The sequence below is a fragment of the Pseudomonas sp. MONT-RG-20F-20-E-7-02 genome, assembly GCF_022662395.1.
Classification (GTDB): domain Bacteria; phylum Pseudomonadota; class Gammaproteobacteria; order Pseudomonadales; family Pseudomonadaceae; genus Aquipseudomonas.
Genome location: NZ_JAKNQN010000002.1, coordinates 516,234 through 745,027 on the forward strand (window position 1 = coordinate 516,234; position 228,794 = coordinate 745,027).

Below are 228,794 nucleotides of genomic sequence, written 5' to 3' on the forward strand. Positions count from 1 at the left end.
TTTCACTGGCCGGTATACTTGCTCACTGCGCTTGAATCCGTGCTGAACGCATCACAAAAGGACAGGGAATGAAGGTCATCAGGTTCTTACTGATTGTACTGCTGGTGCCCTTTGGCAGCGACTTGGGCTTCACGTATGAAAAGCCACGTAGGGTATTCACACGCGGTTTTTTAGGGCTCTGTGTGATGGTGGCGACGCTTGAATGTCTGATCCTGCACGATATCTACAACAAATAACCCCGCCTAACCGGTTTAAAACAGTTCCCGATAACGCGCCGGGAACCGTTTATCTTGGCTGGCAAAGTACGTCACTCAGTTTTGCGGGCGTTGCTTGGTCGAGTCCAGTTCGGCTTTTTTGGCCGTTGAAATTTCAGTGATCTGCGCAGACTTGGCGATGGCCAGGTCGAACGTGTCCTGCATTTTTGCGATGGCGTCGGTCGCCGTGCCCTTGAGCCCACCGTTGGCCGCCCAATCGAAGTTCCACACGCCGGACAAGTTGTCGGCACCGGCGACATCGTGGGTTTCGATGGCAGTGAACACATCCGGGTGTTTTTCCATGTACTTGGCCGCATCGGAAACGTCGGTGGGCACCTTGCCTGAAGCATTGTTGGCCAACTGCGTCAGCTCCTGCTTGGTAATGGCCGACTTGCCGGTCTGGCGCATGTAATCGGCAATTACCTTACTGGACTTGGCAATGTTCAATTTGTCGTCGAACGTGGACGGCGAGGACTTTGGCGTGTTCGACCCGCCAGACGCGGGCGTTACGGTAGTAGACATCGGCGCTGCTCCCTCAATGGAACGAATGAAATCGTCGTGCTGACGATACCCCGACGCGGACGTTAGCATGGGCAAAGGGCCATTCCCCATGCTTCACAACATTTCACAACGGCAGGCTGATTTTCGCCGCATTTTCCGCTGCCTTCCCGGCCGGCATCAGTCGTACTTCGGCGGCGGCGGTGGTGTCGGCGCCCTGGTCGGTCGCACGTTTCGGCGCTTGCCTGAATTGATGTTTACCGCATCACGCAGATATTTGCGGTCTATGACTGTCGTCTGAGGTAGCGCGCCTATCTCGCAGGCTCACCAGCCCTTCAAGCGTAAAGCGTGCCTGTGTCAGCACCACCTCCTGCACGATTTCCATCTCCTTCTGGCTCACCTCTGTCCACTTCAGCGCTTCGAGCAGTTTGGGTTTCTGCACCCGGAACGCCAGACCTTGGGTGAATAGCGCCATTGAGTGAATCACCGTGCGCTCGTCCTCTACGGCAAAACCCGACAAATGCGCGATCAGTTGGCGGATGACCCGGCCGATGCGCGCCTTGAAGCGGTCTTCAAATGCGCTAGTGGCGCTTTCCGGGCACAGGCCCGCTTGGTGGCGATCAAGAAATGCACGCCAGGCCGTGGTCTGCGGGCTGTCCTGGATAGTCGACACGACCGTGCCGAGGATACCCAACGACACGTCGATCAAGGTTTTATCCTCGGCCTCAAGGTCGGCCAGCGCGTTCTCTGCAGCTTCCACGCAAGGGCCCATCTTGCGCCAAAGCAACGTGATCAAATGCTCGACACACGCCAGGTACACGCCTTCCTTGCCATCAAAGTAGTACTGAATCGCCGGTGCGTTGACCCCGGCTGCCGTGGCGATGTCGCGCGTGGACGCGCGGTCGTAGCCGCGCTCGCCGAACACCACGACCGCCGCCTCGACAATACGCGCACGGGTTTCTTCGCCACGCTGATAACCACCTTCGGCGGCAGGTTTATGTCGTGCCATGTGCAGCTCCTTTCGAATACCGGACCAAAATATACCAGTTGACAAAAATTCGCGAAAAATGGAATTTATTCCAACTGCTATAAATCCGGAGTGACCCGATGTCCGCTGCACCTCCCTCCCCTCAGGTCATTCCTGAAGACACCGTCAACGGCCAACGCGGCAAGGCTCGACGCATACTGCTCACGATTGCCACCGTCGCGCTGCTGGTCGGCCTGGGCTGGGCCGCCTGGTGGTGGCTCACCGGGCGGTTTATCGAGACCACCGACGATGCCTATCTGCAAGCCGACAGCATCAGCGTGGCGCCAAAGATCAACGGCTATGTCGCCGACGTGCTGGTGGGCGATAACCAGAACGTCAAACGCGGTGACGTGCTGGTACGCCTGGATGCACGCAAATACCAGGCCGTGAGCGACGAAGCCTCGGCGACGATTGCCGCGCGCAACGCCGACTACGCCAAGGCCCAGGCCGACCTGGTGCAACAGGACTCGACCATTGCCGAAGCCCGCGCCCAGCTGCAAGGCGCCGAAGCCGATGCGAAACACGCGCAAACCGAGGTCGCCCGCTACGCCCCGTTGGCACGCTCCGGCGCCGAACCGGAAGAACGCCTGGCGCAACTGAACAACCAACTGGCCCAAGCGCGCAGCACCGTGGCGGCCAAGCAGGCGGCCTTGCGCTCCAGCCAGACCCGCTACGGCACGCTTGAAGCGCAACTCAAACAGGCCCAGGCGCAACTCGGCGTGGCCAAGGCCAGCGAAGCGCAGAGCCAATTGGACGTGGATGACGCCGTGATCCGCAGCCCGCTCGACGGTCGCGTGGCCGATCGTGGCGTGCGTGTCGGCCAGTACGTACAGCCCGGCACGCGCTTGCTGACGGTGGTGCCGATCAGCGCGATTTATCTCACCGCCAACTACAAGGAAACCCAGATCGGTGCGATGCGCCCCGGCCAATCCGTCACCGTGCACGTGGACGCCCTGCCCGGTCGCGACCTGCAGGGCCATATCGATAGCCTCTCGCCCGGCACCGGCGCGCAATTTGCGCTGCTGCCGCCGTCGAATGCCACCGGCAACTTCACCAAAATCGTGCAGCGCGTGCCGGTGCGTATTGCCCTGGATGTGCCGGATGACGTACGAGCGGCGTTGATGCCGGGCTTGTCGGCGACCGTTGAAGTCGACACCCGCACCCACGCCGCGGACGCCAATCATGGCTGAGGCACTCACGGCCGAGGTGGTCGCAGAAAAACCGCGCAACGCCTCGCTGACCGACTGGATCGCCGTCGCTGCCGGCGCACTCGGCGCCTTGCTGGCGACGCTGGACGTGTCGATCACCAACTCGGCACTCCCGCAGATCCAGGGGCAAATCGGCGCCACCGGCACTGAAGGCACGTGGATCGCCACCGGCTATTTGATGTCGGAGATCGTCATGATCCCCCTCGCCGCCTGGCTGACGCGTGTGTTCGGGTTGCGCCGATTCCTGATCGGCACCGCCTTGATGTTCACCGCCTTTTCGATGTTCTGCGGCCTCTCCACCAGCCTCGGTGCGATGATCGCCGGGCGTATAGGCCAGGGCTTTGCCGGCGGCGCGATGATCCCCACCGCGCAAACCATCGTGCGCACGCGCCTGCCGCCACACCAGTTGGCGATCGGCACGACACTGTTCGGCATGACGGTGATCCTCGGCCCCTTGCTCGGCCCGGTCATCGGCGGTTGGCTCACGGAAAACATCAACTGGCGCTGGTGCTTCTTTCTCAACCTGCCCATCAGCATCGCCCTGATCACCTTGCTGATCACTGGCCTGCCCACTGAACGCATGAACCTGCAACGTTTTATCAGCGCCGACTGGCTGGGCATCCTCGGCCTGGCCATGGGCCTGAGTTCGCTCACGGTGGTGCTTGAAGAAGGCCAGCGCGAGCACTGGTTCGATTCCCTGCTGATCTGCTGGCTGAGCATCGCCACGGTGACCGGTTTCTTCCTGATTGCGGTTGGGCAATTCAGGTCGAGCACGCCGATCCTGCGCCTGCAATTGGTGCTCAACAAAAGTTTTGGCAGCGTGCTGTTGATCGGCACCGCCGTCGGCGCCGGGATTTACGGTACGGCGTATCTGGTGCCGCAGTTCCTGGGCATCCTTTCCGGCTATAACGCCCAGCAGTCGGGCTCGATCATGTTGCTGTCGGGGATTCCAGCCTTCCTGCTGATGCCGATTCTGCCGCGCATGCTCGGCCGCTACGACCTGCGCTGGATGGTCGGTGCCGGGCTGTTGCTGTATTGGGCCAGCTGCTTTGTCGACACCCAATTGACGGCCGACAGTGTCGGGCATGATTTTGTCTGGTCGCAGTTGCTGCGCGGTTTCGGGCAGATACTGGTGATGATGCCCCTGAGCCAATTGTCCATGCGTTCGGTCGACACCCGCGACGCAGGGGACGCCGCCGGGCTCTACAACATGTCGCGCAACCTCGGCGGCACTATCGGCCTGGCGTTGCTTGGCGTGCTGATGGACCGGCGCAGCCACTTTCATGACGACACGCTGCGCGAAGGTATCCAGGCCAACAGCCAATTGGCCCAGGATCACATGGCCAGCAGCGCTGCCAGTTACCTCGCGCAAACCGGCGATGCGTCCACATCGCAGTTGCAGGCGTTTGCCCAACTCGCCAACGACATAGCGCGGCAGGCCTCGGTAATGGCCTACAACGACTCGTTTTATGTACTGGGACTCGCGATGCTGGCGTGCCTGCCCCTGATCTTCATCCTGAAAAAGCGCACGGTACAACGATGACTCCTCGCACCCTTCCCCTGCTCTTGACCGTCGGCCTGCTGTCCGCCTGCACCGTCGGCCCGGACTATCACGGTGCGCCCGATGTCGCGCCAAAAACCCTCGCAGCCGGGCGTTTGCCGCATGCCCAAAGCTCCGCGCCAAACGCGCCGGCTGTCGCGCAGTGGTGGCGAACCTTGGGCGACACGCAACTCAACACGCTGGTCGAACAAGCCCTGCAGAACAGCCCGGACATCGCCACGACACAGGCGCGCTTGCGGCAGTCCCGCGCCAGCCTCGGCGGCGCGCAAGCCAACGCGCTGCCCAAGGTTACCGGCGACGCGGCGATGCTTAAATTGCGCTCACCGGACACCTCCGCGCTGGGCGGCAACAGTGGCGGCGGCCGTGGCCCGTTAAACCTCTACCTCGCAGGCTTCGATGCCAGCTGGGAAGCCGACCTGTTCGGCGGCACCCGCCGCGCAGTCGAAGCCGCACAGGCAGAAGCCGACGCCTCACAAGCCCAACTGGCGGATGCCCAGGTGCAACTGGCGGCCGAAATCGTCCAGGCCTACACCGACCTGCGCGACCAGCAAGCGCGCCTGGCGCTGGTAGACGCCAGCGTCGAGATTGAAAACCAGGCCCTGGACCTGACCCAGCAACGCCGCGAGCGTGGCGTGGCCTCACAGCTGCAACTGGAACAAGTGCTCACCCAGGCCGAAAACACCCAGGCCCAACGCCTGCCACTGCAAGCCGCCATCGTCGAATCCCTCGACCAACTCGGGTTGCTCTGTGGCCTGGAACCTGGCGAACTGGATGGCCAACTCGCCACCGTGCGTGCCCTGCCCGCCATTCCCGCCGCCGTGCCGGTTGCCGACCCAGCCGCGCTGTTGAAGGCCAGGCCCGACATCCGCAGGGCCGAGCGTCAATTAGCCTCGAGCAATGCGCAGATCGGCGAAAAAACCGCTGATTGGTTTCCCAAACTAAGCCTCATGGGTGACCTGTCGTTCTCGGCCGGCGACCCTGGGCACCTGGCGCGCAAGGACAACGGCACGTGGCTGATCCTGCCGCGAATCACCTGGAACGCACTGGATTTCGGCCGCGTTGCCGCCAGCGTCAAAGGTGCCGAGGCCGGGCGTGATGAGGCGCTTGCGCAGTACAAGAGCGTGGTATTGAGTGCGTTGCGGGATGCGGACGTGGCGTTGGCGCGATACGGCCATCAGCGCCAGAACGTGGTGCTGCTGCGCAATGTTGAATCTTCCGCCGTGCGTGCGGCGGACCTGACGCGCCAGCGCTATCGCGCAGGCACCGCAAGTACGCTGGATTGGCTGGATGCTGAACGCACGCGCTATCAGGCGCAGGAGAGTCGGATATCCGGCGACGCAGAGCTGCTCAAGGATTTTGCCTCGCTGCATAAGGCGTTGGGGCTTGGGTGGACACTGTGAGCAGGCGATCGCGTGCAAATCAACTACCATGAACCTTCATTCATGGCCACCGACTTCCCTGCGATGAGAGACTTACCGCCCACTGCGACCTTGCGTGCCTTTGAAGTGGCTACCCGGCATGCCACCTTCACCGCGGCTTCCGAAGAGCTGCACGTGACCCAAAGTGCCGTCAGCCATCAGCTCAAACACCTCGAAGACATCTGGGGCTTGCAGCTATTCCAGCGCGGCAAGTCGTTAACACTGACGCCGGCCGGTGCCGCGCTTGCGCCCATCGTGCGTGAGTTTTTCATGAACCTGCAAGCCACCCTGTCCGATCTGAGAGAACAAAAAGGCAGGGTGCGGCTCAAGGTCAGTACCACCTACTCCTTCGCGCTCAAATGGCTGCTGCCGAGGTTGCCCAGCCTGTCACAGCTGCACCCGGAAATTTTGATCACGCTGGAGACCAGCGACACCGCCATCAAGTTTTCCACGGCGGAATCAGACGTCGCAATCCGCCTGGGCAATGGCAACTATCCCGGCCTGCACTCGGAATTCATGCTCAGGGAACAGATTTTCCCCGTGGCCAGCCCCGACCTCCTGCACCGCTTTGGCACCCCACAAGAGCCTGCCGAACTGTTGCGCTATCCATTGCTGACCCGCGACGGCGCAGACCTGGTGCCGAAGTGGGAGGCATGGTTTCAACAGGTCGGTATCGGCATTGGCGCCCTCAAGGAAAGCGTGCGGTTTGCCGACACCAACATGACCATCGAAGCGGCACTATTGGGCCAGGGCATTGCACTGGCGCGCAGCGGGCACGTCGAAGCGCAAATCCGCGACGGCCGTTTGGTCAGGTTGTTTGAGGTGCCATTCGCCTCGCCGGTCGCCTACTATTTTGTCTGCCCCAAGGGGATCGAATCCCAGCCTCACGTCGTGAGTTTTCGCGAGTGGCTGCTGAAAGAGTCGAGCGAGGCGCAACAAAGCTACGGGTAAGGCATGAGGTTTTGTTCATGGCAGGATGAAGGGACTTCGCTTTAATGCCGGCGCGCCATTGCCTAGGATGGCGCATGCCTTTTCATATCGTGTTACTCATCCTGTTCGCCGCCCTCTTGCACGCCAGTTGGAACGCACTGCTGTGTGGCGGCGCCGACAGGCTGTGGTCGATGACCCTCATGTGCGTGGCGGTGGCCATCGCCAGCGCACTCATTGCTGTGTTCCTGGCCCCGCCTGCCGCAGCCAGCTGGGTCTACGCCGTGCTGTCGGCGGTGCTGCATGTGGGCTATAACCTGTTCCTGGTGCGCAGCTACAAGGTGGGCGACCTGGGGCAAACCTATCCGATTTCCCGGGGTTCCTCGCCCATCCTGATTACCCTGGCGGCGTCGGTGTTCGCCGGGGAAACCGTCAGTGTCAACGCGATGCTGGGCATTGCGTTAGTGTCTGGCGGCATCATTTCATTGGCGTTTCACAAGCGCAGGTTTGCGGTTCCCAGCCTGCCCTACGCGCTGGGTACCGGGGTTTTCATCGCTGCCTACAGCGTGACCGACGGCATTGGCGCACGCCTGTCTGGCGCGCCATTGGCCTATACCGTGTGGATGTGCGCACTATGGGGCGTATTGATGCCCATGGTGTACATCGGCCTTCGCGGGGCGCGCAGCTTATTCAGCGTGCGACCGGGTTTCATCACGGCCTTAAGCGGCGGGCTGGTCTCGCTGTTGGCGTACGCGATCATCATCTACGCCATGTCCTATGCGCCCATGGGCGCGGTGTCGGCATTGCGCGAGACCAGCGTGTTGTTTGCGGCGCTGATCGGTTATTGGTTTCTCGGCGAGGCACTCACACTGCGCAAGTTTCTAGCCTGTGCGGTGATTGCCCTCGGCACTGTACTCATCGGCTGAGGCCGCCCATTCCTGTCCAAAAATAGAGGTCCACCCTATGAGTTCCCCCGTCATCCTGATCACTGGTGGTAGCCGTGGCGTCGGCGCCGCCACTGCGCGATTGGCCGCCGCACGCGGCTACGATGTAGCAATCAGCTACGTGTCGGACGAAGCCGCCGCCCACGCCGTGGCCGAAGACGTTAAAGCAGCCGGGCGTCGCGCGCTGGCAATACGCGCCGACAGCGCTGAGCCGGAGCAAGTCGCCGCACTCTTCGCCGCCATCGACCGAGAATTTGGCCGCATTGATGTGCTGGTCAACAACGCGGCGATACTGGGGCTGCAATCGCGCCTGGAAGACCTCGACTTCGCACGGATGCAACGTGTCTTTGCGGTGAATGCCATTGGCCCAATGCTGTGCTCACAGCACGCCATCAAACGCATGTCCCATCGCTACAACGGCGCCGGTGGCGTGGTGATCAACATCTCATCCGGCGCGGCCCGCCTTGGCAGCCCGAACGAGTACGTCGACTACGCCGCCTCAAAAGGCGCTTTGGAATCCTTTACCATCGGCTTCGCTAAAGAAGTCGCACGGGACGGCATCCGCGTAAACTGCGTCCGCCCGGGGCACATCTACACCGACATGCACGCCAGCGGCGGCGAGCCTGGCCGAGTGGATCGGGTGCGGGACTCGATCCCCATGGGCCGCGGCGGACAACCTGAAGAAGTGGCGCGGGCCATATTGTGGCTGGCCAGTGATGAAGCTTCGTTTATTACTGGGACGTTTCTTGACGTGACCGGGGGCAAGTAAGCGCAAAGGTTGCCGATGTGGCTGATAGCCGCAACGGCATGATTGTGCGGGGAATGTTGCTGAGGAAACCTCAGGCGGGGAACGCGATGGAAGACCTGATACAAGGCCTCGATGGGCCGAGGACGGCCCAGCAAGAGCTGTTTTATGACCTTGAGGATGCGGCGGCGGTTATCGGGTGGTCGGTGGTTGAGCTGACAGCCATGGCGGCCAACGCTAAAACCCCTGCCGAGGCGGTAGCGCTGATGAGGATAGGCGCTTTGCTGACCGCTCAGCAGGCAAAGCTCGGAGGGTATGCCGAAGAAGTTAAGGAACAACGCATTAACAGGGCCGAGTACGACCTGGGCTGATAACAGCGTCTGCTCTTCGGTCAGTCGATGATGACATCGCGACCTTGCGCTTTTAAACGGGCGAGGTTGTCTTTCATCTGCTGCAACCGTTCAGGCGGATGCCCTTGCCATTTCGTCACCTCAGCCACCACTCGCAGAGGCTCTGAGGAACGATAGGACAGCGTGGGGTTACCGGGGAATTTCTTATCCGTCACATTCGGGTCATCCATTATTGACCCCGTTGGTTCTACGACATAAATCCGCTCGCGCCCATCGCCGAGCGCCAGCTCCGCGCCCCAGATGGCGGCATCCAGGGTGCCCGCAAAGTAAACCCAGGACAGCGGTTTACCTTGCGTGAAGTTCGACGGGTAGCCGACACGGATCATATCGCCTGGCTCTAGATCAGCGCGGGTGCCGTGGAAGAACTGTCGTGTGAACATGCCGGCGGTGTTTGACATGGGCTCGTGCTCATTGGAGGAATGGGTTCGTGGCAATAGGGACCCAGAGTTTTCAGGGCCTGGCCTCATCTTGTCCGGTACAGCAGAGATTTTGAATGTTGTGGCGCCGCCCAGTCTAGCTTCGGACATTTCCCACAGCCTGACGAGGTTGAGCCATAGGAAGCTATTTGGCTAGGATTCGCCGTCGCAGTAAATCCTGTGGCCGGGTGTCGCAACCTGAAGTAATCTGAGGCGCGGTAGCGCCATAGCTCTGTAGCAGGCGCTTTTTTTGTGCCTGCTCACTGCATCTATGGTGGACCGTGTGAGGCGGGCTTTTGCCCGGCCGGTTTCCTCAGAGACTGGTTTGCGACCCTCGCACGGTCCACCACCCACCCGTGTCGCAACGGCGGTGGTGGCCTCTTAATTTTCTGAGGATAAAGAGGATGTTTTCTACACATCGAAACTACCGAGTTATTGAAGCAAAAATCAGTGCTGCGCAGTGGCATTCGGCTGTGAATGCACACTCAATTAATCGCACATTGGAGTCTCATTCATGAAAACACGCACAGTTGATGAAGACCTTCCCACCAGTGTATTCAAAGTGAGGCCAGACTTGAGTTCAGAAGAAGCATTAGTGAATGCTTGTGAGCTTCTGATATCGGCGTCGGTAATGGCTAATGAACAAGCAATCACCGCGAGTGGTTCGCAGCGTTTCCAAACATTCGGATTGGCCCACTTGATTGAAAGTGCGCAGCTTCTAGTGAATGACGCGCTGGAGAAAACGAGCCCGATAAATCCCTGATTATCGGCTCAAATGTCGAGCAATACATCCCAAGTGCTGGGAATACGTATTAAATTCCAACCAATAAAAAACCCCGTAGACGTTAATCTACGGGGTTTTCAAGAGTGGAGGCCGAGGTCGGAATCGAACCGGCGTAGGCGGATTTGCAATCCGCTGCATAACCATTTTGCTACTCGGCCTCAAACGATCAATGCCCTTACTACCGACATTCACCGCATAAAAACTTGAGTGGGCTATAAAACCCTGCCTCTACTCTAACTCATTGAATACATTGAAGTTTTTAATGCTTCGTTGCGTTCGATGGGCGCCATTATGTACTCATTTGCTTTTGCCTGCAACCCCTTGATTTCAAAAATATTTCGTATTGGCATCAAGGGGTTGCACGCCTGCCCTACTCCTTGATGAGCAGTTGTTGATACTGCGGGTCGGCCTTGATCTGGGCGTCGGTGAAGGGCAGCGGGCGCAGTTTTTTCTCTGAAAACGCTTGGGTCTGGTCCTTTGAGTATTTCGATTCAGGGTTACTGGATTCGGAGAATGCCAGCACGCCAAGGGCGTGAGGGCCGTTGTCGTCGAAGGTGACGATTTGCAGGTAGCTGCTGCCGCTGACCACTTCGCGTTTGCCGTCGGCGCGGGGCATGGTTTGCATGGCGTTGTAGACGCCCAGTTCTTGCGGGCCGCCGTGGATGGGAATGTGGCCCGAGACTTGAATATCGCCCCAGCGGGTCAGGCCGAGTTTGCTGACGTCTGCGGTAGAAGCCAGCATGGCTTCGCGCAGGGCCTTGGCGACCGGCTCGCGCTCGATGGCCAGGCCACGCGGCGTGGTCAGGGGTTGGGCCGGGTCGAAGGCGACGCGCCAGGCGTCGGGGAGTTGCTGCAGGTGCTCAAACAGGTTGATGAAATGCACCAGGCCTAGGCCACTGTCGAGGTTGGCGCGCTGGTCCCAGGCTTTCAGGCTGGCACACAGTGGCTGCAAGGCCACAGCGTCAGCGCCCAGATGTTTGGCGCAGAACGCCAGCAAATCGGGCATGACTTGGCCGGCGAGGTAAACCTCGTTGTCCATGACCATATTTTTCAGGTCGGCCACGCTGATCGGTTGCTTCTTCAGGGATTGCAGGCGTTGCACGGCGAAACGGGCACGTGGGCCAAGCGCGATATGGTCCTGGCTGATCACCGGCGAGAAACCGGTGAGCGGCGCCTTGGGGTTGGCCAGCCACGCCGAGTCGTTGGAGTGCTGCACGTAGTCGGTGCGCTGCAGTTGCGGCAGTTGGTCGGCGGCGAAGATGCCGGGCTGCGCGGCACGCGGGTCGATATCCCAGGCGCAGGCACTGTGGGCGCCGTCAAGCATGATCAGCTGCAGCCCGGCCCGTGGGTCGCTGCATTGCGCGAGTTTGGCGGCGCTGACGTTGGGCACCACCGACAGGTTCATGTACAGGCTCTGGCCCTGGTCGTCGGCGGCCACCGTGTTGACCCACGGGATACCTTGCAACGTATGCACCGAGGTTTGCAGTGCTTTGAGGCTAGTGGCTTGGTTCATGGCGTACCACTGCTGCAGCACGCGGTCATTGCCCAGGTTGGCGTCGCGCAGGCTAAAGGCGTAGTGGCTGTCCCAATCGAGCTTGCCGGGCCATTGCACCACCGGGCCGAACTGTGAGCTGTACACGGTATGCGGCTGGGCCTTGAGGCTGCCGTCGGCTTGCTTGACCTGCACCGTCAGCGTGGTTTTCTCCAGGGGAATGGATTTGCCGTCGAGCAGGTAGCGCGTCGAATCCTTGGGATCCAGGGTCAAGCGGTACAGGGTGAAATGCTTGGAGGTGTCGACCGTGTGGGTCCAGGCCACATGCCTGTTGAAGCCGATATTGATCACCGGCAAGCCTGGCAAGGCTGCGCCCATCACGTCGAGTTGGCCGGGAATGGTCAGGTGCATTTGGTAAAAACGCATGCCGCCCATCCACGGGAAATGCGGGTTGGCCAGCAACATGCCACGACCATTAAACGAACGATCACGACCTACGGCGACGGCGTTGCTGCCACGGTCGAAGCTGAAGCGCTGCTGATTGGCCGCGGCCAACTCAAAGGCTTTTACACCGGGCTGCGCACTGGCCGTGGCTTGAGGCGGTGTGGCGCCCACCAGCGCTTCGGCGAATTGGCCGACCCCGCCTTCCACCAGCAATCTGCGAGTCAGCTTGACCAGGTCTTGCGCCACGAGCGGGCGCACCCACGCCGCCTGGCACTGTGCGGGAGCGCCCTGCTCTTTCAGATAACGGTTGTAGCCCGCGACGTAGCCCTCAATGCGCTGCTGGATCTGCGGTGTCTGGGCGTTCCAGAACGCAGCGACTGCATCCGGTGTATTTAACCAGGTGAAAAACACATCGCTGGCGAGGTTGTTGCGCTCTTCCAGGGTGGCCTGCTCCGGGCCAAAAAACCTGGCGCGCTCGCCATTCACGGTGACCACTTCATTGGCCAGCAGGCACAGGTTGTCCTGGGCATACGCGTAGCCGATGCCGTAGCCCAGGCTACGTTCGTCATGGGCGCGAATATGCGGTACGCCGTAGGTGGTGCGACGGATATCCGCCGAGGTCTGTGACACAGGCTGACCCACACAGGCTGCCAGGCTCAGGCCCAGCAATACCCCCGTAACACACGCCCTGGTTACCCTGTTGAAAATAATCACATCGACTCCACAGTCATATTGAACACCCTCACTGGGGGCAACTACCCCACCGTAAGGACGCAAAATATCGGGAGTGATTTAGTCGCGAGCGGTATCTATTTTTGTCATCGGCGCTGTGACAAATCGGATACCGACAAAATTTCTACATCCGGCACTTCATGATTTTGCTCGCTCGTTCGTCTTATTAGATAAGAGCGCCATCATTTTCCTGATCAGGCTCTGATAAGGAGTTTTTTGCATGTACAACTCGCAACTGCCCACGGACGGACACACACCTGCCGCCGATGCCAATTTCGGCGGCGGCGCACAAGCGTTCGGCAAAGCGCCCGAACAGCAAGGCAACCAGCGTATTCGCCATTTGCTCAAGTGTTTCGGTTTGCGCACCAGCCTGATTCGGCTGAAGGTCATCGACGCCCTGCTCACCGCTGCCGACAACCAGCGCACCCTGGGCGTACGCGGCGTGCACAGCCATTTGCTGGAGCTGGGCATTCCTTTGTCGTTTCTCAGCGTGCGTGAGGTGCTCAAGCGCCTGTGCAGCGAGGGCGTGATCACCCTCAATGCGGATAAAAGCTACAGCCTCCACGAAGAGGCTGCCAAAGTGCTCGACAGCCGCGCCTGAGTCAGCCTCAGAAGTTAGGCTTGACCTTGCGGCGCATGATGCCGTTGATCACCACCACGGTCACCGCCACGGCAATGGCGATGTACTGGAACGTCTTCTCGCTGATAACCCCGGTGTTCTGCAGGTAGGACAGGCCAAACATCGTCCCCAGCACCACAAGGGAAATCAGAATCGAATATTTCAAACGTTGCTTTTGGGTCATGACGGGGTTCCTGAACCTGATAAATGTATCCACTTTGTATCGTCGAGCATGCCAAGCACATACCCGGTTACGGGGATGGATGCGGGTCGACAGGGTCACATGTTACAGGCGATGAAAAGCTTTGGCTCGTCCCACGCCTGATTGACCCTGTCAGTACCCTAGAGGATGTTGAAATGCTTCGTCGAATCACACTGCTGATTCCATTGCTGATCATGCTGAGCATGAGCGGCTGCTTCTTTTTCCCACACGGCGGCGGTGGCGGCTGGCACGACCACCGCTATGACGGCGGCCGAGGCTACGAGCACCGCTGATCGTGCCTGCGTCTCGCTTTCCGGGCTGGAAAGCGAGACGCTCAGCCCGCGTGCACCCAGCGCTGGTGCAACCACCGTGCAAATGCGTCAAGGGCAAAGCCCAGCAGCCCGATCAGCAGCACCATCGCCATCAACTCTGAATACGCCAGACGGTCACGCGTGTCGAGAATGTAGTACCCCAGCCCCGCACTGACCCCGAGCATTTCGCACGGCACCAGCACAATCCACAAAATGCCGATGGCCAGGCGCACGCCGGTCAGCACATGCCCCACGACGCCGGGAATAATTACCCGACGCAGGGTTTCCCAGCGTGTTGCACTCAAGCTCTTGCTCAATTGCAACCAGCGCGGGTCCAGCTGACGCACGCCCGCAGCGGTGTTGAGCATGATCGGCCACACCGCAGCAAAGGCCAGCAGAAAGTAGATAGGCTGGTCGCCGACGCCCATCAACATCACCACGATGGGCATCCACGACAGCGGTGAAATCATCCGCAGAAACTGGAAAGCCGGCGTGGTTGCCGCCTCCAGGTTGCGCGAACTGCCCACCAGCAACCCCAGCGGCACGCCCACCAGCAACGCCAGGAATAACCCGACGAAGATGCGTTTCAGGCTCACCGCGATATGCACATACAGCTCGCCGCGCCCGAGCAGTTCCCACAGGCTGCTGAAGGTCGCCGTCAGTGAGAAGCGCGCCGACAAGCCGTCGGCATCGCCAAACACCTTCACACCCAGCCACCATAAAAACAGCAAGCCTGCCAAGCCACTCAGCCCCAGCAACCAGCCCGGGATTCTGCCGTTGTTCAAACGCCAATCTCCTCGTGTCGTTCATAGCCATCCGGCAAGCCGAAGGTCTGCATGCCGCCCACCGACTCAATGGCACTGCGCACAAAGCGGTCATCCACCAGGTCTTTGGCGACGAAAGCCGGGTCGAGGTCGGCAAGGAATTTCTTGTCGCCTTCGATCAACGTGTCTTTCAAGCGCCGCACCAATTCCTCGGTGTAGCTGGGGAATGGGTAAGGCTGGAAGTCGATGCGGTGCTCGTCCCAGTTGGCGTGCTGAATCGCGCCATCGGCCAGGTAAGCGGCGCGGTCGCCGGCAGCCGGGGCCAATACTTTGCTCAACACCGGTTCAGCATGTGGCGTGTAGCGGTTCGGGCCGTCCTTGGACAGCAGCTTCACTGCCTCTTCGCGGTTGTCGCGTGTCCATACCTGCGCCTTGACGATGGCATTCACCACCTTCTGCGACCATTCCGGGCGATTGGTCAGGTCGTGCTCGTGCATGAACACAACGCAGCACGCGTGGTTGCGCCACACGTCGCCGGTAAAGCGTTGCACGCGACCTACCTTGAGGTTTTCCGCCAGGGCGTTGAAGGGCTCGGCAACGATGTAGCCGTCGATGCGCTTGCTGGCCAGGGCCGGAGGCATGTCGGAGGGCGGCAACACGATCAGGTTGACTTCATTGGCGGCAATCGCCGTACCTGCTGCACGGGCCACCGGCGTCAGGCCGTTATCACGGAACAGTTGCTGCACCACCACGTTATGGATCGAGTACCAGAACGGAATCGCCACTGACTTGCCGCCCAGTTGTTTCACCTCGGTAATGCCGGGCGACACCGTCAGGCCCGAACCGCCGACGTGGTTCCAGGCCACCACTTTAGCCGGCACCTTGCTGGCGTAGCGCGCCCACACCGTCATCGGCGACAACAGGTGAATCACGTTGACCTGCCCGGAAATAAACGCCTCAATCACCTGCGCCCAACTGCGCAACAGCACTGGGCGCTCGGCCTTGATACCTTCGGCTTCGAACAGGCCGTTGTTGTGCGCAACCAATAGCGGCGTGGCGTCGGTGATCGGCAAGTAGCCGATGCGCACCGGCGCGTCCGGCTCATTGGCGGCGCGGGCCTGCAAGCTGCTCAGCAGCGGTAAGGCACCGGCGGCGCTGAGCACTGCCGAGAGTTTGAGAAAATCACGGCGCGAGTGGGTCAGGTCATCCAGACACATAGTTGGGCTCCAGTTGTTCAAGAGGGTTGGGTTGAGGGCGGCTCGCCTGCCGTAAGGTTTTCAGAATCTCGATACGCAGCGCGCCGATGGCCTCCACTTGCTCTTCGCGCGGTTGCGGCAGGTCGATATGCCATTCGCCCAACGTGCGCGCCGGGCGGTTGCCCAGCAGCAGGATACGGTCGGACAGCAACAGCGCCTCATCAATATCGTGAGTAATCAATACCGCCGCCGAGCCTTGCTCGCGGTTGACCTTGAGCAGCAGGTGCTGCATGTCGGCGCGGGTGACTTCATCCAGCGCGCCGAACGGCTCATCCAGCAGCAACACTTGCGGTTGCCGCGCCAGGCAGCGGGCCAACGCCGTGCGCTGCGCCATCCCGCCGGACAACTGCGCCGGGAACTGCTGGCGCGCATGTTCCAGCCCGACCGCCGCAATGGCGCGATCAACGCGCAGGCGGCGTTCTTCAGGGCTCAAGTGCGGTTGGCGAGCGAAATCCAGGCCGAAAGCGACGTTCTTTTCCAGGTTCAGCCATGGCAACAGGCCAGGGTCTTGAAAGGCCACCGCCACGCGCGGATGCGGGCCGTCCAGCGGCTCGCCGAGCACCTGCACGCCACCGCCCTGTGGCGCCTGCAAACCGGCGAGCACCCGCAACAGGCTGGATTTGCCGACGCCGCTGGGGCCAAGGATCGACACCACTTCGCCCGGCTGCAAGTGCAAGTCGAACCCTTGCAACACCGGGCCACTGGCATACCCCAGGCAAATCCCCTGGGCGCTTAATACCGCCTGGCTCACAGCGCGGCCTGGCGTTGCAACTCGGTGCGCAATTGCACCAGGCTCGGTGTGACAATCGGCACGAAGGCCGACTCGCGCCAACGCCGGGCAAAACCGCTGCCGTGAGCGGTGAGGTAAGCCTTGCCGCCGCTGGCTTGCAGCTCAAGCTGCACGGCACTGGCGGCGGTTTCGGCGAGGGCGATACGCAGCTTGAACAAGGGCACCGGCTCGGCAGCAAAACGCCCGGCCAGCAGGCCTTTTTTCAGGTCATTGACCAAGTGGTCGAGGGTCACGCGCAGCGCTTCCAATTCATCGCGCAACACGGTGCGGCTCGACCCCAGATGGTTGGCCACTTCCGCCAGCGAGCGCCGCGCCAGACCAATCGACATGCCGCACTGCAAGCCCAGAAACGCCGGGCGTACGGCCGGTAGAAATTTGCGCGCATCCTCATGCAACAACCACTCACGGCTCAGCTCAACGCCTTCCAGGCCCAGGGCTGCGGTGTTGCTCGACTGCAACCCCAACAGTTCCAGGTCGCGCGAGCGTTGCAAGCCTGCCACCGAATCCGGAATCGCCAGGATAAACGGCGCGCCACCCCCGGCATGCTCGATAGCCGCCGCGGCTACAAAGCCGTTCTTGCGCAGGTTGGTCACCCAATGCAGGCGACCGTTGAGGGTCCAGCCGTCGTCCGTCGGCTCGGCGCTGATCTGCAGCGTCTCGATGCCCGACAAAAACTTCATCGCATTCGACAGCCCCGTGGCCCCGGCCAACTTGCCACTGAGCAAGTCCGGCAACAGTTGCTCACGCAGCCGCTCATTCGGGCTCTGCAACAAATATTCGATAAAGGAGCGCTGGCCCCAGCACACAAACGCCGCCGCCAGGGAATGGCTGGCAACATTGGCGATGGCGTCCACCGCAGCGGTTACATCGCCGCCCGAGCCACCGAGGTTTTTTGGCACGCCGATACGCAATACATTGGCTTCTGCCAGCCGTGGCAGCACTTCCTGTGGATCGCAACTGCCCACATCCAGGGCCTGCGCTTGAACATCGAGCCAACGGCTCAAGATTGGGTCAAGCATTCGTTTCTCCTTATTACAGCAGGTAGACCATCGCCTAATCAGCTTGCCGGTTTTTCCCAACGGTATTGCGCCAGCTCCGGGTTCAGCGGGGTACGGGCAAACACGTTAGCGAAGTTGCACAGGGTTGCCAGGCTCACGCCCAAAATAACTTCCAGGGCCTGGCCTTCGGAGTAACCGGCAGCACGAAACGCCTCGAAACCTGCGTCGCTGACATCACCTCGCGTGGCGATCACTTCACGGGTGAAGGCGGCGAGTGTCTCATAGCGGGCATTGGGCAATTCACCGCGCTGGCGCAGTGCATCAATCACCTCCTCCGGCAGCTTGGCTTTGTTGCGCGCCACGGCGGTGTGCCCGGCGACGCAGAAATCACAACCGTGGGTGGTGGCCGCCACCAGTTGCACCACCTCGCGGTCGGCCAGGCTCAGTTCGGCCTTGGCGTTGAGGCCGGAGACGGTGATGTAGGTTTCCAGGGCGGCCGGTGCGTTAGCCAGTACGGCGAGCAGGTTCGGAATGAAACCCGAAGCTTTCAGGGCGTTTTCCAGCAAGGGTTTGGCGGCTTCCGGTGCGGTTTGCGGGGTCAACAACGGTACACGGGACATGGAGTGGTCTCCTGATGGGTTCGTGTACCCAGTCTGTTGGTTATAAAAAATCACCTCAATAGGCTAAAGTAGCGATTACTTGCTCTAGAGTCTTTCCGTTAGATGAATTCGTCCAGTGCACTTGTCGATTGGTTATTAGACAGCCTTGAACTCAACACCAGCTTGTTCCATGTGGGCCGCTACTGCGGCGATTGGCATGCGAGTACCCATGGGCTGGCCAGCGCGAGTTTCCACCTGATCGTGCAAGGCCAGTGCTGGCTGCATATCGACGGTGAACCGAGCCCGCAACACCTGAACAATGGTGACGCGGTGTTTCTACTGCGCGACTTGGTTTATCAGTTGTCTGGCGAAGCGACGGCGGCGGCCGCGCAGGAATGCCCGCGCCGCCCGATGCTGCCGCTGGACAGCACCGCCAACGATGGCGTAGGCCTGGTCTGCGGTTTCTTCCACTTCCATTCCGGCTTGTCGGCGCTGATCGTCGACACCCTGCCCTCTTGGATCATCCTGCGCGCTGGCGACCCTTCACTGACCGCCGCGCGCAACCTGTTCGAACTGATCCTGCAGGAATGCGAACGCACCCCGGCGCCCTCTTCCGCGCTGCTCGAACGCCTTTGCCACTTGCTGTTTCTGTACGTGCTGCGCCAGCAAGTCCTCGACAACACCGAACTTGGCGGCCTGGCCGCACTGGGTCGGCAACCGGCGTTCGCCAACCTGTTGGAACAACTGATCGCCCACCCTGCCGATGCCTGGACGCTGGAAAGCATGGCGGCCTGCACCGGGCTGTCGCGCTCGGCGTTTTTCAAACGGTTTAACGAACTGTGCGGCCAATCGCCAGGGCAAGTGCTGCTGCTGATGCGCATGCGCCACGCGTGCCAGTTGTTCAAGGAAGACCAGACGGTGGCGGAGGTAGCGCTGGCGGTGGGTTATCAATCGGTGGCGGCGTTTACCCGGGCGTTCCACAAGGTCACCGGGCAGCAGCCCGGCGCCTACCGCAAGGCTCAGGCCTGACGCTGCAGCCCGGTGCCGGGTCGGGCACACAGCTCAACCAACCAATCCACAAACACCCGTACCCGCTGCGACAACTGACGGTGCGGCGGGTACAGCGCGGTCAGCGCCATCGTAGGCACCGGCAGCTGTGGCAGCACGTGCACCAACGTGCCCTTGGCCAGCTGTTGCATGGCGTGATAGTGCGGCGCCTGGATCAGCCCATAACCGGCCTCGCATGCGGCGAAATACGCATCGGAGCTGTTCACCGAGACAACCTTCGGCAAGTTGACCGGGCGTAGTTCGGTGCCAATCTGGAACTCCAAACCAAACCGTTTGCCGCTGGCACTGGAGAGGTACTCGACCATCTGGTGCCCGGCCAGATCGTCCAGGCTCGCCGGCACGCCCATGCGCTCAAGGTACGCGGGGCTGGCCAACGTCAGTTGATCCATCACGGCCAGCGGCCGCGCCACCAGCGATTCGTCCAGTGCCAGGCCACCGCGCAGGACACAGTCGACGCCCTCGCGGATCAAGTCCACGGGGCGGTCGTTGAGGCCGATCTCCAGTTCGATCAGTGGGTAGCGTGCGGTAAAATCTGGCAACGCGGGAATCACGATCAACCGACCAATGCCTGAGGGCATGTCGATGCTCAGGGTGCCGCGTGGGTTTTGGCGACTCACCGAAAACACCGCCTCGGTTTCTTCCAGGTCCATCAATAACTGCACACAACGCTGGTAATACGCGGCGCCGTCCAGGGTCGGGCTGACCTGGCGCGTTGTACGCTGCAACAGCTGCACGCCCAGGTGTGCTTCCAACTGCTTGATCAGGATGGTCACCGATGCTCGGGGCAGTTGCAGGCTGTCCGCCGCCTTGGCGAAACCGCCCAATTCCACGATTCGAGTGAACACGCGCATGGCGTTAAATCGATCCAAAGCCGGGCTACCTTGTTGGATTGTTTAGAAAATCATAATAGTGATAGCGGTTTTAGCCGCTTTATCCACGGTTTGTCGAGGAGAACAATAAGGCCTTTCCCACCACAGGAGCTGCTCCGATGCACACTCGTCAACTCGGCAAAAACGGCCCTAAGGTCTCCGCCATCGGCCTCGGCTGCATGGGCATGACCGACTTCTACACCACCGGCACCGATACACAGGAAGCCATCGCGACCCTGCACCGCGCGCTGGAGCTGGGCGTGACCCTGCTCGACACTGCCGATATGTACGGCCCTCACACCAATGAAACACTGATCGGCAAGGCCATCGCCGGCAAGCGTGACCAGGTGTTCCTGGCCAGTAAGTTCGGCTTTGTACGCGACCCATCGAACCCGGCTGCACGCGGCGTAAATGGCCGCCCTGAATACATTCGCCAGGCCATAGACGGCACCTTGAAACGCCTGGGCGTCGAAACCCTGGACCTCTACTACCAGCACCGGGTCGACCCCGAAGTGGCCATCGAAGAAAGCGTCGGTGCGATGGCCGAGCTGGTCAAGCAAGGCAAGGTGCGTTACCTGGGCTTGAGCGAAGCGTCCGCCGCCAGCCTGGAGCGCGCGCACAAGGTGCATCCGATCAGTGCCCTGCAAAGCGAATACTCGCTGTGGAGTCGCGACCAGGAAGACAACGGCTGTCTGGCTGCCTGCCAGCGTCTTGGCATCGCCTTTGTGCCTTACAGCCCCCTGGGGCGTGGTTTCCTCACCGGCGCGCTGAAGAGCCCGAATGACTTCGCCGCCGACGACTACCGCCGCTCCAGCCCGCGCTTCCAGGGTGAGAACTTTGCAAAAAACCTGCTGCTGGTGGAGCAGGTGCAAGGGCTGGCGGCTGAAAAAGGCATTAGCGCCGGGCAACTGGCACTGGCCTGGGTGCTCGCACAAGGCGATTACCTGATCCCGATTCCGGGGACCAAACAGCGCAAGTACCTGGAAGAAAACGTGGCGGCTGTGGATGTCACGCTGAGCCCTGCCGAATTGACGGCGCTGGCGTCGATCTTCCCGGCGGGTGCTACGGCCGGTTCGCGCTACCCCGAATTTGCCATGCAACTGGTGAATCAATAGCCTTTTCAGACCAGAGCGCACCGGTTCACGGGGCGCTCTGATTATCTTGCACCATCGTACCTAAAGCTCTTCCTTGCCAAGCCGATAGCCCGACGAAGCTCTAACAAAGCCGCGTCGATAATAAACGCTTCGTAAGGACGACCCCCATGCCCCCATTGCGCTCCATTCAAACCCGCTACACCGTGTTTCTGGTGCTGTTCGTCCTGGTGCTATTTGTGTTGACCGTCGTGGGCATTGGCCAGTTGGTCGCCCCCACGCTCAAACACACCGAAGAACAGGTGGTGCTCAACCGCATCGCCGAAGTGGCCCAACAGATCCAGGGCGAACTCAACAAGGTTCAAGCCCAGCAACGCAGCATCACCCAGACCATCCCGCTGCTCGACAGCGATGCCATCGACAAGGTGCTGCCCGGCCTGGTGGACCAGTATGGCGAACTGAAAGTCTTCGGCGGCGGGATCTGGCCGCTGCCCAACCAGCGCACGCCAGGACGCAACAAGCACAGCACCTTCTGGCACCGCGATGCCTCGGGCAAGCTGGCGGTCAACACCTTCTGGAACAGTGACGCCGCGCCCAATTATTACGACCAGAGCTGGTACAAAGGCGGCCTCGCCTCGCCACGCGGCCAGTGCGCCTGGGCAGCCGCCTACAAGGACGACGCCAGCCAGGAGCCGCGCACCAACTGCGCCATGGCCATCCAGCGTGACGGTGCGGCCTACGGCGTCGCCACCATCGACGTGACCCTGGGGTTTTTCAATGACCTGGTCGCCAGCAAGGAAAAAGACATCGGCGGGCAGATGCTGATCGTGGAAGGCGACGGCAAGATCATCAGCAACAGCACGCGCATCAGCGGCCCGGTGGTGTTGAAGAACATCAGCGAACTGGCCGGCACCTCGGCCTTCGCCGCCCAGGTCAGCAAAGCCCTCGCCCATCGCGACCAGGCGCTGCAGCGCAGTGAGTTCGACAACCAGGGCGTGGCCAGCACCTTCTACATGCGCCCGATCGAGGGTACGCCGTGGTTCCTCGCCACCGCCCTGCCCACCTCGCTGATCACCGCCCAGCGCGATGACGTACTCGGCACCCTGGCCATGCTGCAAATTCCCATGGTGTTGCTGCTGGTGCTGTTGGCGTTCTACGCGATTCGCCAGTTGGTGCAGCGCATGAAGTCGCTGAGAACCAACATCGACGCATTGTCGGCCGGCGATGCCGACCTGACACGGCGTATCACCATCCGTGCCGAAGACGAAATGGGCGCCATCGGCCATTCGGTCAACCGCTTTATCATCTCCCTGCAAAACATGATCGGTGAAGTGACCCAGGCCACCGGCGCCATGTCGTCGGGGCTTGAGCAGTTGCAGCAGACCTCGGCGCAGACCAACCGGATTCTGGTGCGGCACGCCTCGGAGACGGACCAGACGGTCACCGCCATCACCGAAATGAGCTCGACCGCCGACACCGTTGCGCAAAACGCGGCTGAAACCGCCTCGTTTACCCAGCGCGCCAACGAACACGCCGATCGCTCCCGCGTCGTCGTCGGTGAAGCCTCCAACAGCGTCAGCGCGTTGATCGGCGAAGTGGCCAGCGCCACACACACCGTGGAAAACATGCGCCAGGACGCTGCGCGCATCACCGAAACCCTCGGCGTGATCGGCGCCATTGCCGGCCAGACCAACCTGCTGGCACTCAACGCCGCGATTGAAGCGGCACGGGCCGGCGAGCAAGGTCGTGGTTTTGCGGTGGTGGCCGATGAAGTCCGGGCGCTGGCGGCACGCACCCAGGCCAGTACCTCGCAGATCAATGAGATGCTCGCACGCCTGACCACGGGGGTGAGTTCGTCGGTGGCGGCCATGGAAAACACCCAGGCCAGTTGCCAGTCGGCAGCGGATGCCACGGCACGGGTCAACACCGGCCTGGACGAAATGGCCGGGTCGGTCAGCCATATCAACAACCTCAGCACCCAGATCGCCACGGCCGCCGAACAGCAGAGCGCGGTGACCGAGGAAATCAACCGCAGCATGGTGCATATCCGACATATGGTCGAAGAACTGGTGGAAAGTGGGCATGCCACTGAAACCAATACGCAAAGCCTGTTGGATGCCAATGGCCGGGTGATTGCGTTGATGAGCCGCTTCAAGGTGCGCTGATAAATGCGTGAAACACTCCCGTGCAAAACGCGGGAGTGGGACTATTCTGACAGCTCCTAGTGCAAAGTCTCGCCACACAGGAGGTGTGTCATGCACGCTGTCGAGCATTCGAGCCGCTTGGAGCGGATCAGCCACGAACGCTTTATCAACGCCCCTATCGAGGTCGTCTACGACTACGTGACCCAGCCCGACCGCTGGCACGAGTGGCACCCCACCTCCCTCAGCGCCGACACCGGCACCACCGGCTCACTCCCGGCCGGCACCCGGTTTACCGAAGTCATCGACCTGCTGGGCGTGCGCGTGCCGATGAGTTATCGCGTACAGATTGCCCGGCCCGCGACTGAATTCAAAACCGTGTTCACCTCCCTGGCCGTGGACGGCTCCATCCACTACTTCTTGCAGGCCCATCGCGGCGGCACGCTGTTCAAACGCGTATTGACCTACGAAACCGAACTGCAACTCGCCACCTTGCATGGGCGTATGGTCGAGCTGTCGGCCATCGCGCTGGACCAGCTCAAGCACCGCCTGGAAAACACGGCCTTCGTATAATTTAGAAACATTACCGAAACTGTGACTCACCTGTGGGAGCTGGCTTGCCTGCGATGACATCGTCATGATCGCCGCCATCTATCGGCTACCTCCTACACGCGAGCCCCCCTATGAAAAACACCGTGCGACTGGCCCTGCTCTCAGCCCTGCTTACCTCCAGCCTGGCCCAGGCTGCCGACCTGATCCCTATCGACGTGCACCGCGACGCCAACTGCGGCTGCTGCAAAAAGTGGATCAGCCATTTGCAAAGCAACGGCTTCAAGGTCAACGACCATGTGGAAGCCGACATGAGCGCCTTCAAGCAGCGCCTGGGCGTGGCACCGCGCCTGGCCTCGTGCCACACCGGCGTGATCGACGGCAAGTTCGTCGAAGGCCACGTACCCGCCGAACAGGTGATGGCCCTGCGCAAACGCGACGACTTGCTCGGCATCGCGGCGCCGGGCATGCCAGTGGGTTCGCCGGGCATGGAAATGGACGGAAAAAGCGATGCCTATCAGGTCATCGGCCTGACCCGTGAAGGTAACGACGTGGTGGTGGCCGACTACCCGGCACGTTGATTAATGCTCGCCGGTTACCTGGGTTTATTTTTCGCCGCCTTCGGGGCCGCCACGCTGTTGCCGATGCAATCGGAGGCGGTGCTGGTGGGCTTGCTGATCAGCGGGCATTACAGCCTGTGGGGGCTGCTGACGATTGCCACCGTGGGCAATGTGCTGGGCTCGGTGGGCAATTGGTGGCTGGGGCGCTCGGTTGAGCGCTTCAAGGACCGGCGCTGGTTTCCGGTCAGCCCCCGACACCTGGAAAAAGCCCGCACGCACTACCAGCGCTGGGGGCATTGGTCGTTGTGGCTCAGTTGGGTGCCGATTATCGGCGACCCACTGACATTGGTGGCGGGCGTCATGCGCGAGCCGTTCTGGCGCTTCCTGCTGATCGTCACCTTGGCCAAAGGGGCTCGATATGCCGTGTTGACGATGGTGACGGTGAGCCAGTTCGCAGGCGCATAAGTCAGTACCGTTGGTCGCCACTGTCAGTTTTGACAGCTATACGCGCCAACCGTCTGCGGCTTAATTTCCTACTCGTATGCCGGGCGACATGGAAGTTTTCGAGTAGGAACTTTCCGTTTTGATACGTCTTTGAGCTGTGCCTATCGGCCGCCCCCAATGGTTAATCCTCGATTAATCGTTCGCCAACAGCATCCGATGTTTCACTGCGGAGACACTTCATGCAACCCAAGCGCGCGCTCTATCTCACTCTCTTGTTACTTGCGGCCACCCTCACCGGCTGTGCCAACCAACAAAAAGACACCTACGGCCCCGAGCTGCAGGGTTTCAAATACCCCTACCCGGTCGAGCGGTTCAAATTCTCGTCCCAGGGCCAATCGTTGCAAATGGGTTACATGGACGTGAAACCCAAGGGCACGCCGAATGGCCGCAGCATTGTGCTGATGCACGGCAAGAACTTCTGTGCTGCCACCTGGGAAGGCTCGATCAAGGCGCTGAGCAACGCCGGTTACCGCGTGGTAGTGCCAGACCAGATCGGCTTCTGCACCTCCAGCAAGCCGGACCACTACCAGTACAGTTTCCAGCAACTGGCACTCAACACCCACCAACTGCTGGAAAAACTCGGGATTAAAAAGGCCACGCTCCTGGGGCATTCCACCGGCGGCATGCTCGCCACCCGCTACGCGTTGATGTACCCAACCCAAACCGAACAGCTGGCGATGGTCAACCCCATCGGCCTGGAAGACTGGAAAGCCATCGGCGTGCCCTACCGCACGATCGACCAATGGGCGCAAGCCGACAGTCAATTGACCTACGAAAGCGTGCGTCGCTATCAACAGGCCAACTACTACCTGGGACGCTGGGAACCTGCGTACGACCGTTGGGTGGACATGGTGGTGGGCCTGCACAACGGGTCCGGCAAGCGGGAAGTGGTGTGGAACTCCGCATTGATCTGGGACATGATCTTCACCCAGCCGGTGTACTACGAGTTCAAGGACCTGAAGATGCCGACCCTGCTGATCATCGGCACCTCCGACACCACAGCCCTCAACCGCGACCTGGCGTCAGCGGAAGTCGGGGCGAAAATCGGCAACTATCATCTACTGGGCAAGCAGGTCGCCAAGTTGATTCCGCGCGCAACCCTGGTGGAATTCGCCGACCGGGGCCATTCGCCGCAGATCGAAGACCCTGACCAGTTTCACGCGGCGTTGCTGCAAGGTTTGAAAGCCCTGTAACCCAGCGGGGCGCCAGCGATCTCGCGGCGCCCCGTTAATCCCCGCTTAATCCTTGCGCCACAGCATCCGGGCACTGTTTGCGGAGACTGCCCATGCCCCTGATCCGATCACTGTGCGCCGCCAGCCTGCTGGCCAGCTGTGCCCTTCCCGCCTTCGCCGCCCCTGAAGGCCCCGCCTACGGCCCCGAGCTGCAAGGCTTCCAGTACCCCTACCCGGTCGAACATTTCAACTTTCAGTCCCAGGGCAAAACCCTGCAAATGGGCTATATGGACGTGCCCGCCCAGGGCAAGGCCAACGGGCGCAGCGTGGTGCTGATGCACGGCAAGAACTTCTGCGGCGCCACCTGGGATGACTCGATCAAAGCCCTGAGCAGTGCCGGCTACCGCGTGATCGCGCCGGACCAGATCGGCTTCTGCACCTCCAGCAAGCCGGACCACTACCAGTACAGCTTCCAGCAGCTGGCACTCAACACCCACCAACTGCTGGATAAACTCGGCATTCAAAAAGCCACGATTGTCGGCCACTCCACCGGCGGTATGCTCGCCACCCGTTATGCCCTGCTTTACCCGGCACAGACCGAACAACTGGCACTGGTCAACCCGATTGGCCTGGAAGATTGGAAGGCGCTGGGCGTGCCGTATCGCAGCGTCGACCAATGGTATGAGCGCGAGTTGAAACTCAGCGCCGAAGGCATTCGCCAATACGAACTCAACACGTATTACGTCGGGCGCTGGAAGCCTGAGTACGACCGTTGGGTCGACATGCTCGCGGGCTTGAATAAAGGCCCGGGGCATACCCAGGTCGCATGGAACTCGGCGTTGATTTACGACATGATCTTCACCCAGCCGGTGTACTACGAGTTCAAGGATTTGCAGATGTCCACCTTGCTGCTGATCGGCACGTCCGACACCACCGCCATCGGCAGCGATATTGCGCCGCCAGCGGTCAAGGCCAAACTTGGCCATTACGATGTGCTGGGCAAGCAAGCGGCCAAGTTGATTCCCCACGTAACCCTGGTGGAATTCCCCGGCCTTGGGCATGCGCCGCAAATGGAAGAACCGGCCCGGTTCAATAAAACGCTGTTGCAGGGTTTGAATGCCCTTTAATCCAAAATTTTTCGAGGCACTCGTGAATGTCGGTACAGATTGCGGTCATTGATGATTGGCAGAATGTGGCCAGTGGCGTAGTGGATTGGTCGGTGTTGAACGCGGTGGGCCAGGTGCACTTCCTGCACGATTACCCGGCGGACACCGCGACGATGATCGAGCGTTTGCGCGGCTTCGAGGTGATTTGCGTGATGCGCGAGCGCTCCACCTTCGACAAAGCCCTGCTTCAGGGCCTGCCCAACCTCAAGCTGCTGGTAACCGGCGGCATGCGCAATGCGGCCATCGACATTCCTGCCGCCAAGGCCCTGGGCATCCAGGTGTGCGGCACCGACAGCTATAAACAGGCGGCGCCGGAGCTGACTTGGGCGTTGATCATGGCCTCCACCCGCAACCTGTTGGTCGAAGCCAACTCCCTGCGGGACGGCGGATGGCAGGTCGGGCTGGGCGGCGATCTGTATGGCAAGACCCTGGGCATTCTCGGGCTGGGCAGCATTGGCCAGAAAGTCGCGCAGTTTGCCCAGGTGTTCGGCATGCGCGTGATTGCCTGGAGTGAAAACCTCACGCCGCAACGCGCAGCCGAAGCGGGCGTAACCTGGGTCAGCAAGCGTGAGCTGTTCGAACAGGCCGATATTCTCACCGTGCACCTGGTACTCAGCGACCGCAGCCGCGGCCTGGTGGATGCCGAGGCGTTGGGCTGGATGAAGCCGACTGCACGTTTAGTGAACACGGCACGCGGGCCGATTGTGGATGAACAGGCGCTGGTCGCGGCACTGTCCGAAGGGCGACTGGCGGGGGCGGCGCTGGACGTTTATAGCGAAGAGCCACTGCCGGTTGATCACCCGTTCCGGCGGTTGCCCAATGTGTTGGCCACCCCGCATGTGGGGTACGTGAGCGAGCAGAATTACCGGCAGTTTTATCAGCAGATGATTGAAGATGTTCAGGCCTGGGCCAGCGGCGCGCCCGTTCGCGTGCTGGGCTGATCCTGCGCCGCACCATTTTGTGGCGAGCAGGCTTGTTGTGGGAAGCAGGCTTGGTGTGGCGAGCAGGCTTGTTGTGGCGAGCAGGCTTGTTGTGGCGAGCAGGCTTGCCCTGCGTTGGAGTGCGAAGCGCTCCCAATAAGGCACCCTCGGTACACCTGCCATACCGAGGCTGCCGATTTTAGGGCCGCTTCGCGCCCCAACGCGGGGCAAGCCCGCTCGCCACAACAAGCCTGCTTGCCACAGTAAGCCTCATTGCCACAACAGGCCTTTTGCCCACCGAAACACCGCCAATCCCCGCCAGTATTCAACCTTGCATATCGTTACAAGTTTTTTGTCCTACAAAAATGCCTTGTAAACCCTACAGGCTCTGGAATCTGTCCTAGACTCATGACCGATGGGTCCGTTCCAAAACAAAAACCCCGCAAAAAATCTAAACTTTCCAACTCTGCCATAGGTCCAGTTTTTAAGGGAGGCGAGCGCACGCGGTTCACACCAAATGCCCGTCCATCCACTCTTTTTTAGCAATGGGTGCAACTGGCATACGCCTTGCCAGTTTGTACAGTGCTTGTGCGCCTGGCCGCAGGATGCGGTCATCGGAGCTAATGGCAGCGGGCCATTAGCCGACCATACATGTGGGAGAGAACTATGATCAGTGCCGCAGTAGATACTCAGGGAGAGCGTTTTAGTCAGCCGGTAGGGGGACCGACTTCGTTGGTCGACCTGCCCAACACTGTGCGGCCGATCGTGAGTCAGAACCCTAATCGAAAGAAAGTCTTGTTTGTGACCTCCGAATTCGCCGATCTGGTGAAAACTGGTGGCCTGGGCGACGTGTCCGCTGCCCTGCCCCGCGCCATGGCGCATTTGCACGATGTGCGCGTACTCATCCCCGGCTACCCGCAGGTAATGGAGAGCGATAACCCGATCCACATCATCGGCGAACTGGGTGGCCACGCGGCGCTGCCGCCGTGCAAGATCGGGCGCATGGACCTCAAGGACGGGCTGGTCATCTATGTACTGATCTGCCCCGAGCTCTACGAGCGCGAAGGCACGCCTTACGGCGCCAACAACGGCCGCGACTGGCCCGACAACCATATTCGTTTCGCCCGCCTGGGCCTGGCCGCCGCCGACATGGCTGCCAACCTCGCGCAGATCCACTGGTGCCCGGACCTGGTGCACGCCCACGACTGGCCCGCTGGCCTGGCCCCGGCGTACATGCACTGGCGTGGTTCACGCACGCCCACCCTGTTCACCATTCATAACCTGGCCTATCAAGGCGTGGTCAGCCTGGCCTCCACGCCGGAGCTGGGCATTCCGCCACATGCCTTGCAACAGGAAGGCATGGAGTTCTACGGCAAGATGTCGTTCCTCAAGGCCGGCATGGCGTATTCCAGCCATATCACCACGGTGAGCGCCACCTACGCCCAGGAAATCACCACGCCGGAATTCGGCTGCGGCCTGGATGGCTTCCTGGCCAGCAAGACCCAGCAAGGCCTGCTCAGTGGCATTCCCAATGGTATCGACGAAAGCTGGGAAACCTCCACCGACACGCACCTGACCCACAACTTCAATATCGGCGACTGGGAAGGCAAAGCCGTCAACGCCGCCCATGTCCGCGAGCTGTTCGGTCTGCATGATTCAACCGGCCCGCTGTTCGCCGTGGTGTCGCGCCTGGTCTATCAGAAAGGCCTGGACCTGACCGAAGCGGTCAGCAGCTTTATCGTCGAAAACGGCGGCCAGATTGCGATTATCGGCCGCGGTGAGCCAGAAGAAGAAAACGCCATGCGTGAACTCGCCCTGCGCTTCCCCGGCCAGGTCGGCGTGCGCATTGGCTTCAATGAAACCGACGCACGCCGCATGTTCGCTGGCAGTGACTTCCTGCTGATGCCTTCACGTTACGAACCCTGCGGCCTGAGCCAGATGTATGCCCAGCGCTTCGGTTCGTTGCCGGTGGCGCGTAATACCGGCGGGCTGGCCGACACCATCGAAAATGGCGTCACCGGGTTCCTGTTCAATGAATCCACGGTGGAAAGCTACAAAGAGGCACTGAGCCGCGCGTTCCGCGTGTTTGCCAATAAAGGCTTGCTCAACGCCATGCGCAGCCGCTCCATGACCCAACCCTTCAACTGGTGCCAGGCGGTGGAACCCTACGCCGAACTGTACGAACAACTGGTCGCTAAAGCACTGGGGAAATCCGCTAAATAATCAAGGGAGGGCTTCATAGATGCCGTCACGGACTCTGGAAACCTGGCCCCACGGCGCAATCATGCTGGACGCGCAACACACGCGTTTTGCCTTGTGGGCGCCAGACGCGTTTTATGTCAGCGTTGAATTGGAAGACGGCAAATCCATCGCCATGCTGCCCCAGGCAGAAGGCTGGTTTGAGGTAGAGATAAAGTGCCCGGCGGGCACTCGCTACCGCTACAACATCGACGGCGAAATGGATGTACCCGACCCGGCGTCCAGGGCCCAGGCTTTGGACGTGCATGGTTGGAGCGTGGTCGTCGACCCACTCGCCTATCAATGGCGACACTGCACCTGGCAAGGCCGCCCCTGGCATGAAGCCGTCATTTACGAGCTGCATGTCGGCGTACTGGGTGGCTACGCTGCGGTTGAACAACAACTGCCACGCCTGGCCGAACTGGGCATCACCGCAATTGAACTGATGCCATTGGCGCAGTTTCCCGGCGAGCGCAATTGGGGCTATGACGGGGTTCTGCCCTACGCGCCGCAATCCTCATACGGCACGCCCGAACAACTCAAACAGCTGATCGACAGCGCCCACGAGCACGGTTTGGCGGTGATCCTCGACGTGGTCTACAACCACTTCGGCCCCGACGGCAATTACCTCGGCCAATACGCCCAGGGCTTCTTTCAGGAAGACGTGCACACGCCGTGGGGCGCCGGCATCGATTTTGATCGACGTGAAGTGCGGGATTTCTTCCTCGATAACGCACTGATGTGGCTGCTGGAGTACCGTTTCGACGGCCTGCGCCTGGACGCGGTGCACGCCATCGACAATCCGGGGTTCCTCAAAGAACTGGCACGCCGGGTACGCCAACAGGTGGACACCGGTCGTCACGTGTGGCTGATGCTGGAAAACGAACTCAACCAGGCCAGCCTGCTGACGCATGATTTCGATGCGCAGTGGAACGACGACTTCCATAACGTCTTGCATGTGCTGCTGACCGGCGAGACCGACGCCTATTACAGCGACTTCGCCGAAAACCCGACAGACAAGCTCGCACGCTGCCTGGGCGAAGGTTTCATCTATCAAGGCCACACCACTCGCCACGGCCATGAGCGCGGCGAACCCAGCGGCGACTTGCCTCCCAGCGCTTTTGTGGCGTTTTTGCAGAACCACGACCAGATCGGCAACCGCGCCCTGGGCGAGCGCCTGCATCAATTGTGCTCGCCCCAGGCGCTCAAAGCGGCCACCACGTTATTGCTGCTGTCGCCGATGATCCCGCTGATGTTTATGGGCGACGAGGTCAACGCCGAAGCGCCGTTTCTGTTCTTTACCGACCACCACGGCGAATTGGCCGAAGCCGTGCGCGAAGGCCGGCGCAACGAGTTCGCCGACTTTGCGGCGTTCAAAGACCCGGAGCGGCGCGAACATATCCCCGACCCGAATGCCCTGCCGACCTTTCTGCAATCGGCACCCGGCTTTGCCGAGAACACCCACAGCCAGTTTTACCGGCACCTGCTGAGCTTGCGTCACCTGCATATCGTGCCGCACCTGCCCGGCAGCATGGCGCTGGGCGCACAGGTACTGGCTGACGGCGCCGTCACCGCGCGCTGGCGCCTGGGCAACGGCAGCGTGTTGCAGATTGACCTGAACCTTGGCGACACGCCGCTGGACCACCCCGCGCCGACGCACCTGCTATTCGAGACGCCTGCCACGGACGAGGCGCACTTGGCGCCGTTCAGCGCACGCGTCGCCCTATTCCCTGTTGGAGAGCACCTTTGAGCGAAGCGAACCTGGAAATACTCGCCAGCCGCGCGGGCCTGGCCGTCGATTGGATCGACGCAAACGGCCGCCCGCAACATGTGAAACCCGACGCCCTGCGTGCCGTTCTCAAAGGCCTGGGCCACCCGGCCGATACCGACGCCGAAATCGATGCCAGCCTGCGCGAACTGGAGCAGGTGCAACAGGACAAACACTTGCCACCGTTGATGACCGTCGACACCGGCGAAGGCCTCGACCTGGCGCGTTACTTCGCTGCAGACACGCCGTGCCGGGTCAGCCTGGAAGGCGGCGAAACCCTGGAGTTGCGCCTCGACGGCGACGGCGTGCTGCCCGGCATTATTGCGCTGGGCTACCACCAGGTGCACATCGACGACCAGACCTTCACCCTGGCCGTAGCGCCCACGCACTGCTACAGCGTGGCCGAAGCCGTGGACAGCCAACCGGCGCGCGCCTGGGGCATGAGTGCCCAGTTGTATGCGCTGCGCCGCCTCGGTGATGGCGGTTTTGGCGACACCCAAGCCCTGGAACACCTGGCACGCTCCGCCGCCGAGCGCGGCGCCGACGCCTTGGCCATCAGCCCGATGCATGCAATGTTCAGTGCCGACACCAAGCGTTACAGCCCCTACTCGCCCTCCAGCCGTTTGTTTCTGAACAGCCTGTACGCCTCGCCCGCCTGCATCCTCGGCGAGCGCGAAGTGCGCAACGCGATAGACGCCCTCGGGCTGGCGGATGAATTGCACACACTGGAGCAGCACACGCTGATCGACTGGCCGGCCGCGGCCAAGGCCAAGCAGCGCCTGTTGCGCGCCTTGTATGAAGACTTCCGCCACGGCCAGCACCCGCAGCATGCCGACTTCCTGAGCTTCCGCCAGGCCGGCGGCGAAGCCCTGGAAAACCACTGCCGCTTCGAAGCCGTACAAGCCGTGCGCGCCGCTGCCGGGGAAGACCTCGACTGGCGTCACTGGCCCGAAGCCTGGCGCAGCCCGCAGAGCCCGGCGCTGGTGGAGTTTGCCGCAGAACACCCTGAAGAAATCGGCTTTTACGCCTTCAGCCAGTGGCTGATCGCGCGCTGCCTGGAACGTGCGCAACAAGCCGCGCGGGGCAGCGGCATGGGCGTCGGCCTGATCGCCGACCTGGCCGTTGGCGCCGACGGCGGCGGCAGCCAGGCCTGGAGCCGCCAGGATGAATTACTCGCCAACCTCACGGTGGGCGCGCCGCCGGATATTCTCAACCGCGCCGGTCAAGGTTGGGGCATCTCGGCGTTTTCCCCGGAAGGTCTCAAACGCCATGGTTTCCGCGCCTTCATCGAGATGCTGCGCGCCAACTTCGCCCACGCCGGCGGCTTGCGCATCGACCACGTGATGGGCCTGCAGCGCCTGTGGGTGATGCCCATGGATGCCTCGCCGCGTGAAGGCGCCTACCTGTACTACCCGGTAGACGACATGCTGCGGTTGCTGGCGTTGGAATCCCACCGCCACAAAGCGATTGTGCTGGGTGAAGACCTCGGTACCGTGCCCGACGGCCTGCGCGAAAAACTCAGCGGCCGTTCGATCCTGGGCATGCGTGTGCTGCTGTTCGAACAAGGCCACGACGGCCAGTTCAAGCCGATCCTCGACTGGCCGGATAACGCCCTGGCGACCACCAGCACCCACGATTTGCCGACGCTCAATGGCTGGTGGCACAGCCGCGACATCGAGTGGAACATTCAACTCGGCCTGATTGACGCACCGACCGTGGAGCAATGGAGCGAGCACCGCCTGCGTGAACGCCAGGCGCTGCGCCAGGCCTTGAGCCAGGACCCGCAAAACTTCGTCGATGAGATCCGCAACGACACCGATCATATGATCGACGCCAGTGTGCGCTACCTGGGCCACACCCGTGCGCCGCTGGTGCTGCTGCCGCTGGAAGACGCGCTGGGCATTGAGGAACAAGCCAACCTGCCCGGCACCACCGACACCCATCCCAATTGGCGTCGCCGCCTGCCGGGCGAGGCCGCCAGCCTGCTCGACAACGCCGGTGCCGCCCGCCGCCTCGAACTGCTGGCCGTCGCGCGCAACCAAGCCCATGAGCGTGACCGATGAAAGACCTGCCCCTGCGCGCGACCCAGCGCCTGCAATTTCATAAAGGCTTCACCCTGGATGACGCGGTGCCGCTGGTGCCGTACTTTGCCCGGTTGGGCATCAGCCACCTGTACGCCTCGCCGCTGCTCAGCGCCCGGGCCGGCTCCATGCACGGTTACGATGTGGTCGACCCGACCACGGTCAACCCGGAACTGGGCGGCGAAGCGGCCTTGCGTCGCCTGGTCGCGGCGCTGCGTGAACACGGTATGGGCCTGATCCTGGATATCGTCTCCAACCACATGGCCGTCGGCGGCGCCGATAACCCGTGGTGGCTGGACCTGCTGGAATGGGGCCGCTTGAGCGCCTACAGCGAGTTTTTCGACATTCAATGGCACTCGCCCGACCCGTTGCTCAAGGGCCAGTTGCTGATGCCGTTTCTCGGCAGTGACTACGGCGAAGCCCTGCAAAGCGGCACGCTGGTGCTGCAGTTCGATGCCGAGCACGGCGCGTTCTACGTCGAGCATTACGAACACCGCTTCCCGATCTGCCCGCGCGATTACGCGCTGATCTTCGGCAACGACGAACTGCTCAAGCCGTTGGCCGATCGCTTCAACGCCCTCGCCTATCAGGACGACGCTTACCACGAAGCGGCGTGGCTCAAGCAGGCGCTGGCCGAACGTGCTACCGAAAGCGACGTGCTGCACGCTATTGAGCAGCGCCTTAGCGAGTTCGACGGGCGCCAACCGGAAGGGTTTGCCCGCCTGCATCACTTGCTCGAACAGCAAACTTACCGCCTCGCCAGCTGGCGCACCGCCGCGGACGACATCAACTGGCGGCGCTTCTTCGACGTCAACGAGTTGGGCGGCCTGCGCGTAGAACGCACAGCCGTATTCGAAGCCACCCACGGCAAGATCTTCGAATTGATCAGCGAGGGTCTGGTGGATGGCCTGCGCATCGACCATATCGACGGGCTCGCCGACCCGCGCGGTTACTGCCGCAAGTTGCGCCGTCGCGTGGATTCGCTGGCGCCCGAGCGGCACCTGCCGATCTTCGTGGAGAAAATCCTCGGCGAAGGCGAAACCTTGCGTGAAGACTGGAAAGTCGACGGCACCACCGGCTACGAGTTCATGAACCAGCTGTCACTGCTGCAACATGATCCTCAAGGCTTTGAACCGCTTGCCGAGCTGTGGACCCGCCACAGCGAACGGCCTTCAGCGTTTATCGAAGAAGCCTGGCTGGCACGCCAGCAGATCCTCAACGGCTCCCTGGCCGGTGACTTTGAAAGCGTGGCCCAAGCCCTGCTGCAAGTGGCCCGCGATGATGTGATGACCCGCGACCTGACCTTGGGCGCTATCCGCCGCGCCTTGCAGGAACTGATCGTGCACTTCCCGGTGTACCGCACCTACATCAGTGCGCGCGGGCGCAGCGAACGCGATGATGTGTTCTTCCTGCAGGCCCTGGCCGGTGCCCGCAGTACCTTGAGCGAAGGCGACTGGCCGGTGCTCGATCACCTGGAAAAATGGCTCGGCGGCCAACCCTGGCGCAATCGCCCGGTGGGCCGTGAACGCAAGATGCTCAAGCATGCCTGCGTACGCTTCCAGCAACTGACGTCGCCCGCCGCTGCCAAGGCCGTGGAAGACACGGCGTTCTATCGCTCGGCGGTGCTGCTGTCGCGCAATGATGTGGGCTTCAGCACCGAGCAGTTCAGTGCACCTGTCGAGGCATTTCACGCGGTCAACCAACAGCGCTTGCAAACCTTTCCCGACAACCTGCTGGCCACCGCCACCCACGACCACAAACGCGGCGAAGACAGCCGCGCGCGCCTGGCGGTACTCAGCGAATGTGCGCCGTGGTACGCCGAGCAGGTCGAACACTGGCGCACCCTCGCGGCACCGTTGCGCGACGACGCCAACAGCCCGTCCGCCGGTGACGAGCTGATCCTTTATCAAGTGCTGTTGGGCAGTTGGCCGTTGGACGCCAACCCGGACTTGCAGGCCTATCAACAGCGCCTGTGGCAGTGGCAACAAAAAGCCCTGCGCGAAGCCAAGCTGCAAAGCAGCTGGAGCGCGCCGAACGAGGCCTATGAGCAAAGCGTCGAGGCCTTCCTCACGCGCCTGCTGCTCAGCGAAGCAGGCAGCGCATTGCGCAGTGCCCTGGGCAACGCCGCCCACGCCATCGCGGCGGCCGGCGCGGTCAATAGCCTGGCGCAATCCTTGCTTCGTATCACCGTGCCGGGTGTGCCGGACCTGTACCAGGGCGCTGAGTTCTGGGACTTCAGCCTGGTGGACCCGGATAACCGTCGACCGGTGGATTTCAACGCACGGCAACGTGCGCTGGATGCACCACCGGACGTCGGCGAGCTGTTGTCCCACTGGCGCGACGGGCGTATCAAACAGGCGCTGATTGCTGAGGTTTTAGCCTTGCGCAAGGCTGATCCCGCGATCTTCCGCAGCGGCAGCTATACGCCGCTGGAAGTCATCGGCAAACAGGCCGATCACGTCGTCGCATTCTGCCGCGAGCATTACGGTAAACGCCTGCTGGTGGTGGTGCCACGCTGGCCTCATCGCCTGCTGGAAAACGGTGAACAGCCCCACATCAATGCGCAGGTTTGGGGCGATACGCGGGTGAAATTACCGTTCGCCGTGACAACACAAAACTGGAAGGGACTTTTTCATACAGGCGCAGTCACACCAAACAAGGAGCTGTTGATCAGCGCTGCCCTGGGGGATTTCCCGGTCAATGTCTTTATCAATCCTGATGATCAAGAAAGCTGAAAATTTTCTGTGAGGAGTTTTGTGATGAGTACTGAAGACAAACGCATTCGCGAGTTGGCGCATCAGATCTGGGAGTCCGAAGGTAAACCCCACGGGGAGGACGCGCGCCACTGGGAGATGGCACGCAAGCTGGCCGAAGCGGAAGCGCTGACGCCGAGCAAGCCCAAGCCAGCCGCCAAACCCAAGACCGCGCCAAAGCCTGCGCCAAAAGCCAAGCCCCCGGCGCCCGCCGCAAGCAAGCCGGCCCCACCGGCGGCGAAAAAACCGGCAGCACCGAAAAAACCCAAGCCTTAACGCTTTCGACCTCATGGGCCGCCTGCCGACACTGTCGTCAGGCGGTCACTTCACTTTTCAAGCGTCAGCTGAACGATCGTCGGCACGGTCGCGCTCGGCCCGAAAAAAGACCTTTGCAGGAGCAACTCAATGAGCAAGCCCGATAAAACCCAACCGACGTCGGAAAACGAGCCGTCGCGGATTCGTGAAGGTTTGCCCTTCCCCCTCGGCGCCACCTGGGACGGCCTGGGCGTCAACTTCGCGCTGTTCTCGGCCAACGCAACAAAGGTCGAACTGTGCCTGTTCGATGACACCGGCGAAATCGAGCTGGAGCGCATCGAACTGCCCGAATACACCGATGAAACCTTCCACGGTTACCTGCCCGACGCCCATCCAGGGCTGATTTACGGCTACCGCGTTTACGGTGCGTATGACCCGGCCAACGGCCACCGTTTCAACCACAACAAATTGCTGATCGACCCCTATGCCAAACAGCTGGTGGGCGAACTCAAATGGTCCGAGGCGCTGTTCGGCTACACCATCGGCCACCCGGATGACGACCTCAGTTTCGACGAGCGCGACAGCGCGCCCTTCGTGCCCAAGTGCAAGGTCATCGACCCGGCGCACACCTGGGGCAATGACCAGCCGGTGCGCGTGCCGTGGGACCGTACGATCATCTACGAAACCCATCTGCGCGGCATCAGCATGCGCCACCCTTCAGTGGGCGAGTCGGTGCGCGGCACCTGCGCCGGGTTGATGGAAGACGATGTGCTCAAGCACATTCGCCAACTGGGCGTGTCGTCGGTCGAACTGCTGCCAGTGCATGCCTTCGTCAACGACCAGCACTTGCTGCAAAAAGGCATGACCAACTATTGGGGCTACAACAGCATCGCCTTTTTTGCCCCGGACCCGCGTTACCTGGCCAGCGGCAAGATCGCCGAGTTCAAGGAAATGGTCGCGCACCTGCACGAAGCCAAGCTGGAAGTGATCCTCGACGTGGTCTACAACCACACCGCCGAAGGCAACGAGCGCGGCCCGACCCTGTCCATGCGCGGGATCGACAACGCCTCGTACTACCGCTTGATGCCCGACGACAAGCGTTTCTACATCAACGACTCCGGCACCGGTAACACCCTGGACCTGAGCCACCCGTGCGTGCTGCAAATGGTCACCGACTCCCTGCGCTACTGGGCCACCGAGATGCACGTGGACGGTTTCCGCTTCGACTTGGCGACCATTCTCGGTCGTTATCGCGATGGTTTCGACGAGCGCCACAGCTTCCTCGTGGCCTGCCGCCAGGACCCGGTGCTGCGTCAGCTGAAAATGATCGCCGAACCCTGGGACTGCGGCCCTGGCGGCTATCAAGTGGGTAAATTCCCGCCCGGCTGGGTCGAGTGGAACGACCGATTCCGCGACACCGTGCGCGCGTTCTGGAAAGGCGACGACGGCCAGCTGGCCGATTTCGCCGCACGCATGACCGCTTCGGGCGAGATGTTCAACCAGCGCGGTCGACGCCCCTACAGCTCGGTGAACTTCATCACCGCCCACGACGGGTTCACGTTGCACGACCTGGTGTCGTACAACGACAAGCACAACGAAGCCAACGACGAGAACAACCAGGACGGCAGCAACAACAACCTGTCCTGGAACCATGGCGTCGAAGGCCCCACCGACGACCCGGAAATCAACGCGCTGCGCCTGCGCCAGATGCGCAACTTCTTCGCCACCTTGCTGCTGGCCCAAGGCACGCCGATGTTGGTGGCCGGTGACGAATTCGCGCGTACCCAGCATGGCAACAACAATGCCTATTGCCAGGACAGCGAAATCGGCTGGGTCAACTGGGACCTGGACGACGACGGCAAAGCGCTACTCAAGTTTGTGAAACGCCTGATCAAGCTGCGCCTGGCCTATCCGATCCTGCGCCGTGGGCGCTTCCTGGTCGGCGATTACAATGAAGACATCGGCGTGAAGGACGTCACCTGGCTGGCGCCGGATGGCAACGAGATGAGCACCGAGCAGTGGCAGGACAGCCAGGGCCGCTGCCTGGGCATGCTGATGGATGGGCGCGCCCAGGAAACCGGGATTCGTCGGCCAGGTGGCGATGCCACCGTGCTGCTGGTGGTCAATGCCCACCACGACATGGTCAATTTCCGCCTGCCGCCGGTGCCGGAGGGCGAGTTCTGGACCTGTATGCTGGACACCAATGACCCTGCGGTGCGTGGCCAGGAACGCTTTGATTTCGAGCACGAGTACGCCGTGACCGGCCGCTCGCTGTTACTGTTTGAACTGCAGCGCGACGAGGTGTGAGATGGCCCTGCATGGATTCCTTCAAGGCTACCGGAGCTATGCGGACACGCAGGCCTTGGGTAATGCACTGAAGGCGCTTCAGGAAGAAGGCCTGGACCAACTGCCATTGCCCGGTAGCGGCGAGACATTGGCGCGCTTCAGCGGCCTCGCCCAAGTGGCGGGGCATGACTTGCGCCTGTGCAAGCTGTTCGAAGGCCATACCGATGCCTTGGCGATCATCGCCGAACTCGACAGCCCCTTGCCGCCACTGGGCAGCATTTGGGGCATGTGGGCTGCCGAGCCGCCGACAGCCAAGGTGCGTGTGCGTCGCGACGGTCACCAGTTGCTCGTCGAGGGGCGCAAGGCCTGGTGTTCCGGGGCGGCCGTGGTCAGCCATGGGTTGTTGACCGCCTGGGACGAAGAGGACCGCCAGCAATTGGTTGCCGTGGCCATGGACCAGCCCGGCATCACCGTCACCAATGAAGGCTGGAACGCCGTGGGCATGGCGGCCACAGGCAGCGTCGAGATTGTGTTTGACCAGGCCAAGGGCATCGCGGTCGGCGGGCCGGGGGATTACCTCTCCCGGCCCGGTTTTTGGCACGGCGGCGTCGGCATCGCGGCGTGTTGGTATGGCGGCGCGCAACGCCTGGCCGAAGTGCTGCGCGAGCAATGCACCAAACGCCCTGAACCCCACGCCCTCGCCCACCTGGGCGCGGTGGACAGTGTGCTGAACAGCGCCGCGTGCGTACTGCGTGACAGTGCCGAACAGATCGACCGCGACCCGCGGGCCGATGCGCGCCTGCTGGCTCAGCAGGCACGCGCCTGCATCGAAGATACCGTCGAGCAAGTCATTCAGCATGTCGGCCGCGCAGTCGGCGCGGGCCCTTATTGCAAAGACCCGCACTTCGCGCAGTTGATGGCGGATTTGCCGGTGTACGTGCGGCAAAGTCACGCCGAACGTGACCTGGCGGCCCTGGGTGAATTGGTCGCCGGCGATTCCACACGGAGGTGGCATCTATGAAGGCTAATCCGATTGTCGGCCAGGGCACGCCGCTGCATCAGTGGCAAGCGTCGCCCCATATGGCTGAGCTGCCGCTGATCAGCGTCGAGCAACTGGTGCCCGAAGGTCACCGCGCGGTGGTCATCGCCCCGCACCCGGACGATGAAGTGCTCGGCTGTGGCGGCCTGTTGCAAGGCCTGGCCTCGCTCGGGCGGCCGATTCAGCTGATTTCCGTGACCGACGGCAGCGCCAGTCATCCAGGCTCCCGGCGTTGGCCGGTGGAACGCTTGAGCGTGGTGCGCCCGCAAGAGTCGGCCCAGGCTCTGCACCGTCTGGGCTTGCCGCTGCACAGCCTGAAATGGCTGCGCGCAGGTTTTGCCGACAGCCAGGTGGCGGCCGGTGAAGAGCACTTGTGCGCCTTTATACAACGCTACCTCAAGCCCACCGATGTGGTGTTCACCACCTGGCGCGAAGACGGGCATTGCGACCATGAAGCCGTCGGCCGCGCCAGTGCCAAGGCCGCCCAGGCGGTGGGCGCCACGCTCTACGAACTGCCGGTGTGGACCTGGCACTGGGCAACCCCCGAAGACAGCCAGGTGCCGTGGCATCGCGCGCGCAAAATCCTGCTGACACCCGAGGCGGTCGCGCGCAAACGCCACGCCATTCACGCCTTCGCCAGCCAGCTGGAAGGCGACCCGCAGATCGGCCTGCCACCGGTGCTCGCGCCCTATGTGGTGGAGCGCCTGCTGCAACCATTTGAAGTGGTGTTTGTATGAGCGTTGCCACGCCCTATTTCGATCAACTGTTCGCCGGTAATGACGACCCTTGGGCATTTCGCCAACGCTGGTACGAGCGGCGCAAGCGTGCCCTGACCTTGGCGCTGCTGACCCGACCACGCTACACCTCGATATTCGAACCCGGCTGCGCCAATGGCGAGCTGAGCGCCGAACTGGCGCCGCGCTGTGATCGCCTGGTGTGTTGTGACACGGCTGCCGCTGCCGTGGCGCTGGCGAAAAACCGCTTGCTGGGGTTTGCCCATGCGCAGGTGCACCAAAGCCGCTTGCCCGAACAATGGCCGACGGAGCCTTTCGAACTGATCGTGTTGAGCGAGCTGTGTTACTACCTTGATGCCGAAGATTTGCACCGTCTGATCGATCGCGCCCTCGCCTCGTTGACCGACAACGGCCAACTGCTGGCCTGCCACTGGCGCCCGGCCATCGACGGCTGCCCGCAAACCGCCGAACAGGTGCACGCACTGCTGCAACAACGCCTGGGCATGCCGCCTGTTGCGCAGCATCACGAGAGCGATTTCCTCCTCGACCTGTGGAGCCGCGACGGCACCTCGGTCGCCTCCCACGAGGGCTTGCGATGATCGGCATTCTGATCCCGGTGCATAACGAAGAAGCCCTGTTGGCCGAGTGCCTGAACGCCGCCCTGATTGCTGCGAACCATCCCGGACTGCAGGGCGAAGCGGTACAGATTCTCGCGGTACTCGACAGCTGCGACGACGGCAGTGCCGCTATCGCCCAGGCCTATCCGGTGCAGAGCCTGCACGTACAGGCCCGCAATGTGGGCCATGTGCGCGGGGTGGGCGCGCGCCATCTGTTGAATCTGGGCGCACGCTGGATCTCCTGCACCGACGCCGACAGCCGCGTAGCGCCCGACTGGCTGGTGGCGCAATTGGCGCTGGGCGCCGACGCGGTGTGCGGCACGGTCACCGTCGATGCCTGGAGCGAAGATTTCGACCCGGCCGCGCAAATTCGCTACAACCAGGCGTATGAGGCACGCGAAGGCCATCGGCATGTGCACGGCGCCAACCTGGGCGTGAGCGCCGGCGCCTATGTGCAAGCCGGTGGTTTTGAGCCGTTGGCGTGCCACGAAGATGTGCAACTGGTGCGTAACCTGGAACGCTGCGGCGCCTCTATCGCCTGGAGCCACACCCCGCAAGTCATCACCAGCGCGCGCCTGGATTGCCGTGCCCAGGGCGGGTTTGGCGACTACCTGAAAAGCCTGATGCAGGCCTCCTGAAAAAAATCGACATTACAAGATGTAAAAGTGACCAATCCTTGACTATGCTGACATTGCCTCGCTGGCACTCCAGGGTTGGAGTGTCGCACCCGCGCAGCGGAGCCTGCGCTGACTAAAAGAGCGTCGTCCCGTCAACGGGGTACGACCCAGCACCATTTGACAAGGATGTGACACCCATGAAGCCTGCCTCCTTAGGCGAGGGCCGCCGCGGCCCCGCGCAAATCTGGAACAGCGCCCCGCAGTTGGCGCAAATCCCCACCGTCGCCCCTTCAACCCTCGTGCCGCCCGGCGCGCGCGTGGTGGTGATCGCCCCGCACCCCGGCGACGAGGTGTTGGCCTGCGGCGGGCTGCTGCAACTGCTCAGCAGCCGCGAACACCCACTGCTGCTGATTTCAATCACCGATGGCAGTGCCAGCCACCCCGGCTCCAACGCCTGGCCGGCGAGCCGCTTGAGTGTGATTCGCCCCCAGGAAAGTGCCGAAGCGCTGCGTCGCCTGGGCATGCCATTGCACAGTTTGAAGTGGATTCGTGGTGGGTTTTGCGACGACGCCCTGGCGGCCCGCGAGCAGCCGATGAGCCAATTTATTGCACGCTACCTGCAACCCGGCGATGTGGTGTTCACCACTTGGCGCAACGACGGCAATGACGACCACGACGCCGTCGGCCGTGCCAGCGCCAAGGCCTGTAGCCTGATTGGCGCGCGCCTGTATGAATTGCCCATTTGGGCCTGGCATTGGCCGGTGCGCGAAGGTGCGGTGATCCCGTGGCAGCGTGCGCACAAGGTGCGCCTGGACTCCTGGTGCGTTGCGCGCAAGCTCCACGCCGCCCATGCGTATGCAAGCCAGTTGGTCGGCGACCCGTCAATCGGCCTGGCGCCAATGCTCGCCCAGGAGCTGCTGGAGCGGATGCGCGAGCCCTATGAGATCGTGTTCGCCTAGGGCGTGAGGCGTATGTATCACAGTGTGTACTGCGCAGCCGAGGATACACAGCGTTTAACCCGGGGCACTTGCTGAAACATGCCCGATACAGCACAGCGGTCAACTGAGCGCCAGGTACACACCCGCCGCAGGAGGCCCGCCATGCACACTCAGTTGACTCACCGCTCCAAACTCCGCCCGCTGTTCCTGGCATTTGCACTGTTGCAGCTCGGCGCCGTGGGCCTGGCCCACGCCGAGATGCCCGAGCCGCCATCGCCCGTCAGCCATAGCCAAACCGCGTTTGGCGCGCTTAAACACATCAAGGCCGGCGTGCTCGATGTGGCCTATGCCGAGGTCGGCCCGGCGAATGGCCAAGTGGTGATCCTGCTGCACGGCTGGCCCTACGACATTGACAGTTATGCCAACGTCGTCCCGCTGCTGGCAGCCAAGGGTTATCGCGTGCTGATCCCCTACGCCCGAGGCTACGGCGACACGCGTTTTCTGTCGGATAAAACCCTGCGCAACGGCGAGCCTGCGGCATTGGCGCAGGATGTGATCGACTTCATGGACGCGCTGAAGATCAAGCAAGCCGTGCTGGGCGGCTACGACTGGGGCGCGCGCTCGGCGGATATCGTCTCGGCGCTGTGGCCCGAGCGGGTCAAGGCGCTGGTGTCGGTGAGTGGCTACCTGATCGGCAATCAGGCTGCGGGCCACAACCCTCTGCCGCCCAAGGCCGAATTGCAGTGGTGGTATCAGTTCTACTTTGCCACCGAGCGCGGCGCTGCCGGCTACCAGAAAAACACCCACGATTTTGCCAAGCTGATCTGGCAGACCGCCTCGCCGAAGTGGGCCTTTGACGAGGCTACCTTCGAGCGCAGCGCCAAAGGCCTGGACAACCCCGACCACGTCGCCATTACGGTCTTCAACTATCGCTGGCGCCTGGGCCTGGTGCAGGGCGAAGCCCACTACGACGCGCTGGAACAACAGCTCGCTCAGTCACCGAGCATTGGCGTACCGACCATTATCCTGGAAGGCGACGCCAACGGCGCCCCGCACCCGCAACCCGAGGACTACGCCAAGCGCTTTACGGGCAAGTATGCGTTCCGCCTGATCAGCGGCGGCATTGGCCACAACCTGCCGCAGGAAGCGCCGGCAGCGTTTGCCCAGGCCGTCGTCGATGCGGATCACCTGTAAGGTTTTTCGCTTCCCTCTTCACTTCATGGCGGCCTGCGCAGTGAAACGTTTACGCACGTGCGACAACTGATAGGCAATGCCCAGCCAGATAAACCAGGCGGGCATCACACACAGCGCCAATCGCGTGTCCGGTCGCAAGGCGAGCAGGCACAGCACAAAGCCGAGAAACGCCAGGGTAAACCACGCCATCGGCACACCGCCGGGCATTTTGTAGATCGATTGAGCGTGCAAGTCCGGGCGTTTTTTGCGGTAGGCAATGTAGGACGCGAGGATAGTCGACCAGGTAAAAATCACCAGGATCGCCGACACCGTCGACACGATGGTGAAGGCCGTCATCACCTCCGGCACCACAAACAGCAACACCAGGCCCAGCAGCATCAACAGCGTGGTGAACGCCAGGCTGAAAAACGGCACGCTGTGGGTGGACAGCCGCCGAAAAATGCCCGGTGCGTCGCCCAGGTCGGCCAAACCGAAGAGCATGCGGCTGGCGGAAAACACCCCGCTGTTGGCCGATGAAGCCGCCGACGTCAGCACCACGAAATTCACAATGCCCGCCGCCGCGGGAAAGCCCGCCACCAGGAACAGCTCCACAAACGGGCTTTTGCTCGGCGACACTTGCTGCCACGACGTCACCGCGATGATGCACGCCAGGGCCAGCACGTAGAACAGGATGATGCGCAGCGGGATCGAGTTGATCGCCTTGGGCAAAGTCTTCTCCGGCGCGCGGGTTTCAGCGGCGGCCGTGCCGATCAGTTCGGTGCCGGCGAAGGAGAAAATCGCCATCTGGAAACCGGCGAAGAACCCGAACAGACCATTAGGAAACGCCGCCTGTTTATCCAGCAAGTGACTCAACGAGGCGGTGACGCCGGTGGGCGACACAAACGCACTGGCAATCAGCACCAGGCTCACGCTGATCAACGTCACCACGGCGATGATCTTGATGATCGCAAACCAGAACTCCACCTCGCCAAACAGCCTGACCGTGAGCACGTTCAACGCGAACAGCGTGAGCAACATGCCCCCGGCCGGCATCCACGCCGGCACACCGGGAAACCAGTACTGGAAAAACCCGCCCACCACCACCGCATCGCCCACCACTGCCACGCTCCAGCTCAGCCAGTACGACCAGCCGAGAAAAAACGCCGCGCGCGGCCCCAGGTAGGCACCGGCAAAGTCGGCGAAGCTCTTGAAGTTCAGGTTGGATAACAGCAGCTCGCCCATGGCGCGCATCACGAAGTACACGAAGAGCCCGATGATCATGTAGATCAGGATGATCGAGGTGCCCGACAGCGCGATGATCTTGCCCGAGCCCATGAACAGGCCGGTGCCGATCGCGCCGCCCATGGCCATCAACTGGATGTGGCGGTTGCTCAGGGTGCGTTGCAACGCAGGCTTTTCTGTCAGCCCGGGCGTGGTTGTTTTCATCACAAAACCTCTTGTTATGTTTTTGAGTTTTGGCAGAAAAAAGAATCAGCGGTTTTTTGTTCTTGGGTTCAGGCGGTCTTGCTTTCGAAACCGTGCAGCACGTTGACGGCATTGATGCCGATCTCATCGACCATGTAGCCGCCTTCCATCACAAACAGCGTGGGCACGCCGACGCTGGCGATGATTTCGCCCATGCCGATGAAGTCCTGGCTGTCGAGGAGGAAGTGGCTGATGGGGTCGTCCTTGAAGGTGTCGACTCCGAGGGAAATCACCAGCACCTCGGGGGCGAAGTGGCGCAGGTGCCGGCAGGCGTCGAGCAGCGCGATGGTGTAATCGGCCCAGGCGGTGTTTTTCGGCAGTGGGTAATTGAGGTTGAAGCCCTCCCCGGCACCCGCGCCGCGCTCGCTGCTGAAGCCGGAAAAATACGGGTAGGACACCGCCGGTTCGCCATGCAGGGAGATGAACATGACGTCGGCGCGGTCATAGAAAATATTCTGGGTGCCGTTGCCATGGTGGAAATCCACGTCCAGCACCGCCACGCGCCGGGCGCCTTGGGTAATCGCCTGTTGCGCCGCAATCGCCGCGTTGTTGAGGTAGCAATAACCGCCCATGTATTCGCGGGCGGCATGGTGCCCAGGTGGCCGGCACAGGGCAAAGGCGCTGTGATGGCCTTCGTCGATCAGGGCCAGGCCGGTGAGCGCGATGTCGGCGCTGGTTTTGACCGCGTCCCAGGTGGTGCGGGTGATCGGCGAGCCGGCGTCCATGGCGAAGAAACCCAGCTTGCCGTCGATGAAATCCGGCACCTGTTGATTGGCCAGGTCGCGCACCGGCCACACCAGCGGCAGTGCGTCATGGCTGCGGCCAATCGCGGTCCATTGCGCCCAGGCGGTTTCGAGGAAGGACACATAGCGTTCGCTGTGGGCATTGACGTAACACGCGCGGTCGAAGGTGCGCGGCACGATGATATCGCCCAGCCCGACCTGCCGGACGCGGTCACGTACGGTGTCGGCACGGCTGGGTTGTTCGAATGAGGGCTTAAGCACACCGTCTTTCAATTCGGTGCCATGGTGCAAACGGTGGGCATCACTAAAAACAGTCAGCATTTCTCAACATCCCCGAGTAAAAGACAGGCTCTATTTTGTTCGGGCGAGGCTGGGCTTTCTTTGCTTTTAGTTCGCGCACTGTTAGGTTTATCGGGAATATTTACCCTTGTGGCGGCACATTATGAAAAATAAAACCAAACAGGTCGCGCTTGACGACACCGATCTCGCCATCCTCGCGTTACTGCAGGAAGACGCAAGTATTTCCAACGCCCAACTGAGCGAGCGCCTGTCCCTGAGCCTGACGCCGTGCTGGCGTCGACGTAAGCGCCTGGAAGAAGAAGGCGTGATCAAGGACTACCAGGCCAACCTGGATCGCAAGCTGCTTGGGCTGGACATCATGGCCTTTGTGCATGTGCGCTTTGCCATCCACACCGACCACGCGCCGGACGCGTTCGAGGCGGTGGTCAAGCAACTGCCCCAGGTGCTGGCCTGTCACAAAATCACCGGCGATGCGGACTACCTGCTGCAGGTGCTGGCGCAAGACCTGGACAGTTACAGTGAGTTTGTCGAGAGCGTGTTGCGCCGTCAGTTGGGGATTGCGTCGATCCAATCGAGCCTGGCGCTGCGTGAGGTGAAGGCGACGAGCCGGGTCGCGATTCCTGGGCAGGAAAGCGGTCCGCGTAAATAACCGAGGGCTTTGGACGTTAATTACCTTGGTTAGTGGCAAAATGCCTTTTTCCCCACACTCATGGAGCGACTGTGACGCACGTTCTTGCCCCCTCGGAATCCATCCTTCCACCCGCCTCGCCGTCGAAATTCCGCTTCTTCAGACGCCTCGGGATGTTCGTCCTCGCGGCGTTGATTATGCTGCTGGCGCCCGTTCCCGGCCTGTTGCTGTTGCCACCGGCGATGCAAAGCTACTTGATGTTCGTGATCAGCCATGGCGCCATCGGGTTGCTGTTGTGCGGTCTGTTCGTGGTGCAACACCGGCATAACCTGGCCGCTAGGTTTTACGGCCACCACATCCGTAAGACTTTGCGCCTGGGCGTAATTGCCCTGATCGCCGCGTATGCCCTGTTCGGGTTGCTGGTCACCGCACTGGGGTTACCGCGTGAAGCGTTCATGGCTGAGCTGTACAGCGGCCTGACCCAGTGGCAAACCCTGATCAAATTGGCGTCGCTGATTATCCTGCCACCGATCGCCGAAGAACTGATGATGCGGCACTACCTGCTGCGCCTGTTTCCCTACGAACGTAGTGTGGCCTGGAAGTGGACGGCGGTGATTGTCACGTCCGCGCTGTTCGCCAGCGTGCATACCCAATACGGCAGCTGGAACACGTTGGTGATGATCTTCGTGGTGGGTTGCCTGTTTGCCTGGGCGAGGATTGCCAGCGGCGGCTTGCTCGTGCCTATCTTGCTGCACATGCTGGCGGAAGTGGTCGGGTCGAGCTTCGACTGGACCTGGACGTGGGCCGGGCTTTACGGCTGATCCCAGGCATTCTTTGGAGTGGGCGTAACACGGGGTGTTCACGCCCGCTCCCGGCTGTGAAGCGGTAAAACGCCCCCGCCGAAATGTGAAAAATTCGTTAACTAATTCTCCCCCAAGGCTTTTTCCGACAGCCTCAATCTGACAAACTGATGCGAATAATTCTTAACATCATTATTATTCGCCAGGGACGGCGCTTCGGGGAGAGTCTGTTCCATGTCTGTGCAACAACCAATCGGCAAGCGTTTTACACCTAATTTGATCGCGATGGCGGTTTGTATCGCCAGCTCACAAGCGGCCTTCGCCGCCGATGCGCAACAACCGTCAGCCGTGGTGGAACTGGGCGCGACGCAAATCAACACCGAGCAACAACTCGGCGCCACCACCGAAGGCAGCCAGTCCTACACCACCGGCTCAATGGCCACCGCCACCAAGCTGCCGCTGACCTTGCGTGAAACCCCGCAGGCCGTCACGGTCATCACGCGCCAGCGCATGGACGACCAGGCGATGACCAGCATCAACGACGTGGTCAGGGCCACGCCCGGATTGTTCCTCAACTACTCCAACGGCCCTGGGCGGCAGTCCTACAAGGCGCGCGGTTTCGACATCGACAACCTGATGTATGACGGCATCCCGACCGGCTACAACGGCGTTGACGTAGGCGCCCAGCCAAACCTGGCAATGTTCGACCGCGTCGAGATCGTGCGCGGCGCCACCGGCCTGGTCACCGGCGCAGGCAACCCGTCGGCCGCCATCAACCTGATCCGCAAGCGGCCACTGGACGAGCAGAAAGTCACCCTCACCGGCGCCGCCGGCAGTTGGGACGACTACCGTGGCGAGCTGGACGCCTCCAGCCCACTCAACGACAGTGGCACGTGGCGCGGCCGCGTCGTCACCTCTTACCGTGACGCCAACAGCTTTATCGACAAGGTCGAGGAAGACCACGGCCTGTTCTACGCCGTCACCGAAGCCGACCTGAGCGAAGACACCACCCTGACCCTCGGCTTTTCCAACCAGAAGGACAAGACCAATTACTTCTGGGGCTCTTCGATGGTCGGCCAGGATGGCCATCACCTTGACCTGCCGCGTTCCTACAACCCCGGCACACGTTGGGAGAACAAGGACCAGGAGATCAACACCGTATTCGCCGAACTGCGCCAGCGCCTGGCCAACGACTGGAGCCTGCAGGTCAACGCCAACTACGCCGCACAGGACGCGCTGTTCTCCGGTTCCTACCAGTCGCGCTGGGTCAACAACACACCGGCGCGCACCGTTTACCAGGCCGCCTACGATGAAAATCAGGCCGGCATCGACGCGTTCGCCAGCGGCCCGTTCCAGGCGTTCGGGCGTACCCATGAACTGGTGGTGGGCGCCAGCAAGCGCATCTACGACATGACCACCCACAACTACAGCCCGTACGACATGAACTGGCCGCTGACGGCGGGCAAACCGGATTTCGTCCACACCAACAACCAGCGTGAAGTCACCACCCAGGAAGGCGTTTACGTGACCACGCGCCTGAGCCTGGCCGACCCGTTGAAGCTGATCCTCGGCGGGCGCCTGGACTGGTACGACTACGACAACCGCGATGGCGACGGCGACTTTCATGTCACCCGTAACCTCACCCGCTACGCCGGCTTGATCTACGAGCTGGACGAGCATCACTCGGTATACCTCAGCTACAGCGATATTTTTACGCCGCAAAGGGACAAGGACACGTCCGGCAACCCGCTCAAGCCGATTGTCGGCAAAAACTACGAGGTGGGCATCAAGGGCGAATACCTCGGCGGCGCGCTGAACGCGAGTGTGGCGCTGTTCCGCGTCAACCAGGAAAACCGCGCCGTGCCAGTGGTGGTGCCGAACTGCCCGCAGGCCGCGTGCAGTGAAGCCTCCGGCGAGATCCGCAGCCAGGGCATCGACCTCGAACTGCAAGGCGCGCTGACCCCGAACTGGCAGGTCGGCGGTGGTTACACTTACGCGCGCACCCACACCATCAAGGATGACGCCAACCCGCAGTTGGTCAACAAGCAGTTCGATACCGACACGCCCGAGCATCTGTTCAAGCTCACCACCCGCTACAACTTCCAGGGCCCGCTGGAAAAACTGCGCGTTGGTGGCAACGTCTCCTGGCAGAGCCGCCTGTACAACGACCTCAAAGTGGCTGACGGCAGCACCTACCGCCTGCAACAGGGCAGCTACGCGGTTACCGACCTGATGGCCGGCTACGAGGTCAGCCAGCACCTGGACCTGCAGCTCAACGCCAACAACATCTTCGACCGCCGCTACTACTCAACCATCGCCAACGACGTGAGCTACGGCGGTGATGCCTACGGCAACCCACGCAACATGATGCTCACCGCCAAGTACAGCTTCTGACCTGCCCTGCCCCTGCGGCTATCCATTTGGATAGCCGCTCTTAAAGTCCCGCTCAGGGATGCCGATAACACCATGGCATCCCTGGATCTGAAAGCAACCGAACACCTGCTTCACTCCACCGGCGGCCCACGTGGCACGCCGCATGCTTAGCTGTTTCCGGCTCGACCACATGGAGTAAGAGTGAATGCCAACCCGCACGCGTTTTTTCGAGCACTACCGCAAGGCCGACCGCATCATGCTGGCGCTGGTGTGGCTGATGTTCCTGTTTTCCGTAGGCCTGGCGTTCTGGCACGACACACTGCTGCAGGCCGTGATCGTCGGCGGCGGCACCAGCGTGGTGCTGACAGCAGTCTATCGCGCCATCGGCGGCACCCGCCTGATGCGCTGCCTATTGGGCGCCGGCTTGATGGTGATGGCCGCCCTGCACATCAACCAGGCGCAAGGTGTGATCGAATCGCACTTCGGCATTTTCGCGCTGCTGGCCGTGCTGACCTTCTACCGCGACTGGCTGCCGATCCTGGTAGCGGCGGCAACGATCGCCGTGCACCACGTGGTCTTCCATGCGTTGCAGCATCAAGGCTTCCCCGTGTTCGTGATGGAACACCATGGCGGCTGGAGCATGGTGTTCGTCCATGCTTTCTACGTGGTCATGGAGACCGTTGCCCTGCTCTACCTCGCCATTCACAGCCAGCGCGAAGCGGTCGAAAGCCAGGAAATGCTCGAAAAAATGCTCGCCGTGACCACCCAACTCACCGTCGAAACCGCCCAGGGTGAAGGCAAGGTGCATGTGTCGCTGGCCAAGCGTTTCGACCACTTCCTGCAGCAAATTACCCATCTTATCGACGGCGTCGCCCGCGACTCCCACGGCCTCGGCCAACTCGGCCAGGAACTGGCCAGCGCCAGCGGCACCCTGGAAAAAGGCGCCCGCCATCAGTTGGCCGAAATCACCCAAATGACCGGCTCCATGCAGCGCATGGAAGACGCCATGGGCCACATCACCGTGCACGTTGAACAGGCCGTCGAACACGCAGGCCAGGCCAGCAAACAAATCGTGCGCGGCCAGGAAAGCGTCGGCCGCGCCCAGCACGAAATCAGCCAATTGGCCTCACGCATCAACGGCACCAACGAGACCGTGCAAGGCCTGGCGGTGCAGGCAGAACAGATCGGCTCGGTACTCGAAGTGATCAGCAGCATCGCCAACCAGACCAACCTGCTCGCCCTCAACGCCGCCATCGAAGCCGCCCGCGCCGGCGAACAAGGCCGAGGCTTTGCCGTGGTCGCCGACGAAGTGCGCAGCCTGGCGCAGCGCACCGCCGTGTCCACCCAGGAAATCAAACAGATCATCGAAGGCTTGCAACACGGCAGCCGTCAAGCCGTCGAGGCCATGCACGACAGCCAGCAAGGCGTGGAGCGTTGCGTGCAAGACAGCCAAGTGGCAGTGGAAATGCTGCAAGCGGTGGGCGCCGACATTGCGCACATCGACGAACTGAACGGGCGGATCGTGACGACCACCCGTGAGCAATCCACGGCGAACCTGGAAATCGTCGGACGGTTGCAGTCGGTGCAGAGCATTGCGCAAAGCACTGCCGATGATGTGGAGACACTGGCGCGCAGCAGTGAGCGGCTACCGCCCATTGCGGTGCGGTTGGACGCGTTGGGGAGGCGGTTTCATCAGTAGGCTTTTTGTTGCCTTTCAAGTGTGCGTTTCAGCCGCTTCAAATCACTGTTGACGATCAACTTGTGCACCTGGCCGACCGGCACCATGTAGGCGCGGCCAAACGCGTTATGGGTGACCACTGATGAAGTGATGGTGAAAACGCGCTCGCTGATCGACAGGCAAATCATCACATCCAGGTGCCGGTCGCGCTCGGTCAGCACCAGCATGTCGGGGGCGCTGTGTTCTACCAGAAAGAAGTCCAGGTATTCGCCCACTTGCACGCTGTCTCGGCGGGTGCCGGAAAACCCGCCAATGCGCTTTACGCCAAACACAGCGGAAATCGCGTCCCGAATGCGGAACGCCAGCTGCAACAACGGCCCCGGTTCGGCAGTCATGATATTCCAGGCTTCAAGCGCGGTGACTTCGGACGGCAGCAGGGTTGAGCGGCAGTCGTAGTAATCCAGTTCAGACGGTGCGCGCAGGGTGTGAGCAATCGGGGTAGTTGCCAAACATTCTCTCCTTGGCCAGATGCCTTATGAATAATTTAAACGGCTAGCCCTTCTTTTAGCGCAGTTGTACGGCTCTGCGCCACCGGCACCAACGGCTCGCGAGCAAGTGACCGAGTTTGATCGAGCAAATTATTTTGCCTATCGGGTCAGCGAGTTCACTTTCACCGTCAGGTATTTGGCCACCCATGCTACCGGACAATCGTGGTTTGACGAGCCTCGTGCTGGCGAACCCCGTGTTCGATGGACCTATACTTTTTATGCAAAAAACGCCGTGTCGGCCATTACGCTGAAGGTGTTTACGACGCTTTTGTGGCGTGGGTATATGCAGGTGTGCATGGATTAGACGCGTAAGTTGATAGCGGTTGGTGGGTAATGCGCGAAAGGATCCGTGTCGGGATTGATGGGAGATTTTTGGATGGGGTGGCAGGCAGCAATCGGCCGATTCTGTTGAAAAAGTCGGATTTTCAAACGGCCTGAACTCAGGCACGACCACCACGGGAGAACCTACTCACCACATTGAGTGGTTTTTCGGTCCTTCGATGACCTTTGCCGCTCTGTTATTGGGTTAATTTGAGGTTTTTTGCTTGGTGCAGGCGCACCTATCCCGTGACTGGTGGCCCTTGAGATGAAAATTTGGCAAGCCGTCGCAGGTTCTGCACCGCAGCGGCCAGCGTGAGTTCATCCGTCGCGCCACTCATGCCACGTAGCCGCAGCCGATCCAATTTCAGGATGCGCTTGAGGTGGGCAAACAACATTTCGACCTTTTTACGTTCGTGGCGAGACCGCTGATATGCCGGCGTTGCTGCAATGCGCCGAGCCACATCGCGAGCGGCTTCATGGACGCTGCGAGCGATCTTGCGGAACGCTGTGTTTGGGCAGCACTTGGCTTTCATCGGACACGTAGCGCAGTCGGTCTGCCGGGATCGGAAGATGATGGTGTTGGCTTTGGTGACATGTGAACGCTCATTCTTGAAGGCTCGCCATTCGCTGCGCAATGGGTTTCCGGCCGGGCAGCGGTATTCCTCAGCCTCTTCATTCCAGTGGAAATCGTTGCTCGAAAAACTGTCGTTCTTGCGCTCGGTTTTGTCCCACACCGGCACATGCGGTTCGATGTCTTTTTCCTCCACCATCCAGGCCAGCATCGGCGCGGTACCGTAAGCGGTGTCGCCAATGAGACGCTCCGGCTTGATGTCGAATTGCGCTTCGACCCGTTCGATCATCGTCTTGGTGCTCTCGACTTCTGCGGTTCGATGAGCGGGTGTGGGTTCCACATCCATGATCACGCCGTGCTCGGTATCGATCAGATAATTCGTGGAGTAAGCGTAGAAAGCTGGGCCGCCTGGCGCAGCGGTCCAGCGGGCTTGAGGATCCGTCAGCGACAGGCGCTTCGGTAGCGTTTCGGCCAAAGCCTCTTCATCGAGGCCTTCAAGGTACTCACGCACGGCGCGGGTGCTCAGGGCCGGATCGCTCCAGTTGACCGGTTCATCACCCGGTACGCCGCGCTGCCGACTCGCATCCGCTTTGATGATGCTGGCGTCCACGGCAAAGCCTTCGCCCTTGACCAGGCCGGCGTCCATGCAGCGACGCAGCACTTCATTGAACAACCAGCGAAACAGATCACTCTCTCGAAAACGGCCGTGTCGATTTTTCGAAAAGGTTGAGTGGTTGGGGACTTCATCTTCAAGGCTCAACCGGCAGAACCAGCGATATGCCAGGTTCAAATGGGCCTCTTCGCACAACCGCCGTTCGGAGCGGATGCCATAGCAATAGCCCACGACTAGCATGCGGATCATCAGCTCAGGATCAATCGAAGGACGCCCAATTGGGCTATAGAAATCGGCGAGGTAGTGGCGCAGGTCGCTCAGATCGAGACACCGATCAATGCTGCGCAGAAGATGATTTTTTGGGATGTGGTCTTCAAGGTTGAACGAGTAAAACAGCCGCTCCTGCCCACTCGATAACTGTCCCATCATGCTGCGTACTCTCCCGCTGGCCGATGGAGTGATTTTGCCGCAGATCAGTCGATGGAGCTACTCAGGGAATCAGTTAACCTTGGGAGCGTTTCCCCGAGCAATCAGCAGCGAGCGCTCAATCATTTCAACGGTGATGTATGGGACGAACCCCAGCCTTTCGCCCTTTTTAAAGCTTTTTTCGTAATCCTCTAACTGATCGACAGCTTGCGCAATTGCTAGCGCAGCTAGATGCCTGAGTGGCATTGCTCCTTTGGCGTCTGTAGGTAAAGACCTGTAGAGCGCCAAGCCGGCATCTATATCTTGATTCTGAGCCCAAGATAACGCCCTGTCAGATAGCTCGACTACATCGTCAGCGCCAATGGTCTCTAGCTTCTGGGGCGTTTCGTTGCTTACGATGACAGGTGAAAAATATTTTCCCTCCCCAAAGATGAACGCGACAGCATCCGAAAACGCTGTCGAGGAGATGGAGGGCATGAACGAAACTCTAAAATGATCCGAGCGCTTCCCTATAGTCGGAATGATCTGGACTTGGATCTCGCCCAAACACTTGATGCAAAAGCGGTCACTTACCTCATCCTTTCCACAGGCCCAACCTTGTGCTTGCAAAATCGCACATGCCTCTTTCTCTGTCATAGTTCTGCTCTCGATATCACCTATCGGATGATACTGGTTTCTTAGGCTCTCAAGGGGGCGCTTTCTAGCCAACCTGCTTTAGCTGGTCGCGCGCTATAGATCGACAGGAGACCTACTTTTTCAACAGAATCGGCCAAAAGCGGTCGTTCGTGTATCTCTTTATAGTGCTTCTGATGGGGCGTTAATTTAGTATCAGAATGACTAACCCGGCTCCGATTGAGGCTCCAGTACGACATGAATGAATGCGCAAATTTGATAGTGCATGCAATCATCAAACGAACACTGTGGTGTGAGACTAATGACAGTCGAATCACTATGCCTCAGGACGACCTGTTAAAAAGAACCGAGTCGCTCGTGATACTTGGCGAAGCCGGCATGGGAAAATCTCACCTGCTTGACTGGCTTGCAGCGTCTCCAGGTTATTCGCATTGCACCGCCCGCCAACTGATTAACCGATATGATCCGAATACGCTACTAAGCGACGCCAAAATCCTAGTGATTGATGCACTAGATGAGGTAAGCAGCCAGAAGGAAGGAGACGGGGTGGATCTTGTCCTGCGTCAACTCGGTAAGCTGGGCTACCCTCGCTTCATTCTTGCGTGCCGGGTGGCGGATTGGCGTAGCGCGACGGGTTTAGAGGCTATTCACGAACAGTACGCGGAAAAGCCACTAGAGCTTCACATTGAGCCCTTCAACGACGATGACGCTTCCACCTTTCTAAGCGCCACACTCGGTTTGGCGGAAGCCGAAAATGTGATCGAGCATTTCAATGCACGAGGGCTCAATGGATTGCTCGGCAATCCGCAAACTCTCGAGCTAATTGCTCGCGTTGCGGGGTCGAGGAAATTACCTGAAACGCGTAGCGAGCTTTTCGAGCGCGCCATTGAGGTTTTACGAGTCGAACATCGTGACACCAAGGCCAGAAGTCAGCCAGGGCGGGAAGCTGGCCTTGATGCCGCAGGCGCCGCATTTGCCGGTTTGATCCTAACTGGCAGTGAGGCCATTGTTCGGATTTCCGCAGCGAACGCTGCCGAAGGTGAACTGCAACTTTCCGATATCTCTCTTCTTCCTGATGGTGAAGTAGTGGAAGCCATGTTAGGTACTCGTTTGTTCAAAGCTGACGGCGTCGATCGCTTCACCTACCTTCACCGCCGGGTCGGGGAGTACTTAGGGGCTCAATGGCTCGCGAAGCAGGCGAATACCCCACAAAAACGCAGACGCCTCCTCTCAGTGTTTCACAGCCACGGGCTTGTACCTTCAAGCCTTCGGGGCATTCATGCCTGGCTCGCATTAGAACCGGCTCTTACCAAGGCTGTTATCACCGCGGACCCAATGGGATTGATTGAGTATGGGGATGCAGATGTACTCACGGCCGATCAAGCTCACTTGCTTATTGGCTCACTGGAGCTTCTGGCAAAGGATAATCCGCGCTTTCGTGACTGGGGACCGTATGCGTTACGTGGTTTCAGGCACCCAGTTGTCATCGAGGACATACGGCGACTGATCTCAACACCTGAAACATCGTTCAGCCTTTGCCTTCTTATGCTCGAAGCAGTCAGGGGAAGTGATATTGCGTCCCTGCTGAAAGATGAACTGCGGAAAATCGTTATCGATCCCCGAGCGTACTTTGCATGCAGGAAAGTTGCAGGCGAAATTCTAATTGATGTAAATGACGATATAGATTGGCCAACCGTTCTTCACACGCTGGGTAGCTCTCGAGATGAGCTTTCTATTCGGCTTGCAGTCGAAGTTATTGATAAAATCGGATACGAACAATTCGATGCAAATCTGATTGTCAGCCTCGTAATTGCTTATGCAGGCAGTGGTAGTCGTACGATCGGAGTATTGATGCTCTTGGAGAGGCATCTTCCAGATGGGCAGATAGCGGATGTCCTTGATCTCTTAGCCGTAGCAGCAAAGAGTCTTGGTAAGTGGGATGATCGACCTGGAAACGACGTGTTGACCGATCTTGCTTATCATCTAATCGTTCGCGTCGTAGAGGCCGGCGGTGTCACTGCGAACGAGCTTTGGTCTTGGCTAGAGCCCTTCCATAGCCGTGATGGATATCAACGTGATGTTCATCAGAAATTGCACGAGCTCATTCGGAGCGACGACCATTTGCGGCGGTCCGTTCAACGACTAGTGCTTTTAGAACTGCCCAGTGATCACAACCCTTATCAGCAATCTTGGCGGCTCAGCGAACGATCGACCGGCTTTATACCGTCCGACACAGATGTTATTGCGCTACTTAATTGGCTCGACCCCATAAATAATAGCGACGAACGCTGGCGCGATTTGGTCCTGCTTTCACGGCATGATAGTGAAGCAGGCGCAGAGGTACGTGCTGCTGCACGACTCTTTGCTGCTCGCAGTGCCGATCTATTGCAATGGCTCGACAAGCTCACAGAGCAGACAGTACCTGATTGGCAGATCAAACAGACCGAACGTGAGCGAGAGCGTCGAGCAGAACAAGCGGCCATTCACGCTGGACACCGAAATCATTTTTCTGCTCGCATCGATCAGATGCGCGCGGGTGATTACAGTGCGATTGTCGGCCCCGCTAAAGCCTATCTCAACCTCTACAACGACATTGAAGATGCACCTGCCCATAAGCGGATCGGGCAGTGGCTTGGAGATGATATTGGCGAAGTAGCGCATGCCGGGTTCGAAGCATTTCTAACACTTAATCCACCCAAACCCACTGCGCAGCAGATCGCGAAGAGCAACGCGAACGGCAAGGCTTACGATGCCGCGTACATTATCGTTGCCGCACTCGCCGAGCGGCATCGAGTAGGCGTAGGGTTCGATGACCTTTCTGATGAGCGCTTAATGGCAGGACTGTTCGAGCTTCGCCGTAGTCGCATCGACGATCATGCAGGAGTCGTGGGTCTCATTGAAGCTGTTGAAGCTACCATCCACATTCGCGGTGGCTGGAAGGAAGCGATGAAGCTCTACCATGAGCCGCAACTACAGCAGCGGCGTGAAGATGTAGATGGCCTCTACACGCTGATGCACGACCAAGTCCATGTCGCCATGAGCACCGAACTTGCTGCGGAGTGGCTGGAGCGGTTTCCAGACTTACCGGCCGGTCCGGAACTAGAGTTGGTTGATAGACTTATCCGCTCAGGGCGATTTGAGGAATTACGCCGAACTCTAGCGCTTCGTTCTACGTCGACGGACGAAGAGCGCCGCCGCAATTGGGTTGCGATTGGCGTCATTGTTGATTTCCCCGTCACTGTAGCGCGGCTTGGCGCTAAGCCGATTGAACCTGAACTGCTCTGGCACATACGGCATCGAATCAGCAACCGCATTAACGATGATACCAATGTCCTCCTCAATGCTGCGCAGAGTGAGTGGATGATCAATACGTTTCGATCGCTTTGGCCAATGGTGCATCGCCCAAGCGGGGCTTCGTCAGGGGATTCAAATTCTTGGGATGCAAGCAGTTTCATCGTCCAACTCATCCGCCGCCTTGCCAATGACACCAGCGATGACGCAAACGATGCATTAGTCCGTTTAAGGGATGCACCTGTCGATGGCTACTCTGAAGAGGTCAAGATTGTTATTGCTGAGCAGAAGCGCATCCGCGTCGAAGCTACCTATGTTCCGCCCACACTTGCTGCTATCGATGCGATCACACGCAGTCTTGCCCCTGTGTCCCTTGTTGACCTACAAACTGTTGTTCTTGAAGAACTCGCCATCGCCCAAGCGAAGATAAAGAGCGACGATGCTGAATCTTGGCGCGGGTTTTATGACGACAAAAAAATCCCGTTCGTTGAGGAGCGTTGCCGTGATCACCTTCTAGGTCTTCTCCGTCAAGGATCGTCAGGCTTCACTTTCGATCCTGAAACGCATGTTGCCGCCGATAAGGAAGTTGATATCACTTGTTCGGCTGGCACACTTCGGATTCCGATCGAGATCAAAGGGCAGTGGCACTCCGAGCTCTGGACAGGATCAGATAGGCAGCTTGATGCTCTCTACACTCCAGACTGGCGAGCGGAAGGGCGTGGTATTTATCTGGTGCTCTGGTTTGGAGAACAAAAACAAACAACCAAGAGGTTGAAGAGTCCAGGTCGACACGAAACCCTTCCCACAACCGCCGATGAACTGAAAAGAATGCTCGTCGCGAAGAGCAGGTCTGCGCGAGAAGGAAGAGTCGCCGTTTTCGTGCTTGATCTCGTTCGATGTAATGCTAGCTGAAGACGAAGCTTGTGGTAGTAATGTCGACGGTCATCAAAGAAAGCGGGCTGTTTTTACTGAGCTGCTTCGTAGCGCTGGAACTACGATGCATCCCATTGCATTTTCGAAAGCCCGCTACCAGTCAACTAAACCTCTTTTAACGAATGTCTGCTTTCGGTCCAGAGTGTGTAAAAACGCTTCGTCAAAATTGAAGTGCGCGCGTCTACGTTAAATCTGAAATTTATCGGCACGTCAGCAGATGTAGATTTCGCGCAGATTCGCGATTTCCAGTCCGGTTTTGAGTACCTGTCGTGCTCGAAAACGTTTTTACACAGCCTCGGCCGAAAGCAGACACTCTACTATCGGGCAACCACAGTGCTATTAATTCACCCGCCGGATTTGAAGCTGTGCCCCCCACCCTACCGGCGCCACTTACAACTTCAAGCTTGCCCCCCAATCCCAACGCCCCTTATAGTCCGCCCCGTCGCCCACATGGCGATCAGGTTTGGCGACCTGACTATCGGATGCAAAAGCACTGCGCTTTTTTGCAGATGCTGTTGCACGCTCGCAAAGCTGCCTCAATGGCGGCTGTGCGCGGGAGACCTTCGGGTCTGCCGGGCTCTCCGATACCGGTTCGCCAACCTGCGTACAGCTGCCACCCTATCGTTTGGCGACGTGTGAGTGGCGGTTAATTGCAGCATTTATCGGAGTTTCAAACATGGAAAGATACACCCCGCTAACCGGAATCGACCTAGTCCCCGCCTCCCTCCTGATCGACTCCGAAGCACCCCTCGACGTGCTACACGCAATGGCCGATTACCGCATCCGCACCGTCACTCAAGTGCTGGAAAACATCGCCTTCCGCAGCGAAATGGAAACCGACGCCGTCATACTCTCCGACTTCGCGCAGTTAGTCGCGATCCCCTTGCGCGACGGTTGTGACTTGATGGACGTCATCGGTCGACGCTTACGCACGCAAGCCACAGAGACAGAAGAAACGCCTGCCAGCTAAACGCTCCACGCGCGTTGGCGTCCTCACGACCCCAACGCGCGAATTGTCCACCGCCTGTTATCCCCCGAACGCCCCGTGTCCCAATCCCGCTCGTAATCCGGCCCGATCCCGCGCGCCATAAAAAAACCACACGGCATGCTCACCCCAATCTATCAGCGCTGCTGATATGCAGAAGACCCCGCCCAAACACTAACAAAGAGGTGCTTATGCCCGTGTTCCTGCGCCCTTCATAGCGCTTTGTTGGCATGGGGCCGTCCGCTTGTGTCGTTACCCGCAACGCGCAGATTGTCCAACCGCCCCAACTGCCCTTATCCTCAACGCTCCCCGCCCACACCGGAGCCGCCATGGACCTCGCCACGCTCGCCCTCTTCCTCCCCGCCTGCTTCGCCCTGAACATGGCGCCCGGCCCGAACAACCTGTTGTCTGTGAGCAACTCCACACGCTACGGCTACCGCACATCATGCCTGGCGGGCATCGGCCGCTTGCTGGCCTTCGCCGGCATGATCGCCCTCGCCTCCGCCGGGCTGGCGGTGGTGCTGCAAACCTCGGAGCTGCTGTTCTACGGGATCAAGATTCTGGGCGCGGCGTATCTGTTTTATCTGGCGTTTCAATTGTGGCGGGCCAACCCGCAAGCAGAGGCTGAATCATCCGCGTCGAAGGTGGGATTGTGGGCGTTGGCGCGTCAGGAGTTTCTGGTGGCGGCGGGCAACCCGAAAGCCATCCTGATTTTCACCGCATTCCTGCCGCAATTCGTAGTACCCGGCCAACCAATCACGCCCCAATTTGCGCTGTTGGGTGCGATGTTTCTGGTGCTGGAGTGGATCGCCATCAGCGCCTACGCCTATATGGGCCTGCACATGCGCCGCTGGTTCGCCGAGCCGAGGGGCAAGCGGATATTCAATCGCTGCTGCGCGGGGCTGTTGTCGGCGGCAGCGACGGTGTTGTTGATGGCGCGTCGGGCGTGAACTGGCGCCTGCAAGTTTTCCAACCCAACGGTGAGCGCACATGAGCGAATTTGATTTCAAAGCTCGGTTTTCCTGCGCACTCCCCTCTCTCACGTCCGGGTTGGAGCACGCGGCATGACCCGAAACCAGCTCGCCGACCTTTACCGCGGCTACATCGACTGCCTCAACCGCCAGGACTGGGAACACCTCGGCGCTTTCGTGCACCCGCAGGTGACCTACAACGCCACCACCGTGGGCCTTGCCGGTTACCGCGCGATGCTGGAGCGGGACTTTCGCGAGATCCCCGACCTGGTGTTTCGCATCCAGTTGCTGGTCGCCGACCCGCCCACGGTTGCCAGCCGCTTGAATTTCCACGTCACGCCCAAAGGTGAATTTTTCGGCTTGCCGATCAACGGCAAGACGGTGACCTTCGATGAGAACGTATTCTACGAATTCGTCGATGGGAAAATCGCGCACGTCTGGTCCGTGATCGATAAGGCGGCGATCGAACAACAGCTTTAACGGATGGAGCCGCTTGTGGAGAACCCGCTTTTTACCTTCACCACCCAGCCTTACCCGCCCCGCCAGCGCTTTGAAGTATGGCGTGAAGAAGTGAATGCAATCTTCGACATCAACATCAGCGAACCGGAATCTTCGGCGTTCAATTACCGCCTGGCCACCGGTTACCTCGGTTCGTTATTGATGGGCTGCGGTGCCTGGGACGGTGACGGCGCGCCGGTGCCGTATCGGGTCAAGCGCTCCACGCAGATGATTCGCCGTGACAGCCTGGACCACTACTACCTCTGCCTGGGCCTGTCCCACACGATCAATGGCACCGCTGGCCGCACCACGCTGGCGGCGAGTAACTCGCAAATCTACATCCTCGACCTGGCCCGTGAGCTGGATTGCCTGATCACAGCCGGCGACACGGTAATCCTCACCATCCCCCGTGACTTGCTGGCGCCCAGCCTCAATTACAAAGACGTGCATGGCCAGGTGCTGCAAGGCGGCTTGAGCGAACTGCTCGCCGACCATATGCGCGCGTTGCAACAGCGCCTGCCGCGCCTCACACCGGATGAAATCCCCCACGCCCAACAGGCGACATTGGCCATGGTCTCGGCGGCCCTTGCACCCTCGGTGGCCAACCTGCAGACCGCCGAGCAGGCCATCGACCACACCCTGTTCAACCGCGCCCGGCGCGTGATCGAACAGCACCTGCGCAGCCCCGAGTTGTCACCGGGTTTCCTGTGCAAACACTTGGGTATTTCGCGGGCGCAACTCTACCGTGTGTTCAGCCACGAATCCGGCGTAGCGGCGTATATCCAGCAACGCCGGTTGAACCGCGCGCGGATGATTATCCAGAGTGAATCCGGCGCACGGCAGCGGGTGTCGGGGTTGGCGTTTCAGTTTGGGTTCAAGAGTGATGCGCACTTCAGTCGTACCTTCAAGCAAGCCTTCGGTTATTCACCGCGCGAGGCGCGCGAGTTGCACACTGCTGCCCAGGCGCCGGGGCGCGAGAGCCGGCACACCGGGTTCTCGTTACGCAACATCCTGGGGCAGATGAAACCGGGTTGAGACGCCCAGACAAGTCATTGAGACGCGGAGACAGGAAGTTTTTTTCCACGTTTTTTTCACCGTTTTATGATTGGCCGATGTTTTAAAGCCCTGACTAAACGGAGAAAATCATGGCCCGTCGTACCGTTATCGCAACGCTTGCCACCGCCCTTCTGCTGACCGGTTGCGCCAATGGCGTCAACGGCCTCAACAGCTTGAACAACCTGTCATTGCCGGGCATTCAGGGCAAGGCCGGGCCGGATATTTCGCTGTTCGACACCACGTATGTCCGCACGCATATCATTTCCGGCAAGACCACCGCCCAACAGCTTAAAGCCCTGTATGGCGAGCCGCAGGACCAGTCGATTTCCTCCGACGGCACCGAAACCTGGAACTACGCGCCCTCCACCACCCAGAATGCATCCATGCGCCACTTGCTTGGGCTGGTGTCCAACCGTATCCCCGGCAATACCTACGACAACGCCCTCGACACCCGGCGCACCGCCATCGATAACATTGCACCGCAGCAACAGAGCCGCCGCCTGAACATCCACCTCAACAATGGCGTGGTCAGGGACTACAGCATTCTGTAATCGGCGAGCGGGTTTGCAGTGGCGAGCGGGCTTGCCCCGCGTTGGAGTGCGAAGCGCTCCTAATTCAACCGCCTTGGTATGACTGATGGATCTCATTGGCAGGTTCTGGGGCTGCTGCGCAGCCCAACGCGGGGCAAGCCCGCTCGCCACAACAAGCCCGCGCGCCGGAACAGGTCGTGGTCGGGAGTTGAAGCGGGGTTGACACATTCCGTCACATCCGCTGAAGATGGAGGCCTTCTTCAGGGTGTGTCAGCGCATGTCTGCATCGTCTTTCGTTAACCATTGCGTTATTGGCTTGATTGTCAAGGCGCAAGGTTGCGTGGCGCACGCCCTCAAATCGAAGAAACAGTCGCTCATGTGACCGGGGCGCGCTGTCCCGTCAGATGAGCTGACAGGACATTGAGCGCGACGGACCTCCCTCCCTTTGCACAATCCCTCTGCCCTTCTGACGGTGACTTCAGCGGTCAACCATCAGGAGAAAGTGCATGTCATCGTTTCAAGGTATCTGGGTTCCCGTGGTCACGCCGTTTCATGACGGCGCCATCGACTTTAACGGCCTGCGCCGCTTGGTCAGCCACCTGCTGGAAAAGCACGTGGCTGGGATCATGGTGTGCACCACCACCGGCGAAGCCGCCTCGCTCAGCCGTCAGGAACAGTTGGCGGTGCTGGATGCGGTATTGCAGCTGGTGCCCGCGTACCGCGTGGTGATGGGCCTGGCAGGCTACAACCAGATAGAACTGCTGCAGTTCCAACGCGAAATCCTCAAACGCCCGCTGGCCGGTTTGCTGGTGCCGGCACCGAGCTATATCCGCCCTTCCCAGGCCGGCCTTGAAGCGTTTTTCCGCACGGTGGCCGATGCGTCCAGCATGCCGATTATTCTGTATGACATCCCCTACCGCACCGGCGTGACCTTTGAACAGGCCACGCTGCTGAACATCGTCAAGCACCCGCGCATCGTCGCGATCAAGGACTGCGGCGGCAACCTGGCGACCACCTTGGCGCTGCTCGCCAGTGGCGATGTTGATGTGCTCTGTGGCGAGGACCTGCAGATCTTCAACGCGCTGTGCCTGGGCGCCAGTGGCGCGATTGCGGCCTCAGCGCATGTACACACCGAGGACTTTGTGGCGCTGTGCCAGCTCGTGCGGGATAACCAGCTGACTGAAGCCCGGTCAATTTTTTTCAAGTTGATACCGCTGATCAACACGATGTTTATGGAGCCTAATCCGGCGCCGGTGAAGGCTGCGCTGGCCCTGGAAGGCTTGATCGGCAGTGAATTGCGCGAGCCGATGCAAGTGGCCAGCACTGCCGTGGTAGAGCGGTTGCAGCAGGTTTTAATGGGCGGCGTTTAAGCGTCAAAACCCGCGCATGCGCCAAAAAAAGACATCCAACGGACCGCCCGGTTGCGACCGGCGCGATCCCGGCCTATGTTCCAAGCCATGCTTTGGATTTTCAGCAGTCCCCCTCTCTATGCTCTCTCGTACCAGGTGACGACATGCCCACGCTTTCCCGCCCCGCTGTACTCGAACTGATCGGCAATACGCCGCTGGTCAAGGTCAGCCGTTTTGATACCGGCCTGTGCACGCTGTTCCTCAAGCTGGAATCGCAAAACCCTGGCGGCTCGATCAAGGACCGCATCGGCCTGGCGATGATCGACGCCGCCGAACGCGACGGCCGCCTGCGCCCTGGCGGCACCATCATCGAAGCCACCGCCGGCAACACCGGCCTGGGCCTCGCGCTGGTCGGCCGGGCAAAAGGCTATCGCGTGGTGCTGGTCGTGCCCGACAAGATGTCCACCGAAAAGGTGCTGCACTTGAAGGCTATGGGCGCCGAGGTGCATATCACCCGCTCCGACGTCGGCAAGGGCCACCCCGAGTATTACCAGGATGTGGCCGCGCGCCTGGCCAAGGACATTCCCGATTCGTTTTTCGCCGACCAGTTCAACAACCCGGCCAACCCGCTGGCTCACGAAACCAGCACCGCCCCGGAAATCTGGGCACAAACCCAGCACGATCTGGACGCGATTGTAGTGGGCGTCGGCTCGGCGGGCACCCTTACCGGCCTGACCCGCTTCTTCAAACGCGTACAACCGGAGCTGGCCATGGTGCTGGCTGACCCGGTGGGCTCGGTGATGGCTGAATACAGCCGCAGCGGCAAGATGCAAACCCCAGGCTCATGGGCCGTAGAGGGCATCGGCGAAGACTTCATCCCCTCGATCGCCGACCTCTCCAGCGTACGCCACGCCTATTCCATCAGCGATGAAGAAAGCTTCGATCACGCCCGCCAGTTGCTCAAGGCCGAGGGCATTCTCGGCGGCTCGTCCACCGGTACCCTGCTCGCTGCCGCCCTGCGCTATTGCCGCGAGCAAACCGTACCGAAACGTGTGGTCACCTTCGTGTGCGACACCGGCACGCGCTACCTGTCCAAGGTCTACAACGACCAGTGGATGAACGACGCGGGCCTGCTGCAATACAAACACTACGGCGACCTGCGTGACTTGATCTCGCGTCGCTTCGAGGATGGCCGCGTGATCAGCGTCGGCCCCGACGACACCCTGCTCACCGCCTTCCAGCGCATGCGCCTGGCCGATGTGTCGCAACTGCCGGTGCTGGTGGACGGCCAGCAACTGGTCGGTGTGATCGATGAATCCGACATTCTGCTGGGCCTGCATCACGACGCCGCAGACTTTTCCATGACCGTCGCCAGTGCCATGTCCGACACCTTGCAAACCCTGGCCCCGAGTGCCAGCCTGGCAGAACTGCAGGCGGAACTGGATCGCGGCCTCGTCGCCATCATCGCCGACGCCTCAGGCTTCCACGGCCTGATCACCCGCGTCGACCTGCTTAATCACCTTCGGAGAACCCTTGCATGAGTCAGCCTGATAAAAGCGCCTTTGCCACCCGCGTGATCCACGCCGGGCAATCACCCGACCCGACCACGGGAGCGCTGATGCCGCCGATCTATGCCAACTCCACCTATTTGCAAGACAGCCCCGGCGTGCACAAGGGCTTTGATTATGGTCGTTCCCACAACCCCACGCGTTTCGCCCTGGAGCGTTGCGTCGCCGACCTTGAAGGCGGCAGCCAGGCGTTTGCCTTTGCCTCGGGGCTGGCAGCGATTTCCACCGTGCTGGAACTGCTCGACGCCGGTGCGCACATCGTCTCCGGCAATGACTTGTACGGCGGCACCTTCCGCCTGTTCGACAAGGTGCGCCAACGCAGCGCCGGGCACCGTTTCAGCTTTGTCGACCTGAGCGACCTTTCGGCGTTTGAAGCGTCATTGCAAGACGACACGCGCATGGTCTGGGTCGAAACCCCAAGCAACCCGCTGCTGAGCCTGACGGACCTGAGCGCCATCGCGCGCATCTGCCGTGCTCGCGGCATCATCTGCGTGGCCGACAACACCTTCGCCAGCCCGTGGATCCAGCGCCCGCTGGAGCTGGGTTTCGACATCGTGGTGCACTCCACCACCAAATACCTCAATGGCCACTCCGACGTGATCGGCGGTATCGCCATCGTCGGCCATAACCCTGAGCTGGCCGAGCGCCTGGGTTTCCTGCAAAACTCCGTGGGTGCGATTGCCGGCCCGTTCGATGCGTTCCTGACCCTGCGCGGCGTGAAAACCCTGGCGCTGCGCATGGAGCGCCATTGCAGCAACGCCCTCGACCTGGCCACCTGGCTGGAGCAGCAGCCGCAAGTGTCGCGGGTTTACTACCCAGGCCTGCCCTCGCACCCGCAGCATGAGCTGGCGCGCAAACAGATGCGGGGGTTCGGCGGGATGATTTCGGTCGACCTCAACAGTGATCTGGCGGGCGCGACGCGCTTCCTGGAAAACGTCAAGATCTTCGCCCTGGCCGAGAGCCTGGGCGGCGTGGAAAGCCTGATCGAACACCCGGCGATCATGACCCATGCCAGTATTCCAGCGGCAACGCGGGCGCAGTTGGGCATTGGTGATGGGTTGGTGCGGTTGTCGGTGGGGGTTGAGGATGTGGAAGACCTGCGCGCCGACCTGGCACAGGCGTTGGCGCTGATCTAACCCTGACAGCTGATCGTTCCCACGCTCCGCGTGGGAATGCCGCCTGGGACGCTCCGCGTCCCGCCTGGAAAGGCTGACGCAGAGCGTCACGGGATACATTCCCACGCAGAGCGTGGGAACGATCGATGTCAGGCTGAGCTGATGTTGGCGCGTGCCGAGTGCAGCTGATCGTTCCCACGCTCCGCGTGGGAACGCCGCCTGGGACGCTCCGCGTCCCGCCTGGAAAGGCTGACGCAGAGCGTCACGGAATACATTCCCACGCAGAGCGTGGGAACGATCAATGTCAGGCTGAGCTGATGTTGGCGCGTGCCGAGTGCATCTGATCGTTCCCACGCTCCGCGTGGGAATGCCGCCTGGGACGCTCCGCGTCCCGCCTGGAAAGGCTGACGCAGAGCGTCATGGGATACATTCCCACGCAGAGCGTGGGAACGATCGATGTCAGGCTGAGGTGATGTTGGCACGCGCTGAGTGCAGCTGATCGTTCCCACGCTCCGCGTGGGAACGCCGCCTGGGACGCTCCGCGTCCCGTCTGGAAAGGGTGACGCGGAGCGTCACGGGATACATTCCCACGCAGAGCGTGGGAACGATCGATGTCAGGCTGAGCTGATGTTGGCGCGTGCCGAGTGCAACTGATCGTTCCCACGCTCCGCGTGGGAACGCCGCCTGGGACGCTCCGCGTCCCGCCTGGAAAGGGTGACGCGGAGCGTCACGGGATACATTCCCACGCGGAGCGTGGGAACGATCGATGTCAGGCTGAGGTGATGTTGGCGCGTGCGCTGTGCAGCTTTTTATAGCTGTCGATCAAGCGCAAATGCCGATCCAGGCCTTCCAGCTTCATGCTGGTCGGCGTCAAGCCATAGAAACGCACCGTGCCGTTCACCGAACCAATCACCGCGTCCATCCGCTCGTTGCCGAACATGCGGCGGAAGTTGGTCTCGTAATCCTCGAGTTCCAGATCTTCGTCCAGGTGCATCTCCAATACCGCATTCACCGCCTGATAAAACAGGCCGCGCTCAGCGGTGTTGTCGTTGTACTGCAGGAACATCTCCACGCACTCTTTCGCCTCTTCGTATTGCTGCAAGGCGAGGTAGATCAGCAGCTTCAACTCCAGGATGGTCAGCTGACCCCACGCCGTGTTGTCGTCGAATTCGATGCCGATCAAGGTGGTGATGTCGGTGTAGTCGTCCAGCTCGCTTTCCACCAGGCGCTCAGCCAGTGCTTTGAGTTCGTCGTCGCTGAGGCTGTGCAGGTTGAGGATATCGGCGCGGAAAAACAGCGCCTTGTTGGTGTTGTCCCAGATCAGGTCGTCCACCGGGTAGATTTCCGAGTAGTCCGGCACCAGGATGCGGCAGGCGGTTGCACCGAGGTGTTCGTACACCGCCATGTAGGACTCTTTGCCCATGCCTTCGAGAATACCGAACAAGGTCGCGGCTTCCTGGGCGTTGGAGTCTTCGCCGTGGCCGGAAAAATCCCACTCGACGAATTCGTAATCCGACTGGGCACTGAAGAAGCGCCAAGAGACCACACCGCTGGAGTCGATAAAGTGCTCGACGAAGTTGTTCGGCTCGGTCACCGCATGGCCTTCGAAGGTCGGCTGTGGCAAATCGTTCAAGCCTTCGAAGCTGCGGCCCTGAAGCAATTCGGTGAGGCTGCGTTCCAGCGCCACTTCCAGGCTTGGGTGGGCGCCGAAGGATGCAAATACGCCGCCGGTGCGCGGGTTCATCAAGGTCACGCACATCACCGGGAATTCACCGCCCAGGGACGCGTCCTTGACCAGCACCGGGAAGCCCTGGGCTTCCAGGCCCTGGATACCGGCAAGAATGCCGGGGTATTTCGCGATCACTTCAGCCGGCACGTCCGGCAGCGCGAATTCGCCTTCGATGATTTCGCGTTTCACCGCACGCTCAAAAATCTCCGACAGGCACTGCACCTGGGCTTCCGCCAAAGTGTTACCCGCGCTCATGCCGTTGCTGAGGTAGAGGTTTTCGATCAGGTTGGAGGGGAAGTACACCACTTCGCCGTCGGACTGGCGCACGAACGGCAGCGAAACAATGCCGCGCTCTTCATTGCCCGAGTTGGTGTCGTACAGGTGCGAGCCACGCAGCTCGCCGTCGCGGTTGTAGATCTTCAGGCAGTAGGCATCGAGGATTTCAGCCGGCAGTTCGTCTTTGCGGCCCGGCTGGAACCAGCGCTCATCCGGGTAATGCACGAACGGCGCGTTGGCCAGTTCCTCGCCCCAGAACTGATCGTTGTAGAAGAAGTTGCAGTTGAGCCGCTCGATAAACTCGCCCAACGCCGACGCCAGCGCGCCTTCCTTGGTCGCGCCCTTGCCGTTGGTGAAGCACATCGGCGAGTGGGCATCGCGGATATGCAACGACCAGACGTTGGGCACGATATTGCGCCACGAGGCGATTTCGATCTTCATGCCCAGGCCCGCGAGAATGCCGGACATATTGGCAATGGTCTGCTCCAGCGGCAGGTCTTTGCCGGCAATGTAGGTGCCCGCCTCGCCCGTCGTATTCGGCATCAATAGCGCCTGGGCATCGGCGTCGAGGTTTTCCACCTCTTCAATCACGAACTCGGGCCCGGCCTGCACGACTTTCTTCACGGTGCAGCGGTCGATGGAACGCAGGATGCCCTGGCGGTCCTTGTCGGAGATGTCGGCGGGCAACTCGACCTGGATCTTGAAGATCTGGTTGTAGCGGTTTTCCGGGTCGACGATGTTGTTCTGCGACAGGCGAATATTCTCCGTGGGGATATTGCGCGTTTCGCAGTACAGCTTCACAAAGTACGCCGCACACAACGCCGACGAAGCCAGGAAGTAATCGAACGGACCCGGTGCCGAACCATCGCCTTTGTAGCGAATCGGTTGGTCGGCAATTACCGTGAAGTCATCGAACTTGGCTTCAAGCCGAAGGTTGTCGAGAAAGTTGACCTTAATTTCCATGCGGGCACACCAGAATAACGGGCTAAACAAATTGGCCGCCATTATGAAGATTTTCGCCGGGAAGTCTCAGGGTTTTCCGAATTGCCTGCCGATCGGTGCTGACGTTTCCCTCAACAGCACCCGGTGGCTCCCGTGACAAATACATGCATAAAGGTCGCGCCTGTCAGCGCAGGCGAATCGAGAGCTCAATGTCATCGGCAAATGGCACCGACAGATAGCCGTTCGCAGGCTCGCGCACATGTGCCAGGTATTCGGGGCAGTAGTTGGTGTTGTCGGCCACCACCCATGCGCCGGGGCGCAGGTATTTTTCAACCAGGTTCAGCACGTCGCCATACAAGGCCTTGGCGCCGTCCAGCAGCAACAGGTCGACGGCTTCAGGCAAGTCGCTGGCCAGCGTCACGAGGGCATCGCCTTCACGGATTTCGATCAGGTCACTCACGCCGCCCTGGATGAAATGCTCGCGCGCCAGGGCGATCTTTGCGGGCTCGAACTCACTGCCAATCAGCACACCGCCGCCGTTGTCGCGCAGTGCGGCGGCCAGGAACAAGGTGGACAGGCCAAACGAGGTGCCGAATTCAACGATAGCCCGCGCATTGCTGCTGCGCGCCAGCATGTAGAGCAAGTTGCCGGTGTCGCGGGAGACCGGCAGCCACAGGTGCTTGAGCAGCGTGTAGAGCTCAAGGTAATCGGTTTTGCTGTGCATCAGGCGGTCGCGCTCTTCGCCGGATAGGTCGTTGAAGATCGGGCTGGTGCTTGCGTCGGCTTGTGCGTAGAGGCGTTCGATCAGGGGCGCCAGTGGCGCGGTGGTCAGGGTCGTCATGATTGATTTCCGTCAGGTTGGGACTAAGATGCGACTAATCCGTCGCATTTAAAGTATGCGAGTGATTCGTCGCATTCGCTATTCGCGTTAGCCCCGCCGCTGGAGCCCCAGATGACAACCCGCCAGACCGCCCGTATTTCCTCACGCAAGCAGCCGCAACAGGCACGTTCCACCGAACTGGTGGCGGCGATCCTGGAGGCGGCTATTCAGGTTTTGGCCAAGGAAGGCGCCACGCGTTTCACCACCGCGCGGGTGGCGGAAAAAGCCGGCGTGAGTGTGGGCTCGGTGTATCAATACTTCCCTAACAAAGCGGCGATTCTGTTTAGGTTGCAGAGCGATGAGTGGCAGCAAACCACGCAGTTGCTGCGCAGCATCCTCGAGCAAACCGACCTGCCGCCGCTGCAGCGCCTGCGCACCCTGGTGCATGCGTTTATCCATTCCGAATGCGAAGAAGCGCAGATGCGCGTGGCGCTCAACGACGCCGCGCCGTTGTACCGCGATGCGCCCGAAGCCGTCGAAGTACGTGCGGCAGGCCAGCGCGCATTTGAGGCGTTCATGCTCGAATTGCTGCCGGACGTGCCTGAACAGACGCGCGCACTGGCGTGCGATTTGATCCTGACCACCCTCAGTTCGGTGGGCAAGGATTTTTCCGGCAGCCCGCGTACAGCCAGCGAGATTGAGGGGTACGCCGAGGGTATGGCGGACATGTTTAGCGCCTACGCGAATGCGCTCAATCAACCCTGATTGTTTAACAAAGGCATAACTGAAGGTACACAAACGGCGATTGAACGCATCCGCGTGCGATGGGAGCATCGGCAGCCATGATTTCGCGCTTGTGTGTGTTCCGTCGCCAGCTGCAGCCTTCCTTCCCGAAGGTGCAGGCGCGTCCCTGCGAAAATCCGCTGTTCAATATCATCCTGGCCTTCTGGGCACTGTGGCATTGCCGCCATGCGCGCCCGCCCGATGCACACCTCTGATTAATCCGAACCGGCCTCGCCGGCATTCATTTATCAGAAGGAACATGCCATGACCGCAGCCATGCGCCCTGTCACCGGTGCTGCCCAGCGCAGCGCCTCGTATTACACCGCCAGCCTCAACGACGCCATCCACTACCCGACTTTGCACGGCCAGGTCAGTGTCGACGTGGTGATTATCGGCGGCGGCTTTACCGGCGTCGCCAGCGCGGTCGAGCTGGCCGAACGCGGGCTCAAGGTCGCGATTGTCGAGAGCCATCGCATCGGCTGGGGCGCCAGCGGGCGCAATGGTGGGCAAGTCACCGGAAGCCTGTCGGGCGACGAGGCCATGCGCGCGCAAATGCGCAGCCGCCTGGGCGCTGAGGTCGACGATTTCATCTGGCACCTGCGCTGGCGCGGGCATCAAATCATCGAGCAACGCGTCAATAAGTACGCGATTGCCTGCGACCTCAAGCACGGCCACTTGCATGCCGCGATGAAGCCCTCGCACCTGACCGAACTGCGCGCCTTTCACGATGAAGCGCAACGGCGCGGCATGGGCGATCAGGTCAGCCTGCTCGATCAAGCCGGTGTGCGTCAGCATCTGGGCAGCGAGCTGTACCTGGGCGCGCTGAAAAACACGCGCAACCTGCACCTGCACCCGCTCAACCTTTGCCTGGGCGAGGCGCGCGCGGCGCACAGCCTCGGCGCGTTGATTTACGAGAACACCGAAGTGCTGCAAATCGTACACGGCGAGCGGCCTGCGGTGGTCACCGCCCTTGGCCGCATCGACGCGCGCCACGTACTGCTGGCCGGCGACGTGTACCACAAACTCGAACCCCAACAGCTCAAGGGCAAGATATTCCCGGCCATGGGCGGCATCGTCACCACCGCGCCATTAGGCGAACTGGCGCAGCAAATCAACCCGCACGACCTGGCGGTGTACGACTGCCGGTTTGTGCTCGATTACTACCGCCTGACCGGCGATGGCCGCTTGCTGTTCGGTGGCGGCGCCAACTATTCCGGGCGCGATTCACGCGACATCGCCGCAGAGCTGCGCCCGTGTATCGAGCGCACGTTCCCGGCACTCAAGGGCGTCGACATCGAGTTCCAGTGGAGCTGCGCGATGGGCATCGTGATGAACCGCATCCCGCAGCTGGGCAAGCTCTCGGACAACGTCTGGTACTGCCAGGGCTATTCGGGGCATGGCATCGCCACCAGCCACATCATGGGTGAAATCATGGCTGAAGCGCTGACCGGCACACTGGAAAAATTCGACACCTTTGCCGGCTGCAAACACATCAAGGTGCCGCTGGGCGATGTGTTCGGCAACCCGATGCTGGCGGTGGGCATGTGGTACTACCAGATGCTTGAGAAGCTGCGCTGAGCGATTCACGGCTGAGCAGGCTGCTTGCGGTACATCCCGGTGAAATAGTGGTCATTTTCCGGCGCGGCATTGTGGTTGATCACCGCGAAGTTTCTCACCAGTTGAATGTGATACGGGCCATTTGAATGCGGCGCCAGCGGCTCAGGCACGATGATCAGGTTCTCGGTTTCCATTGGCACGGTGTGGTGTGCAGTCACGATCTCCTGGCCGGTTGCGGTGGTTTTCAGGCGGAGAGTGAACTCCGCCACTTCCCTGCCCTGGGCGTCGCGTTCAGGCAGGATGTGCACATCGAGGTCGCCATCACGCCCGAGGAAATCATCGCGCATCTGGTAATGCCCGCTGCGCTGATCGCGGGCCACATCCGTGGCTTTCTCGTAGTCGGGTTCGCGCTCTTCAGGCTGTAGCTGAATCACCCGTTCAGGCTTGGCGACTTTGGCTTCACGCACCCAGGTGCCGCCGTACTCGTAGGGCTCACGGTCACTGCGGGTTATCCGCCAGATGCCCGTCTGATGGCCGTCGTCGGCGGATTCGAACAAGTAAAGGAAGTTGTCACCGTCACTCTCCTCTTTTTCCCCCACCAGTTGGATCGGCTGCCCGTTGCCGCTTCGGGTGTAGCGCAGTTCGCCAATAATCACCGCGCCTTGCTCCTGATACCAGAGTTGCACCGGTAGCGTGCCGTCCAGGGTGCCGGTGAGTGACTGCACCTCCTGATTGACCGGGCCTTCGAGGCTCGGCTGCTCATGCCACTGGCCGTCCTTCCATCCGCCAGTGGTGCGCAGCAAAAAGCCACGCGGCATGCTGGAATTTTCGCCAGACTCGGTGGCCGGGACTTCTTCCTGGGTGTACGCGCTGAGCCGCTTGAGCTCGCCGTTACGCATTTGCCATTGGGTCGAGCGTGTCCAGCAGCAACCACGGTCAACCTGCGAGAGCAAAGTGCCTTCGAACGGGCTGAGGGAGAACATGCCACTGCTGGTTTCCCAAGCCAGTTTGGTCAAGGGCGCGTTAAGCACCCAGCGCTGGGTTTGCGGGTCTTGCAGGTAAACATCGAACATCGGTTTGTAGCGCTGCGTCGGGTCGTTGCCATTGCGAATCGCCAGGTCCTGGCGCCCGTCTAGGTCGAAGTCAGCGAAGTACAGCAGGCTGAACGGCCCAAGCAGCCAATTGTCGATCTTGCCGTTTTGGTCCACCGGCACATTGGCGGCCGGCGAGTGCAGCTGCTGGAGGGTTTCAAGGGTGTTTTTATCGCGCACGGTAATCAGTGCAGGCGCCAATTCGCCGGGGTCCTCGGGCACCTCGGGGAACAACACGTCGACCAGGTACTGGCCGCTGGGGTCATTGACCGACACCGAGCGTGGTTCGGCGATGGCAGTCGCCGTCAGGGCCAGGGAGATGAGCACACCGTTGAAGAGCGAACGCATCCAGCGCTTCCTTGCTGAGATTGGGGGGGCGATAGTGTATGCGCTCAGTGCGCCGTAAACACTGGGTTTAAGCAAAGGTTAAAGAGGCGTCGTTTCAAGTGACTTTGTTGGGTGACACCCACCACGTCATCGCGCAGCGGCTACCGGGCTCGAAGCCGTGGGCATACTCGTCGGCCAGGATGTCCGCCAGGCGCTTGTCGCCTGTCGGCTGAAACCCTAGACGCGTGTAAAACGGCGCATTCCACGGCACGTGCCTGAACGTGGTCAACGTGACTGAACGCAGCAGGTTCGCGCGCGCATAGTCCATCGCCGTTTCCACCAACTTACACCCCCAGCCTTGGCCTTGTATGGATTGCGCGACCGACACTTCATGAATGTGCAGCGCATCCCCCTGACGTTCGGCGCTGAGAAAGCCGTGTGGCCGGGCATCAGCGTCGACCACCACCCAACAGGTGGATAACGCAATCAGTTGACGGTGACGTTCGACGCTCATCGTGGCGGTGTCCGCCAGCCAGCTCAGGCCATCGATACGGCGGAATACCTGGGCGGCGCTCAGCTCAACGCGGGGCAGCAGCGGCGCGTCGTCGGCAAGCGCCAGGCGAATGTGTACAGGCATGCGTTATCAAGTCCGTGCTGGGCAGGCGAATCAGGGTTGTTTGCGGTACATGCCGGTGAAGTAGTCCGAACTGTCCGGTGCGGAGTTGTGTTCGATCACCGCGAAGTTTTTCACCAATTGGATGTGATACGGGCCAACGCGCGGCGATGCCAGTGGCTCACGCACGATGATCAGGTTTTCGGTTTCCATCGGCACCGTATAGTGCGCCGTCGTGATCTCTTTTGCGCTCGCAGTGTCTTTCAAAGTCAGGGTGATGTCTGCAAGCTCCCGGCCCTGGGCATCACGCTCGGGCAGGATTTTCAGGTCGAGGTCGCCGTCGCGCCGCAAAAAGTCATTGCGCATCTGGTAGTGGCCGTCGCGCTGATCCCGCGCGACTTCATCGAGTTTGGCGTAGTCCGGTTCGCGGTATTCGTCGCGTAGTTGGATCGTCAACTCGCGGTCATCGTCCCTGGCGCCACTGACCCAGGTGCCGCCATAGTCACGGGAGATCCGCCAAATGCCGGTTTGATGACCATCGTCCGTGTATTCGTGAAGATTGAGGAACGGCTGGTTGTCGTAGTCCTCGCGCGCGCCGATCAATTTGATCGGCTCACCGCTGCCACGCTGGAGGTAACGCAACTCGCCAATCACCACCGCGCCCTGATCCTGATACCACAGCTCGACCGCAATCTTGCCATCCAGCGTGCCGACCAGCCGGTGTGGGTCTTCGTTGACCGGCCCTTCCAACCTTGGTGTTTCCTGCCATTTGCCGTCTTTCCACTCGCCGGTGGTACGCAGCATATAGCCGCGCGGCATGCTGGAGTTCTGGCCAAATTCGGTGGGCAGCACCTCTTCCTGCGTGTACGCACTCAACTGCACCAACTGACCGTCGCGCATTTGCCATTGCGCGGAGCGCATCCAGCAGCAGCCACGGTCCGTTTGCGAATGCAGCGTGCGGTCTTTCGCGTTGACCGAAAACATCCCGCCTGAGTTAGCATTCGCCAGTTCGGTCAGGGGCCCATTGAGTACCCATTGGGTCTTCTGCGGGTCTTGCAGATATACATCGTAGTTGTACTGAAAGCCTTCATCGACGCCACTGCTATTGCGGATCGCCAGGTCTTGGCGGCCATCGAAGTCGATGTCGGCGAAGTACAGCACGCCGTATTCACCCACCAAATGATCCGGGTCTGTTTTGCCGTTGCGCAGCGGCACGTTAGCGGCCGGGGTGCGCAGCTGCTGAAGGACTTGCAGGGTGTTTTTGTCGCGCACGGTGATCAGTGCCGGCGCCGGTTGATCCAGCGCTTCTGGCACTTCGGGAAACAGCACTTCGACGAGGAATTTGCCGCTGGGATCATTGACCGAAAAGGAGCGCGGCTCGGCCATTAGCGGCGCCACGAAGGTCATGGAAAGGAACACACCGCAAAGTAGCGCGCGCATCCAAAGCATCCTTGCTGAAAATTGGGTGCGCAGTGTAAAGGCAAACGGGGTTAGGTTCGAACAAATCCCTGTTTGCACCCTTGCATTCGCTGCTATGTTTCGTGCTCGATCAGGAAAGGATGTGCCATGGAACCGTTAGCGCCAAACGCAGCATTGGTGATCATCGACATGCAACAGGGCATGAACAACCCAACGCTTGGGCGTCGCAACAATCCCGACGCCGAATTGCATATGCAGCAACTGCTGGGCGCCTGGCGGCAGTCGCAGCGCGCGGTCGTCCATGTGCGACACCTGTCGCGTACGCCCGGCTCGGTATTTTGGCCAGGCCAGCCAGGCTGCGAGTTCCAGGCCGCGCTGGCGCCGCTCAAACATGAACATGTGCTGGAGAAGAATGTGCCGGATGCGTTTGCGGCCACGGGCCTGGAGCGCTGGCTGCACATGCGCGCGATCCGGCAGTTGGTGATCGTCGGCGTGATCACCAACAACTCCGTGGAATCCACGGCACGCTCCGCCGGAAACCTGGGCTTTGAAGTGATCGTGGCCGGGGATGCCTGCTATACGTTTGACCAAACCGACTTGTCCGGGCGCCTGTGGCCTGCCGAAGATGTGCATGCGCTGTCGCTGAGTAACCTGGCGATGGACTACGCCAGGGTGATCGAAACGGCCGAGATTCTAGCCGGTACTTAAGCTGTAAAGACGCCCGCCTCCACCAGTATTTCAACCAGCCTCTCGGGCCATACCGTTTCCTCGGTCAAGCGCAGCGCCTGGGCGGACCACCAGCGATGGTCCGCCATCACCTGGGTCTCTTCCGGCGTCCACTCGGCCCTGGACAGCGCCGCGTTGGCGGCGTGAACGATAAAATAATGCTCGATCGCCAACACCGTCTCGCCGCTGGGCAGCATCAGTGGAAAGCTGCGCTCGGCCACCGATGCGTCCACGCCGCCGACCACAATCCCGGTTTCTTCGCGCAGCTCCCGGACCGCCGCCGCGTGGAAGCTTTCGCCCGCTTCGACACCGCCGCCTGGCGTGGCCCAGTAATTCCTGCCGGCCAGCGCGCCGTCTTTATGCACAAACCGGAACAGCAGGACTTCCCCGGCGGGGTTTATAACCAGCAATCGTGACGCTTTGCGCTCGCGCATCGGCGCTACTCCTTGTGTGTATGGGTTTGCAAATAAGCCTTGAGCAGCAACGTGGTCTGCTGCTCAAGCCCCGTTTCGAATGCAGGCGACGCGTTGCCCTCGAGCAAGGTCCGCACCGGGCCGACAATAGCGCTCAGGGCAATGCTCGCCGTCAGGACCGGGTCGTCAAACTGAGCATCCGTTGCCGTGCGCAACATCGCAGCAATTACCGCCACCATCCGCGCATTGATACGCGCGACCAATTCAGTACCGCCCCGCTCGCCTGCAATCGCATACAGCGCCTTGGACACGCCCTGGTCGCGCAGCTTGGCGTTGAGCAGCGCCGTCACCAGCCCGGACGCCATCTCGGCCACCGGCAGCTGTTGATGGCGGCTGCACGCCAACTCGACCGCCTCGGCCACCCACTCCAAATGTTGTTGCAGCACGGCGGCCAGCAGCGCGTCGCGGTTCGGGTAGTACTGATAGAGGCTGCCCACCGACATACCGGCGCGCTCAGCCACGCGGGTGGTGGTGCAGCGGATCAGGCCCTGCTGGGTCAAAACCTGAAGGGTTGCCGTGTGCAGCGCCTCGACGGTGGCGACGGAACGCGCCTGAACCGCTGATTTTCTTGGCTTTAGCGTGGCTTTGACGGGGCTCATGGAATGCGAATTCCAATATCTGAAGGATCCTTCATATTAGAGCCTTACTCCGATGACGCAAGGGTGGCAGCAATGACGGGCTTGGCAAACAGCGGCACATTTACCTTGGGCGACCACCAGGTCAACCGCATCGGCTATGGCGCGATGCAACTGGCCGGCCCCGGCGTGTTCGGCCCGCCCAAGGATCGTGCAGGCGCGTTGGCGGTGCTGCGGGCGGCCGTCGCCGCCGGCGTCAACCATATCGACACCAGTGATTTCTACGGGCCGCATATCACCAATCAGCTGATCCGCGAGGCGCTGCACCCTTACCGCGATGACCTTACCCTCGTCACCAAGATTGGCGCCCGCCGTGATAACGAAGGCGGCTGGCATGCCGCGCCGTCCAAGCAAGAACTGACACAGGCCGTGCATGACAACCTGCGCAACCTCGGGCTGGACGTACTCGACGTGGTCAACTTCCGCGCGTCCCATAACCTGATGGGCCCCGGCGAAGGTTCCAACGAAGCGCCACTGACCGTGCTGGCCGAGCTGCAACAGCAAGGCTTGGTGCGCCATATCGGCATCAGCAACGTGACCCCGACGCAGGTGGCCGAGGCGCGCAAAATCGTCAAGTTCGTGTGCGTGCAGAACCTCTACAACATCGCCCATCAGCACGATAACGCGCTGATCGACGAACTGGCACGCGACGGCATTGCCTACGTGCCGTTCTTCCCGCTGGGCGGTTTTACCCCGGTTCAGTCATCGACGCTGACACGTGTTGCCCAGCGGCTGGGCGTGACACCCAAGCAACTGGCACTGGCCTGGTTGCTGCGACGCTCGCCAAATATCCTGCTGATTCCCGGCACCTCATCAGTGGCGCACCTGCATGAAAACCTGGCGGTCGGCGAACTGGCGTTATCCGCTGAGACCTTCGCTGAGTTGAATGCCATCGCGGGCTGAAACCGGCGCTATTCGGGCACCTCGGCTTCCACCGGGCGTGCCCTTTCACCGAGCCTTTCTACAAGCCTGACCAAATAACCATCCGGGTCCTGCAGCAGAAACTCACGCTGCCCGACCTCGACCTCGCCGGCTCTGTACCACACATCTTTGCTTGCCTTGAACAAGGGATACGCCGCCGCGTCCAGCCGTTGTATCACCGGCAGTACCGAAGCGACGTCAATCTGCAAATTCATCCCACGCCCGAACGGCCGCTCCAGCGCGGCGGTCAGCCATTGGTTGGCGAGCGGGTCGACTTGCTCAAGCATCACCTGCGCGCCGTCCAGATCCAGGTAGGCAAAACCGTCTTCCAGGCGTTGATACGCGATCTTGAAGCCTACCAACGCCACCCAGAATTCGAGACTGTCACTCAGGTTGCTCACCATTAATTCCGGGACCAGCTTATTTCTGTGCATCATCCTGCGTTCCTTGTGGCTGTCAGCCGCTGCGCGATCTTTTTGCGCAGCTCGCCGTGCTGGGTTTCTGCGTAAGGCGTGGCGGTTTTCCAGTCGTAGAACCAGACCGGCATCTTGCGCTTGTCGTCCGGCTCCGTGGCGTAGCGAGGAAAGAGATGGCAGTGCAACTCCGGCTCGGAATTGCCGAGGATTTCGTAGTTCATGCGCAACGCGCCGGTCGCCGCCAGCACGGCGTCGCCAAGGCGGGCCATATCGAGCAGATAGGTCGCGCGGGCGTCGGCATCCAGGTCATTCAAGCTGGCCACCACCGGGTCGGGCAGCAGCAGGCAATAACCCCGCAGAAACTGCACATCGCCCATCACCGCCCAGCCCGAGGGCATGCGGCAGATAACCTTGTCGTTGGCGCCGTTGCGGGCCAGTACTACGCGTTGCGAAATCAGTGACATGCATTGTCCTTAATGATGACGTTCAACTCAGGCGAGCGACCATAGCCAAGCCGTCCTCCACTGTCGATAACGCACTGCACGTGGATCGCATCGGCGCAGGCCTGCGCTGCGAGTTTCAGCTGTTCGGCTCACCTTGTGCAACCATCGCACGCCAAGCCTGAACGCTGGGCCGCTCATTCATCCGCGCATGCCATGCGTGCAGCGCCGCGCATTCATCGGGTATCGGCAAGCTCACCAGCGCGGCGAAGATCAACCCGCCCAGCAGCGCAATGTCGGCCATTGAAAATGCGTTGCCGGCCACATAGGGCTGAGTCGCCAGCAGCTTGTCGAAATAGTGCATGCCCCTGACCGCCTTGTCGCGCATGCGCCCGCCCCATTCGGCGTTTTGATACAGCTCGACCTCAGGTCCCAAACCAGGCGTTGCGTGGTGGAAATACACGCTGATCGCGTCCATCAGCTCGATCTCGGCGCGGCGGGTCATCATATGGATAAGGCCTTGCTCGGTCGGCGTTTTGCCGGTGAGCGTCGATTGGCCATCGAGGGCATCCAGGTACTGCGTGATCGCGGTGCACTCGGCGATCAGCGTGCCGTCGTGCAACGCCAGCACTGGCAAGGTTCCGGAATAGTTGAGCGCCAGGAATGCGGGCTGTTTGTGCTTGCCTTCCCATAGGTTGACGGGCACGAACTCGACCTGCGAGAGCAAGCCTTTCTCTGCCAGTGCGATGCGCACACGTGCCGGGTACGGGCCGTTGTACCAGTCGTAGATTTTCATCGAAGGGGATGTGGAAGTGTCGGAATGAGGCTGTTGGAATGTCATGGGTTAATCGCCTACCTGTCAAATGGTAGGTAAAGATTGGAAGGTTTATCCGGCATTGTCAAGCACTACCTACCAGTTGGCAGGTAAAGCCGTGTGGGCGTAGAATCGCGCCATCCACCCATTCGATCTGAGGCATAAAACGTGAGCGAGAACGCCCGGGAAGCGATCCTGGAAGCTGCAAGAATCGCAGCCCAGCACTACGGCTACGGCGGCATCAACTTTCGCAGTATCGGCGAGACGGTCGGGATCAAGAACGCGAGTATCTATTACCACTTCCCGAGCAAGGCCGACCTCGGTGCGGCAGTCGCCAAACGCTATTGGCAAGACGCCGTGAAGGCGCTGGAGGTGTTACGCGAGGAAAACCCCGAGCCGCTGCGCAGCTTGCAGGCCTACCCGAGCCTGTTTCGCAAATCCCTGGAAGATGGCAACCGGCTGTGCCTTTCCAGCTTCATGGCCGCCGAATACGTGGACCTGCCCGACGCCGTGCGCAGCGAAGTGCTGGCGTTCGCAGACATCAATGTGGCGTGGTTGATGGCGCGCCTCACCGACCTCGGTGCAGGCAGCCCCGAGGTCTGTGAGCGACGCGCCCGCGCGATCTATTCGGCGATTGCCGGCGCGCAGCTGATTGCGCGTACGCGCGCCGACATCGGCCTGTATGACGAACTGGTCCAGAGTTACCAGGACGCGGGGCTCATCCCGGCATAACGGGCCCCAGGCCGACTTGCAGCAGGTAGCCTTCGAGCCTTTCGAGCGCAGCCGAGGGCACGAATGCGCCGACATAACCGTCCGGGCGCACCAGCACCCAGTCGCCAACGGCCAGCGCATACGCACGTTGCAACTGCCCATGCTCATCCACGAGCTCGCACTGCGGGCCGATGTGATGGATATGCAGCCCCGGCCGAGGCGACACGGCACCGGCTGTAACGCCATAACCCAGCAGCGTCCAATGCGTGCCTTTGTACAGGTCGAACAGGCGCAGCGCTTGGCCGCTGGCGCCGCGCAGTTGCGCATCCGGCGCACGATCACCCGCCAGCAGGTTGCCGGTGCGTTCGGCGTGCTGCAGCGCGAGTGATGTTTGCGCGTAGCCGAGATCCAGTTGATGCACTTCCCTGCCCCGGCGCATGTCGCCACGCTGCATGCCGTCGAGCAGTTTGGTCGACAAGCCCAGTACTGAAGCGGCTATGGGGCGCCGCTCTTCTTCGTAACTGTCGAGCAGCGTTTGCGGTGCACCGTTGGCCACCGCTGCCAGTTTCCAGCCCAGGTTGTAGGCGTCCTGCACGCTGGTGTTGAGGCCCTGGCCACCGGTTGGCGGATGGATATGCGCAGCGTCCCCAACCAGAAACACCTGGCCGACACGGTATTGATCAGCCAACCGCGCATTCATGTTGTAGGCCGAAGCCCAGGACACCGAATGCACTTGAATACCATCGCGCCCGGTGCGCTCGGCCAGGATTGCCGTCAGCCCTTCGGCGCTGAGGTCGATGTCAGCTTCCAGCGGGATCGGCGCCTGAATCTGGAACAACTCGGTGCCGGCCAGTGGGCACACGGCGATCTGCCGGAGCATGTCGCCTTCGCCGAAACGGTGCCAGCAGTCAGCAGAAAGGCCGGACAACCGCACATCCGCAACCAGCGCACGCACGCCCAGCGTTTTGCCTGGGAAGCCGATATCCAGGGCGTGACGCACAAAACTGCGGCCGCCATCGGCGCCTACCAGCCAGCGCACGCGCACAGATTGTGTGCCGGTGTTATCGGCCAACTGTGCGCTGACACCCTCGGCGTCCTGCTCGAACGCCACCAACTCGCAGGCAAATTCCGGCGCGTGGCCCAGCTCCAGCAGGCGTTCGCGCAGCACGCGTTCGGTGAGAAATTGCGCCACCATCAACGGCTGTTGATACGGCTCGGCCGACGTCGGCGCGTTGTGTTCAATGGAATTGGCTTCGCTGTAGCTGCCATCGTCGCGGTAGCGCCGCTCAGTCGGATAGACTCCACCCACAGCGAACAGGCGATCCAGAATCCCCAGGTCTTCGAACAGTTCCTGAGAGCGCGGCTGAATGCCCTTGCCCCGCGAACCGTGAAAAGGCTCGGCGTTTTTCTCGATCAGGCGAAAGCTGATACCACGGCGTGCCAGGTCAATCGCCAGAGTCAAACCGGCCGCACCGGCACCGCAAATCAGTACATCAACAGCGCATTGCTCGTTCATACGGATCACCTATATGTGCAATACGCACATATTAAGATGGAGAAACACGGTGTCAAGAAAAAGCGTGCAAAACGCACATATCAGCGCACAACTGCGAGACCTGCATGACTCGCTGGTGGAAATTGTCGGGGTGATGAACCGCCCCCAGCGTGACGAGGCGATGGTGCGCGAGGCCGGGATTTCCCTGGACCGCGCGCTGTTTCCACTGCTGGTGCTGGTCGAGCGGCTCGGCCCGATTGGCGTGGTTGAACTGGCCGACCGCGTGGGCCGCGACTACACCACCGTCAGCCGCCAGGTGGCGAAACTCGAAAGCCTGGGCCTGATCCTGCGCCAGGAAAGCGCCGTGGACCGCCGCGTGCGTGAGTCGGTCATCACCGAAAAAGGCAAGACCATGACCGACCGTGTGGATGACGCCCGCGAGCGCATGGGCGTGTCGATCTTCTCGACCTGGGACGAAGGCGATTTCGAAAACCTGGTGCGCCTGATGCGCAAGTTCGCTGCGGACATCAAGGACGATTCGATACTGGCAACCAAAGACATACGCTGACCCGCCGCAGATCGGGATTACCACGCTAACGTCACGCCGAAATGAGCGGTTTTGCAGTCAGCAAAGTTCCAGGACAAAAACTATTTCTGTTGTACACAAAATATCGCTAAAGATTTAGCGTGCCCGAGCCGAAACAGCAGTGATAGCAAATCGCCCTCCCTGCTGATGGTCGTCTCGATGAAAATAAAAAACAAGCTGGTGCTCGCGTTCGTCTCCGTGGCGTTTATCCCGGTCAGCCTGGTTGCGGTGATCTCCGTGATGAACACTCGGACCCAGGCGGTCGAGCAGTTCATTGACGGCAGCACCCGCGAAATACGCCAGATCGACGGCAATATCCGGCAGTTTTTCGATGGCACGCTGCAGAACGTCGATCAAATGTCCGCCGATCCTGTATACACTTCCGTGAACACTCTCAAGGATTACCAGCCCGCCAACGCCGCCAGCCAACCGCTACCGGCCCAGGCTAAGCAGGTGATCGACCAGTTCGCCCGGTTCGGCGCCAGCCATCCTTCGGCGGCGATCCTGTCCATCGGCCTCGAAGACGGCACCTACGCCAAATGGCCCGATGACCCGCAACTGGCCAAGTACGACCCGCGCACCCGCCCGTGGTACAAGGCCGCCATGGCCAGCCCGAACAAAACCGTGCGCACGCCGGCTTACTATTACGACAAAGATGACGTCGCCCTGGTCGGCACCGCCCGCGCGCTGCTGGACACCAACGGCAAGGCCAAAGGCGTGTTCGTGGTCAGCGTATCGCTGAAGAACCTCACCGAATTGCTCAAGAGCATCAAGCTGGGTGAAAGCGGCTACGTGATGCTGATCGAAGACGGCGTGGTGCTGGTTGACCCGCGCGATGCCGCGCACAACTTCAAGCCGCTCAAGGACCTCGGCGCGCCCTATGCGCACTTGGCGCAAACGCCGCAAGGCTCGACCGAAGTGGTCATCGACGGCGTGCGTTACATGGCCAACGTGTGGACCTCGCCGGGCCTGGGTTGGCGCTATGTCGGGCTGATCGAATACAACGAAGTGATGGCCGCCGCCACGCGCATGACCTACCTGACCACTGCGATCGTGGCGGTGCTGGTGCTGATCTTCGGGTTGATTGCCGCAGCGTTTTCCAAAGTCATCGTCAAGCCGATCGGTCAGGTCAGCACCGGCTTGCAGTCCATCGCCCAAGGCGAAGGCGACTTGCGCCACGAATTGCAGGTGCAGGGCAAGGATGAAACCGCTGAGCTGGCCGGCTGGTTCAACAAGTTTCTCGCCGCGATCCGCCAATTGATCCAGCACATCGGCGCCGCCTCGACCAACTTGCAGGACGCCTCACGGGTCAACAGTGAAGTGGCGCACAACATGAACGAAGCCGCCGGGCGCCAGCGTGAGGCGGTGGAGTTGGTGTCGACCGCGTTCAACGAGATGGTCGCCACCGCCAACGAAGTCGCGCGTTCGTGCAGCGGCGCGGCGGAATCGGCGGAGAACGGCCATCGCCGCGTGGCCGAGGGCAAGCAGCAGATCGAAGTCACCACCGACAACGTCAATCGCCTCGGCCGGCGGTTGACCGAGTCGTCCCAGGCCATGGTCGAGCTGGAAGCCGGCAGCCGCAGCATCAACCAGATCCTCGGCACCATTCGCGCGATTGCCGAACAGACCAACCTGCTCGCGCTCAACGCGGCGATTGAAGCCGCCCGCGCCGGTGATCAAGGTCGTGGTTTCGCGGTGGTCGCGGATGAAGTGCGGGCGTTGGCCAAGCGCACCTCCGACTCCACCGGCGAGATCGAGCAACTGCTCGGCACCCTCGGCAGCAAAACCGAGGAAGTCACGCAGAAGATGAGCAGTTGCCTGGACCTGTCCCGCGCGAGCGTTTCATCCATCGAAAACGCGCGGGACAGCTTCGAAGGCATCCAGTTGTCGGTGAATGAAATCCGCGACCAGAACCTGCAGATTTCAGCCGCCGCCGAGGAACAACACAGCGTCGCCGAAGAGATCAACCGGCATATCCAGCAGATCTATGACGAGGCGCGGCTGGTGGAAAGCCTGGCCAATTCTGCGCAGGATGACTCGGGGCGGTTGGCCAATTTGTCGAATGAGTTGAACGGTTTGGTGGGGCGCTTCAAGTCCTGACGCACACGTCCGTGGAAATTCGCGATCTGTTGCCACGGTAAGTGCCCGCACGCGGCAATTTCGGGCACGGCAGGCCGAGGAACTTGCCCATCAGGTCGCCATGGTCGGACAGCTCGACCATCGACTGGAATATCCCGTGCACCGCGCCGGCGCGTACCTTGTGGCGCATAGTCCTCTTTGGTCGATCCAAACTATGCCTGCTGTGAAACCATCCAGCTGACAAAGGCCTGCAGCCGCGTGCAAAAGGCCTCGCGTTCGGCACTCGGGTTGCGCGCTTCAAACAGGAAGTAGGCAATCTGGATGCGCATCGTCGGGTACTGCTGCACGAACAACGCGACGTGTTCTTCAAGGCTGTGGGGCCAGCCTGCGGCGTCTGCTGTGCGCAGAGTGTGCGTCGCCCGAATCAGCTTGCGTGCCGCTTCGCGTTGCAGGCGATGGCGTTGCTGTTCGGTGCCGGCTTGCTCGATACGTGTGAGATAGGCCGTGAGCACGGGTTCAAAGTCGGCATTGAGCGCCAAGGCGATCTCACGCGACGGCCGAAACGGTTCCAGGCGCAGTGAAAGGTCCTCGCCCCACACGCACCGGCAATGATGCTTGAGCCAGAAGCCCCAGCGATTGTGGTTTTCAGCGGCCAGCACCTCGGCGCTGTGGCCGATATCGAAGTCGATTTTGCTCACCGTAGAATGCCGTTGTTCCAATGCCTGGCGAAGCTGCTCCAATCGCTCCAGCACGTGCGAATCTGGCGGTTCACTGAATACCAGCGTGAGGTCCAGGTCCGACTCAGCCGGGATCGCGTCGCCCCTGGCGACGCTGCCATACAGATAAAGGCTGTGCAGCCCCAAACCGGCCTGCGCAAGCGTGGTACACACGTCGGTCAGCACCGGCTGAAACTCAGGCTGCAGGGGCACATCGCCAACCGTCAACACACAGCCGTTTGCATCCAGACCTTGAACGGTGCTCATGGGCGATGCACCTTAATCACCAGGCCCTCGGCCTCACTCGGCACACTGAAGTGCCGGGTGATCAGCTCGAATTCGGCATCGGTGGCGGCGAAATCATGCTCGCCTTGGGCATTGCGTGCATGCAGGCGCGCGCGGCAGGTGGCATCGTCCAGTTCGAGGTAATGCAGGCAGTGCGGCACCTGCGCGGCGTGCGCCAGGCCGAGCAGCCATTCGCGATTGGCCCGTGTGTTGGCGGGAACGTCCAGCACCACATTGACGCCCGATTGCAGCAGGTTGATCACCAGCGGCCCCAACACCCCGCGAACACGCTGGGCGCAGCGCAGGTAATCGGCAATCGACTGGATCTCGGCAGGATACAGCTGCGCGAGCCAGTGGTCTTCGCTGAGCACGACGGCGGCGTGCTCGGCGGCCAGGGTGTTAGCCAGGGTGGATTTGCCGGAGGCAATCTTGCCGCACAGCAGGTGCAGGGTTGGCATGGCACGGGTCCTTATATCGGGCCGTCAAGCATGCCATTTTTTACGCCGAACGATGTTGCCAATACTCATAAAACGCCAGCGCCGCGACGTTCTTGTCCTTGGCTTCAAGCATGATGTCGAAACGGTCGAGAAACTGCAGGGCGTAATCGTTGGTCCAGCGGTTCCACATCTGCGCGCTGTGGGCGTACAGGTCGCGTTTGGAGACCACCTTCAACAGCGCGTCCATCTCCAGTTTGTGCTCGGCGTCGAAACCCAGCGCTTGCAGGCTCTCCTGGGGCTGGGAGTAATGCATCGTGGGGCGCACGCCGCGCCAGCTGTCGATCACGCGGGCGACCCGTGGCGAATCGGGGTCGATGTACTGGTCTTCGTGGATCCAGCAGTGGTGGATGTCCAGCACCACCGGCGCCAGGTCGGCGACTTGCAGGCAATGGTCGAGGCCGTAGGTCTTTTCGTCGTTCTCGAAGGTGATGCAATTGCGCGCCACTTCGGACAAGCGCGACCACACCGAGCGGGTCCCTTCAACGCCCAGGCGGCCAGCAATGTGCACGTTGCACTTGAGGTCCTGGAAGCGTCGGCCGTAGCCCATCATGCGAATCATGTCGGCGTGGTATTCGAACTCGGCCACACTGTTTTCCACCACGCCGGGGTTTTCCGAGCCCAGTACGCAGTATTGGCCTGGGTGGAATGACAGGCGAATGTCCGAGGCGCGCGCGAAGTCGCCGATGGCCGCAAAGCCCTCGATCAACTGGCGTTCGATTGCCGGGTCTTTGTACACGTCCGCGACTTTCGGGTGGCTGTAGAACGGCAGCAAGTCACTGCTCAAGCGCAGCATGCGCAAGGTCGGCGGCAGCTCGGCGACGTAGGCCAGCAAGCGCAATTGCGCCGCCAGATTATGCGTGACGATTTCCACCAGCTTGTCGCGGGCCACAGACGGCGCCACGCCTTCGAGCCAACGCAACGTCGTGGTGCGCGGGTTGAACGGGCCTTCAATCAACTTCAAGGCGCTGGCCGAGAGTTGACGGTCGGAATGCTTGTATTGGCAGACGAAGCCGATGCGCGGGTGGGTCATAACACTGCCTGGCGGGGACAAAGGGTTGGATGATACGGCGTTAGGCCCAGGCCTACCCAGTGGGTTCATAATATTTCGACACGAAATACCCTGAACTTTCTGACAAACGCTGCGCTCCTCTCCTATGCGCTGCCCCGACCCCAGGGGCGTTGTACAACAAGGAGCCGCCATCAACATGACTACCCTTCCCGTCTATAGCAGGTCAACGCCGGGGCCGCTGCATGCGACCTTATTGGCAGGCACGGTGCCGCTGTTTCTCGGCGCCCTGCTCAGCGACATCGCCTACACCCAGACCTACCAGATTCAATGGGCCAACTTCGCCTCGTGGCTGATCGCCGGTGCCTTGGTGTTCGCGGGTTTCGCGTTTTTGTTTGCGCTGGTCAATCTGCTGCGCGCCGAGCGTAAAGCAGGTCAACCGGTTGTGTATGTGCTGCTGCTGTTGGCCACCTGGGTACTGGGCCTGATCAATGCCTTCCAGCATGCCAAGGACGCATACGCCGCCATGCCTGCCGGCCTGGTGCTGTCGGTGATCGTCACGGTGTTGACGCTCGCCGCCACCTGGACCGGCCTGCGCACCGGAGGTGCCAAATGAAAACGTCCCACACACTGACCCTGCTCAGCACCGCCCTGTTGCTGGCTGCCTGCGGTGGCGAAGGCGACAAGACCCAGGCCCGTGGCCCTGATCCGAAATTGCCCGAGCAACAAAGCAGCCTGTTGCCGAGCATGAAAATTGCCGAACCCACGCCCTGGGGCGCGCAAAAACCCAAGGTGCCCGAAGGCTATAGCGTCACCGCCATCGCCACCGATTTGGCGATCCCGCGCCAAACCCTGGTATTGCCCAACGGCGACATCCTGGTTGCCGAAGGCCGGGGCGGCAGCGCGGCCAAGCTCAAGCCCAAGGACGTGATTGCCAGCGTGATCAAGGCCAAGGGCAACACTCAGGTCAAGGGCGGCAACCGCCTGACCCTGCTGCGCGATGCCGACGGTGACGGCACCTATGAACTGAAAACCGTGTTCGCCGACAACCTCAATGCGCCTTACGGCCTGGCGTTCGCCGACGGCAAACTCTACGTCGCCAACCAGGACGCGCTGGTGCGCTTCGACTATGCCGACGGCCAGACCAAGGCCAGCGGCCCGCCGACCAAAATCACCGACCTGCCGGCGCAGATCAACCACCACTGGACCAAGTCCCTGGCCGTGAGCGAGGACGGGCGCCAGCTCTACGTGGGCATCGGCTCCAACAGCAACATCACCGAGCGCGGCATGGAAGTGGAAATCGACCGGGCAATGGTCTGGCAGATCGACGCCGCCACGGGCGCGCACAAACCCTACGCCACCGGCATTCGTAACCCGACCGCACTGACCATTCAGCCGGGCTCCGGGCAATTGTGGGCGGTGGCCAACGAGCGCGATGAACTCGGCCCGGACCTGGTGCCGGACTACCTGACCTCGGTGCGTGAAGGCGCCTTCTATGGCTGGCCCTACAGCTACTGGGGCCAGAACGTCGACCCGCGCGCGCAACCGCAGAACCCGGCAAAAGTCGCCGAGGCGATCAAGCCGGATTACAGCCTGGGCTCCCACGTTGCAGCGCTGGGCGTGGATTTTTCCATCCCTGCCATGGGTGAAAAATTCGCCGACGGCGTATTTGTCGGCGAGCACGGCAGCTGGAACCGCGACAACCCGGTAGGCTACAAAGTGATCTTCGTGCCATTCAGTAACGGTAAGCCGTCCGGTGAACCCATCGACTTCGCCACTGGCTTTCGCGGCGATGACGGCAAGACCCGCGGGCGCCCGGTGGGTGTGACCGTGGACCCGAAAGGTGCGCTGATCATCGCCGATGACCTGGCCAACACCGTTTGGCGGGTGACGCGTAACCGCTGAACAAAGTGTTTGACTTGGTTGCCTGAAGCAACAATATAATTGCTTCAGGCAACCAACCGAGCATCATCATGTCTACGACCCTTGTCGAACGCGCCGCGATCATTCGCGGTTTCAACCGTTTCTACACGCACCAGATCGGTGTGCTGCAGGAACACCTGCTGCAAAGCGACTTCTCCCTCACCGAAATCCGTGTGATGTACGAACTCTCCTCGCGTGGCGACCTGACCAGCGCCGACCTGTGCCAGATGCTCGGCCTCGATGCGGGTTACCTGAGCCGGCTGATCAGCGGGTTTGAAAAGAAAGGCTTGATCCAGAAAGTCCGCTCTGTCACCGACGCGCGCGCCGTGCAACTGCACCTCAGCGACGTCGGCCGCGCCGTGCTCGCACCGCTGGAAAACCAGACCCAACAGGAAGTCATCGCCTTGTTGCAGGCCCTGCCCGAGTCGCAGCAACAGCAATTGACGGCCGCCATGCAGCGTATCCAGACACTGTTGCAAGGCCGCACGCCAAGTTACTTGCTGCGCGACCCGCAACCGGGCGATATGGGCCTGGTGGTGCAGCAGCAATCGGCGCTGTATGCCCGCGAATACAACTGGAACTGGGAGTTTGAAGCGCTGGTGTCGGAGATTGTCGCCAAGTACCTGCGCGAGTTTGACCCTGCCAGCGAGCGTTGCTGGATCGCGGAAAAAGACGGCGAAGTGGTGGGTTCGGTGTTCGTGGTGCGCCATGACGAAACCACGGCGAAGCTGCGCATGCTGTATGTAGACGCCAGTGCGCGCGGCATGGGCATCGGCCAACGTCTGGTGGACGAATGCCTGCGCTTTGCACGCCATGCAGGGTACAAAAGCATGTTGCTGTGGACGGTGGACGCGCTGACCGACGCGCGCAGGCTGTATCAGAAGGCCGGGTTCAACCTGGTTGATGAAGAGGCCACGGTCAGTTTCGGCAAATCGCTGGTGAGTGAAACCTGGGCGCGAGAGCTGTAAGGCATTCGCCCTGTGGACGGGCTTTGTGGGAGCCGGGCTTGCCCGCGATAGTGTCACCTCGGTGTGTCAGTCACACCGCGGTGCCTGCATCGCGGGCAAGCCCGGCTCCCACATTTGAACTGGGTGGATTTGAGGTTTGTGTCTGCCTTACAGATCAGTGATTTCCTTATGACGCGGCACCAGCGCCTTCATCACACTCCACGCCACCAGGTAAGCCAGGGCACAGATTGCGAACATGATCATGTAGCCGGTGTGGATGTCGTTGATGGACTTGTAGTAGTCGAACACCCAACCGCCAATCTTGGTCATCACCACACCACCCAAGCCACCCGCCATGCCGCCAATGCCGACCACCGAGGCCACGGTTTTTTGCGGGAACATGTCGGAAACGGTGGTAAAGATGTTGCACGACCACGCCTGGTGCGCCGAGGCCCCCACGCCGATCAACAGCACCGGCACCCAGAAGCTCAGGTAGCCGAAAGGCTGGGCCAGCAACACCACCAGCGGGAACAGCGCGATCACCAGCATGGCTTTCATGCGGCCGTCATACGGTGCATCGCCGCGGGCCATGAAGTAGCTGGGGAACCAGCCGCCGCCAATACTGCCGACCATGGTCATGCTGTAGAGCACGGCCAGCGGCATCACGATATCGGCGCCTTTCATGCCGTATTGCGCCGATAAGTAGGTGGGCAGCCAGAACAGGAAGAACCACCACACGCCGTCGGTCATGAACTTGCCGAAGGCAAACGCCCAGGTCTGGCGGTAAGTCAGCAACTTGAACCACGAGACTTTCTTCGGCGCTGTACCGACAGGTTCCGGTGTGAACGGCTGCACGGTCTGGTCGCTGCGGATGTAAGCCAGCTCTGCGGCCGACAGGCGTTTTTGCTGCTCCGGTTTTTCGTAAACCGCCGCCCACACCGCCACCCATACAAAACCCAGCGCGCCGATGACAATAAAGGCGGCTTCCCAGCCCCAAATCCCGGCAATCAACGGCACACAGATCGGCGCCAGGATCGCGCCGACGTTGGCGCCGGAGTTGAAAATACCGGTGGCCAGGGAGCGTTCTTTTTTCGGGAAGTATTCGGCGGTGGCCTTGATCGCGATGGGGAAGTTGCCCGCCTCGCCAATCGCCAGCACGGCGCGTGACAGCATGAAACCGGCAATCGATACCGGAATCACCGCCAGGCCGATAGCCGTGCTGACCGCTGCAATGCCCTCGCCCATCGGCACCGAGAACGCATGCATGATGGCGCCCGAAGACCAGATGCCAATCGCTATCACGTAGGCGGCTTTGGTGCCGATCTTGTCGACAAAGCGTCCGGCAAACAGCATCGAAATCGCATAAACAAACTGGAAGACCGCCGCAATGTTGGCGTAGTCGGTGTTGCTCCAGCCAAATTGCGTCGACAGTTGCGGCGCTAAAAGGCTGAGGACTTGGCGGTCGAGGTAGTTGACGGTGGTGGCGAAGAACAACATCGCGCAGATGGTCCAGCGATAGTTGCCGACGGCCGTGCCGACGCGATGGGCGTTGAGGGGCTCATTCAAATTCATGGCATCACTTTTTATTTTTGTTAGGTAGGACATACGTAACGTCATATGTCGTCGTACAACTGTGACTTTTATAGCGGGCTGTCTGGGCGGTGTCAATCGCAAAGATTGCGGTTTATTGAGGTGTCAGGCCGGTATAGACCGGCTCAATCAACGGCAGTTGTAGGATGACAAATCCGTAATACCAGGCTAGGCGCCTGGCCCGGCACATCGTCGAGCACGCCGAAAGGCTGCATGCCGAGCTTTTCCAGCACACGAATCGACGCGGCGTGATCCGGGCGCACCAACCCGAACACAGCCGGCAGGCGCAGCGGTCCGAACGCCTGCGCCAGCGCATCACGGCCAAGCTGCGTGGCGAAGCCCTGCCCCCAGGCCTCGACAGCAAAGCGATAACCCAGGTTGATACGGCGCTCGGTCAGGTAATTAAGCGGCGCCACGCCGCCAAAGCCGATGATGCGCTCAGGCTGCTCGCTGCGGGCAACCGCCCACCAGCCGTAGCCTTGAGTGGCCCATTGTTCGAGCCAGTGGTCGAGCAAGCGTTGGGCGTCGGCCAGGCTGGCCATCGGGCCGTTGGGATTGAACAGGTTAGTCTGCGGGTCGCCGAAGATCGCGAACAATCGCTGCACGTCGCGGGCTTCGGGCTTGCGGTAGGTCAGGCGTGAGGTGGCGGCTGGCATTCGGATAATTCCCTCGTAAAGCCACGAAGTTCAATACATCTGCAAAAAAACGCAAATAGTGGTGAATTATTTGATGTCCTCTTGTATCTGAACTGACAGAGCGGTGCCATCGCAACGATGGCACCTCCCCTGTTCTGTTTTAGAGTGGCCCGCATGAAAATACGTAAGAAAAGTGTCAAACCCATCGGTTTGAAAGACATCACCATCGTCGACGATACCAAGGTGCGCAAGGCGATCACCGCCGCTGCCCTGGGTAACGCCATGGAATGGTTCGACTTCGGCGTCTACGGGTTTGTCGCCTATGTACTCGGCAAGGTGTTCTTCCCCGACGCCTCGCCCAGCGTACAAATGATCGCTGCCTTGGGTACTTTCTCCGTGCCGTTCCTGATTCGCCCATTGGGCGGCCTGTTCTTCGGCGCCCTGGGCGACAAATACGGGCGGCAGAAGGTCCTTGCTGCAACCATTGTGATCATGTCCCTGAGCACCTTCGCCATCGGCCTGATTCCCGGCTATGCCTCGATTGGCATCTGGGCGCCGATCCTGCTGTTGCTGTGCAAAATGGCCCAAGGGTTCTCGGTGGGCGGTGAATACACCGGCGCCTCGATCTTCGTCGCCGAATATGCGCCAGACCGCAAACGCGGGTTCCTCGGCAGTTGGCTGGACTTCGGCTCCATCGCCGGCTTCGTGCTCGGCGCGGGTGTGGTGGTGCTGATCTCAACGATATTGGGTGAAGCCGATTTCGAAGCGTGGGGCTGGCGCCTGCCGTTCTTCCTCGCCCTGCCCCTGGGCATCATCGGCCTTTATCTGCGTCACGCGCTGGAAGAAACCCCAGCCTTCCAGCAGCACATGGACAAACTCGAACAAGGCGACCGCCAGGGCCTGACCCACGGCCCCAAAGTGTCGTTCAAGGAAGTCGCCACCAAGCACTGGCGTAGCCTGCTGACCTGCATCGGCATCGTCGCGGCTACCAACGTGACGTACTACATGCTGCTCACGTATATGCCGAGCTACCTGTCGCATAACCTGCATTACAAAGAAAACAGCGGCGTGCTGATCATCATCGCAATCATGGTCGGCATGCTGTTCGTGCAGCCGTTCATTGGCTTTGTCAGCGACAAGATCGGCCGCAAGCCCTTCATCATCGCTGGTAGCGTCGGCCTGCTGTTTCTGTCGATCCCGGCGTTCATGCTGATCACCAGCGGCAAGATCGGCCTGATCTTCGCAGGCTTGCTGATCCTGGCCGTGGTCCTTAACTTCTTTATCGGCGTAATGGCCTCGACACTGCCGGCGATGTTCCCCACGCACTTGCGCTACAGCGCGCTGGCCAGTGCGTTCAACGTCTCGGTATTGATCGCCGGCGTTACCCCGACCGCCGTGGCCTGGCTGGTGGAAAGCACCAACAACCTGTACATGCCCGCCTACTACTTGATGGTGTTTGCCGTGGTCGGCCTTGTCACCGGCCTGACGATGAAGGAAACTGCCAACAAGCCCCTGCGCGGCGCGGCGCCGGCCGCTTCGGACATGGAAGAAGCCAAGGAAATCCTGCAAGAGCACCACGACAATATTGAGCAGAAGATCGAAGACATCGACGCCGAAATTGCCGCGCTCGAAGCCAAGCGCCAGAACCTGGTGCAACAGCATCCACGTATTAACTAACACCTGACCATGCGTGGTGGCCCCCAGGCCGCCACGCCATTGGAGTGCTCAAGCATGCTTCCAAGCGTCACCGCAGCCCATTCGTTACTCAGCGCCGATGAGCGCGCTGCCATCGCCGAAATCGAAGCCACTACCAGCATCCTGCAACTGGTTACCCGCCTGACCGGCATGCGCTTTGCCGGCATCGCCAAATTCACCGACCTGGAATGGGTGGTGTGCTCCGCGCACGACCCGCTCAACATGGGCATTCATGTCGATGACGTACTCGACCTGGAAACCACCCTGTGCAGTGAGTTCTGCGTCAATCCGCAGACCCTGTTTATTCCGCAAATCAGCCAGAACGGCCGCTTCGCCACGCGCCCGGTGGTCAAGCAATACGCCATCGAAAGCTACGCCGGCGCGCCGATCTTCCTGCCCGATGGCCGCCTGTTCGGCGCGCTGTGTGCGCTGGATTCGCGAGCGATGTTGTTTGACGACCCCAACTTGCCGGAAACCTTGAGCCTGTTTGCGCGGCTGATTGGCTGTATTTTTTACGCGAACCTGACCTCGGCTGAGCAGTAGCCCTAGCGGAAAAACTGACTTGGCGTCTTGCCAAATTGCTTCTTGAACATGCTGGTAAAGGCGCTCGGGCTTTCATAGCCCAACTCGATGGCCACATCGATGATCTTCTCCCCCACCGCAATGCGCTCCAGCGCCAACAGCAAGCGCGCCTGCTGGCGCCACTGGCCGAAGGTCAGGCCGGTTTCCTTGCGGAACAGGCGCTGGATGGTTTTCTGGTCCAGGGCCAGCCGTTCACTCCAATCCGCCACTGTCGAAGCATCCCCCGGCTCGTGTTGCAGCGCCTGGCAAATACGGTTGATGCGCAGGTCCGCAGGCTGGGGCAGCGACAGCGGTAACGCGGGCAGAATCGCCAACTCATCGAGGATCAGGTGCATGATCCGCGCGTCACGCGAATCCTCGGCGTACGGCGGTTTCAAGCTGACCGAAGCCTTGATCAACTCGCTCAGCAGCGGCGAGACGCTGACGGTCTTGGGCTCGGTGGGCAGGTTGGGAAAGCGCTCCGGGCGCACAAATACGCTGCGCATTTTCAAGGTGCCGACGCAGCGCAGCGAATGCACTTGCCCGCAGGGCATCCAGAAGCCGCGATTGGGCGGCACCGTCCATTGGTTCAGCGCCGAGTACACCACCATCACGCCTTCAACCGCATACAGCAGTTGATGCTTCTCGTGGCTGTGCTCGGGGATCACCCAATTTTCGGGATAATCGGTGGCGGAACTGATCACAGACCAGTCGCCTTCGTCGATCTCCCGCAGAAATACATCCAGTGGTTTGATGATTTCGCCCTTTTTGCAACAGTTGGCGCCCGAATTTCGCGAGACAGGCATTTGCAGCAAACCTAGCATAAACACCGCAACATTTAGAAACGGACGGCGAGCTTAAGTACTCGCTGCCCCTGTTCGCTGCCCTGTATGGAATGCCTGCATGTCGAGCCTGACCGCGTCACCTGCCGCTGCAACCGCCACACCGCAAATAAGCCCCTTGGTCATGCGCGTTCTCGGCGCCTGCGCCCTGGCGCACATGATCAATGACCTGATCCAGGCCGTGCTGCCGTCGGTGTACCCGATGCTCAAGACCAACTACGGGCTGAGCTTCACCCAGGTCGGCCTGATCACCCTGACCTTTCAACTGACCGCGTCCCTGCTGCAACCCTGGATCGGCTACCACACCGACCGCCATCCCAAGCCGTGGCTGCTGCCGGCCGGCATGGTGTGCACCTTGATCGGCATTCTGATGCTGGCGTTTGTCGGCAGCTTCCCGGCGATCCTGCTGGCGGCGGCACTGGTCGGCGTCGGTTCCTCGACCTTCCACCCGGAAACCTCGCGCGTGGCGCGCCTGGCCTCCGGCGGCCGCTACGGCCTGGCGCAATCGACGTTCCAGGTCGGCGGCAACACCGGCAGCGCCTTCGGCCCATTGCTGGCGGCGGCAATCATCATTCCTTACGGCCAAACCCATATCGCCTGGTTCGGGCTGTTCGCCGTGTTCGCCATTTTGGTGCTGTACGGCCTGAGCCGCTGGTACCGCCACCACCTTAACCTGTTCAAGCTCAAGCAAGGCGGCAAGGCCACCCACGGCTTGTCCAAAGGCCGCGTGACGTTTGCCCTGGTAGTGCTGGCGCTGTTGGTGTTTACCAAATACTTCTACATGACCAGCCTGACCAGCTACTTCACCTTTTACCTGATCGAGAAATTCCACCTGTCGGTGGCCAGCTCGCAGATGTACCTGTTCCTGTTCCTCGGTGCGGTGGCCGTCGGCACCTTCGCCGGTGGCCCGATCGGCGACAAGATCGGCCGCAAGAAAGTCATCTGGTTCTCGATCCTCGGCGCCGCGCCGTTCACCCTGGCCCTGCCCTACGTCGACCTGTTCTGGACCGCCGTGCTCAGTGTGGTGATCGGCTTCGTCATCGCCTCGGCCTTCTCGGCCATCGTGGTGTTCGCCCAGGAACTGGTGCCGGGCAATGTGGGGATGATCGCCGGCATCTTTTTCGGCCTGATGTTCGGTTTCAGTGGCATTGGCGCCGCGCTGCTGGGCTTGCTTGCCGACAACCATGGCATCGAGTACGTCTACAAGATCTGCTCGTTCCTGCCGCTGGCGGGCATCCTCACGATCTTGCTGCCTTCAACCAAAGGCGTCTGACCCGCCGATCATCGGCTGGCCGTGTGCTACTACACGGAATGCTCTGAAAAACCTGCGTGTGCGCTTACAATCCCGACTTTAAGCGCACACCCAGGCAGACCCGGCACGACATGACGCTCGACCCTCCTACGATTTTGACCCTGAGCATTGCGCTCGCAGCGGCCGCGGCCCTGTACCTGGCCGTTGAGTGGCGCAGCGTGCGCGAGCCATCGCTGCTGTTCTGGGCCGCTGGCTTTGCGACCATCAGCCTCGGTTCCACCCTGGCGTTGCTGCGCGGCAGCGGCCTGTTGATGATCGGTATCTGGTTCGCCAACGGCCTGCTGGTGACCGCGCACTTCCTGTTTTTGCTCGGCGTGGCACGCTTTACCCAGGTGCGCCTGTCGCGGCTATGGCTGCTGTTGCTGATCATCTGGCTCGGCATGCTCGCGTTGCCAATCGACCTGTCGTGGTCCAAAGCCATGCTGGCCGTGCAATCGCTGCTGGTGGCGCTGCCGACCCTACGCGCCAGCTTCCTGCTGCGCCCCCACGGCAAATCCCTGAGCATAGGCGCCGTGCAGTTGCGCTATGTGTTGCTGCTGCACGGCGCGTTCTACGTGGCCAAGGCGCTGTCGGTGCTGATCCCCGGCACGCTGATCGACCTCGCCGCGTTCAAGGGCGAAATCATCCAAATCTCCCTGGTGGAAGGTGCCATGGCGATCATGCTGATCGCCTTGTCGATGACCGGCTCGGAACGCTATCGGCGTGAACAACAAATCGCCCGCCTGGCGGCCCGCGACCCGCTAACAGCGCTGTACAACCGTCGCGCCCTCGATTTACGTGCGCCGCCGCTGTTGGCCCAGGTATCGCCCGCACAACCGGGCGCCTTGCTATTGATCGACATCGACAATTTCAAACTGGTCAACGACCTCTACGGCCACAGCGCCGGCGACCGCTTGCTGATCGCCTTGAGCGAGATGATCCGCGCGGTGGTGCCCAGAGGTGCATTGGCGGCACGCCTGGGCGGGGATGAGTTTGTGATCCTGCTGAACAAGGCTTCGACGCAGCAGATTGTCGAACTGGGCAGCTGTTTGCGCGAGCAGTTCCAGCAAACGACATCTACGACTTTCACCACCCCGGCGCCGGTGACCTTGAGCATCGGTGCAAACCTGTTCGACCAACCACCGGAGAACCTCACGGCATTGATCGAACAGGGCGACACCACGCTCTATGAAACCAAGCGCGGCGGGCGTGACAGTATTCGGTTGGTGGACCGAACGGGAGCCGGTTCGTAAGGCTAATGGGTTCCTGTGGGAGCGGGCTTGCCCGCGAAAGCGGTGGGTCAGTCACTATCAATGTTTGCTGGGCCGACGTCTTCGCGGGCAAGCCCGCTCCCACATTTGATCTTCGCTGTTTTAAGCATTGCGTTTGCTTAACTGAACGGCATTAGGGCTTGCCACAGGTTTAGTGGCGACGGCGTGAAAACCCATTCACCACGATATAAAGCAACGGCCCCACCGACACAAACACCGCCGTCAGCAAAAAATACGGCACCAGCGAACCCACCGACCGCCCTCGCCCGCGCGCATCCCGATACATCCACACACACGCCAGCGCCGCCATCAGGTACAGGTCGATGACCACCTGCGCGGTGTCCGGCCGCGACATCAATTCGCGCCCAAACGCCACCAGTGATTGTTCGGCCGTGAGCAGCGTAGCCAAGGTGTAAAACGAAAATCCCAGCAAACCGGCCAGGGCGAAATAGGGTCTGCGCATGGTGCCTTCCTTGAAATGATCGAGGCTCAACATAGTGATAAGGTGGCGCCTCTCGCAATGACCTCGGAGGTCATGATCAGGCCATGGACACCCCTTCAACTGCCGGCCGGCACCTGCGCCAATTGCGTCGACACGCCAAGCTCAGCCAGCTGGACCTGGCGTTGATAACCGGTGTTTCCCAGCGCCACCTCAGTTGCCTCGAAACCGGCCGCGCCAAGCCGAGCCCGGGCACCTTGCATAATTTGCTGACGGCGCTGGAAGCCCCGCTGGAGCAGTGCAACCAAGTGTTTCTCGCGGCCGGTTACGCGCCGCGTTACACCGCCACGCCACTCGCCGACCCGCCCATGGCCGCCATACGTGAAGCCGTCAGCCATGTGCTGCATGCCAATAACCCGGCCCCGGCGATTTTGCTCGGCAGCGAATGGCAAGTGCTCGCGGCCAATGCCAGTACCGGCGTGCTGTTCGAGTTGGTCGGGATTGAGCCGAATGCCGCCGACGGACTGAACCTGCTGACCACGCTGCTGCAAGCAGGCGGCCTGGGCGACCACCTGATCAACGCCGAGGAGATCCGTACCGTCGCCTGGCAACGCGCAACCCGTGAGGCGCTGGGCAATCCGGCCTTGGCCCAGTTACTGGCGCGCTTGCCCGTGCCGAGCAGCACCGAACTGCCCGATGCAATGCCGCCACTGGTGCTGACGCGCATCCGCTCTACGCGCGGTGAGCTGAGCTTCCTGTCGACCTTCACCACCTTCGGCATGCCCCAGGACATCACCCTCACCTCGCTGCGCATCGAACATCTGATTCCGGCTGACGCGCCCACGTGGCAAGTGATGCGCGCCGCCTATGCGGATTATGCCGCGCTGGTTTTGTGAAATATCTGTACGTAGACTGCCGCCATACCTCCCACTTGAAGGCGGCGAAAAAAACCTGATGCAAGTTACCGAAGTCTCCATTGCCCAACTGCGCGCGGCGCTTGAAAGCGGCCAGACCACTGCCGTAGAACTGGTCCAGGCTTACCTGGCGCGTATCGAGGCCTATGACGGGCCGCAGACCGCGACCGCGCTGAACGCCGTGGTGGTGCGCAACCCGCACGCCCTTGAAGAAGCCCAGGCCTCCGATGCGCGCCGGGCCAAGGGCGAAACCTTGGGGCCATTGGACGGCATTCCTTACACCGCCAAAGACAGTTACCTGGTCAAGGGCCTGACGGCAGCCTCGGGCAGCCCGGCCTTTGCCAAGCTGGTCGCGCAGCGCGACGCCTTCACCATTGAACGCTTGCGCGCGGGCGGTGCCATTTGCCTGGGCAAGACCAACATGCCGCCGATGGCTAACGGCGGGATGCAGCGCGGCGTATATGGCCGCGCAGAAAGCCCGTATAACGCCGACTACCTCACCGCACCGTTCGCCTCGGGCTCGTCCAACGGTGCGGGCACGGCCACGGCGGCCAGCTTCGCCGCCTTTGGCCTGGCCGAAGAAACCTGGTCGAGCGGGCGCGGCCCGGCATCCAACAACGGCTTGTGCGCCTACACACCATCGCGCGGGGTGATTTCGGTGCGCGGCAACTGGCCGTTAACGCCGACCATGGACGTGGTGGTGCCCTATGCGCGCACCATGGCCGACTTGCTCGAAGTACTCGACGTGGTGGTCGCTGAAGACCCCAACCCGCGCGGCGACCTGTGGCGCCTGCAGCCGTGGGTGCCGATCCCGAGCGTGGCCTCGGTGCGCCCGGCGTCCTATGCTGAGTTGGCCGTCAGCAGCGCAGCCCTCGCCGGCAAACGCTTCGGCGTACCGCGCATGTACATCAATGCCGACCCCGAGGCCGGCACCAGCGAAAAACCCGGGATCGGCGGGCCGACCGGGCAAAAAATCAACACCCGCGCCAGCGTTATCGACCTATGGCACGCCGCGCGCCAAGCGCTGGAAGCGGCCGGCGCCGAAGTGATCGAGGTGGACTTCCCACTGGTCTCCAACTGCGAAGGCGACCGTCCTGGCGCGCCGACGGTGTTTACCCGTGGCTTGGTCTCCAAGCAGTTTTTGCACGACGAGTTGTGGGAACTGTCGGCCTGGGCATTCGATGATTTCCTGCGCGCCAATGACGACCCGGCGCTGAACCGCCTGGCGGATGTCGACGGGCCGAAAATCTTCCCGCACGACCCCGGCACCCTGCCCAACCGTGAAGACGACCTGGCCGCTGGCATGGACGAATACGTGCGCATGGCCGAGCGCGGCATTACGCCGTGGAACGAAATCAGCAGCGTGCCGGACGGCCTGCGCGGCCTGGAGCAAACCCGGCGCATCGACCTGGAAGACTGGATGGACGCGCTGGGGCTGGATGCGGTGTTGTTCCCGACCGTGGCCGATGTGGGGCCGGCCGATGCCGATGTCAACGAAGCGTCCGCCGATATTGCCTGGAGCAACGGCGTCTGGGTGGCCAACGGCAACCTCGCGATTCGCCACCTGGGCGTGCCCACCGTCACCGTGCCGATGGGCGTGATGGCCGACATCGGCATGCCGGTGGGGCTGACCTTCGCCGGGCGTGCTTATGACGACTCAGCGCTGCTGCGCTTTGCCGCGGCGTATGAAGCCACCGGCAGCAAACGCCTGATCCCGCCACGTACGCCACCGTTGGCAGCAGGCTAAACGCCGTTCAATTGTGGGAGCGGGTTCGCTCGCGAAGGCAGTGTGTCAGTCAATACATTGGGTGACTGACCGACCGCTTTCGCGAGCAAGCCCGCTCCCACATTTTTAACTGCATATCACCTCAAACCACGGACAACCTGTGGGAGCTGGCTCGCCTGCGATGGCGGTGGGTCAGCCAGTCTATTTGTCACTGACAGACCGCTTTCGCAGGCAAGCCAGCTCCCACATTTTTAACGGCATTTCACTTCAACCCATGCAGGGCCGCAGCGAGCAGCAACTGGCTAAACCCGGTCAACCTGTGGGAGCTGGCTCGCCTGCGATGGCGGTGGGTCAGCCAGTCTATTTGTCACTGACAGGCCGCTTTCGCAGGCAAGCCAGCTCCCACAGTTTTAACTGCATTTCACCTCAAACCATGCAGGGCACGGCGAGCAGCAACTGGCTAAACCCGGTCAACCTGTGGGAGCTGGCTTGCCTGCGATGGCGGTGGGTCAGCCGGTCTATTTGTCACTGACAGACCGCTTTCGCAGGCAAGCCAGCTCCCACAGTTTTAACTGCATTTCACCTCAAACCATGCAGGGCACGGCGAGCAGCAACTGGCTAAACCCGGTCAACCTGTGGGAGCTGGCTCGCCTGCGATGGCGGTGGGTCAGCCAGTCTATTTGTCACTGACAGACCGCTTTCGCAGGCAAGCCAGCTCCCACAGTTTTAACTGCATTTCACCTCAAGCCATGCAGAGCACGGTGAGCAGCGACAGGCTAAATGCGGTTAAAAATGTGGGAGCGGGCTTGCTCGCGAAGAGGACATGTCAGTCAATACATCGGGTGACTGACCCACCGCTTTCGCGAGCAAGCCAGCTCCCACAGGGTTTACTGCATTTCACCTCAAGCCAGGTAGGGCACGGCGATCAGCAGGATGGCGGTGCCGTGGGCCAGGGTCGCCGGCAGCACGCCATAGCGCATGCGCACCAGTGCGCAGGCCAGCCCTTCGATCAGGGTGAACAGCAACACCGGCCAGCCTAGCTGGGTGACGCTCAACGCCAGGAAAGCATGGCACGCCGCAAACGCCACGCCGCTGATCAACGCCGCACGCAATGGCGTCACCTGTTGCTCCAGGTAGCCCTGCAAGAACCCGCGAAACAACACCTCTTCCAAGGCATTGGCGCCATAGGCCAAGACCACCATGCCCGGCAGCCACACCCAATAGCCGTGAATCTCGGTCGCCTCGATACCTTGGTAAACCCGCAGCGGCACGCCGATCAAACACCCCACGAGAAGCCCAACGGCCACACCAACGACCGGGTTGCCGATAGACCAGCGCACCAGCCGCCACAACTCCGGTGCCAGGCGTGCCAGCAGCATGATCAGCAACACCGAGAGCCCGCCCAGTGTCGCCAACACGAACGCATTGGCGCTGAACGCGATCTGCACGTCGCTGCTGAGCGCCCACATTCCCAAGGGCGTCATCGCATCGCGCATCAATACAAAGGCTGCCAGCAGGATCAGGATGCGCATCGCGCCCAGCGCCCTGGGCGTGAGCGCGAACCACAGGCCAAACAGCAACAGGCCCGGCGCCACGTGGGCGCTGTAATCAATCAGTACCTCCAGGCCCTGGCTGATCATCGACGACTCAGCCGTGGGCCACAGCAATCATGTCGACCTCGACCGCTGCCGACTTCGGCAACTGCATCACCCCCACCGAGGTCCGCGTATGCACCCCGGCGCTGCCGAGGATCTCGTGCAGCAGGTCCGAGGCGCCGTTGGCCACTTCGCTCTGCTGGTCAAAATCCTCAGCACTGCGCACATACACGGTGATGCGCGGGATTGCCTTGATCTGGTCCAACGAACCCAGCGCCTGCTTGAGCAAACCCAGGCAACGCAGCGCGCTGATACCCGCAGCGATTTGCGCCTGGGCCAGGGTCAGGCTGTCGCCGACTTTGCCCGGCAGCACAATCGTGTCGCCCACGCGCGGGATCTGGCCGCTGATGTACAGGTGGTCGCCATCGCGAACCAGCGGCGTGTAATTGCCGCCGACTTTGAATTCGTCCAGTTGATAGCCGATGCGCTGTTGCGCAGCCTGGTATTTTTCATCGCGGGTCATGGGCGTGATTCCTCGTGTCGACGTTGCCATTCATCCACCACATCGCCCAGGGTCTTGGGGATGTCGTTGCGAATCCAGGCCATGAATGGCCGGTCGAACTTGAACGCTGGGCCACAGTGTTCAAGCATGAAACGGCGTACGTTCTGGGTATTTTTGTAGTGTGGGGTCACGGGAGTGGCGCGAGTGATGGCGTCGCTGTGCCAGTCAAAATCCATTTCGTCTCTCGGGCAGTGTGTGCTTTCGGCAGTAGCATAGCGAGGTGCTTGTTGGGCAGGAAGCAGCACGAAGAAACGCTTGAGCATTCATGCAGTGTTGGGATGTCGTACAAGAATCCTAACTGCTTATAACGGTAAATCCGCCAATCTTTTCAAGATATTTCAAAATTTCACTTTCCTTCCCCAGCGAAAATATTGCATGGTTGTACGACGACTTAAATTGTCGCATCCGCCCCAACAACAATAAGGAAACACCCATGCCAAACGTCAAAGTGCTGATCGGTTTTCTGTGCCTGTTCACCGGCTACGTCGCAGCTGCGCCTGCCCCTGCCGAGAAGGATGTGGCCCAAGCGGTCGACCAACTGACCCAAGCCATGCTGCACCTGGACCTCAAGCAGCTTCACGCCTTGACGTCCGACAAACTCACCTACGGCCACTCCAGCGGCAAGGTGCAGAACAAAGCGCAATTCATCGCGGACCTTGAAACCCATACCAGCGCCTTCAAAACCCTCGAAATGCAGAACCAGACCATCACCCTCGACGGCGACACGGCCCTGGTGCGCAACCACTTTCACGCGCTGGCGGTGAACAGCGGCGTCGACACGCCAACCGACATCGACAACTTCCAGGTCTGGCAGAAGCAAAAAGGCAAATGGCTGCTGATCGGGCGTCAGGCTTACAAATACTGATGGCTGACGGTGAGCTGACCGGCGTCAGCTCACCAGCGCACCACCTCGCGCACCTTCACCAGCGCTTCGCGCAACGCCTGCATGTCCACCGAGCCCAAGGCCAAACGTAGCGCGTGCGGCACGGTTGCCGAGACGGCAAACGGCTCGGCGGTGGACACCGAAATACCCTCCCGCTGCAAGGCCATGGCGACCTGATCAGCCCGCGCATCTTCCCCCAGCGGCAACCATAGAAAATACGACGAGGGATGGCTGATGTAATTCACGCCGTCCAACACCTGCGCCGCCAGGGCTTGTCGCGCCTGGGCGTCCTGGCGCTTTTGCGCTTCCAAGTGGGCGACGGTGCCGTCTTCGATCCAGGCCACGGCCAGTGCGCTCATCACCCCCGGCACGTTCCAGGTGGTGGCCATGATGGTGCGCTCCAGCTTCTTTACCCACGCCGCCGGCGCCGCAAGAAACCCAACGCGTAAACCGGTGGCAACGCTTTTGGAAAACCCGCCGACGTACACCGTGCGCTCCGGCGCCAAAGTCGCCAGTGGCGGCGGCGCGTCTGCGGCCAGAAACGCGTAGGCCGCATCCTCGATGATCATCAGGTTGTGCTGACGGGCAACCCCGACCAATTGCTCGCGCTGCGCCAGGCTCATCACCCAGCCCAACGGGTTGTGCAGCGTCGGAATGCTATACACCGCGCGCACCGGGCGCTTGCTGCACAGGCGTTGCAGGGCGTCCAGGTCCGGCCCGCTGGCGCTGACCGGTATCGCGACCATTTCCAGGTACAGGGTTTCGGCCAGCACCTTGAAGCCTGAATAGGTCAGCGCATCAACAGCAACCACGTCGCCAGGCTTGAGCATTGCCATCATCGTCACCGCCAACCCGTGTTGGGCGCCGCTGACCACCAGCACCTGCTCGGCCTCGACCGCCAACCCTCGGCTCAACAGGTGCCGCGCCACCGCCGCGCGCTCGTGCAGGCGCCCGGCATGGGGCTGGTAGCGCAGCAGCGCTTCCAGGTCGCCCGACAGCGCCAGTTGGCGCAAGGCCGTGCGCAACAGGTCGGCCTGGCCCGGCAGCGACGGGTAGTTGAAATTGAGGTCGAGCATGCCGGTGCCGACGGTCATCTGCCCACTGCCCTGCCCCGGCGGTAACGCGATCTCACGCACGAACGTGCCGCGCCCGGTTTCACCGCTGACTAGGCCCATGGCTTCCAGCTCGGTATACACGCGGCTGGCTGTGACCAGCGCCAGGCCGTGGTCGGCGGCCAGTTGTCGATGGGTCGGCAGGCGTGTGCCGGGCGCCAGTGTGCCGCTGCGGATGTTCTCGGCGAAGGTGTCGACCAGCGACTTGTAGCGGGCGCGCGGCATAGGCGGTGTATCCATGACAATTTTTTGATTGTCTTAATCTTCAATCCTAGGATGGCCGAACGCAACTTATCCTTTTCGAGCACGCCCTTATGGAACGCACCTCGCGCCTCAACACCCTCGACCGCAGCACCCAAGGCTGGGTCAATGGCTTTATCGGCGTGCTGATTTTCAGCGGCTCATTGCCGGCCACGCGCCTGGCGGTGATGGAATTCGACCCGGTGTTCCTGACCATGATCCGCGCCACCCTGGCTGCGGCGCTGGGGTTGTGCCTGCTGTGGCTGTTCAAGGAGAAACGCCCGGCGCGCGCGCAATGGATGCCGTTGGCAATCGTCGCGCTCGGCGTAGTGATTGGCTTCCCGCTGCTGACGGCGCTGGCGCTGCAATACGTGACCTCGGCGCACTCCATCGTCTTCATCGGCCTGCTGCCGCTGGCCACGGCGGTGTTTGGCGTGCTGCGTGGCGGTGAGCGGCCGCGTCCGGTGTTCTGGCTGTTTTCGATTCTCGGCAGCCTGTTGGTGATGGGCTACGCCTTCGCCCAAGGCTTGAGTGCCGCGCCGGCCGGTGACGTGCTGATGCTGCTGGCGGTGCTGGTGTGCGGTTTGGGTTATGCCGAGGGCGCCAAGTTGTCGCGCAGCCTCGGCGGCTGGCAGGTGATCTGCTGGGCGCTGGTGCTGTCGCTGCCGGTGGTGGCGCCGCTGAGTGTGATCCTCGCGCCGCCCACCTTGAGCGGCATCAGCCTGCCCGCCTGGCTGAGCCTGGGGTATGTGGCGCTGTTCAGCATGCTGATCGGTTTTGTGTTCTGGTATCGCGGCCTGGCCCAGGGTGGCATCGCCGCCGTCGGCCAATTGCAGTTGCTGCAACCGTTCTTCGGCCTGGCATTGGCGGCGGGCCTGCTGCATGAGCAGGTCAGCCTGGGCATGCTGCTGGTGACGGTTGCGGTGATCGCCTGCGTGGCCGGCGCGAAACGGTTTGCACGTTAACGCTGCGGCGCGACCATCTTGAATTTGATGTTGATGTCATTGGACACCACGCTGTTGCCGGCCCATTCGCCCTCGCCGATTTTGAAGTCGTCGCGCTTGAGCACGAATTCACCGTCAAACACGCCAATGCCGCTTTGCTCCTTGAGCAGCACAGTGATGTCCACCGGCCGCGTGATGCCCTTGATCGTCAGGTTGCCGGTGATCTTGTAGCGGTTATCGCCGAGCGCGGTGGCGCCTTTGGATTCATACACACCGACCGGATAGGCCGCGGTGTCGAACCACGCGGGCTGCTGCAGCTGGGTATTGGCGTCCTGGCTGCCCGCATCGATGCTGGCGAGCTGGATCTTGAGCAACGCATGCGCCGCCTCGGGCTTTTGCGTGTCGAAACTCAGGGTGCCCTCAAAGTCGCTGAAGGTGCCATACACGCGCTGCCCGAACTGCTGAAAGGTAAAGCTGATCTGGCTGGCAGTGCGGTTGACATCTTTGTATTCCACGGCCTGCGCGTTGGCCAACCAACCGAAGACCAGCGCCAGCAAGCACACCTTGGACATTCGACGCTTCATGGAACACTCCGTAAGAGAAAAGGACACAGGTGCTGAGCTAACACGCCATGCCATGGATTTATTCCCTTTCGGTGCGCGCCCTGCTAAACAGAGTAGTCGCCAAAAGGAACAATAAGGACTTTGCATGCACCCCCCTTCCCTGCAGGACACCACCGCCCCCGAAGGCATCTGCTACGGCTGCGGCGGCAGCAACCCGCATGGCCTGCACATCAAGAGCCGCTGGGCTGCCGATGGCGTGCATGTCATCGCCGAGCATCAGCCCGAGGCCAAATACAGCGGCTGGCCCGACCTGGTCTACGGCGGCCTGATCGCCATGCTGGTGGACTGCCACTCCAACTGGACGGCCATGGCCTACCACTACCGCGCCGAACAGCGCGAACCCGGCAGCCTGCCGCGCATCGACTGCGTCACCGGCAACCTCGGCATCAAATTCATCAAGCCCACGCCCATGGGCGTCACGCTGAGCCTGCGCGCGCGGGTCGAGGGTGAGGTGGGGCGCAAAAGCCGCGTGGTCTGTGAGGTGTACGCCGGTGACGTGCTCACGGCTATCGGCGACTCGGTGTTCGTGCGCGTCGACACCGGCCAACTGGCCGCCGCCGCGCATGGTCGCGAGGGCTGATCCTGGTCTACATTGATTGCCACCGCTAATCGAGGATTGCACCGATGACTCGTCTCACCGCGAAAGACTTTGCCCCCGAACTGCTGGAACTCTACGACGGCTACGCCCACGGCAAGCTCAACCGCCGCGAATTTCTCGACCGCGCCGCGCTGTTCACCTTCGGCGGCCTCACCGCCTCCGCGCTGCTCGCGGCCCTGAGCCCCAACTACGCGCTGGCCGAGCAAGTCAAATTCACCGACCCGGACATCGTCGCCGACTACATCACCTACCCCTCGCCCAAAGGCAACGGCAGCGTGCGCGGTTACCTGGTGCGCCCGGCCAACGCCAGCGGCAAACTGCCGGCGGTGGTGGTGGTCCACGAAAACCGCGGCCTCAACCCGTATATCGAAGACGTCGCCCGCCGCCTGGCCAAAGCCGGCTTCATCGCCTTGGCGCCCGACGGCCTGACTTCAATGGGTGGCTACCCCGGCAACGATGAAAAAGGCGTGGAATTGCAGCAAAAAGTCGACCCGGAAAAACTCATGAACGACTTCTTCGCCGCCATCGAATGGCTGATGCACCACGACAGCAGCACCGGCAAAGTCGGGATTACCGGCTTCTGCTATGGCGGCGGCGTAACCAATGCGGCGGCGGTGGCCTACCCGGAGTTGGGCGCGGCGGTGTCGTTCTACGGGAAGCAGCCGGAAGCGAAAGATGTGCCCCGCATCAAGGCGCCGATCATGTTGCATTACGGCGAGTTGGATACGCGGATCAACGAGGGCTGGCCGGCGTATGAGAAGGCGCTGAAGGCCGCGGGTACGACCTATGAGGCGTATATCTACAAGGGCGCCAACCACGGGTTTCATAATGATTCGACGCCAAGGTATGACGAGGCGGCGGCGAACTTGGCATGGGAAAGAACCCTCGGCTGGTTTCACAAATACCTGGCCTGACCACACTCTGAAATGTGGGAGCTGGCTTGCCTGCGATGGCGGTCTGACAGTGATAGATAGGCTGGCTGATCCACCGCTATCGCAGGCAAGCCAGCTCCCACAGGTGGGCTGTGTTGAACCAGTTGCTGATCGCCGCGCACCGCATGACTTGATTTGAAACACGGGCAAATTGTGGCAGCTGGCTTGCCTGCGATGGCGGTCTGACAGTGACACGTGGGCTGGCTGATTCACTGCTATCGCAGGCAAGCCAGCTCTTTCACATGGGCTCGTCGCTGATTTCCAGGTTAGTGTTCGAGGGCATACCGCCGACAATGGTTGAGATAACCCTGCTCATGGCTGCCCACCAACTGCACCACGCTGGTCCATAACCATGAGGGTGCATCCAGCTGTTTCGACCGGTTCTCCTGCAGCACGGCCATCCACTGCTTGCGTGAGTCCCGGTCCATCTGTCGGGCGTGGGCGATGCCGACCACGCGGGCCAGGTAACCGGCGGCGTGCATCGCATCGATTTCGCTAAGTTCATCCAGCTCCAGCTTCATGTCCTGGGGCAGCAATTCGCGGATGAAAAAACCATGATCCAAAAAGCGCGTCGCCAGCATACGCTCACCCAACCCCGGTGACAGCTGGCGCGCACCCTCCACTACTCGGCGCCCGTTATCCCTGGGCATCTTCGCCCGGGCCGCACGCGGTGCCGCGGCGCCGACGGCTTCCTTGATATCGATGAGGCAATATTCCTGATCATCCTTATCGCCCACGCCCAGCAGTACCGCATAGCGCAACAGGCCGAGGGAGCTGCAGCCCTTGACCCAATAGGCGCAGTCCAGCAGTTCAACTTCGGCGTCTTTTGGCCGGCCTTTGAGTGAGGTGACCAACTGGTGGAGGTCATCGGAGGCGCACAGCGTTTTCAGCGCAGCCTTTTCTGCGCGCGACAGCGACCAGAAATGCTTGCCCAGCGGAATCGTCGGTCGTGCGTTTTCAATGCGTTCACGCGCCAGGTTCTTCCACGTGCGCTCCACCGCGCTGCGCATACCGGCCTTGACCTGGGACGGACGTGGCGGTGCTTCATCGGGTTTGTCCTTAAAGGCCTGCTCGTAGCCGACCATCATTTCTTCCAGCATGCGCGCGGTGGTCACCCCTGGCAGGTCCGAGCCGCGAGCGGCAGTGGCCAACGACAGCGCCAGGCGCACCAGGTCGTGGGCCGGGTTGCCGATCACGGTCTGGTCGAGGTCGCGGATGTGCATGTCGATACGGCCCTTGATATCGCCGGTCGGGCCGAGGTTGCCCGCATGGCAATCGCCGCAGATCCAGATCGCCGGGCCATGGGGCAAGCGGCGACCGGGTTGGCTGTGCAGCCATTCGTAAAACTGCACCGTGCTGCCACGTACATAGGCGTGGGCGGAGCGCGCCATCTTCAAATTGCGTAGTTGCGTGAGGTGGGGCATGCGGTCGGCGGGGCGCGGGGTTTTCATGGATGAACTCAAGACGGGAGAAACTGTAGATCGCTATCGCCGAGAGAATGTTTCATTTTGTTTCAAAATAATGGCGTTAGGACAGCTTTCGATGCGCTGCCGACAACTCCTCCAGCCAGCCCTTGAACGCCAGCATCGCCGAGGTCTGCGCCCGTGACTGCAAGCGCGTCAACCAATAACTGCCGGTAGTAATGCCGATGTCGAACGGCTGGCGAATCACGTCCGTCGCCAATTGCCGCGAAAACATCATCGCCGGGGCCAATGCCACGCCGATGCCTTGCTGCGCCGCCTCCATCATTGCCAGCGACGAATCGAACACAATGCTGCGCGGTACGACGGTGTCGGCGGGCAGGCCTGCGGCCTGGAACCATTGGGTCCACTCATCGGCGCGGTAGGAGCGCAGCAGCGTGTGTTTCAACAGGTCGGCCGGCGTGCGCAATTGCTCGGCCAGCGTGGGCGTACACAGCACGGTCAGCGGTGCTGCGAGCAGCTCGCTGGCGTCAGTGCCGTGCCAGGCTCCAGCGCCGAAACGGATGGCGTAATCCAGGCCTTCGGCGGCTACGTCGACGCGGTTGTTGTGGGTGGACAGGCGCAGGTCGATAAACGGGTAGCGCGCCTGAAAATCCGGCAGGCGCGGCAGCAGCCAACCCACGGTAAAGGTGCCCACCGCGCCCACGGTAAGCACTTCGCGATAATGCCCGCCTTCGAACTGGTTGAGCGTCTGGGCAATGCGGTCAAACGATTCGCGCACCACCGGCAGCAAGGTCTCGCCCTCACGGGTGAGCATCAAGCCGCGCGGCAAGCGCTTGAACAAGGTGACATTGAGTTGTGTTTCCAAGCTCTTGACCTGATGACTGACCGCCGCCTGGGTCACACACAGCTCAATCGCGGCGCGGGTAAAACTCAGGTGGCGGGCCGACGCCTCGAACGCGCGCAAGGCATTGAGCGGCAGATGGGAACGCAGCATGCTTGACCCTAATTTATCTAATGGCTGGTGCAAGATATGATCGTTTGATCGCGGCCGGCAAACTGCCTACATTTGCCCCGCCTGCGCAGGCTATCTATTTAATCGATCACCTCATGGAAGCGACATCATGCCCCAACTTTCTCTGTTTGGAGTGCGTAATTTAACCGCCCTGGCCGTATTGCTGGCAGCCGGCAACTGCCTGGCGGCCACCGACCTGCAAGCCGTGGTAGACGCCAACGTAAAACCGTTGATGCAACAACAGGCGATTCCGGGCCTGGCGGTCGCCGTGGTTCAGAACGGCAAGGTGCAATACTTTAACTACGGCGCGGCTTCAAAGGAAACCCAGCAACCGGTCAGCGAAAACACCCTGTTCGAGATCGGCTCGGTGAGCAAAACCTTCACCGCCACCCTCGGCGGCTATGCCCAGGCGACCGGCAAGCTCAAGCTCTCGGACACCGCCAGCCAGCACCTGCCCGCGTTGGCCGGCAGCGCTTTCGACAAGATCAGCCTGGTGCAACTGGCGACCTACACCCCTGGCGGCCTGCCCCTGCAGTTCCCAGACGCGGCCGACAGCCCTGAGACCATGCTCGGCTACTTCCAGCATTGGAAGCCGACTTACACGCCAGGCACGCAACGCCTGTATTCCAACCCGAGCATCGGGCTGTTCGGCTACCTGTCGGCGCAAAGCCTTGGCCAACCGTTCAACGTGGCCATGGAGAAAACCCTGCTGCCCAAGCTGGGCTTGACCAACACCCACGTCAGCGTGCCCGCCGACAAGTCCAGCCTGTACGCACAGGGCTATGACAAGAACCTGAAGCCCATCCGCGTCAGCCCAGGTGCACTCGACAGCGAAGCCTATGGCATCAAGACCAGCGCCCAGGACCTGGCCCACTACGTGATGGTGAACATGCACCCGCAAACCCTGGAAAAGCCGCTGCAACAGGCGATTGCCAGCACCCACGCGGGTTACTACACCGTGAACGGCATGACCCAAGGCCTGGGTTGGGAACGCTACCCTTACCCGATCACGCTACAAGCCCTGCTGGAGGGCAACTCCACGCCAATGGCAATGGAGCCGCACAAGGTCACTTGGTTGACACCGGCCCAGCCGCAACCGGCGAACGTGCTGTACAACAAAACCGGCTCAACCGGCGGTTTTGGCGCGTACGTGGTGTACGTGCCGAGCAAGGACATGGGCGTGGTGATGTTGGCGAACAAGAATTACCCGAATGCTGAACGGGTGAAGGTGGCGCATGCGATCTTGAGTGCGATGGATCACTAAGCGACAAGCCTGTTCACGACCGTCGCGGACACACGTGGCCGCGACGGTGTTACGCGAGCACGCGCTTGTAGTAATTGTCGTCCGGGCCAGGCTGAAAATGCAGGGTACTTAAAAACACCTCCAGCATGTTGATATTGACCGCACCCTTGCACTGCCTCACAGCCTCCAAGTAACTGAGAAGCTGTGCATAGGGCGGATTCAACCGGTCGTCGCAACACCTTGTTCGAGGTGTTTATGGGACGACCCGCAGGATGGATGCAAAAATTGACGGGCCGGGGAGCGATGCGTTCTCCAGGTGCGCCCTCACTTCGTAATGAGATCGAGCGGCTATTTTGGGTGCAGATTGCAACAGGCATCACAAGCGAAAAGGCAGCACATGCCGTTGGCGTATCAACAGCGGTAGGTACACGCTGGTTCCGTCATCGCGGCGGGATGCCATTATTCATGTCGAATCACATATCAGGACGATACTTATCGTTTGCAGAGCGAGAAGAGATTGGGCTGCTTCGAGCGCAAAGTATTGGCGTTCGTGAGATCGCCCGTCGCCTTGGACGAAGCCCATCGACAATTTCACGGGAGCTGACACGAAATGCTGCTACCCGTTGCGGTCGGCTTGAATATCGAGCGTCAGTAGCGCAATGGAAGGCAGAACTGGTGGCCAAGAGGCCGAAACCAGCGAAATTGGTCACTAACCCGCGACTGCACCAGTACGTACGCGACCGCCTTGAGGGCAAGGTTCAAGACGCCGATGGTCGTGAGATTTCTGGGCCTCGGCAAGCACCCTTCAAAGGCCGAAATAAACCGCATCGCAGTGACCGTAAATGGGTCAATGGCTGGTCGCCTGAACAAATTGCCAACCGGCTCCAGATCGATTTTCCGGATGATGAATCCATGCGCATCTCTCATGAAGCCATATATCAGGCGCTCTACATTCAGGGTCGAGGAGCTCTCAAGCGCGAACTGGTGAGCTGCCTGCGCTCAGGACGCGCATTGCGCGTGCCGAGAGCCAGAGCGCAGGCCAAAGTGTGGGCACATGTCAGCGAGGACGTCATGATCTCCAGTCGCCCTGCTGAGGTAGAAGATCGGGCTGTACCCGGGCATTGGGAGGGCGACCTGATCATCGGTCTGAACCGGTCTGCGATTGGAACTCTGGTCGAGCGCTCAACTCGATTTACCATGCTCGTCCATCTGCCTCGCGAGAAAGGTTATGGGCTAATTCCCCGCACGAAGAACGGCCCGGCGCTGGCTGGCTATGGGGCTGTTAGTATGGCCAACGCATTGAAGAAGACGGTGACTGATCTTCCCATCGAGCTGTGGCGATCTTTGACCTGGGATCGTGGAAAGGAGCTGTCGGATCACGCTCGATTTACCATCGAGTCCGGAGTAAAGGTTTTCTTTGCTGATCCACATAGTCCATGGCAGCGCGGTACAAACGAAAATACGAACGGCCTTCTACGGCAATACTTCCCGAAAGGCACTGACCTCTCTCGTTGGAGTGCCCAAGAATTACAGGCGGTAGCTCACGTACTTAACACTAGACCTCGAAAAACACTCGGCTGGAAAACACCTGCCGAAGCACTCAATGAGTATCTAAAGTCTGTACAACAATCCAGTGTTGCGACGACCGGTTGAATCCGCCATGTCTTCGTGGGTATCAGTGACGCAACACCCAATCCTGCCCCTGATGAAGCCAAGGCCTGGCGTTGGGTACACCCTCTCGACTTGCAGGATGAGCTGGATAACGCACCCGATACCTTCACCATTTGGTTTCGCACACTGATCGAGCGTTACGGGTTAAATGAGATAGCCAAGTGGGCAGGTTCATCGGAACACACGCCCTCACCCTCATCACCGCATAGCACCCCGCCGTCGGTTGCTCCCTTCCATATACCCCGCTGGCTTGAAACAGCCACGTACCCCCTGAGCCCCTTTACGGATCAGGTCCAACAGCACACTCGTCAATGGCTCAAATCCATGGGGTTGGAAGACAGCCCCGAAACTACCCGCCGATTGGACATATACGTTCCGGGTAAATACGCCGGTTACATGTGGAGTGCTGCCCCCATTGAGATACTGCTCATTCTTTCTGACCTTTTGGGGTGGTTCTGCTGCCAGGACAACCTTGCCGACGAAGACTGCAATAATCCTGAAGCCCTTGAACGCTTGATTCGTGGCGTTTACACCACTGCCTTCACACGCGACACCACAAACCGAGAGCCCTTGGCGTGTGCGCTGGCAGATATCATTCGGCGCGCGTCACGCCTGATGCCGCCACTCTGGAAACAGCGCGTTGGCGAGCAATACTCAACGTACTTGACGCCCTCTACCACCGCATTGATGCACCGCATCAACCACACACAGCCGGGCGTGGAAGGTTATGAAACGCTCTGGCAAAACGGCGGCGGTTTTCAAGTCTGTCTCGAGTTCATCTACCTGGTGCAAAACATCCAATTGTCGTCGTCGCTTTACTACAGCCAACCCTGGCAGGAACTGCGCAGCCTGACTTTGAACTTGCTGAAGGCCGTTAACGATTTGCTGTCGTTTCGGATCATGGAAAACCCTGATGAAGATATCTACAACCTGCTCACTCACCTGAGGCACACCCAAGGCCTTAGCGCGGCGCAAGCCGCGAGCCAAGTGTCGCAACGCATTGACCAGTGGGCCACACAGTTCGCACGGGCTCAGGCCGCGCTGCCCGAGCGCCTGGCAGCGTTGGGCTATGAAGAACGGGCTCGGGAGCAAGCGATGATCTGCGCCCAAGCCCTGCATGATCTATGGCGCGGCAACATCGCCTGGCACCTGGCAGTGCCGCGCTATCGAGAAATACGCTTCAAAGGCGAGTAATCAGCGCTGCCTTTACATACCCAGCCAGTGCGGCAACGCCAGCGAGATAAACGGCAAGTAAGTCACCATAATCAGGAACACCAGCAGGATCATCAGCCACGGCAACGCCGCGCGGATGGTCTGCCCCAGCGTCAAACCGGTCACCGCAGAAGTCACGAACAGGTTCAACCCCACCGGCGGGTGCACCAGGCCGATTTCCATATTGACCACCATCACAATCCCCAAGTGAATCGGGTCAATGCCCAGCTTCATCGCGATCGGGAAGAAGATCGGTGCCAGGATCAGCACGATGGCCGACGGCTCCATGAAGCTGCCCGCCACCAGCAACACGATGTTGACCATGATCAAAAAGCCAATCGGCGTGAGGCCTTCGGAGATCACCCAGGCGGTGATTTCCTGCGGGATTTGTTCGGTGGTCAGTACGTGGGCAAACAGCATGGCATTGGCGATGATAAACATCAGCATGATCGCCAGGCGTCCGGACTCCAGCAGCACCTTGGGGCAATCGCGCAGTTTCATGTCCTTGTAGATGAACAAAGCCACGAACGCCGAGTACACCGCCGCCACCGCCGCTGCTTCCGTCGGCGTGAACATGCCGCTGTAGATGCCGCCGAGGATGATCACCAGCAACAGCAAGCCCCAGAAGGCACGGCGCGCGCAGGTCAGCCATTCGCGAAAGGTCGCGCGTGGCTGCGCGGGCAGCTTCTTGATGCGCGCGACGATGTAGATCGCGACCATCAGCATCAGGCCCAGCAGCAACCCCGGAATCACCCCGGCCATAAACAGCTTGCCCACCGAGGTTTCCGTGGCCGCCGAGTACACCACCATCACAATCGACGGCGGAATCAGGATGCCCAAGGTGCCGGCGTTGCAAATGATGCCGGCGCCGAATTCCTTCGGGTAACCGGAACGCACCATGCCCGCCACGGCAATCGAACCCACCGCCGCCACCGTCGCTGGCGATGAGCCGGACAGCGCCGCAAACAGCATGCACGCCAACACCGCCGCAATCGCCAGGCCGCCACGGATGTGGCCGACACAGGCGTTGGCGAAGTCGATCAGCCGTTGCGCCACGCCGCCGGTGGTCATGAACGCGCCGGAGAGCAGGAAGAACGGAATCGCCAGGAAGGTGTAGGCGTCGGAGGTTTCAAACAGCTTGATCGCCAGCGAACTCACCGAGTCCTGGCTGAACATCAGGATCGACACCGCGCCGGACAACCCGAGGGAAATCGCAATCGGCACGCCAAGGAACATGAACACGAACAACAGCAAAAACAGACAGAGCACGGCCATCAGTGACGCTCCTCATGGCTGCCGGCCAACTTGCTGGCTTCACCGGCCTCGTCGGCCAGGCCCAACCCGACCTGACGGTGGGTAAAGATGCGGTAGAAAATTTCCAGGTAGCGGATAAACACCAGGGCAAAACCGATGGGCACGATGATCACGATATCGCCCACGTCCACGCCGTATTGGTCGAGGTCTTCGGCGCCGATGTGGGCGGTCATCACCGCGCTGACCCACTTGTAGCTGGCGACCATGAACAGCCCGGCGTACGCCAGGCAGCACAGGCACGCAAGCATGCCGAGCAGGCGCTGCACCGGGCGTTTGGTCAGCTTGACCAGCGCGTCCACGCCGAGGTGGCCGGCGGTGCGCACGCCATAGGAAATGCCGAAGAAAATCAGCCAACCGAACATGGCCTTGGTCAGCGCCACGCTCCAGGTCATGTCCTGGGCCCACGTCATGGTGTGGTCGCCCAGGGCGCCGAAGAATTGGCTGCTCCACGCCCACTTGTCGGACAAGGCAAAGAACAGCGTGTAGATGTTGTTGAGCATGACGTAGACGAATGTCACCAGGGTCATGGCGGCCAGCAGGAAGGCGATAAACCCTTCCTCCAGGTGCTCCCAGACGCGCCTTAGCGTTTGCATGGCAAAACCTCGCGAAGCGGGAATGATGTCGGGGTGGAAAGCGGAACAAACTGTAGAGGCGGACCACTGTGGGAGCCGGGCTTGCCCGCGATGGGATCAACTCGGTGCTACAGACACACCGAGTTGCCTGCATCGCAGGCAAGCCAGCTCCCACATAAAGCCCTTTCCACAGTAGCTTTGGGTGGTCGCCCAATCACTGGTTGGACGCATCCGCCGCCTTGATCAGATCAGCGCCAATCTCACCCTCGAACTTCTGCCACACCGGGCGCATGGCTTCGCGCCAGAGCTGGCGTTGCTCGGGGGTCAGTTCGATGATTTCGCTGGTCTTGGCGTCGATGATCTTCTGCTTGGCCGACTGGTTCAGCGCCTCGGCCTGCTTGTTCACCTCGACGGTGACTTCGGCCATGATCTGTTCCAGGGTGGTGCGGATGTCCGGCGGCAAGCCGTTCCAGAATTTGGCGTTGGTGATCACCATGTAGTCGATCAGGCCATGGTTGGACTCGGTGAAGTACTTCTGCACTTCGTTGACCTTCTGGCTTTCATAGTTCGACCAGGTGTTCTCGGTGCCGTTGACGGTGCCGGTCTGCAAGCCCTGGTAAACCTCGGCAAAGCTCATTTTGCGCGGGTTGGCGCGGATCGCCTTGAACTGTTCTTCGAGCACGCTGGAGGCCTGCACGCGGAACTTCAGGCCACGCGCATCCTTGGGTTCATGCAGCGCCTTGTTCGAGGAGAGTTGCTTGAGGCCGTTGTGCCAATAGGCCAGGCCGAGGATGTTCTTGTCCTGCATCGAAGTCAGCAGGGCCTTGCCCTGGGCGGCCTGGAAGCGGTCGACGGCGGCCAGGTCGTTGAACAGGAACGGCAGGTCGTAGATCTGCACTTGCTTGGTGTATTGCTCAAATTTGGCCAGCGACGGCGCCAGCATCTGCACGTCGCCCAGCAGCAGCGCTTCCATTTCCTTGCCATCGCCAAACAGTGATGAGTTCGGGTACACCTCGACCTTGACCCGGCCCGGCAGGCGTTCTTCGGCGAGCTTCTTGAACAGCAGCGCGCCCTGGCCTTTGGGGGTGTTTTCGGCGACCACGTGGGCGAACTTGATCACGATCGGATCCGCCGCCTGGGCCAGGCCCGCGGCAAACAAGGTGGCGGCGCACAGCAGCGCCCGAGAAAGCTTGAGCATGGAAAATCACCTTCTTATTGTTGTGTTGTAGGGCAAGGTGCCTGATGTCACGCGTGTAGTGAATTTCGAATTTTAGATACCTGCGTTCGGTGTGGGTGAACGCCGATCCCATCAACACCAGTCATCCCCTGTGGGAGCTGGCTTGCCTGCGATAGCGGTGCGTCAGGCAGTCGATTTGTTAGCTGAACCACCGCCATCGCAGGCAAGCCAGCTCCCACAATTTTTGATTCGGTTTTGGTCAGTTAGAGTTGGGCTGCCAGCAACCTCTGCGCACGCAGCAACACCGGCGCATCCACCATCTGCCCATCAATCTGATACGCCCCTGCCCCATGCGCCCCGGCCTCTACCACACGTTTGGCCCAGGCCAAATCATCGGCGCTCGGCGCCAACGCCGCATGTATCACCGCCACCTGCTTGGGATGGATACACAGCGCACCGGCAAAGCCCATTTCATAGGCGTGCCGGATCGAACGCCGCAACCCTTCAGGGTCATCGATTGCCGGGTGCACGCCATCCAGCGGCGCGACCAGACCCGCAGCGCGCGAGTGCACGATCAACGCCAGGCGTGCCTGGTCGAGGGCGAACTGCGCAGCCGGCGAGTTGCTGCTCAGGTTGAGGTCCAGCGCCAGGTCCAGGCCGCCAAACGACAGGCGCTCCACCTGCGGCGCATGGGCGATTTCGGCGACTGCCAACAAACCCCGCGCGCTTTCGATGATCGGCCAAATCAGCTTTCCGGTGGCGGCCACCACGGCGACCTGGGCCGCGCTTTCCACCTTCGGCAACAGCACACCGGCCACATTGGAGTGGGCCTTGCAGAACGCCACATCTTCAAAGTGCTCGGCATGTTCCGGAGCGTTGATGCGCACCCACACCTGGGCCTCGGGATGCTCGTTAAGAAACGCGCCGAGGTTGTCTCGCGCCTGACGCTTGAGCGGCTCTTCCACCGCGTCTTCAAAATCCACGATCACCGCATCGGCGCCACTGGCCAACGCCTTGGAAAACCGCTCCGGGCGGCTGCCCGGTACAAACAAGGCCGAACGCACTAAAGGCTTTGGCATCAGGTAAATTCCTTATTAGATAACGCCGCGCGCGCGCAGGCTGTCGATGGCATCGGCCGAGTAGCCGAGACGGTCGAGAATGCTCATGCTGTGCTGCCCCAGCGCGGGCACAGCGTCCATTCTCGGCGTGAACGCGGCATTACGCGCCGGTGGCAGCAGCGACGGCAACGGCCCGGCCGGGCTCTGCACTTCACGCCAGCTGTCGCGCGCCTTGAGCTGCGGGTGGTCCCACACGCCCTGCATGTCATTGACGCGCGCACTGGCGATTTGTGCGTCTTCCAAGCGCTGAATCACCGCCTCGGCGTCCAGCTGCGCAAAGCTGTCGACGATGATCTGGCGCAGCACCTCACGGTTTGCCGAACGCTTGAAGTTGGCCGAGAAGCGCTCATCGGTGGCCAATTCAGGCGTGAGCAGCACCTTGTCGCAGAACGCCGCCCATTCGCGCTCGTTCTGCAAACCGAGCATCACCGTGCCGCCGCCGCCGGTGGGAAACGGCCCGTACGGGTAAATCGTCGAGTGCGCCGCCCCAGCGCGCGGTGGCTGGGGCGCGCCGTCGAACGCGTAGTACATCGGGTAGCCCATCCACTCCACCAGGCTTTCGAGCATGCTCACATCGATGCGGCTGCCCTTCCCGGTCTTGCCGCGCAGCAGCAGTGCCGAGAGGATGCCGCTGTAGGCGTACATGCCCGCCGAGATATCGGCGATGGAGCAACCGGCCTTGGCCATCTGGTCGTCACCGGGCCCACCGGTCACCGACAAAAAGCCGCCCTCGCTCTGGATCAGCAAGTCATAGGCCTTCTTCTTCTCGTAAGGCCCGCCTTCGCCATAGCCGGAAATATCGCAGACGATCAGCCGTGGGAAACGCGCATGCAGCGCCTCGAACGACAAGCCCATGCGCGCCGCCGCACCGGGTGCGAGGTTTTGCACCAGCACATCGGCGTCGGCCAGCAAGCTGTCGAGAATGTCGCCCGCCTCGTCCTGCTTGAGGTCCAGGGTCAGGCTTTCCTTGGAGCGGTTGGTCCACACAAAATGCGAGGCCAGGCCGCGCACGCGCTCGTCATAGCCACGGGCAAAGTCACCGGCGCCGGGGCGTTCGATCTTGATCACGCGGGCGCCCAAATCGGCCAATTGGCGGGTGCAGAACGGCGCGGCAATCGCGTGTTCCAGGCTGACAACGGTGATGCCGTCCAGCGGTCGTTGAGTAGTCATCACAGTTCCTCAGAGCCAGTGGGCCATGGACGCCGCGTTACGCAGGTTCCAGACCTTGTCGATCAGTGCAGTGGCTTGTGCCGGTGTACGCGCGCCGCTGAAGTGGGTCAGGCGCTGGAATTTATCCGCCAGCTCCACACGGCTCAGGGTGTTGCCTGGGTCGCCCTTGGGTTCGTCGATGGCGCCGTGCAGCGTGCGGCCGTCGAGCGTGGTGACGGTGACGCGGCCCAGCCAGCGTTGCGGGTAAGCGCCGTCGACCTCGGGGTCGAGGGTCATGCTGACCTTGTCGCGAAACGTCGAGACAGCAGGATCGCTCAGCGCCAGTTCGTGGAACTCGGTGAGCCCGGCCTTGCCATGCACGGCGATCAGGCCGAGCACGGTGCCCATGGAGAACTTGGCCTGGTGCACGCTGGCAGGCACGGTGACGCGCCCCAGCACATCAATGGCACCCTGATGCACGCGGGTTTGCACGCGCGCAATCTGATCGGCGCCCAGCCCTTCGCGCTGCATCAACTCCAACAGCGCATCGGCGGCCGGATGGGTGTGGCGGCACGAGGCGTGGAACTTGAACGAGGTTTCCAACAGTGCCCAGCGCGTGCCGAGGTCGGCAGACAGTTTGCGCGGTTCGGCATCGCTGGACATGCCAGCCGCCAAGCCCTGGTCGCCTTCAAGAATATTGCGCGCGCCGGTCAGCCCGTCCGCCGTCAGGTAGGCGGCAAGCAACCCATCGGCTGCGGCCTTGGCGGTGTGCAGCTGCTTGGAATCGGCGGCATCGCGCAGGAATTCCCACAGCCCTGCAGCCTGGGTGCCGGCACTGCCGAGCACATTGATGAATTGCTCCTGGTTGAAATCCAGCAGCTTGCCCACGGCAACGGCGGCGGCCAAGGTGCCGACAGTCGCCGTGGTGTGAAAGATGCGGTAGTGAGAACGCCCCATGAATTCGCCGATGCGAATCCCGGCCTCATAGCCCGCCACCGACGCCAGCAGCAGCTCGCGGCCGGATTTGCCGAGGTCTTGCGCGGCGGCCAAGGCGGCGGGAAACACCACCGTGGCCGGGTGCAGCACCGAGCTGTTGTGCAGGTCATCCTGCTCCACCAGATGGGACGAGGCGCCGTTCACCAGCGCAGCGAAATACGCGCTGCTGCTGCCGCCGTTAACAATGATCTGCGCCGGGCCAGTGCTCGGGCCCATCTTTTGCGCGTAGCGTTCGAACAGTGGAATCGGGTGCGCGCCTTTGCTGGCCAGCGCCGAGGCGAGCCAATCCAGATACAGGTCTTCGGTGCGCGCCAGCACGTTGTCGGGCAACTGTTCGTAGCTCAACTCGGCAAGGAACCGACACAAGGCGTGGGTATGGCTCATGGTCAGGCCCTCAGAAGCTGCGTGGCAGTTCGAGCAGATGCTCGGCCACGTACGACAGGATCAGGTTGGTGGAGATCGGCGCCACTTGGTACAGGCGCGTTTCGCGGAATTTGCGCTCCACGTCGTATTCGCAGGCAAAGCCAAAGCCGCCGTGGGTTTGCAGGCAGGCGTTGGCCGCTTCCCAGGACGCCTTGGCCGCCAGGTACTTGGCCATGTTGGCGCTGGCCCCGGCGTTCTGGCCGCTGTCGTATTCCTCGCAGGCACGCCAGCGCATCAGGTCCGCCGCCTCGATTTCGATGTGCGCTTCGGCAATCGGGAACTGCACGCCCTGGTTCTGCCCGATGGGCCGGCCAAATACCACGCGGTCACGGGCATAGGCGCTGGCCTTTTCGATAAACCAGCGGCCGTCGCCGATGCACTCGGCAGCGATCAGCGTGCGCTCGGCATTCAGGCCGTCGAGGATATATTTGAAGCCCTTGCCCTCCTCGCCAATCAGGCTGTCGAGTGGCAGCTCCAGGTTGTCGAAGAACAGCTCGTTGGTTTCGTGGTTGACCATATTGGCGATGGGCTGCACGGTCAGGCCGTTGCCGATGGCTTCGCGCAGGTCGACCAGGAAAATCGACATGCCTTCGGACTTTTTCTTCACCTCGGCCAGCGGCGTGGTGCGCGCCAGCAGGATCATCAGGTCGGAATGCTGCACCCGCGAGATCCAGACTTTCTGGCCGTTGACCACGTATTTGTCGCCGCGCTTAATCGCGGTGGTCTTGATCTTGGTGGTGTCGGTGCCGGTGGTGGGCTCGGTGACGCCCATCGATTGCAGGCGCAATTCGCCGCTGGCGAGTTTGGGCAGGTAGAAACTTTTTTGCGCTGGGCTGCCATGGCGCAGCAAGGTGAACATGTTGTACATCTGGCCGTGAACCGTGCCGGAGTTGCCGCCGCAACGGTTCACTTCTTCCAGAATCACCGAGGCTTCGGCCAGGCCCAGGCCGGAGCCGCCGTATTCTTCGGGGATCATTGCCGACAACCAGCCGGCGTCGGTCAGGGCCTTGACGAAGGCTTCGGGGAAGCCTTTTTCTTCATCGACCTTGCGCCAGTAAGCGGCATCGAATTCGGCGCACAAGGCGCGCACGCCTTCGCGGATGGCATTGAGTTCTTCGTTGTCATTCGGGTTCATTAACGGCTCTCCGCCTGTTGTTCTGGTGTTAGTCGAAATGCAGTTCGGCTGTTTGCGCCACGCCATCGGCATTGCCTGCCCACAACTGGGCGACGCCGGGTGCAGTCACGCGCCCACCCACGGTAAATGGCTGTGGCGCAATCAACGGGCGCACGCCGCGATAGGCGAAACGGCGCAAGGTGGCGCCCGGGTGCGCACGGCAAAAGGCGCGCAGGCTCAAGGTGGCGATCAACGGCCCATGCACCACCAGGCCCGAATAGCCTTCGATGCCGGTGACATAGGGGTAGTCGTAGTGGATGCGGTGGCCGTTGAAGGTCACGGCGCTGTAGCGAAACAACAGGGTTGGCGTGGGGTCGACACTCTCACGCCATTCACCCTCGGCGAGTGAGTCGCCGCTGCCTGGCTTGGGCGGCGTGGGTTCGCGGTAGACGATGTCCTGTTCCTCGCGAATCGCCAGGCGACCGTCCTGGGAATAGTCATGGCGCACGGTGACAAACAGCAGCGCACCGGTGCGGCCGGTTTTTTCTTCGACGTGGGTGATGGTCGACACGCGGGTGGCCGCCTCGCCGGCGCGCAAGGCATGCAGGAACTCGATCCGCCCACCGGCCCACATGCGATTGCGATTTTCCGCCGGCGGCAGAAACCCGCCACGGGCCGGGTGGCCGTCAGTGCCCAACGCCGATTCCGGCAGTGGGTCCTGGAAGAAACACCACTGCCACAGCGGTGGAACGGCTTCGCCTTCCAGGGGCACCGCCGCGCCGAAGGTCGCGGCAATACGCTTGAGCAGGTTGTGGCTCAGGTGGTCGTGGGCGGTTTCACTTAGGCCGATCCAATCGGTGGCGCTCATCGGGTACACATCCTCTGGCAGTGGTGGTCTGCCCCGGATCATGCAAGCGCCTGCCCGTTCTGAGAATTTGCATTTCAATAAACCAGCGTTCGGTTATGCTGAACGCCACTCGTCACACCTCAAATTCATTGTGATAGCTGGCTTGCCAGCTCCCACAATTGATCTTCATCGTTGCCGAATAGGTGTTTTGCATGCACTTCGATCTCGCCGACCTGCGCCTGTTTATTCATATCGCCGAATCCCCCAGCCTGACCCAGGGCGCCAAGCGTGCGTTCCTCTCGCCCGCCGCCGCGAGTGCGCGGATCAAGGCGCTGGAAGGCCAGCTCGACACGCGGCTGCTGTACCGCGACAGCCGTGGCGTGGAGATCACCCCGGCCGGTGAGCGCCTGCTGCACCATGCGCGACTGATCATGCGCCAGGTGGATTACCTGAAAAGCGAGTTCACCCAGTACGGCGTGGACTCGGCCGGGCATATCCGCATCTTTGCCAATACCACGGCGGTCACCGAGTTTCTGCCGGAGGTGCTGGCGGGCTTTTTGTCCCAGCGCCCCGGCGTCACCGTCGACCTGCAAGAGCGCCTGTCCCGCGATATCGTGCGTGGCGTGCTGGATGGCACCAGCGACATGGGCATCATCGCCGGGCCGGTTGAAGCGGCAGGCTTGCAGGTGCTGCACTTCAGCACCGACGAACTGGTGCTGATGGTGCCCGTGGGTCATCCGTTGGCCGACCAGCCTTCAGTGACGCTGGACCAAACCCTCGCCTACCAACATATCGGCCTGCACGAAGGCAGCACGCTGTTGAGCTTTTTGCGTGAGCACGTGGAGCGGCTCGGCAAGCATTTGTCGCTGCGTATCCAGGTGTCGAGTTTCGAGGCGATTTGCCGGATGGTCGAGGCCGGCGTGGGCATCGGCATCATCCCCGAATCTGCCGCGGTGCGGCACAGCCGGACCATGCAGTTGGTGGCGGTAAAGCTCGATGAGCCCTGGGCGATTCGCGAGCGGAGCATTTTGGTGCGCGAACTGGAAGCCCTGCCCGGCACCATTCGGGCGCTGATCGCCACCCTGATGCCGGACCCACTCAGTGCAGGCTAATGTTGCGCTGGCTGGCGGTATCGATATTGATATGGCTCAGCCGGCCCTGCCCGTCGAACAGCAACAAATCAGACCCCAGGCGGCGAAGCTGGGCCGGCGATTGCGGCCAGTGCAACGTGACGCAAAGCCGATCGCTGGTACGGTGGATCACGTGCCAACAGGTGTCGTGCTCCTCAACCCGATAGCTGATCAGCAACCAGTCCTCAAATAGAAACGGGCTGACGGACTCATCCCATTCTTCGTCCGGCAAGTTGCCAGGCAGCCTGTAGCCCTTTCTAACCCCGTGCTGCTTAAGGACCAGAATGGGTGTGCCATCGTCGTGCTTGATACGATACTGCGCCGATTCAGCGGTGGCACTGGGAACCTGGAAGTCCGTCGCCACGATGTCAAACGCGCTTTCGCGGCTGACCAGGCGCCGCTCCGGCAGACGATAATGCCACAGCATCAGGCACCCACCCGGCGCTGACAACCACAGGTACTCGTTGTGTTCATCGACCTTGATGGCCCGCACCGGCTCCGGCAGATCACTCACATGCCAGAGCGTTTCAAAGCCACGGTCCACATCCACCACGCGCAACTGCGGGCCTTTGCCGATGGTCCAGCGGCTGCCATCAAACGCGTTTGCAAACACATCCATGGCCAACACGCCGAGGTCTTTGGCAACACGATTGACCAGGTCCAGTTTGCTCACGCGCCATACATTCCCCCGCCAGATCAGCACCAACGCGACCTGTCGGCTATGGGCAATCACGATCTTCTGCGCCGGCACTGCAAAGTGAAACAACGCTGCGCCCGCCGCGTCCACCACCATCACGCCGGCCTCGCCCAGCGCCACCAGGTAACGTTCATCCTCCAGCGGTGCCGCGTCGAAAATCGGCCGGCTGCCGGCGGCCGGTGCAGACCACTCGCGGGTGTCCCCCAAACGCTCCAGCGAGACCACAGGCGTACGCTTCAGCGCCTGGCCCGGCAAGTCCGCCTGAAGCGCTTTGTCGCGACTCATCTTGACCAGCGCTTGTAGCTGGTTATGGGTCAGTTGGCCCTGATGGCTGAATTGATCGGCCAGAATCGCGTGCACGGTGGCACCGGCCAGCCAGGCCAGGGCGGTGGTGTTGGCCTTGTGCAGCAATAAGGCTTGCGCCAGGGCGGCGCGTTCGCCGGCGCGCGCGGGGTCGTCACGCAATTGCTCGACCCACGGCCCGTAAGCCTGCAGCGTTTCGGGCAAAAGGATCGCGCGCTTGACCAGCGCCTCAACGCCCAAGCGCCCGCCGGCCGCCTCGGCGTTGAGCAACCATTGCGCAGCGCGTGGGCGTTCAGCCGGCAGGCTCCAGATCACATCGACGGCTTGCAACCACAGGCCTTTGGCGATCAACGACTCAGCCCATTCCAGACGCAAGCGGTCGGCGGCTTCCGGCGACTTGGCCTGGAGCATTACCACGGCGTCGGCGAACGCATTATCGCGCCGCGCCACCAGCACGGCGCGATGCCACTGCTCGGCCAGGCACAGCAGGCGCACGATCACCGCAGGCGGCATGTCCCACGCCAGGGCCAGGTCGGCGGCCTGCTGATAGCGCGCGTGTTTCTCCAGGTAATCGAGGGCTTGCTGGTGCTCTTTGAGCAATTCGGCGAGTACAAACACCGCTTCCTCGATGCGACCGGCACGGTCCAGGCGTTCAAAGGTCTGGCGATACACCTGGCGCAAGTGCTCGGTCAAGTCGTCTTCGAACAGCATCGAGCGCGCCGGGCCATCCTGCTGGCTGAGGCTCAAGTCCTGGCGACGCTGGGGCGTACCAAAGCTCTGTTCACCGCTGGAGGCACCGCCGTTCAAGGGGATGGCGTGACGCAAGGCTTCTTCGAAATTGCCGTCTTCGAACATCTCCAACATGCGCTGCATGTAGGCGGCCTGGCGTTTGCCATACAGCTTGGAGAGCTGGGAGTGCTGGGTCAGCCGGGTCAACAGGCGGCGCCACACGGCAGGTTTGCGCCGGCGCGGGGTGGCACGCGCAGCGATGCCTGGGTTAGCGGGTGCGCGGGTCACCGGCCTGGGCGCCGCTTTGGCGGGTGCCGAGGCGCCACGGTGCAGGAAGCGGTTCAACCCGAACAGCAGCGCGGTGATCACCACCATCCAGATCACAGCGCCCAGGAGCATGCCGCCGAGGGACTGTGTGTGGGTGGCCAACATGGCGGCGGGCTCGCTCTGGCCGAAGAGGCGGACCAGCCCACCCAGCAGGAGCAAGCCGATCACGATTTTCAGCACCGGGGAAGAGACTTCGCGGGCGCCGTTTGCGTTGTTTTGCGCAGACGCCCCGCTGGCGCCCGGCCCTTTACTCGGCGTGTGACGGGGGCGCTCCAGCAGCGCTTGCATGATTGCTTCGCGCTCCGGGCTGACGGGCTCCAGTGGCCCGCCGAGGATTTCACGCAGGTCGGTGACCACCGCTTCCGGCAGCGTTGCCGGCAACGGGGTATGGCAGTCAAAGGTGTCTAGCAGCGTGTAGGTGCTGATGTCCAGCCACAGCGCGGGCTTCAGCACCTGTGCATCGCGCAACTGCAGGGCGTGGACATGACTGCCGCGCACCAGCCACAGGTCGGCAACGGGCAGCCCGCGCAATTCCTCAGGGTGCAGCGCGGCAGACGACAAGCCCCGGCCCTGGCGGATCAGCGGCCAGCCGTGCAGGCTTTCGCAATGCACCGGGCAAGGTCTGTGGAACTGCAACAAGTCGCCGTCGGCAAAGCGATAGGCACGCGCGTCGGTTTGCCAATAGTCGAGGATCAAGCGCCTGCGCTCACCTTCATCAAAACGCGCGGCGGCAAACCATAGGCCGTCAATCTGTTGGTGCCCGGTGAGTACCGGGCGGCGAATCAGCATCTGTTCTGGCTCAAGCATTGGCAGCGTCCTGGGTGAGCTGCGGTGCCTGGTTGCACATCACTTGCAAGCGCATGGCGCGCTCGCCGACCGAGTAAACCAGTAATTCGCGGTCAGTGGTCAGTACGGAGATCAAGCCGCTCATGGGGCAAAAGCTCGCGCGGGCAATCGGCGCCGAGGTGGTGAACAACGTGCGCTGTTGCCCCTCGGCGTACAGCCCGACGCTGTGCTGGTTCGGCCCCAGCAGCACCAGTGAGTAAGCCGGCCGCTGGGCGTACGTGTAGTGCAGGCCGATGGCTTTCCAGCCAGGCGCCAAGTCGATCTGCTCGTGTTTCGCCGGAAAACTTTCATGGGTCACCAGGCGCCAACTCTGGTGGCCGCCCTCGGTGGTCAGCAGCGCGCAACCGCCGCAGTACTGGCGCCAGTAAAAGTTGGCGGCCAGCAGCACCTGGCTGACGCCCGCTGCCGAGCCGACCGCATGACCATTGGTACGTAAACCGTCAGCAGACCCGGAATAGGCGACGATCTGCCCGCCTTCGCTGCGCGCATAAGCGATGGTCAAGGGGTCGACCTGCGCAAGGCTCATCACGTCATCCGCCACCCGGCAGAGTTGACGCGACTTCCAGTAGGCGAGCCGCCCCTGGCTGTCGAGCAAGTACACGCGCACGGAGTTCTGACTGTGCAGCCACACACTCGGCAGGAACGTCGCGGTGCCCGGTGGCAGTTGCAGCTCTTCACGGTTGGGCTTGCCGACGGTAGGCATACCGGGGATGTTCCAGAACGTCAGGCTGTCGTTATCACTCAACACGGCACCGAGGCTGCGGTGGTGAAAGGTCGTGCTCAAGACGCGCTGATGTTTGCCCCACAGACGGCGTCGAACCTCCAGGGACTTTTTCTGGTTCTTGTGCGGCAGCTTGATCACCACCATGCCCGGCTCATCGAGCATGCGCAGCGCCACATAGTTACCGGCGCTGGAGATGACCGGCGGCAAGGTCAAGGCGACGCGTGGCACCCCTTTTGCGAGCTTCAACGGCGGCGCCTGGCCTTCATCGTCGAACTGGCCTTTGAGCAGTTGCACCGCGCGCCCTTCATCCGGCATCGGCAGCAGCACGCGCCGCACCGATCCGGCCTGCAATTCGAAGGACAGACTTTGGCCATCCAGGCTGCGCTGCACCTGCACCCGGTGCGTACAGGTCTTGGTGGTGTCCTTGGGCAAGCGCTGTCCGACGGTCCAGCACTCACCCAACGTTTCGCCCTGCACAGCCAGCCATTCCTGCCAGGCGTGCCAGTGCGCCGGGGCGACACTTTCATAGGTGCGCGCCTTGAGCAGCCGTTTGAGCTGCCCCGCGCTATCGAATGCATGCAGCACCGGCGCGCCTTGCAGGATGCCCCAACGCAACTGCGCCCCCGCCTCCTCGGCACGCCGGGCCAGCAGCATCAGCAAGGCGATATGCACCAGCCGCGCGGCGCCCCACTGCAACGGGCCGGCGTCGAACAGCACGACAATCAGGCGGTTGGCTTCACGGGCGCGGTATTGCGGCGCCAGGAACATATGTTCGCCGCCGACAGCCCGGCGCATAAACTCATCCGGCACTTCATCGGCCAGCAGCCATTCGCTGGAAAGCAGGCGCTCGTAAGGCCCACGGCGTTGCAGATCACCCACGCCATCGGGCTCCGGCACCCCGCCTTGCTGCCGACCGCGCAGTGGCCCGAGCACCGGGTTGAGGCGCCCCAGCAAGTCGGCGAACAGCGGCAGATGCTGCGGCGCAAACCACTCCAACCATTGGCGCCAGGGTTGCAGGGCTTCAGGCAGTTGCATGGCGGGCTCCCCACTGCGTCGCGATGCGCTGAAGGTGTTCAACCGTCACCGGCAACAGGCGATCCAACGGCACCACGGCTTGCGGTTCGCGCCATAACAGCAAGGGCGAGCGCTTGAACCGTGCCGACAGCGTTTGGCCGAGCACGTCCACCGGCGCTGTCGGCTCCCAACTGGTGGGCAGCCACAGCCCCGGCGCGTCGGGGTGCACTGCGGCGTAGGCCACGCCGTCGACCCACGGTAAATCCGCCGATGCCCCGGTGACCACCAGGACGTCGCCGCTGGCGGTAGCGTGCAAGCGCGCCGCCTGTGCATCGGCGAGCAGCCGCAAGCGCGCATGCAAGCGGCGCGCGGCGTCGCCCCAGGCAACGGCGGCTTGAGGGTCGGCCGGCACCTGCCTTGGGCGCCAGGTCCAGGCGTAGTGGTCGGCACTCATGGCGTCAGCATTCGGGACAGTTGCCCGCGTACCTGCTGCAAGGGTTCCGGCATGGTCTCGCTATTGAAGTTGGCGTCGATCTCGCGCAGCAGCCCTTCGAGCGCCGGGCTGTCGGGTGGCTCGCTGCTGGCCAGGTAGTCTTGCGCCGTTTCGAGCAAGCGATTCAAGCGCGACATCGGCTGCAAGGTGGCCTCTTCGACCGCGCTGAACAAATGGCTGTTGCTGGACGCGGCAAACAGGTCGCGCAGTACCTCGCGGCCATGCTGCTGAGCCTCTTTGGTCGGCAGCACATACAGCAACGGCCACAGGTCAGCGTCGCTGGCTTGCAGCCGCCCGCCCAGCAGCGCGGCAGCCGCGATCAGCCGTTGGGACTTGACGATACGGCGGTCCGACAGCGGGATGCCGGCTTCGCGCAGGCGCCGAATCGCCTGGGCCAGGGCTGGACGCACGGCGCCCAGGTCGACGTTTTTCAGGGCCTGGCTCAGCGTGTCCAACTGCGCCAACCCGAGCAACTGTTGCACGGGCCGCTGTTCCGACTGCCAACCGCCCGCCAGCATGGCTTCCAGTTGATTGTCCGGCACCGACTCGACGAACAGGTGCAACAGGAAGCGGTCGCCAAATGCCGCCAGTGCTTCATCGTCCGGCAAGCCGTTGGCGGCGCCGACGCACACCCGCAGCGGGCATTGGATTTGGGTATGGCCACGGCGAAAGCGGCGCTCGTTGAGCACGCCCAGCAAGGTATTGAGGATGGCGGTGGAGCCCAGGAAGACTTCATCGAGAAACACGATATCGGCTTCCGGCAGCATGCCGCTGACGTCGGTTTCCACCGTGCCTTCACGCAGTTTCTTCAGGTCCACGGCACCGAAAAGCTCCGACGGTTCAGTGAAGCGCCCCAGCAAGTATTCGAAGTAACGCCCGCCCATGGATTGCGCCACACGGCGTACCACGGCGCTCTTGGCCGTGCCGGGCGGGCCGATGACCAGAATGTGCTCCTGGGCGACCGCCGCCAGCACAATCAGCTCGGCCAATTGCTCGCGCCCGACCAAGCCTTCGGTCGCCGTGCGCACAGCGTGGCGGATTTGCGTGGCAGCGCTTTGCAACTGAGCAATCATGGGTGTCTTCCCTGAAACCAAAGCGGGGAATCTTGCCTGAGGCTAAGGTATTAGCAAAGCGTTGTTACAACTGCCTTGAGGAGTCAGCCCATGCAACTCGAAGGATCCTGCCATTGCGGCGCCGTAACATTCAGCCTGAACAGCCAGCATCCGTACCCCTATCAGCGTTGCTACTGCTCGATCTGCCGCAAAACCCAAGGCGGCGGTGGCTATGCGATCAACCTTGCCGGCGATACGCCAAGCCTGAAGGTGCAGGGACGCAAGCACATCTCGATCTACCACGCCAGGCTCAAGCCCGAGGGCGCCAGCCGCGCGCACGCGAGCACTGCCGAACGGCATTTTTGCTCGCAGTGCGGCAGCGCCTTGTGGCTGTTCAGCCCGGAGTGGCCGGAGCTGATTCACCCGTTTGCCTCGGCCATCGACACGCCGTTGCCGGTGCCGCCGGAGCACACACACTTGATGCTCGGCTCCAAGGCGCCGTGGGTGGAAGTCAGCGTGCGCAAGGGTGACCTGCAGTTCGACGAATACCCCGAAGAATCCATCGCCCAGTGGCATGCACGCTTGGGCCTGTCGCGTTAACAGTCTTTGACAGTTTCCCGACAAAGCTCACAAAGATTGTTGGCCTGCCGCGCCCTAGCATTCGAGCATCCAAATAAGCCTGCGGGTGCTCTTCATGTTTCGCACATTGCGCGGTATTCCGCTGTTGGGTTGCCTGCTGGGCACGCTCGGTTGCCATGGGCAACCGCCTGCCCCGCCGCCAATTCCCAAGGGCGATTACGGCGCGATCATTCGTTACCTGCAAGCGCGTATTCCACGGGAAATGGCCCAGGAGAATGTGCCCGGCCTGTCGATTGCACTGGTCAATGGCCAGGAACTGATCTGGGCGCGCGGGTTCGGCATGGCCGACAAGGCCCAGGGCGTGCCGGTTACGCCGAACACGGCGTTTCGCGCCGGTGGCATCTCCAAACTGCTCACCGCCACGGCCGCGCTGCAACTGGTCGAGCAGCAACGCCTGGGCCTGGACGCGCCGATCCAGCAGACTTTGCGCGAGTTCTACGTGCGCTCGCGCTTTCATACCGACCAGGGCGCCGCCGACCGCGATATCACCCTGCGCCGTTTGCTCAGCCATCAGTCCGGCCTGCCCAGTGAACACCTGCGCGACCTGCGCAGCAGCTTCGCCATGGGCCAGATGCCGATGCGCGTGTCGGGTGTGTGGCTGAGCAGCCCACCCGGCTCGCAAGTGGCGTATTCCAATCTCGGCTATTCGCTGGTGGGCGCGGCGATTGAGCGGGTCAGCCACAAAAGCTTTGAAGCGCAGTTGCAGAGCAGCCTGCTCAAGCCACTGGACATGAGCCAGTCGAGCTTTGTCGGCACCGGCACGCAGTTGAGCTTTCGTGCCCTGGGCTATGAGGATGGCGTGGCGAGCACCGACGCCCAAGTGCGTGACCTTGCCGCCGGCGGTTTGTGGGCCAGCCCGAAAGACCTCAGCCACTACGTGCAGATGCTGTTCGCCCAGGGCCTGTACAAAGGCAACCGCGTGCTCGGCAGTGCGTCGATTGACGCGATGTTCACCCAGCAGAACACCGGCAACGCGCTGGATTTTGACTGCCAGATGGGCCTGGGCTGGTTCCTCGCGCCGTGCGGCGATGAGCCGGTCGCCCCCGGCGTGCGCACCTACCAGCACAGCGGCGGTGGCGATGATTTTGCCGCGCAATTGACCGTGTTGCCGGACGCGCAACTGGCCGTGATCATCATGGCCAATGACAGCAATGCCGAAGAGCTGGTCGCCAGGCTCGCCACCGACGCCCTGCGCCTGATGTTGCAGGGGCAAACCGGCGAAGCGGTCTGCGCCGACGACTGCCAGGCGCCCAGCCATGGGCTCAAGGTGCGCCATGTGCCGGCCGCCGTCGACCGCAAACGCCTGGCCGGGTTTTACGCGACGGCCTGGGGCGTGTTCCGCATCAAGGACGACAACGGTCGATTGGCCGGCGAGTTGGCCGGGTTCGACTTCGAGCTGTTACGCGATGAATCCGGCTGGCTGCGGGCACAGAAGAAGATCCTCGGCTTCTGGCTCAAGGACCTCGGTGACCTGGGCCGCGTGCAACTCGACGTGGTCACGGTGCAGGGCCGCCAGTTGCTCACCGCCCGCAGCCACGGCCAGCGCATTGCGATCGGCGAGCGCATCGACCCGCCGCCGCTGCCGCTGGCGTGGGCCGACACCATCGGCACTTACCAAGTGCTCAACACCCACGAGCCCGACGCGCCGTTAAGTGGCATCAGCGTGCGCCTGGAAGAAGGCTTCCTGGTGATTCGCGGCCAACTGCACGACGAGCCGCTGACCGACTACATCCTGCTCCCCGTCGACAACGCCCACGCCGTGCTGGCCGGCAACGGCTATGGCCTGGGCGACACCGTGAGCCGCCAGGTCAATGGCCTCAGCGCGTCGGGCTACTCCTTCAAACGCACCCGCGCCCCCAACCACCGCCTGAATTTCTAACACGGACGAACACCCTGATGCGCTCAAAAAACCTCTGCCTGTCGTTCACCTCGTTGTGCCTGCTCGCGGCTGCCGACACCGCGACTGCCGAAGACTGGCAATACAGCCTCAAGGCCGGCGTGGCCAACGCGCCCCGCTACAGCGGCAGCGACGAACGTATGACTACGCCACTGCTGGGCGGCAAAATTATCAGCCCCTGGGGGATTTTCCTCGACACCGACAAGGGCCTGGGCTGGGGCTACGAAGGCAATGCCTTGAGCTTCAGCGCTTATGTCGGCGCCAGCAGTTCACGCAAGGATAAAAACCAGCGCTTGCATGCCGGCTCCAAACGCCTCAAAGGCATGGGCGAAATCAAGGCGCGCCCGCAATTGGGGGTCAGCGCCGCCTACAACCTGGGCGGCGTGATCGTGGGTGCGACGCTGGAACATGCCCTTAAGGAAGATGACCACAAGGACACCGGCAAGGCCTACACCCACCTGGAACTGAACCTCGGCACCAACCTGTATGAAGGCCGCTTTGGCTCGGTGGATGCCAGCCTCAGCAGCCACTTCGGCGACCGCGACTACTTGCAGACCTGGTACGGCGTCACCACCGGCCAGGCCGCGCAAAGCCGCTTCAAGGCCTACAAGGCCGGTGCAGGCAACATCAGTAATGGCATGAATTTGGTGTGGAGCATGCCGATCAGCGAGCGCACGCAGTTTTCGACGTTATTGGACGTGCAGTACCTGGCGGATGAAGCAGGCAAGAGCCCGATTGTGGAGCGGCGGTTGCAGACGTCGGTGATGGGGGTGTTGGAATACACGTTCTGATTGGGTAACACGGTTAAAAATGTGGGAGCTGGCTTGCCTGCGATAGGTGTATCAGGCAACCATTTTTCTGGCTGACCCGCCGCCATCGCAGGCAAGCCAGCTCCCACCCTGAATCGGTTACCACCCTGACCCTTGCTTAAAGTCAGGCCTTACTCGGCATACGCCCAGGTCATCCGAAACGACGCCCCGCCCCACTCCGAATCCAGCACTTCCACTTGTCCGCCATGCCATTGGCTGACCCGCTTGACCAGCGCCAGTCCCAAACCAAACCCACCGGTGCGGCGGTCGCGGCTGGTGTCCAGGCGCAGGAAGGGTTCGAAGATCTTCGCCCGACCTTCCAGCGGTACGCCCGGCCCGTCGTCATTAACCCGCACTTCGTAACCGCTGCCGAATTTGACCAAGGACACTTCCACACGGCGCTCGGCGTAGCGAATCGCATTGCGCAGCAGGTTGATCACCGCGCGCGCCATAAAGCGTGGCTCGATCTGGATAAAGTCGACCTCACAGGTGCGCAACGACAGCTGCACCCCGGCCGCCTCGGCTTCCAGGGCCACGCTGCCGATCACGCTGTCGAGCCAGCTGTGGGCCTCGATGTTTTCCCGGGTGACCTGGGTGGCGCCGCGCTCCAGGCTCGCGTAGGTCAGCAGTTCGGAGACCATTTCTTCCAGCTCGCCCAGGTCGGCGTACATGTCGGCGATCAGCTCGCGGCTTTGGCGTGGGTCGGACTGTTGCTTGAGTTGGTCCAGCTCGAACGACAAGCGCGCAATCGGCGTGCGCAACTCGTGGGACACCGCGTTGGTCAGTTCACGCTGGTTGGCGATCAGGCTTTCGATGCGCTCGGCCATCTGGTTGAAGTGCCCGGCCAGTTCGCGCACGGTGGAGCGGCGCGGCAGCAGAATGCGCGAGGCCAGGTCGTTATCGCCAAAGCGCTGCGCGGCCAGGCGGATATGCTCAAGGTCACGCCAGTGCGGGCGCACCCAGAAATACAGCACGATGGCCAGGCTCACACCGAGGAAGCCGTAGGCCCACAGGTACAGCCATTTGGGCTCTTCCGGCAGTTTGATTTGCAGCAATTGCGGGCCACCATCAATCGTGGTCAGGAACTCCATAAAGTCCCCACGCACGACCAGTTGGCCGTCAGCCAGCAGTTTTTGTTCGCGCTCGTTCAGCGCCAGGGCATCGCTGGGCACCAATTTCAGGCGCAAGCCGTAATGGGGTTGAAGTTCATCCAGACGCGCTTGCCGCGCCGCGCATTGTACGGGCTTCAGTTGCTCCACCAAACCATAGGCCGGGCCACGCAGCGCCTCACGGTTATAGACTTCGTTGGCCTCGGGCAATAACTCGTCGAAGGTGTAGTTGACCAGCCAGATCGCCCCCGCCAAACCCAGCGCCAGGATCACATACAGGCGCAGAAACAGACGCAGCATCTAAACCTCCCACGCGAACGGGTTGAACAGGTAGCCCTTGCCCCAGATGGTCTTGATGCACACCGGCTCACGCGGGTTGTCATTGAGTTTGCCGCGCAGTTTGCTGATGTACACGTCGACGCTGCGGTTAAGGCCGTCGAAGGCGATACCGCGCATGCGATTGAGAATGTCGTCGCGGGAGAGGATTTTCCCCGAACTGCTGGCCAGCAGCCACAGCAACTCGAACTCCATGGTGGTGAGGTCGATCTTCTCATCGCCCAGGCTGACCACCCGGCAGCTGCGATCAATCGACAGCCGGCCGAACTCCAGCGAGCCGCGTACGGTGGGCTCGGGCACCTGGCGACGTTGCAGCGCACGCAGCCGTGCGAGCAATACCGGCGGTTTGATCGGTTTGATCACGTAGTCGTCGGCGCCGGACTCCAGGCCCAGGATGTGGTCCAGGTCGTCCTCCTTGGCCGTCAGAATCACAATGGGCGTGTCAGACACATTACGAATTTCGCGACACACGTGCAGGCCGCTCTGGCCCGGCAACATCAGGTCGAGCACGACAATCTTCGGCTTGAAGTCGAGAAACGCCGCCAGGGCTTCATCACCCCGATGCACCACGCGCACCTCGAAACCGTGCTGCGCCAGAAAGTGCGCGATCAGCCCTGCCAGCTTCTCGTCGTCCTCAACGAGCAAGACCTTGCCCAAACCCAGGTTTTCCATAAATTCTCAGTGTAAGAACGCGGATTGAAGTACCGGCATTATAGGTGGCAAGCTGGCCGGAAACGGTACTGTACAAGAAGGAAAATCCGATGCTCTCCGCGGTTTTTGCGCAACTTTCATGTTTTTAAGAGTTTTTTACATTTACCGCATACTTTTTAACCTGCTTTTTTGCGCGGCGTGCGCGGCCCCTTGTCACAGCATTTCAACAACCTGCGCGCCGCGAATCATCAGGTAATAAATCAGTCACGCGATGGTGAACTACACTGCGGCATAGTTAAATTTCATTCCTGCAAGAGCCACTTAACTATGCGTCATACCCAACTCAATACCCGAAGTAAAAGTAACCCAGGGAAAACCCTGCGTAACGTTTCAACCCTTGCCGGGCTCGTCGGTATCTTGGCCGGATGCAGTAACGGCGCCGTGTCCAATACCCTGCCCAACAAGGCCAAGTTTATCAACCCGGCCGGGCTATCCACGCCCACCGGCTATACCCATGTCGTAGAAGCGCCGGTGGGGCGCACGCTGTATATTTCCGGGCAGATCGCGTTCGACAAACAGGGACAACTTGTGGGTCCAGGCGACTTCACCGCCCAGGCTGAACAAGTGTTTGCCAATTTGAAAGTTGCACTGGAGGCCAGTGGCGCAACCTTTAATGATGTGGTCAAGCTGGGCGTCTATGTCACCGATGTGGGGCAACTAAGTGCCTTCCGAGCCGTTCGCGATAAATATATCAATCAGAAAAATCCGCCCGCCAGCACACTGGTTGAAGTATCCCAATTTATTCGCAAAGAGTTGTTGTTGGAAATAGATGCAGTGGTGGTAGTGCCTGCTCAACCCGCAACTGCACAGTAGCGCGATAACCGACTCGCTCAACGCCGACCTTGAACCGCCGTTGCCCTCGCAAAAAAGCCTGTCCACGTTACACTCGCAACGTGGATTCGCGCGTTGGCGCAGATGACCATGGGAAATCAAGGAAGGCATTGAACCGCTTTCAGTTGTCGCGGTGGTTACTGGAACGGGAGCAGCATGCGCAAGGACTACCTGGCTTTTTTTATCTCACTGTTCCTGTCGCGGCTGGCGGACCAGATCCTGCTGTTTATCGTGCCGCTGATCGTGTTCCAGACCACCAACAGTGTGTCGTGGGCAGGGCTGGCGTTCTTTGTCGAGTCGCTGCCGCGTTACTTGGCGTTCCCGGTGTGCGGGGCGTTGTGCGACAAGTTTTCGCCGGTGCGCATCCTGCATATCAGCCAGGTGTACCGGGCGCTGGCCTGCGTGGTGGCGGTGGCGTTGTACGGCGTGTTCGACGGCATCTATTGGCTGGTGATCCTGTCGGCGCTGTGCGGCGTGTTGACCACTCAGGGCCTCATGGCGCGGGAAGTGGTGATGCCGCATATCTTCAAGCATTACACCTACGCCAAAACCTTGTCCTACTCGCAGATTGCCGACCAGAGCGGCCTGGTGCTGGGGCCGTTGGTGGCAGCGCTGATGCTGGAAGTCTGGGCCTGGCATTGGGTGGTCATCGGGATTGCCGGCGTGTTTGTGCTGGCGGATGTGGCGATGTGGGTCTGGCAGCGCAACACCAGGGTGAATCTGCACAGCCATGAGCAGCACCCGGATATCTGGCTGCAGCCGCTGCGCATCGCGTTCGGGCATATCCGCAACCTGGTGGAGTTGAAACGGATCATCACCCTGGCGGTGGGTGTGAACCTGATGATTGGCGTAACGCTGGCCACGTCTGCCGCGATGGTCACGGGCCAATACGGCGCCGGCAAGGACACCTACGCCCTGCTGCAGGCGGCGGGTGCGCTGGTGACCATCGGCATTCTGTTTTATCTGGCGCGCGCCACGTTACCGTTGAAGGTGATGGGCGGGCTGTCTTACGCGATGATCGGCGTGGGCGCGTTGATCACCGCCCTGAGCCCCAGTGTGTGGGCGTACAGCGTTGGCTTCCTGCTGGTTACCGGCTTCGACAAGATGTTCAACGTGTACCTGCGCAGCACCCGTCAGCGCGTGATTCCGGTGCAGGACTTCGGCAAAACCGTCGGCGTGATGACCTTGCTCAACAACCTGTCCCAACCCTTGGCAGGCTTGTTGGTGGCCGTATTGGCGGCGCCGCTGGGCACGCAGACGGTGATCCTGCTGCTGGTGGGGCTCACCGCGCTGCTTGGGGTGGCGGTGGCCTCAGGCTGGCACGCCACTGTGAAAGCGGAACTCGATATCGGGTGATTCGATCAGTTCCTGCTCGGCCGCCCTCACCCGCTCGATCACTTGGGCGATGTCTTTGGCGTCGCCGTACTGGTAGGCCAGTTTCAAGTAACCCTGAAAGTGCCGAGCCTCGCTTTTGAGCAAACCGAAATAGAACTTGCCGAGTTCTTCGTCCAAATGTGGCACCAGTGCTTCGAAACGCTCACAACTGCGCGCTTCGATAAAGGCCCCGACCACCAGGGTATCCACCAGCTTGACCGGCTCGTGGCTGCGCACCACTTTGCGCAAACCCGAAGCATACCGGCCTGCATGCAGTTGACGCAGTTCGACTTTGCGCTTCTTGATCAGGCGCATGACTTGCTCGTGGTGCACCAGCTCTTCGCGGGCCAGGCGCGACATCATGTTGATCAGGTCAACATGGGCGTGGTACTTGGCGATCAGGCTGAGGGCGGTGCTGGCGGCTTTGAATTCGCAGTTCTTGTGGTCGATCAGCAGGGTTTCCTGATCGGCCAAAGCAGCCTGGACCCAGGCGTCGGGGGTGCGGCAGCCGAGGAATTCGTGGATTTCGGGCAGGTTCATCGGGCTCACGGGCAAAAGGATTACAAAAGGGCGCCGATTATACCGACCCCGCCGCAGACCACCAGCCACTGGCGTTGATGTGCATCAACATGACGTCTGGCGAGCAGCAACTATAGTTGTCCAGAGCGCCTTTTCCCCGTCTCTGGAGATCCGTCCATGCAAGCTATCCGCAGCATCCTGGTGGTCATCGAGCCCGAGCACTCGGAAAGCCTGGCCCTCAAGCGTGCCAAGCTGATCGCCGGGGTCACCGGCGCGCACCTGCACTTGCTGGTCTGCGACAAGAAGCATGAGCACTCGGCGCTGCTGAGCCTGCTCAAGTCCGGCCTGCAGGAAGACGGCTACAGCGTGACCACCGAGCAGGCGTGGAACGACAGCCTGCATGAAACCATTATCGACGTGCAGCAGGCCGAGGGCTGCGGGTTGGTGATCAAGCAGCACTTCGCCGACAGCCCGCTGAAAAAGGCCTTGCTGACCCCCGCCGACTGGAAACTGCTGCGCTACTGCCCTACTCCAGTGCTGCTGGTGAAAACGGCGACGCCGTGGGCCGACAAGGTGGTGCTGGCGGCGATTGACGTGGGCAACAACGACACTGAACACCAGGCACTGCACAACACCATCATTGACCACGGGTTTGAAATAGCCAGCCTGGCCAAGGCGCAATTGCACGTAATCAGCGCGCATCCATCGCCCATGCTCTCGGCGGCCGACCCGACGTTCCAGCTCAAGGAAACCATCGAGGCGCGCTATCGCGAGCAGTGCAAGGCGTTCCAGGCCGAGTTCGACGTGGATGACGCGCGCCTGCATATCGAGGAAGGCCCGGCCGATGTGTTGATCCCGCATGCGGCGCATAAATGGCAGGCGGCGGTGACGATTATCGGCACCGTGGCGCGCACGGGTATTTCGGGGGCGTTGATCGGCAATACGGCGGAAGTGGTACTGGATGCGGTGGAGAGTGATGTGCTGGTGCTCAAGCCGCAGGAGTTGATGGATCACTTGGAAGAGCTGGCCACAAAGCCCTGATGCCGCCCGTTCAAACCCTCTAGATCAACTGTGGGAGCTGGCTTGCCTGCGATAGCTGTCTGTCAGTTGATGCATCTTTGACTGATCTATCGCTATCGCAGGCAAGCCAGCTCCCACCTAGTGGATGGGCGTTGTCAGGCGCCGAATACATCCTTGAGAAAACCTGGGGCGATATAGCGCTGATAATGCGCCTCGGACAGAATAAAAAACTCGCGGTCAATGGCATCGCGCAGTTCCGGCAATGCCCAATCGCGAAACTCCGGCATCAGCACCATGCCATAAGCCTCCAGATTGGAAATCACCCGCGCCCCCCGGGCAATCAACTGGTAGGCCCAGCAGTACTCGGACTGGTGCGGCACAAAGCGAATTTTGCGCTGCTCCAACTGCCCGCGCAGCATCCTGGGGTCGAAAACCTCCAGTTTGCCGGCCATCACCTGCACCAACAGCTGTTCAAGCCGCAGCCAGACCGCGCGTTTTTCTTCCTCGTTATAGCCATTCCACTGGATCACTTCGTGGTGGAAACGCTTGCAGCCACGGCACACCAGATCGCCGTAAACCGTGGAGCACAGGCCGACGCAGGGGGTCTTGATGGTTTGGTTGGACATGGGCAGCGACACACAAATCAGCGAAACAGTGCGCCATGTTAGCCCTTTGTCTAAGGTTGATCACCCAGCAAACTTGGTTAGGCAACTTACCTTTAGATTTTTTTTGCCGTAGAATCATCCGGCCTTGTAAGGCGCCAATAATCCGCTGGAAGCTGTTTTCAAAGCGTCACGAGCACAGTCGTTCCTTCAGAACGGTGTTGGCGATGGTTATTACCCGGTAGGTAACAGCCAGCGCCAACCCTCATCAGCTCCGTTCTGCAGGCGTAAAACTTTGAAAGCAGCTTCTGTGAGGAATGCCGGCAGCGCTAGCTTTGCGGCCCAAAAAGCCCCCGAGCGCATGCGTGCCGTTCATTTCTGGATGAGCGTCCCGTGGGACCACTGATGAGGGTAATAACTGTGCTTGAAGCCTACCGCAAACATATCGAAGAGCGTGCAGCACTGGGTATCGTTCCCCAGCCGCTTAACGCCGAACAAACCGCAGGCCTGGTTGAGCTGCTGAAAAATCCCCCGGCTGGCGAAGAAGAATTCCTCGTTGACCTGATCACCAACCGCATTCCACCAGGCGTTGACGAAGCTGCCTACGTCAAGGCCGGTTTCCTGTCTGCCCTGGCCAAGGGCGAAGCCACTTCCCCCCTGATCGACAAGAAACGCGCTGTTGAACTGCTCGGCACCATGCAAGGCGGCTACAACATCGTGACCCTGGTCGAGCTGCTGGACGACGCCGAACTGGCGCCCGTCGCTGCCGCCCAACTCAAGCACACCCTGCTGATGTTCGATGCGTTCCACGACGTCGCGGAAAAAGCCAAGAACGGCAACGAGCACGCCAAAGCCGTGATCCAGTCCTGGGCCGACGGCGAGTGGTTCAAGAACCGCCCGACCCTGGCCGACAAGATCAGCCTGCGCGTGTTCAAGGTCACCGGCGAAACCAACACCGACGACCTGTCCCCTGCCCCGGATGCCTGGTCCCGTCCTGACATCCCGCTGCACGCCCTGGCCATGCTGAAAATGGCGCGCGAAGGCATCGTGCCGGACGAGCAAGGCAAGACCGGCCCGATGAAGCAGATCGAAGAGATGCGCGGCCAAGGCTTCCCGATCGCCTACGTCGGTGACGTGGTCGGCACCGGTTCGTCGCGTAAATCGGCAACCAACTCGGTACTGTGGTTCTTCGGCGATGACGTTCCTTACGTGCCGAACAAGCGCGCAGGCGGCTTCTGCTTCGGCAGCAAGATCGCTCCGATCTTCTACAACACCATGGAAGATGCCGGCGCACTGCCAATCGAATTCGACGTCACCAACATGAACATGGGCGACGTGATCGACCTGTACCCGCATGCTGGCAAAGTCTGCAAACACGGCACCGATGAAGTCCTGACCACCTTCGAAATGAAGACTCCGGTGCTGTTGGACGAAGTTCGCGCTGGCGGCCGTATTCCGCTGATCATCGGCCGTGGCCTGACCGAAAAAGCACGTGCCGAACTCGGCCTGCCGCCTTCGACCCTGTTCAAACTGCCGGAAGCACCGGCTGAAAGCGACAAGGGCTACACCCTGGCGCAGAAAATGGTCGGTCGCGCATGCGGTCTGCCAGAAGGCAAAGGCGTTCGCCCTGGCACCTACTGCGAACCGAAGATGACCACCGTGGGCTCCCAGGACACCACCGGTCCTATGACCCGTGACGAACTGAAAGACCTGGCGTGCCTGGGCTTCTCGACCGATCTGGTGATGCAGTCGTTCTGCCACACCGCGGCTTACCCCAAGCCGATCGACGTGACCACCCACCACACCCTGCCTGACTTCATCATGACCCGTGGCGGTGTATCGCTGCGTCCAGGCGACGGCATCATCCACAGCTGGCTGAACCGCATGCTGCTGCCGGACACCGTCGGCACCGGTGGTGACTCCCACACCCGTTTCCCGATGGGCATTTCGTTCCCGGCCGGTTCCGGTCTGGTCGCGTTCGCTGCAGCCACTGGCGTCATGCCACTGGACATGCCGGAATCGATCCTGGTGCGCTTCAAAGGCAAAATGCAACCTGGCATCACCCTGCGTGACCTGGTTCATGCCATTCCTTACTACGCGATCCAGGCTGGCCTGCTGACCGTAGAGAAGAAAGGCAAGAAGAACGCCTTCTCCGGCCGCATCCTGGAAATCGAAGGCCTGAACGACCTGACGCTGGAACAGGCGTTCGAGCTGTCCGACGCCTCGGCTGAACGTTCGGCTGCCGGTTGCACCATCAAGCTGTCGAAAGATTCGGTCACCGAATACCTGAACTCCAACATCACCCTGCTGCGCTGGATGATCGGCGAAGGCTACGGCGATGCACGTACCCTGGAACGTCGCGCCCAAGCGATGGAAGCCTGGGTTGCCAACCCGGAACTGATGGAAGCCGATGCCGACGCGGAATACGCCGAAATCATCGAGATCGACCTGGCCGAAATCAACGAGCCGATCCTCTGCGCACCAAACGACCCGGACGATGCCCGTCTGTTGTCCAGCGTTGCCGGTGAGAAGATCGACGAAGTGTTCATCGGTTCGTGCATGACCAACATCGGTCACTTCCGCGCTGCCGGCAAGTTGCTGGAACAGGTCAAAGGTCAGCTGCCAACCCGTCTGTGGCTGTCGCCGCCGACCAAGATGGACGCTCACCAACTGACCGAAGAAGGCTACTACGGCATCTACGGCAAGGCTGGCGCGCGCATGGAAATGCCGGGCTGCTCGCTGTGCATGGGTAACCAGGCACGTGTAGAGCCGAACTCGACCGTTGTGTCGACTTCGACCCGTAACTTCCCGAACCGTCTGGGTGACGGCGCCAACGTCTACCTGGCGTCGGCTGAGCTGGCAGCTGTGGCTTCCACGCTGGGTCGCCTGCCGACTGTCGAAGAGTACATGGGTTACGCAGCGAAACTGGACACCATGGCCAGTGACGTTTACCGCTACCTGAACTTCGACCAGATCGCCGAGTTCCGCAAAATCGCAGCAAGCGCCAACATCCCGGTGATTCAAGCCTAAGGTGTGTTGATGTAAAGGACGCCGCGTATCGAGAGGTACGCGGCGTTTTTTATGCCTGGAATACAGCCTCGACAACACCACAAAACACCTGTGGGAGCTGGCTTGCCTGCGATAGCTGTCCATCAGTTGATGCATCGTTGACTGACCTACCGCTATCGCAGGCAAGCCAGCTCCCACAGTTGATGCCTTGCACGCTCAGGTTTGGGTCTGTAGCGCCAACTGCACAGCACCGTCAACGCTCAAGCCGCTGAGCAAAACCTGTGGCGCAAGCGCCTCCGGCAAGGCTTGCAGCACTTCCAACGCGTCATGCCGCACGCGCGCCAGCACCAAACGCTTACCCTCCCCGCGCACCTGCGCAAAAAACGCCGCCAGCGCCTCGATGTGAGTTTATCTAAAGGACGCCGCATATCGAGAGGTACGCGGCGTTTTTTATGCCTGGAATACAGCCTCGACAACACCACAAAACCCCTGTGGAGCTGGCTTGCCTGCGATAGCTGTCCGTCAGTTGATACATCGTTGACTGACCTACCGCTATCGCAGGCAAGCCAGCTCCCACAGTTGATGCCTTGCACGCTCAGGTTTGGGTCTGTAGCGCCAACTGCACAGCACCATCAACGCTCAAGCCGCTGAGCAAGACCTGTGGCGCAAGCGCCTCCGGCAAGGCTTGCAGCACTTCCAACGCGTCATGCCGCACGCGCGCCAGCACCAAACGCTTGCCCTCCCCGCGCACCTGCGCGAAAAACGCCGCGAGCGCCTCGATACTGGTGCCATCCAGATCCGGAGATTCTTCCAGACTCAGCACCACCGCCTCCACCGGCGATTGGCGCATCAGGCGCAACGCTGCGCCAAGAATGCGTTCGGCATTGGCAAAAAACAGCGCCTCGCTGGGCCGTACGATCAACAGGCCCGGCACTTGCACGGCATCAGCGTGGTGTTGACGATCGACAAAGTCATGGCTGTCACCCAAGCGCCCCAGCACCTGGATATCAGCCGCCGACATCTGCCGCAGCATCAGCACCACGCTGATCGCTACCGACACCAGCAAGCCATCCAGCACGCCCAGCACCAGCACTGCAGCTACGGCACAGATCACCAACAGACGATCGCGCCGCCAGAGAAAATAACGCCCCAGCGGCTGCAGGCTCAAACCACGGCCCAGCGCGTAGATGACGATGGCGGCAAGCACCGGTTCCGGAGTCAGTGCGACATAGGGCAGTACCGTCAGCACGATCACCAGCACCACCAGCGCGGCGACGATTCCGGCCAGGCGTGAACCGGCACCGGCGGCCTCATTGGCCGAGGTCGCGGAATAGCCGGCACCGGCCGGCATGCCGTGAAACAGCCCGGAGATCAGGTTGGCCGCACCCAGCGCAAGCAGGTCACGGTTGGATGACACACGGTCGCCGTGCTTCAGCGCGAACGAACTGATAGAGCCGTAGGACTCCGCATACAGGATCATCACCAAGGCAAACGCCAACTCACCCAGGCGCAGCCAATCGGCGAATGGCAGCACCGGCAAATGCCCGAATTCCAGGCGCAAGTCGATCAGACCGATCAACGCCACACCATGGGCCTGTAAATCCAGGTACTGCCCGGCAACAATGCCCAGAATCACCACCAGCAGCCCGCCCGGCAGGCGCGGAATACGCGCACACAACCACAGCACTATCAACGCAGCCGCCGCGACCGTCGCAGCCGGCCAGTTCCAACGGGGCAACTGCTCTATCAGTTGCGGCAGAAAGCGGACCAGGTTGTTGTCGGTCAGGTGCACACCGACCACGCTGGCCAGCTGCTTGAGGATGATGGTCAGCGCCAGGCCGAAGGCGAACCCGCGCAACACCGGTTTAGCGATAAACGAAGTGACACCGCCAAGCTTGAACAGCCCGGCCAGCAGGAACAGCACCCCGGTGATCAACACCAACCCGAACGCCAGGGCCAGCCTCAGCGCCGGGTCACCGCCCGCCAGGCTGGCGGTGGCGGCAGCCAAAACTGCTGCCGAAGACGAGGTGGCCGAGACAATTGCAAAGCGGCTGGTGCCGAACAGGCCGTAACACACCAGCCCGGCAAACAGCGCAATCACCCCGGCCTGGGGCGGCAGCGCGGCGATACTGGAATAAGCCACGGCCTCCGGCAGCAGCAAACCGGCAATGGATAACCCGGCGAGCAGGTCCTGGGTGCGATTGGGAGGCGTGGCAACTGGGTCAGCGGTTTCAGTTTTCAATCGGCCCGACCCATCCCGGCAAGTAACGCGCTTCCTGGCTGCGCGCCAGGCCCATGGCCTTGCTCAACAGCTTGGCGTTCGGTTGGCTGACCACGTCGCTGCCGATGCGGGTGCGAAAAAAGTCGGCCCACAGAAACTCGCTGAACGGCGTCGCGTCCTTGGCGTAGCCACCCGCCATACGCAACAGGCCCGCCAGGCTGCGATACGGGTCGTCCTGCAGGTCGGTTATCTTGCGCGGAATGGCTTCGTAGGTCCGACGCAGTCCACGCGCGTCGTAAGGATGCACCCACTGATTGAACGCCATGACATTCCAGAAGGTGCTGCGCTCCACAAATGACAAGTCCTTGAGCATCAGCAACGAAACACTCTTGACCTCTTCCAGCAGCAGCGCCAGGCCGAAATGGTGGTGATCGGTGATGTAATAACGCTCGTCCGGCCCCAGCACGCAAGGAAACCAGTGCTTGTCGAGCGCGGCGGCGCGCTCCTTGCGTTTGAGCCTGGTCCAGGCTTCGCGCTTGGTGGCCACTTCAGCCATGCCGACGGTCAATTGCGTCGGGTGCAGCTTTTCCAGTTTGCAGGTGATCAGTTGCGGGCGCGGCCGTGCCATGAATCTCTCCACAGGAAATGACTATGCCGACAGCTTAGCCCTCATTGCCTGCCCAGGGTCGAGACTCGGCAAGTTTTCCAGGCGCAAAAAAAAGCCGATTCGCGCAGTGCGCGAATCGGCCTTGGGGTGTGCAGCTTGGTGTCAGGACAGCAGCGAGTAAATCAGCGCGGTAATCGCGACCAGACCGACTGCGGTGACAAACACGTTGGACGCCTGCCCACGGTACTTGGCCATGGCCGGCACCTTGCGGATCGCGTACATCGGCATCAGGAACAGGATCGACGCGATGATCGGGCCACCCAGGGTCTCAATCATGCCGAGGATGCTCGGGTTCAGCGTGGCGACGATCCAGCACACCACCAGCATGAAGGCGGCGGTCATGCGGTCCAGGGACTTGGCAGCCGGGCGGCGACCGGTCTTGAGCACCAGACCTTTGAGACCCTCGCTGGCGCCGATGTAGTGGCCCAGGAACGACTTGGCAATCGCCACAAACGCAATCAACGGCGCGGCGAAGGCGATGGTCGGGTTATCGAAGTGGTTGGCCAGGTACGACAGGATCGACAGGTTCTGCGCTTTCGCCTCGGCCAACTGCGCCGGCGACAGCGTCAGCACGCAGCTGAACACGAAGAACAGCACCATCACCACCATCAGCAAGTGCGCGCGCGACAGGATCTGCGAGCTGCGCTCATCGGCGTGCGCGCCGTACTGACGCTTCTGGTCCACCGCGAAGGCCGAGATGATCGGCGAATGGTTGAACGAGAACACCATCACCGGAATCGCCAGCCACAGCGTGTTGAGCAGCGCCGAGGGCGCCGGCACCTCGCTGGCGGTGCTGAGAATGCCACCGGTCCAGTGTGGGATCAGGTACACGGCGAGGAACAGCAACGCGACGATAAACGGATACACCATCAGGCTCATGGCCTTGACGATCACTTGCTCACCGCAACGCACCACGGCCAACAGGCCGAGGATCAGCACAAACGCCAGGATCGCGCGTGGCGGCGGCATGATGTGCAGTTGGTGCTCCATGAAGCTGCCGACCGTGTTGGTCAGTGCCACGCTGTAGATCAGCAGGATCGGGAAGATCGCGAAGAAGTACAACAAGGTGATCAGTGCACCGGCCTTGAGGCCGAAATGTTCTTCGACCACGTCGGTGATGTCGGAGCCTTCGCGCCCGGACAGTACGAAACGGGTCAGGCCACGGTGGGCAAAGAACGTCATCGGAAATGCCAGCAACGCCAGGATCACCAGCGGCCAGAAGCCCCCTAGGCCCGCGTTGATCGGCAAAAACAAAGTACCGGCGCCGATGGCGGTGCCGAACAGGCCAAGCATCCAGGTGGTGTCCTGGCGGCTCCAGCTTGTGAGGGTTGCAGGTGTCGTTGCATAGCGTTCGTCGACGCTATTGGCCTGATCATTCATCCGGTCGGATCTCCGCATTTCCATGGCCGGGACGAGTCAGAAAAACCTGACAGGCAGCGCCCCGACCATAACAAGCGCGCGATTGTCCGGGATTCTCTTGAATAAGCAAAGACTTAGCTGAGGAACGGTGGTGCGGTGCAGGTGCTTGAGTGCGGCCGCAGGCGGCGGTTTTAGAGGGCTGCGACGCTGCCGACAGAATACATTCCCAAACACATCTATTTTAGATGCCATGGCTTTCCTGTACTTTTCAGGCTGTGTCCACCTTTTAACCTGAGAGCCCCGCCATGCCTCGCGTTTCCCGCAAACAAGCCGCACTCAACCGTGAAATCATCGTCGAGGCGGCCACGCACCTGTTTCGTGAGCGCGGGCTGCACGGCATCAGCCTGTCGGATGTGATGGCCGCCGCCGGCCTGACCCACGGCGGTTTTTACGGGCACTTTGCGTCCAAGGAAGCCTTGGCCACCGAGGCCTGCCAGAAGGCATTCGAGCAATCCAACCAGGGCTGGCAGGAGAAACTCGAGCGCTGTGAAGACCCGCACTCCGCCCGCGAAGCCATCCTGCGTCACTATTTTTCAGCCAACCACCGCGACAATCCGGGCGACGGTTGCCCCATATCCGCCTTCACCCCGGACATGTGCCATGAGCCTGCCGACACGCCGCTGCACCACACCTTTATCGCTGGGGTTGAACAGTCATTGGAGATCTTCGCCCAGCTTCAGGATGACGACCGCCAGGCCATGCTGGCCAAGTACGCGATGATGATCGGCGCCGTCACGTTGGCGCGTGCGACACGCGGCGGCAGCTTGTCAGACGAATTCCTGGAAGCCGCGCGAAACACGCTGCTGCCCGAGAAGAAATCGGATGCAAGCGTTGACAGCCGCGCGCCCGGCCCAGCATGATCGGGGCATGAACCTTATTCAGCTGCACCTCACCCGCACCACCACCACGACCGCCAATGGCGGGTCGTGCGGTTGCTGTGGGTGCTTGAACTAAACACACACGGATTCAACCCAAGGCCCCGCCAGCAATGGACGGGGCCTTTTTTATGGCTCCGCCACCTGGCCACTGCAAGGAGCAAGACCATGGCAAACGCCCTGCTGATCATCGATATGCAAAACGGTTTATACGATGGCCCGGAAAAACCCTTTGAACGCGAACGCGTGCTGGAGACCATCAACCAACTGATTCAGCGCGCCCGCGCGGTCAACGCGCCGATCTTCGTCGCCCGCCACACGGGGCCGACGGGCTCGCCGATTGAAGCCGGCAGCCCGCTCTGGCAGCTGTGGCCCGGCCTGGCTGTCGACGCAGCCCGTGACCACCTGTTCAATAAAACCCGCCCCAGCTGCTTTTTCGGCACTGAACTCGCCCAGCAACTGGCGGCGGCGCAGGTCGATGAACTGGTGATTGTGGGGATGAAAACCCAGTTCTGCATCGACACTACTTGCCGCGTCGCCGTGGAACTGGGGGTTTCGGTGATCTTGCCGGAGGACGGCCATACCTGCATGGACACCCCGGCGTTGTCGGCCGCGGCGATCATCGAGCATCACAATGCGACCCTGGCGGGAGCGTTTGTGAAGCGGGTCAAGGCGATGGATGTCTGGAACAGCTGCAATCAGGCATCCAACTAAACAGCAGAAGCACCAATGTTTGCATTGCGCAGTTCGCCTTTTATGGCGTCCTGCGCAATACCGAGCTTTTCTACCAGCTCAGCGGTTTCGTGGGCGGTCAGCGCAAGAACAGGCTGGTCCCAGTCGTAATCCTTGATGACATTGATGCGAAATCCGCCTGCGGCATCGAATTCCGGATACCAACCCACATCAAGTAATAGCCCCCCAGCGAACTCGACCTGGAGCATGTCTTCTTTCAGCAGACCGATTTGCTTCGCCACCGCCACATCCTGCAAGAGCGACAGGTCATCATGGGTGACTGTGCCACCGATAAACTTGAGCGGGATCAATTTGTTAACCTCCTGAATTCCTGTTCAGAAATCGGATGACCGTGAATAACACCGGCACTCAACTCAATGCGAACCCAGCAACTGAGCTTGCCATGACTGGCGCCTATACAGTGTGGAAATTCCATCACTTTCCAAGGTTTTCCATTAGTGGTGGGCTTTCCATTTTTATAGACTTCCCTTTCAAGCATTTCAATAGCGATGCCGGGTCTGTACTGGGCAGGCCCGACACGCGTACCGGCGATAACAGTCCTCCAAGGTATCAGCGTCGAAGGGCTATGTTTGTAACCATGCGGTGTCCAGTCAATCTCATCGTGTGTGGCAGCAACAAGCATCCATGTCGTCTCTGCGGAAGGGAAAGTCGACAAAGTCTGGCGCAGTAAATCACCACTGGATGAGCGGTCGGAAAATTCAGAATAGCCTTACGAAAGAAGAAAATTTTCCACCTCAACAAAACGTTCCGTCGTACAAATCCCGCATACTCACCCTTCAAACCCTTCAGGAAGAGCCTTCCGATGTCCACCACCGTCCTGGTCCTGGTTGAAACCATCAATGAATACCTGCAAATCATCGAGAGCAATGACTTTCATGTGATTCTGGCTCCGACACCGGCCGAACGCGCCCAGGCGATCAAAGCCCACGGTGGGCAGATCAAGGCCGTGCTGACGCGTGGCCCGCTGGGGCTGTATGCGGAGGAAATCGCCGCGCTGCCGTTGCTGGAGATCATCTGCGTGATCGGCGCCGGCTACGAACATGTGGACCTGCAGGCGGCCGCCAACCGTGGCATCGTCGTCACCAACGGTGCCGGGGTGAATGCGCCGTCCGTGGCCGACCACGCCATGGCGTTGCTGCTGTCGCTGGTGCGCGGCATTCCCCAGACTGACGCGGCCGTGCGCCGCAGTGAATGGCCGAAGGTGATGCGCCCTTCCCTGGGCGGCAAGCAACTGGGGATTCTGGGGCTCGGCGCGGTGGGCATGGAGATCGCCAAGCGCGCCGCCCTCGGCTTCGGCATGGAGGTGAGCTATCACAACCGCCAGCCCCGCGATGATGTGGATTACACCTATTGCGCAACGGCGGTGGAACTCGCGCGCAATTCGGACTTCCTGATCCTGGCCACGCCTGGCGGCGCGAGTACCCGCCACCTGATCGATCGCCACGCCCTGGATGCGCTGGGCCCGAACGGCTACCTGGTGAACATAGGCCGTGGCAGCGTGGTGGTCACCGCCGACCTGGTGGCCGCGCTGGAGCAACGACGCATTGCCGGCGCGGCGCTGGATGTGTTCGACGATGAGCCCAAAGTGCCGGACGCCCTCAAGCGCCTGAGCAATACCGTGCTCACCTCTCATGTGGCTGGCCTGTCGCCGGAAGCCGCCCACGACACCGTGCAGCGCGTGGCCGATAACCTGGTTGAATATTTTGCCGGCCGCCCCGTGCTGACCCCGGTGAACCTGCCGCCGCGCAACTAGTAGCGAATAGCCAGCGCCGACCTGAAACCTGACTACACTGCTTGGCGGGGATGCTCAGGACGCCGGTGCATGACTGGCGAAGGAACGCAGAATGTTTGGCCATGGACTCGGCCCGGCCCGCCAGCGCGGGGCCATCGGCCTGATGGGCGCGGTGACCCTTGGGGTCGCGCTGTTGTTTCTGTTGCTGGTGGTCGACAGCGGTCGCCTGTACCTGGAAAAGCGCAAGTTGCAACGTGTGGCCGACACCGCCGCGCTGGAAGCGGTGAGCCGCAGCGGCAAGTGCGTGGCGCCCAACAACAATGCCGCACAATTTGCGACCGAAAGTGCGGCGCGCAACAACTTCAAGGTCGACGCCAATCGCACGCTGGCCATTGCCTGCGGCACCCTGGCCACCGGCGCCGACTTTATGCGCACCTTCAGCCCTGACCCCGCCAAAGCCGACGCCATCCGGGTGATCGCCACCCACCGGGTGCACACCAGCATCGCCCACGGCCTGCTCACGCTGTTCTCGGCCCAGCCCGTCAACCTCACCACACTCCTCAGCGCCACCGCCGTGGCCTCGACACCCGCCCCTACGGTGGCGTCACTCACCATTCGCAGCACGTTGTTGACCGTGGACAGCACCAAGTCTAAAGCCCTCAACGCGCTGATCGGTGGTTTGCTCGGCGGCAAGTTGCAACTCGACGCGGTCGGTTGGAACGGCTTGATCAATACCGATATCAGCCTGCTCAAGTACCTGGATGCCTTGGCCATCCAGCTGAATGTCAGCGCGGGCAACTACGACCAGTTGCTCAAGACCGACGCCACCGTTGGCCAGCTGATCCAGGCCGCCATTGACGTGCTCAAGCTCGGCGGAGACGCGGTCAAGGTAGTGATCAACAACCTCGAAGCCATCAAGTTGATCGCGCCGGGAACGCAGATCCTGCACCTGGGCGACTTGATCAATATCCAGAACGGCACGGACAAGAGTGCGCTGGATGTCGACCTGCAACTGTTCAACCTGATCCAGGGCTTTGTGCAGCTGTCGAACAAGGCCAGCGCGCTGGCGGTCGAGCTGCCGGTGGACGTGCTGGGCCTGATCGGTGTCACCGTCACCACCAAAGTGATCGAGCCCGCGCAGTTGTCCAGCATTGGCAACCCGAAAGACATCGACAAGCAGCCCATCTTTGTGCGCACCGCTCAAGTGCGCACACTGATTTCGGTAAAGTTGCCCATCGTCACGGTGGTCAATAGCGTGCTCGGGGGCCTGGTGGATACCTTGAATGTTGTGCTCGGCGGCCTGCTCGGCTTACTCGACCCCAATTGTTGTTTGGTCACCAGCCTTGAAATCGGCGACAAGCTCGACATCGCCCTGGAAGCCGCCGGCGGCAGCGCCGAGGTCACCGGCTACAGCTGCGACGGCGATAAAAAGTCCTTGTCGGTGCTCGGCGAAACCGCTGCGTTGCGCGCGATGATTGGCCAGGTTGATCCGCAGAACTTGTTCTCATCCAAAGAAGAACTCAGCGTGGACGAGTACCCGGTGGTCGATATCGGCACCAAAACCTGCAAGCGCGGCACCGGCGTGTGCAGCGACAGGCAGGCGTTTGCAGCGGGCGGCCTGGGCATCCGCGTCGACAGCAAAGTGCTGAAAACCGAGCGTGCGCACACCTACACCGCCCCGCCCGCGATTAATCAGCCACCCAGCTATTTTCAGTTCGCCGCCTCGAATGTGGTCAGCAGCCTCAAAGAAACCCTCACCGGCATCCAACTGATCAACCACCCGCCAAAAATGGCCAGCCTGCTCGGCGCTGTGCTGGGCCTGGTTACCGGCCTGCTCAACGGCTTGCTTTCAACCCTGGGCGGGTTGATCGCCGGAGTACTGGGCCCGCTGCTCGACCCCATCGTCAACAACCTGCTTGCCGGGCTTGGCATTGACCTGGCAAAAGTCGAAATCGGTGCCAACCTGTCCTGCAACCCCGGTGGCCGGGCCATGCTGGTGATTTGAGCACATCATGCCCGCTGATCATCGGCCAACACGCTAACCTATTAAGCTGCCCCGACCTTGTCGCTGGGCGGCGGTGCGCATTAGATTAGCCAATAGTCCAAGGCCTTTAGAATAAGCAGAAGGGATAAGCATGGCGCTTAACGACCAATCGACCCAGATTCGCCCAGGCGAAGAACTTGATGCCGGCCTCATCGATCCCTACCTCAAGGCCCATATTCCGGGCTTGAGCGGCACGGTCAAGATCAGCCAGTTCCCCGGCGGCGCGTCCAACCTGACTTACCTGCTGGAATACCCCGGCCAGGAGTTCGTACTGCGCCGCCCGCCGTTCGGCCACAAAGCCAAGTCCGCCCATGACATGGGCCGTGAGTACCGCATTCTCAACCAGCTCAAAGATGGTTTTCCGTATTGCCCCAAGGCCTACGTGCATTGCACCGACGAGTCAGTAATCGGCGCCGAGTTCTACGTGATGGAGCGGGTCAACGGCATCATCCTGCGTTCCGACCTGCCGCCCGAGCTGGGCCTGGATGCGGCCAAGACCGAGGCGCTGTGCAAAAGCTTTATCGACAAGTTCGTCGAGTTGCACCGGGTGGATTACGCCGCGTGCGGCCTGGCCGACCTGGGCAAACCCGAAGGCTATGTGGAGCGCCAGATTCGTGGCTGGAGCGACCGCTACGAAAAAGCCCTGACCCCCGACGCCCCCAGCTGGGAGGCCGTGCGCGCCTGGCTCAATGACAAGATGCCGGCCGACCACCCGACCTCCAGCATCGTGCATAACGACTACCGCTTCGACAACGTGATCCTCGACCCCCACAACCCGATGCAGATCATCGGCGTGCTGGACTGGGAACTGACCACCCTGGGCGACCCGCTGATGGATTTGGGCAACACCCTCGCCTACTGGATCGAAGCCGCCGACCCGGCGCCAGTGCAACTGATGCGCCGCCAGCCGAGCAATGCCCCCGGCATGCTCACGCGGCGCCAGTTCGTCGATTACTACGCCGAACGCTCGGGCATCCAGATCGACAATTTCGATTTCTACTACACCTACGGCCTGTTCCGTCTGGCCGGCATCGTGCAGCAGATCTACTACCGCTTCTTCCATGGCCAGACCCAGGACAAACGCTTTGCGCAGTTCATCCAGATGAACAAGCTGCTGGAGCAGATGAGCCTGAATGTGATCGGCAAATCCACCCTTTAAGGAGTTGTTATGTCCAAGACCCACCTGTTCGACCTCGACGGCAAAATTGCTTTTGTCTCCGGCGCCAGCCGCGGTATCGGTGAAGCCATCGCCAAGTTGCTGGCCCAGCAAGGCGCGCACGTGATCGTGTCGAGCCGCAAGCTCGAAGGCTGCCAGCACGTCGCTGACGCAATCATCGCCGACGGCGGCAAAGCCACGGCAGTGGCTTGCCACATTGGTGAGATGGAGCAGATCACCCAGGTGTTTGCCGGTATCCAAGAACAGTTCGGGCGCCTGGATATCCTGGTCAACAACGCCGCGACCAACCCGCAGTTCTGCAACGTGCTGGACACCGACCTCGGCGCCTTCCAGAAAACCGTCGACGTGAATATTCGCGGCTACTTCTTCATGTCGGTGGAAGCCGGCAAGCTGATGCGCGAAAACGGCGGCGGCAGCATCATCAACGTGGCGTCGATCAACGGCATTTCCCCCGGCGTGTTCCAGGGCATCTACTCGGTGACCAAAGCCGCCGTGATCAACATGACCAAGGTGTTCGCCAAGGAATGCGCGGCGTTCGGCATTCGTTGCAACGCCCTGCTGCCGGGCCTGACCGACACCAAGTTCGCCTCGGCGCTGGTGAAGAACGACTCGATCCTGAAGATGGCCCTGGCGCAAATCCCGCTCAAACGCGTGGCCGACCCGAGCGAAATGGCCGGCGCGGTGCTGTTCCTGGCCAGCGACGCCTCCAGCTACACCACCGGCGTGTCGTTGAATGTGGATGGCGGCTTCCTGTCCTGATCACGCATTCGGCGGTTGCTGGCGAAAGCTCACCGCCAGGCGGTTCCAGCCACTGATGCTGGACACCGCCATGGTCAGGTCGACCAACTCCTGCTCGCTGAACTCCACGCGTGTCGCCGCGTAGAGTTCATCCGAGACGCTGGACGTCGGCAGCCTTGCCACCGACTCGCTCCAGGCCAATGCGGCCCTCTCCCGCGCAGTAAAAAACGGCGAATCACGCCACACACACAGGGCAAACAAGCGTCGTTCGGTCTCGCCGCGCTGGCGCGCCGCCATTGAATGCATGTCGGTGCAGAACCCGCAGTGGTTGAGCTGCGAAACGCGGATCTTGATCAATTCCAACAGCGGTTTTTCGATGGACAGGTCAAAGGTCGCCGCCTCAAGCATCAACATGCCTTTGAGCGCTTGCGGTGAGGCGGTGTAGTAATCCAGACGGGGTTCCATGGGCGGCTCTCGGGCGGGGCAAGTCAACCTGCGCAAGCGTAGAGCCCGCAGCCCATAAGCCCTATAGCCAATCCGGCGATTTATGCGCAGACCATTTTGAGCCCGCCGCGCCAGCGAGTAGTCTGGGTGCAGAGCGAATGCCTTGGGATGAAACATGGAACTGCACGTGGTGATCAACGGCCGCAAGGACCTGGCCGAACAGTTGTACCGCCAGTTGCGCGAGGCGATTGCGTCCGGGCGCCTGGCGGCGGGTGCGCAACTGCCGCCCAGCCGCTTGTTGGCCGAACAGATCGGCGTATCGCGCAAAACCGTGTCCGACACTTACGCCACCCTGACCTACGAAGGCCTGCTGGTGGGCAAGACCGGCCGTGGCACTTTCGTCAATGCGCATGCGGTGCAGACCCAGCGCATCCAAACCGCCGCCGACCTGGCCTGCGCCGCCAACCTGAGCAAATGGGCGGCGCTGCCCTCGCCCATGCGCCACCCCACGCGCGACAGCACATTGCGTTATGAATTTATCGGCGGCGCCACCACGCGCAATCAATTCCCCCAGGATGAATGGCGGCGCTGCACCCAGGATGCGTTGCGCCGCATTGCCCGCGACAGCGGCTTCTACAGCCAGCCCGAAGGCCTGCCGGCGCTGCGTGAGGCCATCGCCGGGCACATCGCGTTTTCCCGTGGGGTGAAATGCCGCGCCGATGACATCGTGGTCACCAATGGCGCGCAACAAGCGCTGGACCTGATCACCCGCGTGGTGCTGGAACCGGGCATTACCGTCGCCATGGAAGACCCCGGCTACAGCCCGGCGCGCCAGTTGTTCATGGCCATGGGCGCTCACGTTGCCGGGGTGCCGGTCGACGCCCAGGGCATTCAGGTCGACAGGATCCCGGAGGGCACGCGGCTGATCTACGTGACGCCGTCCCACCAGTTCCCGCTCGGCATGCCCATGAGCCTGGCGCGCCGCGAAGCCCTGCTGGCACGTGCGTTCGAGCTGGGGGCAATCATTATCGAGGACGACTACGACAGCGAATTCCGCTACGAAGGCCGCCCCGCCGACTCGCTGCAAAGCATGGACAGCCGTGGCCTGGTCACCTATGTCGGGACCTTCTCGAAAACCCTGCTGCCGGAGTTGCGCCTGGGCTACGCGGTGCTGCCACCGGCGATTTACCCGGCGGTGATCAAGGCCAAGCAACTGACCGACCAGCACAGTTCCACACTGCCGCAATGGGCGCTGGCCAAGTTCATCAGCGAAGGCTACCTGCTCAAGCATATTCGCCGCTGCCACACGGTGTACGCCGGGCGCCGCGAGCGCATCCTGCAACGGCTGGCGGGTGATCTGTCGCCGTGGTTCGAGGCCGTGCCCACCGAAGCGGGGTTTCATATGGCCGCGCTGTGCAAGGTGCCGGTGAACATCCCACTGCTGATGGAGTTGGCACGGCGAGTTGAAGTGGGGTTGTACCCGGTGGACGTGTTCTTCCATGACACGCCCGTGCGGCACGGCTTGATCATCGGCTTCGGCGCCATCGAGCTGCTGGACATCGACCCGGCCCTGGACCGGGTGCGCGATATTCTCCAACAGATTGGCTAGCGGGTTTTCCGCAGGATTGGTCATTGGTCCAAGGTTGCCTGCGGCGTAGGGTGAAGAGGTCTCGAACTTCTCGGAAACCTCATCATGAAACGACTGCTCGCTGCCACCCTGATGCTCGCCTCGCTCAGCACCTTCGCCCACGAGCCGGTGTACAACCAGGAATCGATCAAGGTGCTGCAAGAACACGCCTTGACCAACGTGCCCGGCAAGAAAACCATCATGCTCACCGTCGATTACGCGCCGGGCCAGGCCACCGTGCCGCACAGCCATACCGGCACGGCTGTGGCCTACGTGCTGGAGGGCGAAATCACCTCGCGGGTCAATGATGAAAAAGCGATCACCTACAAGGTCGGTGAATCGTTTTATGAACCGGCCGGTTCGCGACACTTCGAATCGAGCAATGCCAGCCAGACACAGCCGGCCAAGCTGCTGGTGGTGATGGTGCTGGATGAGAAGGCTGAGGTGCTGACGCCGCTGGCGCAGTAACCTGCTACACCACAACACTCAATTGTGGGAGCTGGCTTGCCTGCTCCCACAGGTTGAAAGGTGTTTGATTCGAGGGTTCAGGGGCGTTTGAACTGGCGACGCAGGTGCTCGATCTGCGCTCGGCAAGCACAGCCTTCCAGGTGATCGTTAACCATGCCCATCGCCTGCATCAACGCATACATCGTGGTCGGGCCGACAAAGGTCCAGCCGCGTTTTTTCAAGGCTTTGGATAAACGCAGCGACGCCGGCGACGTCGGGTTGCCGGTCCAGTAAGCCCAGTCCACCACCGCCGGGCGCTCCTCCTCGGCTGGCTCAAACGCCCATAGCCAACGCGCCAGCGAGCCGGTTTCGTCCACCAGCTCACAGGCCCTGCGGGCATTGTTAATCGTCGACACAATCTTCGCCCGGTTTCGCACAATGCCGGGGTCATTCATCAGGCGCTCAATGTCGGCCTCGCCGTACTGCGCCACGCGGCGAAAATCAAAGCCTTCGAACGCCGCCCGAAACTGCTCGCGCTTGCGCAGGATGGTGATCCACGCCATGCCCGCCTGAAAACCTTCCAGGCAAATCTTCTCGTACAGCTGGATATCATCGGCTACCGGCACGCCCCACTCGTGGTCGTGGTAACGCGGGTACTCCGCAGCCGCTGTGCGCCAGGTGCAGTGGGTCAGCCCTGTTTCGTCCGTGGTCAGCCCTGGTTTGTCCATCCGTCACCTCAGGTATCAAGGCGCGGATGATAAGCGAATTTTTTTCCAGCCCGCCAACCGCTCAAGCATCACGCTTGCCGACCAACTGGTCAGACCGGGACCTGTCAACCGTCGAATATTTACTTGTGGTTTCAAAAAAACCCGGCGTAGACTGGCCGCGCACTGGACTTACCGGTAAGACCACAACAATTAAGCCCTGGAACCACCAGGGCACCGAATAGAGATCCCTCCCATGCTCAGATGGTGCTCGCGTTCGATTTTCCTGCAAGTCGTGATTGGCCTGATGCTCGGCATCATCTGCGGCCTGGCCCTTCCCGAATTCTCCTCGCAACTCAAACCCCTGGGTGACGGCTTCATCAAGCTGATCAAAATGCTGATTGGCCTGATCGTGTTCTGCGTGGTGGTCAGCGGTATTTCCGGCGCCGGCGACTTGAAGAAAGTCGGGCGCATCGGCCTCAAGTCAGTGATCTACTTTGAAGTGCTGACCACCGTCGCCCTGGTGATCGGCCTGATCATGGCGTTCAGCACCGGCATCGGCACCGGGGCCAATATCCACCTGGAGCAGTTGTCCTCCGCCGGCCTCAATGAGTTGGCCGACAAGGGCCAGCACATCCGCGGCACCAGCCAGTTCCTGATGGACCTGATCCCCAACTCGGTGATCGGCGCCTTCGCCGACAACAACGTGCTGCAAGTGCTGCTGTTCTCGGTGCTGTTCGGCAGCGCGCTGAACCTGGTGGGCGAAGCCGCTTCGGGCATCTCGCGGTTGATCAACGAGCTGAGCCACGTGATCTTCCGCATCATGGGCATGATCGTGCGCCTGGCGCCCATCGGCGTGTTCGGCGCCATCGCCTTCACCACCAGCACCTACGGCCTCGATTCGCTGCAACACCTGGGCAGCCTGGTGGGTTTGTTCTACCTGACCTGCTTTGCCTTTGTCGGGCTGGTGCTCGGCCTGGTGATGCGCCTGTCCGGCCTGCGCATGCTGCCGCTGCTCAAGTACCTGCGCGAAGAGCTGTTGATCGTGATGGGCACCGCTTCGTCCGACGCGGTGCTGCCGCAGATCATGCGTAAACTCGAGCACTTGGGCATCGGCAGTTCGACGGTTGGCCTGGTGATTCCGACGGGCTACTCGTTCAACCTCGACGGTTTTTCGATCTACCTGACTCTGGCCATCGTGTTTATCGCCAACGCCACCGGCACGCCACTGTCGATGACCGACTTGCTGACGATTCTGCTGGTCTCGCTGATTACCTCCAAGGGCGCCCATGGGATTCCAGGCTCGGCGCTGGTGATTCTGGCGGCGACACTCACCGCCATCCCGGCGATTCCGGTGGTGGGCCTGGTGCTGGTATTGGCCGTGGACTGGTTCATGGGCATTGGCCGCGCATTGACCAACCTGATCGGCAACTGTGTGGCCACCGTGGCCATTGCCCGCTGGGAAAAAGACATCGACATCCAGCGCGCCAACAAGGTGCTCGACGGCCAGCAAGGCTATGCGTTCCAGGCCAAGAAGCCGGTGCTGCCGGCGCATCAGGAGTTCTGATGCATTCCTGAGAACAACACACATCAATGTGGGAGCTGGCTTGTCGGCTCCCACAATTTGATCATCGTCATTGCACCATCAAGGAGACGTAGAAGTGATCAGCACCTCAACCGTCGTCAATTCAGTCGTAGAAAAACTGCGCGCCGCCCTCGCACGTGGCCAGTGGCGGCGTGGCGAAATGCTGCCCGGCCAGCGTGAACTGGCCGAACAGATGGGCATCAGCCGCCCCAGCCTGCGCGAAGCGGTGATCGTGCTGGAAACCCTCGGCCTGGTGCGCTCGATGCCCGGCAAAGGCGTGGTGGTGCTGGAAACCAGCGTCAGCGAACCGCAGGCCAGCGACGCCGTGGCCGATGCCAGCCTCGAAGATATCCTGCAACTGCGCTACACCCTCGAGCCGTTTATCGTCGGCCTGGTCGCCCAATCCATCAGCAGCAAGGAAGTCGGCCAATTGCGCCTCACCTTGATGGACATGCGCGAAGCCCTTGACGCCGGCGATGCCGAAGCGGGCATGAACGCCTACATCGGCTTCCATGAAGAACTGTTTGCGCTAACCTCCAACCCGATCTTCCAGAACGTGGTGCAACAGACCAGCAACGCGCTCAAGCAAAGCGCCCAGGTGCTGCGCAACTCGCCCGAACACCTGGCCGAACGCCTGCAGGAAAACGAAGCCGTGGTACGCGCCATCCGCAACAAAAACAGCGCCCTGGCCAGCGCCGAAATGCGTCGGCACATCCTCCAGGAAGGCCTGCGCATGGGCATTCGCTTGAACATCCCGGACGACCATCTGGGCAGTTGATATTTTGGAGACCGGCCATGACCGCCCACGCCCTGCAACGCAATTCCATCCTCCCTGCCCTGCGCCTGGTGTCCGGTAAAAAGCCCTCGGTGGATGACATCTACCCGCGCTTGTTCGACGCCATCCTCGAACAACGCATCGCGCCCTCCAGCCGATTTACCGAAGAAGGCCTGGGCGAAACGTTTGGGGTGAGCCGCAGTGTGATCCGCCGGGTGCTGGCCAAGCTGTCGCACCAGCAAGTCATCATCCTGCGCCCCAACCAGCGCGCCCAAGTGGCCGCCCCGGATGCCCAGCAAACACAGCAGATCCTGGAAGCGCGACGGCTGACGGAAATCACCGTGGTGCAACTGGCCTGTGCCCAGGCCACGCCCGCGCACATCCGCCAGTTGCGCGAATTGATCGCTAAAGAACGTGAGTGCATCGAGCGCGACCAGCGCGGCCCGGCGATTCGGCTGTCCGGGGAGTTTCACCTGCAATTGGCCGCGATGGCACGTAACGCGCCCTTGGCGCAGTTCCTCAACAGCCTCGTGCCGTTGACCTCGTTGATCATTGCCCAATACGAGGCGCAAGCCTGCACCTATTGCGCGTGGCAAGAACATGTGGCGATTGTGGATGCGGTGGAACAACGCGACGTGAAGCACGCGGTCGGTTTGATGACCCAGCATCTGGATCATCTGGAAGCGAAATTGTTGAAGCTCAACTGACGGTCACCGCCGCGTCGGTGTTTTGTGCAATCAGGTGTCTTCTCGCTTGATCCACTTGGGCACGTTGGGCGCCTGATAGCTCAGCACCGCGGCCAGCAAACGCTCCACGTTCGGTTCAACGATAAGCATGTCGCGGTGCACCGGTTTCAAAAACGCTTCGCTGACAACGGTGTCGAGGAACGTGGCCAGGCCGTCGTAGAAACCGTTGATGTTCAACAAAGCGCAAGGTTTGGCGTGCTGTCCGAGCTGCGCCCAGGTCCATACCTCAAACAGCTCTTCAAACGTGCCGATGCCGCCGGGCAACGCGATAAAGCCATCAGACAGATCCGCCATCAGCGCCTTGCGCTCGTGCATGGAGCTGACAATGCGCAAGTCTTGGAGGCCGGTGTGAGCCAGTTCTTTCTCGGCCAGGAACTCAGGCATGACACCGATCACTTCACCGCCGCTGGCCAACGCAGCGTCGGCCACTGCGCCCATCAAACCGACCGAAGCGCCACCGTAGACCACACCAATGCCCGCCTTGGCCAGCGCAGCGCCCAGTTGAGCGGCCATTTCCGCATACACCGGCAACCGGCCTGGGCTGGAGCCCGAGAAAATACAAAGTCGCATACACCCTCGCTTGATCTGATTGTGTTGAACACGGCCGTCATTTAACCATGCCAGGCCCCACACTGGATCGTTCCCACGTTCCACGTGGGAATGCAGCCCGTGACGCTCTGCGTCGCAAGCGCGCAAGGTCGGAAGTCGGCGCAGGCTGGCGGGGCGCGGAGCGCCCCATGAGGCATTCCCACGCAGAGCGTGGGAACGATCGGGTGTTGTTGAGCACAGCCCGTAAAACGGTTCTTTGCGTATTTACTGACAGCAAAGGCCAATGACAATCTGCACAATGCCGGCATTCCAGAAAGCCTTACACGGGGATGAATACCTCTATGCGAGCCCAGACCTTTACGCTGATAGCTGCCCTTTTGATTCCCTCTGCACAGGCCGGCGAAACGTCAGCGACAGACACTCCTGTGATCACTGAAGCGCAGCCTGTGTGGTTGCTTGAGCGGCCCTTACCAGACGGGTCGATGCTGGCAGCACGCACCTTTGGGGACAGCGCTTACGGTGACTACCACGCGAAGGCCAACCTGGCGATCAGCTGTCACCCACAGAACCCAAAAGCCGGCCTGACGCTAGAGATCAGCCCGCAATCACTGGGCTGGGACGGCGATCCATTTGAAGGCAAAGATGCCCCTGCCGATGGGCCGCTGCGTATCACCACAGGTACACGCGCTGCCGTCGATCACCTGGTCAATGGCGTGTGGAATCACGGCGGGTCTTTCCAGATAGGTATGGTCTTTGCGCTCAGCACCTCGGTTCCGCGCGAGGAATTAGCCTACTGGGCCAGCGATGCCTCGCGCGGGCAAACACTGACACTTTCGTTGGCCCCCGCCACCGCGGGCGGCAAGCCGCTGACAGCATCGTTCACAATGCCGATAAACAACAACGCGCTGATGAAAGCCGTCCAGCCTTGCCTGGGCCCTGCCGACGCGACTGCACGCTAAACCACAGTTGCCTCTTGCCGTTAGATCGTTCCCACGTTCCACGTGGGAATGCAGCCCGTGACGCTCTGCGTCACAAGCCGTGTGCGCGGGCTGGCGGAGCGCGGAGCGCGGAGCGCCCCATGAGGCGTTCCCACGGAGAGCGTGGGAACGATCGAATTGTGGGAGCTGGCTTGCCTGCGATAGCGGTGGGTCAGTTCGCACATCCTTCACTCAAAGACCGCCATCGCAGCGATGCGGCGACCCGACAAGCCAGCTCCCACATGTGGCCAAGGGTGTTTGGTAAATCGTGGCCTAACAAAAAGCCCCCGCATCTCACGATACGGGGGCTTTTGTTTTACCGCAGGATCAAGCCGGCTGCAGCACCGACTGACCGCTCAACGCCAGGTCCAGCAGCTCACGGTTGGCGACCGCGTACATGGCGTAGTCCGTACCGACGGCGGCACGGATTTCGACCATCATTGCGCGCCAGCGATCGGCCATGTCCTGGTGCTGCTCAAGCCACAGGGCCACGCGGGCTTCCATGTCTTGTGGCGCGTCGGCCATTTGCAGTACCGAGATGGTGATCGCCCGTTGCTGCCAGTCCACGTCGTCGCGGAACGCTTCGCGGGCCGCGGCCTGCCAGTTGTTGGCCACCGGCAGATCGCTGATCTGCTGCAAGTACCATGGCAAGTCCAGGGCGCTGCCGACGGCGAAGTAGGCCTTGGCCACTTCGGCGGCGTCATGCCCGGTCACGTCGGCAGCTTCGATGATCGGCAGCAAGGTGTACAGGTGAGTGGTGCCTGCAACCATGCGTGCCAACAACTCCGGTACGCCGGCTTCGGTGTAGGCCTGGTAGCGGTTCTGCCAGCCTTCACGGGTCGGGCCTTCCAGCAGTTCGTCGAGCTTGAGGCCCAACGCCGCCAGGTGCGGACCGAAGTGCGCGGTGTCACGGCCAGCGTCCTGCTCGTTGCGACGGCTGCGCAGGAACCAGCGCGTGGCACGACGGCCCAGGCGCATCAGCTCATCCATCAGCTCCAGTTGCACGTCGGCGCAGACCTGGTGGTCCAGGGCTTCGATCTGACGGAACCAGTGCGGGAGGTGGAAGATGTCACGCACGATCACGTAAGCACCGGCCACGTTCGCCGGGCTCATGCCGGTCGACTCTTTGAGTCGTTGCACGAAGGTGATGCCCATGTGGTTGACCAGGTCGTTGGCGATCTGGGTGCTGACGATTTCGCGCTTGAGGCGGTGGCGACGCATGGCTTCGCCGAACTTGGCGACCAGGCTCGGGGGGAACGCGGTCTCCATGTCACGGGTCAGGTAGTCGTCATCCGGCACCAGCGACTTGAGCAGGGCTTCCTTGAGGTCGATCTTGCTGTACGAGATCAACACCGACAGCTCCGGACGGGTCAGGCCCTTGCCGGTGGAGGCGCGCTCGCTGAGCTGCTCCTCGGTCGGCAGGTACTCGATGGCGCGGTCCAGCTTGCCACGGCCTTCCAGGTCGCTCATCAGGCGCTTGTACTCGGCTGCACGCTCGTAGGCTTTGCGCGCGGCCAGGGACAGGGCCTGGGTCTGCTTGTAGTTGTTGCCCAACACCAGGCTGCCGACTTCGTCGGTCATGCTCGCCAGCAGCTGGTTGCGCTGCTTGTCGGTCATGTCACCGGCCTGCACCACTTCGTTGAGCAGGATCTTGATGTTCACTTCGTGGTCGGAGCAGTCCACACCACCGGCGTTGTCGATGAAGTCGGTGTTGGAACCGCCGCCATTGAGGCCGAATTCCACACGACCCAGCTGGGTCATGCCGAGGTTACCGCCCTCGCCCACTACCTTGCAGCGCAGCTCGTTGCCGTTGACGCGCAATGCGTCGTTGGCCTTGTCGCCCACGTCGGCATGGCTTTCGGTACTGGCCTTGACGTAAGTACCGATACCGCCGTTCCACAACAGGTCCACCGGCGCCTTGAGCAAGGCGTTCAGCAGTTCGGTCGGGGTCAGCTTGTCGGCCGAAATGTCGAAGCGCTCTTTCATCTGTGGCGAGATGGCAATGCTCTTCGCGCTGCGCGAGAAGATACCGCCGCCTTCGGACATGATGCTGGTGTCGTAGTCGGTCCAGGCCGAACGCGGCAAGTCGAACAGGCGCTGACGCTCAACAAAGCTGGTCGCCGGGTTCGGGTTCGGGTCGATGAAGATGTGCAGGTGGTTGAAGGCCGCGACCAGTTGCAGCTTGTCGGACATCAGCAAGCCGTTACCGAACACGTCACCGGCCATATCGCCGACGCCCACTACCGTGATGCTGTCTTCCTGCACGTTGATGCCGCGCTCACGGAAGTGACGCTGCACACCGACCCACGCGCCTTTGGCGGTGATGCCCATCTTCTTGTGGTCGTAACCGGCCGAACCGCCGGAGGCGAACGCGTCGCCCAGCCAGAAGCCGTAGTCGATGGCGATACCGTTGGCGATGTCGGAGAAGGTCGCAGTGCCCTTGTCCGCCGCGACCACCAGGTACGGGTCATCGTCGTCATGGCGCACGACGTTGGCCGGTGGCACCAGGGCGCCGTCCTTGAGGTTGTCGGTGATGTCCAACAGGCCGGAAATGAAGATGCGGTAGCAGGCGATGCCCTCGGCCGCGATTTCGTCGCGGCTGCCGCCCAATGGCAGGCGACGCGGCAGGAAGCCGCCCTTCGCACCCACCGGCACGATGACCGAGTTCTTCACTTGCTGGGCTTTTACCAGGCCCAACACTTCGGTACGGAAGTCTTCTTCACGGTCGGACCAACGCAGGCCGCCACGGGCGACGTTGCCGAAGCGCAGGTGCACGCCTTCAACACGCGGCGAGTAGACGAAGATTTCGAACTTCGGCACCGGCTTCGGCAGCTCGGGAATTGCACGCGGGTCGAACTTGAAGCTGAAGTACGACTTGTTCTGGCCGTTGGCGTCGGTCTGGTAGAAGTTGGTCCGCAGCGTGGCCTTGATCAGGTCCAGGTAGCGACGCAGGATGCGGTCTTCGTTGAGCACCTGAACGTCGTCCAGGGCAGTGAGGATCGCTTGTTCCAGGCGTTGCTGCTTGTCTTCCAGGTCATCGGCGGTGAGCTTGCGCGCCAGGTAGAAGCGCGTCTTGAACAACCGGGTCAACTCGCGGGCGATGTCGGTGTGGTTGTTCAGGGTGCTGGCGATGTAACCGAGGTCGAAGCCCAGGCGAATTTGCTTGAGGTAACGCGCGTAGGCACGCAGCAGTGCCACGTCGCGCCACGGCAGGCCGGCGGTCAGGACCAAGCGGTTGAACGCATCGTTTTCGGCATCGCCGTGCACGATGTGCACGAACGCGTCTTGCAGGGTGTCGTTGAGCTGCTGAATATCCAGGTTCACGCCTTCGGCGGCGATGAACGCGAAATCATGAATCCAGAACTCGCGGCCATTGGCATGGCGCAGGCGGTACGGGAATTCACCCAGCACGCGCAGGCCGAGGTTTTCCAGGATCGGCAGCACGTCGGACAATGCCAGCGGCGTGTCGGCGTGGTAGAGCTTGCAATGCAGCTCACGCTGGCCGGAAACCTGGCCCAGCGGCTGGTAGAAGCTCATCACCAGCGGGTTGGCTTCGGTCAGGCTGTTGAGGTGCTGCATGTCGACCACGGCCGAATGCGCGGCAAAACGCTCGCGGTAGCCGGCCGGGAAGCCTTTCGGGAAGTCCGCCAGCACGTTGGTGCCCTGGGCTTCGCCGAAGCTCTCGACCACCAGGCTTGAGTAGTCGTCCTGCCAGCTGCGGCAGGCCTGCACCACTTCTTTTTCCAGTTGCAGCGGGTCGATGTCCAGGCGGTTCTTCGGGTCAACCCGCAGAATCAGCTGCACACGGGCCAGCACGGACTCGGAGAAGAAGGTCCAGAATTCGCAGTCCGAGGCTTTCAGGCGATCCATCAGCACTTGCTGGATCTTCTGGCGCACTTCGGTGGAATAGATGTCGCGCGGCACGTAGGCCAGGCAGTAGCAGAAGCGACCGTACGGGTCTTTGCGCAGGAATACGCGGATCTTGTTGCGTTCCTGGATCTGCACGATCGACATCACGGTGCTGAACAGCTCGTCGACCGGGGTCTGGAACAGGTCATCGCGCGGCAATACTTCCACCACTTGAGCCAGCTCTTTGCCCAGGTGCGCCTTGGGCTGGAAGCCCGAACGACGTTCGATTTCCGCCACTTTGCGACGGATGTACGGGATCACCCGCACGCTTTCGCCGTACACCGAGGAGGTGTAGAGGCCCATGAAGCGGTGTTCCTTGATGACCTTGCCGTCGGCGCTGATCTCGCGGATCGACACGTAGTCCGGGTACGCCGGGCGGTGCACACGGCTTGGGTGCGCGGCTTTGGCGAACGACAGCACGGTCGGTTCACGCAGGTAGGCCACGGCGTAGTCTTCGATGCGCAGGTCTTCAGCAGTGAGGCCAGCACGCAGCAGCTTGGTCAGACCGAGGAAGGAGCTGGCGTCATATTCGATATGACCGCCGTCCTTGTCGTCACGTACCACGAATTCTTCATAGCCGAGGAAGGTGAAGTGGTTGCCCACCAGCCATTCCAGGAAGTTCTTGATCTCGGCTTTTTCTTCGCCGTCGATGCTGAACTGGCTGGCGTCGATACCGGCCAGCAGGTCCTGGACCTTGGCCTTCATCGGTTCGAAATCGGCCACGGCCACGCGCACTTCACCCAGCACTTGCTCAAGCTCTTTGCTCAGCACGTTGAGTTCGGCGGCATTGGCGCAGCGGTCGATTTCCAGGTACATCAGCGATTCTTGCTGGATGCCTTCGCCCTGGGTGCCTTTTGGCAGAATTTCCAGCAGTTCGCCCTTCTTGCCACGGCGTACGCTGAGCACGGTGGTTTGCAGGGTGTGGATGCTGTAGCCACGGCGGTTCAGCTCGGTGCGTACCGAGTCCACCAGGAAGGGCAAGTCATGGTGCAGCACTTCGACCGCGGTATGGGTCGACTGCCAGCCATGACGTTCGTAATCGGGGTTGTAGACCCGCACTTGCGGTTGGGTGTGATCAAAGCGCTCAAGCAGGCGCCAGGCAGACAAGGTGCAACCGGCCAGGTCGGAAAGGCGACGTTGGGTCAGTTCGTCCAGGGAAATAATGCCGAAAAATTGCTCAGCGAACAGCGCCACTTGTGGCAGTGCCTGTTCACTGATGTGCTGCGCCAGTGCCGCTTGCAGTTGATGCTGGAAGTCGGCCTTGCTGGCTGCGGTGAAGAACGCCATCTGTGGTACTCCGCTTGGGCTTGTTATTGATGGAAGCGTCGCGTGTTATCCCCTTGCGGGGAGACCGTCAGCGCTGGTCGTCGGTGCTGATAACAAACACCTTAAACGAATCAGGGTGACAGGTGGGTGAAGCTGGACAAGACAATGAGGTCACATACAACTTCCATAAGAGGTGCGCCATGCAGGGTGACGGTACGACGGGCAGGTCAGACTCCCGGCACAGGGCACATCCGTTGCGCAGCTTAACGAGTGTAGGAAGACAGCTGCTTGCGACGCTGCGACATATTCGGTCATCGGTACGCAGGCTTGCGGTTGCGACTTGCGCAACCCGGATTTTTCTGCAGAAAAACCGGCTATTTTCAAGCCGGCGAGTACCGAAAATGACTGGTATGGCCCGTCAGGTCATGCACTGGGTCTGACATACGATGCAGCACAAAATTCGCTGCAATGGCACAATTGCGTGGCTGCGCCCTCCCCAAAGACAGGATTTCCCATGCTGCAACTGAACACCGACGCACTGATGGCCACCCCGTGCGACGACGAAGAAGACAACATGGCCATGCTCTGCTGCCACGGTAAAAACGGCGAGATGTTCATGCTGTCACGTTACCCGGATGAAGATGAAGTGGAACTCACCTGGGATTACGAGCCCTCGACCCTGGATGGCCTGAAGGTCACCCTGAGCGACACCACGTTGCTGATCGCGCTGGCGGCGGGCGATGCGGATGCGCTGGGGGGCAAGGATCAGCTGCTGATCAACCACAGCACCGCCGCGTCGGATTTGGCTGAAGTTGAAGAGACCTTGCAGAACATTCTCAAGGGCACCGGCACCTATACCCGTAGCTGAGCCGCAGCAGAGATCAAATGTGGGAGCTGGCTTGCCTGCGATGGCATCAACCGAGTTCACTTGAAGGACCGCGTCGTCTGCATCGCAGGCAAGCCAGCTCCCACATGGATCAGGCAAGCTCTGATCGTGCCCACGCTCCGGCGTGGGAACGCATCCTGTGACGCTCTGCGTCACCCGTGCGCAATAATTGAGCCTTGCATGCGTTGCCTGGACGCGGAGCGTCCGGGGCGGCGTTCCCACGCAGAGCGTGGGAACGATCAGCCTCAGCGCAATTTGTGCGATACACACAAAATTCCTACAAGTTTTCCTAAAAATACCCCGCGCGCCGTTAGTCTCCGCCCCCCTCGATGCATTAAAGTAAGCCCCCCAGGCCAGGCATTCTTTTCTCAACGCCCGGTCAATCTCTCCAGGAACCGTCATCGATGGAACATCGTGAAGCGCTGCTCGCGCTGCGAACCTTTCTTTCTACGCAGATTCTCGGCCAGGAAAAACTCATTGATCGCCTGCTGATCGCGCTGTTGGCCGACGGCCATATGCTGGTCGAAGGCGCACCGGGCCTGGCCAAGACCAAGGCCATCAAAGAGTTGGCCGAAGGCATCGAAGCGCAGTTCCATCGTATCCAGTTCACCCCCGACCTGTTGCCCGCCGACATCACCGGCACCGAGATCTATCGCCCGGAAACCGGCAGCTTCGTGTTCCAGCAAGGGCCGATCTTCCACAACCTGGTGCTGGCGGACGAAATCAACCGCGCCCCGGCCAAGGTGCAATCGGCGTTGCTCGAAGCCATGGCCGAACGCCAGGTCAGCGTCGGGCGCAGCACCTACGAGTTGTCACCGCTGTTTCTGGTGATGGCCACGCAAAACCCCATCGAGCAGGAAGGCACCTATCCGCTGCCCGAAGCCCAGCTCGACCGCTTCCTGATGCACGTCAAGATCGGCTTCCCGGACGCCGCCGTTGAACGGCGCATCCTGCAGCAAGCCCGTGGCGAAGCACTCAATGGCGAAACCAAGCCCGAACGCCGCGTCAGCCAACAGGCGATCTTCGCCGCGCGCAAGGAAATCCTCGGCCTGTACATGGCCGATGCGGTGGAGGAATACCTGGTGCAACTGGTGATGGCCACGCGCACCCCGGCCAAGTTCGACCCGGAGATGGCCGAGTGGATCGCCTACGGCGCCAGCCCGCGCGGCTCCATCGCGCTGGACCGCTGCGCGCGCGCCCACGCCTGGCTGGCCGGTCGCGACTTTGTGAGCCCGGAAGATATCCAGGCGGTGCTGTTCGACGTGCTGCGCCACCGCATTATTCTGTCGTTTGAAGCGGAAGCCGCCGGCATCGACCAGGACCGCGTGGTGCAACGCATTCTCGACGTCGTTGCCGTCGCTTGAAACCCATGAATGCAAGCGATGGAATCCGCGTCACTCTCAGCGAACTGATTGAGATGCGCCACCGCGTACGCGAAGTGCAGCTGTTTTCCACGCCGAGCCAGCGCAGCCCGCTGATCGGCCTGCACCATTCCAAACTGCGCGGGCGTGGCGTCGACTTTGATCAGGTGCGCGTGTACCAGGCCGGCGACGACGTGCGCACCATCGACTGGCGCGTGACCGCGCGTACTCAAGAGCCGCACACCAAGCTGTTCCACGAAGAGCGCGAACGGCCCATTTTCATCATGGTCGAGCAAAGCTGCCGGCTGTTTTTCGGCTCCGGCCAAATGTTCAAATCGGTGCTCGCCGCCCAAGCCGCCAGCCTGATCGGTTGGGCCGCGCTGGGGCATAACGACCGCGTCGGCGGGCTGGTGTTTGGCGACAGCGAGCACTACGAAATCAAACCCCGGCGCAGCAAGCAAAGCCTGCTGCAACTGCTCAACCGGCTGGTGCACGTCAACCAGAGCCTGAATACCGAAAGCCGCCCCGAAGCCGACGCCTTGGGCATGGCGCTGCGCCGTGGCCGCGAAGTGTTGCGACCGGGCAGCCTGGTCATCGTGATTTGCGATGAGCGCGCGCTGACCGAAGGCGCCGAGCAACAGCTGAGTTTGTTGTCACGCCATTGCGACTTGCTGCTGCTGCCGATCTCCGACCCGCTGGACCACGCCCTGCCCGCCGCCGGGCTGCTGCGTTTCGCGGAGCGCGGCGCACAGCTGGAACTGGACACGCTGAATTTCGACTTGCGCCAGGCCTACAAAGCCCAGGCCGAAGCCCGCGTCGCACGCTGGGAACTGCTCGCGCAAAAGCTGCGCATCCTGCTGATGCCGCTGAGCACCCAAAGCGAAATGGTCGAGCAACTGCGCGAATACCTCAACCCGCAACGCCCGGTTAAAAAGCAATGAGCAGCCTCGACCAACTGCAACCGCTGATTGCCCCGCCGGCCATCGGCTTCTGGCCGCCTGCGCCGGGCTGGTGGTTGTTGCTGCTGGTGATTCCGCTGCTGGGCTGGGGGCTGTGGTGGTTGCGCCGCTTCTTGCCCACGCGCCGCCCGCTGGCCCGCGCCGAACAACCGCTGGACCCGCTGCGCATCGCCGCCCTCGCCGAGCTGGCCTTGATGCCCAAACCCTACGACGGCGCGCCGGCCGGGGCCTGGCTGCAACAACTCAACGGCCTGCTCAAGCGCCTGTGCCGCAACGACTACCCCTACAGCCAGAGCCACACCCTCAATGGGCGAAAATGGTTGGCGTTCCTCGACAACCGCTGCCCGGCTGCCGGCCTCACGCGCTGGATGGTGCTGGTGGAAGGCGCCTACAAACCCGAATGCAAACTTGACGACAAGGCCATCGCCGGCCTGACGCAAGCCGTCGACACCTGGATTCGCAAACATGTTTGAGTTCGCCTGGCCGTGGATCTTCGCCCTGTTGCCATTGCCGTGGTTGATGCGGCTTATCTTGCCGGTGGCCGACAGTGGCGAGCCGGCATTAAAGGTCAGCTACCTCGCCGACCTCGAAGGCCTGGCCCGCCGCCGTGCACGCGTCAACCTGCCGGGCTGGCGCCAGCAAGCACCGTTCGTGGTGCTGTGGTTGCTTCTGCTCACCGCCGCCGCGCGCCCGGAATGGCTTGGCGAACCGCTGCCGATTGCCGCCAGTGGCCGCGACTTGCTGGTGGCGGTGGACGTGTCCGGTTCCATGGACTTCCCCGACATGCACTGGCAGGACGACGACGTCAGCCGCCTGAGCCTGGTGCAACACTTGCTCGGCGACTTCCTCGAAAGCCGCGAAGGCGACCGCGTCGGCCTGATCCTGTTTGGCAGCCAGGCTTACCTGCAAGCCCCGCTGACCTTCGACCGCCGCACCGTGCGCACCTGGCTGGACGAAGCGCGCATCGGCATTGCCGGCAAGAACACCGCCATCGGTGATGCGATTGGCCTGGCCTTGAAACGCCTGCGCCAGCGTCCGGCGCAAAGCCGCGTACTCATTTTGGTCACCGACGGCGCCAACAACGCCGGGCAGATCGACCCGTTGACCGCCGCGCGCCTGGCCGCTGAAGAAGGCGTGAAAATCTACCCGATCGGCATTGGCGCCGACCCGGAGCAAACCGGCTCGCTGGGCATTCTCGGCGTCAACCCGAGCCTGGACCTCGACGAACCCGCGCTGAAGGCTATCGCCGAGGCCACTGGCGGGCGCTACTTCCGTGCCCGTGACGGTGACGAACTGCAGAAGATCAAGGAAACCCTCGACCAGCTCGAACCCGTTGCGCAACAGCCGACCCAGGCCCGCCCGGCCCAGGCGCTGTACAGCGCGCCTTTGGCCCTGGCGCTGGTGTTGAGCATGCTGCTGGTGATCCAGGAGCGCTGGCCCAACAACGCGCTGCAACGCGCCTTCAATAAACTCTCGACCAAGGGCAATTTCCTGCAACAGCACCCTGAATGGCGCCAACGTCTTAAACGCCTGCGTTTGCGGAGGCGGCGATGATCGACCTGTGGCCGCACTGGTTCCGCCCTTGGTGGCTGTTGCTGCTGCCGCTGCTCGGCTGGCTGCTGTGGCAGCTGTGGCATCGGCAAAAGCGCGCCGGGCGCTGGCAGATGATTCTGCCGCCGGCCTTTCATGCGGTGTTGCTCAGTGGCGGCAGCGGCCGCGAAAGCAAATCGCCGTGGGTGGTGCTGGGCATCGCCTGGCTGTTGGCCGTGCTGGCCTTGCTCGGCCCTAGCTGGCAACGGGTTGAACAGTCCAGCCAGAAACCCGCCGACCCGGTGGTGGTGCTGCTGGAATTGACCCCGGAAATGCTCGCCACCGACAGCCCGCCCAATCGCCTGGAGCAAGCGCGGCGCAAGCTGTATGACTTGCTGCAGGCGCGCGCCGATGCGCCCACCGCCATCATCGTGTACGCCGGCAGCGCCCACACGTTGGTGCCGCTGTCGGATGACTTGGCCACCAGCCGCAACCTGCTCGACGCCCTGCGCCCCTCGATCATGCCCGAGCCCGGCCATCGCGCCGACCTCGCCGTGGAAAAAGCCCTGGGCTTGCTCAAGCAGGGCGGCCTTGGCCAGGGGCGCCTGTTGCTGGTCGGCTCCTCGCTGTCGAAACAGGAACGCCAAGGCATTCGACTGCAGTTGCAAGGCGCCCAGGCCCCGACCTTGTCGATCCTCGGCATCGGCAGCCGCGAAGGCACGCCGGTCACCCAGGAAAGCGGTGAGTTCCTCAAGGACGAACAGGGCGCGATTCTGGTGCCCCGCCTGGACAGCCCAACCCTCAAGGCCTTCGCCAGCGAAATGGGCGGCCGCTACCGCGCCGCACGCCTGGACGACAAAGACCTGCGCCAGCTCAACCTGCTTGATGGCCCGCAAAATCTGCGCAACGATGGCCAATTGCTGCACCTCGACACCTGGGCCGACCAGGGTTACTGGCTGCTGCTGCCGCTGTTGCTGCTCGCCGCCTGCGCCGGGCGTCGTGGCTGGTTGTTTTGTTTGCCGTTGCTGTTATTGGGCGCGCCGCAGCCCAGCTATGCGTTTGAACTGCAAGACCTGTGGCTGCGCCCCGACCAACAAGGCCAATACCTGCTGAAGAAAAAGCGCCCCGCCGAGGCCGCCGAACACTTCGAAGACCCGCAATGGCAAGGTGTAGCGCTGTATGAAGCGGGCAATTACGCCGAGGCGATCAAGCGTTTTGCCCAGGGCAATGACGCTTATTCCCACTACAATCGCGGTAATGCGTTGGCCAAATCCGGCGAGCTCGAAGCGGCGATTGATGCCTACGAACAGGCGCTGGAAGCCCAACCCGACCTGCAACCGGCGCTGAAAAACAAAGCCCTGGTCGAAACCCTGATCCAGGAAAAGGCCGAGCCCGAGCCCGCCAAACCGGCAAAAAAGGAAGATGACGAAACCACCCAACCCGGCCAAACTGCGCAACCGGGCACCAGTGGGCAAAGCGCCACGGGCGGCGAGCAATCGCCCCAAGGCCAGGGCGAGGCCAGCAACGGCGATAGCCAAACCGGCGGCACACCCAAGGCCGGTGGCAATGATGTGCCGGGCAGCGAGCTGGGCGATGAGCAAACCACCACGCCGCCGTTGCGGCCCGCCGATGCCAACCTCGACGGCGAGCACCGCCAGGCCCTGGAGCAATGGCTGCGGGAGATCCCGGACAACCCCGGCGAACTGCTGCGACGCAAATTCTGGTACGAACAGCAACAACATCAGGACAAGACTCGATGAGCCGCCGCACCACCCTTCTGCTCCTGCTGGCGTTAACGGCAGGCCACGCCCAGGCGGCGAACCTGGTCGCCAGCGTTGACCGCAGCCGCCTCAATTCCGGGGAAACGGTGGAACTGACGGTCGAGTCCAGCGACGTCACCCAGTTCGGCAAGCCCGACTTGTCGCCACTGGATGCGATGTTCGAAGTCAGCGGCACGCGCCAGATCAACCAACTGACCACACTGGGCGGCGACAACCACGCCACCACACGCTGGATCATCACCCTGCTGCCCAAGGAAAACGGCACCGTGGTGATTCCGCCGCTGCAAGTGGGCGAGCTCAAGACCCAGCCGATCAGCCTGCAAGTGGTGGAAACCGCCAGCCAGAACACCAGCGCCGAACTGGCGCCGGTGTTCATCGAAGCCAACCTTGACCAGAGCAGCGTGTACGTCCAGGCCCAGGCGCTGTTGACTGTGCGCGTGTACCACTCGGTGTCGCTGTACGACGACAGCAGCCTTACGCCGTTGCAGATTCCCGACGCGCGCATCGAGCAACTGGGCGAGTCGCGCACCTACGAAAAAGTCATCAACAGCATTCGCCATGGCGTGATCGAAACCCGCTACGCGATCTACCCCCAGCACAGCGGCGCCTTGGTGATTCCGGCGCAGACCTTCAGCGCTACGCTGGTGGAGTCGCGCCCGCCGCAGGAGAACACGCTGCAGGGCACCAAGCCGGGCAAGCTGATTCACGTCAGCTCCGCCGAGCTGGCGCTGAGCGTCAAACCCAAACCCGCGCTGTACCCGGCGGACGCCCCGTGGATCCCGGCACGCAGCCTGACCCTGAGCGAAGCCTGGAACCCGGAGCCCGAGCACGTGCAAGTCGGCGACTCGCTGACCCGCAGCCTTACGGTCAAGGCTGAAGGCCTGTCCAGCGCGCAACTGCCGGCCCTGCCCAGCGCCGACATCAATGGCCTGCGCCGCTACCCCGACCAGCCGGTGCTCGGCAACCAGAACAACGACCGTGGCCTGATCGGCAGCCGCGAAGACCGCGAAGCCCTGGTGCCGACCCACGCCGGCGCCGTCGAGCTGCCTGCGGTGGAGGTGGTGTGGTGGAACACCCACGAAGACCACCTCGAGCGCACCAGCCTGCCGGCCCGCACCCTGCAAGTGGCGACCAACCCGAGCCTGGTGGTCGACACACCGGCCACCCCGACCGTGATCACCGCGCCGGACGATGAGCGCCTGTGGCTATGGCAGCTCAGCACCTTGATTCTCGCCTGCACCACGTTGCTGGGTTTCGGCCTGTGGTGGCGTGCACGGCGCCAGCCCGCCGTGCAGCGTGCCGCACAAACCGGCCCAAGCCCGCGCACGCTGCTCGACGACCTCAAGCGCGCCACCCAGGCCAACGACCCACACGCCACGCGCCAGGCCCTGGACGCCTGGGCGCGGCAACAGCCGGAAACCCTGGCAGACATGGCGGCGCGGTTTGTGCCGTTGTCGGATGCGCTGGATGGGCTCAACGGTGCGCTCTATAGCGAGAGCGGGCATTTCTGGTTGGGCGAGGACTTGTGGCGTGCGGTCAAGGCCATTCCGGTCGCCGAGCGCGAGCAAGACCCGGCGACAGACACCACCAGTTTGCCGCCGCTGTATCCCAAATAACCCTCCTGCAGAAGATCGTTCCCACGCTCTGCGTGGGAATGCATCCGGTGACGCTGCGCGTCACCTTTGCGCAAAAACCTGAGCCTTGAGCGCGCAGCCTGGACGCAGAGCGTCCGGGGCGGCATTCCCACGCAGAGCGTGGGAACGATCAGAAACAGCACAAAAAACTGTGTGGGAGCTGGCTTGCCAGCTCCCACACCTGAACGGTATTAAAGGTCTACTTAATGGGGCTACATTAAAACTTATTCCACTGATCCTCGGCCTGCTTGCCAAAAATCACAGCGGCATTGCTGTTGTTGGTGCCATAAGACGTGACATGGCGGCTGGAATTCGGATCCAAACGGTGGTCACTGCGTAGCGCCCTATAACCCTGCTCTGTGAAGTCCTTCCACATCCCGGCCGGCGTGCCGCGACGAGCATCGCCACTGCGTGTGATGCCTTCCAGGTCGCCGTTATCCGAGTACTTGCCACGACTTTTACCGGTTGAGGTCAACGAGGTGTCGATCTAGTTGAGGACACGGGCGGCATTGAAAGCGGCGTCCGCCCTGGACTCTGGATCAGGATTATTGGCAGTCCAGTCACCCAGGCGCTCATAGGCCAGTTCACGCTTAATATCTTTTTGAAAGCCCAGATTTTTCAAAATGGGGTTGTCATTAATGATCTGCTCGGCGCTGCGGTGATCGCCCTCAGGCCGTTTGACGTTCTGCTGGGGAACAAAATGCTGGTTCCTCTCGCTGCGGTAGTTGGGCATACCGATATCAGCAGCGACGCTCGTGGGGCTACTCGCGGAGTAGGCGCCTACGCTGACGTTCGCGGTGGAGACCGTAGGCAGTGCTGAAAGGGAAGTCGTCATCTTGGGTACTACTCTTCGTTATTTATGATAAGAACCCACTGTCAAAGCCAGTGCGAAAAGTGATTGGTACCTGAAGGCAGTTCGGTTCCCTCTGCATTCGACGCGCAGGTAAGACTAAATATGGGTGCATAGTTAAAGGCCAGCAATCCATATCCCTTTAATTTGCAGGACGTTTCCTAGACAATCCTTTGGCCTTGCGCCTGCTCAGTCCACTGGCTAGCCTTCGCTCCGTCGCTGCATATCAGCGATCGGGTGTGAGAACCTGTGAACCAGTAGGCGCCAAGCGCCGCAACCGCGAGCAACATGCTCTATGGCGGCTGTGTGCAGGCAGACTTCGGTCTGGCTGGAGTCCTACTGTCCGGTATTCTCACCCTGCACATAGCTGCCACCCTTTTGTCGAGTGAGACCGACATCCGGATGGCTCCTTTTTCAGTAGGAATATCCGCATGACCAAAATAGTCCCAGACCCACCCCGCTTCACCCTCGACCGCGAAATCTTTGAGCGCGCCCTGAGCCACTACCTGCAACCCGACTCACCACCCGCGTTCACCGTGCATCACGACCTCAGCTTCGAAGACGCCCTGGCCCAACTCTGCGACCTGTTGCGCTGCGCTGCCGCCACCGCCGCCGTTTCCACCCAAGCGCTGGCCGGCGATCAACGCGACATTGCCGGCGCCACCGAGCACCTGATCAACCAGGCCAAAACCCTCGCCGACCGCGCACTGAACTGCCTGCACGCCGCATAACCCCCTGTGGGAGCTGGCTTGCCTGCGATGCAGGCACCTCGGTCTTTCTGTCACACCGAGGTGCTGCCATCGCAGGCAAGCCAGCTCCCACATCTGATAGACATTGCCTGATAGACATGCAGTGTCAAAGGCCGGCAATCCATATCCCTTTATTTGGTAGGCAGCGGGCTTGCACTACCGCTCGTCGCCACTGTCAATTCTGACAGTAGATCCGACTTCCCTCCCAAGCGCTTTATTCACCTTGCCCGTCGCGCTAGTCCCGCGCCCCCCTGACCCGCCAAGGTAAATAGCCATGTCTACCGTCCCACTTCCTTATGACGAATCCCTCACCATCCCCTTCCAGCCGTTCGATACTGTGGATCTGACCAAGACCTTGTATCCTGAAAATTCCTCCGAGGGCCTGGGGCGTGAAGCCTTGGTGCCTCGTTCCAGGTGGGGTCTCAACGCTTGGGAAGATCAGACCCCTGGCGACTTAAGGGGCCTATACATGGGCGTTCCGCCCCAGCAGCTAGTCTTGGCCCCTCTTGATAGCCTTGGGCCCATTGACTACTTCTTCGTTGACGCAGACAAGATTCCCGACGGGGACAACCCCTATTTTGCCCGGGTAGTGCGTTTCGGTAACAAACAGGAAAGCCGTTCCGTTCCGAAAACGATGCTGTTCAAACAGTCCATCCCCGGAGGGGAAGACCAGCGGCCTCAGGAGCCATGGCACAGCGGTTTGTTCATGTGGACGGAAGGCCTTGACCTTATTAAAGGTGGGGTCATCAACAAAGAAGTAGCCAAGAACGGTTTCGACTGCCTGTTCCAGCCCTATCTGAACATTCGCCAGAACGACCGCATCATCATTCGATTTGACAATATTTGTGTGGAGCATGTGGTAAGCCCCGATGAGGCCAAGAGCCTTAAGCCCATCAAGGTTCATATCGATAAAGCGACTATCCAACAACTCCCCAAGAACGGTGAAGTGTTGCTCGACTTCACGGTGATAGATGTCGTGGGGAACACACCTGAGGGGAAATACAAGTACTCCAAGCCGATCAAATTTATCAGCGAATTAAACCCCGACCTGTTGCAGTTTCCATTGGTTCAGTTGGGCGACGACCCGCTTGATCAGATCGATCTGGACAGTTTGAAGCAGGACTCGAACCTCAATATAAAAGTCACGCTAAAGGGTTACGACAAGGCGCCGCAGCCACCGCACAAGGTCTATGTCACATTGGTAGCAACCCGGCTGAATAATGACCCCATCACTATCGAGTTGCCGGTGGTTATTGATAGAAACAGGCACAGCGAATTAGTCCCGCTCCCCCAAGAGTACGTTAATAATTTGGCCGACTGGAATCTTCGGATATCGTTCGTGGTGAAAAGCGATGCCGGGGAGTTGCTGGGCACGTCGGGCAGCACCTCAGTGCGCGTGGTGGGCACGGCGACATTGATGGAGGCGCCGAATATCATCCCCTGCGAAGCAGGTTTGTCCCCGGCCAAGACAGAACTCGCAGGCGTCATTCCCAGCTATCAGCCCCATAACCCGGACTATCTGGAAATTTTTTACGTGGAATCGGCCAGGGCGGATGGGAGCGGCCTACAAATTTCACTGAATCAACTGGCGGGTCCGCAGGGCGGCACACGCCGATTGACCGCGCAGGCGCTGAGCGTGTTCGAGGGGCGCGGCCCGCTCTACGCTTATTATGAAACGATCAACGAAGACCAGATCCCTTCAGTTATCCGTCAATCGAAGAGAATGACCTTCGAAATAGGCGAGCGCATCGCAACGCTGCCGCGAATCTATTTAGCCGATGCCGTCGACGACAACATCGACCCGAACACGTTGGTGTATGACAGCACATCGATGTACATCCCCGTGGCCAGCACGGTTAACGGCGACCGAGTGGAGTGGTCGGTTACAGGCAAGGACAAAAGGAGTTCAACCAGCGGCGTTATCAAGATTACCAAATCGCTCGAAGGGCCTGGTTTACCCAAACTGGAAATCCCCTTGGATGTAAAGATTATCACCGATAATTTAAATGGCAGCCTCCTGTGCACCTACAGCGTCATCAAGGCTGGGCAGCCCCCCAAGGTTTTGCGCTCTGAGCTCTATGAAGTCACCATCGGCCTGCCAGTGGTACTCACCTCGCTTGAAGTGCTGGAAGCGGATCCCAAAGAGCGCACCCTTGCGCCCAAAGACGTCATCAATGGTGCCACCGTGGAGATGAAGTACTCGACGGCGCGGGCCACTGACCGGATTGCTTTCGAGTGGAAGGGACAATACGACGTCAGCCGATATCAAACGGTCGTGTCGGCCGACCCGAAGGCCAAGAGCGTCAAGATCACTATTCCTGCAGATGTGATTGCCAAGGGCATTCGCCAGGACGGCAATAACATTGAAATCACCTGCAAGATTATGCGCGGAAAGTTCCATTACGCGTTTGCGCCGTTAAAAGTGCGCCTGTTGGCACTCAAGTCGCTGCCTGCACCGCGTATCAGCGGGCAGGAGAACACCACCGTGTTGCCCGTGGACTTACTGGATGTATCGGCTCGAATTTTAGTAGCGATTTGGGAGTTTATGCGTGTGGGCCAACACATGTGGCTGGAGTGTTCGGGTACCTTTGCGGATGGAACGCCGTATACCGAGAACATCTTTACCGCCAATGAAGTCACCACAGACAACCTGACCAAGGGCGTGACGCTGAGCTTGCCGGTGGACAAGGTGCGCAACCTCCAGGACGGATCGCACTTCGAAATCAAGTTTTGGGTGAGCTTCCCGGGCCTTCCTCTTCTGCATACGGCGACCCTGTTCAACACGGCAAGTTTTATCATCCAACAACTGCCGGCTTCGTTGCCTTACCCAACCCTCAACGGCGTCTCCAGTACGGCGCAAGAGACGACGGTTGACCCGCTGACAATTCAGAACAACACCAGTGTCACGGTGAAATACCCAGGCATGCTGGCCACGGATATCATCCCGCTGTGCTGGGTCTTCGAAAATGGCACTCAGTATCAAACCACACTCAAGGGGCAGGCAAGTGGCTCAGTGGTGGTTGATCTGACGGCCGCTCAGGTGTTGCACAACAGTGTGAACAGCAGGGTGCAGTTAAAGTATTCCGTGGTGCGCGGCGCCAAAATTACGCAGTCTAATGTTCAGACCATCACCGTCGGCACTATTGCGCAGGCCAACTTACCCAGGGCGCTGATTAATGGCCTGGCCTCGGGTACGGCGCTTGTTTTGAACAGCATCAAGGGCAATGCCACAGCGGCATTGGCCATATGGCCGCTGATTAAAGCTGGGCAACGGGTATGGTTGAGCCTTATTAGGGATGGAGGGGAGTTGAAGGTGCTGGAGGGTTATCCCATCACCGCCGCAGAGGCCAGGGAGGGCTTATCCGGCCTGCCAGTATCGCGTGATTGGATAGCGGGCGTGCCGCATAACAAAGCAGTTACGGTGAAGGTGTGGGTGGCGTTTGATGGCACTGATAACAGGCCGGGGAGCGTTGAATTTCCGCCGACCACTCACACGGCGAACACCCGGGTCAACCCTCCAGTTATCACGATTGGGATCGTGGCGTCATCGGGCAGAGGCATTTACAACGGAGGTTCCACCACTGCCGCGGAAGGCCTTGCAACAGAAATTCACGGCACTTGCGATGCTCGTCCCTTCGCCAGAGGGATAAGAATCGGTCCCTACGCCGGGGGCGGTTACGGGATCCAGATTCCCGCAGGTACCACGACATGGAAATGCTGGACGTTGTGGTATTCCTGGAACCCCCAAGACATTTATGTTGTTGATAGCTCGCCAGGTTCCGACGTTTATTCCGCCCCCTTTAGAATATACAGGGGCTAATTGAACGGGTTTGTTTGCCCGAAAATAGTGCTTGGGTAAAACAACCGGGGCAGCTCTACTTAGCGGTAGGCTGCCCCTTTTTCATCGCCCCACGCACGCTGGGGGACATGCATGGTTAAAGGCCAGCAATCCATATCCCTTTAATTTGCAGGACGTTTCCTAGACAATCCTTTGGCCTTGCGCCTGCTCAGTCCACTGGCTAGCCTTCGCTCCGTCGCTGCATATCAGCGATCAGGAGTGAGATCCTGTGAACGGAGTGCCAAGTGCCACAACCGCGAGCAACATGCTCTATGGCGGCTGTGTGCGGGCAGACTTAGGTCTGGCCGGGTGCTCCTGACCGGTTATCTCACCCCGCACATAGCTGCCACCTTTTGTCGAGTGAGATCTGCAAAAGAATGGCTCCCAAACTTAGGAGTTTCATTCATGAAAAAAATCGTCCCAGACCCACCCCGCGAAATCTTCGAGCGCGCCCTGAGCCACTATCTGCAACCCGACTCACCGCCCTCGTTCACCGTCCATCACGACCTCAGCTTCGAAGACGCCCTCGCCCAACTCTGCGACCTGTTGCGCTGCGCTGCCGCCACCGCCGCCGTTTCCACCCAAGCGCTGACCGGCGATCAACGCGACATTGCCGGCGCCACCGAGCACCTGATCATCCAGGCCAAAACCCTCGCCGACCGCGCACTGAACTGCCTGCACGCCGCGTAACCCTCTGTGGGAGCTGGCTTGCTCGCGAAGGCGGTGTGTCAGTCACACATGTACTGACTGAACCACCGCCTTCGCGGGCAAGCTGAACTGGTCAAGTAATCTTGGACACCATTTAAGGTTCACGCCGCCAGTCTCTCCCTGACGACCGGCGACCGGTAACCGTTGTAACTGTGAGGCCTGGTGATGTTGTAGCGCGAGACATAACGCTGCACATCCGCCCGGGCCTCATGCTCTGACGCGTAGCCCGTTTCGGGCACCCACTCTGATTTCAAACTTCCGAAGAAACGCTCCATCGGAGCGTTATCCCAGCATTCGCCTTTACGACTCATGCTTTGCCGCAGGCCATGCTCCAGCAGCTCATTCCTGAACTTATGGCTGGTGTACTGGGCGGATTCAACCGGTCGTCGCAACACCTTGTTCGAGGTGTTTATGGGACGACCCGCAGGATGGATGCAAAAATTGACGGGCCGGGGAGCGATGCGTTCTCCAGGTGCGCCCTCACTTCGTAATGAGATCGAGCGGCTATTTTGGGTGCAGATTGCAACAGGCATCACAAGCGAAAAGGCAGCACATGCCGTTGGCGTATCAACAGCGGTAGGTACACGCTGGTTCCGTCATCGCGGCGGGATGCCATTATTCATGTCGAATCACATATCAGGACGATACTTATCGTTTGCAGAGCGAGAAGAGATTGGGCTGCTTCGAGCGCAAAGTATTGGCGTTCGTGAGATCGCCCGTCGCCTTGGACGAAGCCCATCGACAATTTCACGGGAGCTGACACGAAATGCTGCTACCCGTTGCGGTCGGCTTGAATATCGAGCGTCAGTAGCGCAATGGAAGGCAGAACTGGTGGCCAAGAGGCCGAAACCAGCGAAATTGGTCACTAACCCGCGACTGCACCAGTACGTACGCGACCGCCTTGAGGGCAAGGTTCAAGACGCCGATGGTCGTGAGATTTCTGGGCCTCGGCAAGCACCCTTCAAAGGCCGAAATAAACCGCATCGCAGTGACCGTAAATGGGTCAATGGCTGGTCGCCTGAACAAATTGCCAACCGGCTCCAGATCGATTTTCCGGATGATGAATCCATGCGCATCTCTCATGAAGCCATATATCAGGCGCTCTACATTCAGGGTCGAGGAGCTCTCAAGCGCGAACTGGTGAGCTGCCTGCGCTCAGGACGCGCATTGCGCGTGCCGAGAGCCAGAGCGCAGGCCAAAGTGTGGGCACATGTCAGCGAGGACGTCATGATCTCCAGTCGCCCTGCTGAGGTAGAAGATCGGGCTGTACCCGGGCATTGGGAGGGCGACCTGATCATCGGTCTGAACCGGTCTGCGATTGGAACTCTGGTCGAGCGCTCAACTCGATTTACCATGCTCGTCCATCTGCCTCGCGAGAAAGGTTATGGGCTAATTCCCCGCACGAAGAACGGCCCGGCGCTGGCTGGCTATGGGGCTGTTAGTATGGCCAACGCATTGAAGAAGACGGTGACTGATCTTCCCATCGAGCTGTGGCGATCTTTGACCTGGGATCGTGGAAAGGAGCTGTCGGATCACGCTCGATTTACCATCGAGTCCGGAGTAAAGGTTTTCTTTGCTGATCCACATAGTCCATGGCAGCGCGGTACAAACGAAAATACGAACGGCCTTCTACGGCAATACTTCCCGAAAGGCACTGACCTCTCTCGTTGGAGTGCCCAAGAATTACAGGCGGTAGCTCACGTACTTAACACTAGACCTCGAAAAACACTCGGCTGGAAAACACCTGCCGAAGCACTCAATGAGTATCTAAAGTCTGTACAACAATCCAGTGTTGCGACGACCGGTTGAATCCGCCCTGACAACCCTGGTCTGAGTGAAACAGCACCTCTTTAGGGCGACCTCTAAGCTCAACAGCCATCCGCAAAGCCTCGCACGTCAGCGTGGCATCGGAAATCATTGAAAACGACCAGCCCACGATCCGGCGGGCGAACAAATCCAGAACCGCAGCGAAATACAGCCATCGCTTGCCAACCTTGATGTACGTCACGTCGCCGCACCACACCTGATTGACCGCCGTGACATCAAACTTACGCTTGAGCACGTGCGGAGCCACCAAGGCCTCCACGCCGGGCGATTTGTACTTGTGACGTCGGCGCTGACGGCTGGCGATCCCAGCTTCGCGCATCAAACTGCGAGCCAAGTACCGCCCGATGCGATGCCCTTTCTCTTGCAGCTCCTTCGCCAAAGTCCTCGCTCCCGCAGACGCCCGCGATGCCTTGTGATGCCTGACCAGCGCGGCCTTGAGCTTCTCCCGCTCAGGATTTGCTTTGCCTTGGCGCTGACGCCAAGCGTAAAAGCTGCTTCGGTTGACGCTAAACACCCGGCAACACCTGATCACGCCGTACTGCTCGTCCAGCTCATCGATCAACGTGAATGATCTTTGGCGTCCAACAGCAGGAGAGCACTGGCCTTTTTTAGGATTTCGATATCCAGGTCTTTCTCTCTAAGCAAGGCTTTGAGCCTCTGAATCTCTCGCTGATCTGCGGTAATCGCCTTGGCACCTACCGGCGTCGAACCCAGGCGTTCTTTGCGCACCTGATCGACCCAGCGGCGCAAGGCTGTGGGGCCAATATCTAAACTGGCGCACACCTCGGGAACCTGCTGACCTTCGTCCAGCACCATGCTGGCAGCCTTGAGCTTGAACTCACTCGAATAAGATTTACGCATAGCCAAACACCTCAGATTTGGGCGCCATCATAGCGCCCGATTGAAGTGTCCAAAATCATTAGGCCAGTTCAAGCCCGCTCCCACATTGGATCTGCCACATTGGATCTTGGTCAGCCGCGGGCACCGAGTGGGCTTTTACAGGTAAACTCCCCTCCTTTTCATCTTCTCCACGGAGTTCGCCTTGCGTCTGTTCCACACCTCCGACTGGCACCTCGGCCAAAACCTGCATGGCCAGGAACGCGACTTCGAACACGCCTGTTTTCTTGAGTGGCTACTGGGCCAGTTAACAGCCCATCAGCCGGATGTGCTGCTGATCGCCGGCGATATCTTCGACACGGTCAACCCGCCGCTCAAGGCCCAGGAGCGTCTGTATGACTTCATCATCAGCGCCCACGAACAAAACCCCACACTCACGATTGTGATGATCGCCGGCAACCACGACTCCGGTTCGCGCATCGAATTGCCCGCGCCGTTGATGCGCCGCCTGCGCACCCATGCGCTGGGTCGCGTGCTATGGCTGGATGATGGCCAGCTGGATGCCGAGCGCCTGCTGATCCCGCTGCCTGACGCCAAGGGCAAGATCGCCGCCTGGTGCCTGGCGCTGCCGTTTTTGCGCCCGGCGGAAGTCACCGGCGCGCACTTGGGCGATGATTACCTGCGCGGTATCGGCCAGGTGCATGAGTGGCTGATCGCCGCCGCCAATGCCAAACGCAAAAAAGGCCAGGCGCTGATTGCTATCAGCCATGCACACATGGCCGGTGGTTCGGTGTCGGAAGACTCCGAGCGCAGCCTGATCATCGGCAATGCCGAGGCGCTGCCGGCCACACTGTTCGACAAAAGTGTCGGCTATGTTGCCCTCGGCCACTTGCACAAGCCGCAAAAGGTCAACGGCGAAGAGCGCATTCGCTACAGTGGCTCGCCGATTCCGCTGTCGTTTTCCGAAATCGGCTACAAGCACCAGGTGCTCGACGTGACGTTCCAGGGCCAATGCCTGGTGAGTGTCGAACCGCTGCTGATCCCCCGCTCGGTCGACCTGCAACGCCTCGAAGCCGCGCCGCTGGCGGATATCCTCACGCAGTTGGCGCAGTTGCCCGACGTCGACCTGCTCGCCGAAACCCAACGCCACCCGTGGCTGGAAGTCCGTGTGCGGCTCGACGAACCGCAGCCGGACCTGCGCCAGCAAATCGAAAGCGCCTTGCAGGGCAAGGCCGTGCGGCTGGTGCGCATTGCCGCCGAATACGCCGGCAAACGCGGCAGCGACGCCACTGAAGACGAGCGCCTGATCGAACTCGACCAGCTCACGCCCCAGGAACTGTTCAGCCGCGCCTGGCAGGACAACTACGGCAGTGAAGTGGATGAACAAACCTTGAAGGACTTCGCCGTGCTGCTCCAGGAAGTGCAACAGGAGGGCGAACAGCCATGAAGATCCTCGCCATCCGCCTGAAAAACCTCGCCTCGCTGGCGGGGCCGTTTGAAATCGACTTTACCGCCGAGCCACTGGCCAGCGCCGGGTTGTTCGCCATTACCGGGCCGACCGGCGCGGGTAAAAGTACCCTGCTGGATGCATTGTGCCTGGCGCTGTTTGGCGCGGTGCCGCGCCTGGGTGACACCGGCCAGGCAAAAATGCCGGATGCCGACAGCGATATTTCCATCGGCGACCCGCGCACCTTGCTGCGACGCGGCACCGGTGGCGGTTATGCCGAGGTGGATTTTGTCGGCGTCAGCGGCCGTCGCTACCGCGCGCGTTGGGAAGCCAACCGCGCCCGCGACAAGGCCAGCGGCAAATTGCAGAACAGCCGACAAAGCCTGATCGACCTCGACAGCGACCAACTGCTGGCCAGCCAGAAGACCGAATACAAAACCCAACTGGAACTGGCCCTGGGCCTGAATTTCGAGCAGTTCACCCGTGCGGTGTTGCTGGCGCAAAGCGAGTTCAGTGCGTTCCTCAAGGCCAATGACAACGAGCGCAGTGAACTGCTCGAAAAGCTCACCGACACCGCGCTCTACACCCAGCTGGGCCGCCGCGCCTTCGACAAGGCCAAGGATGCCAAGGACGCGCACAAACAGCTGCAAGACCAGGCCACCGGCGTTGTGCCCCTGGCTGGCGAAGCGCGTGCCGAACTCGATCAGCAGTTGGCAGACGCCCAGCAGCAGCTCAAGACTCAACAAGCCCAGCTCAAGCAGTTGGAGTTGCAGCACACCTGGCTCAAGGAACTGCGCGAATGGCAGGAACGCCAGCACAGTGCGACTGAGCAACTGCAACGCGCGCAAGCCGATTGGGAGAGCCAGGGCCCGCAGCGCCAGGACTTGAGCCGCCTGGAACAACTGGCGCCGCAACGCCATCAATTTGCTCGACAGGCCGAACTTGGCACGTTGCTGACGCCGCTCGCCGCGCAGATTCTGCAGCACCTTGAGCAGCAAACCGCACTGCATACCCGCCAGGAGCAGGCGCAACAACAGCTAGCGGCTGCTCAGGCGGCACTGGCTGACGCCCTGAAACACCAGGCCGACGCCGTGCCCTTGCTGCGTCAGGCGTTTGAAGAACAAAGCACCCTCGCCCACCTGACCAAGGACTTGGCCAAACGCAGCGAGGACAAGCAGCAACAGGAAAGCGCCTGTAGCGAAGGCCAAGCGTTGTTGAAGGGCTTGCAGGACAAGCACAGCCACGTCGCCGAACGCTTGCAGCGCCTGGCCGCCGAGCTTGAGCGCAGCGCACCGTTGGCGCCGCTGAGCGATGCCTGGGGCGCTTACCGCGACCGCCTGCAACAGCTGATGGTCATTGGCAGCCGCCTGAAAAAAGGCCAGGAAGAACTGCCGCAGCTCGAGCAACGCGCCACCCGCGCCGCCGAGCAATTCGCCCAGCAACGCGACGCGTTGGACCTGCTGTATCAGGAAGCCGGCGCCGAGCCACACGCGGTCACCGAACAGATCCAACTGCTCGCCAGCCTCTTGCAGGACAATCGCAAGCAGCAACGCGCCTTTGAAGCGCTGACGCGCCTGTGGGAAAACCAGCAACATCTGGATCAACAGAGCGCCGGCCTCACGCAAAAACTCGCGGACGCGCAGCAGCAGCGCGAACAACTGAACCAGACCGGCCTGCAAACCAAGGCCGAGCTGACCGTCGCCGAGCAAACCTTGACGGTGACCAAGCAACTGCTGGAGCGCCAACGTTTGGCGCGCAGTGCCAGCGTCGAAGAGTTGCGCGAGCAGTTGCAGGATGACCAGCCATGCCCGGTGTGTGGCAGCCATGAGCACCCGTATCACCAGCCCGAAGCCTTGCTGCACAGCCTCGGCCGGCATGACGAAAACGAAGAGGCCACGGCGCAGAAAGCCGTCGATGTGCTCAAGGAAAAGCTCACCGAGCTGCGCGGCGAAGTCGGCGGTTTGATCGCCCAGCAAAAGGAATACCTGCAACAACAGGAGCAGTTGGCGACGCAGCAACAAGCGCTCAAGCCAAGCCTGGACGCGCACCCGCTGGCGGCCTCGCTGTTCAATCAGGACGCCGCCCAGCGCAGCGCCTGGCTGGCCCAGCAATTGGCACAACTGACGCAAAGCATCACTCAGGATGAGCAACGCCAGGGCGCCCTGCTCAACCTGCAACAAAATGCCGGACGTTTGCAGCAGCAACTGCAAGCCGCCCAGGACGCGAGCCAGCAAGCCCGGCAGTTGCTGGTGGACCAGCAGCGCGAGCTGTCCAACGACCGCGAACGCCTCGACGAAGAACTCAATGCCTTCGCCAGCCTGTTGCCCGCCGACACCCTCGATGGCCTGCGCCGCGAACCGGCCGCGACCTTTATGCAACTGGACCAGCAGGTCAGCCAGCGCCTGGAACAGTTGGGCCATCAGCGCGACGAACTGGCTGAACAGCAGGAACGCCAGCAGGCCATCGAGAAACAACAAACCCATCAGCAGCATCGCCAACAGCAACTGGACGCCTTGCTCCAGCAGGTCTCCGAGCTGGCCAGCCAACAACAGGCGGCCCAGGCAAAACTCAGTGCCCTGCTGGGCGATCACGCCAGTGCCGAACAGTGGCAACAGCAGCTGGATCAGGCGGTGGCGCAGTCACGTCAGAGCGAAACCGACGCCAATCAGCAGCTGCAAGACATTCGTGGCGCCCTGATTCAACTGGCCGCCGACCTCAAGGCCCAACAGGAACGCCAAGCGGCACTGAGCGCCGAGCAGCACAACCTCGGCGAGCGCTTGAGTGAATGGCGCACCCTGCACCCCGAACTGGATGACGACGGGCTGACGCGTTTGCTGGCTTTTGATGACGGCCAGGTCAGCGCATTGCGCCAGCAGTTGCAACACAGCGAAAAAGCCGTGGAACAGGCCAAGGTGCTGCTGCAAGAGCGTGAACAACGCCTGGCCGAACACCAGGCCCTGCACAACGGCAACCTGGAAGCCGAACATCTCGAAAGAACCTTGGCTGCGCTCAATCAACAGTTGGCCGACAGCGAGAAACACTGCGCCGAACTGCGCGCACGCCAGCACGAGGACCAACGCCGACAGGACGCCAACCACGCCCTGACCGAACAGATCACCAAGGCCTACGAAGAATGGCAACGCTGGGCCCGCCTGAATGCGCTGATCGGCTCGGCCACCGGCGACACCTTCCGCAAGATCGCCCAGGCTTACAACCTCGATTTGCTGGTGCACCACGCCAACGTGCAATTGCGCCAACTGGTGCGCCGCTATCGCCTCAAACGCGGCGGCAGCATGCTCGGGCTGTTGGTGATGGACACGGAAATGGGCGATGAACTGCGCTCGGTGCATTCGTTGTCGGGTGGCGAGACCTTTTTGGTGTCGTTGGCATTGGCCTTGGGCCTGGCGTCGATGGCTTCCAGCACGTTGAAGATTGAGTCGCTGTTTATCGACGAAGGCTTTGGCAGCCTCGACCCCGAGTCGCTGCAATTGGCGATGGACGCCTTGGACGGCTTGCAGGCCCAGGGCCGCAAGGTGGCGGTGATTTCCCACGTGCAGGAAATGCACGAGCGCATTCCGGTGCAGATCCAGGTCAAGCGCCAGGGCAATGGCTTGAGCACCCTGGAGGTCAAGTGAGCCAGGCGCTGCTGTATTCGTTTCGGCGCTGCCCGTATGCGATGCGGGCGCGCCTGGCGCTGCGCTATTCAGGCGTGGCGGTGCAGATCGTCGAGGTGAGCCTCAAGGCCAAGCCGGCCCAGATGCTTGCACTGTCGCCCAAGGGCACGGTACCGGTGCTGAGTGTGGAGGGTCGGGTGATCGAGGAGAGCCTGGAGATCATGCAATGGGCGCTGGCGCAGCACGATCCCGAGGATTGGTTGCTGGGCGGTGACCCGTCGGCGTTGGAACTGATCGCCGAGAATGACGGGGCATTCAAACATCACTTGAATCGATACAAGTACGCCGAGCGCTACCCGGAGCAGACGATGGAACATTATCGGGCCGAGGGCGAGGTGTTTTTGCAGAAGCTGGAAGGTTTGCTGGCGGGGCGGGAGTTTTTGCTGGCCGACCATTTGAGCCTGGCCGATGTGGCACTGGCGCCGTTTGTGCGCCAGTTTGCGCATGTAGATCGCGAGTGGTTTGCCAGCACGCCGTATCGGCGGTTGCAGGCCTGGCTACGGCGCTTTCTGGAGTCGCCGCTGTTTATTGCCGTAATGGCAAAACCCTGAAACCAACCCAATCAAATGTGGGAGCTGGCTTGCCTGCGATGCTGACGACTCAGTCCAATTGATACACCGAGTTGATTTCATCGCAGGCAAGCCAGCTCCCACATTTGACCGTCGCTCAGTTCACGCTCAATGCTGGGCTTTATGATCCAGTGCGGCGTAGAAGTTGGCGCTTTGTTGCAGGTATTTTTGGGTGTAGGCGCTGGTGCTGGATTTTTTACCGGCAACGTCCACGCTGGCGGCGGCTGGCAATGCCACGGTGGCGGAAACAGCGGAAGCGGCGATGATGGAGAAGAGGTTCAAGTTCATGTCGGTAACCCTTGTGTTCGTTCGTTTAGGTGGCCGGGGAAGGCCTTGGAACCCAACTTACGCCCGAGGGCTGAACCTTAGAAATGCTTTGAAACAGTAGCCGCTATTAATAGAATTAATACACAGGGTCAGGCCCCGCACTGCGGGGCCTGTGGCTTATTGACGCACCAGGAACTTGAGGTCGCTGGGGGCATCAATCGGCAATTTCTGCACGGTTTTACCCAGCAGGCCGGTCTTGGGGTCACGTTCGACCACTACGATTTCATTGCTTTTCTGGTTGGCGATCAGCAAAAACTTGCCGCTCGGGTCCAGGCTGAACTCGCGCGGGTGGTCGCCTTCAACCGAACGGCGCTGCAGTTCCTTGAGGTGTGCGGTGGCCGGGTCGATGCTGAACACCAGCACTTGGTTGGCGGTGCCACGGTTGCTCACGTAGAGGAATTTGCCATCACTTGAAGCGTGCACAGCCGCACCCGCTTTGTCGGACACCGGTTGCCCGGCAGCAAACTCTACCAACTGGGTCTGGCTGAGCTTGCCGTCGTTGTAGTCGTATACCGCGACCTGCGCGCTCATCTCGGTGGTCAGCCAGGCATGTTTGCCATCGGCGCTGAACAGCAAGTGACGCGGGCCACTGCCCGGTGGCAACTGAACGAAGGACGGATCGGCCAAGGTTAATGGCAGTTCGTGGTTGGCCTTGGGGTCGTAGCGGTAGGCAAATACCTTGTCGGCGCCCAAGTCCTGCACGAACACGTATTTGCCGTCCGGCGATGACACCACCGAGTGCACGTGGTTGGAGGCCTGGCGCTCAGGGTTCACGCGACTGGACGGATGCCCGCTGAGTTGCACCGGCGCCGACAGCTTGCCATTGGCGTCGACCGGCAGCACAGCAAGGCTGCCGCCCGGGTCTTCGAGCACCGAATAGTTGGCCACGAACAGGTAGCGGCCATCGGCAGCGAGGCTGGAATGGGTCGGCTCATTGCCCAGGCTCTGCACCTGGTTGATCAGGCTGAGCTGATGATTCTGCGGGTCGATGCTGTAACTGCTGACACGGCCGACCGGGTCTTTCTGGCCTGGGCCGTTTTCGTTGACCACAAACAGGTGCTTCTGGTCTTTGGAAATCGTCAGCCACGAAGGGTTGGCCGCTTTGGCCGCCAGCACAGGCGTGCCGCTGAATTGACCGGTACGGCTGTCAAATTGCAGGCGGTAGATACCTTCGCTGGTGCCTGCGGTGTAGCTGCCCACCAGCAGTTCATAGGTGTCGGCCGGCGCGGCTTGCACCGACATCGCGCCGACACTGCCTGCCATTAGCAGGGGCCAGAATTTACGCATCATCATCCGCTTCGTCCTCGTCATTATTGTTGCCGGTGACGCCGCTCATGCAGACCAGGCGATGCTCGCCCGAGTCACCGGTAAGGGTCCAGCTTTGCAACGATTGATCAAAGATCGCCGCGTTGACTTGCTCCAGGCTGAAACTCCAGCGTTTCTCGGCCCGACCGTCCATGCAGATGATCAGCAACTTCTGGTCGTCCAGGCTGAAGTCAAAGGTGTGCAGCCCATCGATTTCAACCATCTGGCAGTCTTTAAAAGCGTCGAGCAAGGTAGCGGTGTCAGCAGTCATGGCAGTCAATCATTTGGGGAAAGTGCCAATGATAGCCCACGCCGCATAGGTTGGACCTGGAATTAATGTGGGAGCGGGCTTGCTCGCGAAAGCGGTAGTTCAGTCTATGCATCTGGCGACTGACACACCGCATTCGCGAGCAAGCCCGCTCCCACAATTTGACCCCTAGTGCGCAAACAACGAATTGCCCTTCTGCCCCGCCAGCTTCTCCGGCTTGATCAGGAAACGCGCCAGCGCCGGCAACAGCCACAGCGCGCCGAACATGTTCCACAGCAGCATGAAGGTCAGCATCAGGCCCATGTCGGCCTGGAACTTGATCGCCGAGAAGATCCAGGTGCACACGCCGATCGCCAGGCACAGGCCGGTGAACAGCACGGCTTTGCCGGTGGACTTGAGCGTCTGGTAGTACGCCTCTTGCAACGGCAAACCGGCACGCAGGAAGCTTTCCAGGCGGCTGTAGATGTAGATGCCGTAGTCCACGCCAATCCCCACACCCAGCGCCACCACCGGCAAGGTCGCGACCTTGACGCCGATGCCCATGAACGCCATCAGCGCGTTGCCCAGCACCGAGGTCAGCACCAGCGGCAGCACGATGCACAGGGTCGCCGCCCACGAGCGGAAGGTGATCATGCACATGGTCGCCACGCACAGGTACACCAGGATCAGGATGGTCAGCTCGGACTCTTTGATCACCTCGTTGGTGGCCGCCTCAATCCCGGCGTTACCGGCGGCGAGGATGAATTCCAGGCCGTCCTTGTTGTTCTCTTTAGCAAAGTCCTGCACCGCATGCACCGCGCGGTCGAGGGTTTCAGCCTTGTGGTCGTTGAGGAACACCAGCACCGGCGCCAGCGAGCAATTGTTGTTGTACAGGCCATCGGCGCGGGCGATGGAGTTGTTTAACACGTCGGGGTTACGCGACAGGGTTTCCCATTTCAGGTTGCCCTCGTTCATGCCCTTGATCATCTGCTTGGACACGGTCACCAACGAGATCGCCGACTGCACGCCTTCGGTGTTCTGCATCTTCCACATCAACTGGTCGATGGGCGCCATGGCTTCATAGCGTGAGCAGCCTTCGGGCGGGGTCTTGACCATCACCACCAGCACGTCGGAGCTGGTGGAGTAGTTGTTGATGATGAAGTTGTTGTCTTTGTTGTAGCGCGAGTCGGGGCGCAGTTCCGGCGCGCCTTGGTCGAGGTCGCCGATTTTCAGGTTCTGGCTGTACCAGAGGCCGCCACCGAAGGCGATCAGCGCCAACAGGATCGACACTGGCGCGACTTTGGGGCTGGCGAATTTGGACAGCAGGCGCCAGAACGGGTGTTCGCGGTGCGCGTCCTTTTTGCTCTTGGCGATGGCGCGTTTGCTGATGCCGACGTAGGAAATCGCCACCGGCAGCAGGATCAGGTTGGTGAACACGATCACCGCTACGCCGATGGAAGCGCCGATGGCCAGCTCGCGGATCACACCGATGTCGATGATCAGCAGGGTGATAAAACCCACTGCGTCCGCAAGGATCGCGATCATGCCCGGCAGGAACAGTTGCCGGAACGTGCGCCGGGCCGCCGTCAGCGCGTTGTCCGCCTCGCTCGATTGCAGCGCGATGCCGTTGATCTTCTGCACGCCGTGGGAAATACCGATGGCGAAGATCAGGAACGGCACCAGCATCGAATACGGATCGAGGCCAAAACCAAAGAAGTGCATCAAACCGAGTTGCCACACCACCGCCACCAGCGTGGTGCTCAACACCGCCACGGTGCTGCGCAGGCAGTTGGTGAACCACAACAGCAGGATCAGAGTGATGACGAACGCGATGCCGAAGAACATCACCACCATCACCAGGCCGTCGATCAGGTCGCCGACCTTCTTGGCGAAGCCGACGATGTGGATCTTGACGTTGGGGTTTTGCGCTTCGAATTTGTCACGGATCTTGTCTTCAAGCTCATGGGAGAACTTGCGGTAGTCCAGGGCGAGTAATTTGCCTTGGTCTTGCGGGTCCGGGTAGGACTCCAGCAGCGGAATGTCGACGATGCTCGACTTGAAGTCGTTAGCCACCAGACGCCCGACCTGGCCGGACTTGAGCACGTTATTGCGCAGTTGGTCGAGGCTTTGCGGCGAGCCGTTGTAGCTTTGCGGGATCACTTCACCGCCGGCAAAGCCTTCCTCGGTGACTTCGGTCCAGCGCACGCTGGGGCTCCACAGCGACTTGAGGCCCGAGCGGTCGACGCCGGAGATGTAGAACACCTCGTCGTTGATCTGGCGCAGGGTCTCCATGTATTCCTTTGAAAAGATATCGCCGTCCTTGGCCTCCACCGAGATGCGCACCGTATTGCCCAGGTTGGCCAGGTCGTTGCGGTGTTCCATCATCTTTTCGATGAAGGGGTGTTTGAGGGGGATCATCTTTTCAAAGCTGGTGGACGGGCGAATCAACGTCGCCTGCCAGAACAGGAAAATGCTCACCAGCAGGCAGATGACGATAACTGCCGGGCGGTTGTTGAAGATCAGGCGCTCAAGAAAGGTCGCTTTATCGTTGTGATGACTGCTCATTCTCTGTCCGCCTTCTTATTGTTTTGTCGGTTCGGCGCCGGTCGGCGTGGCGACACGAACACCGCCCTGCCCGACCAGAATCAAGTTGCCGTTGCCCGCCGCCGTGACCGCCGAGAGTGAAATGCGGTCCGGGCGATTGAACACGCTGAAGGTTTGCCCATCGTCGTGGCTGACCACCACGCTGCCGCCGTTGCCGACCACCACCAGCGAGCCGTCATCAAGCAGCGTGGCGCCCGACAAGCCGAACTCCAGGGCGCCGCGCGCGGCATTCAGTTCAACCTGTTCCCACGTGCTGCCGAAATCCGTGGAGCGGTAAAGATTGCCGCGCAGGCCGTAGGCCAATAGCGTTTGCGCTTGCGCGGTGCTGATCACGCCAAACAGCGAGCCTTCGTACGGGCCTTCGAGCTTTTCCCAGGTCTGGCCGTCGTCGCTGGAGCGGAACATGCTGCCCTGCTCGCCGACGATAAACAGGCCGGCGTCCTTGATGTGAGCGATGGCGTTGAGGTGGAACTGGTCTTCGTTGTCGAGGCGGTCGCTGACGTCTTCCCAGGTGTTGCCGCCGTCGGTGGTTTCGATCAGCGCACCGTAGGCGCCCACGGCCAGGCCGTGCTCGGCGTCCTTGAACCAGATGTCGAGCAGTGGCGCTTCGCGCTTGAGGTCTTGGTATTGCTGAGTCCAGGTGGCGCCGCCGTCGACGCTTGCGAGGATTTGCGCATCATGGCCAACGGCCCAACCGTGTTTGTCGTCGACGAAGAACACCGCCGTGAGCAGTTGCCGAGTCGGCACTTTGGCTTGGGTCCAGGTGCTGCCCTGGTCATCGGAATAGAGGATGTGCCCGCGATCACCGACCGCCACCAGGCGCGAGCCTGCGTGAACCACATCGATCATCAAGCCTTTGGCGGCCTTGGGGGTTTGAATCGCAAATACCGGCTGTGCGATGGCATCGCCGGCGGCCAGCACGGGTGTCGACAGCGCCGCAACCAGCGAGAGCGCTGTGGCCAGCATCGCAACCCGGCGTGCGGCGCGCGGGCGGCAAACAACCCAACCCATGACAGGCTCACTCATAGACCTTTCTCCCGATTTATTATTGTTAGGTCGTCTTGCCTTCCCGGGCCCTGAAACCTGCAATCTAGAGCGCCTGAAGGAAGCAGGGGCCATCCTATCGGGCTTTCGAATCGTCTGACAATCGGCGCTACGTTATCTTTTGTTAACTGGTGGCGTTTGCCGATGGCCTGAATGGCACAGTATTACTGCGCATGATGATGATCGTTCCCACGCTCCTGCGTGGGAATGTATCCCGTGACGCGGAGCGTCACTCGCGGGACGCGGAGCGTCCCTGGCGGTGTTCCCACGCGGAGCGTGGGAACAATCAGATTACTGCGCACGATGATGATCGTTCCCACGCTCCTGCGTGGGAATGCATCCCGTGACGCTCTGCGTCACTCGCGGGACGCGGAGCGTCCCAGGCGGCGTTCCCACGCAGAGCGTGGGAACAATCAGATTACTGCGCACGATGATGATCGTTCCCACGCTCCTGCGTGGGAATGCATCCCGTGACGCTCTGCGTCACTCGCGGGACGCGGAACGTCCCTGGCGGCGTTCCCACGCGGAGCGTGGGGACGATCAGATTACTGCGCACGATGATGATCGTTCCCACGCTCCTGCGTGGGAATGTATCCCGTGACGCTCTGCGTCACTCGCGGGACGCGGAACGTCCCAGGCGGCGTTCCCACGCTCCTGCGTGGGAATGCATCCCGTGACGCTCTGCGTCACTCGCAGGACGCGGAGCGGCCCAGGCGGCATTCCCACGCGGAGCGTGGGGACGATCGGGTGGAATGAATTTTTATTCTATATCTTGAATTATGTGAATTTTTATTCCATTAATAGCCCTCCCGAAAACAATAATTCAAAGGACCACCGCTATGCGTGAACTCGGAATCGGCCTGATCGGCACGGGCTTCATGGGGCGCGCCCACGCCCTGGCGTTCAACAATGCCCGCGCGGTATTCGAACTGCCGGTCACCCTCAAATTGGTCGCCCTGGCCGATGCCGACACCGAGCGCGCCCAGCGCTGCGCCAGCGCATGGGGGTTTGCCCAGGCCCATGGCGACTGGCAGGCGTTGATCGACGACCCCAAAGTCGATGTCGTGGCCATTACCACGCCCAATCACCTGCATTACCCCATGGCCATGGCGGCGATCGCCGCAGGCAAGGCGGTGTATTGCGAAAAGCCGCTGGCCGTCAGCCTGGAGCAGGCCGACGCCATGCGCCGCGCCGCGAGTGCAGCCGGGGTGGTCACGCGGGTCGGCTACAACTATCAGCACAACCCGATGATCGGCCTGGCCCGGCAGATGATTGCCAAGGGCGAGCTGGGCGAGATCATCAGCTTCCAGGGCGAATTCAGCGAAGACTTCATGGCCGACCCGAGTTCACCCTGGTCATGGCGTTGCGAGGTGGAACACGCCGGGGGCGCCCTGGCGGATCTGGGCAGCCATTTGCTGTCGATGGCGCGCTATTTGGTCGGCGATGTAAACAGCGTGTGCGCCGACACCCAGACCGTGCACGCCCAACGCCCAGTCGTCAAAGGCAGCAGCAACCTCAAACCCATCGCCGTGGATGACCAGGTGCATGCGCTGCTGCGCTTCGCCAATGGCGCGCGTGGCACGGTGAGCAGCAGTTGGCTCAAGCATGGCTACAAGAACCACCTGAGCTTTGAAATCAGCGGCACCCAAGGCACCTTGGCGTTCGATCAGGAGCGCTTGAATGAACTGCGTGTGTGCCGCATCGGCCAGGACGGCTTCCAGCGTGTACTGGCCGGCCCAGCCCTGCCCGGCTACGCCGCATTCAGCCCGGCCGCCGGGCATCAACTGGGTTACAACGAATTGAAGACCCTGGAAGTGCACGAGTTGATCATGGCGCTGGCGGGGCACGGCGCGGATGGCACTGATTTCGAGGGCGCCTGGGCGGTGGAACAGCTGGCAACGGCGATTCGCCTGGCGGCTCGTGAAGAGCGCTGGGTCAAGGTTGGCGAGGTGTAAATAAGGGGAGCTGCGCGCTCCCCCGCACGTGTTGATCAGATGACGAACCGTGCCACCATCCCATTCAAATCCACCGCCAGGCGCGACAACTCATGGCTGGCCGCACTGGTCTGGTTGGCCCCGGCTGCCGACTGGGTCGCCAGGTCACGGATGTTGACCAGGTTGCGGTCCACTTCACGGGAGACCTGGGCCTGTTCTTCCGACGCGCTGGCAATCACCAGGTTGCGTTCGTTGATCAGGCTGATGGACTGGGTGATCTGCTCGAGTGCCACGCCCGCAGCGCGGGCCATTTCCAGGGTGGTCTGGGTGCGCTGGTTACTCTGCTGCATCGATTGCACGGCTTCACCGGTGCCGGTCTGGATGCCGGCGACCATTTTTTCGATTTCCTGGGTCGACTGCGCGGTGCGATGCGCCAACGCCCGGACCTCATCGGCGACCACCGCGAAGCCACGCCCGGCTTCACCGGCGCGGGCCGCTTCAATCGCCGCGTTGAGCGCAAGCAGGTTGGTCTGCTCGGCAATCGCGCGAATCACGTCGAGCACTTTGCCGATGTCGCGGCCCTGAGCCGCCAGGCCTTCGATCATTACCGAGGTGTTTTGTACGTCCTGGGTCATGGTCTGGATCGCGCCGACGGTTTCCACCACGCGGTCACGGCCTTCACGCGCCGCCTGGTTGGACTGGCTGGAGGCTTCGGAGGTGGACACCGCGTTGCGCGCGACTTCTTCCACGGCGGCGGTCATCTCGTTGACGGCGGTCGCAGCCTGGTCGATTTCGTTGTTCTGTTGTTGCAGGCCTTTGGAGGCTTCTTCGGTGACCGCGCTCAGCTCTTCGGCGGCGGACGCCAGTTGCGTGGCTGAACCGGCAATGTGCTGGATGGTCTGGCGCAGGTTGGCTTGCATGGCCGACAAGGCACCGAGCAGGCGTGCCGGTTCATCCTTGCCATCGTCTTCGATGGGTTTGCTCAGGTTGCCACCGGCGATGGTTTCGGCCGCTTCCACGGCTTTGCGCAGCGGCGTAACGATGCTGCGGGTCAGCAGCCAGGCCAGCAGCACGGTCATCAAGGCGGCCACGACCGACACGATGATGATCCCGGTGACTGCTTGCTGATAGCTGCCTTGCGCTTCAACCCCGGCCTGATCGGCGTCGGCACTGTTGATGGCGATCAGCTTGTTCAACTGCTCGCCCATCAGGTCGGTGCCGTCCTTGATACGCGTGTTGATGAGCGTGCGCATCTCCTCGACTTTGTTCTGCTGGGACAGCGACATCATCTCGGCCTGGGCCGTGAAGTAGCTGTCCAGGGTCGCGGCGAAGGTTTTGTACAAAGCCGCCTCTTCCGCGCCGGCCGGCATGACCGCATAAGCCTTCTGAGCCTGCTTGACCTTGTCGACCAAAACGCCCACGCGGACCTTGGCTTCATCCAGGGCTGCGGGCTCGCGGTTGATCAGGATGCGGAAGGACAAAATGCGCAGGCGCAGAACGTTTTCCGTCATGTTGCCAAGAAACTTCACGCTCGGTAGCTGGTTGGTCCCCATGTCCAGCGATGCTTGGCGGATAGTCGTCATGCGGTTGACGGCAAACACACCAAGGATCACGACCAGCAACGCAATGAACGCAAAACCGAGAAACGCGCGAGGGGCAATATTCAGATGACGAAGGGACATAGGGGGTGCTCTCGAGAAATAGTGTTGGCGAGCGTCCCTGCCGCGACACGATCAGTTGGCGTCAACGCGCCGCTCTGACCTTTGCGCACCCTTGTTGTTATAGTGGGGTGGGCTTACCTACGGTATCGGCCGACATGTGAATTTTATGCAGGATGTTTCGAAATATTTTTACACACTTCTGACTGCCGGCACTTTCTGGCATCCTGCGCGCCCCTTTCCCTACCGGGCCTGTATTTTGTCTGACGCTCAAACCCCTCGCCCCCGCTATAAATCCGACCTGATCTACGGCCTGGAAGATCGCCCGCATTTCACCGCCGCGATTTTCGCTGCGCTGCAGCATGTGCTCGCCAGTTTCGTCGGCATCATCACCCCCACCTTGATCGTCGGCGGCGTACTTGGCCTTGAAAGCGAAGTGCCGTACCTGGTGAGCATGGCGTTGTTCGTGTCGGGGCTCGGCACCTTTGTGCAGGCGCGTAAATTCGGCCCGGTCGGTTCCGGCCTGTTGTGCCTGCAAGGCACCAGCTTTTCGTTTATCAGCGTGATTCTCAGCGCCGGTTTTATGGTCAAGGCCCGGGGCGGCGGCACCGATGAAATTCTCTCGACCATTTTTGGTATCTGCTTTTTCGCGGCCTTTATCGAAGTGGTGCTCAGCCAGTTCATCGGCAAACTGCGCAAACTGATCACTCCGGTGGTCACCGGCACGATCATTACCTTGATGGGCCTGTCGCTGATCAAAGTGGCGGTCACTGACATGGCTGGCGGTTTTGGCTCCAGCGATTTGGGTGCGGCCAGCAACATGGGCCTGGCGGCCCTGGTGCTGCTGACGATTGTGGTTCTGAACCGCTTCAGCAATCCGTTCGTGCGCCTGGGCTCGATCGTGATCGGCCTGACGCTGGGGTTCGTCGTGGCCTGGTGGATGGGGCGCGTCGACCTGGCGGCCTTGCCGCAAGTGCCGCTGATCAGCGTGCCGGTGCCGTTTAGATACGGCTTCTCGTTCGACTGGGTGGCGTTTATTCCCGTCGCAGTGATCTTCCTGATTTCGCCACTGGAAGCCGCCGGTGACTTGACTGCCAACTCGATGATTTCCCAGCAGCCGGTCAAAGGCCCGCTGTACATCAAGCGCATCAAGTCGGGCCTGTTGGCCGATGGCCTCAATTCGGCAATGGCGGCGACCTTCAACAGCCTGCCGATGGTGACCTTCGCGCAGAATAATGGCGTGATCCAGCTGACCGGCGTGGCCAGCCGCTATGTTGCGTACTTTATCGCCGGCCTGCTGGTGCTGCTGGGGCTGTTCCCGATGATCGGCGCGGTGCTGCAATTGATGCCTAAACCGGTGCTCGGCGGCGCTACTCTGATCATGTTCGGCACTGTGGCCGTGGCCGGGATCAAGATCCTCGCCGAAGCCGGGCTGCACCGGCGCAATGTGCTGATCGTGGCGATCTCGCTGGGCATGGGCCTGGGCGTGGCCGCCGTGCCGGAAGTGTTGCGCGACCTGCCCAAGGCGCTGCACAACATCTTCGAATCGCCGATCACCGTGGGCGCGTTCTGTGCAATCCTGCTGAACATTTTCCTGCCGGAAGAGTTCATAGAGCTGGAAGAAGATGAATTTGATCCGGAGTCCTCTACCCTCAAGGTCATGCAGGACCCGGACGTCACGAAATAGGAGCACCTTATATGCGCAAGCTCATGGTTCTATCGTTACTGCTGCTGACCTTGAGCGCCTGCGCGCTGTTCCCCAATCGCGATCCGGTCAACATCACGGTGGTGGGCATCGAGCCGCTGCAAAGCCAGGACCTGGAAGTACGTTTTGCCGTGAAGCTGCGGGTGCAAAACCCCAATGAAACGGCGATCGACTACAGCGGCGTAGCCCTGGACCTGGACGTCAATGGCCGGCCGTTGGCGTCGGGGGTGAGTGATCAAAGCGGCAATATCCCACGCTTTTCCGAGACGGTGCTGACCGTGCCAGTGAGCGTTTCGGCGTTTTCCGTGTTGCGCCAGACCCTGGGCCTGAGCCAGACCCAGAGTTTGAACAACCTGCCCTACGTATTGCGCGGCAAACTCGCAGGTGGGCTGTTTGGCACCATGCGCTTTGTCGACCGCGGCACCTTGAACCTGCCAAACACGGCCACTTGGTAAACGCCATGCAACCGACGTTGTTCACCGACAGACTGATCCTGCGCCCGCTGACCCTCGACGATGCCGAGGCCACCCAGGCGCAGTTCGCGCATTGGGAAGTGGTGCGCTACCTCAATGCCCAGGTGCCCTGGCCGTACCCGGCCGACGGCGCGCGCCGCTACATTGAAGAGGTGGCCTTGCCGGGCATGGCCAGTGGCGACCAATGGCATTGGTCGATCCGCCTCAAAAATCCGCCGGAGCAGTTGATCGGCAATATCAACCTGACGGACGAGCAAGACGACAACCGAGGTTTCTGGCTGGGCCCGCAATGGCAAGGCCAAGGGTTTATGAGCGAAGCCAGTGCGGCGGTGACGGCGTTCTGGTTCGAGGTGCTCAAACGCCCACGAATGCGCGTGCCCAAAGCCGCGCCAAACTTAAGCTCGCGGCGCATTTCCGAACGCACCGGTATGCGCCTGATCCGAACGGATGAAGGCCAGTTTGTCGCCGGCAGCTTCCCGCGGGACATTTGGGAGATAACCCGCGAGGAATGGTTGGAATCACGCGCTTAGTGTGGGAGCTGGCTTGCCTGCGATAGCGCCGGGTCAGGCACAAATGTGTCAACTGACACGCCGCTATCGCAGGCAAGCCAGCTCCCACAGTGTGTTCTACCGCGTTTTAATCAGTGACGGTGCGCACGCCAGGCTTGGCGCGCTCATCCACCACCAGCTCGAAAATATCCGGCCGCGCGTAATGCCCCACCACGTCATAGTCATAACGTGCGCGCACCAACTCATCGGTGTTGATCCGCGCCGTCAACAGTCCCGCCTCGCCACGCAACGGCCCCGCCAGAATATCGCCCATCGGCCCGACAATCACGCTGCCGCCGGCGATCAAAGGGCGGTCTGACGGCCAGTTGGCCACCTGCACGCCCAGCGCCTGCGGCGATGCCTGCACCTGGCAGGCACTGACCACGAAGCAGCGGCCCTCATGGGCGATATGGCGCATGCTCACCTGCCACATTTCACGTTCATCCACGGTGGGCGCGCACCAGACCTCCACGCCTTTGGCGTACATCGCCGTGCGCAGCAACGGCATCATGTTTTCCCAGCACACCGCGCCACCCACGCGGCCGACTGCGGCGTCGATCACCGGCAAGGTCGAGCCATCGCCGGTGCCCCAGATCAGCCGTTCGGTGCCGGTGGGCATCAACTTGCGGTGCTTGGCCACCAGGCCGCCCGACGGCTCGAAATACAGCACGGTGCAGTACAAGGTGCTGCCACTGCGCTCAATCACACCGATCACCAGGCTGGCACCGGTACGCGCCGACAACCCGGCCAGCGCCTCGGTCTCGACCCCAGGCACATCGATGGCGTTGGCAAAATACTGCGCAAAGGCTTCGCGGCCTTCCGGCAGGCGATAGCCCAATTGCGTGCCGAAGCCCTCGCCCTTGGGGTAGCCACCCAGCAAGGCTTCGGGCATCACCACCAATTGCGCACCGCTGCGCAGGATTTCGTGCTCATACGTCAGGATTTGCGCCAGGGTGTCGGCCTTGCCACCTGGCAGCGAACCGATTTGCAAAGCAGCCACTGTTGAAACAGGCATCACACTCACTCCGAATGTTGGGGTTGCCCATTCTCCGGCGCGCAGCAATCATGAATAAAGCCCACCTCAGTGCTAAATGATATGAGCCAAATGAATATCGCCCAGGTTGATTTGAACCTGCTGAAAACCTTCGAAGCCCTGCATGACGAGTCCAGCGCCAGCCGCGCGGCGTTGCGCCTGGGCGTCACCCAATCGGCAATCAGCGCGGGCTTGCGGCGATTGCGCGAGCTGTATGGCGATCAATTGTTTGTGCGTACCGGGCGTGGTTTGGCGCCAACCTTGCGCGCCAACCAGTTGAAGCCGGTGATCAGCGAGGCGCTGGACCGCTGCCGCCAGAGCCTGGCGATGATCAACCCGGATAACCCGCACTATCAGGGGCGCTCGGTGGTGCTGGGTTTATCCGATGATTTCGAGATTGCCCATGGCCGTCGGCTGATCGAGGAGATTGCACGACGCGCGCCGAAGCTGCGCGTGATCTTCCGCCAGACCCATAGCCAGATCGTCGCCGCGGCCCTGCTCGACCGCAGCCTTGACCTGGCCATAACGGCCGGGGGTTTTGCCGAGCGCAGGCTGAGCCGACAAGTGTTGGGCGAAGGTGACTACCGCTGCCTGGTCGACCCGCACAGCCTGGCACCGGGCCAGGACAGTATCAGCCTGGAGGCATTCGTCACACGCGAGCATGTTCTGGTGTCATCGGGCGGGTTTATCGGGATTACCGATGAAGGCTTGGCAGCGCAAGGGTTGAGCCGCCAGGTGTGCGCGTCGACCAGCCACTTTGCCGCGCTGCCGTTTTTGCTCAAGGGCAGCGCGGCGGTGGCGACGATTCCCGGGCATGCCGCCGAGGCGATTGCGCAGATGACCGGCTTGCGTGTGCTGCCCTGCCCGCTGGCGCTGCCACGCTACCCGGTGGAACTGGGTTGGCGCACCCAGGCGCAGCTGGATCCGCTGTTGCTCAAAGTACGCGAGGCGATTGTGGCGTGCTTTATTTCGCCGCTGCCATCAGCTTGTTGACTTCGCTGCGCACCATGTTGGAAAACTCCGGCGGCGACATGCCGTCAAGCTCGGCGCGCACCCACTCGGCCCACTTGCCTTTGCGCTTGGCGCGCTCGCCGAACAAGCGTGCCGCTTCGCCTTTGGCCTTGCCCAGGTTGGTTTGCCACAGGTCGTAGAGGCGGGACTTTTCATCTTCCAGCTCGGCGCGTTCGGCGAGGGTTTTGTTGGCCAGATTGAAGCTCATGTTGAATTACCTGCTGCACAAATAGGTGACATCTTACACTGTAGGTCGAAATATCCAGATTCGGATTTTGCCCCCAAACAGCTCGCGGCAAAAAATCTGCAACTTTTGCCGTCGCCCGATACTCCATTGTTCACTGTCACATTCACTCGCAAGGAGTCACACAATGGCCCGCAAAACCGCTGCCCAAGCTGTCGAAGACCAAATCAAGGATCAAGCCTTCAGTGAACTGACGGCGTTGATTGAAGAATCGGACAAACTGCTCAAGAGCAGCGCCGCCCTGGTAGGCGAAGAAGGCGAAACCTTGCGCGAGCAGGTCGCCATCAAGCTCAAGCAGGCGCTGGAATCGGTGTCCAACGTGCGTGAACGCAGTAAGCCGGTGGTCGATGCCACCGAGACCTACATCGGTGGCCACCCGTGGCAGACCGTAGCGATTTCCGCAGGCTTTGGCCTGGTGGTTGGCCTGTTGCTCGGTCGTCGCAACTAAGCCATCGCTGCTAAATCCTTGAGGCTGCGCCGCTGGCGCAGCCCCTGTTAGCCTTCGGCGAGTGCCTGCAACTGCTGAAGGTCCTGCACGTCAATCTCGATACCTGTTTCCTGCGACTTCGCCCGTGTGCGATGGCGCCGATCCCCCGGCAACCGCCGCAACCCCGCCGCATGCATCTGCCGCACCAGTTCCTGGCTGCGCTCGGCGAAGTTTTGCCCGGCGGTTTTGCTCGGGTCGATCAGGATCAGCAACTGCCCGGTCCACGGCGTGCGGGCGCCGGGGTGATCCGACCAGTTGAATTCAAATGAGAAGTTCCCCCCCGTCAGGGCGGCCGCGAGCAATTCGACCATCATCGATAACGCCGAGCCCTTGTGCCCGCCGAACGGCAGCAGCGCCCCGCCCTCAAGGATGGCCTTGGGGTCCTGGGTCGGCTGGCCCAGGCTGTCGACGCCCATGCCCGGCGGCAAGCGCTCGCCCTTGCGCGCGGCAATTTGTACGTCGCCATGGGCGATGGCGCTGGTGGCCAAGTCAAACACAATCGGCGCGCCATCGGCCCGTGGCGCGGCAAACGCGATCGGGTTGGTGCCGAACAGCGGCCGATCGGCGCCATGGGGCACCACGCAGGTCATGCTGTTGACCACGCTCAGCGCCACCAGGCCTTCTTCGGCGAACGGTTCGACATCCGGCCACAACGCGGCGAAATGATGAGAGTTGTGAATGGCCAGCAGCGCAATCCCGGCACTGCGGGCTTTTTCCACCAGCAGCGCGCGCGCAGCTGCCAATGCTGGTTGGGCGAAGCCGTTGCAGGCGTCAACGCGCACAAAACCTGCGGCCACATCTGTGACCACCGGCAGGGCCTTGCCGTCGACCCAGCCACTGGCCAGGGTGCTGAGGTAACCGGGGATGCGAAAGATGCCATGGCTATGGGCGCCATCGCGTTCGGCGCTGGCGCAATTGTGCGCCAGGATGGCGGCCACCTCGGGCGAGGTCCCGTGCCGGACGAATATCTGTTGTAGCAAGGCCACCAGTTCAGTGAGACCGATGGAGGTTGAAGCCGTAGCCAGTGTCGGAGACTGCGCAGACATTTGAAGCTCCGTTTTTATGATTGGAGGGCGCAACGAATGAACATACAGGCCTCGATAAAACACCACGCACGGCGCCTGCTGTCAACTTGCGCGGGGGCTGATTATTTACCCCGGTCTGCCAATCACGCGCACTTACCCTGTCGTCTTCCGAGCACACTGGAGACTGATCATGGTCCGCGTCACCCCGCCGTACTTTTTCGACGAATTCCTGCAGCCCATCAGTCGAAAAACCCCCAGCGACCGCGAGCGCGCATTGGGGCTCACCACCCAAGACCTTGATTGGCTGCATAACCTTTACTACGCCAGCGATGCCGCTCGCCAGGATACCCAGCTGCGCGGCCATCCGATGCGCGTCGAGAGACTGCTGATCAACGTCTCAGGTCAACCGGCGACGCCCATCGCCGGTGCATTTGTGATGAGCCCCAGCCCGGACGGTCGCAAGGCCCTGCTGTACACCCCGTATGGCGGCATTCAGGTTGCTGACGATCATGCCTCGCTGCTCACCGAGGTGAGCGAGCAGTTGGTGGACCCGGTGCAGCGCGTCGAATGGCTGAGCTTCCTGTCGATTGCCCAGCGCAACGCGTTGCCTGTCGGCACCCCCATGACGTTAACCACTGCAACGATCGAAGGCTCGGTGCAAGTAGACCAGGAGCAGACGCTGCAGGCCTGCCAGCATGCCAACGTGCAGGCGATGCTGGCGCACCTGCAAAAAATCCCGACCTTGCCCGGCATGCTCGATACGCTGCTCGGCATCATGGCGCGCGCTGACTTCCCAGGGCTGGATCAACGCCATACGCAGGTGAACTGTTTTGTGCAAATGCCGGGAGACGGCGGTCGACGCTGGGTCGGTTCCCAACCGTTAAGCGAAGCGCTCCTGCAGTTTTATGTACGACATGCCTGGCCCAAGGCGCAAACCCGCGAGTTCATTAACCCCCGGCATGTCACCAGCACCTTCACCCAGCCCCAACTGGAACAGGATCAGCAGCAGTGGGAAACGCTGGTGGAACAGACCTCCAGCATCTTGTCAAAGCTGCTGGACAGCCTGCTGCAGACTTACTGGAACGAGGACACCGGCAACGGCACCTCGCGCCTGGATTTTTTCGCGCAGGTCATGGCTGACAAGTTTCGTCTCGATATCTTGCTCAAGCGCCAACAAGAAACCCTCACTGCCGACCAAAGCCACACGCTCCAGGCGCTGTTCCTCAGCGACCAGACCGCCCGCAGCCACTACGCCAGCCGCCTGAGCGTGGAGAAAGTGCGGCTTTACGCGCCGTATCAGCACTATGTGGAGCTGGCCGGCACGCTGATGCTCAGCGAAACACACGCGTACCTCTACACGCAATCGCGCGGATTGCAGGTGCTCGAAAACCTGGATGATCTGAAAGACACCTTGTTGAGCATGCTCAAGGCCGCCGGGCACGAAGATGAGTTGCTCAACGTGCTCTCCCTGGATGAACGCAACACGTTTATGAGCCTGGACCAGATAACCATCGCGGCCGGCCCCGTCACAGGCGGCGTGTTCACCGGCATGGTCGAAGACATTGCACTCAAGCAGATCAGCAATATGAACCACGCACTGGAACTTTACCGGCGCAGCGATGGCCAGGTAGACCTGGCTGCGCTGCTCGATTGCGCCCTGGATATACGCACGATACTGGACGATCGCCTGGCACCGCTGGACACCGCCGGGCGTTGGACGGTTCATCCGGTCACCAGCGGTAACAGCCGCCCCTCTACGGTAAAAGCCGAGCGCGCCAAGCTGCACCTTCAACGCCTGATGGCGGCCGAAGAGGCGCTGGCCATCGAGCGCAAACAACATCCGACCTTGCGCAGCATGGTCACCCTTGCCCTGGACGCGCAGCTGCAGGCACAGCAATTGGAGGTGAAGGCCGATGAGGTCTACATCAACACCTACGAAACGCCAGCCCAGGAACGTGAAGAGCGCCCGCCCGTGTCGTCGTTGAGCATGGTAGAGCACTTCATCGAACGCTTGAGCCTTGAAGCCGCACCGATTGCCGGCGCCGACACCACCGGCTTTTACAAAAAGCTCGACCCGCGTGTGGCCCAGCAGTTGCACAGCATGACCCTGAGCACTTTCAACGACGTGATTGACCGAGTGTTGAAGGTGTTTGCTGACACCGATATGCATAACCTCCCACGCCTGTTTTTGGGCAACGCCCGTGACAAGCATGCCCACTCAATGCGCCTTGGGTTGCAAAGCGAGGCCGACATGCGGTTATTGGGTAAAACCATGACCGCCCGCAGCCAGGCGGTGCTTGATACGGTGCTGCGGCCGGACAGCTTGTTGCGCTTGACCCGTCACGGCCTCAACGGCTTTTTGCCGGATGCCTACGCATTGACACTGGGTATTGGCACCTCGGCGGCTACCAGCCCCCTTGCCAACCTGTTTGTACTGACTGAACGCGGCGGTATTGACCCCGAACGCTCAGGCCGGGTCGTGCTTTGGACGCCTCGGCTGGGCCATGAAGTGTTTACGTCGATTGAAACCCTGCGCAGCGCGTTGACACAGCGCCTGGCGCATCCGATCAAGCGTTTGAGCCTGCTGGAAAACCTGCCCGTCTCCCTGCGTAGGCCCCATCAGGTGTATCGGTTGGGCCAGCTGCAACGCATCGATGACAACGTACTGAACAACCGCCTGCAAACCTACAGCGATTACGTGATGGACGGGGTTGATCACCTGCTTTCCATGAAGTTACCCGCGCGTGCCCTGCAAGACCGCCTGGACAACGTGCTGGAGCAGGCCGCGCCCACCAATCTGGCACGCGCGATCAGGGTGGCTGGCGCCCTCGTCAACCAGCAGGCCCTGCCCGTGTGGCTGGGCATGGCAACGACTGAGGACCAGATCCATCACGCTGAACTGCTTGAGCAATACCATAACAGTGCACCCGACGAAAAAGACTACCTGCACGGCATCGTGCCCCTGCGCAAACATGCGTTCACAGCCCTGCAGGCGCTGCTCAAGGCACGGTTTCCCGACCATGACCTCTCGCCAGATGACATTCAACTGCCGGTGCACCAGTCGCTGGACGTTCATGTATTGAGCCTGACCGATTTTGCCGTGCGTCACTGGCCGGACCTGGAAGCCGAAAACCTGCGTCCACGTTCACGCACTGCCACGCCGCTGCCGCCTGCACTGGATGCCAGTACGGTGATTCAGATGGTCCGGCAGCTGGACCTGAAAACCGCCTACCACACAATGGTGCAGAACACGCTCAATGCCCAGACCGAAGAGGCGCGCAAACGCCGGCGCCTGTTCTGCCGTCAACTGCCTTGGCAAATGCTGCAATACGCCCACGAGCAAAGGCTGCAGGAACGCCTTACAGCGCGGGCCCTTGGCTACGTCCAGCAGGTTTTCAACATGCCCGATGCCCTGGCACGCGCAACCCTTGCGGGTGCGACCGCCATTATTCGCCCGCTGGCGTTGATAGCGACCGATGGCGCTGCGGCCGTGAAGGCATTGGGCATGTACCTGATTGGCCCTGAAACCAGCAGCGCCGGGCCTCTGGTGTTATATGCGCCCTACAGTGAAAACCATGTGCTCAAGGAGTATGCAAACGAACAAGCCCTGCTGGATGAATTGGAAAAGCCGGGTGCACTTCAGGACTGGACCTTGAGGCACTTGGAGCTGGCGCATCAGGCCACTTACCGCAACCTGCTGCAAAACAACCGGCATCGCCCCTCCGACATCCGTCTCGCCGCGTCTGCGGTGAGCGGCAACGCCCTGCACGCCCTGTTCAGCGACAACACGCAAATGCTGCTCAAGATGCTGGCTTGCCAGTTCAAGAAAGACGCCAAAGTTCTATGGGACACTGCGGTCAACCTGCTGGGCGAGGACATTCCCACGGCCGTGCGCTTCATGGCCGGAAAACTTGCGTACCCTCTGGTGGTGTGGCGCAGCTACCGATTGTTCAAGCGCTCAGCCGAGGCGCTGCAATTGCACAGGTGGAGGGCTGCCTTGAAGGACTTTATCGCGGGCGTGGCGCAAATGGCCGCGCTGCGCGGGGAGCTGGACGGCAGCGCAAAACCGCCGCCCACAGAAAAACCCGTCACGCTGGCAGAGCTGTCGGACGACACGCTGCCCACGGCGACAAGCCTGAGCAGCCTGGACATCACCGCCCCCTCGCGCACTGAGTTACAGCCCTTCGAAGATCACGACATCGCGCTGAAGGACCTTGAAAAAAGCCCCACCAGCCATGTCTACCACGACAAGTCGAGGTCAAAAAGCTATGTGCCACTGGACGGAAAAGTCTACTCAGTCAAGAAAACCGCCCAGCACTGGCGCCTGGCCAAGGACCCACTGAACGGCGCCTACGTGGGCCGCAACCCACAAGGCAAATGGGTGCTGGACCTGCGTCGGCATAACCCGCGCTTCGGCAAAGTACTGTCGCGCTATAGAACGCGCAACGACGAGCGCGAGACGATCAACATCGAAGCGAGCGGCATACGCGCGATTGCCAGCCTGTCCAACTGGAAAGCCCAGGCCATCAATGAAGCGTTGAACGTGGCGACTTATTACGGCGTCACCTGCAAGCGCAACATCGCGCGCTTTTCGCTGCAACGTGATCCCGATAGCCGCGTCGGGCTTTTTTTGGGGGAAATGTTCGGTGTGATCAGCATCAGCCCGCAGCAGCTCAGTCGGGTCGAGAAAATTATCGATGGCATACTCGATGAATTAAGCGACCCCAGCTTGACCGGGCCTGATTCCAAACGCTTTGTCAGCGGCACCAGCCGCGTAAGCATGGCGCAGGAATACGCCTTTGTGATTCCTGAGGACCCGGAGCGCAAACTGTATTTGCTCAATCGGTTCTTTGATCCGGACATGGACGAGTACCAGAACCGCTTGAACTCACCCTTCGACATCTCGGCCCACGCCAGGGCCAGCACGCTGATTCACGAATTGACGCACTTGAGGTCGCGTACCGAAGACATCGCGTACATGGACACGATGCGCCCCTTTCCCGACTTGATTAACCCTGCGCAGCCGGGTGCGCAGTTGATGAAGACGACGCTGGAAGATTTGCGCAAGACCGCGCTGTCGACGCTGACACCCGCCACAATGCTGTTCAAGACCTGGGATGATCTCTCGGCGACATGGGAAGACTACGGTGCGGACAGCGGCACCCATTACGTCAAACAAAAAGTCCTCAGCGCCACGGGCGCCAAGGACCTTGATGACGCCCGGCAGGTATTCATGAGTGACCCCGACAAGCGAATCGACACCATTTTGGCCAACGCCGATTCAGTCACTTATCTGATTACTCACCTGGGCCGTTTGCTGGATGCGGGGGCCTGAGCGGCCCCCGGCAGTGCCTCAGTCTTTCTGGTCACGCAGGATATTGCCCGAGGCGCCGTCGATACGTGCTTCATAGACCGTGCCATCGGACTTGCGGCCTTTGACTTCCCAATAGCCATCGTTGTCGGCTTCGGCCTTGTAGACTTCGATATAGCCGGCCTTGGTCTTCGCGGTCTCGATGGCCTTTTCGATGGGGATCCAGCCCGCGCCCGGCTTATCGGCCAGGGCTGCGCCGGCACTCAGCAAAGCGGTGGTTGCACACAGGGCGGCTAAGGTTTTCTTCAGCATGTTCGTACTCCTTTGTGGGAATGACGGACTCGTGTCCTGTGTTTTCTGAGTTTTCCAAACGAGAATAAGTTCCAATTGATGTGCAATCGCCATGATGGTTGTTCTCGCCATCCGCCTCGGGAGGTTAGAATGTGCGAAATCAGGATGGATTAATGAGCGAAAACTCCCTTTCAGAAGCCGAATACGACGCCATCACCGACGCCGCTGCGCATTGGTGCATGCGCCTGCATGCCGGTGATTGCACGGCTGAAGAACGTCGGGCGTTTACGCAATGGCACGATGCCGACCCGCTGCACGCCTTCGAATACGCGGCCATGTTGGAAATCTGGGACGTGGCCGACCACTTGCCGCGCAGCGAGCCTTCGCCGGTGGTACTGCCGTTCAAGCCGCGCAGCCGCTTGCGCACTTACGCCGTCGCTGCAGCGGTGTGCCTCGCCGCCCTGCCGCTGGCAGCCTTCACGGGCTGGGAAGCGGGCTGGCTGCCCAGCGCCTATGAGCATTTCGACGCTGCCAATGGCCTGCGCAAGGTCACCCTTGGCGATGGCAGCCAAGTCGAGTTGAACCTGGGCACCGAATTGGTCTACCGCAATTACAAGGACCAACGCCAAGTCACCTTGAAAAAGGGCGAAGCGTTTTTCAAGGTCACCCATGACCGCAGTCACCCGTTTGTTGTGAAGGCCGGTGACGGGCAGGTTCGGGTCACCGGCACCCAATTCAACGTATGGAAGTATGAAGACCAGGTCCGGGTGATGTTGCTGGAAGGCTCGGTGCAGATTTCCAGCGATACGCAGCACGCCGGCGTGCCGCTCAGCCCTGGCATGCAAGCCAGTTACCACACGGGTGACGCCACCCCGCAAGTCGCCGCGATAGACCCCAACGACGCCGGCCTGGCATGGCGCCAGGGCAAGTTGGTGCTCGACAACCTGGCCCTGGCCGACGCGTTGCCGCTGATCAACCGCTACCTGAATAAACCGGTGATGCTGGCAGATGCCAATACCGGGGCGATTCGCATTGGCGGCATCTACAACATCAATGAGGTCAACAACCTCGTCCCTTCCCTGCCCAAGGTTTTGCCGGTCTACCTGACCCAGAATCAGGACGGCAACCCCGTACTCAATTCCATCCCGCGTAAAGCGCCGAAGGGCTAAGACCGCCTGCTCGTACGGGCTCGCTTGCGCCCGTAGTGTCCATTTTTGAAACACTTCCCTGGCCTGAATGGCCCGCCCGGTGCGGATTCATGGCTTTGTCATGTGCAGTGTTTCATCACTGAGACAGCCAACAGGTGGGGCTGCGCATAGACAGTCGCAGGGCGAGTGTTTCGCGGATGAAACACTTCGGCCGTCACCTCCCCACGCTTTAATCGCAACCTACTGAATATTCACGAAAAATCAAAAGCGGCACGCGTTCTGCTCTTTCCCTTACAGCGCTGTTTAGGGTCAGCGCGAAGAATAAGGAACACTGCCATGGACACACACAATCAAGGCTCCTTGAGCCTCCTGCTGATCAGCTGTGCACTGAGTGCCGGTGTGAGCCTCCCAGTGCTCGCGGCAGGTGATGGTGTGATCGTGATTGAACGCCAGGTGCAACCGTATTCAATCGGCCGTACACGCGGCACCGACCCCTACCCCACCACCGTCAACGCCAACCCGTCTGCGCAAATCTTCCGCGCCTCCACCAATGAGCTCAGCGACCACGACATCGCGGGCATCAGCAGTGGCTCCAGCATCACACGCAGCATCATGCCCAACGGCGACATCACCGGTTTGAACAATATCGGCGGTGCCAACAACCTTGGTGCAGGCAGCGCAGCGGGCCATAGCGGCAGCGGCGGCGGCATCGCCGGCACGGTAAACGGTGCGATTTCCAGCGGCCTCGCCCCACTGAACAACATCAGCGGCATGGTCGGGGGGGCAATGAAATGATCCGCTCCTGGATGCTGCTTGCCGCGCTCGGTTGCACAGCGGCCATGGCCGACAGCAACAACAACGCGACCATCGATAACTCGGGCAAGCAATACAACGGCGTGGTCACGGTCAACCAGGCCGCCGGCGACCAGCAACAGCTGAGTAACAACGTTGCCATCACCGTCGGCCACAACGCCCAGACGACCATCGCCGTCACGCAAAAAATCAGCGGCGCCGCCGCCGACCGGGCCCTCAACGCCAAGGCCGCGATCCAGGGCAACTCTTTCAGCAATGGCAACGGTGCACTGAGCGTCAACCAGTCCGCCGGGGCCCAGAACCAGATGATCAATGCCATGCGAATCAGCGTCAGCGCTGGCCCGCAAAGCATCGACGACAGCGTCATGTCGCAACAGAACGTTGCGCTTGCAACCGACTCAGGGTTGACCCCTACCACTGGCAGCCGCCAGGTCGTTACCAGCGACCAGGCCTTCACCGGCAGCCGTGGAGTGGTTCAGGTCAACCAGAGCGCCGGGGTGGGGAACCGAGTGGCTAACACCCTGAATGTACGACTCAACTGATGGAGCTGAGTCGATAGCTAGACCGTACCAACACTTAACCAACTAATAGAAGCAAGGAGATACACCATGAAAACTACAATGGCTCTTAAACCACTGGCTTTCGCTCTCGCTGCGCTCATGGCTGTTGCTGCTCAAGCGGGTCAACCTAACCATCATCCTCAGCCTGCGCCAACGACCGCTTCCGCGACGACGCTGGACGGTCAAAGCAACCACTCCAACGTGGTGATCAATGACAAAACCAAAAACAACGCTTCGGCCAATGACTCCTACAACCACATCAGTGGCGTAGCGAACGGCAACGTGCTGAGCGGCGACAACAACCAAGGCAAAAACGACGTGGCCATCGTTTCCGGTGATGCCGACTTCGTGTTCGCCAGCGCCGGTACCGCACAATCGAACACCGGCAACTTCGTGCTCAACAGCGGCACCAAAAACAACGCTTCGCTCAACGACAGCGGCAACAACGCATCGGGCATCATTCAGTTGAACGCAGCCTCTGGCACCTCCAACCAAGCCAGCAACAGCACTGCAATTGCCTCGGGCAATGGCGATGGTGGCGCAGCAGCGGTCACCGGCGTGCAGGACGTGTCGGGCAACCTGACGCTCAACCTGAGCAGCGGCCACGGCTGGAGCACCAAACCTGTGGTCAACAACGCCAGCGTGAACAACTCGATGAACTACAGCTCGGGCGTATCGAACTCCAACGTTCTGTCGGGCAGCAACAACCAAGGCCAGAACAACGTAGCAATCACTCGCTTCTGATCCAGATCGGGCCTTGGCAACAAGGCCCTTTTTATTTCCAGTGTCCAACAGGTCATACGATCATGCGCCTCGTTGCCGTCCTCCTTTTGCTCGCACTCACCGGCCCGACCTGGGCAGGCCAAGTGGCAATCGTCATGCCCGGTGGCGGGCTGATGTACAAAAAGGTCGAAAGCATTCGCGAGCGCAAATTCGCCAACCTGGTGGAACAGAAAACCGATTTCAGCTGCGGTGCCGCCGCGCTGGCGACCATCTTGCGCCAAGCCTATTGGATGGACGTGGATGAAGACCACGTCATCAAGGGCATGCTGGTCAATGCCGACCAGGATTTGGTGCGCACCCAGGGCTTCTCGATGCTCGACATGAAGCGCTATCTGGAAAGCATCCACATGCGTGCCAAGGGCTACCGGATTACGCCCGAAGTACTGATCACCGTGAAAGTGCCGGTAGTGGTGCTGCTGGAGATTCGCGGCTACAAGCACTTCGTGGTGATGCAGCGTGCCGACAAGGACTGGGTGTACATCGGCGATCCCGTGCTGGGTAACAAGCGCTATGCCAAAGACGATTTCATCAAAGGCTGGAATGGCATCGTGTTTGCGGTTATCGGCGAGGGCTACGACAAGACCAACGCCTTGCTCACCCCGCCCGCCCCACTGACCGCCAAGAACCAGCTGAACGAGTTCAGCCCGGTACGCGACAGTGAATTGATGGACTTCGGTTTCATCCAGAGCGACTTCTTCTAGAAGCGCAATAAGGAGCAGGACGCTCCAGGAGCAAACGATGAACACTCTCCGTTGGCTGACGGTCATGTGCCTGGCAGCCGCAGCACCGGCTTACGCCTCCTCGGCGTTCAAGCCGATCGAACTCAAGGACTCGGAAATGGCTGACCTGCGTGGGCGCTATGTGATGCCCGGGCGAATTGTCAGCTTCGGCATCGTGATGAGCAGCACCTGGACCAACGCCGCCGGTGCGAGCGTCACCGGCACCGCGAATATGCAGGTCAACTCGTCCACCATCACCCCACAGTTCTACGTGCAGATTACCGGCAACGACGGCAGCGGCGTGATCAAGCAGCCTGAAGGCACCGGCACGGTGGTGGGTGGCTCCGGCCTGGGCAGCGGCCAGGGCGTCGTGCAAAGCGTGCGCGCCGCCGGTGATGGCAACACCGCCAGCAACGGCGTCGATATTAACGTTAACAAAAACGGCCTGGCACCTGCCAACTACGTGCAATCCGGGCAGGCCTTGATGGCCGGCCAGCCGATTACCGGTGGCACCGCGGCGGGCCAGGTCACGGTCACGGCCAACAATGGCGGGCTGCAAATGGCCCTCCAGGCTAATAACAACCAAGGCAATGTGGTGCAGCAAATCGGCGGTGGCAACGTGCTGCAAGGCACCGTTATTCAGGGCAACAGTAACTTCGTGAACAACTTGACCCAGCTCAATGTGGTGTTGGGCAACAACGGTTTGAACAACATCACGCAGAACCTCAACCTGGATCAACTCAAAGGCCTACGCCCTGCCGGATATTGAACTACGCTGTGCCTCGACACTTACGCATTAGAAAGGGACGGCTTATTTCATGCATCGATCGTTATCGTTACGTGCCGTGGTTTGCTTGAGTACGCTCCTGCCCGCATCCATGTTGTATGCCGCGCCGGATGCCGATATCGAAACGTTGAAGCAGGAACTGCTGGAGCTCAAGCAACGTTATGAAGTGCAGCAAAAAGCACTGGCCGTATTGGAGCAACGCGTACGCCAAGTAGAAGACCAACCCGCCACACCCGCGCCAAAACGCTTGGCCAAATCCCCTGCCGACTTCCAGAAAGGCGGCACCACGGTGGCCGGCAATACGCGTAGCGTCGGCGCCGCTGCAGCCTCTGGCGGCGCAGCGGGTGGCAGCTCGTACGGGCAGAGCCTCAAGGACGACTCCGCCCCGGCACAAAGCGTGAGCAACTTGTACAACGAGGCCAGCGGCTTTTTCGGCAACGGCAAGTTCAGCTTTGAAACCGGCATCACCTATGCGCGCTATGACGCTCGCCAGTTGTCGCTTAACGGTTTTCTGGCGCTGGACTCGATTTTCCTCGGCAATATCAACCTGGACCGAATCAAATCGGACAGCTGGACCCTGGACCTCACCGGCCGCTACAACCTGGATAACCGTTGGCAGTTCGACTTGAACGTGCCGGTGGTGTACCGCGAATCGACTTACCAGTCGGGAGGCGCCGGCGGCAACTCCAACGCCACATCGGAAGGTACGGTCACCCGTGACCCGACCATCGGCGATGTCAACTTCGGCATTGCGTACAAGTTTCTCGACGAGAGCGCCAACCTGCCGGATGCGGTGGTGTCGGTTCGCGTCAAGGCTCCCACCGGCCAAGACCCTTACGGCATCAAGCTGATCCAGCAACCCGGCAACGATAACCTCGCCGTGCCGGAAAGCCTGCCTACGGGTAACGGTGTGTGGTCGGTGACGCCGGGCATTTCCCTGGTCAAGACCTTCGACCCGGCCGTGCTGTTCGGTTCGCTGTCTTATACCCATAACTTCGAGGACTCGTTCAGCGACATCAGCCCCAACGTCAACCAGAAAATCCCCGGCAAAATCAGCCTGGGCGACAGCTTCCAACTCGGTGTGGGCGTAGCGTTTGCCCTCAACGAGAAGATGAGTATGTCGTTTTCCGTGTCTGACCTGGTGCAACGTAAAAGTAAGGTCAAGCAGAGTGGCCAGGATTGGCAGTCGGTGGTGTCCAGCGATGCGAACGCCGGTTACTTCAACGTGGGCATGACGATTGCGGCGTCGGAGAACCTGACGATTGTGCCGAACCTGTCGATTGGGATGACGGATGATGCGCCGGACTTTACGTTTAGTCTGAAGTTTCCGTATTACTTCTAGGGATGGCGGGACGCGGAGCGTCCCAGGCTACATTCCCACGCGGAGCGTGGGAACGATCATCCCACGCAGAGCGTGGGAACGATCACGATCAGCCCCGCAACGATAAGGGTCGTTGCGGGGCTTTTCGGTTTACCCGCCCTAGCGGATCTGGTGTTTGTGCAGCAACCGGTAGAACGTCGGCCGGGAAATCCCCAACACGCGGGCGGCGACACTCAGGTTGTCGCTGTGCCGGTTGAGCACATCGCACAGCGCCTGTCGTTCGGCGCGGTGCTTGTAATCTTCCAGTGTAGCCATCGGCGGCGCGATTGCCTGCTCGCCTTGCAGTCCCAGATCAACGGCTTCAATCTGCCGCCCTTCAGCCAGCACCAGGCCACGCCGCACGCGGTTGGCCAACTCACGCACATTGCCCGGCCACGGGTGTTGCCCCATGGCCACCAGTGCATCTTCGCTGAAACTGCGCGGGCGCCGGCCGGTTTCCTGGCTGTAGAAACGCGAAAAATGATTGGCCAGCATTGCCACATCGCCATGGCGCTCGCGCAGCGGCGCGGTCATCACCTGCAAAACGTTGAGTCGGTAATACAGGTCTTCGCGAAAGGTGCCCTTGGCCACTGCGGCCTCCAGGTCGACGTGAGTCGCCGCCAGCACGCGCACATCCACCGGGATGGGCTGGCTACCGCCGACGCGCTCGATCTGTTTTTCCTGCAGAAAGCGCAGCAGGTTGGCTTGCAGCTCCATGGGCAAGTCGCCGATTTCATCGAGAAACAGCGTGCCGCCATGGGCCGCCTCGATACGCCCGACTTTGCGCTGGTGCGCGCCGGTAAATGCACCTTTCTCATGGCCAAACAGTTCGGACTGGATCAAATGTTCCGGAATGGCGCCGCAGTTGATCGCCACAAACGGCTTGGCATGGCGCTGGGATTGGCGATGCAGGGTCTTGGCCACCAATTCTTTACCGGTGCCGCTGTCGCCGCGAATCAGTACCGGTGACTCCGTGGGCGCGAGCTTGGCCAGCAATTTGCGCAGTTCACGGATCGGCCGGCTGTCGCCAAGCAACTCATGTTCGGGCTCGTCGACCAGCGCGTAGCCTTTGCCCCGCAGGCGTGCCATGCCGAACGCACGCCCGAGGGTGACCTGCACGCGCGCCACGTCAAAGGGCAGCGTGTGGAAGTCAAAAAACCACTCACAGACAAAATCCCCGACATTTTGCAGGCGCAGCACATCCTGGCTGAGCACGGCGATCCATTCAGTGCCGCTGCGGCTGATCAACTCCTTGACCGCTTCGGGCCGTTCAAGGTGCTCGGGCTGCAAGCGCAGCAAGCCCACATCACAGGAGCGATCACCTACGGCGCCCAGCGCACAGCTGTCCACTTCCCACCCGGCCGTGCGCAAGCCGGGTAATAGCGCGTGGCAATCCTCACAGGGATCGACCACGAGCAGGCGACGTTGGACAGGTGTAACAACCATGACTATTCCTTGGCGCCAGAATTATTAAAGTTATTTAGAAACAATGGTTTGTGAGGCCTGGCGCTAACACTAGCAAGGTATTGACGCGCGCCTTGTACCGTTTCGCTATAAGTGTTGGCAGAAAGCCACTTCTGCAGTGTCTGGGGTTAAAAACTGAAGACGCGTTAACCCCCTCATTCAGCGACCAAAACAGCCGCTTACATGACGTTAATCAGGAAAAGTTGAAATTTCTTGCTCTAACATGTGACCCGTACCCCGCCATCGTGCATCAGTACAAGTAACTCACCGTTTGGCCCGCCCAACCAACGGCACACACTTGATGGGCATTTTAGAGAGAAGACCCACATGAACGCCCCGCTCCGCATCAACGAAGCTCTTTTGATCGCAGACCGTGCTTTCCAACCCTTTCAATGCGTGGCCTGGCACGATGGCAATGGCGCCCTCAGCCTGAGCGTCATCGACCGTACCAATACCCGTATCGGCAGTAAACAGCTGTCTTCGAGCGCCTATACCGACCCTGCGCAACTGGAAAACTTGCTGTTGCAGGCGCGCGCCGAACTCGACAAAGATGGCCATCAGTTGCAGTCGTGGGCAATGCCGAAGTAAGTCGCCCAAGTAAGTCGCCCAAGAAACTTCCGATCATTGCCTGCCAGCAGCAACAATGATCGCAAGTTGGGTGTTAGAGCGTGGGCACTTCAAGTTGGCGTTATTATTTCGCCGCGAGAATAAACCGCTCAATGGCTTGCGCAGCGCCGTCCTCGACATTGCTGCCGGTAACGACACTGGCTTGGCGCTTGACCACTTCTTCCGCCTGGCCCATGGCAATCGAAAAACCTGCCACGTGAAACATCGCCGGGTCGTTGCCGCCATCGCCGATGGCCAGCGTTTGCTCAAGCGGCACCCCAAGGTGCGCGGCCAGGGCCTTCAAGGCGTCACCCTTGTTGGCGAGCATGGCCGTCACGTCGAGGTACACCGGCTGTGAGCGCGACACATGCGCCAACCCTTCGACTTTGGGCTGCAGCTGCGCTTCCAGGGCTTTGAGCAACGGCGCGTTGTTACTGGCGGCAACGATCTTGTCGACGCGATCCAGGTAGGGCTCGAAACTCTCCACCACTATCGGCCCGTAACCCAAGCCGGCCGCCTCCCGCGCGACCATCGGGCCAGGCGGGTCACGGCGCAGCCAATCGCCGTCGGCGAACAGCCAGACTTCGACGTCCGGCTCTGCGCTGAACAGCGCCAGCGCCATCAAGGCCGCTTCTGCCGGCAAATGATGCGCCAGCAGGATGCTGCCATCGGGGTTGACCAGCGTACCGCCATTAAAGCCCGCCACCGGCACATCGATGCCGAACGCCTCGACCATCTGCATCATGGCCTTGGGCGGGCGCCCGCTGGCCAGGCTGAAGAACACCCCGGCATCGCGCAACGCGCGCACCGTGTCGATGGTGCGTTGACTGGGGGTGTGATCGGGGCGCAGCAGCGTGCCGTCCATATCACTCAGTACAAACCGGATGGGATGGATCGTGGCGTCACTCATCCGAGGCTGTGCCAGGTACGGCCGTCACGGGCCAGCAAGGCATCGGCCGCTGCCGGGCCATCTTCGCCAGCCTTGTAGGCCTGGATGCCGTCGTCCTCTTTCCAGGCATCCAGGAATGGCTGTACCGCACGCCAACCGTTTTCGATGTTGTCGGCGCGCTGGAACAGGGTCTGGTCACCGGTCATGCAATCGTAGATCAGGGTTTCGTAACCCGTCGACGGCTGCATTTCGAAGAAGTCCTTGTAGTCAAACCCCAGCTCGATATTGGCCATTTCCAGGGTCGGCCCAGGCTTTTTGGCCAGCAGGTCGAACCACATGCCTTCGTTCGGCTGGATCTGGATCTTGAGGTAAGTGGGCTTGAGCTCATCCACGTCAGTATCGCGGAACTGCGCGTAGGGCGCGTGCTTGAAGCAAATCACGATTTCAGTGTCGCGAATGCTCATGCGCTTGCCAGTACGCAGGTAGAACGGCACGCCAACCCAGCGCCAGTTGTCGATCATCACCTTCAGGGCAACGAACGTCTCGGTGCTGCTATCGGGCGCGACATTGGCTTCTTCGCGGTAACCGGGCAGCTGCTTGCCGGCGATTTCACCGGCGGTGTACTGGCCGCGCACCGAGTTGGCCCGCGCATCTTCCAACGACCAGGGCCGGATGGCACCGACAACCTTGGCTTTCTCGCCCCGCACCGCATCGGCGCCAAACGCCGCCGGCGGTTCCATGGCCACCATCGCCAGCAACTGGAACAGGTGGTTGGGCACCATGTCGCGCAGGGTGCCGGTTTTTTCGAAGAAATTACCCCGGGTTTCCACACCGACGGTTTCAGCCGCAGTGATTTGCACGTGGTCGATGTAATGGTTGTTCCAGAACGCTTCGAACAGCACGTTGGAGAAACGACTGATGAGGATGTTCTGCACCGTTTCCTTGCCCAGGTAATGGTCGATGCGATAGATCTGCTTCTCGCTCATCACCTTGAGCAGGCTCGCGTTCAGGGCTTCGGCGGTCGCCAAGTCGGAACCGAAAGGTTTCTCGATCACCACACGACGAAAGCCTTCGTCGGTTTCATTGAGCAAACCGGCGCTGCCCAGGCGCTGCACCACTTCACTGAAGAAGCGCGGTGCAGTGGCCAGGTAGAACACCGCGTTGGCGGTGCCGCTGTCGGCGATTTTCTTGCCGATGTCCGCGTAGGTGCTGTCGTCGAGGAAGTCGCCCTCGACGTAGCTGATGCCTTTGGCCAACTGCGCCCACAGCTCGGGGTCCAGGGCGTTATCGGCATTGCCCTTGACCTTGCTGGCGGCCTCGGTGCGAATAAAATCCTCGAGCTTCTTGGCAAAGTCGGCGTCACTGATGGCGTTGTGATCAACGCCGACAATGCGCAGGCCGTCGCCCAGCAGCCCATCACGGCTCAGGTTGTACAGCGCCGGCATGAGCAGGCGCTTGACCAGGTCGCCATGGGCGCCAAACAGAAACAGCGTGGTCGGTGGAGCGGGTTCGGCCTTGGATTTCTTGCCGTTAACGGTCATTTTTTGGAAGTCTCCACATGGCCGCCAAAGCCGAAGCGCATGGCAGAAAGCATTTTGTCACCGTAGGTGCTCTGCTGGCGGGAACGGAAACGCGCGAACAACGAGGTAGACAGCACCGGCACCGGCACCGCTTGTTCCATGGCCGCTTCGATGGTCCAGCGGCCTTCGCCACTGTCGGCCACGGAGCCCGAATAGCCGTCGAGTTTCGGGTCGGTGGCCAAGGCGTCGGCGGTCAGGTCCAGCAACCACGACGAAACCACGCTGCCACGGCGCCAGACTTCGGCGATGTCGGCGACGTTGAGATCAAAGCGCTGATCTTCCGGCAGGTTGTCCGAGTTCTTGGTTTTGAGGATGTCAAAACCTTCGGCAAAGGCCTGCATCATCCCGTACTCGATGCCGTTGTGAATCATCTTCACGAAATGCCCGGAACCGGCTGGGCCTGCGTGAATGTAGCCATGTTCGGCTCGTGAATCAGCCGACGCGGAACGGTCCTTGGTGCGCGGGATCGTGCCCAGGCCTGGGGCCAGGCTGGCGAAAATCGGGTCGAGGCGCTGCACGGTCTCGGCGTCGCCACCGATCATCATGCAATAACCGCGCTCCAGGCCCCAGACGCCGCCGGAGGTGCCGACGTCGACATAGTGCAGGCCTTTTTCCGACAGCGCCTTGGCACGGCGCACGTCGTCTTTATAGTTGGTGTTGCCGCCGTCGATGATTACGTCACCGTCTTCCAGCAGCTCACTCAATTCATTGATGGTGTTTTCAGTCGGGTCGCCTGCAGGCAACATGACCCAAACGGCGCGCGGCTTTTGCAGGCCGGCTACCAGGGCTTTCAAGTCGGCAACGCCGGTGGCGCCCTCTTCGCTCAAGCCTTTGACGAATGCTTCGTTACGGTCGTATACAACGGTGGTATGCCCATTGAGCATCAGGCGCCGCGCAATGTTACCGCCCATGCGGCCTAGTCCGATAATCCCCAGTTGCATGTGCTGATGCTCCTAACTGCTAAATAAATGTGTGACATAGTTTATAGCGCAATGAGGCTAATGAGGGTTAGTCCAGAGCGGATCCGTGTAGTTTCATGACAAAAAGTTGGCCATCGTTTCAGCATCACCGCCCAAAAAGTCACACGACCATCAAAAATAAAAAAGTTCCCTTGATTCAAAAAAGAATTCAGAATTGCTTCCGACTGGTGTCGAGCCCCTCCCCTCACGCGTTCCGACATCGCGATCTACCGGCTATTTGCGAGGCAAGCAATGAGCACAGCACAGATGACCCGCCCGCCACAGACCCTCTACGTCAGCGTCCGTCGCGATGAATTGCGCCAGTTGAAAGACGAACGCGATCAACTGCAGCAGGAAGTCCTGCGCTTGCGCTCGTACCTTCAGGCCCAGATCAGTCAGGCGTCCGGCACCCAGCCCGCGCTTTGCTGAACGTGAGCTGAACGAACCGTTCAGGAATAACTCACGAAGTTTTCACACCCTCCTCCCGATACTCCCGCCGAATAGGGCCGCCCACACGTGGCAGCCCTTGTGTTGCGCGCATTCCTGCGCGGTGACTGGCAATTATCGGGTTGGAGCGCTGGATGGCGATGTTCAAACGCAGCACGAAGTCTGCGAAAGGCTTTGATTGGGCCGGCCTTGGCTGGCTGTTCCTGTTTTTCTGGTATTTCTCGGGTATCACCCAACTCCTGATCCAACTGACCGGCACCTCCGGGTTCAGTGGCTTTCGCCAAGCCTTCTTCCTGAGCGCCTTCTGGTTGGCGCCGATGCTGCTGTTCCCGCGCCAGACCCGCGTGCTCGCCGGATTGATCGGCGTGGTGCTGTGGGCCTGCTCCATGGCCAGCCTTGGTTACTTCTTCATCTATCAGCAGGAGTTTTCGCAAAGCGTCATCTTCATCATGTTCGAGTCGAACATCTCTGAAGCCGGCGAATACGCGACCCAATACTTCGCCTGGTGGATCGTGCTGGCGTTCATCGCCCATACCGCCTTTGCAGTGTTCCTGTGGACCCGCCTGCGCCCGGTCTACCTGCCGCGCGGCCAGGCGATCCTGGCGGCGACTGCGATTGTACTGGCGGTGGTCGGCTACCCGCTGGTCAAGCAGATTGCAACCAACCCGACCATGGAACTGGCCATCGACGGCTTCGAATCCCGCGTCGAGCCCGCCGTGCCATGGCAGATGATCGTTGCCTACCGCCGTTACACCGAACAACTCAACAGCATGCAAGGCATGCTGACCAGTGCCAGCCAGATCCCGCCCTTGAAGAACCTCAAGGACACCATGGCCGGCCAGCCCTCCACGTTGGTGCTGGTGATCGGCGAGTCTACCAACCGCCAGCGCATGAGCCTCTACGGCTACCCGCGTAACACCACGCCGGAACTGGATAAGCTGCGCGACCAGCTGGCGGTGTTCGACAATGTCATCACCCCGCGCCCCTACACCATTGAAGCGCTGCAACAGGTGCTGACCTTCGCCGACGAAGAGAACCCGGACCTGTACCTCAAGACGCCGTCGATTGTCAGCGTGATGAAACAGGCCGGCTACAAGACCTACTGGATCACCAACCAGCAGACCATGACCAAGCGCAACACCATGCTCACGACCTTTTCCGAGCAGGCCGACGAGCAGGTGTACCTCAATAACAACCGCAACCAGAATGCCCGCCAATATGACGGCGACGTACTGGAGCCTTTCGCCAAGGCCATGGCTGACCCTGCTGAACGCAAATTCATCGTGGTGCACCTGCTGGGCACGCACATGAGCTACCAGTATCGCTACCCGCCGACCTTCGACAAATTCACCGATCGCCAGGGCGTACCGCCCGGCATCAGCGATGAACAGCTGCCGGTCTACAACAGCTACGACAACGCGGTGCTGTACAACGACTTCGTGGTGTCGAGCCTGATCAAGGACTACGCCAAGACCGACCCGAACGGCTTCCTGCTGTATCTGTCGGACCACGGCGAGGACGTGTACGACTCGGCCGGCCACAGCACCCTGGGGCGTAACGAAGGCAAACCCACTGCGCCGATGTACACCATTCCGTTCATGGCGTACGCCTCGCCGAAGTGGCGGGAAACCCACGACTGGAGCTTCGCCAG

The 228,794-nt window shown here is 61.0% G+C and carries 203 protein-coding genes, 1 tRNA gene and 3 pseudogenes (1 of these 207 only partly in view); 119 read left to right on the top strand and 88 right to left on the bottom strand.

The features are described 5' to 3' along the window. Nucleotides 1-311: 311 nt before the first annotated feature. Nucleotides 312-776, bottom strand: a complete 465-nt coding sequence (locus L8I05_RS07565; protein WP_159956273.1) for a hypothetical protein — start codon at nucleotides 774-776, stop codon at nucleotides 312-314. Nucleotides 777-1,017: 241 nt separating this feature from the next. Continuing rightward, complete coding sequence (locus L8I05_RS07570; protein ID WP_242167966.1) at nucleotides 1,018-1,761, bottom strand: CerR family C-terminal domain-containing protein; 744 nt, start codon at nucleotides 1,759-1,761, stop codon at nucleotides 1,018-1,020. Between the two features lie 98 nt (nucleotides 1,762-1,859). Between L8I05_RS07570 and L8I05_RS07575 the strand changes: the two genes are divergently transcribed. The 7 genes from L8I05_RS07575 (at nucleotide 1,860) to L8I05_RS07605 (ending at nucleotide 8,953) form a co-directional block, all read left to right on the top strand. Further along, nucleotides 1,860-2,969 carry an HlyD family secretion protein gene (locus L8I05_RS07575; protein WP_242167968.1) on the top strand — a complete coding sequence of 370 codons (1,110 nt, stop codon included), beginning with the start codon at nucleotides 1,860-1,862 and terminating at the stop codon, nucleotides 2,967-2,969. Further along, nucleotides 2,962-4,530: a DHA2 family efflux MFS transporter permease subunit gene (locus L8I05_RS07580; protein ID WP_242167969.1), complete on the top strand. Its 1,569-nt coding sequence runs from the start codon at nucleotides 2,962-2,964 to the stop codon at nucleotides 4,528-4,530. Before L8I05_RS07575 ends, L8I05_RS07580 begins: the two co-directional genes overlap by 8 nt. Further along, entirely contained in the window at nucleotides 4,527-5,948 is a 1,422-nt protein-coding gene (locus L8I05_RS07585) for an efflux transporter outer membrane subunit (RefSeq protein ID WP_242167971.1), read from the top strand. Before L8I05_RS07580 ends, L8I05_RS07585 begins: the two co-directional genes overlap by 4 nt. Before the next feature lie 63 nt (nucleotides 5,949-6,011). Beyond that, the gene (gene gcvA, locus L8I05_RS07590) at nucleotides 6,012-6,917 is read left to right on the top strand and encodes a transcriptional regulator GcvA (protein ID WP_242168408.1); all 906 of its coding nucleotides are present in this window, start codon (nucleotides 6,012-6,014) and stop codon (nucleotides 6,915-6,917) included. A 74-nt stretch (nucleotides 6,918-6,991) separates the two neighbouring features. Then, entirely contained in the window at nucleotides 6,992-7,819 is an 828-nt protein-coding gene (locus tag L8I05_RS07595; RefSeq protein ID WP_242167973.1) for a DMT family transporter, read from the top strand. Nucleotides 7,820-7,856: 37 nt separating this feature from the next. After that, nucleotides 7,857-8,606, top strand: a complete 750-nt coding sequence (locus L8I05_RS07600) for a glucose 1-dehydrogenase (protein WP_242167975.1) — start codon at nucleotides 7,857-7,859, stop codon at nucleotides 8,604-8,606. A gap of 86 nt (nucleotides 8,607-8,692) precedes the next feature. Beyond that, entirely contained in the window at nucleotides 8,693-8,953 is a 261-nt protein-coding gene (locus L8I05_RS07605) for a hypothetical protein (RefSeq protein WP_242168409.1), read from the top strand. Between the two features lie 20 nt (nucleotides 8,954-8,973). Here L8I05_RS07605 and arr read toward each other — a convergent pair whose 3' ends face one another. After that, nucleotides 8,974-9,390 (bottom strand): NAD(+)--rifampin ADP-ribosyltransferase, encoded by a 417-nt coding sequence (gene arr, locus L8I05_RS07610; RefSeq protein WP_242167977.1) that lies wholly within the window; start codon nucleotides 9,388-9,390, stop codon nucleotides 8,974-8,976. A 532-nt stretch (nucleotides 9,391-9,922) separates the two neighbouring features. Between arr and L8I05_RS07615 the strand changes: the two genes are divergently transcribed. Next, nucleotides 9,923-10,171 carry a DUF3077 domain-containing protein gene (locus L8I05_RS07615; RefSeq protein WP_242167979.1) on the top strand — a complete coding sequence of 83 codons (249 nt, stop codon included), beginning with the start codon at nucleotides 9,923-9,925 and terminating at the stop codon, nucleotides 10,169-10,171. A 105-nt stretch (nucleotides 10,172-10,276) separates the two neighbouring features. On the opposite strand, the gene L8I05_RS07620 is transcribed toward L8I05_RS07615, so the two are convergent. Both L8I05_RS07620 and L8I05_RS07625 read right to left on the bottom strand, forming a co-directional pair. Continuing rightward, nucleotides 10,277-10,350: transfer RNA gene (locus L8I05_RS07620), tRNA-Cys, on the bottom strand. 212 nt (nucleotides 10,351-10,562) lie between these two features. Beyond that, entirely contained in the window at nucleotides 10,563-12,842 is a 2,280-nt protein-coding gene (locus L8I05_RS07625) for an acylase (RefSeq protein ID WP_242167981.1), read from the bottom strand. A gap of 238 nt (nucleotides 12,843-13,080) precedes the next feature. Between L8I05_RS07625 and L8I05_RS07630 the strand changes: the two genes are divergently transcribed. After that, entirely contained in the window at nucleotides 13,081-13,461 is a 381-nt protein-coding gene (locus L8I05_RS07630; protein WP_242167983.1) for a fe2+ zn2+ uptake regulation protein, read from the top strand. Nucleotides 13,462-13,468: 7 nt separating this feature from the next. On the opposite strand, the gene L8I05_RS07635 is transcribed toward L8I05_RS07630, so the two are convergent. Then, entirely contained in the window at nucleotides 13,469-13,663 is a 195-nt protein-coding gene (locus L8I05_RS07635; RefSeq protein WP_053255884.1) for a hypothetical protein, read from the bottom strand. A gap of 173 nt (nucleotides 13,664-13,836) precedes the next feature. Between L8I05_RS07635 and L8I05_RS07640 the strand changes: the two genes are divergently transcribed. After that, nucleotides 13,837-13,974 (top strand): hypothetical protein, encoded by a 138-nt coding sequence (locus tag L8I05_RS07640; RefSeq protein ID WP_165447632.1) that lies wholly within the window; start codon nucleotides 13,837-13,839, stop codon nucleotides 13,972-13,974. A gap of 41 nt (nucleotides 13,975-14,015) precedes the next feature. Here L8I05_RS07640 and L8I05_RS07645 read toward each other — a convergent pair whose 3' ends face one another. From L8I05_RS07645 to L8I05_RS07665, 5 genes are read right to left on the bottom strand one after another with little or no spacing between them, the layout of a single operon-like run. Further along, nucleotides 14,016-14,777 carry an ABC transporter permease gene (locus L8I05_RS07645; protein WP_242167985.1) on the bottom strand — a complete coding sequence of 254 codons (762 nt, stop codon included), beginning with the start codon at nucleotides 14,775-14,777 and terminating at the stop codon, nucleotides 14,016-14,018. Beyond that, nucleotides 14,774-15,973, bottom strand: coding sequence for an ABC transporter substrate-binding protein (locus L8I05_RS07650; RefSeq protein ID WP_177015547.1), 1,200 nt, complete (start codon nucleotides 15,971-15,973; stop codon nucleotides 14,774-14,776). The genes L8I05_RS07645 and L8I05_RS07650 overlap by 4 nt, the downstream gene beginning before the upstream one ends. Then, nucleotides 15,960-16,763: an ABC transporter ATP-binding protein gene (locus L8I05_RS07655; protein ID WP_242167987.1), complete on the bottom strand. Its 804-nt coding sequence runs from the start codon at nucleotides 16,761-16,763 to the stop codon at nucleotides 15,960-15,962. Before L8I05_RS07655 ends, L8I05_RS07650 begins: the two co-directional genes overlap by 14 nt. Then, the gene (locus L8I05_RS07660; RefSeq protein WP_177015548.1) at nucleotides 16,760-17,821 is read right to left on the bottom strand and encodes an acyl-CoA dehydrogenase family protein; all 1,062 of its coding nucleotides are present in this window, start codon (nucleotides 17,819-17,821) and stop codon (nucleotides 16,760-16,762) included. Before L8I05_RS07660 ends, L8I05_RS07655 begins: the two co-directional genes overlap by 4 nt. 38 nt (nucleotides 17,822-17,859) lie before the next feature. Next, entirely contained in the window at nucleotides 17,860-18,420 is a 561-nt protein-coding gene (locus L8I05_RS07665; protein WP_242167989.1) for a carboxymuconolactone decarboxylase family protein, read from the bottom strand. Nucleotides 18,421-18,522: 102 nt separating this feature from the next. On the opposite strand from L8I05_RS07665, the gene L8I05_RS07670 reads away from it, so the two are divergent. Next, a complete protein-coding gene (locus tag L8I05_RS07670) occupies nucleotides 18,523-19,428 on the top strand; it encodes an AraC family transcriptional regulator (protein ID WP_242167992.1) in 906 nt (301 codons plus the stop codon). Here L8I05_RS07670 and L8I05_RS07675 read toward each other — a convergent pair. Continuing rightward, complete coding sequence (locus tag L8I05_RS07675) at nucleotides 19,419-20,336, bottom strand: LysR family transcriptional regulator (protein WP_159956244.1); 918 nt, start codon at nucleotides 20,334-20,336, stop codon at nucleotides 19,419-19,421. The two genes, L8I05_RS07670 and L8I05_RS07675, sit on opposite strands and share 10 nt — an antisense overlap. A 119-nt stretch (nucleotides 20,337-20,455) precedes the next feature. Between L8I05_RS07675 and L8I05_RS07680 the strand changes: the two genes are divergently transcribed. From L8I05_RS07680 to L8I05_RS07775, 20 genes are all read left to right on the top strand, one after another. Continuing rightward, complete coding sequence (locus L8I05_RS07680; protein ID WP_242167994.1) at nucleotides 20,456-21,451, top strand: aldo/keto reductase; 996 nt, start codon at nucleotides 20,456-20,458, stop codon at nucleotides 21,449-21,451. A gap of 146 nt (nucleotides 21,452-21,597) precedes the next feature. Further along, nucleotides 21,598-23,592, top strand: coding sequence for a methyl-accepting chemotaxis protein (locus L8I05_RS07685; RefSeq protein ID WP_242167996.1), 1,995 nt, complete (start codon nucleotides 21,598-21,600; stop codon nucleotides 23,590-23,592). Nucleotides 23,593-23,682: 90 nt separating this feature from the next. Beyond that, on the top strand, nucleotides 23,683-24,141 hold the full coding sequence (locus tag L8I05_RS07690; RefSeq protein ID WP_242167998.1) for an SRPBCC family protein: 459 nt from the start codon (nucleotides 23,683-23,685) through the stop codon (nucleotides 24,139-24,141). 110 nt (nucleotides 24,142-24,251) lie between these two features. After that, a complete protein-coding gene (locus tag L8I05_RS07695; RefSeq protein ID WP_242168000.1) occupies nucleotides 24,252-24,698 on the top strand; it encodes a DUF411 domain-containing protein in 447 nt (148 codons plus the stop codon). A 3-nt stretch (nucleotides 24,699-24,701) separates the two neighbouring features. Beyond that, entirely contained in the window at nucleotides 24,702-25,142 is a 441-nt protein-coding gene (locus L8I05_RS07700; RefSeq protein ID WP_242168003.1) for a YqaA family protein, read from the top strand. Between the two features lie 218 nt (nucleotides 25,143-25,360). Further along, nucleotides 25,361-26,374, top strand: a complete 1,014-nt coding sequence (locus L8I05_RS07705; protein ID WP_242168004.1) for an alpha/beta hydrolase — start codon at nucleotides 25,361-25,363, stop codon at nucleotides 26,372-26,374. A gap of 92 nt (nucleotides 26,375-26,466) precedes the next feature. Beyond that, a complete protein-coding gene (locus L8I05_RS07710) occupies nucleotides 26,467-27,480 on the top strand; it encodes an alpha/beta hydrolase (protein WP_242168006.1) in 1,014 nt (337 codons plus the stop codon). Nucleotides 27,481-27,506: 26 nt separating this feature from the next. Then, a complete protein-coding gene (locus L8I05_RS07715; RefSeq protein WP_242168008.1) occupies nucleotides 27,507-28,460 on the top strand; it encodes a D-2-hydroxyacid dehydrogenase family protein in 954 nt (317 codons plus the stop codon). A 645-nt stretch (nucleotides 28,461-29,105) separates the two neighbouring features. Continuing rightward, a complete protein-coding gene (glgA, locus tag L8I05_RS07720) occupies nucleotides 29,106-30,662 on the top strand; it encodes a glycogen synthase GlgA (RefSeq protein ID WP_242168010.1) in 1,557 nt (518 codons plus the stop codon). Nucleotides 30,663-30,681: 19 nt separating this feature from the next. Beyond that, nucleotides 30,682-32,427, top strand: a complete 1,746-nt coding sequence (gene treZ, locus L8I05_RS07725; protein ID WP_242168012.1) for a malto-oligosyltrehalose trehalohydrolase — start codon at nucleotides 30,682-30,684, stop codon at nucleotides 32,425-32,427. After that, entirely contained in the window at nucleotides 32,424-34,508 is a 2,085-nt protein-coding gene (gene malQ / locus L8I05_RS07730; protein WP_242168015.1) for a 4-alpha-glucanotransferase, read from the top strand. The genes treZ and malQ overlap by 4 nt, the downstream gene beginning before the upstream one ends. Next, nucleotides 34,505-37,261 carry a malto-oligosyltrehalose synthase gene (locus L8I05_RS07735; RefSeq protein ID WP_242168017.1) on the top strand — a complete coding sequence of 919 codons (2,757 nt, stop codon included), beginning with the start codon at nucleotides 34,505-34,507 and terminating at the stop codon, nucleotides 37,259-37,261. The genes malQ and L8I05_RS07735 overlap by 4 nt, the downstream gene beginning before the upstream one ends. A gap of 24 nt (nucleotides 37,262-37,285) precedes the next feature. Further along, nucleotides 37,286-37,555: a DUF2934 domain-containing protein gene (locus L8I05_RS07740; protein ID WP_159956218.1), complete on the top strand. Its 270-nt coding sequence runs from the start codon at nucleotides 37,286-37,288 to the stop codon at nucleotides 37,553-37,555. A 129-nt stretch (nucleotides 37,556-37,684) separates the two neighbouring features. Beyond that, nucleotides 37,685-39,841, top strand: coding sequence for a glycogen debranching protein GlgX (gene glgX, locus L8I05_RS07745; protein WP_242168019.1), 2,157 nt, complete (start codon nucleotides 37,685-37,687; stop codon nucleotides 39,839-39,841). A gap of 1 nt (nucleotide 39,842) precedes the next feature. Beyond that, the gene (locus tag L8I05_RS07750; protein ID WP_242168021.1) at nucleotides 39,843-40,841 is read left to right on the top strand and encodes an acyl-CoA dehydrogenase family protein; all 999 of its coding nucleotides are present in this window, start codon (nucleotides 39,843-39,845) and stop codon (nucleotides 40,839-40,841) included. Beyond that, nucleotides 40,838-41,596, top strand: coding sequence for a PIG-L family deacetylase (locus tag L8I05_RS07755; RefSeq protein WP_242168023.1), 759 nt, complete (start codon nucleotides 40,838-40,840; stop codon nucleotides 41,594-41,596). The genes L8I05_RS07750 and L8I05_RS07755 overlap by 4 nt, the downstream gene beginning before the upstream one ends. After that, nucleotides 41,593-42,192, top strand: a complete 600-nt coding sequence (locus L8I05_RS07760; RefSeq protein WP_242168025.1) for an SAM-dependent methyltransferase — start codon at nucleotides 41,593-41,595, stop codon at nucleotides 42,190-42,192. The genes L8I05_RS07755 and L8I05_RS07760 overlap by 4 nt, the downstream gene beginning before the upstream one ends. Continuing rightward, nucleotides 42,189-42,848: a glycosyltransferase gene (locus L8I05_RS07765; RefSeq protein ID WP_177015567.1), complete on the top strand. Its 660-nt coding sequence runs from the start codon at nucleotides 42,189-42,191 to the stop codon at nucleotides 42,846-42,848. The genes L8I05_RS07760 and L8I05_RS07765 overlap by 4 nt, the downstream gene beginning before the upstream one ends. A gap of 176 nt (nucleotides 42,849-43,024) precedes the next feature. Beyond that, nucleotides 43,025-43,786, top strand: a complete 762-nt coding sequence (locus tag L8I05_RS07770; RefSeq protein WP_197628370.1) for a PIG-L family deacetylase — start codon at nucleotides 43,025-43,027, stop codon at nucleotides 43,784-43,786. A 141-nt stretch (nucleotides 43,787-43,927) separates the two neighbouring features. Next, on the top strand, nucleotides 43,928-44,959 hold the full coding sequence (locus L8I05_RS07775; protein WP_242168027.1) for an alpha/beta hydrolase: 1,032 nt from the start codon (nucleotides 43,928-43,930) through the stop codon (nucleotides 44,957-44,959). An 18-nt stretch (nucleotides 44,960-44,977) separates the two neighbouring features. Here the strand turns inward: L8I05_RS07775 and L8I05_RS07780 are convergent, their stop codons facing one another. Continuing rightward, nucleotides 44,978-46,384, bottom strand: a complete 1,407-nt coding sequence (locus tag L8I05_RS07780; protein WP_242168030.1) for an amino acid permease — start codon at nucleotides 46,382-46,384, stop codon at nucleotides 44,978-44,980. 68 nt (nucleotides 46,385-46,452) lie between these two features. Next, nucleotides 46,453-47,487, bottom strand: a complete 1,035-nt coding sequence (locus tag L8I05_RS07785) for a histone deacetylase family protein (RefSeq protein ID WP_242168031.1) — start codon at nucleotides 47,485-47,487, stop codon at nucleotides 46,453-46,455. Between the two features lie 121 nt (nucleotides 47,488-47,608). Between L8I05_RS07785 and L8I05_RS07790 the strand changes: the two genes are divergently transcribed. The 4 genes from L8I05_RS07790 (at nucleotide 47,609) to L8I05_RS07805 (ending at nucleotide 52,966) form a co-directional block, all read left to right on the top strand. Beyond that, complete coding sequence (locus L8I05_RS07790) at nucleotides 47,609-48,115, top strand: Lrp/AsnC family transcriptional regulator (protein ID WP_242168034.1); 507 nt, start codon at nucleotides 47,609-47,611, stop codon at nucleotides 48,113-48,115. 71 nt (nucleotides 48,116-48,186) lie between these two features. Further along, entirely contained in the window at nucleotides 48,187-48,915 is a 729-nt protein-coding gene (locus L8I05_RS07795; RefSeq protein ID WP_242168036.1) for a CPBP family intramembrane glutamic endopeptidase, read from the top strand. Nucleotides 48,916-49,128: 213 nt separating this feature from the next. Next, entirely contained in the window at nucleotides 49,129-51,288 is a 2,160-nt protein-coding gene (locus L8I05_RS07800; RefSeq protein WP_242168038.1) for a TonB-dependent siderophore receptor, read from the top strand. 184 nt (nucleotides 51,289-51,472) lie between these two features. Next, nucleotides 51,473-52,966 carry a methyl-accepting chemotaxis protein gene (locus tag L8I05_RS07805; protein WP_159956205.1) on the top strand — a complete coding sequence of 498 codons (1,494 nt, stop codon included), beginning with the start codon at nucleotides 51,473-51,475 and terminating at the stop codon, nucleotides 52,964-52,966. Here L8I05_RS07805 and L8I05_RS07810 read toward each other — a convergent pair. The 3 genes from L8I05_RS07810 to L8I05_RS07820 all read right to left on the bottom strand — a co-directional run bounded on the left by L8I05_RS07810 (nucleotide 52,960) and on the right by L8I05_RS07820 (nucleotide 56,060). Beyond that, nucleotides 52,960-53,454 carry a DUF2867 domain-containing protein gene (locus tag L8I05_RS07810; protein WP_242168040.1) on the bottom strand — a complete coding sequence of 165 codons (495 nt, stop codon included), beginning with the start codon at nucleotides 53,452-53,454 and terminating at the stop codon, nucleotides 52,960-52,962. The two genes, L8I05_RS07805 and L8I05_RS07810, sit on opposite strands and share 7 nt — an antisense overlap. 599 nt (nucleotides 53,455-54,053) lie before the next feature. Beyond that, on the bottom strand, nucleotides 54,054-55,427 hold the full coding sequence (locus L8I05_RS07815) for an IS1182 family transposase (protein WP_242168042.1): 1,374 nt from the start codon (nucleotides 55,425-55,427) through the stop codon (nucleotides 54,054-54,056). 69 nt (nucleotides 55,428-55,496) lie between these two features. Next, the gene (locus L8I05_RS07820) at nucleotides 55,497-56,060 is read right to left on the bottom strand and encodes a hypothetical protein (protein ID WP_242168044.1); all 564 of its coding nucleotides are present in this window, start codon (nucleotides 56,058-56,060) and stop codon (nucleotides 55,497-55,499) included. Nucleotides 56,061-56,375: 315 nt separating this feature from the next. Between L8I05_RS07820 and L8I05_RS07825 the strand changes: the two genes are divergently transcribed. The 9 genes from L8I05_RS07825 (at nucleotide 56,376) to L8I05_RS07865 (ending at nucleotide 68,374) form a co-directional block, all read left to right on the top strand. Then, nucleotides 56,376-60,260: a hypothetical protein gene (locus L8I05_RS07825; RefSeq protein ID WP_242168046.1), complete on the top strand. Its 3,885-nt coding sequence runs from the start codon at nucleotides 56,376-56,378 to the stop codon at nucleotides 60,258-60,260. Between the two features lie 697 nt (nucleotides 60,261-60,957). Further along, nucleotides 60,958-61,251: a hypothetical protein gene (locus tag L8I05_RS07830; protein ID WP_242168047.1), complete on the top strand. Its 294-nt coding sequence runs from the start codon at nucleotides 60,958-60,960 to the stop codon at nucleotides 61,249-61,251. 344 nt (nucleotides 61,252-61,595) lie between these two features. After that, nucleotides 61,596-62,216 (top strand): LysE family translocator, encoded by a 621-nt coding sequence (locus L8I05_RS07835; protein ID WP_242168048.1) that lies wholly within the window; start codon nucleotides 61,596-61,598, stop codon nucleotides 62,214-62,216. Nucleotides 62,217-62,330: 114 nt separating this feature from the next. Then, the gene (locus L8I05_RS07840; protein ID WP_242168050.1) at nucleotides 62,331-62,717 is read left to right on the top strand and encodes an ester cyclase; all 387 of its coding nucleotides are present in this window, start codon (nucleotides 62,331-62,333) and stop codon (nucleotides 62,715-62,717) included. A 15-nt stretch (nucleotides 62,718-62,732) separates the two neighbouring features. Further along, nucleotides 62,733-63,770 (top strand): helix-turn-helix domain-containing protein, encoded by a 1,038-nt coding sequence (locus tag L8I05_RS07845; RefSeq protein ID WP_242168052.1) that lies wholly within the window; start codon nucleotides 62,733-62,735, stop codon nucleotides 63,768-63,770. A gap of 110 nt (nucleotides 63,771-63,880) precedes the next feature. Continuing rightward, nucleotides 63,881-64,342: a hypothetical protein gene (locus L8I05_RS07850; RefSeq protein ID WP_159956196.1), complete on the top strand. Its 462-nt coding sequence runs from the start codon at nucleotides 63,881-63,883 to the stop codon at nucleotides 64,340-64,342. Between the two features lie 485 nt (nucleotides 64,343-64,827). Further along, nucleotides 64,828-65,691 carry a 4-hydroxy-tetrahydrodipicolinate synthase gene (gene dapA, locus L8I05_RS07855; RefSeq protein WP_242168053.1) on the top strand — a complete coding sequence of 288 codons (864 nt, stop codon included), beginning with the start codon at nucleotides 64,828-64,830 and terminating at the stop codon, nucleotides 65,689-65,691. A gap of 143 nt (nucleotides 65,692-65,834) precedes the next feature. Continuing rightward, nucleotides 65,835-67,211: a cystathionine beta-synthase gene (locus L8I05_RS07860; RefSeq protein WP_242168055.1), complete on the top strand. Its 1,377-nt coding sequence runs from the start codon at nucleotides 65,835-65,837 to the stop codon at nucleotides 67,209-67,211. Further along, nucleotides 67,208-68,374, top strand: coding sequence for a cystathionine gamma-synthase (locus tag L8I05_RS07865; RefSeq protein ID WP_242168058.1), 1,167 nt, complete (start codon nucleotides 67,208-67,210; stop codon nucleotides 68,372-68,374). The genes L8I05_RS07860 and L8I05_RS07865 overlap by 4 nt, the downstream gene beginning before the upstream one ends. 748 nt (nucleotides 68,375-69,122) lie before the next feature. Here L8I05_RS07865 and L8I05_RS07870 read toward each other — a convergent pair. Together L8I05_RS07870 and L8I05_RS07875 are read right to left on the bottom strand one after the other, a co-directional pair. Continuing rightward, nucleotides 69,123-71,321: an OsmC domain/YcaO domain-containing protein gene (locus L8I05_RS07870; RefSeq protein WP_159956186.1), complete on the bottom strand. Its 2,199-nt coding sequence runs from the start codon at nucleotides 71,319-71,321 to the stop codon at nucleotides 69,123-69,125. A 163-nt stretch (nucleotides 71,322-71,484) separates the two neighbouring features. Continuing rightward, on the bottom strand, nucleotides 71,485-72,141 hold the full coding sequence (locus tag L8I05_RS07875) for a class I SAM-dependent methyltransferase (protein WP_242168060.1): 657 nt from the start codon (nucleotides 72,139-72,141) through the stop codon (nucleotides 71,485-71,487). Between the two features lie 111 nt (nucleotides 72,142-72,252). On the opposite strand from L8I05_RS07875, the gene L8I05_RS07880 reads away from it, so the two are divergent. The 3 genes from L8I05_RS07880 (at nucleotide 72,253) to L8I05_RS07890 (ending at nucleotide 74,481) form a co-directional block, all read left to right on the top strand. Continuing rightward, nucleotides 72,253-72,885, top strand: a complete 633-nt coding sequence (locus L8I05_RS07880) for a TetR family transcriptional regulator (RefSeq protein ID WP_242168062.1) — start codon at nucleotides 72,253-72,255, stop codon at nucleotides 72,883-72,885. Between the two features lie 77 nt (nucleotides 72,886-72,962). Continuing rightward, nucleotides 72,963-73,118 carry a hypothetical protein gene (locus L8I05_RS07885; protein WP_174245624.1) on the top strand — a complete coding sequence of 52 codons (156 nt, stop codon included), beginning with the start codon at nucleotides 72,963-72,965 and terminating at the stop codon, nucleotides 73,116-73,118. A gap of 49 nt (nucleotides 73,119-73,167) precedes the next feature. After that, a complete protein-coding gene (locus L8I05_RS07890; protein ID WP_242168064.1) occupies nucleotides 73,168-74,481 on the top strand; it encodes an FAD-binding oxidoreductase in 1,314 nt (437 codons plus the stop codon). Nucleotides 74,482-74,486: 5 nt separating this feature from the next. Here L8I05_RS07890 and L8I05_RS07895 read toward each other — a convergent pair whose 3' ends face one another. The 3 genes from L8I05_RS07895 to L8I05_RS07905 form a co-directional block, all read right to left on the bottom strand. Further along, nucleotides 74,487-75,899 (bottom strand): hypothetical protein, encoded by a 1,413-nt coding sequence (locus L8I05_RS07895; RefSeq protein ID WP_242168066.1) that lies wholly within the window; start codon nucleotides 75,897-75,899, stop codon nucleotides 74,487-74,489. Between the two features lie 94 nt (nucleotides 75,900-75,993). Beyond that, nucleotides 75,994-76,515, bottom strand: a complete 522-nt coding sequence (locus L8I05_RS07900; RefSeq protein WP_242168068.1) for a GNAT family N-acetyltransferase — start codon at nucleotides 76,513-76,515, stop codon at nucleotides 75,994-75,996. A gap of 30 nt (nucleotides 76,516-76,545) precedes the next feature. Next, nucleotides 76,546-77,931 carry a hypothetical protein gene (locus tag L8I05_RS07905; RefSeq protein ID WP_242168069.1) on the bottom strand — a complete coding sequence of 462 codons (1,386 nt, stop codon included), beginning with the start codon at nucleotides 77,929-77,931 and terminating at the stop codon, nucleotides 76,546-76,548. 126 nt (nucleotides 77,932-78,057) lie between these two features. On the opposite strand from L8I05_RS07905, the gene L8I05_RS07910 reads away from it, so the two are divergent. After that, nucleotides 78,058-78,618: a cysteine hydrolase family protein gene (locus L8I05_RS07910; protein WP_242168071.1), complete on the top strand. Its 561-nt coding sequence runs from the start codon at nucleotides 78,058-78,060 to the stop codon at nucleotides 78,616-78,618. On the opposite strand, the gene L8I05_RS07915 is transcribed toward L8I05_RS07910, so the two are convergent. Then, on the bottom strand, nucleotides 78,615-79,070 hold the full coding sequence (locus L8I05_RS07915) for an NUDIX domain-containing protein (protein WP_242168073.1): 456 nt from the start codon (nucleotides 79,068-79,070) through the stop codon (nucleotides 78,615-78,617). The two genes, L8I05_RS07910 and L8I05_RS07915, sit on opposite strands and share 4 nt — an antisense overlap. A gap of 5 nt (nucleotides 79,071-79,075) precedes the next feature. Next, nucleotides 79,076-79,708, bottom strand: a complete 633-nt coding sequence (locus L8I05_RS07920; protein ID WP_242168076.1) for a TetR family transcriptional regulator — start codon at nucleotides 79,706-79,708, stop codon at nucleotides 79,076-79,078. Nucleotides 79,709-79,780: 72 nt separating this feature from the next. On the opposite strand from L8I05_RS07920, the gene L8I05_RS07925 reads away from it, so the two are divergent. Further along, on the top strand, nucleotides 79,781-80,647 hold the full coding sequence (locus L8I05_RS07925; RefSeq protein WP_242168078.1) for an aldo/keto reductase family oxidoreductase: 867 nt from the start codon (nucleotides 79,781-79,783) through the stop codon (nucleotides 80,645-80,647). An 8-nt stretch (nucleotides 80,648-80,655) separates the two neighbouring features. On the opposite strand, the gene L8I05_RS07930 is transcribed toward L8I05_RS07925, so the two are convergent. From L8I05_RS07930 to L8I05_RS07940, 3 genes are all read right to left on the bottom strand, one after another. Continuing rightward, nucleotides 80,656-81,102, bottom strand: coding sequence for a VOC family protein (locus tag L8I05_RS07930; protein WP_242168080.1), 447 nt, complete (start codon nucleotides 81,100-81,102; stop codon nucleotides 80,656-80,658). Then, nucleotides 81,099-81,545, bottom strand: coding sequence for an HIT domain-containing protein (locus tag L8I05_RS07935; protein ID WP_242168082.1), 447 nt, complete (start codon nucleotides 81,543-81,545; stop codon nucleotides 81,099-81,101). The genes L8I05_RS07930 and L8I05_RS07935 overlap by 4 nt, the downstream gene beginning before the upstream one ends. A 115-nt stretch (nucleotides 81,546-81,660) precedes the next feature. Further along, nucleotides 81,661-82,362 (bottom strand): glutathione S-transferase, encoded by a 702-nt coding sequence (locus tag L8I05_RS07940; protein ID WP_242168084.1) that lies wholly within the window; start codon nucleotides 82,360-82,362, stop codon nucleotides 81,661-81,663. 141 nt (nucleotides 82,363-82,503) lie between these two features. Between L8I05_RS07940 and L8I05_RS07945 the strand changes: the two genes are divergently transcribed. Beyond that, the gene (locus tag L8I05_RS07945; protein WP_197628445.1) at nucleotides 82,504-83,067 is read left to right on the top strand and encodes a TetR/AcrR family transcriptional regulator; all 564 of its coding nucleotides are present in this window, start codon (nucleotides 82,504-82,506) and stop codon (nucleotides 83,065-83,067) included. Here the strand turns inward: L8I05_RS07945 and L8I05_RS07950 are convergent. Beyond that, nucleotides 83,054-84,562 (bottom strand): FAD-dependent oxidoreductase, encoded by a 1,509-nt coding sequence (locus L8I05_RS07950; protein WP_242168086.1) that lies wholly within the window; start codon nucleotides 84,560-84,562, stop codon nucleotides 83,054-83,056. The two genes, L8I05_RS07945 and L8I05_RS07950, sit on opposite strands and share 14 nt — an antisense overlap. 64 nt (nucleotides 84,563-84,626) lie before the next feature. Between L8I05_RS07950 and L8I05_RS07955 the strand changes: the two genes are divergently transcribed. Together L8I05_RS07955 and L8I05_RS07960 are read left to right on the top strand one after the other, a co-directional pair. Continuing rightward, nucleotides 84,627-85,109, top strand: coding sequence for a MarR family winged helix-turn-helix transcriptional regulator (locus L8I05_RS07955; RefSeq protein ID WP_242168088.1), 483 nt, complete (start codon nucleotides 84,627-84,629; stop codon nucleotides 85,107-85,109). A 177-nt stretch (nucleotides 85,110-85,286) separates the two neighbouring features. Beyond that, complete coding sequence (locus L8I05_RS07960; RefSeq protein WP_242168089.1) at nucleotides 85,287-87,227, top strand: methyl-accepting chemotaxis protein; 1,941 nt, start codon at nucleotides 85,287-85,289, stop codon at nucleotides 87,225-87,227. A gap of 58 nt (nucleotides 87,228-87,285) precedes the next feature. On the opposite strand, the pseudogene L8I05_RS07965 reads toward L8I05_RS07960, so the two are convergent. The 4 genes and pseudogenes from L8I05_RS07965 to L8I05_RS07980 form a co-directional block, all read right to left on the bottom strand. After that, nucleotides 87,286-87,399: pseudogene (locus tag L8I05_RS07965) on the bottom strand (alpha/beta hydrolase); the annotation flags it as partial. A 19-nt stretch (nucleotides 87,400-87,418) separates the two neighbouring features. After that, nucleotides 87,419-88,189 carry a nucleotidyltransferase domain-containing protein gene (locus L8I05_RS07970; protein ID WP_242168092.1) on the bottom strand — a complete coding sequence of 257 codons (771 nt, stop codon included), beginning with the start codon at nucleotides 88,187-88,189 and terminating at the stop codon, nucleotides 87,419-87,421. Next, on the bottom strand, nucleotides 88,186-88,665 hold the full coding sequence (locus L8I05_RS07975) for an ATP-binding protein (RefSeq protein ID WP_242168094.1): 480 nt from the start codon (nucleotides 88,663-88,665) through the stop codon (nucleotides 88,186-88,188). Before L8I05_RS07975 ends, L8I05_RS07970 begins: the two co-directional genes overlap by 4 nt. 40 nt (nucleotides 88,666-88,705) lie before the next feature. Next, nucleotides 88,706-89,734, bottom strand: a complete 1,029-nt coding sequence (locus tag L8I05_RS07980; RefSeq protein ID WP_242168096.1) for a UV damage endonuclease UvsE — start codon at nucleotides 89,732-89,734, stop codon at nucleotides 88,706-88,708. A gap of 169 nt (nucleotides 89,735-89,903) precedes the next feature. Here L8I05_RS07980 and L8I05_RS07985 point away from each other — a divergent pair, with 169 nt between their 5' ends. The 3 genes from L8I05_RS07985 (at nucleotide 89,904) to L8I05_RS07995 (ending at nucleotide 92,601) form a co-directional block, all read left to right on the top strand. Continuing rightward, nucleotides 89,904-90,326, top strand: a complete 423-nt coding sequence (locus L8I05_RS07985; RefSeq protein WP_242168410.1) for a DUF2231 domain-containing protein — start codon at nucleotides 89,904-89,906, stop codon at nucleotides 90,324-90,326. Continuing rightward, entirely contained in the window at nucleotides 90,323-91,615 is a 1,293-nt protein-coding gene (locus L8I05_RS07990) for a sorbosone dehydrogenase family protein (RefSeq protein WP_242168099.1), read from the top strand. Before L8I05_RS07985 ends, L8I05_RS07990 begins: the two co-directional genes overlap by 4 nt. 68 nt (nucleotides 91,616-91,683) lie before the next feature. Further along, nucleotides 91,684-92,601, top strand: a complete 918-nt coding sequence (locus L8I05_RS07995; RefSeq protein ID WP_242168101.1) for a helix-turn-helix domain-containing GNAT family N-acetyltransferase — start codon at nucleotides 91,684-91,686, stop codon at nucleotides 92,599-92,601. Nucleotides 92,602-92,748: 147 nt separating this feature from the next. Here the strand turns inward: L8I05_RS07995 and L8I05_RS08000 are convergent, their stop codons facing one another. Both L8I05_RS08000 and L8I05_RS08005 read right to left on the bottom strand, forming a co-directional pair. Then, nucleotides 92,749-94,152 (bottom strand): MFS transporter, encoded by a 1,404-nt coding sequence (locus L8I05_RS08000; protein WP_242168104.1) that lies wholly within the window; start codon nucleotides 94,150-94,152, stop codon nucleotides 92,749-92,751. 143 nt (nucleotides 94,153-94,295) lie between these two features. Then, on the bottom strand, nucleotides 94,296-94,826 hold the full coding sequence (locus L8I05_RS08005; protein WP_242168106.1) for a GNAT family N-acetyltransferase: 531 nt from the start codon (nucleotides 94,824-94,826) through the stop codon (nucleotides 94,296-94,298). A 153-nt stretch (nucleotides 94,827-94,979) separates the two neighbouring features. On the opposite strand from L8I05_RS08005, the gene proP reads away from it, so the two are divergent. Both proP and L8I05_RS08015 read left to right on the top strand, forming a co-directional pair. Beyond that, nucleotides 94,980-96,482, top strand: a complete 1,503-nt coding sequence (gene proP, locus L8I05_RS08010) for a glycine betaine/L-proline transporter ProP (protein WP_242168108.1) — start codon at nucleotides 94,980-94,982, stop codon at nucleotides 96,480-96,482. 54 nt (nucleotides 96,483-96,536) lie between these two features. Further along, the gene (locus L8I05_RS08015) at nucleotides 96,537-97,043 is read left to right on the top strand and encodes a GAF domain-containing protein (RefSeq protein ID WP_242168110.1); all 507 of its coding nucleotides are present in this window, start codon (nucleotides 96,537-96,539) and stop codon (nucleotides 97,041-97,043) included. Nucleotides 97,044-97,045: 2 nt separating this feature from the next. Here L8I05_RS08015 and L8I05_RS08020 read toward each other — a convergent pair whose 3' ends face one another. Further along, nucleotides 97,046-97,867, bottom strand: coding sequence for a helix-turn-helix transcriptional regulator (locus L8I05_RS08020; RefSeq protein WP_159956126.1), 822 nt, complete (start codon nucleotides 97,865-97,867; stop codon nucleotides 97,046-97,048). 97 nt (nucleotides 97,868-97,964) lie between these two features. On the opposite strand from L8I05_RS08020, the gene L8I05_RS08025 reads away from it, so the two are divergent. Both L8I05_RS08025 and L8I05_RS08030 read left to right on the top strand, forming a co-directional pair. Next, on the top strand, nucleotides 97,965-99,176 hold the full coding sequence (locus L8I05_RS08025) for an MFS transporter (protein WP_242168112.1): 1,212 nt from the start codon (nucleotides 97,965-97,967) through the stop codon (nucleotides 99,174-99,176). Between the two features lie 110 nt (nucleotides 99,177-99,286). After that, a complete protein-coding gene (locus L8I05_RS08030; RefSeq protein ID WP_242168114.1) occupies nucleotides 99,287-100,447 on the top strand; it encodes a GGDEF domain-containing protein in 1,161 nt (386 codons plus the stop codon). Between the two features lie 169 nt (nucleotides 100,448-100,616). Here L8I05_RS08030 and L8I05_RS08035 read toward each other — a convergent pair whose 3' ends face one another. Next, nucleotides 100,617-100,928 (bottom strand): DUF2834 domain-containing protein, encoded by a 312-nt coding sequence (locus L8I05_RS08035; RefSeq protein WP_242168116.1) that lies wholly within the window; start codon nucleotides 100,926-100,928, stop codon nucleotides 100,617-100,619. Nucleotides 100,929-101,011: 83 nt separating this feature from the next. On the opposite strand from L8I05_RS08035, the gene L8I05_RS08040 reads away from it, so the two are divergent. Both L8I05_RS08040 and L8I05_RS08045 read left to right on the top strand, forming a co-directional pair. Continuing rightward, nucleotides 101,012-101,800 carry a helix-turn-helix domain-containing protein gene (locus L8I05_RS08040; protein WP_242168118.1) on the top strand — a complete coding sequence of 263 codons (789 nt, stop codon included), beginning with the start codon at nucleotides 101,012-101,014 and terminating at the stop codon, nucleotides 101,798-101,800. 55 nt (nucleotides 101,801-101,855) lie between these two features. Continuing rightward, nucleotides 101,856-103,565: an amidase gene (locus tag L8I05_RS08045; RefSeq protein ID WP_242168412.1), complete on the top strand. Its 1,710-nt coding sequence runs from the start codon at nucleotides 101,856-101,858 to the stop codon at nucleotides 103,563-103,565. An 881-nt stretch (nucleotides 103,566-104,446) separates the two neighbouring features. On the opposite strand, the gene L8I05_RS08050 is transcribed toward L8I05_RS08045, so the two are convergent. From L8I05_RS08050 to L8I05_RS08060, 3 genes are read right to left on the bottom strand one after another with little or no spacing between them, the layout of a single operon-like run. Then, nucleotides 104,447-105,184 carry a CPBP family intramembrane glutamic endopeptidase gene (locus tag L8I05_RS08050; RefSeq protein WP_242168415.1) on the bottom strand — a complete coding sequence of 246 codons (738 nt, stop codon included), beginning with the start codon at nucleotides 105,182-105,184 and terminating at the stop codon, nucleotides 104,447-104,449. Between the two features lie 7 nt (nucleotides 105,185-105,191). After that, the gene (locus tag L8I05_RS08055; protein WP_159956110.1) at nucleotides 105,192-105,662 is read right to left on the bottom strand and encodes a RidA family protein; all 471 of its coding nucleotides are present in this window, start codon (nucleotides 105,660-105,662) and stop codon (nucleotides 105,192-105,194) included. After that, a complete protein-coding gene (locus L8I05_RS08060; protein ID WP_159956108.1) occupies nucleotides 105,659-105,877 on the bottom strand; it encodes a DUF6434 domain-containing protein in 219 nt (72 codons plus the stop codon). Before L8I05_RS08060 ends, L8I05_RS08055 begins: the two co-directional genes overlap by 4 nt. Before the next feature lie 257 nt (nucleotides 105,878-106,134). On the opposite strand from L8I05_RS08060, the gene L8I05_RS08065 reads away from it, so the two are divergent. Continuing rightward, on the top strand, nucleotides 106,135-106,566 hold the full coding sequence (locus tag L8I05_RS08065) for a nuclear transport factor 2 family protein (protein WP_159956106.1): 432 nt from the start codon (nucleotides 106,135-106,137) through the stop codon (nucleotides 106,564-106,566). Nucleotides 106,567-106,595: 29 nt separating this feature from the next. Here the strand turns inward: L8I05_RS08065 and L8I05_RS08070 are convergent, their stop codons facing one another. Next, on the bottom strand, nucleotides 106,596-107,921 hold the full coding sequence (locus L8I05_RS08070) for a PLP-dependent aminotransferase family protein (protein WP_242168120.1): 1,326 nt from the start codon (nucleotides 107,919-107,921) through the stop codon (nucleotides 106,596-106,598). An 89-nt stretch (nucleotides 107,922-108,010) separates the two neighbouring features. Here L8I05_RS08070 and L8I05_RS08075 point away from each other — a divergent pair, with 89 nt between their 5' ends. Next, nucleotides 108,011-108,901, top strand: coding sequence for a DMT family transporter (locus L8I05_RS08075; RefSeq protein WP_242168122.1), 891 nt, complete (start codon nucleotides 108,011-108,013; stop codon nucleotides 108,899-108,901). Here the strand turns inward: L8I05_RS08075 and L8I05_RS08080 are convergent. After that, a complete protein-coding gene (locus tag L8I05_RS08080) occupies nucleotides 108,898-109,464 on the bottom strand; it encodes a YceI family protein (protein WP_242168124.1) in 567 nt (188 codons plus the stop codon). The genes L8I05_RS08075 and L8I05_RS08080 overlap by 4 nt on opposite strands. Before the next feature lie 124 nt (nucleotides 109,465-109,588). Here L8I05_RS08080 and L8I05_RS08085 point away from each other — a divergent pair, with 124 nt between their 5' ends. Together L8I05_RS08085 and yghX are read left to right on the top strand one after the other, a co-directional pair. Next, entirely contained in the window at nucleotides 109,589-110,083 is a 495-nt protein-coding gene (locus L8I05_RS08085; RefSeq protein WP_242168127.1) for a PaaI family thioesterase, read from the top strand. 44 nt (nucleotides 110,084-110,127) lie between these two features. Next, a complete protein-coding gene (yghX, locus tag L8I05_RS08090; RefSeq protein WP_242168129.1) occupies nucleotides 110,128-111,015 on the top strand; it encodes a YghX family hydrolase in 888 nt (295 codons plus the stop codon). 284 nt (nucleotides 111,016-111,299) lie between these two features. Here yghX and L8I05_RS08095 read toward each other — a convergent pair whose 3' ends face one another. Together L8I05_RS08095 and L8I05_RS08100 are read right to left on the bottom strand one after the other, a co-directional pair. Next, nucleotides 111,300-112,484, bottom strand: coding sequence for a DUF2252 family protein (locus L8I05_RS08095; protein ID WP_242168131.1), 1,185 nt, complete (start codon nucleotides 112,482-112,484; stop codon nucleotides 111,300-111,302). Between the two features lie 76 nt (nucleotides 112,485-112,560). Next, nucleotides 112,561-113,451, bottom strand: coding sequence for a LysR family transcriptional regulator (locus L8I05_RS08100; RefSeq protein ID WP_242168132.1), 891 nt, complete (start codon nucleotides 113,449-113,451; stop codon nucleotides 112,561-112,563). A 127-nt stretch (nucleotides 113,452-113,578) separates the two neighbouring features. On the opposite strand from L8I05_RS08100, the gene ampC reads away from it, so the two are divergent. The 3 genes from ampC (at nucleotide 113,579) to L8I05_RS08115 (ending at nucleotide 117,577) form a co-directional block, all read left to right on the top strand. Next, complete coding sequence (gene ampC, locus L8I05_RS08105) at nucleotides 113,579-114,733, top strand: class C beta-lactamase (RefSeq protein ID WP_242168134.1); 1,155 nt, start codon at nucleotides 113,579-113,581, stop codon at nucleotides 114,731-114,733. Nucleotides 114,734-114,988: 255 nt separating this feature from the next. Then, nucleotides 114,989-116,365 (top strand): IS30 family transposase, encoded by a 1,377-nt coding sequence (locus L8I05_RS08110; RefSeq protein WP_159954389.1) that lies wholly within the window; start codon nucleotides 114,989-114,991, stop codon nucleotides 116,363-116,365. Nucleotides 116,366-116,380: 15 nt separating this feature from the next. Further along, nucleotides 116,381-117,577, top strand: coding sequence for a hypothetical protein (locus L8I05_RS08115; RefSeq protein WP_242168136.1), 1,197 nt, complete (start codon nucleotides 116,381-116,383; stop codon nucleotides 117,575-117,577). A 12-nt stretch (nucleotides 117,578-117,589) separates the two neighbouring features. Here L8I05_RS08115 and dctM read toward each other — a convergent pair whose 3' ends face one another. The 8 genes from dctM to L8I05_RS08155 all read right to left on the bottom strand — a co-directional run bounded on the left by dctM (nucleotide 117,590) and on the right by L8I05_RS08155 (nucleotide 126,326). Continuing rightward, nucleotides 117,590-118,870 (bottom strand): C4-dicarboxylate TRAP transporter large permease protein DctM, encoded by a 1,281-nt coding sequence (gene dctM, locus L8I05_RS08120; protein WP_106578981.1) that lies wholly within the window; start codon nucleotides 118,868-118,870, stop codon nucleotides 117,590-117,592. Then, nucleotides 118,870-119,502 carry a TRAP transporter small permease gene (locus tag L8I05_RS08125; protein ID WP_159956089.1) on the bottom strand — a complete coding sequence of 211 codons (633 nt, stop codon included), beginning with the start codon at nucleotides 119,500-119,502 and terminating at the stop codon, nucleotides 118,870-118,872. The genes dctM and L8I05_RS08125 overlap by 1 nt, the downstream gene beginning before the upstream one ends. A 193-nt stretch (nucleotides 119,503-119,695) precedes the next feature. Continuing rightward, complete coding sequence (locus L8I05_RS08130) at nucleotides 119,696-120,679, bottom strand: TRAP transporter substrate-binding protein (protein WP_159956088.1); 984 nt, start codon at nucleotides 120,677-120,679, stop codon at nucleotides 119,696-119,698. A 242-nt stretch (nucleotides 120,680-120,921) separates the two neighbouring features. Next, on the bottom strand, nucleotides 120,922-121,737 hold the full coding sequence (locus L8I05_RS08135) for a CoA ester lyase (protein WP_242168138.1): 816 nt from the start codon (nucleotides 121,735-121,737) through the stop codon (nucleotides 120,922-120,924). 15 nt (nucleotides 121,738-121,752) lie between these two features. Beyond that, the gene (locus L8I05_RS08140; RefSeq protein ID WP_242168140.1) at nucleotides 121,753-122,946 is read right to left on the bottom strand and encodes a CaiB/BaiF CoA-transferase family protein; all 1,194 of its coding nucleotides are present in this window, start codon (nucleotides 122,944-122,946) and stop codon (nucleotides 121,753-121,755) included. 9 nt (nucleotides 122,947-122,955) lie between these two features. Then, nucleotides 122,956-124,305 (bottom strand): MmgE/PrpD family protein, encoded by a 1,350-nt coding sequence (locus L8I05_RS08145; protein WP_242168142.1) that lies wholly within the window; start codon nucleotides 124,303-124,305, stop codon nucleotides 122,956-122,958. A 10-nt stretch (nucleotides 124,306-124,315) separates the two neighbouring features. Continuing rightward, the gene (locus L8I05_RS08150) at nucleotides 124,316-125,479 is read right to left on the bottom strand and encodes an acyl-CoA dehydrogenase family protein (RefSeq protein ID WP_242168144.1); all 1,164 of its coding nucleotides are present in this window, start codon (nucleotides 125,477-125,479) and stop codon (nucleotides 124,316-124,318) included. 28 nt (nucleotides 125,480-125,507) lie between these two features. Beyond that, nucleotides 125,508-126,326, bottom strand: coding sequence for a MaoC family dehydratase N-terminal domain-containing protein (locus L8I05_RS08155; RefSeq protein WP_242168147.1), 819 nt, complete (start codon nucleotides 126,324-126,326; stop codon nucleotides 125,508-125,510). Between the two features lie 191 nt (nucleotides 126,327-126,517). On the opposite strand from L8I05_RS08155, the gene L8I05_RS08160 reads away from it, so the two are divergent. Beyond that, on the top strand, nucleotides 126,518-127,417 hold the full coding sequence (locus L8I05_RS08160; protein WP_159956078.1) for a LysR family transcriptional regulator: 900 nt from the start codon (nucleotides 126,518-126,520) through the stop codon (nucleotides 127,415-127,417). Here the strand turns inward: L8I05_RS08160 and L8I05_RS08165 are convergent. From L8I05_RS08165 to L8I05_RS08180, 4 genes are read right to left on the bottom strand one after another with little or no spacing between them, the layout of a single operon-like run. Next, the gene (locus L8I05_RS08165; protein WP_242168149.1) at nucleotides 127,404-130,298 is read right to left on the bottom strand and encodes a bpX6 domain-containing protein; all 2,895 of its coding nucleotides are present in this window, start codon (nucleotides 130,296-130,298) and stop codon (nucleotides 127,404-127,406) included. The two genes, L8I05_RS08160 and L8I05_RS08165, sit on opposite strands and share 14 nt — an antisense overlap. Further along, nucleotides 130,291-132,096: a hypothetical protein gene (locus tag L8I05_RS08170; RefSeq protein WP_242168151.1), complete on the bottom strand. Its 1,806-nt coding sequence runs from the start codon at nucleotides 132,094-132,096 to the stop codon at nucleotides 130,291-130,293. The genes L8I05_RS08165 and L8I05_RS08170 overlap by 8 nt, the downstream gene beginning before the upstream one ends. After that, a complete protein-coding gene (locus L8I05_RS08175) occupies nucleotides 132,083-132,529 on the bottom strand; it encodes a hypothetical protein (RefSeq protein ID WP_242168153.1) in 447 nt (148 codons plus the stop codon). The genes L8I05_RS08170 and L8I05_RS08175 overlap by 14 nt, the downstream gene beginning before the upstream one ends. Further along, nucleotides 132,526-133,641 carry an AAA family ATPase gene (locus L8I05_RS08180; RefSeq protein WP_242168154.1) on the bottom strand — a complete coding sequence of 372 codons (1,116 nt, stop codon included), beginning with the start codon at nucleotides 133,639-133,641 and terminating at the stop codon, nucleotides 132,526-132,528. Before L8I05_RS08180 ends, L8I05_RS08175 begins: the two co-directional genes overlap by 4 nt. 90 nt (nucleotides 133,642-133,731) lie before the next feature. Here L8I05_RS08180 and L8I05_RS08185 point away from each other — a divergent pair, with 90 nt between their 5' ends. From L8I05_RS08185 to L8I05_RS08195, 3 genes are all read left to right on the top strand, one after another. Then, entirely contained in the window at nucleotides 133,732-134,220 is a 489-nt protein-coding gene (locus L8I05_RS08185) for a GFA family protein (RefSeq protein ID WP_242168156.1), read from the top strand. Between the two features lie 94 nt (nucleotides 134,221-134,314). Continuing rightward, nucleotides 134,315-136,138, top strand: a complete 1,824-nt coding sequence (locus tag L8I05_RS08190) for a serine hydrolase domain-containing protein (RefSeq protein WP_242168158.1) — start codon at nucleotides 134,315-134,317, stop codon at nucleotides 136,136-136,138. Between the two features lie 17 nt (nucleotides 136,139-136,155). After that, a complete protein-coding gene (locus L8I05_RS08195; protein ID WP_242168160.1) occupies nucleotides 136,156-136,947 on the top strand; it encodes a MipA/OmpV family protein in 792 nt (263 codons plus the stop codon). Nucleotides 136,948-137,096: 149 nt separating this feature from the next. On the opposite strand, the gene L8I05_RS08200 is transcribed toward L8I05_RS08195, so the two are convergent. Beyond that, a complete protein-coding gene (locus L8I05_RS08200; protein WP_242168162.1) occupies nucleotides 137,097-138,374 on the bottom strand; it encodes an ATP-binding protein in 1,278 nt (425 codons plus the stop codon). Beyond that, a complete protein-coding gene (locus L8I05_RS08205; protein ID WP_242168164.1) occupies nucleotides 138,375-139,082 on the bottom strand; it encodes a response regulator in 708 nt (235 codons plus the stop codon). A gap of 306 nt (nucleotides 139,083-139,388) precedes the next feature. Here L8I05_RS08205 and L8I05_RS08210 point away from each other — a divergent pair, with 306 nt between their 5' ends. Beyond that, nucleotides 139,389-139,934 carry a RidA family protein gene (locus L8I05_RS08210; RefSeq protein ID WP_242168166.1) on the top strand — a complete coding sequence of 182 codons (546 nt, stop codon included), beginning with the start codon at nucleotides 139,389-139,391 and terminating at the stop codon, nucleotides 139,932-139,934. Nucleotides 139,935-140,108: 174 nt separating this feature from the next. Next, a complete protein-coding gene (locus L8I05_RS08215; RefSeq protein WP_242168167.1) occupies nucleotides 140,109-141,308 on the top strand; it encodes an MFS transporter in 1,200 nt (399 codons plus the stop codon). Here the strand turns inward: L8I05_RS08215 and miaE are convergent. Beyond that, nucleotides 141,264-141,866 carry a tRNA isopentenyl-2-thiomethyl-A-37 hydroxylase MiaE gene (gene miaE / locus L8I05_RS08220; RefSeq protein ID WP_242168169.1) on the bottom strand — a complete coding sequence of 201 codons (603 nt, stop codon included), beginning with the start codon at nucleotides 141,864-141,866 and terminating at the stop codon, nucleotides 141,264-141,266. The two genes, L8I05_RS08215 and miaE, sit on opposite strands and share 45 nt — an antisense overlap. 156 nt (nucleotides 141,867-142,022) lie before the next feature. Here miaE and L8I05_RS08225 point away from each other — a divergent pair, with 156 nt between their 5' ends. Next, a complete protein-coding gene (locus L8I05_RS08225) occupies nucleotides 142,023-142,886 on the top strand; it encodes a universal stress protein (protein ID WP_242168171.1) in 864 nt (287 codons plus the stop codon). 134 nt (nucleotides 142,887-143,020) lie between these two features. Here L8I05_RS08225 and L8I05_RS08230 read toward each other — a convergent pair whose 3' ends face one another. Then, nucleotides 143,021-143,491 (bottom strand): DUF1289 domain-containing protein, encoded by a 471-nt coding sequence (locus L8I05_RS08230; protein WP_242168173.1) that lies wholly within the window; start codon nucleotides 143,489-143,491, stop codon nucleotides 143,021-143,023. Nucleotides 143,492-143,887: 396 nt separating this feature from the next. Here L8I05_RS08230 and acnB point away from each other — a divergent pair, with 396 nt between their 5' ends. Further along, a complete protein-coding gene (acnB, locus tag L8I05_RS08235) occupies nucleotides 143,888-146,497 on the top strand; it encodes a bifunctional aconitate hydratase 2/2-methylisocitrate dehydratase (protein WP_159961426.1) in 2,610 nt (869 codons plus the stop codon). A gap of 195 nt (nucleotides 146,498-146,692) precedes the next feature. On the opposite strand, the pseudogene L8I05_RS08240 reads toward acnB, so the two are convergent. From L8I05_RS08240 to L8I05_RS08255, 4 genes and pseudogenes are all read right to left on the bottom strand, one after another. Next, a pseudogene (locus L8I05_RS08240) lies at nucleotides 146,693-146,884 on the bottom strand (hypothetical protein); the annotation flags it as partial. A gap of 187 nt (nucleotides 146,885-147,071) precedes the next feature. After that, nucleotides 147,072-148,718 carry a SulP family inorganic anion transporter gene (locus tag L8I05_RS08245; RefSeq protein WP_242168174.1) on the bottom strand — a complete coding sequence of 549 codons (1,647 nt, stop codon included), beginning with the start codon at nucleotides 148,716-148,718 and terminating at the stop codon, nucleotides 147,072-147,074. After that, nucleotides 148,708-149,325: a ParB-like protein gene (locus tag L8I05_RS08250; RefSeq protein ID WP_159956044.1), complete on the bottom strand. Its 618-nt coding sequence runs from the start codon at nucleotides 149,323-149,325 to the stop codon at nucleotides 148,708-148,710. Before L8I05_RS08250 ends, L8I05_RS08245 begins: the two co-directional genes overlap by 11 nt. Nucleotides 149,326-149,466: 141 nt before the next feature. Further along, the gene (locus L8I05_RS08255) at nucleotides 149,467-150,744 is read right to left on the bottom strand and encodes a serine/threonine transporter (RefSeq protein ID WP_197628551.1); all 1,278 of its coding nucleotides are present in this window, start codon (nucleotides 150,742-150,744) and stop codon (nucleotides 149,467-149,469) included. 284 nt (nucleotides 150,745-151,028) lie between these two features. Between L8I05_RS08255 and L8I05_RS08260 the strand changes: the two genes are divergently transcribed. Continuing rightward, nucleotides 151,029-151,643, top strand: coding sequence for a TetR/AcrR family transcriptional regulator (locus tag L8I05_RS08260; RefSeq protein WP_242168176.1), 615 nt, complete (start codon nucleotides 151,029-151,031; stop codon nucleotides 151,641-151,643). 183 nt (nucleotides 151,644-151,826) lie between these two features. Further along, nucleotides 151,827-152,372, top strand: coding sequence for a cysteine hydrolase family protein (locus tag L8I05_RS08265; protein WP_242168178.1), 546 nt, complete (start codon nucleotides 151,827-151,829; stop codon nucleotides 152,370-152,372). Here the strand turns inward: L8I05_RS08265 and L8I05_RS08270 are convergent. Then, nucleotides 152,369-152,701, bottom strand: a complete 333-nt coding sequence (locus L8I05_RS08270; RefSeq protein ID WP_242168180.1) for a hypothetical protein — start codon at nucleotides 152,699-152,701, stop codon at nucleotides 152,369-152,371. The genes L8I05_RS08265 and L8I05_RS08270 overlap by 4 nt on opposite strands. Next, nucleotides 152,698-153,033, bottom strand: coding sequence for a hypothetical protein (locus L8I05_RS08275; protein WP_242168182.1), 336 nt, complete (start codon nucleotides 153,031-153,033; stop codon nucleotides 152,698-152,700). The genes L8I05_RS08270 and L8I05_RS08275 overlap by 4 nt, the downstream gene beginning before the upstream one ends. Nucleotides 153,034-153,213: 180 nt before the next feature. Between L8I05_RS08275 and L8I05_RS08280 the strand changes: the two genes are divergently transcribed. From L8I05_RS08280 to L8I05_RS08295, 4 genes are all read left to right on the top strand, one after another. Then, on the top strand, nucleotides 153,214-154,164 hold the full coding sequence (locus L8I05_RS08280; protein ID WP_242168184.1) for a 2-hydroxyacid dehydrogenase: 951 nt from the start codon (nucleotides 153,214-153,216) through the stop codon (nucleotides 154,162-154,164). Between the two features lie 91 nt (nucleotides 154,165-154,255). Beyond that, nucleotides 154,256-156,148 carry a pilus assembly protein TadG-related protein gene (locus tag L8I05_RS08285; protein WP_242168186.1) on the top strand — a complete coding sequence of 631 codons (1,893 nt, stop codon included), beginning with the start codon at nucleotides 154,256-154,258 and terminating at the stop codon, nucleotides 156,146-156,148. Between the two features lie 130 nt (nucleotides 156,149-156,278). Next, a complete protein-coding gene (locus L8I05_RS08290) occupies nucleotides 156,279-157,346 on the top strand; it encodes a phosphotransferase family protein (protein WP_242168188.1) in 1,068 nt (355 codons plus the stop codon). A gap of 9 nt (nucleotides 157,347-157,355) precedes the next feature. Further along, nucleotides 157,356-158,123, top strand: a complete 768-nt coding sequence (locus L8I05_RS08295) for an SDR family oxidoreductase (RefSeq protein ID WP_242168190.1) — start codon at nucleotides 157,356-157,358, stop codon at nucleotides 158,121-158,123. Here L8I05_RS08295 and L8I05_RS08300 read toward each other — a convergent pair whose 3' ends face one another. After that, nucleotides 158,124-158,567 (bottom strand): carboxymuconolactone decarboxylase family protein, encoded by a 444-nt coding sequence (locus L8I05_RS08300; RefSeq protein WP_197628563.1) that lies wholly within the window; start codon nucleotides 158,565-158,567, stop codon nucleotides 158,124-158,126. 154 nt (nucleotides 158,568-158,721) lie between these two features. On the opposite strand from L8I05_RS08300, the gene L8I05_RS08305 reads away from it, so the two are divergent. Both L8I05_RS08305 and L8I05_RS08310 read left to right on the top strand, forming a co-directional pair. Beyond that, on the top strand, nucleotides 158,722-160,155 hold the full coding sequence (locus L8I05_RS08305; RefSeq protein WP_242168192.1) for a PLP-dependent aminotransferase family protein: 1,434 nt from the start codon (nucleotides 158,722-158,724) through the stop codon (nucleotides 160,153-160,155). 84 nt (nucleotides 160,156-160,239) lie between these two features. Then, nucleotides 160,240-160,641 carry a cupin domain-containing protein gene (locus L8I05_RS08310; protein WP_242168194.1) on the top strand — a complete coding sequence of 134 codons (402 nt, stop codon included), beginning with the start codon at nucleotides 160,240-160,242 and terminating at the stop codon, nucleotides 160,639-160,641. 77 nt (nucleotides 160,642-160,718) lie between these two features. Here the strand turns inward: L8I05_RS08310 and L8I05_RS08315 are convergent, their stop codons facing one another. Next, nucleotides 160,719-161,348 carry a DNA-3-methyladenine glycosylase I gene (locus L8I05_RS08315; protein WP_197628572.1) on the bottom strand — a complete coding sequence of 210 codons (630 nt, stop codon included), beginning with the start codon at nucleotides 161,346-161,348 and terminating at the stop codon, nucleotides 160,719-160,721. A 217-nt stretch (nucleotides 161,349-161,565) separates the two neighbouring features. Here L8I05_RS08315 and L8I05_RS08320 point away from each other — a divergent pair, with 217 nt between their 5' ends. From L8I05_RS08320 to L8I05_RS08330, 3 genes are all read left to right on the top strand, one after another. Continuing rightward, the gene (locus L8I05_RS08320; RefSeq protein ID WP_174245675.1) at nucleotides 161,566-162,891 is read left to right on the top strand and encodes a C4-dicarboxylate transporter DctA; all 1,326 of its coding nucleotides are present in this window, start codon (nucleotides 161,566-161,568) and stop codon (nucleotides 162,889-162,891) included. 94 nt (nucleotides 162,892-162,985) lie between these two features. Then, a complete protein-coding gene (locus L8I05_RS08325; protein ID WP_159956013.1) occupies nucleotides 162,986-163,687 on the top strand; it encodes an FCD domain-containing protein in 702 nt (233 codons plus the stop codon). Nucleotides 163,688-163,704: 17 nt separating this feature from the next. Further along, a complete protein-coding gene (locus L8I05_RS08330; RefSeq protein ID WP_177015657.1) occupies nucleotides 163,705-164,391 on the top strand; it encodes a GntR family transcriptional regulator in 687 nt (228 codons plus the stop codon). A gap of 30 nt (nucleotides 164,392-164,421) precedes the next feature. On the opposite strand, the gene L8I05_RS08335 is transcribed toward L8I05_RS08330, so the two are convergent. Continuing rightward, the gene (locus L8I05_RS08335; RefSeq protein WP_159956009.1) at nucleotides 164,422-165,000 is read right to left on the bottom strand and encodes a TIGR00730 family Rossman fold protein; all 579 of its coding nucleotides are present in this window, start codon (nucleotides 164,998-165,000) and stop codon (nucleotides 164,422-164,424) included. Between the two features lie 320 nt (nucleotides 165,001-165,320). Between L8I05_RS08335 and L8I05_RS08340 the strand changes: the two genes are divergently transcribed. Continuing rightward, entirely contained in the window at nucleotides 165,321-165,938 is a 618-nt protein-coding gene (locus tag L8I05_RS08340) for a hypothetical protein (protein WP_242168196.1), read from the top strand. Between the two features lie 345 nt (nucleotides 165,939-166,283). On the opposite strand, the gene L8I05_RS08345 is transcribed toward L8I05_RS08340, so the two are convergent. Continuing rightward, nucleotides 166,284-171,152, bottom strand: coding sequence for an NAD-glutamate dehydrogenase (locus tag L8I05_RS08345; RefSeq protein ID WP_242168199.1), 4,869 nt, complete (start codon nucleotides 171,150-171,152; stop codon nucleotides 166,284-166,286). 493 nt (nucleotides 171,153-171,645) lie between these two features. Here L8I05_RS08345 and L8I05_RS08350 point away from each other — a divergent pair, with 493 nt between their 5' ends. The 7 genes from L8I05_RS08350 to L8I05_RS08380 all read left to right on the top strand — a co-directional run bounded on the left by L8I05_RS08350 (nucleotide 171,646) and on the right by L8I05_RS08380 (nucleotide 179,264). Further along, complete coding sequence (locus L8I05_RS08350) at nucleotides 171,646-171,999, top strand: hypothetical protein (RefSeq protein ID WP_242168200.1); 354 nt, start codon at nucleotides 171,646-171,648, stop codon at nucleotides 171,997-171,999. A 422-nt stretch (nucleotides 172,000-172,421) separates the two neighbouring features. Beyond that, nucleotides 172,422-173,381, top strand: coding sequence for a MoxR family ATPase (locus tag L8I05_RS08355; RefSeq protein ID WP_017739127.1), 960 nt, complete (start codon nucleotides 172,422-172,424; stop codon nucleotides 173,379-173,381). A 5-nt stretch (nucleotides 173,382-173,386) separates the two neighbouring features. Beyond that, nucleotides 173,387-174,319: a DUF58 domain-containing protein gene (locus tag L8I05_RS08360; RefSeq protein WP_159956001.1), complete on the top strand. Its 933-nt coding sequence runs from the start codon at nucleotides 173,387-173,389 to the stop codon at nucleotides 174,317-174,319. After that, nucleotides 174,316-174,810 carry a DUF4381 domain-containing protein gene (locus tag L8I05_RS08365; RefSeq protein WP_153839571.1) on the top strand — a complete coding sequence of 165 codons (495 nt, stop codon included), beginning with the start codon at nucleotides 174,316-174,318 and terminating at the stop codon, nucleotides 174,808-174,810. The genes L8I05_RS08360 and L8I05_RS08365 overlap by 4 nt, the downstream gene beginning before the upstream one ends. Then, complete coding sequence (locus tag L8I05_RS08370) at nucleotides 174,803-175,891, top strand: VWA domain-containing protein (protein WP_159955999.1); 1,089 nt, start codon at nucleotides 174,803-174,805, stop codon at nucleotides 175,889-175,891. Before L8I05_RS08365 ends, L8I05_RS08370 begins: the two co-directional genes overlap by 8 nt. Then, nucleotides 175,888-177,627 (top strand): tetratricopeptide repeat protein, encoded by a 1,740-nt coding sequence (locus L8I05_RS08375; RefSeq protein ID WP_242168202.1) that lies wholly within the window; start codon nucleotides 175,888-175,890, stop codon nucleotides 177,625-177,627. The genes L8I05_RS08370 and L8I05_RS08375 overlap by 4 nt, the downstream gene beginning before the upstream one ends. Further along, nucleotides 177,624-179,264: a BatD family protein gene (locus L8I05_RS08380; RefSeq protein ID WP_242168205.1), complete on the top strand. Its 1,641-nt coding sequence runs from the start codon at nucleotides 177,624-177,626 to the stop codon at nucleotides 179,262-179,264. Before L8I05_RS08375 ends, L8I05_RS08380 begins: the two co-directional genes overlap by 4 nt. A gap of 235 nt (nucleotides 179,265-179,499) precedes the next feature. Here L8I05_RS08380 and L8I05_RS08385 read toward each other — a convergent pair whose 3' ends face one another. Beyond that, nucleotides 179,500-179,757, bottom strand: a complete 258-nt coding sequence (locus L8I05_RS08385) for a hypothetical protein (protein ID WP_242168207.1) — start codon at nucleotides 179,755-179,757, stop codon at nucleotides 179,500-179,502. A 12-nt stretch (nucleotides 179,758-179,769) separates the two neighbouring features. Then, a complete protein-coding gene (locus L8I05_RS08390; protein ID WP_242168209.1) occupies nucleotides 179,770-180,117 on the bottom strand; it encodes a hypothetical protein in 348 nt (115 codons plus the stop codon). 446 nt (nucleotides 180,118-180,563) lie between these two features. Between L8I05_RS08390 and L8I05_RS08395 the strand changes: the two genes are divergently transcribed. The 3 genes from L8I05_RS08395 to L8I05_RS08405 all read left to right on the top strand — a co-directional run bounded on the left by L8I05_RS08395 (nucleotide 180,564) and on the right by L8I05_RS08405 (nucleotide 185,409). Then, entirely contained in the window at nucleotides 180,564-180,863 is a 300-nt protein-coding gene (locus tag L8I05_RS08395; RefSeq protein ID WP_242168211.1) for a hypothetical protein, read from the top strand. Between the two features lie 292 nt (nucleotides 180,864-181,155). After that, nucleotides 181,156-184,701, top strand: a complete 3,546-nt coding sequence (locus L8I05_RS08400; RefSeq protein ID WP_242168212.1) for a hypothetical protein — start codon at nucleotides 181,156-181,158, stop codon at nucleotides 184,699-184,701. A gap of 423 nt (nucleotides 184,702-185,124) precedes the next feature. Then, nucleotides 185,125-185,409, top strand: a complete 285-nt coding sequence (locus tag L8I05_RS08405) for a hypothetical protein (protein WP_242168214.1) — start codon at nucleotides 185,125-185,127, stop codon at nucleotides 185,407-185,409. 119 nt (nucleotides 185,410-185,528) lie between these two features. On the opposite strand, the pseudogene L8I05_RS08410 reads toward L8I05_RS08405, so the two are convergent. Then, a pseudogene (locus L8I05_RS08410) lies at nucleotides 185,529-185,804 on the bottom strand (integrase core domain-containing protein); the annotation flags it as partial. A gap of 55 nt (nucleotides 185,805-185,859) precedes the next feature. Here L8I05_RS08410 and L8I05_RS08415 point away from each other — a divergent pair. Further along, nucleotides 185,860-187,236 carry an IS30 family transposase gene (locus tag L8I05_RS08415; RefSeq protein ID WP_159954389.1) on the top strand — a complete coding sequence of 459 codons (1,377 nt, stop codon included), beginning with the start codon at nucleotides 185,860-185,862 and terminating at the stop codon, nucleotides 187,234-187,236. On the opposite strand, the gene L8I05_RS08420 is transcribed toward L8I05_RS08415, so the two are convergent. Beyond that, nucleotides 187,184-187,816: an IS3 family transposase gene (locus L8I05_RS08420; protein ID WP_242168216.1), complete on the bottom strand. Its 633-nt coding sequence runs from the start codon at nucleotides 187,814-187,816 to the stop codon at nucleotides 187,184-187,186. The two genes, L8I05_RS08415 and L8I05_RS08420, sit on opposite strands and share 53 nt — an antisense overlap. Further along, nucleotides 187,813-188,115 (bottom strand): transposase, encoded by a 303-nt coding sequence (locus L8I05_RS08425; RefSeq protein WP_242168219.1) that lies wholly within the window; start codon nucleotides 188,113-188,115, stop codon nucleotides 187,813-187,815. Before L8I05_RS08425 ends, L8I05_RS08420 begins: the two co-directional genes overlap by 4 nt. A 181-nt stretch (nucleotides 188,116-188,296) precedes the next feature. On the opposite strand from L8I05_RS08425, the gene L8I05_RS08430 reads away from it, so the two are divergent. The 3 genes from L8I05_RS08430 to L8I05_RS08440 are packed head-to-tail and all read left to right on the top strand — an operon-like array spanning nucleotide 188,297 to nucleotide 193,763. After that, on the top strand, nucleotides 188,297-189,538 hold the full coding sequence (locus L8I05_RS08430) for an exonuclease SbcCD subunit D C-terminal domain-containing protein (RefSeq protein ID WP_242168220.1): 1,242 nt from the start codon (nucleotides 188,297-188,299) through the stop codon (nucleotides 189,536-189,538). Next, nucleotides 189,535-193,173, top strand: coding sequence for an AAA family ATPase (locus L8I05_RS08435; RefSeq protein ID WP_242168222.1), 3,639 nt, complete (start codon nucleotides 189,535-189,537; stop codon nucleotides 193,171-193,173). Before L8I05_RS08430 ends, L8I05_RS08435 begins: the two co-directional genes overlap by 4 nt. After that, complete coding sequence (locus tag L8I05_RS08440; protein ID WP_242168224.1) at nucleotides 193,170-193,763, top strand: glutathione S-transferase; 594 nt, start codon at nucleotides 193,170-193,172, stop codon at nucleotides 193,761-193,763. Before L8I05_RS08435 ends, L8I05_RS08440 begins: the two co-directional genes overlap by 4 nt. 126 nt (nucleotides 193,764-193,889) lie before the next feature. Here L8I05_RS08440 and L8I05_RS08445 read toward each other — a convergent pair whose 3' ends face one another. The 5 genes from L8I05_RS08445 to L8I05_RS08465 all read right to left on the bottom strand — a co-directional run bounded on the left by L8I05_RS08445 (nucleotide 193,890) and on the right by L8I05_RS08465 (nucleotide 199,275). Then, a complete protein-coding gene (locus tag L8I05_RS08445; RefSeq protein ID WP_135310086.1) occupies nucleotides 193,890-194,069 on the bottom strand; it encodes a hypothetical protein in 180 nt (59 codons plus the stop codon). Nucleotides 194,070-194,225: 156 nt separating this feature from the next. Beyond that, nucleotides 194,226-195,401: a lactonase family protein gene (locus tag L8I05_RS08450; RefSeq protein ID WP_242168226.1), complete on the bottom strand. Its 1,176-nt coding sequence runs from the start codon at nucleotides 195,399-195,401 to the stop codon at nucleotides 194,226-194,228. Further along, nucleotides 195,388-195,684, bottom strand: coding sequence for a DUF5629 family protein (locus L8I05_RS08455; protein ID WP_242168228.1), 297 nt, complete (start codon nucleotides 195,682-195,684; stop codon nucleotides 195,388-195,390). Before L8I05_RS08455 ends, L8I05_RS08450 begins: the two co-directional genes overlap by 14 nt. Nucleotides 195,685-195,849: 165 nt before the next feature. After that, a complete protein-coding gene (locus tag L8I05_RS08460) occupies nucleotides 195,850-198,225 on the bottom strand; it encodes an RND family transporter (RefSeq protein WP_242168230.1) in 2,376 nt (791 codons plus the stop codon). Nucleotides 198,226-198,240: 15 nt separating this feature from the next. Further along, nucleotides 198,241-199,275, bottom strand: a complete 1,035-nt coding sequence (locus L8I05_RS08465) for a YCF48-related protein (protein WP_242168417.1) — start codon at nucleotides 199,273-199,275, stop codon at nucleotides 198,241-198,243. Nucleotides 199,276-200,147: 872 nt separating this feature from the next. On the opposite strand from L8I05_RS08465, the gene L8I05_RS08470 reads away from it, so the two are divergent. After that, nucleotides 200,148-201,263: a Gfo/Idh/MocA family oxidoreductase gene (locus L8I05_RS08470; protein ID WP_242168232.1), complete on the top strand. Its 1,116-nt coding sequence runs from the start codon at nucleotides 200,148-200,150 to the stop codon at nucleotides 201,261-201,263. 35 nt (nucleotides 201,264-201,298) lie between these two features. Here L8I05_RS08470 and L8I05_RS08475 read toward each other — a convergent pair whose 3' ends face one another. Beyond that, the gene (locus tag L8I05_RS08475; RefSeq protein WP_242168234.1) at nucleotides 201,299-202,924 is read right to left on the bottom strand and encodes a methyl-accepting chemotaxis protein; all 1,626 of its coding nucleotides are present in this window, start codon (nucleotides 202,922-202,924) and stop codon (nucleotides 201,299-201,301) included. Between the two features lie 235 nt (nucleotides 202,925-203,159). Here L8I05_RS08475 and L8I05_RS08480 point away from each other — a divergent pair, with 235 nt between their 5' ends. From L8I05_RS08480 to L8I05_RS08490, 3 genes are read left to right on the top strand one after another with little or no spacing between them, the layout of a single operon-like run. After that, nucleotides 203,160-204,587, top strand: coding sequence for a nucleobase:cation symporter-2 family protein (locus L8I05_RS08480; protein WP_242168236.1), 1,428 nt, complete (start codon nucleotides 203,160-203,162; stop codon nucleotides 204,585-204,587). 11 nt (nucleotides 204,588-204,598) lie between these two features. Beyond that, nucleotides 204,599-205,060 (top strand): LEA type 2 family protein, encoded by a 462-nt coding sequence (locus L8I05_RS08485; protein ID WP_177015678.1) that lies wholly within the window; start codon nucleotides 204,599-204,601, stop codon nucleotides 205,058-205,060. 5 nt (nucleotides 205,061-205,065) lie between these two features. Further along, the gene (locus tag L8I05_RS08490; protein ID WP_242168238.1) at nucleotides 205,066-205,608 is read left to right on the top strand and encodes a GNAT family N-acetyltransferase; all 543 of its coding nucleotides are present in this window, start codon (nucleotides 205,066-205,068) and stop codon (nucleotides 205,606-205,608) included. A gap of 106 nt (nucleotides 205,609-205,714) precedes the next feature. Here the strand turns inward: L8I05_RS08490 and L8I05_RS08495 are convergent, their stop codons facing one another. Continuing rightward, nucleotides 205,715-206,641, bottom strand: a complete 927-nt coding sequence (locus tag L8I05_RS08495; protein WP_242168240.1) for a carbon-nitrogen hydrolase family protein — start codon at nucleotides 206,639-206,641, stop codon at nucleotides 205,715-205,717. A 90-nt stretch (nucleotides 206,642-206,731) separates the two neighbouring features. Between L8I05_RS08495 and L8I05_RS08500 the strand changes: the two genes are divergently transcribed. After that, nucleotides 206,732-207,652 (top strand): LysR family transcriptional regulator, encoded by a 921-nt coding sequence (locus L8I05_RS08500; protein WP_242168242.1) that lies wholly within the window; start codon nucleotides 206,732-206,734, stop codon nucleotides 207,650-207,652. Here L8I05_RS08500 and L8I05_RS08505 read toward each other — a convergent pair. After that, on the bottom strand, nucleotides 207,624-207,878 hold the full coding sequence (locus L8I05_RS08505) for a hypothetical protein (protein ID WP_003190904.1): 255 nt from the start codon (nucleotides 207,876-207,878) through the stop codon (nucleotides 207,624-207,626). The genes L8I05_RS08500 and L8I05_RS08505 overlap by 29 nt on opposite strands. 163 nt (nucleotides 207,879-208,041) lie before the next feature. Here L8I05_RS08505 and L8I05_RS08510 point away from each other — a divergent pair, with 163 nt between their 5' ends. After that, a complete protein-coding gene (locus L8I05_RS08510; protein WP_159955959.1) occupies nucleotides 208,042-208,362 on the top strand; it encodes a DUF883 family protein in 321 nt (106 codons plus the stop codon). Between the two features lie 47 nt (nucleotides 208,363-208,409). On the opposite strand, the gene L8I05_RS08515 is transcribed toward L8I05_RS08510, so the two are convergent. Beyond that, entirely contained in the window at nucleotides 208,410-209,447 is a 1,038-nt protein-coding gene (locus L8I05_RS08515) for an Ldh family oxidoreductase (protein ID WP_242168243.1), read from the bottom strand. A gap of 169 nt (nucleotides 209,448-209,616) precedes the next feature. Here L8I05_RS08515 and L8I05_RS08520 point away from each other — a divergent pair, with 169 nt between their 5' ends. Next, nucleotides 209,617-214,761, top strand: coding sequence for a DUF6543 domain-containing protein (locus L8I05_RS08520; protein WP_242168245.1), 5,145 nt, complete (start codon nucleotides 209,617-209,619; stop codon nucleotides 214,759-214,761). A gap of 18 nt (nucleotides 214,762-214,779) precedes the next feature. Here the strand turns inward: L8I05_RS08520 and L8I05_RS08525 are convergent, their stop codons facing one another. Then, entirely contained in the window at nucleotides 214,780-215,049 is a 270-nt protein-coding gene (locus L8I05_RS08525; protein WP_242168248.1) for a PepSY domain-containing protein, read from the bottom strand. A 152-nt stretch (nucleotides 215,050-215,201) separates the two neighbouring features. Between L8I05_RS08525 and L8I05_RS08530 the strand changes: the two genes are divergently transcribed. The 7 genes from L8I05_RS08530 (at nucleotide 215,202) to L8I05_RS08560 (ending at nucleotide 221,180) form a co-directional block, all read left to right on the top strand. Continuing rightward, nucleotides 215,202-216,197 (top strand): FecR family protein, encoded by a 996-nt coding sequence (locus tag L8I05_RS08530; protein ID WP_242168249.1) that lies wholly within the window; start codon nucleotides 215,202-215,204, stop codon nucleotides 216,195-216,197. 315 nt (nucleotides 216,198-216,512) lie between these two features. Then, nucleotides 216,513-216,971 carry a hypothetical protein gene (locus tag L8I05_RS08535; RefSeq protein WP_242168251.1) on the top strand — a complete coding sequence of 153 codons (459 nt, stop codon included), beginning with the start codon at nucleotides 216,513-216,515 and terminating at the stop codon, nucleotides 216,969-216,971. Further along, nucleotides 216,968-217,531 carry an adhesin gene (locus L8I05_RS08540; RefSeq protein ID WP_242168253.1) on the top strand — a complete coding sequence of 188 codons (564 nt, stop codon included), beginning with the start codon at nucleotides 216,968-216,970 and terminating at the stop codon, nucleotides 217,529-217,531. Before L8I05_RS08535 ends, L8I05_RS08540 begins: the two co-directional genes overlap by 4 nt. A gap of 66 nt (nucleotides 217,532-217,597) precedes the next feature. Further along, nucleotides 217,598-218,293 (top strand): heme utilization protein, encoded by a 696-nt coding sequence (locus tag L8I05_RS08545; RefSeq protein ID WP_242168255.1) that lies wholly within the window; start codon nucleotides 217,598-217,600, stop codon nucleotides 218,291-218,293. Nucleotides 218,294-218,355: 62 nt separating this feature from the next. Beyond that, nucleotides 218,356-219,033 (top strand): C39 family peptidase, encoded by a 678-nt coding sequence (locus L8I05_RS08550; protein ID WP_159955945.1) that lies wholly within the window; start codon nucleotides 218,356-218,358, stop codon nucleotides 219,031-219,033. Nucleotides 219,034-219,070: 37 nt separating this feature from the next. Next, nucleotides 219,071-219,820, top strand: a complete 750-nt coding sequence (locus tag L8I05_RS08555; RefSeq protein WP_242168256.1) for a hypothetical protein — start codon at nucleotides 219,071-219,073, stop codon at nucleotides 219,818-219,820. A 49-nt stretch (nucleotides 219,821-219,869) separates the two neighbouring features. Beyond that, complete coding sequence (locus L8I05_RS08560) at nucleotides 219,870-221,180, top strand: hypothetical protein (RefSeq protein WP_242168258.1); 1,311 nt, start codon at nucleotides 219,870-219,872, stop codon at nucleotides 221,178-221,180. Nucleotides 221,181-221,318: 138 nt separating this feature from the next. Here L8I05_RS08560 and L8I05_RS08565 read toward each other — a convergent pair whose 3' ends face one another. Continuing rightward, a complete protein-coding gene (locus L8I05_RS08565; protein WP_242168260.1) occupies nucleotides 221,319-222,644 on the bottom strand; it encodes a sigma-54 dependent transcriptional regulator in 1,326 nt (441 codons plus the stop codon). 345 nt (nucleotides 222,645-222,989) lie between these two features. Between L8I05_RS08565 and L8I05_RS08570 the strand changes: the two genes are divergently transcribed. After that, on the top strand, nucleotides 222,990-223,250 hold the full coding sequence (locus tag L8I05_RS08570) for a hypothetical protein (RefSeq protein WP_065906499.1): 261 nt from the start codon (nucleotides 222,990-222,992) through the stop codon (nucleotides 223,248-223,250). 103 nt (nucleotides 223,251-223,353) lie between these two features. Here L8I05_RS08570 and L8I05_RS08575 read toward each other — a convergent pair whose 3' ends face one another. From L8I05_RS08575 to gnd, 3 genes are read right to left on the bottom strand one after another with little or no spacing between them, the layout of a single operon-like run. Then, nucleotides 223,354-224,178, bottom strand: a complete 825-nt coding sequence (locus tag L8I05_RS08575; RefSeq protein WP_242168262.1) for a Cof-type HAD-IIB family hydrolase — start codon at nucleotides 224,176-224,178, stop codon at nucleotides 223,354-223,356. Continuing rightward, nucleotides 224,175-225,698 carry a glucose-6-phosphate dehydrogenase gene (gene zwf / locus L8I05_RS08580; RefSeq protein ID WP_242168264.1) on the bottom strand — a complete coding sequence of 508 codons (1,524 nt, stop codon included), beginning with the start codon at nucleotides 225,696-225,698 and terminating at the stop codon, nucleotides 224,175-224,177. The genes L8I05_RS08575 and zwf overlap by 4 nt, the downstream gene beginning before the upstream one ends. Then, nucleotides 225,695-226,678, bottom strand: coding sequence for a phosphogluconate dehydrogenase (NAD(+)-dependent, decarboxylating) (gene gnd / locus L8I05_RS08585; RefSeq protein WP_177015691.1), 984 nt, complete (start codon nucleotides 226,676-226,678; stop codon nucleotides 225,695-225,697). Before gnd ends, zwf begins: the two co-directional genes overlap by 4 nt. A gap of 270 nt (nucleotides 226,679-226,948) precedes the next feature. Between gnd and L8I05_RS08590 the strand changes: the two genes are divergently transcribed. Both L8I05_RS08590 and L8I05_RS08595 read left to right on the top strand, forming a co-directional pair. Continuing rightward, nucleotides 226,949-227,125, top strand: a complete 177-nt coding sequence (locus tag L8I05_RS08590) for a DUF6026 family protein (protein ID WP_277931697.1) — start codon at nucleotides 226,949-226,951, stop codon at nucleotides 227,123-227,125. A 152-nt stretch (nucleotides 227,126-227,277) separates the two neighbouring features. Further along, nucleotides 227,278-228,794, top strand: the 5' portion of a protein-coding gene (locus tag L8I05_RS08595; protein WP_242168266.1) for a phosphoethanolamine transferase CptA. The gene runs 226 nt beyond the window's last position; 1,517 of the gene's 1,743 nt are visible here — the first part of the coding sequence; its start codon is at nucleotides 227,278-227,280; the stop codon falls past the right edge of the window.

Bases quoted from the DNA above. Each gene is read 5' to 3' on its own strand.
- L8I05_RS07915 (WP_242168073.1), bottom strand. From the start codon at position 79,070: ATGCGCGAGCGCAAAGCGTCACGATTGCTGGTTATAAACCCCGCCGGG.
- L8I05_RS08070 (WP_242168120.1), bottom strand. From the start codon at position 107,921: ATGCCGCGCGCCCGCTACAAGTCGCTGGTCGACACCTTCGCCGAGAAC.
- L8I05_RS07800 (WP_242168038.1), top strand. From the start codon at position 49,129: ATGTCTGTGCAACAACCAATCGGCAAGCGTTTTACACCTAATTTGATC.
- L8I05_RS08340 (WP_242168196.1), top strand. From the start codon at position 165,321: ATGCGAGCCCAGACCTTTACGCTGATAGCTGCCCTTTTGATTCCCTCT.
- miaE (WP_242168169.1), bottom strand. From the start codon at position 141,866: ATGAACCTGCCCGAAATCCACGAATTCCTCGGCTGCCGCACCCCCGAC.
- L8I05_RS07580 (WP_242167969.1), top strand. From the start codon at position 2,962: ATGGCTGAGGCACTCACGGCCGAGGTGGTCGCAGAAAAACCGCGCAAC.
- L8I05_RS08395 (WP_242168211.1), top strand. From the start codon at position 180,564: ATGACCAAAATAGTCCCAGACCCACCCCGCTTCACCCTCGACCGCGAA.
- L8I05_RS08225 (WP_242168171.1), top strand. From the start codon at position 142,023: ATGCAAGCTATCCGCAGCATCCTGGTGGTCATCGAGCCCGAGCACTCG.
- gcvA (WP_242168408.1), top strand. From the start codon at position 6,012: ATGAGAGACTTACCGCCCACTGCGACCTTGCGTGCCTTTGAAGTGGCT.
- L8I05_RS08510 (WP_159955959.1), top strand. From the start codon at position 208,042: ATGGCCCGCAAAACCGCTGCCCAAGCTGTCGAAGACCAAATCAAGGAT.
- L8I05_RS08490 (WP_242168238.1), top strand. From the start codon at position 205,066: ATGCAACCGACGTTGTTCACCGACAGACTGATCCTGCGCCCGCTGACC.
- L8I05_RS07860 (WP_242168055.1), top strand. From the start codon at position 65,835: ATGCCCACGCTTTCCCGCCCCGCTGTACTCGAACTGATCGGCAATACG.
- L8I05_RS08065 (WP_159956106.1), top strand. From the start codon at position 106,135: ATGCCAAACGTCAAAGTGCTGATCGGTTTTCTGTGCCTGTTCACCGGC.
- L8I05_RS07650 (WP_177015547.1), bottom strand. From the start codon at position 15,973: ATGTGTCTGGATGACCTGACCCACTCGCGCCGTGATTTTCTCAAACTC.
- L8I05_RS08175 (WP_242168153.1), bottom strand. From the start codon at position 132,529: ATGAGTGCCGACCACTACGCCTGGACCTGGCGCCCAAGGCAGGTGCCG.
- L8I05_RS07930 (WP_242168080.1), bottom strand. From the start codon at position 81,102: ATGATGCACAGAAATAAGCTGGTCCCGGAATTAATGGTGAGCAACCTG.
- L8I05_RS08500 (WP_242168242.1), top strand. From the start codon at position 206,732: ATGAATATCGCCCAGGTTGATTTGAACCTGCTGAAAACCTTCGAAGCC.
- L8I05_RS08285 (WP_242168186.1), top strand. From the start codon at position 154,256: ATGTTTGGCCATGGACTCGGCCCGGCCCGCCAGCGCGGGGCCATCGGC.
- L8I05_RS08525 (WP_242168248.1), bottom strand. From the start codon at position 215,049: ATGCTGAAGAAAACCTTAGCCGCCCTGTGTGCAACCACCGCTTTGCTG.
- L8I05_RS08080 (WP_242168124.1), bottom strand. From the start codon at position 109,464: ATGAAGCGTCGAATGTCCAAGGTGTGCTTGCTGGCGCTGGTCTTCGGT.
- L8I05_RS07920 (WP_242168076.1), bottom strand. From the start codon at position 79,708: ATGAGCCCCGTCAAAGCCACGCTAAAGCCAAGAAAATCAGCGGTTCAG.
- L8I05_RS07640 (WP_165447632.1), top strand. From the start codon at position 13,837: ATGCTTCGTCGAATCACACTGCTGATTCCATTGCTGATCATGCTGAGC.
- zwf (WP_242168264.1), bottom strand. From the start codon at position 225,698: ATGACCGTTAACGGCAAGAAATCCAAGGCCGAACCCGCTCCACCGACC.
- L8I05_RS07780 (WP_242168030.1), bottom strand. From the start codon at position 46,384: ATGAAAACAACCACGCCCGGGCTGACAGAAAAGCCTGCGTTGCAACGC.
- L8I05_RS08380 (WP_242168205.1), top strand. From the start codon at position 177,624: ATGAGCCGCCGCACCACCCTTCTGCTCCTGCTGGCGTTAACGGCAGGC.
- L8I05_RS08280 (WP_242168184.1), top strand. From the start codon at position 153,214: ATGTCCACCACCGTCCTGGTCCTGGTTGAAACCATCAATGAATACCTG.
- glgX (WP_242168019.1), top strand. From the start codon at position 37,685: ATGAGCAAGCCCGATAAAACCCAACCGACGTCGGAAAACGAGCCGTCG.
- L8I05_RS08255 (WP_197628551.1), bottom strand. From the start codon at position 150,744: ATGAATGATCAGGCCAATAGCGTCGACGAACGCTATGCAACGACACCT.
- L8I05_RS07705 (WP_242168004.1), top strand. From the start codon at position 25,361: ATGCAACCCAAGCGCGCGCTCTATCTCACTCTCTTGTTACTTGCGGCC.
- L8I05_RS07585 (WP_242167971.1), top strand. From the start codon at position 4,527: ATGACTCCTCGCACCCTTCCCCTGCTCTTGACCGTCGGCCTGCTGTCC.
- L8I05_RS07835 (WP_242168048.1), top strand. From the start codon at position 61,596: ATGGACCTCGCCACGCTCGCCCTCTTCCTCCCCGCCTGCTTCGCCCTG.
- L8I05_RS08495 (WP_242168240.1), bottom strand. From the start codon at position 206,641: ATGCCTGTTTCAACAGTGGCTGCTTTGCAAATCGGTTCGCTGCCAGGT.
- L8I05_RS08465 (WP_242168417.1), bottom strand. From the start codon at position 199,275: ATGGGTTGGGTTGTTTGCCGCCCGCGCGCCGCACGCCGGGTTGCGATG.
- L8I05_RS08450 (WP_242168226.1), bottom strand. From the start codon at position 195,401: ATGATGATGCGTAAATTCTGGCCCCTGCTAATGGCAGGCAGTGTCGGC.
- L8I05_RS08260 (WP_242168176.1), top strand. From the start codon at position 151,029: ATGCCTCGCGTTTCCCGCAAACAAGCCGCACTCAACCGTGAAATCATC.
- L8I05_RS08130 (WP_159956088.1), bottom strand. From the start codon at position 120,679: ATGCTCAAGCTTTCTCGGGCGCTGCTGTGCGCCGCCACCTTGTTTGCC.
- L8I05_RS08155 (WP_242168147.1), bottom strand. From the start codon at position 126,326: ATGAGCGCCACCGATTGGATCGGCCTAAGTGAAACCGCCCACGACCAC.
- L8I05_RS08565 (WP_242168260.1), bottom strand. From the start codon at position 222,644: ATGGTTGTTACACCTGTCCAACGTCGCCTGCTCGTGGTCGATCCCTGT.
- L8I05_RS08560 (WP_242168258.1), top strand. From the start codon at position 219,870: ATGCATCGATCGTTATCGTTACGTGCCGTGGTTTGCTTGAGTACGCTC.
- L8I05_RS07775 (WP_242168027.1), top strand. From the start codon at position 43,928: ATGCACACTCAGTTGACTCACCGCTCCAAACTCCGCCCGCTGTTCCTG.
- L8I05_RS07670 (WP_242167992.1), top strand. From the start codon at position 18,523: ATGAATTCGTCCAGTGCACTTGTCGATTGGTTATTAGACAGCCTTGAA.
- L8I05_RS08350 (WP_242168200.1), top strand. From the start codon at position 171,646: ATGCTGCAACTGAACACCGACGCACTGATGGCCACCCCGTGCGACGAC.
- L8I05_RS08390 (WP_242168209.1), bottom strand. From the start codon at position 180,117: ATGACGACTTCCCTTTCAGCACTGCCTACGGTCTCCACCGCGAACGTC.
- L8I05_RS08150 (WP_242168144.1), bottom strand. From the start codon at position 125,479: ATGAACCCGAATGACAACGAAGAACTCAATGCCATCCGCGAAGGCGTG.
- L8I05_RS07880 (WP_242168062.1), top strand. From the start codon at position 72,253: ATGACAACCCGCCAGACCGCCCGTATTTCCTCACGCAAGCAGCCGCAA.
- L8I05_RS07950 (WP_242168086.1), bottom strand. From the start codon at position 84,562: ATGAACGAGCAATGCGCTGTTGATGTACTGATTTGCGGTGCCGGTGCG.
- yghX (WP_242168129.1), top strand. From the start codon at position 110,128: ATGACTCGTCTCACCGCGAAAGACTTTGCCCCCGAACTGCTGGAACTC.
- L8I05_RS08355 (WP_017739127.1), top strand. From the start codon at position 172,422: ATGGAACATCGTGAAGCGCTGCTCGCGCTGCGAACCTTTCTTTCTACG.
- dctM (WP_106578981.1), bottom strand. From the start codon at position 118,870: ATGGCCGTGCTCTGTCTGTTTTTGCTGTTGTTCGTGTTCATGTTCCTT.
- L8I05_RS07750 (WP_242168021.1), top strand. From the start codon at position 39,843: ATGGCCCTGCATGGATTCCTTCAAGGCTACCGGAGCTATGCGGACACG.
- L8I05_RS07940 (WP_242168084.1), bottom strand. From the start codon at position 82,362: ATGACATTCCAACAGCCTCATTCCGACACTTCCACATCCCCTTCGATG.
- L8I05_RS07690 (WP_242167998.1), top strand. From the start codon at position 23,683: ATGCACGCTGTCGAGCATTCGAGCCGCTTGGAGCGGATCAGCCACGAA.
- L8I05_RS08170 (WP_242168151.1), bottom strand. From the start codon at position 132,096: ATGCAACTGCCTGAAGCCCTGCAACCCTGGCGCCAATGGTTGGAGTGG.
- L8I05_RS08575 (WP_242168262.1), bottom strand. From the start codon at position 224,178: ATGAGTGACGCCACGATCCATCCCATCCGGTTTGTACTGAGTGATATG.
- L8I05_RS07765 (WP_177015567.1), top strand. From the start codon at position 42,189: ATGATCGGCATTCTGATCCCGGTGCATAACGAAGAAGCCCTGTTGGCC.
- L8I05_RS08475 (WP_242168234.1), bottom strand. From the start codon at position 202,924: ATGTCCCTTCGTCATCTGAATATTGCCCCTCGCGCGTTTCTCGGTTTT.
- L8I05_RS08290 (WP_242168188.1), top strand. From the start codon at position 156,279: ATGGCGCTTAACGACCAATCGACCCAGATTCGCCCAGGCGAAGAACTT.
- L8I05_RS08300 (WP_197628563.1), bottom strand. From the start codon at position 158,567: ATGGAACCCCGTCTGGATTACTACACCGCCTCACCGCAAGCGCTCAAA.
- L8I05_RS07575 (WP_242167968.1), top strand. From the start codon at position 1,860: ATGTCCGCTGCACCTCCCTCCCCTCAGGTCATTCCTGAAGACACCGTC.
- L8I05_RS07740 (WP_159956218.1), top strand. From the start codon at position 37,286: ATGAGTACTGAAGACAAACGCATTCGCGAGTTGGCGCATCAGATCTGG.
- L8I05_RS07935 (WP_242168082.1), bottom strand. From the start codon at position 81,545: ATGTCACTGATTTCGCAACGCGTAGTACTGGCCCGCAACGGCGCCAAC.
- L8I05_RS08030 (WP_242168114.1), top strand. From the start codon at position 99,287: ATGACGCTCGACCCTCCTACGATTTTGACCCTGAGCATTGCGCTCGCA.
- L8I05_RS08035 (WP_242168116.1), bottom strand. From the start codon at position 100,928: ATGCGCAGACCCTATTTCGCCCTGGCCGGTTTGCTGGGATTTTCGTTT.
- L8I05_RS07605 (WP_242168409.1), top strand. From the start codon at position 8,693: ATGGAAGACCTGATACAAGGCCTCGATGGGCCGAGGACGGCCCAGCAA.
- L8I05_RS08555 (WP_242168256.1), top strand. From the start codon at position 219,071: ATGAACACTCTCCGTTGGCTGACGGTCATGTGCCTGGCAGCCGCAGCA.
- L8I05_RS07825 (WP_242168046.1), top strand. From the start codon at position 56,376: ATGCCTCAGGACGACCTGTTAAAAAGAACCGAGTCGCTCGTGATACTT.
- L8I05_RS08545 (WP_242168255.1), top strand. From the start codon at position 217,598: ATGAAAACTACAATGGCTCTTAAACCACTGGCTTTCGCTCTCGCTGCG.
- L8I05_RS07925 (WP_242168078.1), top strand. From the start codon at position 79,781: ATGACGGGCTTGGCAAACAGCGGCACATTTACCTTGGGCGACCACCAG.
- L8I05_RS08375 (WP_242168202.1), top strand. From the start codon at position 175,888: ATGATCGACCTGTGGCCGCACTGGTTCCGCCCTTGGTGGCTGTTGCTG.
- L8I05_RS08095 (WP_242168131.1), bottom strand. From the start codon at position 112,484: ATGAAAACCCCGCGCCCCGCCGACCGCATGCCCCACCTCACGCAACTA.
- L8I05_RS08265 (WP_242168178.1), top strand. From the start codon at position 151,827: ATGGCAAACGCCCTGCTGATCATCGATATGCAAAACGGTTTATACGAT.
- L8I05_RS07660 (WP_177015548.1), bottom strand. From the start codon at position 17,821: ATGCTTGACCCAATCTTGAGCCGTTGGCTCGATGTTCAAGCGCAGGCC.
- L8I05_RS07900 (WP_242168068.1), bottom strand. From the start codon at position 76,515: ATGCCTGTACACATTCGCCTGGCGCTTGCCGACGACGCGCCGCTGCTG.
- L8I05_RS08460 (WP_242168230.1), bottom strand. From the start codon at position 198,225: ATGAGCAGTCATCACAACGATAAAGCGACCTTTCTTGAGCGCCTGATC.
- L8I05_RS08360 (WP_159956001.1), top strand. From the start codon at position 173,387: ATGAATGCAAGCGATGGAATCCGCGTCACTCTCAGCGAACTGATTGAG.
- L8I05_RS07695 (WP_242168000.1), top strand. From the start codon at position 24,252: ATGAAAAACACCGTGCGACTGGCCCTGCTCTCAGCCCTGCTTACCTCC.
- L8I05_RS07680 (WP_242167994.1), top strand. From the start codon at position 20,456: ATGCACACTCGTCAACTCGGCAAAAACGGCCCTAAGGTCTCCGCCATC.
- L8I05_RS07770 (WP_197628370.1), top strand. From the start codon at position 43,025: ATGAAGCCTGCCTCCTTAGGCGAGGGCCGCCGCGGCCCCGCGCAAATC.
- L8I05_RS07600 (WP_242167975.1), top strand. From the start codon at position 7,857: ATGAGTTCCCCCGTCATCCTGATCACTGGTGGTAGCCGTGGCGTCGGC.
- L8I05_RS07715 (WP_242168008.1), top strand. From the start codon at position 27,507: ATGTCGGTACAGATTGCGGTCATTGATGATTGGCAGAATGTGGCCAGT.
- L8I05_RS07885 (WP_174245624.1), top strand. From the start codon at position 72,963: ATGATTTCGCGCTTGTGTGTGTTCCGTCGCCAGCTGCAGCCTTCCTTC.
- L8I05_RS08025 (WP_242168112.1), top strand. From the start codon at position 97,965: ATGTCGAGCCTGACCGCGTCACCTGCCGCTGCAACCGCCACACCGCAA.
- L8I05_RS08570 (WP_065906499.1), top strand. From the start codon at position 222,990: ATGAACGCCCCGCTCCGCATCAACGAAGCTCTTTTGATCGCAGACCGT.
- L8I05_RS08250 (WP_159956044.1), bottom strand. From the start codon at position 149,325: ATGGCACGGCCGCGCCCGCAACTGATCACCTGCAAACTGGAAAAGCTG.
- L8I05_RS08180 (WP_242168154.1), bottom strand. From the start codon at position 133,641: ATGATTGCTCAGTTGCAAAGCGCTGCCACGCAAATCCGCCACGCTGTG.
- L8I05_RS08145 (WP_242168142.1), bottom strand. From the start codon at position 124,305: ATGAGCCATACCCACGCCTTGTGTCGGTTCCTTGCCGAGTTGAGCTAC.
- L8I05_RS07815 (WP_242168042.1), bottom strand. From the start codon at position 55,427: ATGATGGGACAGTTATCGAGTGGGCAGGAGCGGCTGTTTTACTCGTTC.
- L8I05_RS08590 (WP_277931697.1), top strand. From the start codon at position 226,949: ATGAGCACAGCACAGATGACCCGCCCGCCACAGACCCTCTACGTCAGC.
- L8I05_RS08505 (WP_003190904.1), bottom strand. From the start codon at position 207,878: ATGAGCTTCAATCTGGCCAACAAAACCCTCGCCGAACGCGCCGAGCTG.
- L8I05_RS07760 (WP_242168025.1), top strand. From the start codon at position 41,593: ATGAGCGTTGCCACGCCCTATTTCGATCAACTGTTCGCCGGTAATGAC.
- glgA (WP_242168010.1), top strand. From the start codon at position 29,106: ATGATCAGTGCCGCAGTAGATACTCAGGGAGAGCGTTTTAGTCAGCCG.
- L8I05_RS07755 (WP_242168023.1), top strand. From the start codon at position 40,838: ATGAAGGCTAATCCGATTGTCGGCCAGGGCACGCCGCTGCATCAGTGG.
- L8I05_RS08200 (WP_242168162.1), bottom strand. From the start codon at position 138,374: ATGCTGCGTCTGTTTCTGCGCCTGTATGTGATCCTGGCGCTGGGTTTG.
- L8I05_RS08425 (WP_242168219.1), bottom strand. From the start codon at position 188,115: ATGCGTAAATCTTATTCGAGTGAGTTCAAGCTCAAGGCTGCCAGCATG.
- L8I05_RS08540 (WP_242168253.1), top strand. From the start codon at position 216,968: ATGATCCGCTCCTGGATGCTGCTTGCCGCGCTCGGTTGCACAGCGGCC.
- L8I05_RS07980 (WP_242168096.1), bottom strand. From the start codon at position 89,734: ATGACCCACCCGCGCATCGGCTTCGTCTGCCAATACAAGCATTCCGAC.
- L8I05_RS08515 (WP_242168243.1), bottom strand. From the start codon at position 209,447: ATGTCTGCGCAGTCTCCGACACTGGCTACGGCTTCAACCTCCATCGGT.
- gnd (WP_177015691.1), bottom strand. From the start codon at position 226,678: ATGCAACTGGGGATTATCGGACTAGGCCGCATGGGCGGTAACATTGCG.
- L8I05_RS08140 (WP_242168140.1), bottom strand. From the start codon at position 122,946: ATGACTACTCAACGACCGCTGGACGGCATCACCGTTGTCAGCCTGGAA.
- L8I05_RS07865 (WP_242168058.1), top strand. From the start codon at position 67,208: ATGAGTCAGCCTGATAAAAGCGCCTTTGCCACCCGCGTGATCCACGCC.
- L8I05_RS08365 (WP_153839571.1), top strand. From the start codon at position 174,316: ATGAGCAGCCTCGACCAACTGCAACCGCTGATTGCCCCGCCGGCCATC.
- dapA (WP_242168053.1), top strand. From the start codon at position 64,828: ATGTCATCGTTTCAAGGTATCTGGGTTCCCGTGGTCACGCCGTTTCAT.
- L8I05_RS08195 (WP_242168160.1), top strand. From the start codon at position 136,156: ATGCGCTCAAAAAACCTCTGCCTGTCGTTCACCTCGTTGTGCCTGCTC.
- L8I05_RS07595 (WP_242167973.1), top strand. From the start codon at position 6,992: ATGCCTTTTCATATCGTGTTACTCATCCTGTTCGCCGCCCTCTTGCAC.
- L8I05_RS07820 (WP_242168044.1), bottom strand. From the start codon at position 56,060: ATGACAGAGAAAGAGGCATGTGCGATTTTGCAAGCACAAGGTTGGGCC.
- L8I05_RS07990 (WP_242168099.1), top strand. From the start codon at position 90,323: ATGAAAACGTCCCACACACTGACCCTGCTCAGCACCGCCCTGTTGCTG.
- L8I05_RS07790 (WP_242168034.1), top strand. From the start codon at position 47,609: ATGAAAAATAAAACCAAACAGGTCGCGCTTGACGACACCGATCTCGCC.
- L8I05_RS08445 (WP_135310086.1), bottom strand. From the start codon at position 194,069: ATGAACTTGAACCTCTTCTCCATCATCGCCGCTTCCGCTGTTTCCGCC.
- L8I05_RS07890 (WP_242168064.1), top strand. From the start codon at position 73,168: ATGACCGCAGCCATGCGCCCTGTCACCGGTGCTGCCCAGCGCAGCGCC.
- L8I05_RS07710 (WP_242168006.1), top strand. From the start codon at position 26,467: ATGCCCCTGATCCGATCACTGTGCGCCGCCAGCCTGCTGGCCAGCTGT.
- L8I05_RS07840 (WP_242168050.1), top strand. From the start codon at position 62,331: ATGACCCGAAACCAGCTCGCCGACCTTTACCGCGGCTACATCGACTGC.
- L8I05_RS07830 (WP_242168047.1), top strand. From the start codon at position 60,958: ATGGAAAGATACACCCCGCTAACCGGAATCGACCTAGTCCCCGCCTCC.
- L8I05_RS08205 (WP_242168164.1), bottom strand. From the start codon at position 139,082: ATGGAAAACCTGGGTTTGGGCAAGGTCTTGCTCGTTGAGGACGACGAG.
- L8I05_RS07700 (WP_242168003.1), top strand. From the start codon at position 24,702: ATGCTCGCCGGTTACCTGGGTTTATTTTTCGCCGCCTTCGGGGCCGCC.
- L8I05_RS07970 (WP_242168092.1), bottom strand. From the start codon at position 88,189: ATGAGCACCGTTCAAGGTCTGGATGCAAACGGCTGTGTGTTGACGGTT.
- L8I05_RS07685 (WP_242167996.1), top strand. From the start codon at position 21,598: ATGCCCCCATTGCGCTCCATTCAAACCCGCTACACCGTGTTTCTGGTG.
- L8I05_RS08060 (WP_159956108.1), bottom strand. From the start codon at position 105,877: ATGGATTTTGACTGGCACAGCGACGCCATCACTCGCGCCACTCCCGTG.
- L8I05_RS08335 (WP_159956009.1), bottom strand. From the start codon at position 165,000: ATGCGACTTTGTATTTTCTCGGGCTCCAGCCCAGGCCGGTTGCCGGTG.
- L8I05_RS08315 (WP_197628572.1), bottom strand. From the start codon at position 161,348: ATGGACAAACCAGGGCTGACCACGGACGAAACAGGGCTGACCCACTGC.
- L8I05_RS07995 (WP_242168101.1), top strand. From the start codon at position 91,684: ATGTCTACGACCCTTGTCGAACGCGCCGCGATCATTCGCGGTTTCAAC.
- L8I05_RS08330 (WP_177015657.1), top strand. From the start codon at position 163,705: ATGACCGCCCACGCCCTGCAACGCAATTCCATCCTCCCTGCCCTGCGC.
- treZ (WP_242168012.1), top strand. From the start codon at position 30,682: ATGCCGTCACGGACTCTGGAAACCTGGCCCCACGGCGCAATCATGCTG.
- L8I05_RS08110 (WP_159954389.1), top strand. From the start codon at position 114,989: ATGCAAAAATTGACGGGCCGGGGAGCGATGCGTTCTCCAGGTGCGCCC.
- L8I05_RS08020 (WP_159956126.1), bottom strand. From the start codon at position 97,867: ATGCCTGTCTCGCGAAATTCGGGCGCCAACTGTTGCAAAAAGGGCGAA.
- L8I05_RS07870 (WP_159956186.1), bottom strand. From the start codon at position 71,321: ATGGAAATTAAGGTCAACTTTCTCGACAACCTTCGGCTTGAAGCCAAG.
- L8I05_RS08550 (WP_159955945.1), top strand. From the start codon at position 218,356: ATGCGCCTCGTTGCCGTCCTCCTTTTGCTCGCACTCACCGGCCCGACC.
- L8I05_RS08040 (WP_242168118.1), top strand. From the start codon at position 101,012: ATGGACACCCCTTCAACTGCCGGCCGGCACCTGCGCCAATTGCGTCGA.
- L8I05_RS07895 (WP_242168066.1), bottom strand. From the start codon at position 75,899: ATGCGTTCGCTCTTCAACGGTGTGCTCATCTCCCTGGCCCTGACGGCG.
- L8I05_RS08405 (WP_242168214.1), top strand. From the start codon at position 185,125: ATGAAAAAAATCGTCCCAGACCCACCCCGCGAAATCTTCGAGCGCGCC.
- L8I05_RS08230 (WP_242168173.1), bottom strand. From the start codon at position 143,491: ATGTCCAACCAAACCATCAAGACCCCCTGCGTCGGCCTGTGCTCCACG.
- L8I05_RS07805 (WP_159956205.1), top strand. From the start codon at position 51,473: ATGCCAACCCGCACGCGTTTTTTCGAGCACTACCGCAAGGCCGACCGC.
- L8I05_RS07975 (WP_242168094.1), bottom strand. From the start codon at position 88,665: ATGCCAACCCTGCACCTGCTGTGCGGCAAGATTGCCTCCGGCAAATCC.
- L8I05_RS08400 (WP_242168212.1), top strand. From the start codon at position 181,156: ATGTCTACCGTCCCACTTCCTTATGACGAATCCCTCACCATCCCCTTC.
- L8I05_RS08345 (WP_242168199.1), bottom strand. From the start codon at position 171,152: ATGGCGTTCTTCACCGCAGCCAGCAAGGCCGACTTCCAGCATCAACTG.
- L8I05_RS08370 (WP_159955999.1), top strand. From the start codon at position 174,803: ATGTTTGAGTTCGCCTGGCCGTGGATCTTCGCCCTGTTGCCATTGCCG.
- L8I05_RS08535 (WP_242168251.1), top strand. From the start codon at position 216,513: ATGGACACACACAATCAAGGCTCCTTGAGCCTCCTGCTGATCAGCTGT.
- L8I05_RS08160 (WP_159956078.1), top strand. From the start codon at position 126,518: ATGCACTTCGATCTCGCCGACCTGCGCCTGTTTATTCATATCGCCGAA.
- arr (WP_242167977.1), bottom strand. From the start codon at position 9,390: ATGTCAAACACCGCCGGCATGTTCACACGACAGTTCTTCCACGGCACC.
- L8I05_RS08530 (WP_242168249.1), top strand. From the start codon at position 215,202: ATGAGCGAAAACTCCCTTTCAGAAGCCGAATACGACGCCATCACCGAC.
- L8I05_RS08005 (WP_242168106.1), bottom strand. From the start codon at position 94,826: ATGCCAGCCGCCACCTCACGCCTGACCTACCGCAAGCCCGAAGCCCGC.
- L8I05_RS07875 (WP_242168060.1), bottom strand. From the start codon at position 72,141: ATGACGACCCTGACCACCGCGCCACTGGCGCCCCTGATCGAACGCCTC.
- L8I05_RS08075 (WP_242168122.1), top strand. From the start codon at position 108,011: ATGGAACGCACCTCGCGCCTCAACACCCTCGACCGCAGCACCCAAGGC.
- L8I05_RS08055 (WP_159956110.1), bottom strand. From the start codon at position 105,662: ATGACCCGCGATGAAAAATACCAGGCTGCGCAACAGCGCATCGGCTAT.
- L8I05_RS08415 (WP_159954389.1), top strand. From the start codon at position 185,860: ATGCAAAAATTGACGGGCCGGGGAGCGATGCGTTCTCCAGGTGCGCCC.
- L8I05_RS08275 (WP_242168182.1), bottom strand. From the start codon at position 153,033: ATGCTTGTTGCTGCCACACACGATGAGATTGACTGGACACCGCATGGT.
- L8I05_RS08210 (WP_242168166.1), top strand. From the start codon at position 139,389: ATGCGTCATACCCAACTCAATACCCGAAGTAAAAGTAACCCAGGGAAA.
- L8I05_RS08520 (WP_242168245.1), top strand. From the start codon at position 209,617: ATGGTCCGCGTCACCCCGCCGTACTTTTTCGACGAATTCCTGCAGCCC.
- L8I05_RS07630 (WP_242167983.1), top strand. From the start codon at position 13,081: ATGTACAACTCGCAACTGCCCACGGACGGACACACACCTGCCGCCGAT.
- L8I05_RS08310 (WP_242168194.1), top strand. From the start codon at position 160,240: ATGAAACGACTGCTCGCTGCCACCCTGATGCTCGCCTCGCTCAGCACC.
- L8I05_RS07905 (WP_242168069.1), bottom strand. From the start codon at position 77,931: ATGCGCGCGCTACTTTGCGGTGTGTTCCTTTCCATGACCTTCGTGGCG.
- L8I05_RS08015 (WP_242168110.1), top strand. From the start codon at position 96,537: ATGCTTCCAAGCGTCACCGCAGCCCATTCGTTACTCAGCGCCGATGAG.
- L8I05_RS08295 (WP_242168190.1), top strand. From the start codon at position 157,356: ATGTCCAAGACCCACCTGTTCGACCTCGACGGCAAAATTGCTTTTGTC.
- L8I05_RS08455 (WP_242168228.1), bottom strand. From the start codon at position 195,684: ATGACTGCTGACACCGCTACCTTGCTCGACGCTTTTAAAGACTGCCAG.
- L8I05_RS07850 (WP_159956196.1), top strand. From the start codon at position 63,881: ATGGCCCGTCGTACCGTTATCGCAACGCTTGCCACCGCCCTTCTGCTG.
- L8I05_RS08135 (WP_242168138.1), bottom strand. From the start codon at position 121,737: ATGCCAAAGCCTTTAGTGCGTTCGGCCTTGTTTGTACCGGGCAGCCGC.
- proP (WP_242168108.1), top strand. From the start codon at position 94,980: ATGAAAATACGTAAGAAAAGTGTCAAACCCATCGGTTTGAAAGACATC.
- L8I05_RS08000 (WP_242168104.1), bottom strand. From the start codon at position 94,152: ATGAATTTGAATGAGCCCCTCAACGCCCATCGCGTCGGCACGGCCGTC.
- L8I05_RS08215 (WP_242168167.1), top strand. From the start codon at position 140,109: ATGCGCAAGGACTACCTGGCTTTTTTTATCTCACTGTTCCTGTCGCGG.
- L8I05_RS07565 (WP_159956273.1), bottom strand. From the start codon at position 776: ATGTCTACTACCGTAACGCCCGCGTCTGGCGGGTCGAACACGCCAAAG.
- L8I05_RS07665 (WP_242167989.1), bottom strand. From the start codon at position 18,420: ATGTCCCGTGTACCGTTGTTGACCCCGCAAACCGCACCGGAAGCCGCC.
- L8I05_RS08165 (WP_242168149.1), bottom strand. From the start codon at position 130,298: ATGCTTGAGCCAGAACAGATGCTGATTCGCCGCCCGGTACTCACCGGG.
- L8I05_RS07910 (WP_242168071.1), top strand. From the start codon at position 78,058: ATGGAACCGTTAGCGCCAAACGCAGCATTGGTGATCATCGACATGCAA.
- L8I05_RS08185 (WP_242168156.1), top strand. From the start codon at position 133,732: ATGCAACTCGAAGGATCCTGCCATTGCGGCGCCGTAACATTCAGCCTG.
- L8I05_RS08305 (WP_242168192.1), top strand. From the start codon at position 158,722: ATGGAACTGCACGTGGTGATCAACGGCCGCAAGGACCTGGCCGAACAG.
- L8I05_RS07635 (WP_053255884.1), bottom strand. From the start codon at position 13,663: ATGACCCAAAAGCAACGTTTGAAATATTCGATTCTGATTTCCCTTGTG.
- L8I05_RS08100 (WP_242168132.1), bottom strand. From the start codon at position 113,451: ATGCTGCGTTCCCATCTGCCGCTCAATGCCTTGCGCGCGTTCGAGGCG.
- L8I05_RS08125 (WP_159956089.1), bottom strand. From the start codon at position 119,502: ATGCAAACGCTAAGGCGCGTCTGGGAGCACCTGGAGGAAGGGTTTATC.
- ampC (WP_242168134.1), top strand. From the start codon at position 113,579: ATGCCCCAACTTTCTCTGTTTGGAGTGCGTAATTTAACCGCCCTGGCC.
- L8I05_RS08190 (WP_242168158.1), top strand. From the start codon at position 134,315: ATGTTTCGCACATTGCGCGGTATTCCGCTGTTGGGTTGCCTGCTGGGC.
- L8I05_RS08085 (WP_242168127.1), top strand. From the start codon at position 109,589: ATGCACCCCCCTTCCCTGCAGGACACCACCGCCCCCGAAGGCATCTGC.
- L8I05_RS07960 (WP_242168089.1), top strand. From the start codon at position 85,287: ATGAAAATAAAAAACAAGCTGGTGCTCGCGTTCGTCTCCGTGGCGTTT.
- L8I05_RS08485 (WP_177015678.1), top strand. From the start codon at position 204,599: ATGCGCAAGCTCATGGTTCTATCGTTACTGCTGCTGACCTTGAGCGCC.
- L8I05_RS07615 (WP_242167979.1), top strand. From the start codon at position 9,923: ATGAAAACACGCACAGTTGATGAAGACCTTCCCACCAGTGTATTCAAA.
- L8I05_RS07570 (WP_242167966.1), bottom strand. From the start codon at position 1,761: ATGGCACGACATAAACCTGCCGCCGAAGGTGGTTATCAGCGTGGCGAA.
- L8I05_RS07785 (WP_242168031.1), bottom strand. From the start codon at position 47,487: ATGCTGACTGTTTTTAGTGATGCCCACCGTTTGCACCATGGCACCGAA.
- L8I05_RS08470 (WP_242168232.1), top strand. From the start codon at position 200,148: ATGCGTGAACTCGGAATCGGCCTGATCGGCACGGGCTTCATGGGGCGC.
- L8I05_RS08435 (WP_242168222.1), top strand. From the start codon at position 189,535: ATGAAGATCCTCGCCATCCGCCTGAAAAACCTCGCCTCGCTGGCGGGG.
- L8I05_RS07735 (WP_242168017.1), top strand. From the start codon at position 34,505: ATGAAAGACCTGCCCCTGCGCGCGACCCAGCGCCTGCAATTTCATAAA.
- L8I05_RS08050 (WP_242168415.1), bottom strand. From the start codon at position 105,184: ATGATCAGCCAGGGCCTGGAGGTACTGATTGATTACAGCGCCCACGTG.